Below are 230,686 nucleotides of genomic sequence, written 5' to 3'. Positions count from 1 at the left end.
TGTAGGTATCATTCATTTCTTTTTTTACCTATACCTAAAAGATATACCTTACTATATGGCCGTAAAAGGCAGTTATGCGCAACCTCTCAGAAATACAATATTTCTGGTATTGTTATTCCAGGGTTTACGATACATTAGCTTAGCAGAACAGGGACAGGAACTCATCTTCCCCCAAAGAGGAGGGGTTAGCAACAATGAGCGAAAATCCACCGGAGTAGATTTCCTGTGTTTCGTTTTATATATGGGATCTTTTATAGCACTTACAATATTGTAAATCTGCCAAATTAACAAACTACCGAATCCACTAACTAAACACTTCTCTTAGCACTTCCAGTGATTTCGGCCTGCGGAAACCTTCGAGGTGAAAGGCATAATAGTCCAGCAAAATGCGCAGCAGTACCTGGCGTTCCGTTACATGGAATGCCTTGGCGCTGTCGTCCAGCTTCAGGGCCATAAGGCGGCGCAGCAGGGCCGTATCATGGTCGGTAAGGCAGGTAATGCCGTGGTAGGGCATAAACACTCCTTCGGTCATCTCGAAATACGGGTGGCTATCGGCACCGTTAGGGTAAAAGCCTAAAAACTTAGTAAGTTCCATAAGCAGTACCAGGTGGAAGTTGGCCGTACCCTCATGGCTGTCCAGCCACAACAGGGCCGTTTCCAGGAAGGTATACAGGCTTTCGTTCTGTTCCTCCTCTTTTATACAGTGGTGCAGCATTTCACTGACAAACAGCGCTATGGTGGTTTTTACAATATCGGTATTCAGGGTGTGGTACGGGTGCGCCATGCGTACTTCCTTAAAGTACTCCAGCGTACCCTTATCTTTATGCGAAGCCTCTATTTCCAGCAGGTTTAGCGGGCGGAAATAAATGTTTTTCTGGGTGCTTTTTTTGGCACCAAAAGCATCGCGCACATAGTAGGTTTTCAGGCCACTGCTCTGCGTATAGCATTTTACCACCAGGCTTTTTTCCTGGTAGCGCAGGGCACTGATTACTATGGCGCGGGTTTTTATGAGCATTTAATAAACCTGAACTAATACATCAGTAGGTATATGCAGCTGATTACTTATCTGACGAATCATTTCAAGGGAAAGTTTTCGTTTACGGTTCAGTATTTCACTCGCACGGCTTTTCTGCCCAATGATTTCAGCTAAATCACTTTGGGTGTAACCCATTTGTTCCATACGGAATTTAATGGCTTCAATAGGATCCGGTAAATCTATCGGATAATGTTCTTTTTCAAATTGCTCTATCAATATACCCAATATCTCCAGTTCATCACTTTCAGGTGTGCCAGGTGCTGCATCAAAAATAACCTCAAGCCTTTCTAATGCCGCATTGTAATCCTCTTCCGTTTTTATAGGTCTGATGTTCATTTTTATATTGTATTAGCATTAATCTTATCATAACCTGCATGGGTACCTATAAACCGTATCCATACCATTTTGTGGTTGTAGTTAATTTTTACAATTAACCGGTAATTATTTCCTTTTATATTAAAAACTATCCTATTGTCCTGCAATATACTTGCACTTGGATATTCTCTTTTAATATCAACAGGGCTATTCCATGTTGCTTTCTCTGCTTCTTTGTACCATGCTTTCAGTTGATGTTCACAATCCGCATGTATAGCCCAGAAATCCCGTAATATTTTTATCGATATAACTCTCAATTGATTCTTTGGTTTATACAAAGTTAAGAAAAGTTCCCGTTTTGGGAAATATTTTCAATAAATATTTTATACCTATCTACCAATTCTCCCTACCTTTGGTATCCGAATAAAAATTTTATTATGAAATACCATCAGATACCCAGCAGCCTTTTCATTAAAAACCGTAAAAAGTTTATGGCCGAAATGAAGCCGAAAAGCGTTGCCGTATTCAACTCTAACGATATTTACCCCGTGAGTGCCGACAGCACCCTACCGTTTGCACAACACCGCGATATTTTTTACCTGAGCGGCGCCGACCAGGAGGAGTCTATCCTGTTACTGTGCCCGGATGCCCCTTATGAGCACCTGCGTGAAATACTGTTCCTACGCGAAACCAACGAGCACATTGCCATTTGGGAAGGCGAAAAACTGACCAAAGAACGCGCGACTGAAGTTAGCGGCATCAAGAATATTGTATGGCTTAAGGATTTTGAAAAGACACTTTTTGAAATCATGACCTATACCGACACCATCTACATCAATACTAATGAGCACTACCGTTCATCAGTGGAAACGGAAACCCGCGAGGCCCGCTTCATAAAGTGGTGGAAAGACAAATACCCGGCACACCAGGTAGCCAAAAGCAACCCAATACTACAACGCCTGCGTTCTATAAAAGAACAGGAGGAACTGGACCTGATGCAGCACGCCTGCGACATTACCGAAAAAGGTTTCCGCCGTATACTAGGCTTTACCAAACCGGGCGTTTGGGAATACGAACTGGAAGCCGAACTGATACACGAGTTCGTGCGCAACCGCAGCAAGGGATTTGCCTATACGCCTATCATTGCCAGCGGCAACAATGCCAATGTGCTGCACTATATAGAAAATAACCAGGAGTGTAAGGACGGCGACCTGATATTGCTGGACGTTGCCGCCGAATATGCTAATTACAGCAGCGACCTTAGCCGTACCATTCCCGTAAACGGCCGCTTTACGCCACGCCAGCGCCAGGTATATGATGCCGTACTGCGCGTAAAAAATGAGGCCACCAAACTGCTTACACCGGGTACGCTATGGAAAGAATACCACGTTGAAGTGGGCAAGATTATGACATCTGAGCTTCTTGGCCTTGGCCTTATTGATAAAGCCGACGTGCAAAACGAAGACCCTGCATGGCCTGCATACAAAAAATACTTTATGCACGGCACCAGCCACCACCTGGGCCTTGATACGCATGATTATGGGCTGCTGTACCTGCCTATGGAAGCCAACATGGTATTTACTGTAGAACCGGGTATTTACATCCCACAGGAAGGTTTTGGCATACGCCTTGAAGACAACGTGGTGGTACAGCCAAGCGGCGAACCGTTTAACCTGATGCGCAACATCCCTATAGAAGCGGAAGAGATTGAAACAATTATGAATAGTTAGTTTATTTGTTTCAGGTTTAAAGTTTAAAGTTGCTTACTCAGCCATAAACAAATAAACATATCCACGCATAAACGAATCTACATAAAAACAAATAACCCTGCTTTTAGGCAGGGTTATTTGTTTTATAGCAACACCAGGTTTTCATCGGGGCTGGTGGTGTACAGCACCCGGTCTGAAACAATTTTTATAATATCAATAAGCTTGGATATCTCGGCGGGCTTTACAGCATAGCCCACTGCCCCCAGCTTCCTTGCTTTTTCTATATCTTCAGGATCTGAACTGGTAGAGAACATTATCACGGGGATATCTCTCAGGTGTTCGCGTTTACGCAGGTATTTCAGTATGTAAAACCCGTCTTTAACCGGCATGTTTACATCCATAAATATCAGGTCGGGTTTCATTATAAAATCACACTCCAGGAACATCAGCAATGCATCGGCTGAGTTGAAGTCGTTAAATATAATATCGGGGTATACGCTGTGCAAAATGTCCCTGAAAACCATACGGTCATCTTCATCGTCATCTACCAGCATCATGTTCTTAAAATTCGACATTTACACAAAGTTATGCACAAACTTAATAAATAATTAATAATCAAATACGTATTAAAGCGTTAAATTCAAATTTCGAATGGTTATAAATAAAGCATTCAGCCTTTTGCCAATAGTGCATACCTGCTAAAATATATCTCATTATCTTTGCGGCTTACTAACGAAAGGATATACATGTCGCGCGACGAAAAACTGAAAGAACGCTGGGACCAGCTTGTACATATACTGAGCACCCGTTTTGCCGATGGCGAAATATTGGACCTCGACTCTATTATTTACCTTATAGGCGTACAGGAGCTGGGTAAGTTCCACAAAAAATTTAAAAAAGACGAAAAGGTAAACCTGATGCATATAGCCATATGCCGCCTTTTAGAACCCTATGGTTATTATGAGTTCGACTTTTTTGACGCAGATGGCTGGCCGCACTACACGGTAAAAGAACAATTACCCCCGCTAAAAGCCGGCGAACAAAGCGTACTGATGAAAACTGCTATTGTAGATTATTTTTTAGAGCGCGGGCTTATACAATAAGCCGGTTATTATTTATTACCGGCAGCAACGATAAAATCCTTAAATTTGCACACTCATTTACAGTAAAATGATAGACAAGATTAAAGACTACATAGCCGAAGCCGACGCGTTTAAGGCACATACCAAAGAAGAACTTGAAGCATTCAGGATTAAATTTTTAGGTAGTAAAGGATTACTTAAAGATTTTTTTGCTGAGTTTAAAAACGTAGCCGCCGACCAAAAAAAGGAATTTGGCCAGGTTATAAACCAGCTTAAAAAGATTGCTGAAACCAAGGTATCTGACCTTCAGGAAGTTTTTGAAAGCAAGGAAGAAGCTACCGGTATTTATGGCGACCTTACCCGCCCAGGCGAACCGTTTGCCGTGGGTAGCCGCCACCCTATATCTATTGTAAGGAACCAGGTTATAGACATCTTCAGCAACATAGGCTTTAACGTAAGTGAAGGCCCGGAAATTGAAGATGACTGGCACAACTTTACCGCGCTGAACCTGCCCGAGTACCACCCGGCACGCGACATGCAGGATACGTTCTTTATCCAGACGAACCCCGATGTGCTGCTACGTACGCACACCTCATCAGTACAGGTGCGTTATATGGAAGACAACAAGCCGCCTATACGTACCATATCTCCGGGTAGGGTATTCCGTAATGAGGCTATATCGTCTCGTTCGCACTGTATCTTCCACCAGATAGAAGGGCTTTATATAGACAAAGATGTATCGTTTGCCGACCTGAAGCAGACGCTTTTATACTTTACCAAAGAAATGTTCGGCAAGAGCAAGATACGCCTGCGCCCGAGTTATTTCCCGTTCACTGAGCCAAGTGCTGAGGTAGACATTTACTGGGGCCTTAAAACCGAAACCGATTACCGTATTACCAAAGGTACCGGTTGGCTGGAAATTATGGGCTGTGGCATGGTAGACCCTAACGTTCTTAAAAATTGCAACATAGACCCTGCCAAATACAATGGCTTTGCCTTCGGTATGGGTATAGAGCGTATGGCCATGCTGCTGTACCAGATAAGCGACATACGTATGTTCTATGAAAACGACGTACGCTTCCTGGAGCAGTTTAAATCGAGTATTTGATACTGAAAAATAAAAAGAGCCGCTTTTGCGGCTTTTTTTGTGCTTATAAACCACGTAATTGAATAGCGGCTTTTTACTATATTTATGTTATGAAAAAAGCAACTCCCATATTACTTATGGTTTCGCTGGGGCTAAGCCTTTACTTCGGCCTAAAACCTCAACAAACGGTTAATATAAAAGACGAAACCAAGGCCATTAACATATTACTTGATGACTGGCATACCGCAGCTGCCAAAGCCGACTACAATGGTTACTTCGGTAAAATAGCAGAGGACGGGCACTACATAGGCACCGATGCTACCGAAAACTGGGATAAAAAAGCGTTCTCTACATTTAGTAAGCCCTATTTTGATAAAGGCAAGGCATGGGATTTTAAAGCACTGGAACGCCACGTATACTTTAGCAAAGACGGAAAAACCGCCTGGTTTGACGAGTTGCTGGATACCTGGATGAAAGCCTGCCGTGGCAGTGGCGTACTGGAAAAAGAAGGGAAAGAGTGGAAGATAAAACACTATGTACTGAGCATGACCGTACCAAATGAAACCAGCAAAGAGGTGATTCCCCTGAAGGCGAAATACGAGGATGCACTTATAGAAAAAATGAAAAAGAAATAGGTTAGTAGTTCATGGTTTATAGTGTCTTACCCATCTATAAACCATGAACTATAAACAAAATAACTGCGTTAGCTAAACCACGTTTTAAGTACCGGGAAAATAAAGTTACTCACACTAAGCACCGGGTAAAAGAATAACGACTGTTTCAGGGTTTCTTCGCTGGCAAAAATATTTGTGCTGTTTATCTTCAGGAAAAAGTTGAGCGCCACACTTGTTATAAGGCATACTTTAAGCCCACCGAAAAGCCCGCCCAACAAACGGTTTACCCAACCCAGCCCACCGGCTTCGGCAAGTTTTGTAAATACTTTGGCCAGCATATACACACCCACCACGGCAGCCACAAACGTAATGAAGAATATGGTGATTCCGCCATTGCCCGGTTTATCGCCTGCAAAAAGGCCTGAGAATTTTATGGCGATGAACAAGCCTACAACCAGCGCCACAAGTGAGGCCAGTTCGGCAAAAAGCCCTTTTGCTACTCCTTTTACAATACCGAAAACCAGTAACGAGGCTATGATGATGTCTATAAATTTCATGGCGCAAAGGTAATATGTAAGGTTCTATCTGGCAAGAAAGGTTTTTTTGTTTTATTAAGCTAAATTTTAGGCAATTGCCAGCATCTTATGAAGATATGTAACTATCTTTGGCAAAACTGATGCTTATAATGAGAAAAATTACCCTTTTTACCCTATTAGCTGTTTCGGCTGCTGCATTTGCACAGCACAACCCCACCATAGAGGATTCGCCCGAGTTTAAGCAACTGGTGGAATCTGAAATGAAATCGGCCTATAAGTCCGCAAACTTTGTGGCTAATGCCAATACCGGCAATTATGACGTGGGGCACCAAACACTGGAACTCACCGTAGACCCTAACGAATATTACATAGCCGGAAAAATTACTACCGAATTTACGGCAAAGCAGTCCATGTCTACCATTACGTTCGACCTGGATGATGCCCTTACGGTAAGCAGTGTAAAGCAGGGTACAACAAACCTGACTTTTACCCAAAACAGCAATAATGAATTGGTAATCAACCTCCCCTCTGTGATGGCACAAGGGCAGCAGGCTACTGTGGTGGTAAACTACAACGGCGAACCCGACCCTGAAACAGATGCTATTAATACTTCGTGGCACGGCGATTCGCCAATATTGTGGACTCTGAGTGAACCTTACGGTGCCAAAGACTGGTGGCCGTGCAAGCAGGACCTTAACGATAAAATCGATGGTATAGATGTATACATTACCGCACCATCGCAGTATACAGCGGTAAGCAACGGCCTTGAAATTTCGCAGACCGTATCGGGCGGAAATAAAACCACACACTTTCAGCACAATTACCTAATACCTGCCTACCTTGTAGCCATTGCCGTTACAAATTACAGTGTGTATAACCAAACCTATAACGGCACCCAGGGCAGTTTCCCTGTGGTAAACTACCTCTACCCCGAAACACAATCTGCAAATGAGCCAATGCTTGCACAAACGCTTAGCATTATGCAGTTTTACGAGGACACCTTTGAGCAATATCCTTTCCATGCCGAAAAATATGGCCATGCACAGTGGAATGCAGGCGGAGGCATGGAGCACACCACAGTATCCTTTATGGGCAATTTCAGCAGGGAGCTTATAGCACACGAGCTGGGACACCAGTGGTTTGGCGACAAAATAACCTGTGGCTCGTGGAGGGACATATGGCTGAACGAAGGCTTTGCCACCTACCTTAGCGGGCTTGTAATAGAGGACCAGGACGGTGCATCATTATTTGCCACATGGCGCCAGCAAAAGGTAAACAACATTATATCTTACCCTAACGGTGCAGTATACCTTACAGCAAATGACACGCTGGACGAAAGCCGCATCTTCAGCAGCAGGCTTAGTTATAACAAAGGCGCTATGGTGCTGTACATGCTGCGCTTTAAGCTAGGGGAAACCAACTTTAACCAAGGCGTAAAAGACTACCTTGCCGATGCCGATTTGGCTTACGGCTACGCAAAAACCCCGGATTTCCAGGCACACCTGGAAACCGCAAGCGGTGTTAACCTTGATGAGTTTTTTGATGACTGGATATACAACCAGGGCTACCCTACCTACACCGCTACAGTAACACCGGGCGGTTCGGGTAATGTGTATGTAAAGCTTACCCAAACGCAGTCGCACGAATCTGTTTCGTTCTTCGAAATGCCGGTGCCGATACGCCTGCACGGTACAAACGGGCAGGTATATAACACGGTATTAGACAACACCTATAACAACCAGCAGTTTAATGTGCTGCCGGGCTTTACCGTACAAAGCATTGAAGTAAACCCTGATTACCATCTTATAACAGGCATAAACAGCGGTGTGCTGGGTACCGAAGCTTTTGCCGCCGACTTCAGTGCCAGCCTGTACCCTAACCCTACAGCTACTGAACTTAACCTTAGCATCCCCGATGGCGTAAGTGTTACTAAAACTACTTTCTACAACACCTTAGGCCAAAAAGTACTGGAAACCGCTACCGATACCAAATGGAATGTATCGCAGCTATCAGCCGGGGTGCATTTCATCACCCTTGAAACATCGGCAGGTACAGCACAGCTTAAGTTTGTAAAACAGTAATATCTGCTTTAACCATAAAACAAAAAACGGCTGCCTTTTCGGGCAGCCGTTCTCATATCATAAAACTACGGTTTATTGTATTACAATCTTGCGGGTGGTTTTGCTACCGTTTTGTTCGGCGGTTACAAGGTACACACCCTGTTCGGCCTGTAGCTGCACCGGTATGGTATTTACACCGGCAGTAGTATGGTTTTGCTGGTTGTGTATCAGTCGGCCACGCAGGTCGTACACGGTTATGTTTGCAATGCCCGCCACTGCGCCAAACTGCACATTAAAACTGCCCCTGCTCGGGTTAGGGTATACAGCAAAGTTTGTAAGCTGCTGTGGTTTCGGTGTACTTAGGTTGGCCGGGTTAAGGCCGCACAGTATAAGGCTCCATGAAGTTACAGCACCGCCGTCGCCACCCCAGGTATCTTCTACCTGTAGTGTCCATGTACCCTGTGCGGTTTCGCCATTAAGTGTGCTAAGTGCATCCTGTGGCGCTACTAGCCCCGTTATTGCCGGAGTACCCGAGCAGTTAAGCGGGTTACCTGCATCGCTGAATGAAGCATCAAGATTGTCCATATCGCCACACTGGCCTGCAAACAATACTATCTCGGTCCCCGAAGGGCTTATAAGCGTAGCAATAACATCACTTATCCAGCTGTGGGTAATTTGCAGAACCACGATAACATCCTGCAGGTTAAACTCACCATCTACCTCCATGGTTGTTGAGGTTGTGGCAGGGTCGCCTCCCGAAATTTCCAATGGCAGGTTTTCGGTTGTATACTCATTACAAAACTGTATACCGGTGCTGAAAGAAACCGGGGTGTTAAAATCGGGCATGCACGCTGCATTGGCACCCCTTACACGCCAGTAATATTGTGTGCCTTGAAGCAGGCCACTCACGGTATAGTTACTGGTGGGAGTAAAGGCATCGGCTACAATATCAGTAAACTCGGCATCGGTAGCCACCTGAACCTGATAGAACGAAGCAATAAGGTCGTTATTCCAGTCCAGCGCTACGGTAGTAGGCAGGGTATCGGCACCACTTTCAGGATAAATTGCTGTAAGTTGCGCAAAGTCATTGCTAAGGATGCTGAAGTGCAGGGTCACGGTTTTGGTTTCGCTTGCTGAGGCAGCATGTACAATAATATTGTAATCGCCTACAGGGGAATTGTCTGTACTGGTTACCGTAACAGTAACACTGCCAGGCTCCGTAAGGCTGTCCGGTGAAAAAGTCACCGTAGAACCCGAAGGTTGACCCGTAGCGGTAAAGGTAGTAGCACCTGAAAACCCGTTAATGTGCTCTATGCTAAAAGTATAACTGGCTTCACTGCCTTTACATACCTGTTGTGTCTGCGCACCTTGTACCGTAGCAAGGAATGTACTTCCTGCTGCATTTATGGTAAAATCGGCATTAGAAATATCATAGAAAATATTGTTATGCCCACGTACCATAATACGAGCTGTGGTTGTAGCTACATCCGGTAGCAGTATCGATTCACTGCCATCGTTTGGTACAGCACCAGCCAGTAGTATCGGATAGGTATAACCACCATCGGTACTCAGGTAAATGTCTACAAATGGCGTATTCACACCATTTTCTGTAGTACCGGCTACGTTCCAGGTAATGGTTTTATTAGTAACGGCAGTCCAGTTTACGGCTGAGTTAGGCGCGGTTACGGTAAACGGCCCTGCGGCACCGGCTACATCTATATGCATAAAATCAGTATGCGATTCGCCACCGTTAGCGTTGTTATCGCGCACGGTAAGGGCAAAGTCAAGCACGCGGCCTGTGGTAGGTATCACCTCCCATGTAGGGAAAAGGTTGTTTGCCAATACCTCCTCTATTTGTGGCATCCAGCGGTCTGGCGAGTCGCTTATCGGCAGCGAGCGGAAGTTCGGGCCACCCGTGGCATTAGGCACCGGAGGTTGTTCGCTTATTTCTATGTTCATCTGCTCCCAATCATAGGTAAGTGCATCACCATCGGGATCAATAGCGCTGCCTTCCAGTATAAAAGCGGTACCGATAGGAATCACGTAGTCGGCACCTGCATTGGCTACCGGAGGGGTATTGCCTGTAGGCACCAGTGTTACGCAGTTGCTGTCATTATTAATACGGTTACGCATGTGTGCTATACTGGTAGCGTGGAACTGCGCATCGCTATGCCATTGTATTACAGGGTCGCATACACCGGCGTAGGCCATAATGGTAGTACCTCCACCCGGTTCGTAAGCATCGCTGTTGGCACGGTTACCGCCGCACTCGGCATTAAAAGTATGCGGTGCACCAAACTGGTGGCCCATTTCGTGGGCTACGTAGTCGATATCGAACGAGTCGCCCACCGGTGAACCAAGCCCCGTCATGGCACCCGCCTTAAAATCAGAACACGGTGCACCCGCAGCAAGGCCTCCCCCTGCCGTACCAAAGCTGTGCCCGAAATCGAAGTTATCGGCACCTATGGTAGCGTAGATTACGGCATTACCCTGGTCTAACAGGTTGCCTGCATCGTCGTTGTTTACCTCATCACTTTCAATGAAAATTACGTCTTCCTCGTTATCTATAAGTTGCATTGATACCGAAAGGTCCCGCTCAAACATACTGTTTACACGGGTTATGGTAATGGTAATGGCAGAAAGCACGGCTTCGGTCTTCTCCTCTAAGGTAGCATCCTGAAGGCCTGCCTCAGCTATATGGAAAGCGCTGTATTCTACCGTAGCCAATATAGCCGTGCGATAGGTACGCCAGTTGCCATTATCCATTGGTGCCAGTGCTTCCTCCACCTGTTTGGCAGTAAGGCGGTGGGTCCTGGTATCGGGTGTAAGGCACTGGAATGTCTTTGCCGTTTGCAGGCTGCCCTTTTTGTATACAATATAATAATTACCGGCACCTACCTTGTTATACGGGTCTATGTACCATGTATCATTACCGCTGCTCAGCGCCATGGCATGCAGCCCGTAAAGCGTGGTACTGAAACGCACCGTGGTAGACGGATGCTCTATACCCTGGGCCACATAGGTTTGTATGCCCTGGTGTTTTGCGGCCAGTACGGGAGAAAGTACCGGGGCATTGTACACCCTGAAGTGCTGCAGTACGCCATCGGCATCAGGCAGGGTAATAATCACCTGCGATGTTTGCCCGCTTTGGCGCAATGGTGCCTGTTGCAGCTGGGTTTTCAGCGCATCAACATCAAGCTGGTACAGTAAAAATTCGCGTGGGTTAGAGTCGCGGTCGGCTATGGTAGCCTGTGGTATGCTTGCCTTTTGGGCAGGCTGCCAGGGTTGCTGGGCATAGGCCGTGGAAAGGGCCAGCACCGCAGCAAGGGTAAGTAGTGTTTTTTTCATAAGCGATAGTAGTTCAGTAGCTTGTTAAGGGTCAGCAAGTACGGGCTTTTTTTGCTGATGTGCAAACAGAATCTCACCCTCGCTGAGATTTACTTTTTTATTTAACAGGATTACCAACAGAAGCGCGGAAATACTTACAATTTATTGTTCCGGGCAGCAAGAGGCTTTTTGGCGTACCTTTACCGCATGGTATACAAGCTGCTCACTATTTTTGTGATGATTTTTTTCCTTACGCTGATGCTCTCGATAGTGCAAAGCCGAAAACGCCTGTGGGCTAAAGACGGCACGGTATACCGCCGTACGGTTACCATAAGGGCTTTGCTGCTGCTTGCAGTTATTGTAGTGTTTTTATTCTTTTCGCTGTTGAGGTAACTATCCGGCTAATTCTTTCAGGCTATTGTACAGAAACATCTTTTGCGACTTGGCGGCTTTGCGATAAATTTTCACCACAAGGTTCACAAAGTTTTACACAAAGTCCACAAAAGCTGAAAACTACAATCAGCACGGACACAAAGGCTTTCCTTCGGAAAACTAAGAGGTGCACAAAGCGACATATAGACAAAATCTCTGAGATTCCTCAACTATGCTACGCTGCGTTCGGAATGGAATAGCACCGTTACAGTTCTACTTCCTCCTCTTCCAGTTCCGGAAAAACAAAGTCGTTTTCAGAGAAGTCGATGATTTCGCCCCTGGGTACAAATTTCAATACCTCGTCCATCGCCTTCTTCATGCTGAACTCAGTATTAAAATTACGGCTGGTGGCCAGTACAAACCCTCCGGTAGAAATACGGAAAAACAATTTCCCCGACGGCCTGCGGTTTCGCGTATAGGTAAGTTTGGCTATATTTTCGCGCATGCCTGTTATCATCATTTCGCAGTCCTGCTTGCGCTTGCAGCTTATACTGGTAAAAATGGTTTTTGCCCTGCGGGTATCAAAACTAAACTTATATTGTCCGTTATCGCGTTTGCTTATTACAAATACTCCCATAAGGCGGCCTGTGCTTTGTTTGTGTTGTTTATTATTACTTATTTCAATTTCTTCCGGGGCGTAACTTTCCAGCCTTGTGGCATCATGTGAATTTCTACCACGAAGTTCACAAAGCTTTTCACAAGGTTCACTAACCTATATGTATTAATTATGCCCGTTAAAGACCACTAAGGCTTTCCCATGGGAAAGCTAAAGGGGCGCAAAGCTACTTTAAAATATGCTTTTAAAGCAGGTTTGAAATTTAGAAAATTTTTCTATCGGCTATCCTTAAAGAAATGCAAAATGTGTGGAATTTTTCTACAAACACTGTAGAACTGCGGCTTGGTTTCAGTATTGGCACAAAACACAAAACACTGAAAAACAAATAAATAACAATAAAGGCATGGTTATTTCATATTACCTAAGCGTAAATGATTCAATAACTGATTTAAATTGAAATGACCATGAAAAAGTTAATTTTAGGCGCAACACTTATGCTGGCTTTTGCCGGTACCGCCATAGCTCAAACAGATAACAAAGTACAAACAACAACACCGGCTACGCCACAGCCCTCTGTAACAACACCGGCAACACCGGCTGCCCCGTCTACAGACCCGGCAACCGCTACACCGGCCATGCCCGACCCGGCACAGGCAGCTACACCTGCGCAGGCAGCGCCACAGCAGTCTGCCCCAACGGTAGAAAATGGTAAGGAGTTTACTAAGGTAAGCCAAAGCCAGATTTCTCAGGCAGTGCTGAAAAAAGCAGTAGCCAAATATAAAGACTACGCACTGGTAGAGGCTTTGGCCGCTACAGATGGTAGCGAATTTAAGCTTGTACTTACTAAAGACGGTAAAGACGTAGCTGCATACTACAAAGCAAATGGTGAGTTCCTTAGGGAAGAAACCGTTTAACAATATACCTCATGTTTAACTGAGGGAGTGCCAATTGTATAATAGTGGACTTGCCGGAAACGGCAGTCCACTATTTTTTTGTGCTTATACCAAGCGGCTAATATGCGCCGCGAATGGCAGGCTTTATTTTCTCATCGTACAGCCCACGAAGTGCTGTTAGTCTTTCTTCGGGGAAATCGGCCAATGCAGCGGCTTCCATATTGCTGTGTACCTGGCTTACTTTTGTAGCGCCGGGTATTACTGTGGTTATAGCCGGATGCTGCAATATCCACTTGATGCTTTGCTGCGCAAGGTTACCTTCGGGCAGCAGGGATTTTATTTCGCCTGCAAGCTGCACACCTTCATTAAACGCTACACCACTGAAGGTTTCACCTACGTTAAAAGCATCGCCGTTTGCATTATAGTTACGGTGGTCTTTTTCTGCAAAAACAGTATCAGCAGTAAACTTACCACTAAGCAACCCACTGGCCAGCGGTACACGGGCTATAAGCGCCGTACCCTGTTGCTGTGCCTTATCAAAAAACGCATCGGCAAGGTGCTGCCTGAACAGGTTAAAGATAATCTGCAGCGAAGCCACATCTTTATGCTCTAAACAGATAAGTGCTTCCTCGGCAGTTTCCACACTTACCCCAAAATGTTTAATCAATCCTTCCTCCTGCAACTTCCTCAGATGGTCGAATACGTCACCCTTGCGCAGCTCCTCAGTAGGTATGCAGTGCAGCTGCTCCAGGAACAACTGGTTTACCCCCAGGTGCGTAAGCGAATCTTCCACGTGGCGGCGGATAGCATCGTAGGTAAAGTTTTGCGGCCAGCCGTTAGGGGCATCGTGCCTGCGGCCCAGCTTAGTAGCCACGTACATTTTCTTATCGGTTTCCTTTAAAAAATCACCTATGAACTTTTCGCTGGTACCCATGCCGTATACATCGGCAGTATCTATAAAGTTGCCACCCTTTTCGGCATAAGCGTGCAGTATTTCCAGTGCATCGGCCTGGTTTACCACACCCCAGTCGGCGCTGCCCAGCTGCCATGTACCAAGTCCCACTTCGGCTATTTGTTCCCCTTTAAAATCCCTGTATTTCATAATTATGTGCGTTTGGTTTTTAGCAGGGTAAACTTACGAAATACAGGTGGTAAAAATAAACGGGATTTTTGTTGTAATTTTTCAACATGGAAATTCGTTTCTAAAACAAAACCAACACCTTATGAACTTAAAACCAATCCTGTTGCTTTTATTGCTTGTATTTATCGTTTCGTGTAAACATAAGGGACCTGACTTTTCCATTAACAAAGACACGCTGGTAGTAAGCGTAAAAGGCTACCTTGACTATTCGTATAAATACAAGGACAACTACATACTGGTATTCGATTCTCAACCTCTTGATTCATTTAACGCAAATACAATAAGTTCATATTATGTAGATACTGACAAAAATGAAATAACTGAAATAGAGAATACACCACACTGGTTTAATTATAGCTTCTTTACCCGTAATGATAGCATACTTGTTTCAGATGATGAAAGGGGAAGCGCGAGTTATTTTGACCAAAAACAACACAAATGGATATCCATAGATTTTATACCTGATGTGATTTATGACGACAGCGAATATCGGATATACCATTCTGATTTTGGCGAATGGGGACATGCCATATGGTTTATGGATAAAAAGACAGGCTACGAATATGAAGCATGGATAAATGGCAAAGAAGTAATACGCATAAACGGCATTTTTTATATCCTTTCGGAAAATAACATAACGAGAGTTACAGATCCTAAAAAACTTGTAAATGCCGGTAAAGGGGCTTATAAAAAGTATAGGGCATTTATGAATAACACCAACGCCTTTTACAGCAGGAAGCCTCAGGGCTTTACCGGATTTGATATACTGTATGGCGATGTGATTAATTACAGAAGGACAGAACTAAACATACAATATCCTTTTGAGCATAATGGTAAGCTGCATTTTCTTGTTGCCGACAGTACCGAAGCCTATATAGGCACTCTGGATAAAGGGGCCATAAAAAAAGTAAAACATATAGCAGACAATCTCAATTTCCACCTTTATAGCATGATGAAAAGGACAAGCCTGCCCATAACCAATACACGGATGTTTCGTCAGCAAATAAACGGAAAGCAATACTTTGGTTTCATGGAGAACAATGGTATTTCCTTCAAATTGCAGTACTTAAAAAACAATTGGAAAGAAACCAAAAAACACGAATAGGTTTCTCGCTTTGTTATAAATAAAATTTTGTGGCACACTTCTTGTTAATAAAATGCAAATAAAATTTAATCATTAAAAATCAATTAGTCAGGGGCGTATGCAAAGTACATGCTTGCGCCTGAGTTTAATCATCAATCATCAAATCACATGAAAAAACAGTTATTTTCTGCCGCTGCGGTGGCACTGGGCTTTGTTGGCCTTACTTCAGCCCAACAATCATTCTCTTTTGAAACCTCTGAAGGCTTTACTACAGGTTCATTCCTTGGCCAAAACACCGGCTGGACTATTGCAGATGCAGCATCTGAAGGGGCACCAAACGGCCACCTGTTCATCTCTGCCGAGGAAGCCAGCAACGGCTCCCAGTCGTTACAATTCCTTTCCGCCTATACAGAGCCGGAACAACTTATCAGCGTCGCTAAAGACATTAATCCGGGCGGTAATGTATTTACCATTTCGCAGGATGTGTACCCTAATAGCATTGATACCGATAATGGTTCTGACCTGGTATTGTTTGCCTACGACCTGCAAGGCAGCCAGAATACCCTTGAAGTCCCGGCATCAATCCTTTATTTTGACTATGAAGGCGGAATTTATGTAGTAACGGCATTTAACATGGCCCAGGAAATATTTGAAGCCGAAGAGGTAAGTTCGTTTGAAGCCGGAAACTGGTACAATATTAAGGCCACATACGACCTTACTGCTGCTACCGTTACCTATTTTGTAAACAATACCCAGGTATACACCGGCCCGCTTATGAACGGCGGTACCCAGATAAACCGTATCAACTACTCGTTTGATGATTTTACAACATCATACTTTTTAGATAACATAAGCATTACTATACCTGTGGCAGGAACACCGCAGCACAATGCAGCAGCGTTTACCGTATACCCTAACCCTGCACAAACCGAGCTGAACATAGCCCAGAACGGTGCCGATGCCATACAACACATAAGCATTACCGATATGAATGGCCGTGTGGTGAAAACCATAACACCATCGGGCGCCGAGGTTACGCGTGCCAATATAGCCGACCTTAGCAACGGTATCTACCTGCTGAATGTGGCTACAGCCAAAGGCAGCAACACAAAGAAAATTGTGAAAAGCTAATCACAGCATTTTTAATACAAAATAAAAAGGCAGCCCGGGAATATCCGGGCTGCCTTGCTTTTACAGCTTTAAACCGGAAAAATCAAACCCGGAAAAATTGTTGCTTCCTGACACAATGATTTAAATGAGATGTTCGTTATTAACAGCGCACCTTGTAGCATACTTCTTGTTAACAAAATGCAAACAAACTTATTTAAAAACCAATCAGTCTCTGGCGTATTTAAGGTAATGCGTGCGCCAAAGTTTAACCATCAAACCACATGAAAAAACGATTATTTTCTGTTGCCGCTTTGGCACTGGGCTTTGTAAGCCTGACTTCAGCCCAACAATCATTTTCTTTTGAAACTTCGGAAGGTTTTACTACGGGGTCCTTCGCCGGGCAAAGTAACAGTTGGACTATTACAGATCTTATATCAACCCAGGCACCCAACGGGCACCTGTTCATCTCTAACGAAGAAGCCAGCCAGGGTACACAGTCGTTACAGTTCCTTTCTGCATTTGCGTCGTATGATACATATATAGGTGTAGCAACTGATATACCCCCCGGCGGCAATATATTTTCCGTTTCGCAGGACGTATACCCAAAGGATCTTGATATAGACAGTGGATCTGAACTCTTGTTGCTTGCCTACGACCTTCAGGGCAGCGAAAATACTGAACAGATACCGGTATCAGGGGTGATCTTTGGTTATGACGGGCTTATTTATGCAGTAACGTTTTTTGATCCTACACAGTTCTTTTATGCCGCTGAACAGATAGGCGAATATGAAGCGGGTAACTGGTACAACATTAAAACCACCTACGACCTTACTACTGCCGCCGCCACCTATTTTATAAACAACAACCAGGTTTATACAGGCCCCTTGTTAAACGAAGGCACAGAGGTAAACCGCATTAAATATTTGTTTGACGATTATAGTACCTCATATTTTATAGACAATATAAGCGTTCCTGCACCTGTAGCAAACACACCGCAGCACGAAGCAGTAGCATTTACCGTATACCCTAACCCCGCGCAAACCGAGCTGAACATAGCCCAAAACGGCACAGATGCCCTACAGCATATAAGCATTACCGACATGAATGGCCGCGTGGTGAAAACCATAACACCATCGGGCGCTGCCGTTACGCGCGCCAATATTGCCGACCTTAGCAACGGTATTTACATGCTGAATGTGGCTACAGCCAAAGGCAGCACCACTAAGAAAATCGTGAAAAGTTAATCACAGTATTTTTACAAAAACAAAAAAGCAGCCCGGGAATATCCGGGCTGCCTTGCTTTTTATGTGCTTTGTACTTATTGCTTAATAACTTTTTGCAGTGACATATTTTTACCGGAATATACCTTTACAAAATAAATCCCGCTGTCAAGTGTACTAATATCTGCAGAGATAGTCCCCGATTGGGCAGTGAATGCTTTAATAAACCTTCCGTTTATATCAAACAGTTCTGCCTTGTCTATGGCAAAACCATTTGCCATTACCTCTACCCTGTTCTTAGCCGGGTTAGGGTACAGCACAACAGATTTTTCAAATGACGCTGTGGCTGAAGTAGTGCAATATCCTTCTGTATCTTGTACTGTTACTATCGCTATAGCAGACGACACATTACCTGAGCTGTCTGTTACTACAAGGGTTACGGTATTTTCACCCAGGTTATCGCAATTAAAATCCGCAACATCTATGATGTAGCTTGCTATACCGCAATTATCAGTACTTCCATTGTTTATATCATCGGCGATAATGCTTGCGGTACCGTCTTCGGCAAGGGCTATGGTAATGTCCTGCGCCAAGGCTACAGGGAGTGTTTCATCTGTTACAATCACTGTTGCAGAAACCGTACTGCTGTTTCCGGCATTGTCTGTAACAGTAAGTGTTACCAAATTCTGCCCCAGGTTTTCACAAGTAAATTCAGCTGTATCCAAAACATACGAAGCTATACCGCAATTGTCAGTACTACCATTGTTTACAGCTTCTCCCGAAACCGTAGCCACACCATACTCATCAAGCTGTACGGTAACATCCTGCACCAAAGCTATGGGTAAAATTCCATCTGTAACCGTTACTGTAATGGTACCTGTTACAGCATTACCTCCGGCATCGGTTGCAGTAACCGTCACGGTATTTTCACCAAGATTGGCACAGGTAAACATATTCTGGCTTAGCGAAAACGAAGCTATAGAGCAGTTATCGGTTGTGCCCGTATCTACCATAGCCTGCGTTACCACCGCATTGCCTATAGCCGTAAGCGACACGCTTACATCCTGCACTGAAAGCACCGGGTCTATGTTATCCACCACATGCACATTGGCCGTAAGCGTAGCCGTATTGGTCCCGTCTGTTGCGGTAACGGTTATAGGGGTAGTGCCTATGTCTTCGCAGGTAAAAGCATCCTGACTGAGCGATACTGTAACAGTGTTGGCTGTACAGTTGTCAGTAGTACCGGCATCGACATCCGCAAGGGTAATGGATGCAGTGCCGTCTTCGCCAACTACGGCTGTTATATTTGGCTGAAGCACTATTGTAGGAGCTTCGGTATCGGTTACTGTAACATCAAATGTACAGGTTGTGGTTACGTTATCGGCATCGGTAATATCAAAAGTGTTGGTAGTGGTGCCAATAGGAAATTCTGCTCCGCTTGCCAAACCGGCTGTCTGCGTTACTGTATTAACAGGCAGTACCACGGTACATTGGGCATTGGTAACAGCAGCCCCGTAGTTCCCCAGCCAAAACTCCACATCTATACCGGTATGGGCTATGTATACCTTGCGTACACCTGTACCATAGCCAGTAAACACATGACTTGCAGTTTGTAGTGTGCTGGAACAGGTAAGGCTACCCGTAGTATACGAAGCTATGACATTGTCGCCTTCCCCACGCAATTGCACCGTAAGCGAATATATATCGCTATAATTTGTATACCAGCCTACATACTGTTCCGAAACCGTTATGGCAGGCTGGGTATCCATATAAGCATCAGTAAGATCCATACTGGTGAGATCAATCACCTGGCTCATGGTTCCGGTAGAATAGGACGACACAAAGTAACCGCCAGTAGCTAACCAGCCGCTACCTCCGTTTACAACAGTCCAGCCCGTAAGCCCGTTACTGGCATCGCCGTTTACCACCCCGTTTACCGACTGCCCGGTACTTGATCCGCCCGGAGAACTATACGTTACCGTGGCGCCGCACTGGCCGGGTGAGTTACCTACTGAAATGTTTTCGGGACATTGTGCCGATGCCCCGGCGACCGCAAGGAGCGTCACTGAGCATACAGCATAAATTTTGTTAAATGATGATGTAATTTTTCTCATGAGAGGTTGTGTTTTTAAGGTAATACCTCAAATTTAACCAAAAACACAATACGCACGATGTTAGATATTTATATTTTCTTTACGTAACGAGCCAATAAAAAAGCCGCTAACATTTCTGTTAGCGGCTTCCGGTAAATATAACCTATGTTATTTATTTCTTATTGGAATTTAACCAATGCTTTCGTTGTGCTGCGAAAGGTCGAGCCCCATTTCTTCGGCTTCTTCCGATACACGAAGCGGAATCATAAGATTAGTCAGCTTGTACAATCCTATAGCCCCGAAGAACGAGAATATGGCAACAAGCACCAGCGCTATCATGTGATGGCTGAAGATTTCCCAACCGCCGTGCAGCAGGCTGGCGTTTTCGCCGTCGGCAAATATGGCGGTAAGTATCATACCCATAATACCTCCTACACCGTGGCAGGCAAATACGTCAAGCGAATCGTCGAAGCTTTTCAGTTTTTTCCAGTACACCATAACGTTAGAAACTATGGCCGAGATAAACCCGAAGAAGATACTCTCAGGCACGGTAACGTAACCTGCACCCGGTGTTATGGCTACAAGGCCAACAACCGCGCCGATACATGCACCCATAGCCGAAACCTTAAGCCCGTTTATACGGTCGAAAAATATCCATGTCATCATACAGGTAGCTGAAGCAGCGGTTGTGGTAGCGAATGCTTTGGCAGCTATGCCGTTTGCCGCAAGCGACGAACCGGCATTAAACCCAAACCAGCCAAACCACAGCAGGCCGGTACCCAGCAGCACAAACGGTATGTTTGTAGGCTGGTGGTTGGCATCCTTACGTTTACCAAGGAACAATGCACCCGCAAGGGCTGCAAAACCGGCACTCATGTGTACCACGGTACCACCGGCAAAGTCCTTAACGCCAAAGTATGAACCCAAAATTCCGTCCGGGTACCACACAGCGTGGCACAGCGGCGTATATATTATTATAGAGAAAAGGCAAATGAACAGCAGGTACGAAATGAAACGTACCCTCTCTGCAAACGAACCGGTAATAAGCGCCGGGGTGATGATGGCAAACTTCATCTGGAACATGGCAAACAGCACAAACGGTATGGTGCTGGCTATTTTGGCATGCGGCGCAAGGTCTACATTATCAAAAAAGGCGTACTGGTTGATGTTGCCGATAAGGCCGTATTCGGTACCGCCCAGGTTAATGGTTACGGCTGAATCGCCAAAGGCAAGGCTGAAGCCTACAACTACCCACAGCACCGAAATAACGCCAAGGCAAATGAAGCTTTGCAGCATGGTAGAAATAATATTCTTTTTGCCCACCATACCGCCGTAAAAGAACGACAGCCCGGGAGTCATGAGCAGCACCAGGCTCGATGAAGCCAGTATCCAGGCCGTATCGGCACCGTTAATGGCGCTTTCCGGCAGGAAATCGGTTGGCGTGGCGCACTTTATATGATCCCAAAATAAACCTGTAATGGCTACAATTGCCGTAAGGGCAAAAGCCACATACCATCTTTTTTCGTGTTTTTTCTCCATTATACCCTTTTGTTTTACAGGGTCAAAAATATAAAATTATGTTAACCATTGCAATACACCCTGAATTTTGGAGGGGTTATAGTGGTTGATTTAACATCAAACTTAAATTCACAACCACTCTATTTGTCTTCTCTTTAATATCTAAGATTTCTAAAGATAAAAATTCTAAAATTATTGAAGTAAATCTTTTAGGTTCAATTCCAAAATATATCAATTCGTTCTTACTCTTAATAACAGGATAATAATCATATAGATTTGGCTCTCCAAACCAAACTTTTTCGTTATTCATTCCTAAAACTAATGCCCTTATCAAGCTTTTCATTTTATGATTATAAAAAGATATTGGATAATCGTCACTCATTTTAAACAGTCCTTTTTCGTCATGAAACTCAATCAAGTCTTTAATTTTGAATGAAAAGATTGAGTGATTTAGCATGTAACTTACAAACTCACCTAATATTTCTGGCAGGTTACTATCAACCATCCTCATGTTGTTTTCAGACAACTTATCTAAACATTTTTCATGCACAAACGCATTATTAGGATTTAGATGCTTTCGTGAAAACAAAAATGCCTTATCACCAGCAAATTCAATTAAATTCCCGTTGCGAATTGGAACAAAAGTCACCGGTTTGGCTTCCATTTTTTTTACATTTTATCAAAAATCACATCTCGATGATATTCTAAAAAAGCTTTACTTGGACTATACTTAATTGGATGCAACAATGTCGAATTTTCTATGGCAGCAAAATGCTTCGGATAGTATTCTTTTAGTTCATTCTTTTTTAATGACGAAGCCATCAACACTTTGTAATTATCATCAAAGGAAATATATCCTCTATCAAAGGCTTTATCATAAAGAGCCGACAGGCAAATACCATTCTCCGGATTCAGGCGTTCGTTCTCGTTTTTAGACCAAGGCATTATATGGCTTGCATACAGCAAGTCAGGAATGTCAATTCCTGTAAGTGCACATTTAGATGTATAATTTGTCAATACCATTTCCCTGAAAACAGATTGGTTTACGCGTGTCTTCACAGCCCTTATTTTGTCCTCGCCTTTTAAATCCTTAATGTCAAATAATACTTCCTTATACTTTTCCTCTAACTCTTTATGCTGCCATTGAGCCAAAATCCGTTCGCTTTCAAAAACCAGTTCTTCCTGATTATGGAAGAACTCATCCCAAATCAACTGTGTCTGCTTGCCAGCATTCTTTAATCCTCCTACCCCTCTTTGCTGATGGTAGGGATCAACACTTGCAAAATTCCCCAAACGCATAACTACGGCCGCAGGTGTACGACCAATGAGTTCAGCTAACTCCCGTACTCTTGGATTCCCAGAATGGGTTTTACCAAAATCAATTTTAAGATACAGGTTAAATGCAAGGATATATTCTTCTTTAGACCACAGATTTTGTTTGGCACTCATACAGGCAGCAGAATTTAAGGTTGGACTACGTATTCAAAACTACAAATTTCGTCCAAACATTTATATATCTGCGTCTTTGTATTTGTATGCCATAAGTCCAAAACCAATTTGCATCGTGCCATACAATACGGACATTCTTCAGGTTGGTCAATCACCAAAAAAATCTCGTCATACAATTTTGCCATAATGCAAAAATAGCATTAAACACAAAAAGCAGCAGCCTACAATTGTAAGCACAAAAAACCGGCCCATTACTGAACCGGTTCCCTTAAAAATACAATAGAAGTTGTGTTGCGTAGGCTTAGTGCCTTCCGTGTCCGTTACCATGGCCGCGGCCGTGCCCACCTTTTTCTTTCTTCACCACTACCGTACGGTTGTTGTTTACCACTACGGCTTTTTTGGCCTGTCCCGGAGGCATGCCTATGGTAGCCTGCCTTGACGGATGGTAACCCTTAGGGTATTTTACCTTATGTGTTTTGTAGTATACATACGGGGTACCACCGCGATAATCGGTAAGTACTACTTTATAGCCGTTGTAAAAATCGTAACGGCGGTATGCCACCGGTACAACAGTGGTACGTACCCATGCACCATTGTTTACGTAAATGTATTCGGCGGTGTTCACGTCATAATACATACTAATGTCGGGCAGGTAGTAGTAGCGTACTTCGGTATATCCGGCAGGCCCCCATGCGGGCGGTGTGCCTATATTTACGTTTACAGACACCTGTGCTTTCACCTGGCCGGCTACTATAAGCAGCATCGCAGCCATCAATAATCGTAGTGTTTTCATAATTCCATAATTTAAAGGTTAGCCGGTGTAAGAAACACCCTGCTTACTTTGACTCAACCAAATTACATGCCTGTCGCCTGATTTTATACAACTGCAAATCACATTTAGCTAAAATTTGGCAAAAACAGGCACCTATTCTTAATAAAAACACCAATCCTTTAACATACGCAGCTGCCACTACAGCATAATAACGGGGCAAAGGGGCTTTTTAACACCATTCGGTAAAAAAACACTATCTTTACCCGCAAAAACGTTTTTAGAGCAGAGTAACCAACAAAGACACGTAGTGGCCCGGCCACAACCTATATATAACTATGGCATGTACTAACTGTTCCTCGGGCGCCAATGGCGGTACCCCAAGAGGATGTAAAAATAACGGCACCTGCGGCACCGATAGCTGCAACAAACTCACGGTATTCGACTGGCTTGGCAATATGACCCTGCCGGGTGGCCAAAAACCTTTCGACTGTGTAGAGGTGCGATTTAAGAACGGACGCAAGGACTTTTACCGCAACCACGAAAACCTTACCCTGAGCATGGGCGATGTAGTGGCTACCGAATCATCTCCCGGCCACGACATAGGGATTGTAACCCTTACGGGCGAACTGGTAAAAATCCAGATGAAGAAAAAAGGCGCTGACCCTGATGGCGAAGTGCTTAAACTATACCGCAAGGCTACGCAAAAGGACATTGACATTTGGCAAAACGCGCGCAATCGCGAGGAGCCTATGAAGGTTACCGCACGCGAAATAGCCATACGCCTGAACCTTGAAATGAAAATTTCGGATATAGAGTTCCAGGGCGACGGTTCTAAGGCTACGTTCTACTATACGGCTAACGACCGTGTGGATTTCCGCCAGCTGATTAAGGACTACGCACGCGAATTCAGCATCCGTATAGAAATGAAGCAGGTGGGTTTCCGCCAGGAGGCTTCACGCCTTGGCGGTGTAGGCTCATGCGGGCGCGAACTATGCTGTAGCACATGGCTTACTGATTTCCGCAGCGTAAATACCAGTGCGGCACGTTACCAGCAGCTTTCGCTTAACCCGCAAAAACTGGCAGGCCAGTGCGGTAAGCTGAAGTGCTGCCTTAACTATGAACTGGACACTTATCTGGACGCCCTGAAGGAGCTTCCGGATATGGATACAAAATTGTATACTGAAAAAGGCGACGCCGTTTGCCAGAAGATAGACATCTTTAAAGGCCTTATGTGGTTTGCCTATACTAATGATATGGGGCACTGGCACATGCTGGATGCCGAGCAGGTTCGCGAAATCATGGACCTTAACAAGCAGAAAGAGCGCATTACCGCCCTTGAAGACTATGTTATAGAAGCCGATGAGGTAGCACCTGAAAAGAGCTTCCTTAATGCGGTGGGCCAGGATAGCCTTACCCGTTTTGACGCGCCGAAACGCCGCAGGAAAAAACCGGGCCGCGACCGTGATAACAGGAAAGAGAGGGTTGAAACATCGGCTCCTACCGGTACTGATAACGGGCAAAAGCCGCAACAAAGGCACAAAGGCAAGCCACAGCGTGAGCCAAGGCCTGAGGGCGAAAACAGGCCACAGCGCGAACCAAGACAGGACAGGCCGCAACGTGAGCCTCGCCCTGAAGGAAGGGAACGGAGCGAAGGCAACAACAGGCCACAACGCGAACCGCGTCCTGATAACAGGGAACGTGGCGAAGGAAATAACAGGCCGCAGCGCGAGCCAAGGCCGGAAGGCGAAAACAGGCAACAGCGTGAACCAAGGCAGCAACAGCCAAGGGCTGAAGGCGGACAGCAACCGGCTAACAACAATGCCGAAGGCAGGCCACAAGGTGAAGGCAATAAAAACAAGAGACATCATAACCGCAATAAGAATAAACCATCGGGTGATAAAAATGGGAATGATAAAGCATAGCCTGGCCGCAGTGGGTGCTTTACTGCTGCTATCATCATGTGATGAAAAAAGGGTATTTGACGAGTATAAAGAACTTAACGGCAAATGGAATAAAGACAGCATTTTGTCGTTTAACTATGAGGCAGCCGATACGGTAAGCCCTTATAATATGTTTATTACTACCCGTACTAACAACAGCTACCCGTACAGTAACATTTTTGTTATTGTACACATGCAGCAGCCCGGCAGCAAGGTTACCAAGGTAGATACGCTGGAGTATAATATGGCAAACCCTGACGGTACCCTTATGGGCAACGGTTTTGGCGATGTTAAGGAAAGCAAGCTTTGGTACGGGGAAAATGTGCGTTTCCCCAAAAAGGGCAAGTACAAATTTACCATACAACAGGCAGTACGCAAAGGCGGCGAAGTGCCCGGCGTACAGGAACTTGACGGCATTACGGAAATAGGACTAAGAATTGAGAAAAAATAATACAGCGCTATGGCAGTAAACCAAAAAGAGGATTATTCTCATTACGTAAAAAAATTCTGGAAGATATTCGGTTACACCTTTTTGGGTGTTATACTGTTCTTCCTGCTGGCTTCGTGGGGTGCATTCGGAAAGATGCCCGACTTTAAGGAGCTGGAAGACCCAAGCTACAACGTGGCTACAGAGATTATCAGTGCCGATGGGCAAACGCTGGGTAAATATTACCTGGAAAACCGTACGCCCGTAAAATATGCCGAACTTCCTAAAAGTTTGGTTGAAGCGCTTATTGCTACAGAAGACGAACGTTTTTACGACCACTCCGGTATCGATGCACGCGGTACATTCCGTGCCATAGCTACACTGGGTGGCAGCGGTGGCGCCAGTACCGTAACGCAGCAGCTTGCCAAAAACCTATTCCATGGCGAGGGTTCAAGAAACATAGTGATGAGGATGATCCAGAAAGTAAAAGAATGGATTATTGCGGTAAAGCTGGAAAGGCAGTATACCAAAGAGGAAATCATCGCCATGTACTTTAATACGGTAGACTTTACCCATAATGCGGTAGGAATCCGTTCGGCTACAAAAACGTATTTTGGCAAAGAACCAAAAGACCTAAAGGTAGAAGAGTCGGCTGTAATTGTAGGTATGCTGAAAAACCCGTCGCTGTACAACCCTGTACGCACCAGCGATGAGTTTAAAAAACGTATGCTAAACCGTCGCAATACCGTGCTGAGCCAAATGGTAAAGAATGGTAAACTGGACGAAGCCACAAAAGCCAAGCTGGAGGAAAAACCTATAGTAACTAACTATAACCCTGAGAGCCATAAGGAGGGTATTGCTACTTATTTCCGTGAATACCTGCGTGGTTTTATGGCTGACTGGACTAAAGAGCACAAGAAAGAAGACGGCAGCGAGTATGACATTTACCGCGACGGCCTTAAAATATACGTTACCATAGACAGCAAACTGCAAAAGTATGCTGAAGAAGCGGTTTATGAGCATTTGGCCAACCTTCAGGAGGAGTTCTTCATCAAGCAAGAGAAAAACAAAAATGCACCGTTTGTAAACATTTCTGAAGCTGAAACCGATAAAATAATGGATCGCTCGATGCGTAACAGCGAGCGTTGGAGGAAGATGAACGAGGAAGGTAAAAGTGAAGACGACATTATAAAATCGTTCAGCGTGAAAACCGACATGACCGTGTTTACCTGGAAAGGCGAGCGCGATACCATAATGACGCCTCTGGATTCTATCCGCTATTACAAACACTTCCTGCAAACGGGCGTAATGAGTATGGAGCCGCAAACCGGCTACGTTAAGGCATGGGTTGGTGGTATCAATTACAAATACTTCCAGTACGACCACGTAGCACAGGGTGTACGCCAGGCAGGTTCTACTTTTAAGCCTATTGTATACGCCACAGCCATAGAGCAGTTAGGTATTTCACCTTGTGATACCGTAATCGACGGGCCTTTCAGTATGCCAAAGGGAAAATACGGCATTGATGCCGACTGGCACCCGCAAAACTCTAACGGACAATTCCGCGGTTCGGTTACGTATAAGCAGGCACTTGCCTACTCTATAAATACAGTTTCGGCCAAACTTATAGACCGTACAGGGCCACAGCCGGTAGTAGACATGGCAAAAAACCTTGGTTTTACCAGCAAAATACCGGTACAGCCAAGTATAGCACTGGGTAGCGCCGACGTTACCGTAAGCGAAATGGTAGCGGCCTACAGTACCTTTGCGAACCAGGGTATGTATGTAAAGCCTCAGGTAATTGCTAAAATAGAAGATAAAAACGGTGTAATCCTTTATCAGGGCGAAACCGAAACCCACGAGGTTATGAATAAGGACATAGCCTATGCGGTTATAAAACTGCTTGAAGGTGTTACCGAAACCGGTTCGGGTGCGCGCCTTAAATGGGGCGGTGCAGGCGGTACGGGTTATGACCGTATGACGGGTTATCCGTATAAAATCATCAACCCTATTGCAGGTAAAACCGGTACCACTCAAAACCAAAGCGACGGTTGGTTTGTAGGTATGGTACCAAACCTGTGTACCGGCGTATGGGTGGGCAACGAGGATCGCTCGGCGCACTTTAACAGCCTTATTTACGGGCAGGGTGCTACCATGGCACTTCCTATCTGGGGCTTGTTCATGAAAAAGGTATATGCTGATGACACGGTGGTGTTCAAGGTTTCGCAAAAACCGTTTGAACGTCCGGCCAACCTAAAAATTCCGGTAGACTGTTACAGCAAACCAAAAGAAAAAGATACTACCGAAACAGACACCCTGAAAGTAGACACTGGGGATTTCATCTGAACAGATTAATTAATTCACTATAACACCTTCTTACGAAGGTGTTTTTTTATATATTTATACCTCAATTTTAAAATAAATTGTATGATTAATAAAAAAGTGCAGGGAGTTGAGGAAGCCCTGCAGGATATACCAAACGGGGTAACCATAATGCTGGGCGGTTTCGGCCTGTGCGGCATCCCCGAAAACAGCATTGCCGAACTGGTACGCAAAGGCGTATCGGGGCTTACGTGCATCAGCAACAATGCCGGTGTAGATGATTTTGGGCTTGGCCTGTTGCTGCAAAAAAAGCAGATAAAAAAGATGATTTCCAGCTATGTGGGCGAAAATGCCGAGTTTGAACGCCAGATGCTGAGTGGCGAACTGGAAGTAGAACTCACCCCACAGGGCAGCCTTGCTGAGAAATGCCGTGCGGCACAGGCGGGTATACCAGCATTTTTTACACCTGCCGGCTATGGCACTGAAGTTGCCGAAGGCAAGGAAGCACGCGAGTTTAACGGTAAGATGCATATTTTGGAACACGCCTACAAAGCAGACTTTGCCATTGTAAAAGCATGGAAAGGTGACGAAGCGGGTAACCTTGTTTTTAAGGGTACATCAAAGAACTTTAATGCCGTAATGGCCGGTGCCGCAAAAATCACCATCGCCGAAGTGGAAGAACTGGTGCCTGCCGGAACGCTGGATCCTAACTTTATCCATGTGCCGGGGATTTTTGTACAACGTATTTTTCAAGGCACTACTTATGAGAAAAGAATCGAACAACGAACAGTACGTAAACGTTAATTCGTTGATTTGTTAATCTGTCAATTCGATTAAATGCATAACCAAATCCACAAATAAACAACAATGGCATTAGGCAAAGAAGATATAGCAAAAAGAATAGCCAGGGAAGTTAAGGACGGCTATTTTGTAAACCTCGGTATTGGCATCCCTACATTGGTAGCCAATTATGTAAGGGAAGATATAAGCGTCGAATTCCAGAGTGAGAACGGAGTGCTGGGTATGGGTCCTTTCCCGTTTGAGGGTGAGGAAGATGCCGATGTAATCAACGCCGGTAAGCAGACGATAACCACAATGCCGGGTGCATCGTTTTTTGACAGTGCTACCAGCTTTGGCATGATACGCGGGCAACACGTAGACCTTACCATACTGGGCGCCATGGAAGTGGCCGAGAACGGCGATATTGCCAACTGGAAAATCCCCGGGAAAATGGTTAAGGGTATGGGCGGTGCTATGGATCTTGTGGCTTCGGCAGAGAATATCATCGTAGCCATGATGCACGTAAACAAAGCCGGTGAAAGTAAATTGCTGAAACGTTGCTCACTGCCGCTTACCGGTGTGGGCTGTGTAAAGAAAATAGTTACCGAGCTTGCCGTGCTGGAAATAGTACCCGAGGGCTTTAAGCTTTTGGAACGCGCACCGGGAGTTACCGTAGAAGATATTATTAAAGCCACTGAAGGCAACCTGATTATAGAAGGCGAAATACCTGAAATGGTTATCGACTAAATGAATACAATGAATAACGAATACAATAACATACGCATCCTCCACCTTGACACAAACCATCCGGTTTTGTGGAACGGGCTGGAGGATGCCGGTTTTATAAACGAGGGTGATTATACCTCTACGAAAGCAGAGGTGGAGGATAAGATTGCTAATTACAACGGCATTGTTATCCGCAGCAGGTTTAAAATTGACAAAGCTTTTATAGACCGTGCTACCAACCTGCAATTTATAGCCCGTGTGGGTGCAGGCCTGGAAAGCATTGACTGCGACTATGCAGAAAGCAAAGGAATCCACCTTATTGCTGCGCCCGAGGGCAACCGTAATGCTGTGGGTGAACAGGCACTGGGCATGCTGCTGTCGCTTTTCAACAACCTGAACAAAGCTGACCGTGGTGTGAGAAACGGCCAGTGGGTACGTGAAGGCAACCGCGGCCATGAGCTGGACGGAAAAACCGTCGGCATTATTGGCTACGGGAATATGGGCAAAAGCTTTGCTAAAAAGCTACGCGGTTTTGATGTTGAGGTGCTTTGCTACGACATTAAAGACGGTGTGGCAGATAGCAATGCCAAACAGGTTTCGCTTCAGGAACTGCAACAGAAAGCCGATGTGCTAAGCCTACATACTCCGTGGACTCCCGAGACCGACCGTATGGTGAATGCAGATTTTATTAATGCTTTTGCCAAACCGTTTTGGTTCATCAATACAGCGAGGGGCAACAGCGTGGTGACAGCTGATCTGGCCAACGCTTTGAAATCAGGCAAGGTATTGGGAGCCGGGCTTGATGTTTTGGAATACGAAAAATCATCTTTTGAAACGTTGTTTAATGACGGGGAAATCCCCGAAGCTTTCCAATATCTCCTGGATGCGGAAAATGTACTGCTTACCCCGCACATTGCCGGCTGGACCTTTGAAAGCCACGAACGCCTTGCCCGGGTAATTGTAGATAAGATAAAAGCCGTGTACTTTGGCCCCACCGAAACGGAACAGGCTGAAGAACGTGTTACCGGTATTGGCGGTTTCTTCTTTAAGAGTGAAAACCCTGCCGCACTGCGCGACTGGTATAAAAAGCACCTTGGACTGAATACCGACGATTACGGGTGGAGCTTTTGGTGGAAAGACAAAGACGGCAACGATGCGCTTACGCAATGGAGCCCATTTGCTACCGACACAAAATATTTCGAGCCATCACAAAAACAGTTCATGCAAAACCTGAGGGTGAAGAACCTTGATAAACTTTTAGAAGTACTTAAAACGGAAGGTGTAACTGTTGTGGGCGCACCCGAAAGCTATGACTATGGAAAGTTTGGGTGGATACTGGACCCCGAAGGTAACAAGATAGAGCTATGGGAACCCAACGACAGCGCTTTTTAATAACGCTAACAAAAACGTTGTATTTAAAATAAATTTGTATTTTTAGCCGACAAAAAATGGAGAAACCGAAAATCCATAAAAGAGTAGGCAAACCAATTATTTTTAAATTATGTTCAACTGGTACTTAAAAGTAGTTAGGGACAACTACGCAAATTTTTCGGGCAGGGCACGCAGGAGCGAATACTGGTATTTTGTACTTTGTAATGTTCTTATAATATTGGCACTGCTATTATTATCGTATGCTATTGGCACTATAGGGTTTATTCTTTATGCAGTATATGCAGTAGGTACTATAATCCCTGGTCTTGCAGCAGCAGTAAGAAGGTTGCATGATACTAACAAAAGCGGCTGGTACTACCTTGTAGGGCTTATTCCTTTTATTGGTGGTATATGGCTTCTTATATTACTTGCCACAGAAGGCAACAGCGGCCCGAATGAATACGGCCCGGATCCTAAAAATGAGTATGGCGACCTAAACGAAATAGGAGAAGCACAGTACTAAGATATGAAACCACCTTTACAAGGTGGTTTTTTGTTGAAATACAGTTATATTAGCAGGAATATAAAACTTACCAACTATGATGTTTGAATATTACTTTAAGGCTTTCCGTAATTATGTAAATTTTAAAGGACGTGCAAGTCGTAGCGAGTACTGGTATTTTGTACTGACGCATATAATAGCATACGCACTACCCATAAGTATAGCTATCGCATTAGATAATAATGGAGGAATAATGCTTTGGTTAGTTTTCCTTTATGCTATAGGCTCTATACTTCCTATGCTGGCCGTGACGGTACGCAGGCTGCATGATATAGGCAAAAGCGGCACCATGTATTTTGTACGTTTCATACCTTTTATAGGCCCTTTCTGGCTGTTGATACTACTAGTTACAGATGGCGAAAACGGCCCTAACCAATATGGCCCCGACCCGAAAGATAACGGTTACATCGAATTTGACGAAATAGGTAAAGCCGTAGAATACTAATAAAAATGCCTCCTGTAACAGGAGGCATTTTTATTATGATATATTTTCAGGATTTGAATTACAAAGCATCTTCTCCCTTTTCGGTAACCTTACGCTCCAGTTCTGCCTGAAATTCTTCCATAACTGGTTTTACGGTACTTTCCGGCAGGTCAGCTATGCGTATGTACATAAGCCCGTCTACCGCGTTGTTAAACAATGGGTCTACGTTAAAGGCTATAACACGGGCGTTTTGCTTAATATACTTTTTAATCAGTACCGGCAGGCGCAGGTTGCCCGGCTCTACCTCTTCAATGATTTTATCAAACTTATTAAGGTCGGCTTCGGCTTCGTTAAATACAAAGTCCTTATCGTCGTCTTTCAGTTTTACCTTGTATTCCTTTTTAGGGTGGATGTACTGCGCAATATACGGATCGTAGTAGTGCGACTTCATGAACTCAATCATAAGCGACTTACTGAAATCACTAAACTGGTTACTGATACTCACCCCGCCTATCAGGTATTTGTGCTCCGGGTAATGTAATGTAGTATGTACAACACCTTTCCACAACAGGAACAGCGGCATCGGTTTTTGCTGGTAATCCTTGATGATGAAAGCACGTCCCATTTCTATAGACTTGCTCATCATATCATACAGCTCCGGTTCAAAACGGAACAGGTCATGCAGGTAAAACCCGTCTATACCATGCTTTTTATATATCTGCGAACCAAGCCCCATGCGATATGCACCGGCCACACGTTTGGTATCTTCGTCCCAAAGGAACATGTGGTGGTAATACTTATCGTACTGGTCAAGGTCAAGCGACTCATTGGTACCTTCCCCTACTTCACGGAATGTAATTTCGCGCAGGCGGCCCAACTCGTGTAATATATTCGGAATCTTATCTGCCGAAACAAAAAACACCTCATAGTTTTTACTTTGCAGCAGGCGGGTATCCTGTTTGCGCAGTTCTGCTATTTCGGCAATTATCTTATCCTGGTTTGCAGGCAGTGCTATTTTTTTAGGTTCCTTAGGCAGCTTCAGGTTCAGGTTAGCCGTATCAAGAAGCTTGGATTCCTTCTGGAACGGGTTAGAAAGCATATAGGTCTTCCTCCTCAGGAATTCACCGTAATCTGCAACGCTTTCATATTCGGCCTGTTCGGCAACCGAAATAGGTTTACCGATACGCACCTTAATAACACGCCTTTTCTGGGTAAGGAGTTCGCTGGGCAGCTTGGCCGTACGCAGCGTATCGCTAATGCGCGACAGCCAGTAAAACAGCCTGCTGTTTTTAGCATGGAAGTATATAGGCACCACCGGTACCTGTGCTTTTTTAATAAATTTTATGGCTCCTTCCTCCCACGGTTTGTCTACAATCAGCTTATCATCGCGGTAGGTGCTTACCTCCCCTGCCGGGAAAATGCCCAGCGGGTGCCCGTCTTTAAGGTGGCGCAGTGCATCTTTAATTCCGGCAACACTGCTCTTGGCATCTTTATGGCTTTCAAACGGGTTTACCGGCATCACATAAGGCTTTAACGGCTCTATGCGGTGCAGTAAAAAGTTGGCTATGATTTTAAAACGGGGTTCGCGCTCCACCATAAGTTTCAGGAGCAGTATACCGTCTATGCCACCCAGCGGATGGTTAGATACGGTTATGTAAGGGCCGCTTTTCGGCAGGCGCTTCAGGTCTTCTTCAGGGATTTCAAACTTTATCTGGAACTCATCCAGCAGAGAATTAAGGAACTCCAGGTCGCTGAGGTGCTTATTGCGGTCATATATCTTATTCATAGTAGAAATCTTAAGCACTTTCATCAGGAGCCATCCTGACAAAGTACCTAAAAATCCGTACCTGTCTGTTTTTATTGCTTTTGCAACCTCATTAGGGGTGACTAAACTCATCTACTTTAACGTGTGTTTCGGGCAAGGAACAAAGATAACAATAATACTCTAACGAGGGAGTAAAAGTTTTCTGCACAAATGCCGGGATATTGGCTGAGGCAGTTAGTGGTGTATTGCCGGTTTTGCATTTATTGCAACAATATTCGTACCAAAGAAATGTTAAAACACCTTATTTCGGCACTAAAAGCTACAAAGTTACTGGAAAAAACAGCATGTTTACGCTATTCCATGTCGACGATAGGAGACATCTCTAATAGAGATTTCTCAACTTCGCTACGCTGCGTTCGAAATGGAAAAACAAAAAACCACAGACTAATCTGTGGTTTTTCATATTAAGAAGCCTTTTTCTTCTTCTCTTTGTTTTTCTCCTTCTTTTCAGCTTCTTTGGGTTTATTCAGTTTCTTTTGCAGGGCTTTTTTGTCCTTTACCCGTTTTATATGGTCATCCATAGTACCCATAAAACCCGAGCTCAGGCAGTGCAGCTTCGCCTTGTTATAGTATTCTATAGCAGTAGCGTACATTTCAAAACGCTCGTACAAAAAACCCTGTAATGAGTGCAGCTCGGCCAGGGCAATACCCGGCACCTTAAGGCCGGCTTCTATAATGCGGTTAGCATCTTCCAGCCTGCTGTGGTTTATAAGCATACGGCCATACTGCACATATACAGGTATGTATTCCTTATCCAGGTACAGCGTCATGCGGTAGTAGTACTCGGCCTGCTTATGGTCATGGAGCTGTTCTTCATAAATCTGCCCCATTAAAAAGTGTGCCCCGGCGTGTTCGTCGTCGGCAGCTATAACATACTGAAGTTTTTCTATGCACTCCTCTACATTGTAAGGATAGTTATCCTTAGCCTGTATGTACATCACTTCATAACTATTAATTCCCATAACCGTACTTTTTATACATTACTATTAATTCACCACAGGGCTACACAGGGCAGTAACCGGCACCTTCAGGGATTGAATAGGTCGGTTTAAATACATACGTGCAAGTTGCTGTCCGTTACAGCACCGGCCTGCACCAGCGCACTTGTGGTTTTTGTTGGAGTTGGTCAGTTGGTTTTGCCCCCTCTCCGCCTTCCTGTTACGGAAGGTTTTTTATTGTTTTTTCCATGTCGAATGCATCACAGCGACACAAGGACTTTGCCCGACTTGCCAAGCAAATTGAGACATCTCAGTTTCGTTATAGAGATTTCTCCACTCCGCTATGCTTCGGCCGAAAGGAAGAGCCCGAAAAACTGCAAACTGCGACTGCCTACTGAAAACTACCCCTTGTCCATGCGGACAATTTTCGGGGTAAAGGTTCCCAGCACGTCTACCAGCTCTGTTTGTTTCGCCATAACATCATGGATGTCCTTATACGCCATAGGCGCTTCGTCTATACCCGAACCAAGAAGCGTAACCCCGTGGTGTGCCAGCACCTTTTTCATCTGGCTTTGGGTAAACTCCTGCTTGGCTTTGGTGCGCGACATAAGCCTGCCTGCGCCGTGCGAAGCCGAGTTAAGCGACAACGCATTGCCTTTACCTTTTACAATAAAGCCGGGCGCCGTCATACTCCCCGGGATGATACCCAAAACGCCCTCTCCTGCCGGGGTAGCCCCTTTGCGGTGCACCACCAGTTCCTGCCCGTTTATCATTTCTTTCCAGGCAAAGTTGTGATGGTTTTCTACCATAGCCAGTGGGCGTGCGCCCAGTGCCTTGCCTATACGGCGGTGGATGTCGTGGTGGCATGCCGAGGCATAATCGCCTGCAAGGTTCATGGCCAGCCAGTATTCCTGACCGTCGTGCGTATCAAGGTCGAGCCAGGCCAAGTGACGTGCTTCTTTGGGTAACGGGGTTTGCTTCATAGCCAGGTTTGTATACTGCTTGGCAATATTACCTCCAAGGCTGCGCGAGCCGCTGTGCGACAGTACGCCCACATAATTACCCGCAGGCAGGCCGAGCGTATCATCCTTTTCAGGGATGGTAACCAGGCCAAACTCGACAAAGTGGTTGCCCCCGCCCGATGAGCCCAGCTGTTTCCAGGCCTTGTCTTTAAGGCGCTTTACAAACGGAATATCGTTAAACTCACTACGCTCAAAAATGGCGTGGTCGGCAGGGCTTTTATGCACCTCACTCATCCCAAATTTGGTATGCTCCTGCAAAATGCCCACGTATTTATCGCGGTGGCCTTCCAGGTAGCTCGGGTTTATATCATACACGGTAAGGCACATACGGCAGCCAATGTCTACCCCTACCCCATACGGGATTACGGCATTTTCGGTAGCCAGTACCCCGCCTATGGGCAGGCCGTAGCCCCCGTGCCCGTCGGGCATAAGCGCCCCGGCTTTACTTACGGGCAACTTCAGTGCGGTATACAGCTGGTCTTTTGCCTCGCGGGCTATGCCGTCTTCACCAAAAATGGTGTACGGTGCACGCTGTGTATTCAGTTGGCGGCTCTCGGTTTTCTTCGCGTCGAGCAGCGCCTCGGCAGTACGGCCCATAATGCCGTCGCCCATGTATGCGGATGGGTTTGCCAATACTTCTTTCAGCATAGCCAGTACCCTTTCACGCGATTCCCGCTTGTGGTATTTTTTCATATCGTCAAGCGCAATGCTTATTGCCTTGTTCTGCGGAAATCCTATATCTAAGAGGTGGTTACCCCTGATTTTTAATTTTGCCATAACTTTTAATTTAGTCGAAAGCCCAATGTCAAAAGTCGAAAGTGTGCTTCCTGTGATTCATTTTTGGCGCGTACTTCCATGTCGACGATAGGAGACATCTCAAGAGATTTCTCCACTCCGCTACGCTTCGGTCGAAATGGAAGAAATCATCTGCGCCGGCTGCTTATTCATCTCCGATGGCGCGGATTTTGAATCCGTGCCCACATTAAAGCACCTTAATGGCAACGCGATACCAGCACCAATAGCTTTATCAGGATTAGCGCTACCTTTATAAGCGTAGCAGCATCTACATCAAAATCGCCGTTGTTAGCTCCATTACGCCTCCTTGCCATCATTTGGCGGTGTGCCTCAAGAGGGTCAGGGCGTGGTACTATCCGTGGCATTTCTGCCGGTGGGCGTACTGCCGCCGCTGCCCGTGGCACCTGTATCGGCGCAGGAGCTTCGTAAGCTACATACAGTTCGCAGTCTATAGCCATGCCTTCGGCTTTAGTCCAGGCCAGTATGTGTTTTTCCGCTTCTGCAGAAACACTGTTATTAAACCTGGCTCTTGCCTGAACAAGCGCATTATCATGGGCCTGGTACTCCAGCGTGGCAAGGCTTTCATAATCATCTTTACCTGCGGTAAACTTCCTTAGTGAGAAGATGGCTATATCGCCCACGCTACAATCGTACTCGTATTCGGCTACACAGTGGCTCATGCTTCGGCCTTCTTCATACAGCTCCTCAGAACTCACCAACTGCACAATGCTGAATGTGTTTTCACCTTCGGTAACTTCGTAGTCGGCTATTGCTATGGGTTTCCAGTCTCCCCGCATTTCGGCAGCAAGCCTTTTGGCTTTTTCCGCTTCGTGTTCTGCGGCGGCTTTTACCAATGCAGCCCATGTACGGCCCTTCAGGTTAAAACCTCCTTCGGCATGCTTTTCAGCTATGTAACCCATAACCGATTCTATCGTTGCGAAGCCGGCACCCCTTGCGTGCTTAGCCACAAACTGTATCGCCTTGGCACGGAATGCATTGTCTTTTATCTCGGCAACATTAACAGACCAAGCTATCATTTCGGCAAGGTTGTGCGTAGCGCCGTAGCCCAATGCCTGTGCCCGCCTTATGGCCTGGTCTATGCTGTAGGCATTACCGGGCGTGTTACGGAATTCATGCGCCATTTTGTGTGTAAACTCCGCAGGGAAGGCACAAAGGTTCATCACACTATCGCCCCGGCCCAACTGTATGTACCAGTGCATGTGTATGATATTGCTTTCCGCAAACACATACTCCATAAACTTTGGCACTTCATACATCGCAAACAAATGCCTGATGATGCTTGCCAGTTGGCCGTCGGGCGTAAGGCTGTCCTTAGTCCACTCTTCTACCGGCCTTACGGTTTTGTTACCAAACCGGCTGATATTTGCCAATACGTCTATATACGCCGGATTCCTAAGCACACCATAGCATTTTTTGCCATACACCACCATCAGTAACCTGTAGAAGGTTTCGCGCTTCCAGGTATGGTTTGCAGCGCTCATGGCCGCAAAATGGTTCCGTATAGTGTTTTCTATGCTGTTGCCTTCTGTGGTTGTACCCGGTGGGTTACGGTAGAGTTTTTCTACCAGCGCCGGGAAGCGTGCCGCAAAAGGCGTAAGTTGTGTGTTTAATGTTTCCATGGCTTTTTAGCATTGTGGCAAACACCTGGTTTGGCTGGTTAAGGCTGCACTAAGTGGTTGCCGGGTTTGTTGTTTTTTTGAACATTTATTTATTTTTTAGTCGAAAATCAAAGGTCTAATGCCTGAAGCCCGACGATTATTTTGTTGTTATTTTACTGATGCACACGCATGCTACACCTTTAGAGATTTCATCGATGGCGCGGATTTTCAATCCGTGCCCACATTAGAAGCACGGATTGAAAATCCGCGCTATCCTGCGCTGAGAACCACCCCGCCCTTCGGGTTGAGATTCCTCCATTTGCTTCGCCAGTTCGGGCAAAGCCCTAGTGTCGCTGCGCTACGGTCGGAATGGAAGAGGCTACATCAGCCAGAGGCCAATAAAAAAGCCCGGTCGTTAACGGGACCGGGCTTTTACCTTAGTTAAGGTGTAATTCCTCCTTTCACAAGGGAATATGCGGTCCTGTGCCATAGCCGTTTTGCCCGAATAACTCAGGACGGCTTGCGTTTGGTATGTGTACAATGTGTTGTAGCATGTGCAAATAAAAAAGCCCCGAAACTTGTGGTTCCGGGGCCTGTATATGTGTTATGAATATATTTTACCTATCCAAAAATCATTACACAATACCCCTTCACCGGTGCAAGCATCCCGCCTACACTTTGAAGTTTTATGTTAGATATTGTGATACGCATTTTCTTTAGTTTTTTATCTTGTTGTTAAACGTGCTGCAAATGTATAGCATTTGTTTTTTATAATGCAAACATTTTCAGCTATTTATATTCAGTCTATTTTTTAGAAGGGTTTTTCTGATGTTTTTCCACATACTCTTTTACGGGTATTCCATCAATGATAACATCCTTAACTACAGCCACTTCACCCCTCACAGATACTACTGCATACGCCGGTAATTTTTTATTGCCGGAAAGGTACTCTGCATATAATCTTTCTGCCTCCGGAGCCTTATTTTCTTCCATATAAAAACGGTTAAAAGGATTATCAATGGTTACTTTTCCGTCATAATTGTAGTTTACAACAACCTTTACATAGTCGCCTTTTGCAGGTTCTTCGTGGGTAAGTTTTCTTATCCGAGCAAAACCATCGTTACCTTTACCCAATACTACATAACCCTCATCGCCATATCCCCAGTCACCATCTTCCACCTCTACCTCATCTGCCTCAAAATCCAGGCTGATGTATTTTCCCCTTAGCGGGTCGTTAGGGTCTATGGGTTCCGTTTTAAACTTATACTCGACACCTTGGGTATAGGCCATTTCATTTTCCCAAACCATTTGTCCCGGTATGGCCAGTTGCAGCAACGCTGTTATTGCAAAGCCTATAATCAATAATTTAGTTTTCATAAGGTTGTGGTTTTAAGGTTTGTTGTTTGCGTTTGCTTACCGCATAGTTGGCGACAAAAAAGCCCGCGCCTACCCCTACGAACAACAGCCCGCGGATTACAAAACTCAGGTCGGTATCAAAAAAGCGGCAGGCGGCCAGTATGGTTATTATAACCAGGCCAAAGTTTACCGTGAGGTACTTTACCCGGTCTATACCCTGCTTTATATACCACAAACCCGCAGCGAGCGTAATGAGGTTTGTAACCACCGCTGCAAAACCATTTGATACAAAAGAAAGTATGTACATAGCCAATAGCGCAATTGGTAAAAACTGTGCCAGGTCAGTATCTTTCTGCTTCAGGTTTCTCCCTATCAGGAACAATACACCTGCGAGCATCAGTGCAAAAACTACTATATAACCACCGGGCGCTTTATCGGTATCCATATCTTCCCATACCTCGCGGAACGACCCGAAAAACAACAGTACCATAGTGCCGCATATCCCCACAAATTTGTACGTCCAACCCAGTTTCGGCAATTTGCCGATTAGGTAAAGCAGCCCGTAAAACGCTACACACAACAGGAATGAAAAATCGCCCGTATGTGAAAAGAATGTATGTGCTGCCACCATAAACGATACCGGCATCAGTATGTGCAGGGTACGTGTCATACGTCCTTCAGTGTCATTTTTTATCAGGCTGTAGTAGTATGGCAATGCTACGGCTATCAGTGCCAGGTACCAGTACGGTTCTTCGTAAGGGTAATGCCACATGCCTTTATTGATGACATAAATTGCAGCCATAATGAGGTGCAGTACTACAGCAGCATTGCTCCGCAGCAGGTAGATAAGCGGTGCACAAAGCAGTGTCCATGTAAGCACAAACTGTGGGAAATCACCACTGATGTTATAGATCTGTGCCACAAGTGATATGCTGGCCCCAACAGAGAAAAACACCAATACGGCAGCGGTTTCTTTAAAGGCAACGCTTTTGTTTTTCAGGATGCAATAGGCCGCAAAAGCCTGCGAAAGCGCCAATGGTGTAAATGCCAGCACTGTTTTTACCTGGCGGGAAAAGTTATCCCAGTTATGGGCGAAGATAAGGATGATGCCCAACCCAACCAGTATACCGCCAAGCGCAGCAAATATTGCCAGTAACGGATTGCCCTGCTGTTGCTTTTTACTGAGGTAATACTGTTCTATATCCCGAACGGTTTCGGGGGTAATGACGTCTGCATACAGCAACTCGTCGAGATCTTTTTTTGGTATAGCCATGGTATAGCGGTTTTAGTTAAATGTAATAAAAATGGCTGGTTGGTTTTACTATGAAATTGGTTTATTACGTAACCGTAATAGCAATAAGTAGTCGCTTTAGGAGCATTAAGAGGCTAAAACTTTCCGCGAACCCGAAGTTCTGTACCGATATAAATCAAATTTTCAGTTTCAATGGTTGAAGCTACATACGGCTTTATATAATCGCCGTAAAAATTATATTGTAACGTATTCAGGTCAACTACCATTGTTTTGTACCGGTCATCATAAATACCGCAGAAATAATACTGGTCAGATATATAAACTTCTGAATTCCCTTCCTGAAGATGGTACCGTTTGCTCTTGTCTAATGAAGACCTGCCGCACTGTACTTCAAAAAGCAGCTTTTCTGTTCCGTCGCTACTTTTTGCATATATATTACAATCCTGATAATCAGGATGACCTATCCATATATGATTGTTATACAGCCTTTGTTCAAATTTTAAGCTTGCATAAATTGTATCGGTAGTTTTTAACCCGCTTTTATCATCTTTGAAAATTGGGGTTATAAGCCCGGATTCCGGTTCAACCTTTTTAAACTGCCACGCATCATGTAAATTGTCATAAGCCGTGTAATAAAATGACTCGTGGGTGCCCAAGTAACAATCCCATGATTTTTCTAAAAAATCGTATGCCGTTGTCATGTTTCCGTTACTCAAATCTATTTTTACCAATGTAGAGCCACTTGCATCAAAATAGAATGAACCCGGCCCCCTCTTCTTTAAGTATAAATATCCGGAATCAGGACTCCACTGAAACTGTTTGCTCCAGGTACTTTCATATTGGTGCTTTTTATGCTTTCTCTGTGAATCTTCAAATGCAAATATTTTATTCCCAACTGAGTCTATTACATCGAGGCCTGCTTCATGAAAGAGCAACACATACCTTGAGTCAGGTGATACCGAAACCTTGTTTTCATAAAAACGTTCGCTTACAGTTCCTTCCCATATGGGTTTGTCTAATTTAATTTGCCCGTCAGCAGAATAATACAATTTATTCTGAACATAGTAGTAAACAGGATGACTTGTATGAACCCTGAGGTTTTCGGTAGGATTAGCATTTATTATCTTGGTTGGTTGCGCATTACACGAACAAAATAGTGCAAGTGAAAGCAACCCATATATAAAAACAATGGTTCTATTTTGTAACATAACTGTATGGCTTTGGTTTTGTTAATTCCCGAAAAATAAAAGGCCCCGCAACGCATTGCTGCAACTACGGGGCCACCGCTAAGGCGTTATATATTTTGAGCATCTATAAGTTGTGCGTCGCGGGTATTTTTCTGTACGGCTATGGCAGAGAATACACTCAGGGTGAATGACATCCCGTAGAAGCCTTTTTCGCTCAGCGCCAGGTCAGCATTCCACAAGCCAACAACAAGCAGTACCAGACAGGCTATAGTGGCAAACCAGCTTATACCATAGTACAGGTCGGTTACAGGCAGTCCTTCGGCTTTGTCCCTTACGCTTTTCTGTACTGATATTACAGCAAACAAACCAAACAGCAGTATGGTAAAGTAATAGCCTTTTTCGTTTAGCTCCATGGTGGCATTCCATAAGCCTACACAGTAGCCTACTACACCCACAAGCAGTGCTGCCCATGATGCGCCTATGAATGCACCGGTAGGTTTCATAGGGTTGCGGTCGTTTGTGCCTTTGTCTTTTTTAGGGGTTGTTGTGTTTTCGTTTACATCAAATGTTCTTAGCGGTTCCATAATTTTAAAAATTGTTTTGGTTATTATTTCTGAAGCAAATGTAGGCTGCCTGTGCTGCCCCGGAAAGCTAATATATAAATAAAACTGACGATATAATTTTTTATTTTATATTTGATATGTTCTATTTTACATTGATATATGAATGCAATACCGGAGATAGTATCATTAATGAATGAAGATGATAAAAGGGATTTTAATAGTTTCCTGCGTAAAAAGAATAAGCGGGAAGATGTAAAGAACACCCGATTGTTCAAACTCATAGAAACTGACGATATAATCAGTGCAAAAAAAATATATAAAGGCCAAAATAATAACGATGCCTACCATGCATTGCGAAAAAGGCTGCACGATAGCCTGGTGCAGTTCATGGCAAACCGCACCTTTGAAACCTCTACCGGCGAGGCCCACGAGGTACTTCGCCTGCTGGTAGTGAGCCGCTTTTTCCTGGAACACAGCCTTACCAAAACCGCTTTTAAGTGCCTTGCCAAAGCCGAAGCGCGTGCATTGCCACTGGAACAGTTCAGCTTACTGAATGAGATTTACCTTACCCGCATACAGTACGCGCACCTTAACCCCACGGAGGATCTTGCACAATTGGTTGCTAAATTCCGGCACAACCAGGTACAGATGCAGCGCGAAGCCCAGCTGAACATTGGCTATGCATTGCTGCGTAAAGAGCTGCATGAGATACACCTGAAAGGCAAGGTAGTCGATTTCCGTACATTTGTTATGGGAACTATTAAACAACTGGGCGTATCGCTTAACGAGGTGCTTACGTACAAGTCGCTTTACCAGATGTTATTCATTGCCAACGAATACGCCACCATGAACCATAACTTTACATTAGTGGAACCTTTTGTAAAACGCAGTTATGAGTTTATCGAAGCGAAGAAAGACAGTGGTGAAGGGCAACTGTTTTACCATATTTATGTGATTTACTTTTTGGCAAACATCAACTTCAGGAACCACCGCTTTGGCGAAAGCCAAAAGTACCTCAACAGCATGGGTACGCTGATGCAGAAACAGGGCAGCCGCTACCACAGCCGCTTTTACCTGAGACACCAACTGCTTACGGCACTGAACCTGCATTTTAGCGGGCAACCCGAAGCGGCTTTGGCCTTAGCCGAAAAAGCCCTGAAAAGCGCCACTAAAAAAGCCGCCCCAGAAGATGTGAACGACCTGCGTGCCTGTATAACCATGTTCCTGGTACAGCACCGTAACCGTGCTGCACTGAAGTATATGGCACAGTTTACCCACACCGATGCCTGGTACGAAAAGAAATTAGGAATGCTATGGACGATACGCAAATCATTACTGGAGATACTGATGCACGCCCAGTTTGATAATGAGGAACTGGCATTGGCGCGATTAAAAAGCTTTAAGCGTCGTTATAAAAAATACCTTGAAGAAGTACGCGAGCAACGCGTTATGGAATTTGCCTTAATGGTAGAGCGCTGCATACTAAAGCCCGAAATGGTACAGCACCCTGATTTTAAATCCGGCATTCTGAGCATAATGAATCCTGCTATAAAAGAGGATATTTTTGTAATAAGCTTTTTGGGTTGGCTCATTGCCCAAGCAGAAAAGAAAACCCCGTATGAGGCTGCTTTAGGGTTGTTGTAGTTTTTAGTCACAATAAGTCGTTTAGTGCATTCAGCTGGTGCGAGCCTCCGGCTCGTATCCTAAAACGGGCAACGAGCCAGAGGCTCGCGCCAGCAAAGTAGAGTAGTAAGTTCTAGTTGGCAAACTATATAAAAAATCTACAAAACCTTATGTAAAAAATACCGTGCGGCAGGCCCTCCTTTTTCCCTGTCGCCAAACTTGTCCAGCTTAATAATCATGCTGTCTTTTTCCACCACAAGGAATTTCAGGTGGTCGCCTTCGGCATCAAGGGTTACTATACTTTTAGCATTGTCAAGGTTGTACGTGCCGTTATATACCGTAGGCTTCTTTTCCTTTCCCAGATACTGCGAAGACAACGTATACGATTTATCCTTGTGTAGCGAAATGCGGGTTAGTATACCCTTGCAGTCGCCACAGGGCAGGCTGCCGGCGTAGTTGCCGTACCATGCACCTGTGGTGGCTACAGTGTCTACCGTTATGGTATCTGCGGGTTTTACGGTGTCCAGGCCGTCACTGCTGGGCAGCGTACCCTGCTCCTGCTGCTCTACGCTGGGTGTGGGCTTTTCATCCTTGCACGAGGCCAGCATAAGGGGCAGCGCTAATAGTAATATGCTTATCTTTCTCATGGCATTACTGTTTAGTATTATAAAGTTAGCCAATGAAAAATTGCCCCGCTGCCAAATAAGTCTTAAAAAGCGGTTTTAGTCCCGGCTCATTAAGCTAAATAATACCTACAAGGTCTTAGAGACCTTGCAGGAAAACCATGCGTGTAAATTCCGTCCCAACACCTGTGTTTTAAAAACCTTGTAGGTTTATAAATTGATTACTGCACCTTTTGCGCAGGCATTTCTCTGCCATTTTGCTTTAGGGTAACTTTTGTTACGGTGCCTTTGTCGTCTTTTTCAAAAACCAGTACAGCCTCTACTATCCTAAGGAAAAACTGGTTTTCACCCTCAGGGTAAATCTCAAATTTATCTTGGCCCGGCAGTTGGGTATACAGTTGGCCACTGGTGTAGGTTATTTGCATGTTGTAACCCGGCGCCAGCGCATAAGTCCCCACAAAAGGCGTTAGCTGCCCTTCGGTTAAGGTGATTTCCTTGTGCTTTTCGTGCACGGGCTTGTTGTAAAGGAAATTGCGGATAGTATTCATCGGCGGCCCTTGGCTTACTTCATTATTTTGCAGGATGATGATGGTTTTATCGTTATCCAGCTGACGTTCTATAAAGGTGGCATAACCCGGCCAGCCCCCACTGTGGTTGGCTATTTTGCCAAAGTCAGCTGAAGTACCCGTAGCCCAGCCAAAACCGTAATTGGTCTTTTCATCATTTGGCAATACCGGCGGGGTAAATATCAGTTCTTTAGATTCTTTGGTGGCAAGCTTATCAGTATATAACGCACGGTCCCATTTCAGCAGGTCGCCAGTGGTGGAGTTTACTGTACCATCGCCCACTATACCATCAAGGTACCACACCACTCGGTATTCGGGCAGGTCTTCGGGTAATGCCTTTTTATGGTTTTTGTCATACACATAACCGTAAGCGTAATTTTCCACTTTCTTAGGCGAAAACCTTCGGGCGTATACAAACGTACGCTCCATTTTCAGTGGCTTGAAGATATTTTCCTCAAGGAATTTCACATAGCTCTTACCTGAAACCTTTTCTATAACCGAAGCCAGCAAGGCATAACCCGTATTGCTATACTCAAATTTGGCTCCCGGTTCAAAAACAGCGGCAGGTTTTTCTTTGGCAAGAAGGGAAATCATGTCCTTGTTTGTCCATATTTTAGTAGTATCACCCTTTTGCTGTATAAGTTCCATATAATCGGGAAGGCCACCGGTATGGTTCAGCAGCTGGCGTATGGTAACACCTTTATAGAAACCCAGTTCGGGGATGTATTTTTCCAGCTTATCGTCATATTGCAGCTTGCCTTTTTGCTGAAGCAAAACTATACCCATAGCCGTAAACTGTTTGGAAACCGAAGCCAGCTCAAATATGCTGTTTTTGTCTAATGGCAATTTGGTAACCTCATCCCTAAGGCCAAAGCTTTTTTCGTAGATAACATTCCCTTTTTCGGCAACGAGTATGTTTCCGTTAAAACGCCCTTTGGCATAAAGCGACGAAATAAGGCTGTCTATTTTTTGTACGCGGGCATCCTGGGCAGTGGCTACAAAGCCAAATGCCAGCAGCAGTATGAGTAAACGCTGTTTCATGATAATGGTTTTGGTGTTAACGGTTAGGCGTTGAAATCACCAAAACGTTACATTAAGCCTCTTTCTTTTTTTCCCTGCTTGGGAAGAAAAACGACATCGGCTTGCGTTTAAAGTATTTCCAGATGGCGCGCCCTACTGCCCAAAACTCGGTAAGGGGGATGTTCCGCGAACGGAACGCCAGCGTCATGCTCAGGCTGAAGCTTACCAGGAAGTTTACCATACCTATAAGCACTATACCGGCACATGCCCATATAATCATGGCGGTGCTTATGTTGTAGTTGGCCCCATAGAGCGCTATGGCAAGGTTACCGCTGGCAAAGGTAATGTGGCGGATGTCCAGGTTAAGCCCAAGGAATATACCTATAGATGCCGTGCTGCCCATAAACACCCCAAACCAGAAGTTACTTACTATACCCGCCCATTTGCGTTCGTACCAACCCGCCATTTTCTGGGCACGGGTACGCCCGAAAGTTTTTTTAAGCAACGGGTGTTCGGCAATGCGGTAGTACATGTGCCTAAACTTATCCCTATTTGCCACACTCCCCGCTATAATCCCCGAAAGGAAAAGGAATATACCCGCTATCGCCGCATGTAACAACGCAAGCGAATGTATAGGGCTGAGGTCAGTTGCGAGTGTATACCATTTGGTGACAGCTATGTTGTAGTCGAAAATCAGGTCGATAAGCCAGATGCCCAGCCATGCTACGGGAAATGCCACCAACACGTTGCCCACAAAAGCAATGAACTGCGACCGGAATACCCTCGCAAAGAACGACGCAAACGCCTGGTGCCTTTCATCGGTACCCAGCTCGTTGTTTTTGCGGTCGCGTTCCAGCGCACGGATGAGTGCGGTGGCCGTCATGGCGGGCTGTTTGGTAGCAAGCGTAAAGCCCAACACATATATGGCGATAAAGCCAAAGGCATAGTTAAGGCTGTAGAAAAACGCATGCCCGAAGATACTGGTATCTATTTTGCCCAACATCACCTTGATGATACATAGTATGCCCACGATGATACCGCCCCCCGATGCCGCCCACAGCATCCGGAAGTATTCTCCTATAGTTTTGGTAATATAGTGTTCGCCGGTATTTGCGGTGTGCTGGGTAACCTCATAGGATATAAGCTGGGTACTTTCGCCCACCAGGCCGCGTATGTTGTTTTTTATACAGTTGTACGTAATCAGGTTTACCGATAGCCGTATGGTATCGCAACGGGCTTCGTCGGGTTCAGATATGGCAAGCAGTGGCAGCAATACCTCCAGGCGGGCAAGCTGCTGGCGCATGCGCAGCAGGTTTTGGTTTACGCGGAGCGATATGCCGTATTTACCACTGTTTTTAAAGGCCGTATCTACATAATCGCGGCACTGGTGCAACAGCACCATTATCTGCCTAAAGCCCATATCGTCAGGCGAAACGTAGTTTTTCTGCTCCTCCAGCAATCGTTCTGTAAGCAGGCTGAACTCCTTTTGTATGGCAAGGAAAGGGCTTTCCAGGTTCTCGTATTCGGGTACCATCTGCATTACGTCGGTTTCCAGCGCACGGCCGCCTATGCGGTGTATGAGTACCTTCATGGCAAAGATAAGCTCGGTAAGCGGGCTGTTGGCCTCATCTGAAACGTAAAGCGACCAAAACCCAAGGGCATCAAACAGGGCATCCTGCTGCTCTTTGGGTATTTTATCTATCCATACCGGGTCGGTTTTCAGGTAAAACACCTGGTTCAGTATGTACTCAAGCGAGTCCTTCAGCGGCTGGTCCGGGATTATTTTGCTGAGCAGCCTTTTCTTTACTTCGAAAAAGAAATCAGAATCGGTAAGGATGCCGGCATCGGTAAGTATACGGCTGAATTTTTTGTGTTTGATAAGCCCTTTTATGTAAAACGACAGGCCTTTGCGGTAACGCTCATTGCTTTCCAGTATGTCTAAAAGCGGCTGCAGGTTTACCTCGGCTGTGCGCTCGGGATGGCGCGGGCGTATCAGGGCCACAAACTCCACAAGCAGGTCTACTTCTTCGGCTTTGTACTCCCACAGGTTATTTTCGTCGAAATTGTGTTTAAAAAAATCTTCGAAGGAGTATATAGCTTTCGTTTTCCTGAACTTCATGGGCTTTTTCGGGTTAAGGAACGTAAATGTACAAATCTATCCTTTATGCCGTGCCGTTTGTGGGAAATTTAGTATTTGGTTAAGAGGTGTAGGGGTTATTTCTTATCCTGTAATTGCAGCAACCAGTATGCCCAGCGGTTTTGGAGTTTTTTGAGATCGGCATCAGTGGAATACATAGATACCGAACCAAAATATTCACCGGTAACTACTTTAAGCAGGTGATTTGCACGCCCTGCTATTTTAAAAAGGTCGTCATTTGCCATGCCACCATGCCCATAAAACTTCAAGTCCCCGGATTGAATCCTTTCCCAGATAATCAAGTCTGCTGTATTCACCAAACCTATCTCCTTTTTATTTGTAATGCGCTTTATAAGTTCCGGGATCATGACTTCATAATTGTATGCAATCCAGTATTCTGCATTAAAAATATGGCCGTATTCTTTGTCAGAATCAATGTAAGCCAAAACTTGGGAAGGCTTCAGAGAAGCAGTTGTTATTTTTAGACGCTCAAACTCCGATTTTTGTTCTTCAATAGCGGAATGCATTTTTGCAGGTAGTTTTTGATAAAGCGGTATCTTAAGTTGTGATAATTTTATGTTATGTGTCTTACTATAATTATCTGCTTCAAGGTGTATCAGGCTGTCTTCTATAGTAAATAGCTTTTCGTACCAAAGACTGTCACTTTCATTTATTACTGTTAAGTGTTCTTTCATCTTATAATTGTAATAATCAGCATTATTACGAAACTCTAAATCATCATAGGCTTTTAAAATATAATTAAATCCAAATTTTTGAGTATAATGTATTTTCTGATTCCAGTTATATAAAAGCGTATCTTCAGTGACCAACTGTATTTTATTATCCTGAATATCTTTAAGTGCTGTCGCTTCGGAATATGCGTAAATTTTAGGTTTCAGATTTAAATTTATCTCTAATTTATCTCCGTTACCAGTATGTAGTATAGTATCAACGGAATAATGATCATCAAAATATGTCTTAAGTTTTACTCTTGTGTTTTTTGGTAACTCTTCGTTAAAGTTGCCTGCACTATCTGCATAAGTAGATATCCATTCTGAATCTGGTGTATCGGGAAAATCAAAATAAATACTACAATTAAAAGGCTTGATAGATTGAACATTTCCTGTTATATGCCCTGTAAGTTTAATATATCCGGCCTTCTGGGCGTAAAGAGAAAAGGAAAATAAACAAAAAAAGCAAACTAAGTTTTTCATAATCGTCAGGTTGGTAATTATGATTAAATATACGGAAAAACACTCCTGTTTATTGTGTAAATTGCCACTGCAATATCTCACAATCATGACAGAAACCGAACGCAAGTTCCTTATCCTTGCAGACGACTATAAAACAACGGCTTTCGCCCAAAAACGCATTACACAGGGGTACCTTTCGTCGCACCCCGACCGTACCGTGCGCGTACGCATTAAAGGCGACAAAGGCTTCCTTACCATAAAAGGCCGTGGCAACGAAAGCGGCACTACCCGTTTTGAATGGGAAAAGGAAATCCCCGTTACCGAAGCCGAGCAGCTTTTTGCCCTGTGCGAACCGGGTGCCATAGATAAAATCCGTTATGAGTTAAAAGCGGGTGAGCATACCTATGAGGTGGACGAGTTTTTGGGTGATAACGCCGGGCTTGTCATTGCCGAAATAGAGCTGGCCAACGAGCACGAAGCCTTTATAAAACCCTCGTGGCTGGGCGAAGAAGTAACCGGGCAGGAACGCTACTACAACGCCTACCTGAGCCGCAACCCATACAGTACATGGAAGTAAAATATGACATCATAATAATAGGCGGCGGACCTATAGGTATGGCCTGCGCCATTGCTGCCAAACGCAAAGGCCTGCGCTACCTCATCCTGGAAAAGGGCGCGCTGGTAAACAGCCTGTTTAACTATCCGCTGTACATGACGTTTTTCAGTACGGCAGAGCGGCTGGAAATAGGCTATGTACCCTTCAGCTGCATTGCCCCGAAACCCGGCCGCCAGGAAGCGCTGGAATATTACCGTAACATACAGAAGCATTTTAAACTGAACATCAACCTGTTTGAAAAAGTGACTTCGGTACAAAAACAGGAAGATGGTTTGTTCACTATAGTTTCTGATAAGGCAAACTACACTGCCGAAAATGTGGTGATAGCTACCGGCTTTTACGACATACCGGTGTATATGGGCATCCCCGGTGAAAACCTTCCGCATGTACGCCATTACTACAAGGAGGCACACGAGTATGCTTTCCGAAAGATTGTGGTGGTAGGTGCCAATAACAGCAGCGTAGATGCCGCACTGGAATGTTGGCACAAGGGTGCTGAGGTAACTATGGTTATCCGTAAAGGTGAAATTAACGACCGTGTAAAATACTGGATTAAACCCGATATAGAAAACCGTATTGCCGAAGGCAGCATTAAAGCACATTTCCGTAGCAGCATTACCGAAATCCGCGAGAAAGAAGTGGAAGTGCTTACGCCTGATGGCCCTGTAACCATTGAGACCGATTTTGTATTGGCGCTTACGGGTTACCGCCCGGATATTGATTTTTTAACCCGTTGCGGAATAGCCGTAAGCAACGACAACCTGTGCATACCACAATACAATCCCGATACCATGGAAACCAATGCACCCGGCCTGTACCTTGCGGGTGTGGTGTGCGGTGGCATGGAAACCCATAAGTGGTTTATAGAAAACAGCCGCGTACATGCGGATATGATTGTGAATAATATTGTAAGCGTAAGGGAATCGGATTAGAAAATAAAACCAACCAAGCCAATGAAAAAGACAATCCTCCTGTCTGCTGCTTTAATAGCAGTAAATCTGCTATATGCGCTGCTTATTCTGCCTTACGGTCAAAGCACTGCTAACAGCCATACAAACTTAGGTCCATTTTTGGGCATTGTTTCCTATTTTGCAGCTATTGTTTGGGTACTTATTGCAGTGTTGAAATTTTTAGACAGGAAAAGCCTTTTATTGCTTGCTTTAGCAATCGCATTAAGCATGGTAGCTTGGGGATATAAGCTACAACATCTATACTGTCTTGGATGTGCCAAAAGCGGATAAAATTTACGCCTCCTTTTTCTTAAAAACCAGCGAAGCAATAACCGAAAGCAGTAGTACCCCACACACTACCGCAAGCGATACCGGCGACGATATATGTACAAACGGGCTGATAAGCATTTTGGTACCGATAAACGCCAGTATAATAGCCAAGCCATAGTGCAGCTTGCTGAACATGTACATGAAGTTGGCCAACAGGAAATACAGTGCCCTTAGCCCAAGTATGGCAAATATATTACTGGTGTACAGTATCAGCGGGTCTTTTGGGGCAATGGCAAAAATGGCCGGGATGCTGTCTACCGCGAAGATAAGGTCGGTAAATTCTATAACGGCTACCACTACCAGTAGTGGCGTGGCAAGGCGTTTCCCATTTTCTATAGTGAAAAAGTTGCCGCTTTCGTAACTGTCGGTTACATTAAAAAAGCGGTGTACCAGGCGAGCGCCCGGGCTTTTGGAAAAGTCTTTGTTTTCGTCCTCGTCGTCATGGGCGCCCCATGATTTTATACCGGCCACAATAAGGAAAACACCAAAAATGGTAAGCACGGCATTTATCTTTACGCTTTCGCCAAAAATGTTCATGGCAGGCAGGTAGGTGAGATTAATCAACTCTACACCCGTAAAAATGAATATGGCACGGAATACCAGCGCACCGATAATCCCCCAGAATAATACTTTGTGGTGCAGGTGCTTCGGCACATTAAAAAACCCGAACACCATAATAAAAACAAACAGGTTATCTACAGAAAGGGCTTTTTCTATCCAGTACGCACTTTGAAATTTGGCAAACGTATCAAAGCCCATGGTATAGTACAGCACCCCGCTGAACAACATGCTCAGGGTTATCCACACCACGCTCCACGTCAGGGCTTCCTTATTGCTTACCTCATGGGTTTTTCGGTTAAAAACCCCCAAATCCAGAAGTAGCATAACAATCACCGTAATACCGAAAATGGCCAGTACAGCAGGGTGTTTTATCAGGTGGTCGTCATTATTCATGGTATATTTAGTCGAGTTTTTCCGTTAGTTTTTTAAATACCTGCTTGGCATCCTTTCCGTCATACAAAATGGCGTATACCGCATCTATAATCGGGGTCTTGGCCTGGTATTCTTCGTTTAGCTTGTAGGCGCTTTTGGTAGCATAATAACCTTCGGCCACCATACTCATTTCCATCATGGCACTTTTTACGGTATACCCCTTGCCTATCATGTTACCAAACATCCTGTTGCGCGAAAACACAGAATAACCCGTTACCAAAAGGTCACCCAGGTAGGCCGAGTTGTTTATGTTGCGCTTCATTTTATGCACCTTGCGTATGAACTTCTTCATTTCGCGTATCGCATTGCTCATCAGCACCGACTGGAAGTTATCGCCATACCCAAGTCCGTGTGCTATACCGGCGGCTATGGCATAAATATTCTTTAGCATTGCGGCATATTCGGTACCCACAATATCGTCAGAAATTTTGGTTTTAATATAATAGCTGTCAAGGTTTTTACCTACAATTTTTGCTTTCTTCTGGTCACCACAGGCTATGGTAAGGTAACTAAGGCGTTCCAGTGCCACCTCTTCTGCGTGGCATGGGCCGGTTATTACGCCTATGTTGTCGTATTCTATGTCGTATACGTTATGGAAATGCTCGCCCACAATAAGGCTGGTTTCGGGCACTATACCCTTTATGGCACTAAACACCACTTTGTCTTTCAGGCTTTCGGTAAGCTTTTCAAGCTCCTTGCTCAGGAATGCGCTGGGAATGGCAAATATTACGTAATCTGCATAGGCTACCGCTTCGTTAATGTCGTTGGTAAGCAGCAGCTGGTCGGTATCAAATTCTACAGAACTCAGGTAATTAGGGTTGTGGCAATGTTGCTGTATGTGTTCTATGGCAGTGGCGCTGCGCATGTACCAGGCTATTTTATCTACATTAACGCACAGCATTTTAGCTATGGCTGTAGCCCAGCTTCCGCCACCAATAACCGCGAACTTAGGAGTACTGCTCATTCTTACTTTTAATTAGGCGCGCCAAAAATACTCAAATTTAACGGATGCAGGTACAACATTCTATTATATCGCAATTGTTAATATGGAAAAATTAACATTTTTAAGCGTTAATTAATGCAATGAAACCCACTTACCCACGTTATATTATTGAATTTTGTTTAATTCAAGGATTACACAAGGTTAGTTAAATTTTTTGTTTTTGGTGTTTTAGAAGGCATTTGCGCAATTGTGCAGGTGCCTTTTATTGTATATCTAAGTTACACAATTCCCGCTTTTATCACTCTAAAGAAATGTTAAGTAGTATTTCATTAACATTGAATCTGTTACTCTTCGGTTTTGCGGTGCGATACGGCATTGTTTTCCCAGTCGTTGCGTATGTCTTTCATCCGGAAAACAATATCCATGCAAATGAGCATTTCCAGCCGCAGGTAAAAATGCCCGGTAATAAGCCCCTTAAGCAACAGCGCAGCACAGAACGCCAGCAGTACGGCAAAACAAACCAATGTAATCCGTGCCGCTTTCTTGTTTTCGAAAAGCAAAAGAAGATAGCATAGTGTAATGGATATGAGGATAAAAACCGAAACTATGGGGTAATACGGATACGGGATAAGCAACGGTGTACGGAACATTTCGAATACAAATACATATCCCTGGAAATAACTCCACACATCTGTAACCAGCGACAACAGGCTGAAGGCTGTATACACGCCCAATATGCCCCACACATACCACGGCAGCAGGCTGCGGCGGTATTGCAGTTGTATATCTTCAAACTCTGAAAAATTATCTTCCTTTTCTTCCTCCATTTTTTAGCTCAACAGGAAGCATAAGATAGTAATTTTTCTACCAAATATGGCGTCAAAAAAATATTAATTACGGTGGTAACGGGAAGTATAATTATCTTCCCAATCGTGTTGTATTTTTATAAGCCTTGCCAGAAAAATGATTAGGAATATTATCTCTAAACGTACACTTAGCTCATGCTTCTGAGCAATTATTGCACCCATACTTATCACACTGGCTACAATACTTATAATAGCAAATATTTTTCCGAAAAGAACAGCTTCCTTCTTTTCTAACCATAACCAAAGGCCTGTGAAACCTCCTGCTAACATAAGAATTGCAGAAAGAAATTTGCCAAATGATGGAAATGCATTGTCAAGGTTATAAAGGCTTGAACTTACATTTAAATTGAAACTAAGCATACCAAAAACAGGTATTGAAAAGCCACCCATTATCATAAAAAGCCAGCTAAAAAAACGCATCCACCAAGGCATAAGCTGCCTGCGGTATTGTAATTTTATGGTTTCAAAATCAGAAAAACTGTTATATTGGTCAGCTTCCATAATTGCGTTATTGGTTATGATGCTAAAATAGCAATTTAATCCAAACAATTATTTTTTATAGAACAGGTTGTGTTCTACATATTCCCACACCTTAGGGGGAAGCAAAGGCCGCACGTTTTTACCGTCTTTTATGCTTTGGCGTATAAATGTACTGGATAGTTCTATAACCGGGGCACCTACACGATGTATGCGCGGGGCATTGGCTATTTCACTTTCGGGAGTGGCGGTATCTATGCGCGGGTATATGTAAATGTCATGGTTTTGCAGCAGCACCTCGTAGTTTTTCCATTTGTGCAGGGTGTTCAGGTTGTCTTCACCCATAATCAGTGAAAACTCATGAGTTGGGAATTTCTCCTGCAAATGTACCAGTGTATTTACGGTATAATTTGGCTGCGGCAGGCGGAACTCTATATCGCTGGGTTTTAGCTTTGGGTAATCCTCAACCGCAAGGTGCACCATTTGCAGGCGGTGGTGGTCTTCAAGCAGGGTACTCTTTTTTTTATGCGGATTGTGCGGGGTAACCACCAGCCATATCTGATCCAGGCTGCTGTATTCAGCCATGTGGTTTGCTATGATAAGATGCCCCGTGTGTATGGGATTAAACGTACCGAAGTAAAGCCCTATTTTCATCTTTAATAATCTTATAGTTCGGCCCTGTCATTGCGAGGAACGAAGCAATCTCATCACTGTTCCTAAATAAAAACCTTTAATAATAGGATTGCTTCGTTCCTCGCAATGACAAACCGCTTATGCCCCTACAAAATCCTTAACCAGCGTATATGCTTCGTCAAGGGCGGTTTGCAGGTCGTAGTTTTTTATAATGGTATCAAACTGCGGTGCTGTGGCCAACTCTACCGAAGCCTTGGCAATGCGCATGTTTATCTTGTCTTCGCTTTCGGTGCTGCGGTTTTTAAGGCGTATTTTAAGCTCGTCTATGCTTGGCGGCTTTACAAATACGGCCAGCGTCTGCTCCGGGAATTTACGCTTCAAACGAAGCCCGCCCGCTACGTCTATATCAAAAATTACGTTTTTGCCCTGCGCCCATATACGCTCTATTTCAGAGTTTAATGTGCCGTAAAAGTTATCGCGGTATACCTCTTCCCATTCGGCGAAGTCTTCGTTTTTAATATGCTTTTTAAATTCTTCCAGCGAAATAAAGTGGTAATGTTCGCCGTGTATCTCACCTTCGCGTGCTTCGCGTGTGGCCGCCGATACCGAAAACGCCAGGTTCAGCTCAGGGTGTTTTAGCAAATGCCTTACTATAGTGGTTTTACCCGACCCTGATGGTGCCGAGAATACAATTAGTTTTCCTCCAGTGCTCATGTAGTGTAGTTTGTGTGTCGTTCAATTTGGTTGTTAGTTACTGGTTGTTAGTTGTTAGCACTCAAACCCGATACAATTACGGGTACGTCCAACAACTAACAACCAAAAACCACCAACTATGCTAAAGCACGTTAAGTACCTGCTCCTTTATTTTTTCAAGTTCATCTTTCATCTGTACCACCAGTTTCTGCATCAGGGCGTGGTTGCTTTTGCTGCCCATGGTGTTTATTTCGCGGCCCATTTCCTGGCCTATAAAGCCCAGCTTACGGCCATTGGCTTCGGTACCGGCAAGGGTTTCCAGGAAATAGTTCAGGTGGTTTTCCAGGCGTACTTTTTCTTCGGTGATATCCAGTTTTTCAAGATAGAAAATAAGCTCCTGCTCAAAACGGTTTTCGTCTACATTAACCTCAAGGTCGGCAATGCTGTTGCGCAGGCGCTCTTTTACATTGGCTATACGTTCTTCATCATACGCCAGTGTTTCATTCATAAGCCTTAGGATGTTGCCTATACGGACAATGAATTCTTTTTCCAGGGCCACACCTTCCGAAGTACGGAAACTCTGTATATTGTCCAGCGCTTCAGTAACCAGGCCTTCTATCTGTGCCCACTCGTTCTCGTCTATTTCGTCGCGTTCGGTTTTCAGCGCATCGGGCATACGTACCGCCATCTTCATCAGTTCGGTAGCATCGCCATCGGGTATTACCGCCTTCATCTGGCTGATGTATGCCTTTACAATAGGCACATTGATTTTAGACGTGGTTTCCTCGCCGGTAATTTCCACAAAAAGTGAAAAATCTACCTTACCACGCTCCAGCCGTTGTGCAATTGTGTTGCGCAGGCCAAGTTCCATTTCGCGCAATGACGAAGGCATGCGCACGTTCAGGTCGAGACCCTTGCTGTTCAGTGATTTGATTTCTACCGTGATTTTTTTGGTGGGCAATTGCAGCGAAGCTTTGCCGAAGCCGGTCATTGACTGTATCATGCAACGAATTTTGTTGAAAGCAAAGGTAATAAAAAAGTTTGCAGCCGCGGTTAGCAGCTGCAAACGCTTTATATTATGTGCTGTATATTACTTTAAATACTCCACCGCTTCCTGTACGGTGTTTGGCTTATTGCCAATAAATATCTTGTCGCCTGCTACAATAACCGGGCGCTTCAGGAAGGTATAATGCTCTAGCAGCAAGGCTTTGTAGTCGGCTTCGGCAAGGGTTTTATCCTTAAGGCCACGCTCCTTGTACAGCGTAGCATTACGACTGAAAAGCGCCTCATAACTGCCCGCCATTTTGTAAAGCTCCTCAAGTTGGGCTTCTGTAAGCGGGTTCGGTTTTATATCCTGAAGCTCAAACCTGTCCAGGTTAGGCAGCTGCTTAAGTATCTTAGCGCAGGTAGAGCAGGTTTTTAGGTGGTATATTTTGTTCATCTTATTTTTGTTTCAGGTTTGCTTCGCCAGTTCGGCTATCGCCTCGTGTAAAGTTTAAAGTTGTTGGCCGTTCAGTATCTTTCGATTAGAAATTGTATACAGCGCAACCACTTATGCCTTTTGCCTTATCCCTCCTTTATGACTTTCGACTTTATGACCTTATGACTATTTCGCCAGTATACCGTCCTTGTATATAACCGGTATTTCCTCGGTAGCGTTTTCTTTTTCTATGCTGGCTGCGGCAAACGTAAAGGTTTTGTCATACAGCGTGTTGCCTATAAAATAGGTAACCATAAACGTGTTAGCCAGCTGCAGTACGCTTTCCTCTATCATTTCAATCTTTACGGCAGTGTTTGGCAATACTTCCATAAATCCGTGGCGCAGGCTGCTGGTTTTACGTTCCTCACCATCTATAAGGCCATGGGCGCTGCTTACCACTATAGCGGTTTCCAGCTTCTCCGCAGTGTCGTTTATAAGGTAGGCATACCAGGTGTTTTCCATAAAATCATCGTTCCATTCCTGTAACGCAGCTACATATACACCCTCAACCTTAGGTATTACGATATCTTTTTTCATGCTATAAGGTTTTTATCCTTTCGGGGTGCAAAGGTAATAATTTTACCGCACCAATGCCCCGCACCACCGGGACAACAAATACACTTTACTTCACCGTAATTTCATCTATAAATATGTAGGCTTCCCCACCTGCCCCCTGATGCCATTCGGGCAATGTACCAAAGTTGTACGCCTTCACTTTTATATAGCGGACATTGGCATTGATATCGGCATCAAAATGGGTAAGTATCACCGCATCGCGCTTTTTAGGGTCTATGTTTTTATTCTCAATAGTTTTTACAAGGGTAAAATTTTTATTATCTGCCGAGGTATAATACTCCACTTTGGCAGGCATGATAATCCACGCACCGCTATCCTGAAGGAAGCCCGCACTTACCGAGTTAACCTTGATCGGTTTTTGCAAATCCACTACGGCTTCAAAATCCTGCCCCTGGTAACCCTGCCAGCCTCCTTTGCGCCAGTTACCATCGCCGTTAATACCGTCCAATAATCCATCGTCTCCGCCGGCTGAATACTGCTTGTCGTATTTTGATTTTATAGCTATGGTGTAGTTATTTGGCTTTTTGAAGAACTCCGCATTTACCCAATTGCTAGCTTGTGTGTCAGTACGTATTATCGCACTAATTCTTGATGATTTTTCAATATAAAATGGCCCGGTATAATGTATCTCCTGATTGAAATAGCTTTCCGGTTTGTCTATTAGTTTATAATAAATACTATTATCATCCCCACCTGAAGATAATGTAATAAGCATTTTATCTTTAAACGTCTTACCCTGTGCTTCGATAACAGGCACAGGAATAATATCTTCTACATATTTCTCATCATACTCTTTATCTGTTACATCCAGCAACCAACGTTGTGGGGTTTCCGGTGTAATAACAGGGTTCAAACCACCTTCAAGATGTAGTTTCACACGGCTAAATGAAGGCGTTACCGTATCCCACCCGGGTTCACCCGGAGTAGTTTGATAAATTCCCAAACTGCTCAGCACATACCATGCGCTCATTTGCCCGCAGTCCTCGTTACCTATAAGCCCATCAGGGGTGTTTTTATAAAAATTGTCTAAAATGTAACGCACCCATTTTTGTGCCTTTTCAGGCTTATCTACCCAATTGTACAGGTACGCCATGTGGTGGCTTGGCTCATTACCATGGGCATATTGGCCTATAAGCCCCGTAACATCTACCTGCTCGCGGCCGGTGGTGGCGCTTGGCGCGCTAAACATTTCATCGAGCTTGGCTTCAAAAGCTGCTTTGCCCCCGTAGGCTTCTATAAGCCCCAATATATCCTGTGGCACAAAAAAGCTGTACTGCCAGCTGTTACCTTCGGTAAAGTTGTTGTTTATCTCACGCGGATCAAACGGCGTTTCCCAACCCCCATTGCGTTTCGGGCGCATGTGTTTGGTAGTAGGGTCAAACAGGTTTTTCCAGTTTTGGCTTCGCTTCATAAAGTGTTGATAATCAGATGCATGGCCTGTAATATTTGCCATTTGGGCAATACACCAGTCGTCATAAGCATACTCCAGGGTTTTCGATACGCTTTCATGCTCATCATCTATACTGATAAAACCGTTGCGCTTATAGGCATCAAGCCCCAGATGGTCGAGCATGGCGCTGTGCTTTGCCGCCTGGAATGCCTTTTCGTAATCAAAGCCCTTAATATCTTTTGCCATAGCATCGGCCATCACGCTTACCGAATGGTAGCCTATCATACAGTCGGTTTCGTTGCTGGCCAGTTCCCACACGGGCAGCCTGCCACCCTGTTCGTACTGGGCAAGGAAGGTATTTATAAAGTCGGCAGTACGTTTTTTGTCAATCAGTGTATACAACGGATGCGCCGCCCTGAAGGTATCCCACAAGGAGAATACCGAGTAGTACGTAAACCCTTTAGCATAGTGCAGCTCGTTATCTCGCCCGCGGTATTGCCCATCAACATCCATAGCCACATTGGGCTGCATCATGGTATGGTACAGTGCCGTGTAGAAAACGGTGTTCTTGTCTTTGTCCTTTTCGGTTATTTCTATTTTACCGAGTTCTTTATCCCAAAGCGCCTGTGCGGTTTTCAGGGTTTTATCAAATTTCCATCCGGGAAGTTCTGCCTTCATATTTTTGTCAGCACCCTCATAGCCCGTTGGCGAAAGCGCTACCTTAACCAGCAGCTCTTCCCCTTTTTTCACTTCCTTACTAAAGCTGATTGCCAAAAGCGAACCTGCAAAAAACGTATCGGTTACCTTAGCTGGGGCAAAGGCATTGTTGTTTACTTTGGTAACCTTCACCGGGGTGCTAAACTCTATACACGCATAAATGTACTGGTCGCGCGCCCATGCCTCACTACGGCGGAACACCTCAATGGTCTTACTGTCTATAACCCGTACTTCGCCCATAATAAGTTTATCACGATGATTCAGGTCAAGGATAATATTGGCCTGCCCTGCCGTGTTAAATGTATAACGGTGAAAACCTACACGCGGGGTAGCGGTAAGTTCGGCTTTAATGTTATCATCATCCAGCAGCACCGAATAGTAGCCCGCCGAAGCAGTTTCATTGGCATGCTTAAATGGCGAACTATAGTCTTTTTTATCCAATGAAACTTCGCCCATCGTAGGCATAATCATAATATCGCCATAATCACTGCATCCGGTACCGTTAAGGTGCGTGTGTGAAAACCCATAGATAACACTGTCGGAATAATGGTAGCCGCTGCAGCCGTCCCAACTGCCGTCAATCCGGGTATCGGGGCTGAGTTGAACCATACCGAAAGGCACCGTAGCACCGGGAAACGTATGCCCATGCCCGCCTGTACCAATGAACGGGTTTACATACTTTGAGTAATCTGTTTTTTGCGAAAATGCAGCAATGGACAGTAATAAAAGCGCAAGTACCGGTAGCTTTTTCATTTTTATGAGGTGATTATTTTGGATAATGTAAATATAAGAGTTTATTGTTGCTTACGTATTTAGAATTACACGGAGTTTCACAGAGCAGGCACAGAGATGCGCAGAGGCTAATAGAAATATTTTAAGGGCTATCTTTTTTAAGCTCTGTGTTCCCTCCGTGCATCTCTGTGATAGAACAGAGCAATACGGAGGTACCATACTTTATCCAAAATAATTTGTACATTCGTATAAACCTCTCATTGTATGAAATTCCTGAAAAAACTCCTCAAATGGTTCGTACTGCCCATAGCCATTATCGTGGCGCTTATGTACATATTTGATGTAGATTACCTTATAAAAGCCGTACGTGTGGTGTACCTGCACGGCAAAACCACCGCCTACCTGGACGATTACACGCATTTTGACAACCGCACCATCCACCACGGCACCGCACAACCCTGGGCAAACGCCAAAGATTACAACAAAGTAAAAGGCACTGACAGGCTTGAAGCTGTAAACAAAGAATTGGGCACCGTGGCCTACCTCATCATAAAAAACGATAGCATTTGGCACGAAAGCTACTACGACGGTTACGGGCCGGAGAGTAAAAGCAACTCATTCAGTATGGCAAAGAGCATTACTTCAGCTGCACTGTTTAAGGCTATTGAAGAAGGAAAAATAAAAAGCCTTAACCAAAAGGTGGGCGACTATTTCCCGGAGTTTACCAAGGGCCTTGCCGCCAAGCTTACCGTGGGTGACCTGTCATCTATGGCTACGGGCTTAGACTGGGATGAGGAATATGCCAGCGCTTTCAGCATTACTACCCGTGCCTACTTTGGCGACCACCTGGAACAAACCATGCTGGAGGTACCTGTAACCGAAGAACCGGGCAAAAAATTTGTTTACGTAAGCGGCGCCACCGAACTCCTTGCTATGGTGATTACCAAAGCGACCAGGCAAACCCTGAGCGACTACGTATCCGACAAATTCTGGAAACCGATGGGTATGGAACAGGACGCGCTTTGGCAACTGGACAAAAAAGACGGTATAGAAAAATCATACTGCTGTGTGGGCAGCAACGCCCGTGATTTTGCCCGTTTTGGCAAACTATTCCTGCATAATGGCGACTGGAACGGCACCAAGGTTTTAGACAGTACCGATGTGGCACGTATGGTTACGCCACGCTTTGCCGAAAGCCCTGAATATGGCTACGGATGGTGGATAAACGACTATATGGGCAAAAAAATGTACTATATGCGCGGCCATCTGGGGCAGTTTGTCATCTGCATACCTGAGGATAACCTTATCGTAGTTCGCCTTGGCCATACCAAGGGCAAACAGCGTAAGAGAACCGATGCTAATTACGATCCGCACAGCAACGACTTTTACGTATATGTAGACGAAGCCTATAAAATGCTGGGTAAAATAAAACCTGAAGACGGCGAGGGTAATAAGCGTGAAATGAAGTAACTGAAAAACATCACTATGGACTACGAAAAGCTAATAGAACTGGTAAATGAAAATCCTGATTTTGTAGATTTTGCCGAGTTTGGGGTTGGCGTTTCAGAAGAATGGATTGAAGCAGCAGAAATACGCCTCGATATTAAATTCCCACCGTCCTATATTTGGTGGCTAAAAAACTTTTGCGGCGGTGAAATCTATGGTGACGAAATATTCAGCATATATGAGGTCGATTTTGATGAAGTAGTAGGTGGCGACATTGTATATATTAACGAGATGAACCGTGAAAACGGCATTTCGACAACCAATATGCTGGTGATACAGGAAACAGACAATGGCGAAACGTATTTTTTCAAACTTTCTGAGGCCGATGGCAGCGGAGAATATCCTGTTTACCTAAACACTGAAAGCAATAAATATGCAGATAATTTCGTCGACTTCCTTATTATGAAAATTACTGATTAGGCACAATATACCCCTGACTAAAAATGCTTGAAAAAATACGGCTCGAAAACATACTGTTCATTGATATAGAAACCGTACCGGAACAACCCGGTTACGACCAGCTTGATGATGACCTGAAAGAACTCTACGCCCAGAAAACAGCCTATCAGCGTAAAGAAGATGTAAGCGCTGAGGAGTTCTACGAGCGTGCAGGTATTTGGGCAGAATTTGGCAAGATTGTTTGCATATCGGCCGGGTTCTTTACGTTCAGGAATGATATCCGCCATTTCCGCGTTACTTCTTTTTTTGGGGAGGAAGAAAAAATACTACGCGATTTCAGCAATTTACTGAACAACCATTTCGGCCAACCGCAGCACATACTGTGCGGCCATAACGCCAAAGAATTTGACATCCCCTACATAGCCCGCCGTATGATTATCAACAGCGTACCCCTACCGGGCAAGCTGAACCTCTTTGGCAAAAAGCCCTGGGAAGTACCACATCTTGACACCATGGAATTGTGGAAATTTGGCGACTATAAAAGCTTCACTTCCCTTAAGCTACTGACCAAAATACTGGGCATACCATCGCCAAAGGATGATATAGACGGCAGCCAGGTAGGCCACGTATACCATGTAGAAAAAGACATAGACCGCATTGTAACCTACTGCGAAAAAGATGTGATAGCCACAGCCCAGATACTGCTGCGCTTCCGCCGCGAGGCTTTGCTGGTAGATGACGAGGTGGTGCATGTTTAATGGTTGTTAGTTGATGGTTATCAGTTGTTGGCCTTCGATCCCAATCTATACAGGATATAACCGGTGAGGAATTTAATTTTTAACGTGGTATTTCGGGTGTAATGGGTATATTTGTTTGTGCCTGCGCTAAAACTGCTGTTTCAGGCGTTTATGTTTGGTATACTATTAGCAGGTTGTTTGTTGTATGAAAAAATTATTCCTCTATATCGCCTTTATATTTTCGGTTGCGGCTTTTGCCCAAAACGAGCAGCTTGCCCAAAATTACTTCGAGCGGGGCGAGTTTGAAAAGGCGGCCATGATTTACCAGGACCTGGATAAGGCACAGGCACGCAACCCGTACTTTGCCCAAAAGCTGGCCGAATGCTACCAGCAGCTGAAACAATTTGACAAAGCCGAAAAACTGTTACTTGATAAGATAGAACTCATAAAAATGCCTTTGTTGTATGTAGACTTGGGTTACAATTACCAGCTGCAGAAAAACCAGGCTAAGGCCGATGCTTACTATAAAAAAGCCATAGACGCCGTAGCCGAAAACCCCGGCAATGTATTTACTGTAGCCAATGCTTTTGAGAAAAAAGTACTGGTACAGCAGGCACTTACTACATACGAAACGGCTTCATCGGTAAATAAAACAATGAATTTTGATTACCAGATGGCGTTATTGCAAGGACAGCTGGGCAACGTAGAGCAGATGATAGACCGCCTGCTGGGCTTTGCCTACAACAACCCGCAAAACCTGCAAATGGTACAAAACCAGCTGTCGCGTTTTATGAATGAGGAAAACACCAGCGAGAACTTTAACTCCATGCTGCGCAAGGCCCTGCTGCTGCAAACGCAAAAATCACAGGACACTTTTTGGAACGAGTTTTTAAGCTGGTATTTTGTGCAACGCAAAGAGTATAGCAAAGCATTCATACAACAAAAAGCCATATACAGGCGCAACCCTGATTCGTTCCTGAATATTGTAAACCTGGGCAGGCTGGCCGCTGAAGAAAACGAAGACACTACCGCTAAGGAGATTTTCGATTTTGTGAGCCAGAACACCATGGAACCCGACCTGCTTATGGATGCGGAATATTATGTGCTGCAAATAGACATAAAGCAGGCTAAAGATGCCGACCTGCCGCTGATAAAACAGCGCATAGATGCCGATATGGAAAAATTCGGTATTACGCCTTATTCGTTAAAGCTGCAAATCCTTAAAGCTGATTTTGAGGCATTCCAACTGAAAGACACCAAGGCTGCCGTGGCTACGCTAAACCGTGCGCTGGAGTTACAATTAAACAAGTTCCAGCAGGCGCAGGTGAAAATGAAAATGAGCGATATACTGTTGCTTGAGGAGAAATTTAACCAGGCCATTATTTTCTATGCGCAGGTAGAGGAAGACCTTAAAAACGATGCGATAGGTAACGAAGCCAGTTTCCGTGTGGCTAGGGCCAGTTACTTTAAAGGCGATTTTGAATGGGCACAAAAACAATTGAAAGTGCTTAAGTCCAGTTCATCGCAACTGATAGCAAATGACGCGATGGAACTGTTCCTGCTGATAAGTGACAATACCGTAGAAGACAGTACGCAGACCGCCCTGAAGAAATTTGCCCGCGCTGATTTTAAACTGTACCAAAACAAAAAGCAGGAAGCCTTAGACGAATTCAAGAACCTGCGCGCGACTGATAAAACCGAGAGCATACAGGACATAACCCTACTGCGCATGGGCCGAATTTATGAAGGCCTGGGCCAGTACGACCTCGCCCTGCAAAACTACCAGGAAATCATAGACAAGTATAAAGAGGGTATTTACGTAGATGAAGCGCTGTTTTACTCCGCTGAGATTTACAACAAAAGGCTAAACCAACCCGAAAAAGCCAAACCACTTTACGAAAAAATGATCTTTGAGCACGAAGATAGCATTTACTTTATAGAAGCCCGTAAACAATACCGCATACTCCGTGGCGATGCACAAAGCAGTTAGTCTCTTGGGTTATGCGGTGATTTGGTTATATGGTTATTCGGGAATGAATACTTACGCCAAAAAGCACACCTTACTTTATATTCTTTAAAAAATCAATGGTCTCTTTCAGCAGGGCGTCACGGTCTTCTATGTGCGCCATGTGCCCGTCAGGGTAAGTAATAAGTTTTACACCTGTACCTTCTATTTGCGGGGCGTGTTCGGCATAGATAAGGCTTTGGTCTTTTTCCCCCAGAACCAGCAGCACCGGATACGGGGCAAAGTGCAGCAATACCTCACGGTCTTTGCGCACCTTCATCCCTTCAAGTGCCGCCACTATACCCTGCACAGGGGTTTTTACCGCCTCATCGCGCAGCTTTTCTATTTCTGTGGCAAATTTGTCGCGGTTTTCTTCACTGAAAAGGTTGGCAATACTCATACGCACAAAAGCAGAAGCATTCTGCTTTACGGCAGCCACGGCACGGTCGCGGTTGGCCTTGCGCTCATCACTATCTGCCAATGAAGTGCTGTTTTGCAGGATGATACCTTTCACCACATCGGGGTACAATTCGGCAAAAGCCAAAGCCACATAACCGCCCATACTATGCCCCATAAATACAGCTTTACGTATGCGAAGCTCATGTAATACAGCCTGTACGGCATCGGCCTGGTCTTCCATGGTGTGCACGTAGCCCAGGCAGCCGGTAGCGCCGTGGCCCAGCAGGTCCAGCGTTATTACACGGTGTTTTTTAGCATACTCCGCCACAAAAAAATCCCACATGCTCTGGTTTTCAAGGAAGCCATGCAGCAGTACTACGGCACTGCCCTTGCCGGTATCGGTATAGCTTATGGTGATGTTTTTGTAGGTGAGCTGTTTCAAGTCTGAAAGGATTTAAAGTCCTGCAAAATTACTAAAAATGGTGTTTTGCCGCAGCTACTTTATAAAAGCTTTATAACTTTATTGCGTAGGTAAATCTATTGTCTTTGTAGCTGTGCAGCTATTGTCATTGCTGCATTCCAACTTTTGGTTACCGCCCCAAAAATATTGCTTATCCATATAAAGCACTTCCGGGAAACACACATTATCCTCACCTTTACAAGTAAATACAGTATTGTAGAAGATTTCTATATCTGAAACCGCATCGGTAAACAACCCAAAGTAAAAGCTTCCCATTTTACGGATAAGGTAACGGCAGGTTTTTATATTCTTCGATTTATCATAAGCTACCAGCATATAAAAATCTTCTTTCTTATCACCAAAAGTCTGCCGCTTCAGTATCTCTATCTTTTGGTACTTAACATCGGGGGTACTCGTCTTGGTAGCCCACAACTCTTTAATAGCAGTGGTATCAATATCAAATTTATAGGCACCGTTTTCAAGGTGGGCCACTTTTAGTTTGTGCGATTGTGCAGAAGCTGCAAAAACAAAAAAGAAAGCGAATAATGTCAACAGTTGTTTCATAGGAAGTTGGTACTGGTTTCTCCAAATATAAATAAAAAACGTTTCGGGCGCATTTTTGGGGCACAGATAAAAATCCCTATTTTTGAAAAACCAAAAAACAGACATGAAGATAATTTCGTATAACGTAAACGGCATCCGCGCCGCGTACACCAAGGGGTTTATAGACTGGCTTAAACAGGCCAACCCCGACATCATTTGCTTACAGGAAACCAAAGCCAATGTAGACCAGGTAGAGGTAAACCTTATAGAAGAAGCGGGCTACCCGTACCATTACTGGTTCAGCGCGCAGAAAAAAGGCTACAGCGGTGTGGCGGTTTTCAGCAAGCACAAACCAAACAATGTAGTGTATGGCACCGGCATAGAGCATATGGATTTTGAAGGCCGTAACCTGAGGCTTGATTTTGACACCTTCAGCGTAATGAGCCTGTACCTGCCCAGCGGCACCAACATAGACCGCCTGAGCCATAAGTTTAAGTACATGGACGATTTCCAGGAATATATCAACCAACTGAAGCTGGATCACCCTAACCTGGTGATTTGCGGTGACTACAATATTTGCCACGAAGCCATAGACATACACGACCCGATACGCAATGCCAAGGTTTCGGGCTTTTTGCCGGAAGAAAGGGCGTGGCTTGATGCGTTTATTAAAAACGGCTTTGTAGACAGTTTCCGTCATTTTAATAAAGACCCGCACCACTACAGCTGGTGGAGCTACCGTGCCAATGCCCGCAACAATAACAAAGGGTGGCGTATTGATTATGCGTTGGTTAGCGAACCCATGCGCGAACGCCTTACCCGTGCGGTGATTTTGCCTGAGGCAAAGCACAGCGACCACTGCCCGGTATTGGTAGAATTTGAATAGAATAATTACCATTTTTGTAAAAAATCAGCGTATATTTAGCGCGACCACTAAAATATTTACAGATGAGGATTAAAATGATTTCGGCAGCGGTACTGGCCCTGGCGCTTACTACTACAAGCTGCGTTTCTAAGAAAGTTTACAAAGACCTTGAAAATAAATATGCGGACCTGAAAAAGGAAAACCGCGATATGGCCGACCAGAATGCGGCGCTTACCAAAGAAAAGAACGAGCTGGACCTGAAGGCTAAAGACCTGGAAAGCAAACTGGCCAAAACTACCGAAGACCGCGACAAGAATGCTGCCGAACTGGCTGCTACCAAAAAGAGCCTTGATGCACTTAAGGCAAGCTATGCCGCGCTGGAAAAAGACAGTAACAGCGCACTGGAAAGCAACATGAAGAAAAACCGCGAGCTACTGGCGCAACTGGAGGCCAAAGAAAAAGCCCTTGCCGCCGAACAGGAGCGCCTGCAAAAACTAAAAACCGAACTACAGGAGCGCAGTGCCCGTGTAGATGAGCTGGAGGGTAAAATGAATGCCCAGCAGGCAAGTATGGCTGCCCTTAAAGACAAGCTGAGCAAGGCTCTGAACAGCTTCCAGGGGAAAGGCCTTACCGTAGAGCACAAAAACGGGAAAGTTTATGTAAGTATGGAAAACAAGCTGCTTTTTGGCTCAGGGTCGTGGACTGTAGGCACCGAAGGCCGCAAGGCAGTAGAGGAAGTTGCCAAGGTACTTGCCGATAACCCGGATATTTCAGTGCTTATTGAAGGTCATACCGATAATGTGCCATACGCAGGCAACAACCAGATAAGTGACAACTGGGACCTGAGTACCAAGCGTGCCACGGCTATTGTAAACATTATACGCGATAATAAAAACGTAGACCCTAAAAACCTTACGGCTGCCGGCCGTGGTGAGTTTGCCCCGATAGCGCCAAACGATACCGCTGAAGGCAAAAGCAAAAACCGCCGTATAGAAATCATCCTTACGCCGAAGCTGGATGAGATAAACAAACTACTGAACGAACTTTAGTTCCTACCCAAATAGTTTTTTTGAGTAATCCCGCCGCGAAAGCAGCGGGATTTTTTATTGGCACACCCCTGCCCTGACGTGAGTGATACACTTTAAAACAGGATATCCAATCACAATATTGCAAAAAAATGTTACATTTAGCTTTTAAAAAAATAAAATTCGTAATTTTATTACACATATCTTTGCACTTATAAACAACACTGCTTGATGCCTAAAATTCTGATTATCGGCGCCTGTGGGCAAATAGGTACCGAACTGACGAAACAACTGCGCGCCGAATACGGCACCGATAATGTTATTGCATCGGATGTGCGCAAAACCGACCCTGAGTTTGTGGCTTCGGGGCCGTTTGAAGTGGTAAATGCGCTCGACTTTAACCAGATAGAGCACACTATAGAAAAGTACGGTGTAGACGAGGTTTACCTTATGGCTGCGCTACTAAGTGCTACAGCCGAAAAGAACCCTGCTTTTGCATGGGACCTCAACATGAACTCGCTGTTCCACGTACTGAACCTTGCCAAGGCAGGCAAGATAAAAAAAGTATTCTGGCCAAGTAGTATTGCAGTGTTTGGCCCTACTACTCCCAAACAAAACACCCCTCAGTATACCGTTATGGAACCCAGCACGGTATACGGTATAAGCAAGCAAAGCGGTGAGCGCTGGTGCGAATACTACCATAACATTTACGGTGTAGATGTACGCAGCATCCGTTACCCCGGCCTTATCAGCTGGAGTACGCCTCCGGGTGGTGGCACTACCGACTATGCTGTGGATATTTACCACAAGGCATTGGAAAATGGTGAGTACACTTGTTTCCTAAGCGAGGAAACCCGCCTGCCGATGATGTATATGGATGATGCCATACGCGCTACAATAGAGATAATGAAGGCCCCGGCCGAAAACATAAAAATACGCAGCAGCTACAACCTGGGCGCCATGGATTTTACCCCAAAGGAAATCACAGACGCCATACAGCAAGAACTGCCGGAATTTACCATAAGCTATGAGCCTGATTTCAGGCAGAAGATAGCCGACAGCTGGCCGCAAAGCATAGATGACAGCTGCGCACGTACCGACTGGGGATGGAAGCATGAGTTTGACCTGGCCACCATGACCACCGATATGCTGCAACACCTTAAGGAACTGAAAACACTTAACTAAGCTACATAAGCTAACACACTTACAACTACTCTTACCCGGGCATAAGCCCGGGTTTTTTATAGCCTAGTTCGCTTCTTCATAAATTCGAACCAAAACAGAATTGATTTTTGTAGGAATTGAATAAGACCTCGAATTAATTAAATTCTACTTTTATTCAGCTATCTTGTGTCCAAACTTACCAATCAAGCCTCCAACAGTTCCACTAAACATAATCCCCTTTAAAGCTTTTGCATCTTCAGGTTTAAGCCAGCAGCAATAATCCGGCAATATCATATGTAAAACTGTTACGATACCAACAAGAATAAAAGAAACACCTATAGTCCAAAGCCCAATGATTTTTATAGTGTGAATATGTCCTTTTTGATTCTCATTCCTCTTATCGTCTGGTGAGATAATCTCCTTTCCTACATCTGAAATCTCTTGGGTTGAAGGTTCGGATTTCGCATTTTTAATTTTTCCTAGGTCAAATGGATTTTGGTTGGTTTCCATGTGTACGTAAATATAGAAATTTTGTTAACTCATCAATTGATTGTAATGATCTTCAATTAACTCATTAGCGATTATACCCTCGAATTTCCTAACAGTAATATCCCAAGGTGTATCTTTTTTATGTGTTAGATCTGACAATTGAAAACCTGTAAAGTTTTTATATTTTTCCCAAACCACATCAAGAAATCCTGTAAGATAGAAATCATTTTCTAACCTAATTTGTTCTTGAGGAATATCTTGAAGTTGCTTTGTCTTTAGTTGAAAATATAACTGCGGAATAACTGGGCCATACTGCCATGCAGCAACTTGTTCTCTAATTAACGGATTGCCTGTACTTGCTAAATGAAAGCCATGAGCTATATATACAAGCTTTAAGACTTTCATAATATCTTTTTCAATACTCCGCTCTTTTTCAATAAAGTAGCGAGCTATTGTTGATGACGAAAATGGTTCCATGGTTTGTAGGTTTAAATTTTTACAAAGTTATGAACAAATAAAATACCAAAAACGCAAAACTTCAATATATGGTATTGAAAAAGCGCTTTTTATGCTCACAAATTCATTATTTGTAAGAAAAAAATTATTGTTTATCATTTTAGAATCAAAAATCCCACTAACATTGATAAGAGAATCATCAAACCTATATTAATATTTAAAACACACCCATTATACCCCTATCTTTACTTTAAAAATTTCCAAACCGTTAAAAAAATCCACTCATGCCAAAAACCGCTATACTACTGGGAGCCACAGGTGCCACGGGCAGCGAATTATTAAAGCTGCTGCTGGAAGACAACCGCTACGATACCGTAAAACTGTTTTCGCGGAGTGCCTCGGGTATACAACACCCTAAGGTGAAAGAATACCTCATCAACCTGTTTGAACTGGAACAACATGCTACCGATTTTACCGGCGATGTGGTGTTTTGCTGTATTGGCACTACCAAAGCCAAAACACCCGACATGGACCTCTATTACAGAATAGATTACGGCATACCCGTTGCAGCGGCTTCGCTTGCTCGGATAAACGGCATTGAATCGTATATGGTGGTATCGGCAGTGGGGAGCAACAAAGACAGCAATGTCTTTTATATACGTACCAAAGGCCAGATGGAAGAAGCGGTTTTGGAACAAAACATACCCAACACCCGCATTATGCAACCGGCACTGATTACCGCCAGCCGCCCCGAAACACGGCTTACCGAAAACCTGCTCGGGTTGTTGTTTAAGGTGGTGAACCCGCTACTCTTCGGCAGCCTGAAAAAATATCGCAGCAACCATGCCGCCACCATAGCACGTGCCATGCTTTGGCTGGATAATAACGCTTATGATAAGGTAAAAATCCCGGCCCATGAAATAAAGCAGTTGGGCAGTAACCAGGCATCCGGGCTTATGCCTGGTTTTTGCACCCGTAGAGACGCATAAAATTTACCAAAAAATTATCACGCCCATAACAGCACAGTAGTATCTTTGCAGGGTATTTAGGCTTACGCAAAATTTTAGCACTTTCTCTCCGAATAACCGAATTAACGCATTAACGAATAACCACAGAATGATAATATACAACGTTACCAGCGCCGTAGACCCTACCGTACATGAGCAGTGGCTGCAATACATGATGGACAGGCACGTACCCGAAATAATGGCTACGGGCAAGTTCAGCAAAATAAAGATTGTGAAGGTGCTGGGCGACGAGCACAACCATGGCGGGGCTACCTATTCGGTACAGTACACTGCAGACAGCCGCCAGAAGCTGGACGAATACTACCGCGACCATGCGCCTTATTTCCGTGCGGAAATGAAGCAGCTTTTTGGCGAAAGCATACTACAGTTCCGTACTGAGCTGGAAATAATACAGGAGTTTTTATCGTTTTAAAAATATAGGCCGCCCTACAGGGTTATTACCCATAAACAGCGATATTTGCAGCATGGATAAAGTAAGAGCCAAAAAGCACCTGGGGCAGCACTTTTTAAAAGACGAAAGCATAGCCCGCGACATTGCCGATTCACTAACACTACAGGGCTACACCAAAGTACTGGAAATAGGCCCGGGCATGGGTGTACTTACCAAATACCTTTTGGAAAAAGACATAGAAACCTTTGTGATAGAAATCGATACCGAATCGGTTGAGTACCTGCATGCGCACTACCCTAAGCTGCACGGCCACATTATCAGCGAGGATTTCCTGAAATACAATATTACCAATACCATGGGCGACAGCCCGTTTGCCATTATAGGCAACTACCCTTATAACATTTCATCTCAGATTGTATTCCGTGCACTGGAGCTTCGCGACCGCATACCGGAGTTTTCGGGTATGTTCCAGAAGGAGGTTGCCGAACGCATCTGCGAAAAGAAAGGCAGCAAAACCTACGGCATACTATCAGTACTGGTGCAGGCATTTTACGATGCCGAATACCTGTTTACCGTGCCTGAGCATGTGTTTAACCCACCGCCAAAAGTAAAGAGTGGGGTGCTGAGGCTCAGGAGGAAAGAAAACTACCACCTGCCGGTAGACGAAAAACTGTTTTTCGGAGTGGTAAAAGCTGGCTTTAACCAGCGGAGGAAAACACTGCGCAACAGCCTGAAAAGCTACATAACCTCTGATATTTTAAAGGAAGATAGTATCTTTGACCTCCGTCCGGAACAGCTTTCGGTGGAGCAGTTTATAACCCTTACGCAAAAAATAGCCGCCCATGGAGTTTAAAATCAGCAGGGAGTTCATAACCCAGATAGAGCAATACGTAACCGAAAACCGTGAAAAGGAACTGATAGACCTTTTCCAGGAACTTCACTACGCCGATATTGCCGAAATCATGGGCGAACTGGACGATGCTGATGCCATTTACCTGTTCCACATCCTGGATACCGAAAGGACGGCCGAGATACTACTGGAGCTGGACGAAGAGGTACGTGAGAAAATCCTACGTGGACTATCGCCAAAGGAAATTGCCGAAGAGCTGGACGAGCTGAGTACCGACGACGCGGCAGACATCATCGGGGAACTTCCTGCCGATGTGAAGGAGGAAGTAATCTCTGAGATACTCGACGTAGAGCACGCAAAGGACATTGTAGACCTGTTGCGCTATGACGAGGATACTGCGGGCGGACTTATGGGTAAGGAGCTTGTACAGGTAAATGAAAACTGGAGCGTACTTACCTGTGTAAAGGAAATGCGCGAACAGGCTGCCAATGTGCAGCGCGTGCACTCTATTTACGTGGTGGATGATGAGGGCAGGCTGAAGGGCCGCCTTTCGCTGAAGGACCTGCTGGTTACCAGTACCCGCACCATGATTAAGGATGTGTATATCCCTAAAGTTGATTTTGTAAAGGTAAGCACCCCCGATGTAGAGGTGGCACGTATAATGCAGAAGTACGACCTTGAAGCCATACCGGTAATAGACGAACTGGGCAGGCTTGTGGGCCGCATTACCATAGACGACGTTGTAGACGTAATTAAGGAAGAAGCAGACAAGGATTACCAGCTTGCAGCGGGTATCTCCCAGGACGTAGAGGCGGATGACAGCATACTGGACCTTACCCGTGCGCGCCTGCCGTGGCTGGTGCTGGCTCTGTTAGGGGGCTTTGTGAGCGTAAAGCTGCTTAACGGCTTTAGCGGCGCCATGAACAACCATAAGGAACTGTTCTTCTTCACCCCGCTTATTGCGGCTATGGCCGGTAATGTGGGGGTACAATCATCAGCAATCATCGTTCAGGGTTTGGCAAACAACAGCATCAGCGGATCGCTTTGGAACCGCCTTATCAAAGAAGTACTCCTCAGCCTACTGAACGGCGCCCTGCTGGCAGCCATACTTATTGTGGGCAGCCACGTATTGCTGGACGTAAGTTATGTGGTGGGTATTACCGTAAGCATATCACTGGTATCGGTTATTGTTATAGCATCGCTCATCGGTACATTTGTGCCTATATTGCTTAACCGTGTGGGGTTTGACCCGGCGCTTTCCACCGGGCCGTTTATTACTACCAGTAATGATATTTGCGGTATCCTTATTTACTTCTCTATTGCGAAGATTATACTTGGGTTTTAAGCCGAAAAGAAGTTTTCAGTCGCAGTACTTTCACATCTATTTGTAACACAGAGATACACGGAGGTTCCACAGAGCTACACAGAGGAGCCATTAGCCAAAGTTTTACTGATTCTTAAAAGTTGGTGGCAATCTGTTAAATCAGTGTCATCAGTGTTGCTTGCTCTCACCTAAACTCCACTTCTATTTTATCTACCTTTTTGTTTTTTATGTAAAAAAGCACATAGCCCTTATCATCGGTAAGGTGTACTGTGTAGTAATAGTTATCGCCTAAATTGTAGGGAGAAGCGCCCCAGTTACGGTATTCCAGCGAACAAGGGAATGCAAGCGCCAGTTTTTCCTCGCTGTCTTCCAGCTGTATGCCGCCTGCGGTAAAAACGGCTTTGTTAGGGTAATCAGCACCCGGCAGTACCATGGCGGTAAAGTCGTGCAACTTACCTTCAAACTTCATAACGTAGTTGTTTATCCAGAAGGTTTTATCAACCACCACTCCTTTTTTATCAAAAATAGAATCGGTGGCCACCCGGTCAAACTTCTGTACTTTTTTCTCGAAGCCTTTACGGGTATGTCCATAAATACCTTTACCATTCAGTAACAGTTGCGATACCGAAAGTGAATCGTTTTGGTGGGTAATAAATTCGTCCTTGAAATTACGCTCGGCAAGAAAACACAGTTTTTCAGTAAGCGCCCCATTTATAAAATTGCCCGGGTCTATGTATTCCATTTCCTCATCAGGGAAATATATAGATGCATTACCTTCAGTGGCATAAATGGTATCGCGGAAACGGTTTACCTGCACCACATACATATTGGGCACACGCAGTTGTGTATCATAACCCTTCGGGACAAACGGCAGCGATTTGGCCTGCCAGTTTTTCGCTTGTTTTTTAAGGGAAAGGAGGGCAAAAGCCAGCGCTTCGTCCTCTTCCTGTGTACCCTGTATGCGTGCACCTATGCGGTCGCCCTCTTCCACATAGCCTTTAACCATCATATGCCCTTCGCGGTTAGGGTGCACCATGCGGATAGCGGTTACTTTTGTATAATTGCCATAGTTTTGTCCAAGGCATAATAACGGAAACAGCAACAGGGATAGTAACAGGTTTTTCATAGGTTTTGGTTTGTAGCATTATCAGTCGAAGTTCACTTCTATCTTATAAATCTTCCTTTTCCGGACATGAAAATTCACCGAACCTTTTCCGTCTGCCAATAGTACTTCATAAAAGTAATCATCTTTTATATCGTCAATGGAGTACCCCGGCAGATTATACCCTTTGTATTGGGTAGAAAGCGGAAACTTCTTAAGGAGTATATCTTCTTTATCATTAACCCCTATTCCATCTACATGTAGCAAGTAAGGCTCTTCAATATAATCGGTTGCTTTTTCAGCTATTGATTTTAAAAGCTTTGTTTTTTGATAAAATTCTAATTCAGAATGGGTGACCCAGTAAGACTTTATAGTAGAGTCATTGTCTCCAATAATTGAATCTATCTTTACAGAAGATATTTCATCGAAGTTTTTGTTGAAATCGCTATATGTTGTGCTGTACAATACTTTATTGTTATAAATAACCTTTTCAGGGGCTAAGGTATCAAGCGTCACATTATCCCAACGTTTTCTTCTGAAGTCTTCTTTAAAAAATGCTTTAAAGTCTGCAGGCAGGGTATTCAGTAAAACGTGTTTAGTATCAGCATAGACATAGCTTTTCTCATAATCAAATATATTAAGATTATCCTCAGTCGTATAAATAGTATCGTACACCCGGTTTATTTCAACAACAAACATATTGTGTATGGTTTCTGCACCAATAATAAGCCTTTTACCACAGGAATGCTTTGTTCCCTGCCATGATTTTGATTGCTGTTTTATCTTATGCAGCTTATAGGCCAATTCAGGTGAATACGATTCTATGCTTTGCACATAACGCCCCACCTGGCCTTCCTTAATGTAACTAATAACATTACAGGGGCCATCGTCATATTCTTCTACAAGCCGATAGGCTATCACACGGGTATAATCTGGGAAATTTTCCTGCGAAAAAAGTATTGCCGGGAATAATAGCAAAAGGATAAATTTCATCGGTTTTGGTTTGTGTTACTAAGTAACGGAAAACCAACCGGAAAACGTATATGCTTCACTACAAAGTTAAGAGGTAATCATACAGGTCGGTTTTACCGGAAATATCCAGTTTGCCTGCTATACGTTCCTTTCGCTTTTTGCAGGCATCGGTAGAAATATTAAGCACAATGGCTATTTCCTTTACATTAAGGTTCATGTACACGTAGGCAATAAAACGCATATCATTTGCCGTAAGCGATGGGTGCTTTTGTTTCAGGCGGGCAATGAACCCCGGGTTTACTCCTTCAAAATGCATCACAAAGCTACGCCAGTTACGCTCGGTACGCAGGTTTTGCTTCAGGAAATCCAGGTGCGCCGATAGCTTTCGGTTGTTCTTCAGGTTTGGACGTGACATAAAATAGCCTACTATCTGCTCTATATGGCGGTTCCTCTCTGTAGTATACAGCAACGTAGCCGATAGTTTACGGTTCTTCAGGCTCAGGGTTTCCACCAGCTGTTCGCGCTCGCGGTTTATTTCGGCCAACTGCTGTTGCAGCAGTATATTTTCTTTCTCGGTAGTATGCAGCTTTACCTTGTATTGCTGCACCCTGCGCCACGGCACTACTTTTCTGTAAAGCCGGGCTATAACTCCTATAACATCCTTTGCAGCCATCTTCATAACATAGTTTATATAATAAGGACAATAAAGTTTTAAAAAACCCGCCGTTAGATTTTGAAAATTTTCACGGCGGGCAAACGAAAACCATCATCGGTGTTGTCAATCAGTCAATGATATATTATCCCTGCTTAAAAATCAACTGTATGTCGGCACCGCTTTCATCGGGCAGGTACACATATAACTGGTTGTTTTTAAAGTTGTACTGAAACTCTTTTACCGCTTTGCCGTCAAAACTGGCCTCAATGTAGTTAAGGCTTTCTTTTTGGGTAAGGGTAAATTTCCCTTCGCGCTCGTTATATCCCAGTTTAATTTTTACGGCGTCTTTAGTAAACGTAAAGCTGTTTCCCGAAAAAGGCGCAAGCTGCTCTTTTACCTGCGCCGCTAAAAGGGCAAGGTCGTCTTCGGTAACCTCTTGCCCTTCTGTAAGCCCGGCATCAAGCAGCAGTACCTTTCCGGTTTTAATGTTGTAGTTAATACCGCTGAAATTAACAGCGTCTACTTTCCATTCTCCTTGTAGTGTGGTGGCTGTAGTAGCCTGTGCAAAAGCTATGGTTGTTGAAAATAACACTGCCACAGCAACGTAAATAAATGATTTCATGATGTTTAATTTTTAAAATGTTTGCCCGTTAGTGATAACCGTTTTGCTTTGTTACATAAAAAATTGAAAAAAATATTTTATGTTTATTGTGTGTAACAAAAATTGGATTTCTGCACTTACTACCGTTTCATATTTATTTTTATGGATAAAGAGCTCGAAAAATCCTTCCTGGACCAGCTGTATGAAAGCCAGACACTGCTTCATAAAATATGCAGCCTGTATACCAATAACGATGATGCCCATAAAGAACTGTTCCAGGAAATAACGGTACAGTTATGGCGCGCCTACCCCGGCTTTAAGGGAGAATCTAAATTTTCTACCTGGGCCTACCGGGTGGGGCTTAATACGGCCATGGCCCTGCACCGCAAAACGGTGAAAAGCTATGCGGTATCATTTGACAGCGATATACACATTGTACGCGACGAAGACTATAACTATGAAGTGGAAGAACACATTAAGCAGCTGTACCACGCCATACACGAAAAGCTAAATGATGTAGAAAAGGCTTTGGTATTTATGTACCTGGAAGAAAAAGAATATGAAGAGATAGCCGAAACGCTGGGTATTACCGAAGGCAATGCCCGCATAAGGCTGATGAGAGTAAAAGACAAATTAAAAAAAATATTAAATCCTTAAAATACTATGGAAGGATTAGACTTGCTGAAACAAAGCTGGAACAACGAAAACAGGTTCCGTAAGATACCGAAGGATGAGCTGTACGATATGGCCCATAAAAAATCGGCATCGGTAATGAAATGGATTTTGCTGGTAAGCATAACAGAATTTTTACTATGGACGACATTAGGGATGTTTTCTGATAGCGACACCAGTGATGAAGGATCACAGCTTATGATAAGCCTGGGGCTGGATACGTTTTTAAATATAGTATCTTATATCCATTATGCCGTTCAGTTCGGTTTTCTAATATTGCTTTACCGCAACTATAAAAAAATACAGCTTAAAGACAATGCCCAGAAGCTTATGGGCAACATCCTAAGGGTACGCAAAACCATAATGTACTACATTAACGTTACCATCTTCCTTATTATACTTAGGGGCGTAGTAAGCTTTTGGGTATACTTTACTAAAAACAAGGAAATGGTAGACCTTTTTGAGCGGCTGGATAAAGCTGACAAACTCTGGATAATGGTACTTATCATTGCTGTGATAGCGCTTATCTTCTTTGGGTTTATAGCACTGCTTGTATGGGGCTACTTTAAGTTGGTGTACGGCCTGCTTATGAAAAAGCTGTACCGCAACTACGAAGACCTGAAGAAAAACTTAGGTTAGTTTCCGGTCATAGTTACGATTTTCAGCAGTAGCCGCATTGTAGAATGCGGCTACGCCATTTTAGTGAAGTTACAAACAACTAAAAACCTCTAAAGCTGGCCTTCCCACTCGGCGTAAAACTGCGCCAGGAAGCTTTCCATAAATTGATGGCGGCCTTCGGCTATTTTGCGGCCTGTTTCGGTATTCATGCGGTTTTTTAGGAGCAGCAGCTTTTCGTAAAAATGGTTTAGGGTAGGGGCATTGCTGGCCTTGTATTCTTCCTTGCTCATGCCGGTAGCAGGTGCTATGGCCGGGTCGTACAGCGGACGGTTCTTAAACCCACCGTAGTTAAACGTACGTGCTATGCCTATGGCACCCAGGGCATCGAGCCTGTCGGCGTCCTGTACAATATCAAGCTCTTTACTGCTGAATTTCTTCTCGAAATTACCGCCCTTGAACGATATGTTCTCTATAATAGCCACCACGTGTAGTATGGTTTCTTCATCTACACCCTGGCTTTCCATAAATTCGCAGGCTACGCGCGGGCCTACGGTTTCATCACCATTGTGAAACTTGCTGTCGGCCACATCGTGCAGCAGTGCTCCAAGCTGAACCACAGTAAGGTTACACTCCTCGCCTTCGGCTATATTAAGGGCATTGTTATACACCCGCTGAATGTGGAACCAGTCGTGCCCTCCCTCCGCACCTTCAAGTTGCTGCTTTACAAAAGTTATGGTATGGTGTATTAATGATGCGTTGCCCATGGTAGTAATTTTTCAGGCAGCAAAAATACGGAAAACAAATTTTATCAACGTGTTCTCGATTGTTTCGACTTTACGCCTAAGAACTCGGAATAGCTGCAATCAGCTTTTTGGTATAGTCCTGCTGCGGATTTGCGTACAGTGCATCCGCTTCGTTCATTTCCTCAATGCGGCCTTTGTTCATCACCAGTACCTGGTCGCTCATGTATTTCACCACGGCAAGGTCGTGCGAAATAAAAATGTAGGTAAATCCAAAGTTCTCTTTAAGTTCGTTAAGCAAATTAAGCACCTGCGCCTGTACCGAAATATCCAGTGCCGAAACACTTTCGTCGCACACTATAAGTTTGGGTTGCAGGGCTATGGTACGCGCTATGCCTATACGCTGGCGCTGGCCTCCGCTAAACTCATGCGGGTAGCGGTTAAAGTGCTCCTCACCCAGGCCGGTGCGGTGCAGTATTTCTATGGCTTTTTCGCGGCGTTCTGCTTCGGTTTTGTAGAGCCTGTGCACTTTCATGGGTTCCATAATAGCGTGCCCCACGGTAAGTCGGGGATTAAGCGACGAATACGGATCCTGGAAAATGATTTGTATTTCCTTACGCAATTCGCGTATTTCTTTATCTGATAATTTGATTAAGTCCTTGCCCCTGTAAAGGATTTTTCCGGCGGTGGCTTTATCCAGTTGCAGTATGGCATTGCCAAGCGTACTTTTACCACAGCCCGATTCGCCCACAAGGCCCAGGGTTTCGCCTTCGTATATTTTAAAGCTTACATCGTTTACCGCCTTAAATGTGGCTTTTTTGCCAAACAGCCCGGCATTGGAAACATATTCTTTCTCTACATTTATTACTTCCAGTAGCGGTGGCTGGCTGTACAGTTTTTTATGTTCCTCGGCACGTTGTACGGGAGTAATTTCGGTAGTGTTTACGGTATTACCCAAGAAATCCTGTATGGTAGGCAGGCGTTTCAGCCGCACATCCAGCGATGGCCGCGAACTGATAAGCGCTTTGGTATAGGTATGCTGCGGGTTGTTAAATATATCTTTTGCATTGCCCTGCTCTACAATATCGCCGCGGTACATAACCACAACACGGTCGGCTATTTCGCTTACCAATGCCAGGTCGTGCGAAATAAAAATGATGCTCATACCGGTTTGCTGTTGCAGTTCTTTAAGCAGCAGCACTATTTCTTTTTGTACTGTAACGTCAAGCGCCGTGGTAGGCTCGTCGGCTATCAGTATCTTAGGGTTGCACGCTATGGCCATGGCTATCATAACGCGCTGCTTTTGCCCACCCGATATTTCGTGCGGATAGCGGTTGTATATGGCATCGGGGTTGGGCAGTTTTACTTTAGCGAACAGCTCCAGCACCTTCGCCTTGATTTCCTTGTCAGAAAGCTTAGTGTGTTCGTGCAAAATCTCGGCAACCTGGAAACCGCATTTCAACGATGGGTTCAGCGAACTCATGGGCTCCTGGAAAATCATGCTGATTTCGCCGCCGCGCAGTTTGCGCAGTTCTTTTTGGCTTAAAGCCGAAACATCGCGCCCTTCAAAGGTGATACTGCCACCGGTAACCTGCAAAATGCCTTTGGGCAATAATCCCATAACGGCCAGTGAGGTAACCGACTTACCAGAACCCGATTCGCCTACTATACCCAGCACCTCATTTTGTGCCAAATGAAAGGTACTGCCTTTTACAATAGGCGTCCATTGGCCTTCTTTACGGGCCGAAACAGTGAGGTTTTCTATACTAAGCAGCGGGTTCATGTGGTAAAGATAAACAACCTGTTACTTGTTTACAAGTGGCAAACGCCCGAAGCAGTAGTTTAGTTCGGGTTAGAAAAATTGAGGATGAACCATTAAAAACCAAACTCCTCACCCGTTATGCCCTGCATGTCCTGTAGTTTTATGGACACCGGGAGTTTAATGGTGGTTGTTTTGCTTACAGGATGGTTCAGCTTTTGGTCGAACTCATTGCCGCCGGTAGTAACAATTTGTTTCTTGGTGAGGAAATTAATGCTCTTTTCATAGATATCGCCAGCCGCCCTGTGTATGGAAAACTCATCATAACCTATAAGAATGAAATTACCCTCCTGGAAGCGAAATTTGTAGGTAGAAGTACCCGCATCCCAACCGCCACAACTGGACCAGTTACCAAACCTTATGTGCAATACCTGTTTTTTAATAACGAAATCTTCCCCTGCCGAAAAAGGGTCGGAAAGGCACGGCGCTTCAGCATCATGTTCCGTGGGTATAAACTTCTTGTTGGTAAGCTTCAGCACATAACCGCCGTTTTCCTGAAACAGTATTAGTAAATGCCTTGGATTGGTATTAAGCTCCTTAGCCCCCAGGCCTTCTTCATTTTTTATAATGTTAGCGGGGTCGGTATTTTCTATTACAATAGCCGCATCGTCAAGCCCGTCTTTATTTAGGTCGCCCGTGGCTTTTGCCAAAAGCTTCCAACCTGCAGGCACGTAACTTTCTATCGGTTTTCCCTGCGAATAAGCCATTGAAATGAAAAGGGATAGCAGTAGGGTTAGTCGGTTTTTCATACGCTAAAGGTATAAAAAAACCTGCCCCGTTACAGGGCAGGCCTCTATAAAATACTATTACGGATAAACTTAATCTATAATATCAAAACCTGTATAACGCCTAAGCACTTCAGGTATTACAATACCCTCAGGTGTCTGGTAGTTTTCCAGGATGCCCGCAAGTACGCGCGGCAGTGCCAGTGAGCTACCATTTAGGGTATGGGCAAGTTGATTCTTGCCTTCCTTGTCGCGGAAACGCAGTTTCAGCCTGTTACTCTGGAAGGTTTCAAAGTTAGACACCGAACTGATTTCCAGCCAACGCTCCTGCGCGGTAGAGTACACTTCAAAATCGTATGTTAGTGCCGATGCAAAGCCCATATCGCCACCACAAAGGCGCAGTACGCGGTACGGCAGTTTCAGCTCGTCCAGTATCTCTTTTACGTGGTCTACCATCCCTTCAAGTGCAGCGTAGCTGTTTTCAGGTTTTTCTATACGGACAATTTCCACCTTGTCAAACTGATGCAGGCGGTTAAGGCCGCGCACGTGGGCACCCCATGAACCGGCTTCACGGCGGAAGCATGGTGTGTAGCCTGTACACATTACCGGAAGGTCTTTTTCCTCTAGGATTACATCGCGGAAAATATTGGTTACCGGAACCTCAGCCGTAGGGATAAGGTACAGGTTATCGGCCACGGCATGGTACATTTGTCCTTCCTTATCAGGTAGCTGGCCGGTACCGTACCCCGAGGCTTCGTTTACCAGGTGCGGTACCTGGAACTCATTGTAACCGGCATCTGTATTTTTATCTAAGAAGTATGAAATAAGCGCACGTTGCAGTTTCGCTCCCTTGCCTTTGTATACAGGGAAACCGGCACCACTTATCTTTACGCCCAGTTCAAAGTCTATAATATCGTATTTCTTTATCAGGTCCCAGTGCGGTACGGCGCCATCATGTAATGCAGGTATATCGCCACTACGGAATACTTCTTCGTTTTCCTCAGGGGTTTTGCCTACAGGCACTATATCGGCAGGGGTATTTGGCAGCTTATACAGCGTATCGGTAAGTTCGGTAGTAACGGCAGCAAGGGTTTCTTCCAATTCTTTAGATTTCTCCTTGTACTGGCCGGTTTGCTCGCGCATGGCAGCAGCCTCGTCTTTTTTACCGGCTTTCATAAGCTCACCTATGCTACGCGACAGTTTATTGGACTCGGAAAGGATGGTATCTAGCTCTACCTGAGTGGACCTTCTTTTTTCGTCCAAAGCTATTACTTCATCTACAAGCGCTGTGGGGTCAAAATTACGTTTGGCCAGGGCGCTGATCACTTTTTCGCGGTTGTCCCTAATAAATGCTGTCTGTAACATGGTTGTTTAAAATTTTATAATGTGGGCAAATTTAACGAATTGTTTTGAAACGGGGTACAACAAAAAAGGCCAGCCGTAGCTGACCTTAAATATGTTTAAAGCTTTTTTGCAAATTACTTCTGCTCCTTTACAAGGTACAGGTATACCGGGAAGTGGTCGCTGTAGCCTACCTCCCCGTTAGAGTTTCGCAGCGGGTAGCCTTTATAGGTGCCCGTTTGCTGGGTAAGGTACGTTTTGTTATACACATTAGCCTTCCAGAAACGGTATGATGTGTAGTCTTTTTTAATCAGTGGCTCGGTAAGTATCATTTGGTCAAAAAGGTCCCACGCATCGCGGTAGGCCAGTGTGCCAATACCCTTTTTGCTCATTTCCTCCATAGGGTTATACAGTTCACCTGCTTTTACCTCATCTTTATGTGCCTTTGCACCAAGCACCACCTTAAGGCTCTTGTTATAAGGGCCGTCGTTAAGGTCGCCCATAGTTATAAGCTTGGTGTTCGGGTTAATTTTGTATAGCGAATCGATGGTCTTTTTGTTTAGTGCTGCTGCTGCCTCACGGTTTGGCGAACTTTTCTTTTCACCCCCGGCACGAGATGGCCAGTGGTTTACAATAAAGCTCATTTGCTCACCGTCAAGCAGGCCGGTAACCAGCAACTGGTCGCGGGTGTAAATACGGCCGGTGTAGTCTACGTTTATATAAAGGCCTTTTTCGTCTTCATCGGTCTTGTCCGATTTAATACCTGCCGCTTCATCCTTTTCGGCCTGGATTTTTTCTTTAGCCCTTTCCTGGTCGTATATAATTAATGGGATGTTTTTAAAACTTGTAGGCTTAAAAACGCTTTTGCGGTACAGTAGCGCCACGTCTATACCCCTTTTGTCAGGGCTGTCTACGTGGATAATGCCGTAACCTTTATCGGCAAGTTGCGGCTCCTTAATCAGGTCTTCCAGTACGCCACGGTTTTCTACCTCGGCAAGGCCAATGATAGCCGGTGGCTGAGGGTTTTCACCTGTGCCAAGTTCGCTTAATACGCGCGCCAGGTGTTTCAGCTTTTTTTTGTATTTTTCACCTGTCCAGTGCATGCGGCCATCGGCAAGCCATTCTTCGTCATTGTTCGTTCCGTTAATGGTGTCAAAGAGGTTCTCTACGTTATAGAACGCAATTGTCTGGACTTTAAACTTTTTGTCCTGCGAATACCCTGAAAACACCATTGATAACAGGAAAAGAAATACTAATTTTTTTGTCATTATTAACAAATATTAATTTAACGTCAATTTTTATAACAAACGGGGTGCCAAAGTAAATAATATTTTGGAAATAATGTACCTTTGCCGCCGTTAAGAAATTTTTAACTTAACAAAGGAAAGAAATAATTTAAATTTATCTATGAAAAAACTCGTACTCAGTCTTTTATTCATGGTGCAGTTTGTGTGTGCATGGGCACAGCAGCCGGCATCTGTACAGGGCAAGGTGGTAGATGCCAAAACGCAAAAACCGCTTGAAAACGTGGTGGCCACTATAGAGGCTACCGGCCAGACCGCATTGACCAATGCCGAAGGTATATTTGTTTTTAAAGACCTCGTTGCCGAAAGCCATGTACTTACCGTAACTACTGCCGGTTATGTACCTCAAACCTTTACCATTGAGGCCGTTGCCGGAAAACCGCTGGACCTGGGCGTGGTATCACTTGAATTAGACATTACATCTGAGCAGCAACTTGGTTTGATAACCATTACTGATAACGACCTTGGAGACGACAACAGCGGCTCTGAAAACACTGCAGGACTACTACAGGCATCTCGCGATACCTACCAGCAGGCAGCCGCCTTTAACTGGGGCCAGGCACGCTTCAGGATAAGGGGCCTTGACAACCAGTACGGTAACACCATGATGAACGGTGTAATGATGAACAAGCTATATGACGGAAGGCCAAACTGGAGCAACTGGGGCGGACTTAACGACGCTACACGTAACCAGGAATTTACCATGGGCAGCGCACCAAGCGACTACACCTTCGGTAACATACTGGGTACACAGGAAATAAACACACGCGCCAGCATATACAGGCCGGGACTAAGGATTTCATACTCGGGTACCAATACTAACTATAACTGGAGGATGATGGGTACGTACTCATCGGGCATGCGTGCAGACGGATGGGCTTATGTAATTTCTGCCTCAAGAAGGTGGGCACAGGAAGCTTACTTTGACGGTACAGACTATAGCGCAAACTCTTTCTTTGCCAGTATAGAGAAAAAAATAAACGACCACCACAGCCTTAACTTTACCAGCGTATATGCGCAAAACAGCCGTGGTAAAAACTCGCCAAACACACAGGAAGCTACTGATTTAGCCGGTGAAAAATACAACTCATACTGGGGTTGGCAAAACGGCAAAAAACGTAACAGCCGCGATAAAGATGTGGAAGAGCCTATACTAATGCTAAGCCACTACTGGACAATAGGCGAATCTACATCGCTAAACACTAACGTAGCTTACCAGTTCGGACAAATAGGAAACAGCAGGCTGGATTACCAGAATGCTAATAACCCTGACCCTACGTACTACCGTAACCTGCCAAGCTACCTTATAACTACAGGCCTTACAGCCCAGGCTGCAGACTCACTTGCCCCTTTTAACAACGGCGGCAGGCAGATAAACTGGAACCAACTGTACCAGACTAACGCTAACACGGCTAACGGCCGTAGCGCTTATGTACTGTATGAAGACAGGACGGATGACAAAACACTAACTGCAAACACTATACTTCGTTCGCAGCTTACCGATAATATTTCACTAAACGGCGGTGCAAGCTACAGGCACCTTAAGTCGCACAACTTCCAGAACCTACTAGACCTTTTAGGCGGTCAGTTCTTTGAAGATATAGACAACTACTACACCGGAGACTACGCACAGAGCGACCTTAACAACCCTAACCGCAGGGTAGTAGAAGGCGATACTTACGGCTATAACTACAACCTGTTTGCCAATGTAGCCGATGCTTTTGCACAGGTGAAATTTAACTACCGTAAAGTAGAATTTTATGTAGGCGGTACATATTCATTTACAGAATACCAAAGGGAAGGTTTATACAGGAACGGTCTTTACCCTACCTCTTCTTTCGGTAAAAGCGAAAAGCTGAACTTTGACAACTACGGTGTAAAAGGTGGTATTACCTATAAGCTTGACGGCCGTAATATGATTGTGGTAAATGCCGTGCGTATGACGCAGGCCCCTACCCTAAGGAATGCTTACCCTAATGCAAGGCTAAATAACAATGCCGTAGCCGGTATAGAAAATGAAACTATAACCAGTGGCGATATTAGCTATGTAATAAGGGCACCAAGGGTAAAAGCAAGGCTTACCGGTTTTTATGCTACTATAGAAAACTCTGTAAGGACATCATTCTTTTACGGAGACGGTATATTTGAAGGAGACGACGCAGGTGCGTTTGTAGCAGAAACCGTAACCGGTGCAGACAAGCTGATGATGGGTGGCGAATTTGGTATAGAATACAACCTTACCAGCACTATTACTGTAAGGGGTGCAGCGTCTTATGGCAGCTACACTTACAGCAACAACCCTAATGTAACCATAAATAACGATGCCCTGGCTACAAACGGAGACGATAGCGGCGTGGGTACTGTGGCTCCTGTTACAAATGTAGATTATGGTAAATCGCAACTTAAGAACTATAAAATAGGTGGCGTACCTCAGCAGGCTTACTCGCTGGGTATAGAATACCGCGACCCACACTACTGGTGGGTAGGTGTAAACGGTAACTACCTAGCTAACAACTATGTAGAAGTATCTTCTCTAATGAGGACAGAAAACTTCTTTAAAGATCCTGAAACAGGAGTGCCTTATGAAGATGTAGACATGAACCTTGCAAAGCAATTGCTTAAACAACAAAAGTTTGACGATTTCTTCCTTATGAACCTTCAGGGTGGTAAATCGTGGAAAATAGGCGACCAGCTTGTGGGTGTTTTTGTAAGCGTAAACAACGTACTGGACCAAACGTACAAAACAGGTGGTTTTGAGCAATCACGCAATGCTACTTACGGTGCACTTCGTGATGATATGGCTAACGGAAAGCCACAATTTGGCCCGAGGTATTTCTATGGTTTCGGAAGGAACTATTTCGTAAACCTTTACATCAACTTTTAATTGAATTGCTATGAAAATACATTTTAAAACCCTTTTCCTGGCTGCCTTCGCAACAATTACGCTAACAGGCTGCGATGACGATACCGACCTTCCTGTATACAGGGAACCGGTATTCTACCAAAAATTTGAATCAGGTGAGGATAACGACCTTCTTAGCCCTGAAAATACCCCGGACTGGACTACTTATATAGAAGCCGGTACCAAGCAGTGGACAGTACAGCGCTACAGCGACAACGGTTATGCTGAGTTTAACCCATACCAAAGCGGTAATACTCTTAATGTGGGCTGGCTTATTTCGCCTGCAATACCGCTTACCGCTAACAATGGCAAAACATTAGTATTCCAGTCGTCTCAGGCATATACTTCTTCTGCCGATAACAAGCTGGAAGTATTTATATCTACCGACTTTAATGGTACTAATGCAGCTACTGCTAACTGGACGCCTGTAAATTTCACTGCACCTGAAATAGGCGGTGTAAACTTTGCGTTTGTATCTTCGGGTAAAATAGACCTTTCTGCCTATAGCGGAAATGTATATGTGGGCTTTAAGGTTACCGGCGGTACAGCTTCTGCCGTAGACGGCTCTTACCAGATAGATAATGTAGTTGTTTACTAATTCCTAAAAAAATTCTTATGAAAATAAATTTTTATAAACCCGCCATCCTTAGCCTTGCCATGGCACTTGTGCTTACCGGCTGTGCAAACAACGATGATTATGGCGTACCGGTACAGGCTTGCACAGAACCGGCGCTAACGGTTAATAAAACTGTAGCTGCCGTAAACAGTGCCGCTACAACTACTGTAAGCAAATACCTTACAGATGACGTTATTGAAGCCTATGTAGTTTCAAGCGACGAAAGGGGAAACATATTTAAAACCGTATACCTGCAAACACTTCCGGCAGATGGTACTCCGGTAGGCTTTAGCCTTGCTATAGATAAAACAAGCCTTTTTGGGGCTAACTTTTACCCTGGCCGTAAGGTATATGTAAAGCTAAAAGACCTTTACTACGGTAAGGTAAACAGTGGCCTTGCCATAGGTGCCCTTTATGAGGGTACTGTAGGAAGGATTGCCGAGTACGATTACCAAAAGTATGTACAACCATCTTGCTCTGAAGTTAGCGAAGACCAACTGGTAAGGACCATGACACTGAGCCAGGCGCTAAACAATGCAAACCTAAACACCCTTATAGAACTTGACGGTGTACAGTTTGCAGACAACTTTGTAGGCGGCACTTACTATGACGAAGACGATACTGCAAACACTGCGGGTGGTGCCACTAACAGGGCAATAACCGACCTTAGCGGAAATACAGTACAGTTCCGTACCAGCAGCTACGCCAGCTTTAGCGGTAACGTAATACCGGGCTTTAGCGGTAAAATAAGGGGTGTACTTACTAAGTACGGAACCACTTTCCAGTTCCTTGCACGCTCTGCCGAAGATATTAACCTTACAGAAACAAGGCTTGATGCAGCCGCGCCAATTGTAGGTAATGCTATAACTTATGGCCTGTACAATGAAAACTTTGAAAGCTATGCTTTAGATAACGCTAACTTCCCTAATGCTGTAAACGATGCTGCTGTAGGTATACGTTACTGGCAGGTAAAATCATTTAGCGGTAACAAATACATCCAGATGACTTCATTTGGCGGTGGTAATACCGGTACAAACAAAACGTACTTTGTGGTACCTGTAAACTTTGATGCAGCCAATACGTTCTCTTTCAAAACCAAAGATGGTTACTATACCGGTAATGTACTGAAAGTATATTACTCTACTAACTACATACCGGGCGGAGACATTACCCAGGCAACACTTACAGACATTACATCTTCGTTTGCTATTGCATCGGGCACTACAACAGGTTATGCCCAAAATTTCACAAATAGTGGTAATTACAGTATTCCTGCTGCGTTAACAGGAAATGGCTACTTCATATTTGAGTACGTAGGTAACGGTAGCGCCGGCCCTACTACTACTATGCAGATAGACGATATCTTAGTACAATAAGTTTTACACTTACAGATACAAACAAAAACGGCATCCTTATAAGATGCCGTTTTTCGTTTTAATGACTGATGCCTGAACCCATAATTATTGCCTGTCCCAAAAGAACGGCGGTTCTATACCCAGCGCCCTAAGGTATACATAGCCCTGTGCACGGTGGTGAATTTCGTTATCTATAAAATACTGGATGCTGCTTAGTATGGTACCCTCATACTGCCCGAAAGCCTTAACGTAGTTACCAAAATCTTCAGGGGCAATTTGTGGCCAGTATACTTTTAGCTGGTTAGAGGCTTCGTCCCAAAGGGTAAGCAAATCTTCTTTAGTGGTAGGCATACCCACACCGGTTATGTGCGGCAGGTTACCATCGCCCCAGTTGCCCGTAGCCAGTCCTTTAATACCTGGGCCGGTAAGGTCTACAATTTCCATAACCTGTTGTGCAAACGGACGCATCCCCCCTACCGAAAATTCGAAAAGTTCTTTCTCAGGGAATGCTTCAATAACCCTGCGGGTAAGGCCGCGATGGCCACGCCAGTGGTTTTGCAGTTGCTCTTTTGTAACAATTGCTGTTGTTTCTTGTACGTTTTCCATGATATAGTTGTTTTTTATGATTTATATGCCAAAGGTATTTTGGTGTAGTGACAGCCCTGTGTCAGCAGTATTTTTAAATCATTAAAAATTTTTCAATGCAGCCAAATTTTCACTGCTTTATCTATTTTTGCAACGACAAACAAAACCAATCTTACATGAAAAAATTACTGCTGCTGGCATTGTTGCCGGTTGTATGTTTCGGGCAAAAATATCCTGTTACCAAAAAAACCACCAAAACCACTACCAAGTTCGGCACTACCATTACAGACGACTATACCTGGCTTAACGACATGCACGGCACCGAAGTAGCTGCCTGGGTAAATGAGCAGAACAAGCTTACACAAAGCCACTTCGGCACCATCACTAAAGAAGTATACCCGCTGCCCACCCTTGAAAAATATGAGGCGCAGACAAGCTTCAGGATACCGGCCAAAAAACGCGACGGCTATTATGCAAACTTTATAGACCGGGCAGAACATGGCGCTACACCGTACCTTGCCTATAAAAAGAAACTCGATGGTTATTACATAAAACTGGTAGACCCTAACTTTATTTACAGCGGCAAAACGGTAAACGTTATAGATTTTGAACCTTCCGTACATTCAAAAATGCTGGCGTATAAACTTATGGTAAACGGCAGCGACAACCATGAGATACGTTTTGTTTCGCTTTCGGGTAAAAAAAGTAACGAGATAATACCGAATGCCAAATTTGGCGGCATTGCCTGGAAAGGCGACGAAGGTATTTTTTACAGCAGTAACAGCAACCGTTCGCAATTTGCAGCCGATTCTACCTTCCAGGTAATGTACCACAAACTGGGTACCGATGTACTGAAAGACGAAGAAGTGTTTAACGCTGCTTCGTTTGCCGGGCAGGTATATTACTTTACCAGTCATGACGGTACCCGCCTGTTCCTGGAAACAGCCGCACGCAATGAGCAGACGGTAGACTTCTACTACGCCGACCTCACCAAAGACAAACTGGAACTGAAACCTTTTCTTAAAAACGTGCCGCCTGATTTTGATGTTTCGGGCTATGTACGTGGGCGTATCTATTATTCGTCTAAAGAATCGAACTGGGGCGATATCCGCAGCTTTGACCCTGATAAACCGGAAGATAAAACCGTGGTAGTACCACAGTACCAAAACAGCTTATTGGTAGGTGCTACTTTCTTTGAAAACCGCATACTGTGCCGCTACAAGAATAACGACGGCACCTACTTTATGCTGTTTGACTATACCGGCAAGTTTATAAAGCGCATACAGGTACAAAAAGGCATGGATGTGCAGCTTACCGGTAGCGACTATTACGATAAGGATGTGTTTTTTTATGTAACGTCATATACAATTCCGCCCATCCTTTTTACGCTAAACCTGGATAGTGGCAACTACGACCGCTACGTAAACAGCACCTTTGAGAAAACCACTGCGCCTTACCCTGTGGATTATTTTGAAACCAAAACCACCACCTATACCACCCGCGATGGCGTAAAGGTACCCTTAACACTGGTGTATAAAAAAGGGCTGCAGCTTGACGGTAACAACCCTACCCTGCTGAAAGCCTACGGAGGTTTTGGCATCGTAAATACCCCGCATTACGATAATGGGCTGATTTACTTTTTAAACAACGGCGGCGTATATGCCTATGCAGAAGTACGTGGCGGTGGTGAGCGTGGCGTTCAATGGCACAACGACGGCCGCAGGCTGAAAAAGATAAACACCCTGAACGACTTTATAGATGCTGCCCGTTTCCTTATAGACCAGGGGTACACTAATCCCGGCAAACTGGCCATTACCGGCGGATCGCAGGGTGGGTTGCTGGTAGGTGCCGCATTGGTACAACACCCAGAACTGTTTAAGGTAGCGGTACCACAGGTGGGAATCTATGATATGGCAAACTTCCACAGCTATACCATAGGCCGTTTCCATTATGATGAATATGGCGACCCTGATAATGAAGCCGAGTTTAAGGCCATGATGGAATATTCGCCATACAATAATATTAAGGACGGGGTGAACTACCCGGTAACGCTTATCCTTACTTCAGATAACGACGACCGCGTACCACCGGTGCATTCGTATAAATTTGCCGCAAGGCTGCAAAACCATAAAGGGCAAACCAATCCGGTATACCTGAAAACCTTACTAAACTCAGGCCACTACGGCGTTACCACCGGCCTGCCCGACAGGCTGGAGGAAAAGTCGGATTTTTACGCATTTGTACTGTACCACCTTACCCACTAATATAAAAGCCACCGCAGTACGGTGGCTTTTTGGTGATATGTGTAATGAAAATTTATATGGCTATTGCCGAAATGGCTTTTTCCAGTGCGGTTTCCTGTATACCTGGTATGGCTATGCCTTCGGCACGTACCACATCAATATCAGTAATGCCTATAAAATTAAGCACACCTTTAAGATAGGATATGGCAAAATCAAACGGGGCATAAGGCCCTTCAGAAAATACCGCACCCGATGCCACGGCTATGTAAAGTTTCTTTCCTTTAACCAAACCTTCAGGGCCATTTTCGGTATAACTGAAACTTTGCCCGGCACGCACTACGTTATCCAGCCAGCTCTTTAGGGTAGATGTAATCCCGAAGTTATAGATGGGCACACCTATCACAATAATGTCGGAAGCAAACAATTGTGCCAGTGCCTCGTCTGAGCGTTGCAGTTGTGCCTTATCTTCGGCGGTATGTAGGTCTACCGGTGTACGCAGGGCTTTTATCTGCGCACCGTCTATATGCGGGAACGGGTTTACGGTAAGATCCAGTTCAGTTACGACGCTTCCTGGGAATGTTTCCTGTGCCTGGGCTACAATAGCGTTGCCCAGCTTTACGCTGAATGATTCTTCGCCACGCGGGCTGCTTATAATATGCAGTATGCTTTTCATTTTTTCTCTGTATTAAATTATACAGCAAAATTATGTACCTTTGCTTTCAATAAGTAAGCAGTTTACTCAAGGTAAGTACTTACTAAAAAGTTACCGCCATGGATACAACAGCAGAAGAAACGATAACAAAACCCGAACAATGCCCAGATGCAGTGCAATGCAGCGCCCGGCTAAACAATATAGGCGATGCCCTTTACGTAATAGGCGGCAAGTGGAAACTGCGTATTATACTCGCACTGCGCGAACAGCCCATGCGGTTTAACGAATTGCAGCGTACCATTGAAGGAATTTCTGCCAAGGTGCTGAGCAATGAGCTAAAGGATTTGGAGCTTAACGGCTTTGTAAAGCGCATTGTAGATACAGGCATGCCGGTAGTTGTTACCTACGAACCTACCGACTATACCCATACGCTTAAGGATGTTTTGCGTACCCTTGCCGAATGGGGCGAGCAACACCGCGAAAAACTGCGCAGCGAGGGTTAAATATTTCCCAATACCCTATTCTTCCTAATTGTTTCCTGATTGCGGGCCTAGTTTTGGCCTCAAACAGAAATGATTATGAAAAAGATATTTGTGCTATTCCTTACGCTTTTAAGTTTATCTGCCTTTGCCCAAAATAAGACCGACAGCAGTAAACCATTAAAGCTGCACCACGCCGAACCCTTGTATACCGACCTCATTCGCGACTTAGGTGCACGCAAAGGCGAACACGAGATGAACATCGGTTTTGGGGTGAATGATGAAACCACCTACACTTCTTACACCGGTTTTGCCGAATATGAGTTTGCCGTGGCCAACCGCCTGGGCATGGAAGTAGAAATACCTTTTGAAATAGATAGTGCCAACAACAGCCAAAACGAAAACAATATACCGGCCAACCGTGTAGAAGGTATAAAACTGGCTACACAATATACGTTTTGGGTTTCTGCAAAGCACCAGACAAGTATGGCTGTGGGTTACATCCAGGAAATGGAATTTTCAGATATTGATAGCATTAGCCAAAATTCTCCGTTATTTGAAGGCACCATATACAACCCCATTTTTATTGCTGCGAAGAGGCTTACGCCAAATATCCATACACTGCTGTATACCGGCCCATCATTCCAGCAGGATTTTGAATCGGGAAAAATGAGTACTTCTATAGAAGTGAATGCCAGCCTTCATTATGTTTTTACAAACGGTAATTTCATTGGGCTTGAAACAAATATGGATTTTTCAGGTGAAGAAACAGAGATTGTATTTAGGCCACAATTTAAAATTGCTTTTTCAAAAAGTGTCAGCCTGGGTGTATTGGCGGGTATACCGGCATCACATCACGTTAACCACGGTATCAGCGGTATGACGCGTATGATATGGGTGCCGTAATATTATGTTATTTCAATCGGTAATACAGCATCTTTAATTATGGCATATACAACATCTCCCTCCTGTGGCTGCATAACATAGGTACCGGTAAACTCGCCAAAGGCGGGGAGTATCATTTGGTTTTCCGTTTTAAAGAAACAAGGTAATTTAAGGGACTGCCTGCCACTGCCGCGCAGTTGTACCGCAGGATGTATGTGCCCGCACAGTGTAAAATGCCCCTCCCGTTCTTCAGGGTGATGGGTAAGCAGGAAGCCGTCAACAGCCCATTCGCTAACCGTTTGTATGCCTAAAGCCTCGTATTTCTTCGGGTTGATTATATCGTGGTTGCCCGCTATGAGTACCATGGGGAGGTTAGTTTTAGTAACCCAGTTGCTGAATAAATCCCACTCCTTATTCAGCGTACTATGAAACAGGTCGCCCAGAAAACAAATCCCTTCCGGCCGGAACTGAGTTATAATACTGTCCATCTTTAGGAAGTTTTTATACATAACCCCGCCCGGTATGGCAGCCCCATGCTTCCGGAAATGCGATACCTTACCCAGGTGCGCATCGCTGATAAGCAGCAGCTTTTTTTGCACCCAGTACACCGCCCCGGTACAGTGGAGGATAAAATCGTTATGGTTAAGGGTTATGCTGTGGGTCATGGTTGTGCAAAGATAAGGTTCCGTATTTTGAAGAGGGCATTTTTAACTTTTGTCAGATCATCCAATAGCTAATAATCTAACCTTCCAAAAATCCAACCATCTATTTCATATAACTCGCCGTCATTTTCTTAATCCGTTCTGCTAAAGTTTCGCTGGATAAGCGTTCGCGCAGCCTGTCGGTTATAATGGGGAAGCTGAATGGCGTGGGCTTTTCGCAGGGTTTCCAAACCATTTCCTGGCGTTCAATGCGTTCCAATGCCAATAGCAGGCGGCCTTCCTCCAGCTGGTGCTCAAAGGTTTCCCTATATGCCTGCTGAAACAGTAAGTTATCCGGCTCATAATCCCGAAACACCTCAAAAATAAGCTGGCTGCTGCTTTGCAGGTGCTTTGTTTTTACCACCTTTCCGGGATAACCCGTAAACACCAACCCTGATATCACCGCGATATCACGGAACTTACGGCGGGCCATTTCGGTAGCGTTCAGGCTGTGTTGCAGGTCGGCATGGAGGTGAGTGGGGGTAAAAAGGTCGTTATCCAGTACCTGCTGCATATCAATTTCCTTATCGCTGAGCAACTCAAAACCATAATCGTTATACGCCAGCGAAAACGTAATGGGCATAAGCAGGCTGATGCGGTAGGCCATAAGGCTTGCCAGGGCTTCGTGCACATAGCGCCCCTCAAAAGGATAAAAAATGGCGTGGTAACCCTCGCGGGTCTTAAACGTTTCTATAAGGAACTGATTATCGTTTGGCACAATGCTCTCCTTGCGCTGACGGGTAAATACCGGGTGTAGTGCTTTAAGCTCGGGTGTTTTTTCATCGGTATTGGCAGAATATAATTCCTCCCGAAGCAGTTCGCTCATCTGTGCCGAAAGCGTTAGGCGGCCACCCATCCAGCTGGCGTGCATGGCCTTGGCACCGGGGTCGGCCATGCGTACCAATACCTCCATGTTCTTTACACGGTACAGTTCCAGCTTGCGCCCGGCAAAAATAAATGTGTCGCCCGGGTTTAGTTTAGAAATGAACCATTCCTCAATACTGCCTATGTAACCGCCGCCCATAAACTTCACATTCATCACGGCATCGCCTACTATGGTGCCTATCTGCATGCGGTGGCGTAAGGCTACAGTTTTACTGTTCACCTTAAATTTGCCATCTGCCTCAATCTCCACCTTTTTATATTCATCATACGCCTGCAGGCTCTGGCTGCCACGGGTTATAAAGTTCAGGCAAAACTGGAAATCCTCACGGGTCATTCCCTGGTAACAGAAGGTGCTTTGTACTTCCTTAAAAATGGCATCGGGGTAAAAACCATCGCTTACGGCAAGGGTTACCAGGTATTGCACCAGTACATCCCAACTGTTAAGGTAGGGTACACGGTCTTCCACCACGGTTTCCCGTACCGCCCTGCGGAGTGCCGAGGCCTCAACCAATTCTATCGCATGCGTGGCCAGGAAGTAAATGTTGCTGTCCTGCCCGGGGCGGTGGCCACTACGCCCTGCCCGTTGCAGGAAACGCGCTACACCCTTGGGACCGCCTATCTGTATTACGGTTTCTACCGGGGCAAAGTCAACACCTAAATCCAGGCTACTGGTACAAACCACGGCCTTGAGCTGCTCATCGCGAATGGCCTGCTCTACCCAAAGACGGGTTTCTTTGGCTATGCTGCCGTGGTGCATGGCAAGCTCCCCGGCAAACTCCGGGTACTTTTGCAGCAATGCCTGGAACCATATTTCGCAGGCGCTGCGTACGTTGGTAAATATGAGAGTAGTACGGCTTTTCTTTATGATTTTTGCTACTTCGTCTATAAGGTGCAGCCCCATATGCCCACGCCATGGGTAGGCATCCATCTTTTCAGGGATGATGGACTGTACGTTTATTTTCTTGTTGAGGTGCGCACGTATCAGAGTACTGTTTCCCAACGCTTCAGAGTGCGGCCCCAACAGGACTTCCATAGCCTGTTGCAGGTTACCAATGGTGGCCGATATACCCCATATGCGGAGTTGTGGCGCTACGCTTTTTAACCGGCTCAAGGCCAATTCTACCTGTACGCCTCGCTTGGTGCCCAGCAGCTCGTGCCACTCGTCTATGATTATGGCGGTACACGTTTTAAATACCGATGCGTAATCTTTAGATGCCAGCATCAGTTGCATGCTCTCTGGCGTGGTTATAAGCAGGTCGGGGATCTTCTTTTTTTGTTTTGCCCGCTCTGCCGATGTTGTATCACCCGTACGTATGCCCACGGTAAGCTGGGTGCCCAGGTCGTTTGCCACGCGCTCTGCCGCCTGCTGTATTTCTACCGAAAGTGCCCGCAAAGGCGTTATCCAGATGGCTTTAAGACCCGGTTTGTGTTTGGTGGCATAATCGGGATTTTTTTTTATATAATCTAAAACCACAGGAAACCACAGCGCATAGGTTTTTCCGCTACCGGTAGGCGCATTCAGTAGGCCGTGCTTCCCCTGAAGGAACGCCGTCCATGTTTGCTGCTGGAACTGAAAAGGCTTCCAGCCGCGGCCGGTAAACCAATCCTGTGCTATGGTAAACAGTTGTTCCCTGTTCATTATTCTTGTTTAAAGTTTAAGGTTTCAAGTTCGGCGGGTCTAAATTACGTCCTGTCATTGCGAGGAACGAAGCAATCTCATTAGGGAGCTATCTTAATTTGCATCGATGAGATTGCTTCGTCGTGCCTCCTCGCAATGACGAAAACCTATAAACTGCGACTGATTACTGATCACTACTTCGGAATCATCTCCTTTAAATCATCAATGGTATTTGCTTCTTCAATGGTCTTGTCGTGGCGCCAGCGGAGTATGCGGGGAAAGCGTGTGGCGATACCGCTCTTGTGCCTGCCTGAGAGCGCTATGCCTTCGAAGCCAATTTCAAAAACCAGCTTGGGCGTTACGCTGCGCACCGGGCCAAAACGTTCCAACGTATTTTTCTTGATATAATCGTCTACCATTCTAAACTCGGCATCCGTCAACCCCGAATAGGCCTTGGCAAAAGTTACCAAGTCTTTAGTGCCATCATCTTTGGTTTCCCAAAGCGCAAAGGTATAATCGGTAAACAGGTTGGCACGACGACCGCTGCCCCGCATTGCGTAGGTAAGTACGGCATCAATGCTAAATGGGTCTAGTTTCCACTTCCACCAGTCGCCTTTTTTGCGGCCCACCCCATATACCGAATCGTTTCGTTTAAACATAAGGCCTTCGCTATGCAATTCACGGGCTTTTGCCTTTTCGTGCAGAGCGTGTTCCCAGGTATGGAGTTGCACCCGTTCTGATAGCTGCACCGGCAGTTCGTACTCTTTCATATTTTCGATGAGTTGTTCCAAAAGTATCCGACGCTCACTGTACGGGTGGTTCCGCAGGTCTTCGCCGTTCCATTCCAGCAAATCGTATGCGCGGATGATGACAGGTGTTTTCTTCAGAAGGGCAGGGGTTACGGTTTTTCGGCCAATGCGGGTTTGCAGGTCGTTAAACGAACCAATGGTTCCATCTACCCAGGGCAAAATTTCCCCGTCTATTACGGTACCATTCGGTATAATACCGAGAAAGCTGCTAAACTCAGGGTATTTATCTGTAACCAATTCTTCGCCACGGCTCCATACAAACAGTTGTCCGTTTCGCAGTATGGTCTGGCTGCGGATGCCGTCCCACTTGTGTTCGGCGCTCCAGTCGGCCACGTTGCCCAAATCCTTAGGTTCACCCTCAATGGCGTGTGCCAGGTAAAACGGGTAGGGGCGGCTTAGGTTGTCTTCGGCTTTTTCCTCCAGCACCAGGTTGTGGAAACTAATGGTAACCGGATTCCATTCGCCCATAAGCTTGTAGGCCAATACTTCTTCATCTACACCGGTGGCACGGCTCAGGGCGCGGGTCATCAGTTTTTGGCTTACGCCGATGCGGAAGCTGCCGGTTATGAGCTTGGTAAACACAAAACGTTCGTAATAATTCAGCCGTAGCCAGTTGGTATGCAGGTAGGCTTTCTTTTCATCGTCGGTTTTCTTTTTCAGGGCAATCATTTCCCGTACAAACTCCGTGAGGCTTTTGTCTGAATGCTCCTTAGAATTCGGGATGACCAGGGCTATGGTTTCGGCGAGGTCGCCCACAATGTGATAACTGTCCTCAAACAGCCACAGTGGTATGTTGGCAAGCTCCGCTGCCCATAGCCTGAGCAGGTTAGTATTCACCGGACGCGGCGGCCTGCGGTGCGACAGTATGGCTATGGTCCACACCTTATCGGTATCGCTTGCCGTACGGAAGTATTGCGTAAGCGCGTCGACCTTTACATTGGTTTTGTTGCTGCTGTCAAGCGTTTTTATGAGTTCGGCAAAATGCTTCATACTGTACCCCCTTCCTCGGTAATGGTTTCCGATTCCTTGTCGCTTTCGCCCTCATCTCCTTCGTATTGGGTATGTTCGGTACGGGCATCGTAACCCAGCTCGCGCAGGTAAGTGCTAAAAATATCACTGTACCCATGCGTGCAGATTATTTTTTCGGCACCTGTGGCTTGTATGCTTTCCAATAATCCCTGAAAGTCACAGTGGTCGCTCAGCACAAAACCCTTGTCTATAGCCCGCCTGCGCCGTGCGCCGCGAAAGGCCATCCATCCGCTTGCCGAACCCGTTACATAAGGGGTGAGCCTACGTATCCAGGGGCTGCCGTGCGCGCTGGGAGGTGCTATGACAATACTGCCGGTGAGGTCTTCCTTTTTAGTATCGCGGGTTATGAGGGTGGTTTCGGGGAGTTCTACCATCTGGCGGATTACTTCGGTCATGTTCTCTACCGCGCCATGGGTGTATATTTTGCCAATGGAAGTATCCAGATATTTCAGGATGCGCTGTGCTTTGCCCAGGGTGTAGGCAAAGATGACCGAGGTTTGCCCTTCGGCGCGGTTTTGTGCCCACCAGGTATTTATATCATCCATTACTTCTGCTTGTGGTAACCATTTAAAAGCTGGCAGGCCAAAAGTATTTTCGGTAATAAAGGTGTGGCACTTTACCACTTCATAGGGCGTGGAAAGACCGTCGTCTTCGGTTTTATAGTCGCCGGTAAATACCCATACTTCGCCTTTGTACTCCACGCGAACCTGGGCGCTGCCCACAATATGCCCGGCAGGGTGAAAGCTAAAGGTAACGCCATTTATGGTAAAGGTTTCACCCCAGTCCTTACCGGTAACGTTTATTGGGCCGAGCCGGTGCCGTATAATAGGGACGTTAAGATGATGGGTTATATAACTGCCGTGCCCCCAGCGCGAGTGGTCGCTGTGCCCGTGGGTAATAATGGCTTTGGGCACCGCGCGCCAGGGATCCAGGTATACATCGGCCCGGGCGCAGTAAATGCCTTTATCGTTAAAAACCAGCAGGGGCTGTTTCATAGGGGCGCAGTTTATATTTTAAAGTTACAAACTGTATGAATTTTATGAAAATGGTTTGTAGCAAGTTTAACGGTTGTTCAAATCCCGTAAAGTATTCTGGTGTTTTTAACACTTACAAATACAATTCACCTTACGCTTTGTTCCATTCGTCGGCATATTTGCTGCATTAGCCTATTTTACCCGATATACTTGAAATATGACGGTATATTTGTATAAGAAAAAACACGAAAGCTGTTTTTTTCAAACCAAAACTACATACATAACTGGCATTTCCCCATTATCTTCATTAAGCAATAATGCCAAAACGTACAAACCGGCTGTCCCCCCAGCCGGTTTATTTTTTTAGAAGTCAAACTTCAGCTGAACAGCCACCGCCTTCTTCTCCCCCGCTTCGTTGTTGAGGTTGGCCAACGATATACCCAGTAAACGCACAGAGTCTTTCGGTTTTTCCTGGTACAGCAGTTCCTTTACAATTTCCAGTATAAGGCTGGCATCTGATATAAAATACGGCATGGTTTTGCTGCGGGTTTGCACCATAAAGTCGGAATACTTTATTTTGAGTGTTACAGTTTTCCCGGCTATTTTCTTTTTCTTTAAGCGGCGTTCCAGTTCACCTGCTATAATTTCCAGCCGTTCCAGCATAAACACTTCCGAAACAAGGTTCTCGTTAAACGTATGTTCTGTACCCACTGATTTTACCGTGCGGTGGGGCTTTACCTCGCTGTTGTGTATACCGCGTACCACATAATAGTAGTAGGCGCCACTTTTTCCAAAATGCTCGCTAAGGTATTCTATAGATTTTTCCTTGAGGTCTTTTCCGGTAAAAATGCCCAGTTGGTACATGCGTTCTTCTGTAACCTTGCCTACGCCGTAAAATTTACCAATAGGCAGGTTTTCCAGAAAATCGAGCACTTCGTCCGGAGGCACGGTTTTTTGGCCGTTCGGTTTGTTGTAGTCGCTGGCTACCTTGGCTATGAATTTATTTATGCTGATACCTGCCGAAGCCGTAAGCCCGGTTTCCTGTAGTATGCGCTGGCGTATTTGCGTGGCAATAATGGAAGCACTGGGAATCCCTTTTTTATTTTGGGTTACATCAAGATAGGCTTCATCCAGGCTGAGGGGCTCTACCAAATCAGTAAACTCATGGAAGATTTCGCGTATTTTTCGGCTCACTTCGGTATAGCGGTCAAACCGTGGCCGAACAAAGATAATGTGGGGGCAGCGCTTTTTGGCGAGGTAACCACTCATGGCACTGCGTACACCAAACTTACGCGCCTCATAACTCGCTGCCGAAACCACTCCGCGTTTTTCACTGCCGCCCACAGCTATAGGCTTGCCCCTCAGTTCAGGGTTATCCAGCTGTTCTACCGATGCGTAAAAGGCATCCATATCTACATGGATTATTTTACGCTGGGGTTTTTCGGCTTGCTCTTCCATAGTGTAAAATTACGTAAAAGGAAGAAAAGGCAAAAGGGATAAGGCAGGAGAGAAAAGATGAAGGCTTCTCTAAGTATTCTTTTCTAAGAACACCTTTCACCCAGTAAAGCCTTGTTTTATTATTTAAACAAAAGGCTTTTTTTCTTAAAAACTTATCCATTAAAAAAAAGAAGCGTATTTTTATCCCCTCCTATACTAAAAAGTAATTTTAAAAGTTAAGGATAAAAAATTCTTTTGTATTGAAAACCAGCAATTACAAATATATCTTAGCCTTAGGCGCAGCAGCTTTTGCCATAGCGTGTTCTACAAAAAAGGACACCTTTATGAGCAGGAACTACCATGCCCTGAGCACCCGCGATAACATCCTTTTTAACGGCAGGAATGCCCTTGCTACAGGCGTTACCGAACTTAAAACTACCATGGTAGATAACTACTGGGAAATACTCCCCGTAGAGCGTATGCAGCGCCCACCCGATGAAATGGAGCCTACCGATAAGCGTAATGCCAACTTTGAGCGTGCTGAGGCCAAGGCTACCAAAGCCATACAAAAACACTCTATGGATATAGGCGGGCAGGAACGCAACCCGCAAATAGATGAAGCCCACTTACTACTGGGCCAGTCGCGTTATTACGACAACCGTTTTATACCGGCGCTTGAAGCGTTTAACTACGTACTGTACAAGTACCCTACCAGCAGCCGTATGGACGAGGTAAAGGTGTGGCGCGAAAAAACAAATATACGCCTGGACAATACCGGTGTAGCCATTAAAAACCTGAAAAAACTCCTTGAAGAGAAAAAAGGTAAAATGGAAGAGCAGATATACAGCGATGCTAATGCCATGCTGGCCGAAGCGTACATTAAAGAAGAATATTCCGATAGCGCTACAACAGCCTTGCTGGAAGCTGTGAAACATACAAAGGACAACGAAAAGAAATCACGTTATTACTTTATCATTGGCCAGCTGTACAGTAAACAAAACAATACCGACAGCGCCTATGCCTATTACCAGCATGTAATAGACATGAAACGCAAGTCGCCTCGCATATATACCATACATGCGCACGCTATGCAGGCAGGCCAGTTTGATTATAAAACCGGCGACACCCTTGCCTTCATGGAAAAATACCGCGAGCTGCTTGAAGACCGCGAAAACCGCCCGTTCCTGGATGTAATAAACCACCAGATAGCTTTGTTTTATGACAAGCAGGGGCTAAACAAACAGGCTGTAGCATACTACAATAAATCGCTTCGCAAAAAAGCCCAGGACCGCTACCTTGTGGCAAGCAACTACCGCAATATTGCCGAAATAAACTTTGAAGAGGCAAAATACCTCGCTGCCGGTAAGTACTATGACAGTACGCTGACAAGTATGGATTTCCGTACGCGTGAGTACAAGGCCATAAAAAAGAAAAGGGACAACCTGGAAGATGTTATTAAATATGAAGGCATAGCCAACAGGAACGACAGTATACTGAATGCTGTAGGGCTGACGGATGATGCCCGTATTACGTATTACAAAGAGTACATTGAAAAACTAAAGGTACAAGACGAGGCAGCCAAGAAAAAAGCTGCTGCCGAAGCACAAAAGCAAGCCAATATGGCTGCAAATGCTGCTGCTGTAGGAGGCCGTGACGACGATGCCATGATAAGTGGCGGAGGTGGTGGTGGCTTTGCCGGCCGAAATGCCCAGGGCTTATCGGTACCGGCAGGGAAACAGCCGGGCGCCTTAACCTCTACGGGCACTACGCCTAAAACAACTGCAACCGCAACAGGTACTGCTACTGCTGCTGCATCCGGGCCGTTTTATTTTTATACCCCGGCTAACGTTTCTTACGGTAAGCTTACCTTCCAGGGTAAATGGGGCAAAAGGCCGCTTGCCGATAACTGGCGTGTGGCATCGGAAATAAAAGGTGGATTTAAGCCTGATGAAGATGCTTCGGCTGAAAACGATTCGCTGGCAAACAGCAACGAAAGCGATAAGCCATTGGAACCGCGTTACGACCCGCAGTTTTACATCAGTCAGTTGCCTACTGAGCAAAAAGTACTGGACAGCCTTGCCAAAGACCGCAACTTTGCGTACTTCCAGTTGGGTGCCATTTACAAAGATAAGTTTAAGGAAAACCAACGCGCCGCAGATAAGCTGGAAAAATTGCTTACCTACAACCCTGAAGAACGCCTTATAGCGCCGAGCCTGTACAACCTGTACCGCATATATGAAACGACTGATCCGGCGAAAGCCGAAATATACAAGCAGCGTATACTAAAAGAATACCCTGATAGCCGTTATGCTGCCATTATTAAAAACCCGAACCCGGAAGCGTTATATGCAGGCAGCCCCGAAGCTATTTACAAAAAACTGTACGACCAGTATACCTCTGGGCAGGTACGCGAGGTGTATGCCGTTATTGGCGAATACATAGACAGCTATGAGGGCGATGATATATTGCCAAAAATGGAGCTGCTTAAAGCAAAGCTTATTGCCAGGCTGCAAGGTGTGGACGAATATAAGAAAGCACTGAACTATGTAGCCCTTACCTACGCTAATGCCAAGGAAGGTAAAGAAGCCGACAATATGCTGAAGAAGGACATCCCGGCATTGGAAAAACTGGCCTTTGGCGCTACCCCTACAACCTACAAGCTGATATTTAAGTTTGAAGCCAATGACCCGAGGATAGCTTCGCTTACCAAAACCATACAGCAGTTTATTAAAGACAATAACAACAACAGCATTACCCTGAGCAACGATATTTATACCGTAAAAGATAATATACTGGTGGTACACGGCCTTATAAATAAGCTGGCTGCCGTAGATGTGGTGTCGGTGCTTAAGGACTATAAAGACTATAAGATAGCCGAGACGCCTGTAATCATCAGCACTGAGGATTATAAGGTGATACAGGTAAAAAAGAGCTTCGAACAATATCAGCCGGTGAAGTAATATGAGCATGTTTGATAAATCACAGAAATCGTATACCGACCTTTTAGGAAAAACCAACCGTATTGTGGAAGGCACTACCATAAAAGGCGATATAATATCTCAGGCCGACCTAAGGCTGGATGGCCATCTTGTGGGGAATGTTACTTCGCAGGGCAGGCTTGTTATAGGCCCGGCAGGCAGCGTAACCGGAGATATTAAGTGCAAGAGTGCCGATATTGAAGGTAAGTTTAACGGGCACATAGAGGTAGACGAACTGCTGAGCATAAAAAACAAGGCTAATATACAAGGCGATGTAGTGGCCGGTAAGCTGGCCGTAGAGCCGGGTGCCATTTTTACTGCCTCTTGTACCATGAAAAATGCCGTAAAAAACATCAGCCCCGCCAATGACAAACAACAGGCAGGATAAAAAGCCAAACAAGTGGCTGGTGCTGGTAAGCATCCCTACGCAAATGGGGATTGTTATTTATTTATCCAGCCTGCTGGGTACCTGGCTCGATGAAAAATACCCCAACCCAAACCAGCTGTGGTTTATAATATGCACCATGCTGGGCGTGGCTATAGCACTTTACAATGTAGTGCGCCTGGTAAATCAACTTAATAAATAAATGGACAAGAATTTTATAAGCACCGTGCTTAAAGTATCGGGTGCGGCAGTAGTGTTTTTAGTTGCCAATGTGTTGCTGTACCTTATACCCGGTATTGGTGTGGACACAAGTACATTTGTATACCCGGTATACCTTTCGTATGTGTTTTTCTATGTTTTCAGCCTTATAATATTGTTAGCACTGCATCTTATTGCGAAAAATAATGCCGCGCAGGCAGGCTATGTTTTTTTACTTCTTACCACGTTAAAAGTTGTTGCGGCCTATCTTTACATCCGCCCTGTTTTATCGAAAACGATTGAAGGCTCAGCGGAAAAAATCAATGTATTTGTTATTTTTATGTTATTTTTATCTGTAGAAGCCTATTTTACAGCGCAACTGTTAAACAAAAAACAATGAAATTTCTTATACCCTGACGAATCTTAAAAAAAAACAGTTTTGAGGCTATAGATATTAATTTAAATCATACCTTTGCGCAAAATTTCAGGACTGTAAAATTAAGATAGTTAATAAGATGGTGTTTACCGGACAATCTCTCAAGAACACAATAGCGGCCCTGCTGCTGGTTCTGCCCCTTATTTCTTCTGCTGATTCAACTGAGGATACGTTGCACGCCCAGCACGATACTGTTGCTGTACATGCCGAAGCCCCAGCCACACACGAGGCCCATGAAGGCCACGAGGCTGCCGGCCCTGTTGATGAAAAAGCAAAAATCGACGAGCACATTGCCCATCACCTTCAGGACTCTCATGAGTTTATCTTCTTTTCAGATGAAGAAACCGGAAAACAATACGGTTTCCCGCTACCTGTTATCCTTTATGATAACGGTGTGAAATTTTTTATGGCATCGGCATTTAACCATGGCGAAAGCGTGGCAAATGTAGATGGCAGCTACTACAAGCTATACCACAACAAAATTTATAAGACTGATGCTGCTGGCGACCTTAAACCGGATCACCACGGGCATCCTACAGTAGCACAGGCAATGGATTTTTCTATTACCAAAAACGTAGTGGCACTACTGTTCACTTCGCTACTACTGCTGTTGCTGTTTTCACGTCTTGCTAAAACCTATAAAAGCGGTCCCAACACTATACCTACAGGTTTCAGCCGTGTGCTTGAGCCGCTTGTGCTTTATGTAAGGGACGAAATAGCCAGGCCAAACATTGGTGAGGAAAAGTATAAGAAATTTATGCCGTTCCTGCTTACCGTGTTTTTCCTTATCTGGACGCTTAACCTTCTTGGACTTACGCCACTGGGTATAAACGTTACCGGTAACATTGCAGTAACATTATGTCTTGCAATATTTACCTTCCTTATTACACAATTCAGCGCTAACAAAGAGTACTGGGGCCACATCTTCTGGATGCCGGGCGTACCTGTACCAATGAAAATAATCCTTGCGCCAATTGAGGTGCTGGGTATGTTTACCAAGCCGTTCTCACTGCTTATCCGTCTTTTTGCAAACATTACAGCGGGCCACACCGTAGTTATGGGTCTTATCGCTATAGTGTATGTAGGTAAAGCGCAGTTGGGTACCGGCGGTAGTATAGGAGTTTCTATGCTGCTTACACTGTTCATCTCGGTAATAGAATTGCTTGTGGCATTCCTTCAGGCATTCATCTTTACCATGCTGTCTTCACTGTTTATCGGTATGGCAGTACAGGAGCATGAGCATCATCATGACCACGCACACGGCCATGACGACCATCACGTAGAGGATCCTGAGATCCCTGTGATCTAATTTTTGAAACAACTAATTAAGAACATTAATTTAATTAATTATATATCATGGAAATTCCAAGTCTAGTTGGAGCTGGCCTTATCGTAATAGGTGCTGGTGTTGGTTTAGGTAAAATCGGTGGTTCTGCAATGGATGCTATTGCCCGTCAGCCTGAGGCTGCTGGTAAAATCCAGACTGCGATGATCATCATCGGTGCACTTCTTGAAGGTCTTGCTTTCGGTGCCCTAATCCTTGGTAAAAACTAAGAAACAAACAAGATGCTATCTGCAACGGTTGGTTGCAGATAGTATTTTTACCACTAATTAGAAAAAAGACAACACCTATTTTATAATAAAGATATATGGAAAAGTTAATCAATGATTTTTCGTTCGGTTTATTCTTCTGGCAGGCAATTATCCTTGTGATAATCATTTTCCTGCTGGCTAAGTTTGCATGGAAACCTATCCTGCTTGCACTTGCTGCCAGGGAAGAAGGTATAGCTAATGCTATTGCTTCGGCAGAACTTGCCCGCAAGGAAATGGCTACGCTAAAAGCCGAGAACGATGCCATACTTAACCAGGCGCGTGCCGAAAGGGATGCGATTATGAAAGAGGCGCGTGAGATAAAAGAGAAAATGATAGCCGATGCAAAAGCTGAGGCTCAGGCTCAGGCTGATAAAATTGCTGAGGCAGCTAAAGCGGCTATCGCTGCTGAGAAAAACGCTGCAATGGCTGAGCTTAAAGGCCAGGTTTCTGCCCTTTCGGTAGAAATTGCAGAGAAACTGCTTAAAACAGAACTTTCTAACAAGGAGGCGCAAAACACCCTTGTAGAAAAAATGCTTGACGAAGTAAAACTAAACTAATTTCACCCGTATGAGCAGAGCTGCAGTACGATACGCGAAAGCAATACTAGACCTTGCACAAACACAGGGTAACGCTGCCCCGGTAGCTGCCGATATGGCGCAGATTACTGCTGCCGTACAGGAAAGCAAAGAGTTGTCAAACTTTTTGAACAGCCCTAATGTAAAAGGTGATACTAAATACAATGCGCTTAAGGAAATATTTGCCGGTGCGCAAAATGTAACCGAATCGCTTTTCCAGCTTTTAGCAGAAAACAAAAGGTTTGATATACTGCCTGCTATTGCAGCACAGTATAAAGTACAGTTTGATGCTGCCAGCGGTATAGAAACGGCTGTGGTAACTACGGCTTTCCCTATAGATGCGGAACTGGAAGCTAAGGTGCTGGCTAAGGTAAAAGAATTTACCAGCAGCCAGGTTACTATAAAAAACATAGTAGACCCATCTATAATAGGCGGGTTTATTATAAGGCTTGGCGACAAGCAATATAACGCCAGCATAGCTGCAAGGCTGTTAACCCTTAAAAGGGAACTGGCCAATTAACAACAGGCTATTATTAAAGTAGTACATAAAACAGGTAATTAAACTTAATTATACGATGGCAGAAATTAAAGCTGCTGAAATTTCAGCAATATTAAAGAAACAATTGTCCGGTTTTGAATCGGGTGCTACACTGGAAGAGGTAGGAACCGTTCTTCAGGTAGGTGACGGTATTGCCCGTGTTTACGGACTTAGCAATGCTCAATATGGTGAGCTTGTACAGTTTGAAAGCGGGTTAGAAGGTATTGTATTGAACCTGGAAGAAGACAATGTGGGCGTAGTATTGCTTGGCTCTTCTACCGGTGTTGCAGAAGGTTCTACTGTAAAAAGGCAAAACCGTATTGCTTCGCTTAAAGTAGGTGAGCAAATGCTGGGCCGTGTGGTAGATACCCTTGGTAACCCTATTGATGGTAAAGGCCCTATTGGTGGTGACCTTTATGAGATGCCACTTGAGCGTAAAGCTCCGGGTGTTATCTACCGTCAGCCGGTAACCGAGCCGCTACAAACAGGTATTAAAGCTATCGATGCCATGATCCCTGTAGGCCGTGGACAGCGTGAGCTTGTGATTGGTGACCGTCAGACAGGTAAAACTACCGTGTGTATAGACACCATCCTTAACCAAAAAGAATTTTACGATGCAGGCAAGCCTGTATTCTGTATATACGTTGCTGTAGGCCAAAAAGCTTCTACAGTAGCCGGTATTGCTAAGACCCTTGAAGAAAAAGGTGCTCTTGCTTATACCATCATCGTTGCCGCTAACGCATCAGACCCTGCGCCAATGCAGGTATATGCCCCAATGGCCGGTGCTGCTATAGGTGAGTACTTCCGTGATACAGGCCGTCCGGCTCTTATCATCTATGATGACCTTTCTAAGCAGGCTGTTGCTTACCGTGAAGTATCGCTTCTTCTTCGTCGTCCACCGGGACGTGAGGCGTACCCTGGTGACGTATTCTACCTTCACTCAAGGCTACTGGAGCGTGCTGCAAAAGTTATTGCTGACGACAGCATTGCTAAAGAAATGAACGACCTTCCGGAATCACTTAAACCGATTGTTAAAGGTGGCGGATCGCTTACTGCGCTTCCTATCATCGAAACTCAGGCGGGTGACGTTTCTGCATACATCCCTACTAACGTAATTTCGATTACAGACGGACAGATATTCCTTGAGTCTGACCTGTTCAACTCGGGTGTACGTCCGGCTATTAACGTAGGTATCTCGGTATCGCGTGTAGGTGGTAACGCACAGATTAAGTCGATGAAGAAAGTTGCCGGTACACTTAAGCTTGACCAGGCCCAGTACCGCGAACTTGAAGCATTTGCTAAATTCGGTTCAGACCTTGACGCAGTTACTATGAACGTAATTGAAAAAGGTAAGCGTAACGTGGAAATCCTTAAACAAAGCGTAAACGACCCTTATACTGTAGAAGACCAGGTAGCTATTATCTATGCCGGTTCTAAAAACCTGCTTAAGACTGTACCTGTAAACAAAGTGAAGGAGTTTGAAAAAGACTTCATCGCTTATCTTAACGCTTCACACAGGGCTACCCTTGATGCGCTTAAAGCAGGTAAATTTACCGATGAGATTACAGACGTGCTTGAGAAAGCTGCTGCTGAAATCGCTGCAAAATATTAATGTACCTACTTAATAATGTAGTAATGTACCAACTGATACATTGCTACATTGTTTCATTAAAGAATTAAAAATGGCAAACTTAAAGGAAATACGTAACAGGATTGCTTCCGTTTCATCGACCATGCAAATTACAAGCGCGATGAAAATGGTTTCGGCTGCCAAGCTTAAAAAGGCACAGGATGCTATTACAGCTATGAGGCCTTACAGCCAGAAGCTTACCGAGCTATTGCAAAACCTTAGCGCAACGCTGGAGGGTGATACAGGAGGTGTGTATGCCGAGCAACGCCCGGTAAACAAAGTCCTTATTGTGGCCATAACCTCTAACAGGGGTCTTTGCGGCGCGTTTAACACTAACGTGATTAAGCAGGTAAAAAACCTTCAGGATGTTACTTATGCCGGTAAGCAGGTAGATGTACTTACCATAGGCAAAAAAGGTAACGACGTGTTGAAGAAACTTGCTAACGTGGTGGAAAACCAAAGCAGCCTGTATGATGCACTTACCTTTGAAAACACTGCCCGTATAGCCCAGTCGCTTATGGACAGTTTTAAAGCCGGTGAGTACGACAAAATAGAGCTTGTATACAACCACTTTAAGAATGCCGGTACTCAGGTAATTATCACTGAGCAGTTTTTGCCACTGGTACCTGCCGAAGCTACTTCAGACGAAAGCAACAGCGAAGTAGACTACATCTTTGAGCCATCTAAAGAAGAAATCGTACTGAGCCTTATACCGCTTTCGCTTAAAACGCAGCTTTACAAAGCGGTTCGTGATTCATTTGCTTCAGAGCACGGCGCCCGTATGACGGCCATGCACAAAGCAACAGATAACGCTACTGCTATGCGTAACCAGCTTAAACTTACTTACAACAAGGCCCGCCAGGCTGCCATTACCGGCGAAATCCTTGAAATTGTAGGTGGTGCAGAAGCGCTAAACAATTAAATAAACAAAACAAACATACTAAGAGGCTGCCTACGGGTGGCCTTTTTTTATACTTTTATTTGTATAAATCCGTTTGCTGTAAAATACATTTTGTAAATGACTTTTAAGAATATAATAGTACCGGTGCTGTTTGTAGGCACTGTAGCTTTTGCACAAGGTAAAAAAGAGGTGACACTAAAACCGGTATATAAGGCAGAGACCACATACAGGCAAACATCATTGCAAAAGCATACCAATACCATCCGCTATAAGGCTGACCCGGATGTACTCCAGGTACTGAAAGACCAGGGCGCGGTAAACCCTACGGAACAAGCTACTAATATAGATTTTACCACAGAAACCAAAACCGGGAAATCGCTTGACGGGAAGTCGGTGCCGTTAACGGTTACGGTTGTAAAACTTCCGGATGCTTTCGCGAAAAAAGGCATTACAAATGGTGTAAAGGTATATGGTACCGCCGAAACCGGTGGCCAACCGAAACTTGATTCTGTTGCAGCGCCGGATGTTGACAAACAGCTCAAGAAAAACCTGCTGGATATACTGGAGGCTTCCATCAGTCCGGCTACGTTTCCTGATAAGCCCTTTAAGCTTGGCGATACCCAACAGATTATCACGACCGTGAGTATCCCGCTACCCGGGCATACGGTAGATATGGATATGATATCTGCCTATACGCTTACCGATATAAAGAAAGGTATAGCCCAGTTTGATATTGTAATTACGTACAAGCTGAAACAGCCCGACCCTAATTTCAGGATTATAGCAGAGGGTAACGGTAAGGGCACTATGAGCTATGATATTAAAAATGATTTCCCGTTACAGCAGCAAAGTACTACGATTACGCATATCGACTTTTCGTATAAACAATTTGACATTGAAATGAATGCTAACCTGCATTATGAGAATATGGCAGTAGTTACGCCTGATAAGAAATAGTAAAAACCAACCTCCCATGAAAACCAATTTTACACTTCTTTTGGCGGTACCTATCCTGATGTGCTGTGCCAAACCTGAAAAAGAAAAGGTGCTAACACTCAAGGCGCACCTTGACGCTTTTGGTGTGGAAAGCCAGAATTTCCCAACGATAGATGCTGTTATTGATTTTGAAAAAGATACAGGTTCAGGAAAAAGGGCATATTATGATCCGCAATTCAAGCCTACAACGTATACAATCCCTAAAACTGAAATTCAAAAACTGGAATTGGCACTCAACCAAACCCAACTATCTGTATTAAAGAAAAAATATTCGGCAGGGAATATTTCAGACCAGCCCACTTCAACCATTACAATAACAACTACCCGTGGCACCTACACGATAGAAGATTATGGCGAAGCAGGAGAAGAACCACTGAAACAGGTTTACAATACAGTATATAAATTCGAATATTAGCAAATGAAAAACGCCACCCCTAAGGGTGGCGTTTTAACACTATTGAATTACCTAAACTATTGCTTCACAACTTTTACAGTGGTGATTTTGTTTCCGGCAGTTACTTGCAGGATATAAGTTCCGGTAGAAAGCCTTTCTATATTCAGTTGGGTTTCGGTGCCGTTAGCAGTTTGTTCAGTAACGGTCTGACCCAGGAGGTTAATAAGCGTAAGGTGGCTTATTGCTGCACCCGATTTAACGTTGATAACGTTAGTGGCAGGGTTAGGGTAAACAGTAAGTGACTGGTTTCCGAATGAATCGGTACCTGCTGTAATGTGTACTGTAATAGCAGTAAGTGCGCTGTCGCAGCTGCCATTGCTTTGGCCTACATAGTACGTAGTACCATCAACAAGCGCTGTAAACGGATCAATTTCCACATACACATCTCCATCCAGTGTAAACCAGGTAACATCAGTACCTGTACCATACGCTACATCAAGGTCAGCCAATGTTTGGCCTTCTGTAAAGTTCTGGTCAGCTTCTGCAACAGGAGCATCCGGTGTAGCAGTAACAGTGATGCTTACGGCAGCAGTAGTACTTGTACAGCCGTTAACAGTTTGTGTAACGTAATACGTAGCAGTTTCAAGTGCAGTACTAGCCTCAATTGGTTCACCACCTTCTGTAGCATACCAAGTAATCACAGCACCTTCGGTAGCAGTAATAGTTATGTTTTCTACAGTAACATCACCACAGAAAGTTTGTGTATCAGCTGTAGGAGCATCAGGTATAGCATTAACAGTAACACTTACCGAACCTAAAGTGCTTGTACAGCCGTTAACGGTTTGTGTAACGTAGTAAGTAGCAGTTTCAAGGGCAGTAGTAGTTTCGATAGCTTCACCAGCTTCGGTAGCATACCATGTAAGGATAGCACCTTCAGCGGCAGTTACATCAAGGTCAGCAACAGTACCGCTTCCGCAGAATGTTTGTGCATCGGCAGTAGGTGCAGCAGGAAGTGCAGTTACAGTAACACTAACTGAACCTACAGCACTTGTACAATCACCTACAGTCTGAGTAACATAGTAAGTAGCAGTTTCAAGGGCAGTAGAAGCCTCAATAGCTTCACCACCTTCAGTAGCATACCATGTAAGTGTAGCACCTTCAGAAGCTGTTACATCAAGGTCGGCTATTGTAGCGCTTCCGCAGAATGTCTGTGCCTCGGCAACAGGAGCATCAGGAAGTGCATTGATAGTAACGGTTACCGCAGTAGCTGTACTGGTACAGCCTGCTACAGTTTGTACTGCATAGTATGTACCCGCAGTAAGAGCGGTAGTATCTTCAAGCGCTTCACCACCCACAGTAGCAGTCCACATAACTATAGCTCCCTCAGCAGGAGTTACGTCAAGGTCAGCCACAGTAGCGCTTCCGCAGAATGCTTGTGCAGCATCAGCAGTAGGTGCAGCAACAGTGTTTATTGTAACAACCACTGGTGTACGTGTACTTTCGCAAGTACCTGATAGTTGAGATACAAAGTACACACCGCTGGCAAGTACAGTGGTATTGGCAAGAGCAGTAGTAGCATCTGCAGTAGCATACCATTTAAGTGTGTTGCCTGTAGCAGCAGCAGCTACAAGGTTAGCCACAGTAGCACCTGAGCAGAATGTCTGGTCACCTGCCGTAGGAGCATCAGGAGTAGTACACAGCGTAGTGAAACTGCCTGTAATGTAAGATGACGTACATGCAGTGTTTATAGCCTGTGCACGGTAGTAGTATGTAGTTAACGGGCTAAGTCCGCTAACAGTAAGTGAAAGTGTAGTTGTTGTAAATGGCGAACCTGCAACCGGAGTTGTAAATGCAGCATCGGTATATACCTCATAGCTGTATGAAGAAGCAGCGGCGCTACCGGCCATAAGGCCAAAGTTTACACTGGCTCCGGTAGCCGTAGCGGTAGTAAAGGCTGTGTTAAGCACAGGACACTCGTTAACCAGCTGGCCCGAAAGTGCAAATACATGCGGCACCGGCTCAGTAGTACCTGTAGAAGTTTTGGTCACTGTTATAGAAGCAACTTGCTTGCTCTGGTTTTCAGTGGTTATAGGAAGGGTAACATAGAATACTTTTGAAGCACCTGTTTCTACGTTTCCGGTAGCATTTGCCCTGTTGGCACGGCCTATGCCTGATACCAGCGCAGGCTGGGCTGCAGTAGCGTTAGCATACCAGTCAAGAAGGCTGAAGCTAGTAGCTGCCTGGTTAGTACCATCCTGGAAATTAACCTGAACCGAAATAGTAGAAGGCCCACTACCTGAAGTTACCGCAAGGTACAGGTTAGTAAGTTTTACAGGGTTTGTAAGTGTAAGTGTACCTGTACCGTTTTGTGCAGGTATCCTAAGTGAGTTGTTGTTGCTATAATCCTGAAGCAGGAACGTAAGGCCGGTAATACCAGAATTGGTAAGCCTCCTGTCTACAGGAAGACCTACTGAAGTAACCGAACCTGAAGCAGTGTTTTGATAGTTAAGCGCTATGTAAGCATTGCTGACACCGTCAACAGCATTAGTAGTGCTAAGGTTAGCAATACCGGTACCATTTGCTATAACGTCATCGCTATAACCGGTAGCATCAAGCGGAGTGTATTGGCTCTGAGTTGTAAAGCTAAGTGTAGAAGACCATGCATCGTTATCGCAACCTGTGGTTTCAGCTTTAACACGGTAGTAGTACGTAGCGCCTAAAGTAAGTCCGCTAAGTGCATAACTGTTTGTAGTAGCAGTGTAAGTGCCGAAAAGTGCAGTAAGTGCAGCATCGGTATATACTTCTACAGTATAGGTAGGTGTAAGGCCACCGTTACCCAGTACAGATGTCCAGTTAAGGTTAGCACTGTAGTTACCTATGTTACTGGCACCTGAGTTTACCGTAGCTATAGCACAGCTGGTAGCATCGGTAGAAGCTACTGTACTGTATATAGGGCCAAAGCAAGTGATACCACCATCGTTGTATGCAAATGCATAGTAGTAATAGTGGCTGTTAGCCGGTACAAAGTCGCTAACTGTAGGTGCAGTAAGGCTGTTAGCTACTACTGTACCACCGCCAAATGCAGTACCTACTGTGTACGTAGTACCGTTTACAGGCGTAGCAGAAAGTGTAGCGGCAGTACTGCGTATTACAACATAGCCGGTAGGAGCAGTAGCCGGTGCAGTTACCGCTACAGAAATAGCAGAAGCTGTTACATCTGAAGCTGCTAAAGTAGGAGCATCCGGAGTTGTACAATCAGCAGGCTGTGTAGCAACTGTTATGGTATAGTCTTCGGCATCACCGTAGCTTATGTTACCACATGCAGTAGAAGTATAAGTATAATACCTTGACCTTACCCTCATACGGTAGTTTCCAAGAGGGGTACCGGCAGGTATGGTTATAGTACCCGAGAATGCCGTATTGCCCGGAGAAGTTGTGCCACCGTTTACAACAAGTTCAGTAGCCTGGTCAAACACAAGGTCCTGGTTCCAGTCTACCCAAATATCTACAGTAGTAGTAGTACCGCTTTTTGTACCTGAATAGCTGAAGGTAGTACCGGCAGCTTTGGTTACGATTTGCGTAGCACTGTAGTTAGTATATGCAGCATAAGATGAGCCGTTACTTATGTTAGTATAACCACCTGTTGTAGCAAAGTTAGTTATATAGTAAAGGCTCGGCGTGTTTGTGGTGGTAGGTATACAGTAGTTAGGTGTAATGGTAGCACTCGCCCAAGAGCTGTAATCTCCACTGCCACAGTTTGAACGTACATACAGGTAATATGTAGTACCCATAGTTGTATCGGCAGTAAATGATGTTCCTGTTATAGGAGTACCACTGCCTGTAGGGGCGCCTGCCGTGGTAGAAAGTACGTACTCATATCCTTCAGGGGCAGTACCTAATGTAGGTGCGCTCCAGCTAAATGTGCTGCTGGTAAATGTAAAAGTCGCTGCAAGGCCTGTAGGGAAGTAACAGGTAGGCGCAGGAAGTACGGTAATTGTGTAGTCTTCAAACTCACCATTATTAGCCGGTCCGCAACTATTGGTGATTGCACCAGAGAAACTGTTGGCTACCCTCATACGGTAGTTTCCTGCCGCTTGAGTACCCGGAATATTGATAGTACCGTTGTAGCCTGCTGTATAACTTGTTGTAGCCACAACCGCTTCACCAGAATCGGTGAAATCCATGTCGCCATTCCAGTCTATCCAAACATAGTAATAGTGTGTACCGGTGTTTGTGCTTAACGCAATGTTAAACGAGCTGCCCGGTATTTGTGATACTGCCTGGGTAGATGAGAAGTTTGCATAACCCGCAGTACCGGCAGCAGTAGCGTTACTTATGTTAGTAGCGCCGCCTGTGGTAACTACGTTAGTAAGCCAGTAGCTTGTACTGGATGCAAGCCCTGTAGGGGTACAATATCCTGTATAGAAGCTTCCTGAAACATAAGCAGAGTCGCAAGTGCCGTTGTTAGCCTTAACCCTGTAGTAATAGGTTGTTTCGGCAGTAAGGCCGGTTACAAGCTGTGGAGCAGCAGTTATACCTGTTATTGGCGTGCCAACAGGAATTGTAAAGGCACTGTCAGTATATACTTCTACAGTATAAGTAGCACTGGTAGCGCCTGTACCGAAAGATTCTACAAGCCAGCTTATGTTAGCCGAAGTAGCACTTGTAGGTGAAGCCGATACCGAAGCTATAGATGGACACGCGCCAACTGTTTTACCCGATACTGCAAAAATATTCGGAATTTTAGACTCAGAGCCTGTGTCTGTTTTTGTAATGGTAACGCTGTTAATAAGCTTTGACTGGTTAGCGGCCTCTACAGGTACCGATATTTGGAAAAGCTTAAAAGGCCCTGTGTTGGTAACACCGGAAGTACGCTTTACGCGGCCAATGTTATTAATCAGTGCCGGGGTAGCCACAGGGGCATTATCATCCCAGTTGGTTACGTTAAGGCCGGTTACGGTTTGTGACGTACCATCGGCAAAGTTCAGCTGTACGCTGATTACCGAACTGCCATCACCCGAAGATGCGGCAAGGTAAAGTGTAGAAAGCGCTACAGGAGTTGTAAGGGTTAATGTACCCGAACTGTTTTGGTTCGGCAGCCTCAACGAGTTGTTGCCCGAATACGGCATCATGTTGAATGTTAAGCCGCTAAGGTTAGGGCTAGTAAGCAACCCATCCAAAGGCAAACCGTAAGTAACCGGTGTGCTGGTCTCTGTAAGAAGGAAATCTAAAGAGTGGAATGCAAAGTTTGCACTGGCATTTTGGGAGTTATCTACCGAGGTGGTAGTAGATGCACTGGCGGCACCCGTACCATTGGCAATAACATCCTCATTGAATCCCGTTACAGGAATAGCCTGGTAACTTTGGCTAAAGGCGGTACCTCCGCACAATAGCAGAAGCCCCCCATAAACAAGGCGTAATGTTTTTTTCATAAAATAGGTTAATAGAAGTGTATTTTTCTCGAAAATAAAAATACCTAAAAAATACTTTGCTTTTTTTTAACACAATGATTATCACAAAATAGCTTCCTGTTGTATTTTTTTTGAAACTATTTATATCTGTTATGAAAAATATTACGGTTTGTTTTAAACATAGTAACAAAAAAAACGCCTCTTATAAGGAGGCGTTTTAATTATTCTGTAAAGAGTGCTTTTAATTCGGTAGCATCGTTTGGTTTCATCTTACCGGCCAGCACCAGGCTCAGTTGCTTGCGGCGTAGTGCAGCTTCAAAACGTTGTTTTTCAAGGTCGGTTTCAGGCACAAGTGGTGGCACAGGTACCGGCCTTCCGTATTCATCTACCGCTACAAAGGTATATATGGCCTCGTTTGCTTTTGTCTTTAGTCCGCTAACACGGTCTTCAATCCACACATCTATATAGGTCTCCATGCTGGAACTGAACGAACGGCTCACTTTAGCCTCAATAGTTACCACACTACCCAGTGGGATAGAATGGTTAAACGCCACATGGTTTACCGATGCCGTAACTACTATACGGCCGCTGTGCCTGCGGGCAGCTATACTGCCGCAACGGTCCATACGGGCCAGTAGCTCACCGCCAAAAAGATTGTTTAGTGGATTGGTTTCGCCCGGCAATATGATGTCGGTCATTATACAAACTGAGTCTAAGGGGTGTTTCGGCTGCATTATGTTTCGTGCAATATTTGTTCTGTGGGCAAAGATACTGTTAACGAACGGGCAAAAAAAATCCTCCGCATCGGGAGGAACTTTTTTATCAGATTATTGCTTATTTACAGAAATCCAGGCATCGTTATCACCCTTTTGGTGTATTTCATTAACATATTGCTGTGCTTCGGCATAGGTAGCAAAACTGCCATAGGCCACAGGGACCAGCCCGTTTTTGTTCAACTCAAGCCTGTGCGCCTTATAGCCCTTACCTATAAGGTCTGCCATAACTTTTTCAATATTGGCCTCGCTCTTAAAAGCACCGGCTACAACGTGGTACGGCAGGTTTATCGCAATTTCTTCAGCTTTAGTTTCATCCTGTTTTACAGGAAGTGATACTGCCGGAAACGGATTTTCTATAATAAACGTAGCCTTTTGTATGTGTTGCTCTACTTTTGCCTGAACCGCATCGTGCACGGCCAGTGTTTCGGCAGCAGACTGCCTGTCGATATAATTTTTGTAGCCAAAAAGGCCTCCGCCTATAAGCAGTGCAAATACTGCAGCATATTTTATAAAGCTATAATCGCGCTTACGTTCCGGTGTAAAGATGATTGGGGCTTTTTCTTCCAGTGCTTCTACTTCCGCTTTCAGCTCTTCACGCTTAATTGCAGGTGAAATTACGGTACTTAGCCCGAAAGCATCGGTAAGGTAATTCACAGGAGTATCGGGAGTAAATACAAGGTTACCCTCAGTATTCAGACCTATTTGTCCTATGTTTTTAAGGAACAGTACATCAAGGCTGTTCAGGCTGTGTTTCCACTGCTTTACGGTTTCGGCTACGGCAGCCACAGCGGCATCGTATGAAATTTTTTCGGTTTGTGCGATGTGATTGGCCAAAAGCCCGTCATTATTTTTTACATTCGCATTAAACGAAACCACCTTTTTAGGAGGATAGAAAGTATGCGATACTGCATTAAGCTGTGCAGGGAGTATCTCGGTAAGGAAAGCTCCGAAACCGGGAACGGTTACGCACTGGTAGCGGTACAGCAGGGCCGATATGTGTTTTTCTATCTTCATAAAAGCAAAATTAATCATTGAGGGGGTTAACCAACATTTTATTCACAAATTTTATTAACAATGAGCAAGCGGCTGAAATGCTGTTAATTATATTTTTTAATGAACCAACCCGATTTATTTAATACCCTGGCCCTGTTAAAGATAGAGGGTGTAGGCGATATTGTGGCAAAAAAGCTGATAAACCACATGGGCAGCGCCGAAGCCGTTTTCAGGGCGAAAAAACAACAGCTTTTAGCCATAGAAGGTGTGGGTGAAGTCCTGTACAGGAACCTGCAAAATAAGGACGCTTTTAAGCATGCTGAAAGCGAACTGAGATTTATCGAGACAAACAATATCAATGTCAGTTTTTACAAAGATGCCAATTACCCCGAACGGCTGAAACATTGTATAGACGGCCCTGCGCTGTTGTTTACTTCAGGCAATATAAACCTTGAAGGACGCAAAACCCTGAGCATTGTAGGCACGCGCCAGATGACTGCCTATGGTGCCGATTTCTGCCGTAAGCTGCTGGAAGACCTTAGCCCGTTAAACCCGGTTATTATTAGCGGTTTTGCTTACGGGGTTGACATACATGCGCACCTTGTGGCGATGGACCTTGGCCTGCAAACCATAGGTGTTGTGGCACATGGCCTGAACCAGGTATACCCCAAGCCACATAAAAAATACGTGGCCCGTATGGAACAGAACGGTGGTTTTATGACGGAGTTTTGGAGTAGCAGTAACCCTGACCGTGAAAACTTCGTAAAGCGAAACCGTATTGTGGCGGGCATTAGTGAAGCTACTATTATTATAGAGAGTGCCGAAAAAGGCGGTTCGCTTATTACGGCCAATGTGGCTAACGACTACAACCGCGATGTATTTGCCCTACCCGGGCGTATTACCGATAAGTACAGTATGGGTTGTAACGAACTGATTAAAACCCAGCGTGCCAACCTGCTTACCGGTGCTGCCGATATTATATACATGCTGAACTGGGAACTGGAAGAAAAGAAGCTGGCCCCGGTGCAAAAGCAACTCTTTATTACTCTGGAACCCGAGGAGCAAAAGGTGTATGACTTTTTGCAAAAGAACGGTAAGGAACTGCTGGACATCATTGCCCTGAATTGTGACATGCCGGTTTTCAGGTTGTCGTCGTTATTGCTCACTATGGAACTGAAAGGAGTGATACGGCCATTACCTGGTAAATTGTTTGAGGCGGTGTGAGAATAAAATATTCACTAAAGAAATAATATGTTACCATTTTTTGGTAACTTAGATTAAAGTTTGTTTTTATGGGAAAGAACACGTCAATATCGTTAGGAAATCACTTTGAAGATTTTATAGAACGCACCGTAACTAATGGTAGGTTTAATAATGCAAGCGAGGTAGTCCGCGCCGGTCTTCGTCTACTTGAAGATGAAGAGAATAAGATTATAGCATTGAGGAAGGCAATACAGGAAGGTAGAGATAGTGGTGTTGCTGAAGATTTTGAACCTAAAAAGTTTTTAGAATCTTTAAAAGCCAGAAATAAATAGATGGCTAAATATCGTTTTTCTAATAAGGCACTTGACGACTTAATTGATATTTGGGATTATACGGTTAGTGAATGGTCTGAAAATCAAGCTGAGAAATATTATAATCATATATTAATATCCTGTGCTGATTTGGCTGAAAATCCTCAACTCGGAAAATCGTATGATGTTTTATCAATAAATGTCTTGGGGTATAAGTGTGGCCAACATATTATATTTTATTACGAAGTTTCAAGAAGTGAAATAATCATTGATAGGATATTACACGGAATGATGGATTTAAAGAGCAAAATATAATAACAAAAATCCCCACAGCTAACTGCTATGGGAACACATATATTATTAAAAACTCCTGAAGGTTACACTGCAAAAAATTCTTCCAGTTCCTTCAGCGTTTCGTCTGAGGTATAAATATCTTTTACCACCTGCCCTTTGTGCATGGCTACAATGCGGTCGCTCACCTCTGTGGTATGTGCCAGGTCGTGGCTGCTTACCAGTATGGTTACGTTCTTATCATCGGCCAGTTCCCTGATGATTTTCTTCAGCCTGAACTGTGTGGTAGGGTCCAGGTTGGCAAACGGCTCATCCAGAATTATCAGTTCGGGGTTGCCAATTAGTGTAGCTATAATACCCACCTTCTTCTGGTTACCCTTGCTCAGGTCGCGCAGGTATTTCTTTTTGCCTAAAATTTCATCATTGAAAAAATCGGTATGCTTAGCCAGCAATGCATCTACGGTTGCTTTGTTTTGCCCGCGAAGGTCGCCTATAAAATAAAAGTACTCCTCAGGGGTAAGGTATCCTATAAGGAAGCTTTCGTCCAGGAAGGCTGCCGTAAGCGGCTTCCAGTCCTCACTTTTGTTAACCTGTATATTGTTTATGGTTACGTGCCCCTCCGATGGCTCTATAAGGTCGAGCAGCAGGCTGAACAGCGTGGTTTTGCCGGCGCCGTTATTGCCCACAAGGCCAAAGCTTTCGCCTTTGTTAATAGTAAGTCCGGGTATGTTTAGCACCACGGTGCCGTTATATGCTTTTTTAAGGTCTTGAATCTGTATCATGGTTGTAATGACGGTATTGCTTTAGTAATTAGTCTTTTTGTTTGTACGCGGCTATTGTGTCGTACTTCTCTGATTTGTAAATACGCTCTATACCCCTGAAGGCTGCCTTGCGGAATACCAGCCCCAACAGGCCCGCAGCGGTTACAAATAAAAACCCGGCCAACGGGCTTATTAGTATCTTACCAAGGCTGAACAGTAACATAGGCAGCAGCATTTTTGGTAATGATATAAGCATCACCTTTACGTTAAACGCCTGCTTGTTGCCAAAAGCCTGTTTGGCACTGGCCAAATCTATCGGGGTTTTTACGTAAGCACCACCCAGCAGTACCAACAGTGAGTTTACACCTATATTAAATATAGCCCCCGAAAGTATCATGAGGTATACCTCTACCCCAAAGTACAGGTAGAACGAACAAATCAGCGTACTTACTGCCACCGCCGTAACCATAAGCCACCACTTACTGGCTATGTACTGGCTGTACGGTATGTTCTGGCTCATCATAAGCGGGTAGTAAGAACTGTCCCAACTCGGTACGAACTGCCCGAAGGTAAACATGAAACCACCGGTTACAAATATGGAAGCAAACATTTTCATAGGGGTATTGTCATAAATTTCTATAGCCCCGGTGTAAAATATAAGCCCGTAGAATATAAACAGCCCACTCATTACCATTGTAGCTTTACTGCGCTTGTTCCGCAGTATAAGCCTAAGGTCGTTTTTAAGGAACGTGCCCATTTTGCCAAAGCGATTCAGGAAGGTGTAATCCTTACCACTTGCAATTTCTGATTTTGATTTAAGGCCGGTATCCAGGTACAGTTTTTTACCAAAGTATTTATGGCAGTACCAATACAAGCCTGCAAAGGCCGCCACCGGAACCAGTATGGCATAGTAGGTAGTGTATAGGCTACTGTAAAGCACTCCTGTAAAATGGGTAATATCAAAATAGCCGTAATAGTGCAGTGCACCCAGCCCCGCAAGTAACCCAAGGAATCCTATGAACACAAAGTCGTTGTCGTTCATAAGCAGGTTTAGCAGGTTGTTTATGTATATCAGCAACCAAAGCCCCAGCCACCAGAATATAGCGCCCAGCGGGTCTTTACCATTAATAAGCAGTGCAATGTTAAACGGCACCATGATAAACAGGTGCACTATTGTAAAGAACGAAAAGAATGATTTGCCCAGCACAAAGTTTACGATGGTACTGCGCTTTATGGGCAACGACAGTAGCGGACGGGTGTTAAGCACCGGCACCTTTTGCAACAAGGCACGGATAACCATATCGGCCAGGAAATAATAAATAAGGAAGCGGCTTACTACCGTAACCGGGTCTTTGTGCATTTCTTCGCGGATGCCATAATATGCCGCAAAACTCATAAACAAAAACATAATGCTGTAAATGGCAGCCACTATGCCCAGTATGATTTTTATAGCCATATTAGTGCCAAAGGAAGCCGAGCGGGTAAAGGCCTTCCATTCTAGCCAGAGGAATTTTTTAAACATAGTGTAATGATGGTTTTGAAAGATTAGTACACTATGCACTACGAAAGTTACATATTTTGATGCTAATTTTCAAAAGCGTACTCGGGGTAGGTCTCTTTTAAATATGCATCGGCTTTAGCAGGAATAACAAAAAGCACAATATAATTGTGTAACAAAACAAGGGTAAACTCACCCGAAAGTATCCACTGGGCTATTTCTCCAGGACCGTAAAAATTATCGGTAAAGGAAAATGATATACTGGTAAATATCAGTATAATTGGCATTGTTGTACTCTTGTATATAAGCTGTTCCAGCAGCCATACCCTTTCTTTTTGGTGCAGCCGTTTTTCAAAATACTTTTTAGAAAATTTAAACTTCACAGCACAGGCAAGCTGTATTGCAAGCATTGAAAACTGGAAAAGCGGTACTTCAGTATCAATCAAAAAAATATTATGCAGCAAAAAGAACAACGCCACAGTAACTATAAGTTTTGGAAATGTAAAGAATGAAATAAAGCACTGCTTTACAAACCTCATATGTTTCTTTAAAAGCGATTTGGTTCGCGCAATCACCAACCCGGTAAAACCGTTTCTTTCAAACTTGTTATAGGCAGCCCTTAGCGCGATGTCAAAATCAGGGTTTTGGTTGTACTGCCATTGGCTTTCTATGTCGTTAGCCAGGTGGTCTACCAACTCTGTTTGCAGGTCGTAATACGGCACACCGTTATTTTGTACAAAGTTATATAGCTGTTCTATCTCGTATGCTGAAAGTTTAGCCATCCTTTAGTTTATAAAACGTGCCTTATATTGCCTGTTAAGCCTGTAGCGGGTAACATACATAGTCAATACATATACTAAAAACACAGAGAACATACTTAGCACTACCCAGGGTTCTGCGTGCTTTAGCAACGGGTTTACAACCAGCAACAGTATATACACCATAAGCCCGGGGCCATTTATAGCCTTATGTGCTACCGAATATCCTCTGCGTTTTGTAATCACTGCAATAGCTGCCGGAAAAACAGCCACAAAAAAGAGTAGAGAAAACACAACCTGAAGGCCGTCTTTTACAATTTCGAGCCCATAAATACCGTAAAGCTTATATGATGCGAAACCTATTGCCGCTAAGGCAGCAAGCATATACGGGCTTATCAGCGTACGTCCAAAAAGTTTAAGAGCCCGTTTACCCGCAAGATTTGCAAAGGCATTGCTTTGCTGTAGCAGCTCATCCTTGTGTTGCAACATAAAATCTATAAAATTTTGCATAAAATCACCTTCCTGATGCTCTAACGCGGTGGCAACGTGGTCGGTCATCTCAAAACGTATGTCTTCATAAACTACCCCTATATTTTCAAGATATTTGTCTATAAAATGGATTTGTTGGTTTGTAAGTTTTGGCATAATATAAAAGTCGATTGATTAAAACTGAAGGTCAGGATTAGGTGCCGGGTTTACCAGCGTTTGCATATTGCGGATAAACTCTTCCAGTTCGGCAAGGCGGTTTATGGTTTCCTTCTGCCCCTGCTCGGTAAGTTTATAGTACTTCCGCAGGCGGTTGTCTACGCGCTCTACCTCTACATCCAGCACGCCATCGGCTTCCAGCTTGTGCAGTGCCGGGTACAGTGCGCCTTCGGTAATGTTCAGTTCGCCTTTGGTTATCTGTTTCACTTTCTGGGTAATTTCATAGCCATACATGCGGCCGTTTTCTTCCAGCAGCTTCATTATTATGGTAGTAAGGCTCCCTTTGTACAGTTGTGAGTTTTTCATGTGCTGATATTGGTATTACAAACATATACATAAAAATCTTATGTATAACATTCTTAGGTATTATTTTTTTACCAGATTTTATTTCCAGTGGCGGAATGCGTATTTTTGCAGCAAACAACGAACAGATAATGTCAACATTTTATCCACTTATAATAAAAGACATCCGCAGGGAAACCCCCCACGCGGTTTCTATAGCCTTTGGCATACCCAAAAACCTTGCAGATGTGTACAACTTTACTGCAGGGCAATACATTAATATTAAAACCCACTACGAAGGACAGGAAGTGCGTAAGGCATATTCTATATGTTCGGCACCGGGCAGCGGCGAACTGCGTGTGGCCATTAAGGCTGTAAAAACAGGCGGTTTCTCGGCTTTCGCCAATGAAAAACTTGCCGTAGGCGATACTATGGAAGTGGGTATACCGGAGGGTAAATTTATCTTTGAACCAAAACCCGACAGGCAACGTAACTATGCCGCATTTGCAGCAGGTAGCGGTATTACACCGGTTATGAGCATACTGCAATCGGTACTTATAAACGAGCCGGAAAGTACTTTTGTGCTGGTATACGGCAACAAGACACCCGAGGACACTATTTTCCACAGCCAGCTGGTACAGCTACAGGAAGAGTACCTGGGCCGCTTCTTTGTGCATTTTGTATATAGCCGTGCCCATGCGGGTGAATCGCTTTTCGGGCGTATAGAACGCGCAGCGGTAAACTTTGTACTGAACAACAAGCATAAAGAGAAAGAATTTTCTAAATTCTATCTGTGTGGGCCTGAAGAAATGATACTTACCATAAACGATGTGCTTAAGGAACACAACGTACCGGAAAAGAATATTAAGTTTGAGTTATTCTCTACCCCTATTGCCGAGAAGAAAATTGAGGCCGACCTTAGCGGGCAAACCAAGGTTACCGTATTGGTAGACGATGAGGAAACTACGTTCTTGATGCCGAAGGAAATCACCGTACTTGATGCTGCACTAAAACAGGGTGTAGACGCGCCTTACTCTTGCCAGGGTGGTATATGCAGCAGCTGTATGGCGCGCATAAAATCAGGAACGGCGGAAATGAAAAAGAATGCCATACTTACCGACGGCGAAATAGCCGAAGGCCTTATACTTACCTGCCAGGCACATCCTACATCGGCTGAACTGTATATAGACTTTGACGATGTGTAGTGAGTCGTAAAGTCTAAACTCATAAAGTTAAAAAGCCCGTGGAGAGTTATCTTCACGGGCTTTTCTTATTTGTTGAGTCTACTCAGCCTAAGGGCTTTCGACTTTCGACATTATGACTTTAAGACTTCCTCCACTTTATTTATAACCATTTGTGGTGTTATGGTGCGCATGGCATCTTCATAGCCGGGTACTACCTTATTACCATACACAGATGTAGGCAACATAGGGTAATGTTCCCTATCGGCTGTTAGCGAATGGCTTAGTGGTTGGTTATACGGTACAAATCCCGAGTACGGGTGTGTGGCTCCCCACAGTGTAATAACCGGTACACCATACATGGCAGCCATGTGCCCGTTGGCACTATCCATGCTTATCATTACGTTAAGGTTGCTTATTATTTGTAGCTCCTGTTTCAGGGTGAGTTTACCACCTGCTATTACCACAATATTTTCATGCCCGGCAGCCATTTTCTTAAGCTTATGGGCTTCATCACGGCTTCCGCCAAACAGGAACAGTTTAGTGCCTGGCCTTTGTGCTAAAGTGTCTATCACTTCCTGCATCAGGTCGGCAGGATATACCTTGCCGTCATGCTGGGCAAAAGGAGCTATACCAACCCATGAGCCTGTTTTGGGGCCGCTGTATTGTTGTATTTCATCATTCAGGGCCGGTTTAGGCAGCAGTGCCGTTTCATCTAGCTTTACAGGGAAACCCAGTTGTGCAAATACATCGGCATGGCGGTATACTATGCGCGGTAGCGGTTCAAACTTTTTATTTGCAGCGGCCGTAAGGGCTTTCTGCTCATCACGCAGCTTATCTATTGTCGCAGTCTTTTTACCCTTCCAGGCGAAAAGCCTTGCAATTATTTTAGATCTCAGCACATTGTGCAGGTCGGCCACGGCATAAATGTGTAATGCCTTCAGCTCCCTGTACAGCCTTAAAATCCCAAAGAATCCTTTGTGGTGCTTGCCAAAATCAGCCGGGTAGAAGCTTACATGCGGAATGCTATCGAAAAACGGTTTAAAGTTTTTGCGCGATACCACCGTAACATGCACGTTAGCGTGCTGCTGTACCAGCGCGTGGAGTACAGGTACCGTCATGGCAACATCGCCCATTGCCGAAAAGCGCAATACCAGCAGGTGTTTGTAGTGTTTATTTTTAGTGGGGGACATAAGCGGTCGGTCTTATGTTAGTTTATTTTGGATGGGGCAAAATATTAGTACCTCCCTGCCTGTAGCAGAGAGGTACTGTATGTAAAAGTCCGTTACTTCTTACCTTGGTACAACACAGGGTTAAGTTCCTCGTCGTTGTACATTTTCATCTGCTTGTACACTTTCATGTACTTATCGCCATTTTCTATATCGGTAAGCAGGTCGTCTATAGCAGTGCTAAGATCTTTTTTCTGCTCCAGCAATATGTCCAGTTTTTCCTGGCATTTTGCACGGTGCTCCGGTGAGGCATCAGGGCGGTTAGCCTCCTCAGCCATGTGGTATATTTTAAGCGCCAGGATAGAAAGGCGGTCTATGGCCCATGCCGGGCTTTCAGAGTTTATCTTGGCAGTAGCCTTAGGCTGCACGTCTTTATACTTGTCCAGGAAGTAACTGTCTATGTATTCTACCATATCGGTACGTACCTGGTTGCTGGCGTCTATTTTACGCTTCAGGTCCAGTGCAGCTACCGGGTCTATGTTCGGGTCGCGTACTATGTCTTCATAATGCCACTGCACGGTATCTACCCAGTTTTTTGCATATAGCAAATGCTCTATTTTGTCTTTACTGAAAGGGTTATTAATAGGCTGTTCCACACTGTCGTACAGGTGGTAATCTTTTATACTTTGCTCGAAAACGGGGAATGCGAGTGCTGAAAACATACTTTTTATTTTTTTACAAATATAGTTTTAATACTTTTATAACACCAATACAAATTTTTTCGCAAAATGCAGGTTCATATTCTATCAGAAAGCAACAGTATTTTAAAGCATTTCCTGTCCCAGCTGCGCGATGTTTCGGCACAGAAAGACAGCATGCGCTTCCGCAAAAACGTGCACCGCATAGGCGAAATCATGGCATACGAGATAAGCAAATCGTTGCATTATGAACCCTATGAGGTAACTACGCCACTGGGCAGCAAGCACACCGAAAAGATACAGCACGGCATAGTGGTAACCTGCGTATTGCGTGCCGGCCTGGCACTTCACGAGGGGCTTATTTCATTTTTTGATGATGCAGAGAATGGTTTTATCTCTGCCTACCGCCACCACCCTAACAATGACGATTACTTCGATATTGTAACCGAATACAAGGCAGCTCCCTCACTGGAAAACAAAACTGTAATTATTGCCGACCCCATGCTGGCTACAGGCCTGAGCTTACAGGCGGCCTGCGACAAGCTCCTGGAAAATGAGAAACCAGCAGCGGTACATATAGCTGTGGTTATTGCCGCACCTGAAGGAATTGAGTTTTTGCAAAAAACACTCCCTGATCATTTCCACCTGTGGGTAGCCGATGTAGACAGCCACCTGAACGAAAAGAAATATATAGTACCGGGGCTGGGCGATGCCGGGGATTTAGCATATGGGGTTAAGTTGTAGTTTTTTCTTAGAATATTTATGTTTTGAAAAGCCATAGGGCGCAACGACTGTGATTGAATCATTTTCGTATATTTGTTCTTATTAAGATATGTATCATGGATTTAGCAGCAAGAAAATATCATTTTATACAAGAATTAGCCAATGTAGACGAAAGCCTAATGGATAAACTGGAGATTTTATTAAAATCGTATAAAAAAGGATATGACTGGGCTGATGAATTGAGTGAGGAAGAAATTGCAGAAATAGAATCCGGTATTGTGGAGGCCGACAAAGGCAATTTAGTACCCCATGAAGAAGTCATGAAAATTTTTGATAAATGGCATTAAAAATTTTATGGACTGATGACTCAGTAAAAGGAGTTGCCAAAGTTGTAAGTTATCTCGAAGAAAATTGGACACAGAGGGAGATAATTAATCTTGAAAATAACATTCGAGATGTATTATCAAAAATCGTTTCAAATCCTGAGCTTTTTCCGAAATCATCCAGATTAAAAACTGCCCATAAAGCAATTGTTGACAAGAACAATTATCTGGTTTACAAAGTCAATCTAAAGAAAAAACAAATCCAGGTTGTTAGTTTCAGGGGTACTAAGCAAAAACCACGTCATTAGCTTTTACATCTGTGCAAAGAAGATAAAGAACGCTACAGCAACTATACTGTATACTACTGCTTCACGTGTCCAGGTAACTTTTTGGCTTTCAATAAAGTTGGCTCCCATAATGGCCAGCGGCGCAAACGTGAAAATCAGTATACTGTTGTTCTTATGGCTGCTGAGGATATAAATACCCACCCCTATAAGGAAAGAATACAACACCTTTTTGTGGCTGGACTGCATGTTTAGCGGCTTGCTGCTTATAGAAGTTACATAAGGGAATACCAGTAGCGCCGCAATTGATGCATAGAGTGACAGTGCTATATTCTGGTATATGTTTTCGAAATAGGTAAAATCAAAACCCGGTACCATTTCGTCAAACAGGTGGCTAAACAGGTTGTGCCCTATCATAAGCCCTACCATAACGTAAATTACGGTTACAGCTACCAATGCTATAAACGGTATAAGCCAGTTACGATAGTCTCGCGCCACGTGAAAAACAATGGACACAAACACCAAAGCAAGGTAAATAATACACCAAAAGTGGAAAATTGATGCTGCCAATATCCAAAAGGCAGCATCAAATATTTTTTCTTTAGGCGAAATGAGCGATTGTAATGATATAAGCCTACGTAGGGCCAGTAACAGGAAAAAGTTTGCTACTATGATTTTACCATTGCCCAGCGTAGTAGGAAACAGTATATAGAACAGTATAAACAACAGCACTGCATAGCTGTTTGCTTTGCTCAGGTTATTGCGCAGGGTAACAAACCCCACCAGCAACACCGATGCACAAAGCAGCAGCAGTAAACCGGCTTTTTCGCCCAGTTTAATGGGGTCATTCAGCCAGGCCATGTCCTTTACCAGGAGCAACCCATAGAACAAAACCAGGGTAATGCCCAGCAAAACGTAATTTATAGGCCTTGTTTTACTAAAAATATTTGCCAGCATGCGGTTATTTTATACTTTTGTGACTGTTACTTATTAATATAATACATTACAAACATAATGAGAGCATTTTTTGAAGGCCTTGGATCACTGTTTACAGACTTCCTTTTCATTCCGCTGGACTTTTTACGCAAGCTTGAACTGAAAAGCTGGTGGGCTGCAAACACCATCACTTTTATATTCATCATCATTTGCTGTGTAGCTTTTGTTTACTGGCTAAAACAGCTTAGCATATTTAAAGCTAACAACGACGACGACCAGGATACTACGGCCCACTCATTCCTGTCTTAATTACAGGTCGAAGCCGATATCTTTCCTATAATACATCTTATCAAAATGTAGTTTCGCTATATTTTGGTAAGATTTTTTTATGGCTTCCCTAAAGTCATTATCGTATGATGTTACGGCTATTACACGGCCACCGGCAGTTACTACTTCGCCGTCTTTCAGGGTAGTACCCGCGTGGAATGCTATACTGCCTTCTACGTTTTCAAGGCCGGTAATTACTTTACCTTTCTCATAATCTTCAGGATAGCCACCGCTTACCAGCATAACGGTTGTAGCACTGCGCTCATCTATTTCAAAAGCTACTTCATCAAGCTTCTGCTGGCCCATAGCCACAAATATCTCTACAAGGTCACTCTTAAGCCTCGGTATCACCACTTCGGTTTCAGGGTCGCCCATACGTACGTTGTACTCTATTACAAACGGGTCGTTACCCACTTTTATAAGCCCAATGAACACAAACCCTTTGTAGTCTATATTATCGGCTTTAAGGCCCTCTATAGTAGGTTTTACAATACGGGTTTCTATCTTCTCCATAAACTCGGCATCGGCAAACGGCACCGGGCTTACAGCGCCCATACCACCTGTATTAAGGCCGGTATCGCCCTCGCCTATACGCTTATAGTCTTTAGCGGTAGGCAGCAGCTTATAATTTACACCATCGGTAAGTACAAAAACACTGAGTTCTATCCCGTCCAGGAACTCCTCTATAACCACCTTGGCACTTGCATCACCAAATTTTGCATCCACAAGCATGTTGCGTAGCTCTTGTTTGGCTTCCTCAAGGTCGGCAAGTATAAGTACGCCTTTACCGGCGGCAAGGCCATCGGCTTTAAGTACGTAAGGAGCTTTTAACGTTTCAAGGAACTTACAGCCTTCTTCCACAGTATCCTTAGTAAAGCTGTCATAGGCCGCCGTAGGGATGTTGTTTTTTATAAGGAATTTTTTAGCGAACTCCTTGCTGCCCTCCAGTTGTGCACCGTACTGAGACGGGCCTATAACCGGAATATTGGCAAGTTCGGCATCGTTCTTAAAAAAGTCGTAGATACCTTTTACCAATGGGTCTTCAGGGCCTACCACAACTAATTTTACGTTATTAGTAAGCACTGCCTGTTTTACATCGGCAAAGTTAAGCGGGTTTACAGCAAGGTTAGTAGCTATGGCTGCGGTACCGGCATTACCGGGCGCTACAAAAAGGGTATCGCACAGTGGGCTTTGCAGCATTTTCCATGCCAGTGCATGTTCCCTTCCGCCGGAACCAAGTAGTAAAATGTTCATGAGTATCAGATTGTGTGTTTATGTTCGTATTGCAAAGGTAGCATTTTTAGTAGGCTTTCTCCTCGCCCATAAAAATGTTTACCACCGTTTGTACAATGATTTTAAAATCCAGCAGCATCGACCAGTTTTCTATGTAAAATACATCATATTTTATACGGTGAATCATATCCGAATCTGTGGCTATTTCACCACGGTAGCCTTTTACCTGTGCCAGCCCGGTAATACCCGGCTTTACATACAGGCGCACCATGTATTTTTTTATGCGCTGGCCATACAGGTTGTTTTGCGTCCACAGGTGCGGGCGCGGGCCTACAATGCTCATTTCTCCACGCAGTACGTTAAGGAACTGCGGAAGCTCATCTATACTGGTCTTGCGGATAAACTTACCCACACGGGTTACGCGAGGGTCATTCTTTGTAACCGACTTCTCGGTGGTTTCATTTATCTGCATGGAACGGAATTTCCAACAGAAAAACTCCTGCTCATTTAGCCCCGGACGGCTCTGCTTAAAGAATACCGGGCCTTTAGACTCCAGCTTTATAAGCAGTGCCATAAGCGGTGTAAGCCACGACAACAACAGTATAAAAACAGTTAGGGAAAAAGCAATATCAAACAGGCGCTTTACAATTTGTGCGGTAGGCTCATGCAAAGCTGTTTTACGCAATGAAAGCACCGGGAACATCTCGTAGTGGTCTATGCGCAGGTTTTTGGAAAATATCTCGCGGGTATCGGGGATAAACTTTATGGTAACGTTGTTATCATCGGCAAATTCTACCAGGTCCTTCAGCTGCTTGTCGGTAACTTCACCCAGTGAGCAGTATATTTCGTCTACCTGGTTATCCAGCACATATTGCCCTACAGCTGCCATACCGCCTACAACACCCTGCTGGCCTTTCTTTTCAGAAAAGAAACCTTTAAAGTGGTAACCATAATCTTTAGAGGTCTCAAAAAAGTCTTTCAGCTTAAGGGATTGTTCCGAATGCCCTATAATAATTACATTGCGGTAATTACTGCCGGTAGCTATGCGATATTGCTTCAGGTAATAGAACAGGCTTATTTTAAACAATGTTACCAATGCAAGTACACTACCTGTATACATAACAACCGTTTCGGCAACGAACGTAGTGTGCTTTGCAAACGGGAAAAACGCTATACTAACCAGTACAAACAAAGCTCCCTGGCGTACCAGTTTAGAAATTACCTGTACAATACTTGTATAGCGGTATACTTCATAAAAACCTGAAAAGTATGCTATAGCACCCCAGCATACATTTATGTACAGGCCAAAGTGTGAATTATTAAGGTTTTGCCCGGCAAAAACAAACGGGAATATAAGGTTTATTATCAGCAGGTCGAATGTGATATTGAAAAGCCTTATGTACTTTGAATAACCTTGTGTCCCGGTTGCGTGCATAGTGGTATCTATCTGTTCAATAATCTCTTCCATAATTAATTAGGTGCCGGGGCACCGGGTTTTCAAAATCATTATGCTTCCTTAGCTTTAAGGGCTGCCCTTCGGGCCGCAAAAGGCTGCATGGTATTAAACATACAGTAGAAAAGCGTAAAGAATACTACTCCCCTTTGCCTCCAGATAAATGATTCGGTCAAAAATACGCTTATCATCAAAATTGCGAAAGCAATGTGTATAAAATATTTGTTCTGTATGCCGTTTTTAAGATTTACCAGCAGCATAAGCACTACCAGTATAAAACCCACAATACCCAGGTCTGCAAATACTTCTATGTACTGGTTGTGGAAGTTCATCTTATTATACGGCATCAGTGCATCGCTATCGTGGTATACATTGTGCTCTAAGCCTTTCTGCTCTATTTTTATTTTGCTTCCGCCAAGGCCATAACCGGTAAACAGTATAGGGTCTTCCGCCAGCATTTCGGTAAAAATACGCGCTTGGTAGGTGCGGAAAGCCGTACCGTTAAAGTAGCAGTTAGGGTCAAATTTATCCCTTGTAGCAGCTTCTTTTACAGTAACCATGTGTATGCCCTGGGAGCTTATAGATTCATCTACCTCAAATTCATGCGAAAACCTTTCGTGTATTTTACCAAAATAGCCCAATACCAAAAACAGCGCGAGGAAGGTAAGCAGCGATACCGTCCTCACTTTCTTTGAAAAGCCTGAGTAAGCAGTATAATATAATACTACAATGAACAAATCTATTATAATGAGATTTTTAGACGACAGCAGGAAAATAAACAACAACAGGAAACCCATGGCGCCATAACCCCAAAAGGTTTTGGTTTCTTTGGCAAGGAATATTACAAACGCCATAGAAACCAGTACCGAAAGGTAAATGGCATTTACATTAAATGTAGATAGCTCATGGTAAAAAAACACCTCGGGGTTTCCGGTTTGTACAAATCGTACAAATGCCCTTATAAGGAAACCTATGCATATTGCACACATACCCAGGCTGTAGTTTTTCAGTATGGCATCTACACTACGGCCGCTAAGCCTGTTATTCACCATAAAGGCGATGGGTATAAATATAAGCGAAGCCTCCTTACCCAGTGCCTTAATGCTTTCGTGGGCATTTACAGACCAGCTTGCAGAAAGTGCCATAAGCAGGAACAATGCCGCCGGAAGCGCTACAGAAAACGTAACCGAAAAATCAGTTTTGCGGGCCGAAAGCAACGAGCAGGCCACAAACAATATTACGGCAATACTGTTGTATGCATACCCCATGGGTATGGTAAGCGCCGAAAGCGATATAAGGAATATGAGGAGTTTTTTACCCGGCGTGAGGCCTATTCTTTTCAGCAAGGCATTCCTCGAAAAATTGTAAATATTGCCCATTAACTTTGTCCCAGTTAAAATCCTGAACTATTGCATTATAATTATTTTCTACCATGTGCAGGTTGTCTTCCTTTTTAAGGCTTTTTACCAGCGAAGCCACCTCAGCACTATTAGCAAAATAGTAGGAGTTATCTTTTAAGATACCCTTGTTAAAATCATTATTGTGTGCCAAAATAAAGGCCCTGCTGGCCATAGCCTCTAACAAAGACGGATTTGTGCCCCCTACCGAATGCCCATGGAAATACAGGTTTGAATAATAACGCAGGTTATTTAAAAAACTTATATTAAAAATACCGCCCGTAAAACGGATGTGGGTATGCTCTTTATATTTTTCTTTAAGGTATTCGCCATGTTTTGTAGTATGCGTACCCACTACCAGTACAGTACTTTTATCTCCCGATTCTACCAGACCCTGAAGTGCCATGTCAATGTTGTTTTCAGGCTCAAAACGGGCTATAATCATGTGATATTTACCCTTTTCTACATTGTAGTCCTTAAGTATAGCATCATCCGGCGTATTAAACGGATGCGCACCATACGGTATATAGCAGCTGTCTTTATTGTATTTGTTTTTAAGGAACGACTGTATTCCCAGTGAGTCGGCCACCAGGAAGTCGCTGCTTACTGCCGCAAGCCTTTCGGCAAATTTAAGGAACTGCTGTACCGGCTTAGAATACTTAGAGCGTTTCCACTCCAGCCCGTCCATATTGGTTATTGTAACCGGCTTTTTCGGCAGCATAAGAAACCATACCGAGTTACTGGTGTAGCCCAGTTGCAACAGCACGTCAAAATCGTGCTTGCGCGAATCTTTAATACAGTTATAATCGTATATAAACTGCCCGAATGTACCATACTTGTATTCCGGATCGTGTTTATGGATAAGGTTTACGCCCTTAAACGTCTTTTCCTGGTAGGGGTGGTTGTGCGAGTTGTACACGTATACATCGTGTCCCTTTTCGGCGAGATATACAGAAAAATACTCAGCAAACTGCTCAAAACCACTGTAATGGTTCGGTATGCCCCTGGTTCCTACTATAGCTATTTTCATTTTTTACAAAAACGCAAAGATATGTTTTTTACAAGTCTGCTTTCAGGTATCATTCCCTAAAGCAGCAATTTTATGATTTTAATATTTCTGTTATCCCTTTAACATAATTTTCCAGCGTAAACACTTCCGTGGCACGCTCATAGCCGTTTTGGGCAAATGTATCACGCAGTTGAACATCGGCAGCAAGGGTAAGCAGTGCATCTGCCAGGGCTTTGTTATCAAGAGGTTCAGCTAACAGCCCTGTTTCGTTTTGTACCACAATTTCTTTAAGCCCACCGTGGTTTGCAGCTACTACCGGTTTCTTATTCAGCATCCCTTCCAGTGCTACCAGCCCAAAGGGTTCAGGTTCTGTAGAAGGCACAACTACTATACTGGTGACGTCCCAAATAGGTTGCAGCTTTTTTGTAAACGGTATTATGGTCACCTTATCAGTCATACCGTTTTGGGCAATAAACTGTTCCAGTTCTTCCTGGTAATATTCCTGTCCCGGTACCGGTGACCCGGCAAAGATGAGCTTAATACCAGATTCCTTCATATATTCGGCATAAGCATCCAGCAACCATTTGTGCCCTTTAAACCAGCCTATGCGGCCTAACAGCGTTACTACCACATCATCAGGATTAAACCCCTGTAGTGGCTCATATTCATAAACAGGCTTCGGCTCAGTATCAAGGCCGTTGTGTACTACTACACATTTGGCATCAAGCCCTGGTACACGGTTTGCCACATTATCTTTTGTAGCATATGAGTTACAGATAACCTCATCTGCATTTTTATATAATGCTTTCGCAAAAAAGTTTGCTACAGGCGCAGGCTTCTGTATTATTTCGTGCACGTGCCATACATGCTTTATGTTACGCTTACGGGCATATACCATACCCAGCAGCACCGCAAGGGTATTAGAATATACTACATGGAAATTATAGTGTGCATGCAGCTTATCCAGCGCTTTTACGGCTGTACGGTAACCTGTAAAAAACTTCAGCAGGTTTACGGGTGTAAACATTTTGCGGTATACTTTTAGTACCGGCAGTATAACTACCTTTATGTCCAGCTTTTCAAGCTCGGTTTTCAGCGGGCCTTCAAAAGGCAATACCACAACCGGGAAAAACTCATCGCGGTTCAGCTTTTCTAACAATACCAGCAGTGTCTTATCTGACCCGTACAATTCTGCCGACTGGTGGATAAAAAGTATATTCTTCATGGCTGTTTATTCCGCTTTTGGCAATAATTGGTTCCTTTTAAAAATCAGTTCGCGGTAACGGATTAAAAACCCAAGCATTACCGATTTGGTGTCGGGCACAAAATATAATCCCATAAATACCCAATATGAACATATAAGGAACACACCGGTACCCACAAATATGTTATTCATGGCTTGTGCTTCCGGTATATCTGTTTTTATCCGTTTAAAGAAAAAGGCAATGGAAAAAATGAGGATTATGTCGCCTAACAGCCCCGACTTTAAGAGCACGGTCATAAAACCATTGTGCAAAAAGGGTATGTATCGCATAAAGCTGGACTGTAGCCATACCTTCTTTTTAAGGTCTACAGATGAACCCATACCCTGCCCTACCAATATTGCCGCAGTACCTTGTTGTTTTGTTTGCCTGATGGTAAGTATGGTTTCGTAAGAGCGGTAGTTGTCGTTAAAGTCTTTCCAGTCGTCTACATCTACCTTTGTTTTAAAAGGCTCTATAGGAGAATTCTTGATTTTGTAAAGCAGTGCTTCTATCCCTTTTTGTTTACGGGCCGGGTTATAGTAGTATATGGCTGCATATCCAATAAGTATTACCAAAAATGCAAGGCCTAACGCCCTAATCGCTTTTTTGTTTAAAACCAAATAGCCCGCAGCAGCAAGATAAAGTATGGCAAACTGTATAAAGTTAGTACGTGCCAGGTACATAAAAATGGAAACGCTCATAAGCACCACGCCAATGATATACCATTTTTTTGAAACCTGTATGCCAAATTTTCTGTGAAACAGCAGAAAGATAAGAGCATATACTTCAAAATCGCTGAAATAACCTGAATGCATCCGTAATTCTGGCATCGTATGGGCGTGAAGCACCAATAAAGCGTAACAAATAACAATAAGGTGTATAACTGCTATGGCAATACCTATATTTATAAATACTTTTAGCGGGCTTTCCATGTAGTCTTTACATAACTGGTAGCCCAGTAACAGCCCTATTATAGGTTTAAGCAGGTAAGCTATATCCCTGGCATATTCGTATAATGCCACATCATGGAAAAAGCTTACAATAAAAGCTATAATAAATATGGCTACAAAATATGATATACACTTTATTATGCCCCATGAGTACCTTTTACGAAGGGTAACCAATGCCATAAGTGACCATACCGAAAAGATAACTTCATAATTGTTAAGGTACGGCAATCCTATACTTATAAAAAATAATACCTGGTATATATATTCCTTTTTAAATACTGCGGCCATTATTGTATTTGCTTAATAATTTTTGCGGGTATACCGCCTATCACGCTATAGTCCGGGAATACACCATTTACCACAGCCCCGGCTGCTACCACACAATGATTTCCTACTACAGATCCGTCTAAGAAAGTGACCTTGGCCCCTACCCAAACGTTATCACCTATAACAATACCTTTAGAGGTTACCCCCTGCTCGCGTATCAGTTTTGTAGTATCAGAAAAATTGTGGTTTTCAGAATGGAAGCTTACATAAGAACCCATAATTACATCGCTGCCTATGGTAATGCCCCCTGCGGCACCAAATTCTGTAAAGCGCCCCACAGCCGAATTATCGCCCATTTTAAGGCCTGCTCCGTATTTAGAGAAATGGCTGGTACAGGTAACCAGTGAGTAAGCCCCTATTTTGCAGTTGCTGCCTATAATAACTTTATTGCGGGCGTAGCCGTCTATTACTGTGTGATGTTCTATGGTGCTGTTAGGGCCTATGATTACGCCACGCCTATTGCTTATGCTGCAATTGCGGCCCAGGTATACCTTTTTTCCAAGGCCCAGGTAACCCCGTACAAGCATAGCTGCACGCCCAAAAATTGTACTGTAGATAAGCCCTCCCGGCAAATCGGGGTCTATGGTATATTGCTTACCTGATCGTTGCAGTAATTTCTGGAATATTTTCTTAATCACGGGTTTATACTATGGCTCGACTGTAAAGATACAATAGTTTTTATTAATGGTGCCTCGGGCGTGTTTTTATGGCAATGGCAAACAGCACTGCCGTGGCAGCTTCGGCAATTATTAACGCCGTTATGGCGCCGTTTATTCCGTAGCGGTACAGCAAACTTATTAACAGGCCAAGGCCTGCAACCACCATAATGAAGGTTATTTTTACATAGGCTTTTTGCAGGCCGTAGCCCAATAGCAACTGCCGTAACGGCACCGATATACCAAAAGCCAAAGGTAACCCAGTAGCTATACGTAAGGTCTGTGCCAGGTTTTCGGGCTCGGTGGCGTTAAAATGATTTATTATAAGCCCGGCATTAGAATATACTAGCGCCATGCTTATGGCTATAAACAGAAAGTTAGCACCGTTATAGGTACGCCAAAAACGCATACAGGCAGCAGTGTTTTGTTCTATAAGGTAACAAACACGCGGGTATATAAAATTAAAGAACAATAATATATAGGTGCGGAATATTACTACTACCTGCTCTAAAATACGGTAACCTCCCGCAAGTGCATCGCCACCAAACCATTTTACAATGATAATCGGGGCATACATTTGCAACGAAAAGAAAATTTGCGACCAAAGCAGTGCAAAATGCTTTTTAAGGAATGCCGAAACCTCTTTAGTAGATGTATGGGCTATGTTTATGTTGAAACGGCGGCTAAGGTACCACAGTGAAGCACCGTTAGCCAGCAGCATGCCCAGTCCCCAAAATAAGTTGATATAAATATAATCTTCAGGGTGTTTTACACACAAAAAGACCCCGGCGAGGTAAAACCCTTTTGAAAAGATATTGATAAAGGTAGTCCATTTAAAATCTTCAAGCCCCTGGAATACCCAAACAGGGCTTATGGCCTGGGCTGCCAGTACCGGAAGCGCCATAAAGTACATTGCTTTTTCTGTAGCCAATGCAGGTATGGCCACAACCGATAAAACAACCAACAGCAATACAGCCGCAAGCATAACCAGGCGCGATGCATATGCCGTACTGAGCATACCCGAAAGCACAGCCTTATCTTCACGGTATACCGATACGTCTTTTACCCCGGCTATGTCACTGCCGTAGTCTACAAATACCATAAGGAAAAAGTACACCGCCAGGCAGGCGCTAACCTTACCGAATACATCTTCACCACAAATGCTTACTATGTAAGGCATAACCAGTATCGGGGTAACAAGGTTAAAACCCTGCCCAAAGCCATATACTGCAAGCTTACGGAATTGCTGATTAAAAAGTATGTTTTTTATGAAATTAAACATGCAGGCAAGGTACAAAAAGAAGTATGCATAAAAAATAGCATTTCTGCGGTACTTTATTCCTTTCAAAATTGCTTTATGCCGTGCTTTTGATACCTTTGGCAAATTAAAACAAACCAAAAAACTGATTTATTGTTATGAAGTTTTCTTTTAAAACAAAGGTGGAGATTATAAACCTTTGCGCATTGTTATTTGTATTTGCCGGCATCTTTATCTTTTTTCAAAGCGCGCATCCGTTTATTCCCTGGGATGGTGATGACTGGAAAACCCTGAGCTTTTATAACCGGCATGCCTACCCTACCTGGGGCACTTGGAACCCGAGCCGTATTTTACCTGAAGTTTTAGGGCCGCTTGTAGGATATTTTGCTGCTTATGTGGTTTATCCTTTCTGCGGAGACTATCTGCAATCTGTAACATTCAGCATGAGCCTGCTGCTGGCTTTGTCTACAACAGTGTTTTTTTACATGCTGTGCCGTCTTTTTTACAGCTTAATAAAAAACCAAATGGTTGCCTTGTTTTCTGCTTTGCTGGTAATTGTTATGTATTTCCTCATTTTTAAAAGCAACCCTGAGAACAACTTTTACATGTTCTGGTCTTTTAACCTGTGTACTTCTATCTACTATTTAGTCCCTAATATCCTTAACTCTATATTGGTTTGCTATTTCATAGATAAAATTATTAATAACAAAAATTTACAGCTTACACAAAATAACATTGCCAAATATAGTTTTGGGGTACTAATACTGTATTTTGCCGTATTCTCTATGCTTTGGGCGAGCGCTGTACTTGCCATTTATTTACTTCTGGAAATTGTATCAGGATTTTTCAAAAAAGGTATTTCAGGTTATTGGAACGAAAATTTAAAATTCAACAAAATATACCTGCTTGTATTTGTTTTATTTTTAACCTATTGTGTTTTTGAGTTTTTTGGAGGAAGGTCTGCCGAACTGCAAAACTCATATAAATGGAGTACAAAACTTGTTGGTTCTTATAAACAGTTTATGAGGCTTGCCAAACAAATTGAAACCTTAACGATGTTACTGGGCATCCTTGCCCTTGTTGCGGCATTAGTAATACGATTCATATCTAAAGAAACCAATGCTGCTTTTAAACTATTAATACGCTTCCTTGTATGTATGGTTGTTATCAGTGCATTTTATATTATTGCAGATACTAAAGCGGGGCCACAGTTTGCTTACCGTATAGAATCTGTTTACGGCACTTATTTTTTCCTTATCCTGGCTATTGCAATTGCCTGTATTTATATAACATCAAAATATCCTAAGGCATTTATAGTACTTCCACTTATAACCTCTGTAATGTTTATTGAAGCTACACGTTCATCAAAGCCTTACAATGAAGGTAACTGGTCAGACACTTCTGCTTTACAAAAATACAGGTACATGTCGCACTGGATTGAGGAGATAAAGAAAGCCGATAAAGAAGGTAAAACAAGCGTAACCATAAAATATCCGGCTGATGTAGGCATTTATTTTGGCGGCCTTACAGAAGCTTTATTTGCACATAATATTACCACAAAGCCCATAACTATTGTTGCCGAAAAAGAAGTGAAATAGGTAATTACCTTACGTTTTTTAAATAAATAATAAAGCCCGGAAAAATTTCCGGGCTTTATTATTTATTGTTTTTTACTGCTACAGGATTATTGGGCAGCCCCTGTAATTTCCTTTATTTTATTTAACAAAGGATCGGCAGGATAAAAGAATGGTGTTTTAAATTCAGGGGCGCTTTTGTAAACCGTAAGTGTACCTTTTGTAGCATCAACTTCGGTTTTAAACTGGTCATCGCGGCTGAAATAGGTAAAAAAGTCAGATCCTTTTATTTCAAAGCCATTACCGGCATAATTAATTTTAACTTTTTTAAGTACTATTGTATCTTCCTGTTTTTTTAGGCCAAAATCTAACCTGATGTGGGTAGGTATACGTGCATCCGGCACTTCAAAATATGCCTTGCCGTCTTCCTTTTGTCCATCAACAGTACTCCATGCTACATCTTCACCGTTAAAGCTTATAGTACCGTCTTCTGTAAAATACATCCCGAAATCTTCGGTCTTAGAGGTATAAACAGACAGTTCTACGTTAAAATTAGGGTTTGCTGCTGCAGATGTTTCAACTTCTTGTGTTTTAACTTCTTTTTGCTTCTCTTCCTTACAAGAAACCATAAGGCCAAACATGGCAAAAGCCAGAACATACATTTTGATTTTCATCGTTATAATTTTTGGCAAATGTATATAAAATTAATATTCATTCAGCCCATTTGTTAATACTGCCAACAAAAATTTTCTTTAGTTACGCACATAATTTCCAATAAAAGAACGGAATATATTTTGTTTGGTGTTTTTTTCTGTTTTAGCTGTTTTTGTTCGTTATTTTTTAATTCATTTGCTTATTACAAAACTGTCATTAACTTTTAAACACATGAAAATTTTAAACTGGATTAAAGAAAACACTACACTTTGTGTACTGCTCCTGGTAGCTTTTATATTCCGTGTATACAGGCTCAACTTTCAAAGCCCCTGGGGCGATGAACTTTTCACCCTCATTAATTCCAGTTCAGATAAATCATTTGTCGAAATATTTACGGTGTTAAAGGGAGACGTACACCCACCGCTTTATTACTATATAGTACACTACTTCCTTGTTATTTTTGGCGACTCGGCTTTTGTAGCAAGGTTTGTTTCGGTATTATTCAGCATCGCTGGTTTAGCCGCTTTATATTATCTGGCTAAGGAGTTGTTCGGCAATAAAAAAGTGGGGCTAATTGCCGTGGCACTACTAACCATAAATTATTTCCAGTTTTATTATGCACAAGAGGCCAGGATGTATACCATGCTGTTCTTTACCACTACAATGTCTTTTATTTACCTTGTAAAGTTTATTAAAGACCCAAGTATAAAAACAGCTTTGTGGCACGCGCTATTTGCTTCATTAATGATAAATACGCACTTTTTTGGCCTATTTGCACTTTTTTCAGAATATGTAATATTGTTGTTCTTCCTTATAAAACCATATAAGTCTACCTCTAAAAATTTCTTCCTGTACTCGTTAATGTCAGGGGTAATAACTATAATATCGTTTATCCCTTCTATTATTATTGTTAAAGGCATGAACAGTAAAACATCGTTCTGGATTCCCGCTCCCGAAAGAGATGTGTATACGGCAATGATGAAAGAATTCTTCGGCTTTTCTGAAATATGCATATGGATAGCCGCTATTGCTATAATATATTTCTTTGTAAAGATTTTCGAAAAAGGCGAAATACAGCAATACCGTATAGACCCGGTAGAAGAAAAAGAAACATTTTCATTCTTTGTGCTTTTTATATGGTTGTTAATTACATTACTAACCCCTTTTGTACTGTCTTACATTAAGTTCCCTATGATAATAAGCAGGTACTTCATAAACATGGTGCCTCCTCTTATACTTATTATTTCGGCAGGTATTTTCTATGCTAAAAACAGCATGGTACGCCTTTCACTTGTTACGGTATTTATTATTTTTTCACTTACCGATGTTATTGTGGTAAGGCATTTTTATAATGCAATAATGAAAACCCAATACCGTGAGGTGAGCCAGTACGTTAAAGACCACCATAAAAACAACGAGAAGATACTCTCAAGTTTTGAATACTACTTTTCTTACTATCTTAAAAAGAACGAGAACAATTTTGTAACAAACAGTTCGCTTAACCAATATGTAGACCGCATTGTAAACCAGCATGAAAAGCCTGAATCTTCATTTTGGTATGTAGACATCAATAATATACAGGATCCGGCCACGGAGGGCACTAATGCCATACTGGACAGCCTGTATGTGGTAGATGATAACGTGGCGCTTTTTGACGCTTATGCAAAACATTATCATGACAGGGCAACTTACAAACCGAATGTAAACCTGACCAAATTTAAACCGTTTAAAGAGCGTAGCGGTGACGGAATAAATACTATTGTAGAAATCTTCAACGATAAAGGAAACACCGTAGAAATATCGGGTTGGGCTTATTTCTATGACCAGTCTATGCAAAATGCCAAGATATTCCTTGCCCTGATAAACAACGACGGAGAAACCATTATTAATCCTGAAAGCGTTAACCGTGGAGATGTAACCACTTATTTTAAAAGTTCTTATGACCTGTCCAGGTCAGGGTTTAAAATAGACCTTGCCAAAGCAAACCTGAAGCCCGGCACTTATAAATTGGCTGTATATATAACAGACGGCACAACAAAAAAAGAAGGCCTGGTTATTACAGATAAGGTGTTAACAGTAAACTAAATACAATAAAAAAATGGAAGCTTAGGCTTCCATTTTTTTATTAATACTTTCTTCCGAGTAAATATAATTCCCTTAAAATTTTAAAGCCCGATTTCCAGCTGAGCTTAGAGCCTTCTATATCCTGCCACTTGTTTAACGGAATTTCGCGGCCTTTGTGTAATTGCCCCTGTTGCTTCAGGCGGATGAATATCTCCACATCAAACAACCACGAAGTAATAAACGGCTTATTAAATCCATAAGGTATAACCTCTCCGGTAAATATCTTTGCCCCGCATTGGGTATCATATATCCCCGTATCAAACTTCATGCTGATAAGAGTAATAATAATCCTGCCTATATAGTGCCTGTGTGTTTTACGCTTTATGCCGGAATTAAGCAGCTTAACCCGGGATCCCATTACAAAGGCTGCATCGCTCCTCACGGCTTTATCTATAAGACGCTTTACTTCTTCAGGAGGGGTAGAAAAATCGGCATCAAAATATCCTATGTGGGTAAATTCTCCCCTTGCATAAAGGTCGTTAACCGATTTATATATGGTATTTGCCTTACCCGAGTTTTGCTCATAATTTAAAATAAAGCAGCGCTCAGGGTATCTGTTGCATATTGTATTAAGCACTGCCAATGTACCATCAGTACTACCGTCATTTGCAAAAAATATAGTAGCATCAGTGTGGGCTACAAGGTAATCAATGTTTTTCCCGTCAATCCTTTTTTCCTCGTTATAGCAGGGGATTATTATTGCTGTTTTTTGCATGTGCTATGGCAATAGCCTGCTGGTTGCAGGGCTTTTTAATTTTTATTCGCAATCTTTCTTTTTCGGCACCAATGTACTTAAAATATTAACTACTTGGTTATTTTGCCATTTCATTGGCAAGGCTTTCTTTCCAGTCCGGCACGGTAAGCCCGAATACCTTCTTTATTTTAGCCTTGTCTAATACGCTATATGCCGGGCGCGCTGCTGGTGTAGGATAACCGCTTGTAGGTATAGGGTTTAACTGCACGTTAATATTACCTAATGCGAAAATTTCCTTGGCAAACTCATACCAGTTGCATTGGCCTTCGTTACTGTAATGGTAAATACCGTATTGGCCTTTGTCATGGCTTATAATATGCAACAACGCATCGGCCAAATCATTGGCATTAGTGGGTGTCCCTATTTGGTCGTTTACTACCCTCAGGTCAGTGCCGGCATTACCCAGGCGCAGCATGGTCTTATAAAAATTATTACCAAAGCCCGAATATACCCAAGCCGTACGTATTATATAATGTGCTTTTAACGTAGTGGCCACAGCCTGCTCCCCCTGTAATTTGGTTGTACCATAAACCGAAACCGGATGCGTAACATCCTCTTCGGTATAAGGTACCGTATTAGTACCATCAAAAACAAAATCAGTAGAAATGTGCAGCAATACAGTACTATAAGTATTACATGCTTCCGCAAGGTTTTTAGCACCGGTTAAATTTACCAGGACCGCTTTTTCTGGTTCGCTTTCAGCCTTATCTACTGCTGTATACGCCGCAGCGTTAATACAGTAATCAGGCTTGAGGTTACTGAAAAGCATATTGATACTTTCTTTATCGGTAATATCAGCTTCATGGGAATTGCAAAAATGAAACTCCAACCCCGGGTAATCCTTAGCCGCTTGCTGCAATGCCTGGCCCAGCTGCCCTCCGGCGCCGGTAACCAGTACAGATTTAGTAACTGCCATACAACTATTTCAGTCCGCGTTTTATCATTTGCCTCCTGTAATAATTACGGAAGGTAACCACAACAGTAAAAATAAACAGGAACAACAATGGCAATATTACTTTCATTTTACCTAACAGGCTACCCGATTTGGCTACATTAGCCACTACCGCCCTGTCTTTAATTACCGCCTGGTAATCTATCTGCCTTATGTGGTTTTTATTTTGCTCGCCTACAAGGCCGTTTTTCATGTTCAGCAGGTCTGCCAAATCAGTATTGTCATTATAGTACAGCAGGCTCGGATTAGCTTTTCTCGACTCTTTACTGTAACCGGCCACTACCCTGTCTACCTGTACAATGATACTGTCAAACTGGCTAATTTTATATTCCAGGTCTTTAAGGTTCTGCTTTTGAACCTGTAAAAAATAAGGGTTAGAGTTGAAATATTTCATCAGCGGGTCTACCATTTCTTTTCTGTCCTCTTCCTTATTCGTAGTAATGGTAATAACGTGGTATTTATAGTTTTTACTGGTAACACCTTCTTTTACTTCTTTTTCTACATCGCCATTATCAGTTATTATCTTAAACAGTTCCAGCTTACTTTTGTTACTTTCAACACTGTTTGAAGCATCGTTTATATAATCGTAGATATCTACTACCGGCTCTATCTCTATATTTGAAACTGATTTAGGGTCTTTAATACCTAACCCGGCCAAAAACTCCTTATCCCCTTTCTTAATTTTAGATTCTATCAGGTCCACCTGTTCATACAGGTAATTCACACTGTTAAAATTAGGAATAACAAATATTTTATGGGTAAAGCTTTTGCTTCCATAATCCAGGTAAGTGCCAAGGCCTGCCCCTGCAACAAACAACAGGATTAAAAGAACTATGTTGCGCTTAATAAAAAGTATCAGGTCAAAAAAACGGTCGTTAATACTGCCTATATAGCCCTGCACCTTCTCTTTTACCTGACCCAGGTCTATTTCGGCATTGTAGTTAGCGTTGTTGTTTTCCATTTCAGTTTCTTATTGGATATTAAAAATTTGTTCAAGTATTTTTATGGTAATCAGGTAGGTAGGCTTTACTCCCGTAGTACCAAGGCCTCCACTGGCCAGCGTACTGCCGGTTTCAAGCGGGTTATCTGAGGCATAATAAGCATAGCGTACCTTAACATCAGGGTTTATGCTCTTGCGTATTTTGCTAGCACTCTGTATCGCCTTTTGGTAATAAGCCCCTTCCATTTCCAGGCCTATAACACCCCAGGTACTTTGGTTAAAAAACTTCAGCAGGTCTTTGTTCTGGAGCGATGTACCCAATACGCTTACCATAGGCCCGCTGTATACCGGTATGCCCTGCCCTTCAAACATTTCGGCAGTAAGCTCATTATAAAACGGATAGTTATCACCCGTGCCCTCGTTTATGTGTGCCGAAGGTATCATAATATCACCCTTGCCTCCTTCCAGGATACCGGCCTTACCCATTATGGAAACTGATTCCACATTTAGTAACGTTTTATGGTCGTTTTCCTTGTATGGCTTCAGCAATTCGTCTATGGTTTCATAGGCCTGCTCGCCAAAAGCGTAGTCCATTACCACAATTACCGGCTGATGTTCTGCAATATCCGCCTTAGGGAATGCCGTTTTACTGAAGTCTATTTTAGCAGTGTCGAATATCTGTACATCTATGTTGGTTCCCGAAGTATCGGGCATGTATATCATACCGTTTTTCAGGGCGGCTTCCTGCACCTTATCACGCTGGGCTCCGTTATCAGAACGGCTCAGCTCTTCGTATATAAAGAAGTCGTCCTTGTCCTTATACTTACTTTTAAGCAATGGCGGCGCAAATACCGAGTTCATTACGCTGTGCATGTTAGCGCTTATAATGTGTATAGGGCGTTCCAGCAGGCCGTTTTGCTTCAGTACGGCCTTAATATTGTCGGCCCAGATTTCGCCGTGTATGTGGTGGCCCAGCCTTTCGCGCAACATGGGTGAAAAAGTTATGGTACGTTTGTGCCCACCCATAGATTCTTCTATGGCCAGCTTACCCAGCCAATAGATTACCCTTAAAAACCTGTCCGGGTCGGCCTTGGTGGCAAAGCCGGCATAGATATCGGTAATCTCTGCAAAGGTACGGCCCAGTACGTTACTTACGTGGCTTATGGCCGTTTCGCGCTCCTCCAGCGTAAGGGGTTCGTCATGCTTTATAGTCTCCTCCAGCTTTACCCAGTCGCGGGTAATCTCGCCGTTATCGTCTATAAGTACTCGATTTTTTATTTTTTCTGCCTCAATGTATATAAAAGTAAGGTGCGTAAGGATATCGTAAATATCGCTGCGCCCTCGGGTAATTTCCACGTTCATCTGCTCATCGTCTATACGGTAGCAGTTGCGCTTACGCTTAGGCGGTACTATGGCCTTAAAATGGCTTTTGCCATAGCCTTCGTCGCTGGTAAGGTTTACAAAGCGGCATTGCTCTATACCCACCGGAAGGCGTTCTATAACATACAACAGGCCATTAAGCTCTGCTTTTTCTTCAGCTATGGAACCATATATTTCGGGGCGAAGCTGTAATAATGCTTCACGCAAGGTTTCGCCACTAACACCCATAGGCTTATAGAAGCCGCGGTTAAACAGGTGGCGTATGGTTATGTACAGGCGTTCTATGGCAGCAGAAGACTCCTGCGCACGCGAACGTGTAATGTTTTTTATTCCCTGCATAGTGTATATTTTATCGCAAATGTAGGTTTTTTAATTTTTAGTGTGTTTAACTTGCGGTTAACGCTAAGATTTCTTAAAAAAATCGGCAATCTTCCGGTCGTTGCTTAGGCGCGGTAGCTTGTTTTGTCCGCCCAGCTTGCCTATGCTTTTCATGTATTCCTGGAAACCATTTTGCTGCACCCTTGTAATCACAACCGTACGTAGCACATTGCCCACAATCAGGTCGTCATAGTACACATTCTGCTTACGCATGGCGGCATCTATTTTCAGGGCAAAGGCATCCATATCCTGAGGCTCGTTTTCAAACTCTATCAGCCATTCGTGGTACGGAAGGCCACTTTCGGGCGTTATCTGTGGGGCAACGGTAAACTCATTAATGCGCACCTCGGTACCTTCCATAGCCTGCTCCAGTGCGGTTTCTACCTCCTTGCCTATTACGTGCTCGCCAAACGCCGAGATATAGTGTTTAACCCTGCCGGTAACCACTACCCTATATGGTGCAAGTGATGTAAACGCTACGGTATCGCCTATGTTGTAGGCCCAAAGCCCGGCATTGGTAGAAATAATAAGCACATAGTTTACGCCAAGCTCCACCTCTCCTATGGTATAACGGCGTGGGTTTTCGGTAAAAAACTCTTCTGCCTTTATAAATTCGTAGAAAATACCGGAGTTAAGCAAAAGCAGCATCCCCTTTTCTGCCTGGCTGTCCTGGTAGGCAAAAAACCCTTCAGAGGCAGGGAACAGCTCAATGCTGTCTACCTTACGGCCAATAAGCTTTTCAAACTTGGCACGATATGGTTCATAATTTACCCCGCCATAAATGAACAGGTTAAAGTTCTTGAAGATATCGCCCACGGGTTTCCTTCCCTTTTGGTGCAGCTTTTCAAAATACATCTGCACCCAGCTGGGTATACCCGATATTACGGTCATGTCCTCGTTTATGGTTTCACCTACAATGGCATCTACCTTGGTTTCCCAGTCGTCTATGATATTGGTTTCCCAACTCGGCATACGGTTCTTTTGCAGGTATGCAGGTACATAGTGCGCTACTATGCCACTAAGCCGGCCAAACTTCACGCCATGTTTTTCATCCAACTCAGGGCTGCCTTGCAGGAAAATCATTTTGCCGTCTACAAAATCGGCATTACCCGTTTCGTGCACATAGCTTAGTATCGCATTGCGTGCTGCTTGAATATGATACGGCATGCTTTCCTTAGTCAGCGGAATGTACTTGGCACCACTCGTAGTACCCGATGTCTTTGCAAAATACAGCGGCTTCCCCGGCCAAAGGATATCAGCATCACCGTGGACAACCTTTTCTACATAATGCTTAAGCCCTTCATAATCGCGTACGGGTACTTTGGCAGCATAGTCGGGATACGAAGTTATACTGTCAAAACCATGGTCTTTACCAAACTCCGTTTCTTTTGCTTTAGCAAGCAGTTCCCTAAACACCTTTTCCTGTGTGGCTACAGGATTTGTAGCCCACTTTTGGGTTTGGTTATGGACTATGCCTGCAAATATTTTGGCTCCAAATGTTTTTAATGACATTCTATGGAATTTTAATCTTTAAATCGTTTCTTGATAGCCCTCTCAGTATTGAATATCATACATATAGTGCAAATCAACATGATAAATAACCCACAAACGGTTATAAATCCTATATCTACTGGAAGCAGTGCCAATACAAGCCCACTTACAATCATTACTATTGCCCACCACATCATTTGCTTTGCAGAATACGCCTGCGCAAAATCCCATCGCGGCTGCGACCTCATAGAAGCAACTGTACGATAACCATAAAGACTGTTTATTTCTTTAGGCGGCCACTTTTTCATAATGCCCGCCGCAATGAGGAATACCACCCCACATACCAATGCCGTATTAGCCAGAAATAAATCCATTACTCAAAATGTATAAATTGGGTTGGGTTAATCGGGTAACCGTCTTTCCACAGCTCAAAATGTACCTCAGCTGTACCCGACTTACCGTCGAAGCCGGCTTGTGCCAAAACTTCACCGCTTTTTACCACATCACCCTGCTCTTTGTTCAGCACCGCCAGGCGCTTAAATACCGATAATATACCGTCGTTATGGCGCACCACCAGTACGTTTCCGTTAGTCGGCGTCCAGTCGGCCAGTACTACCGTACCTGCCGCTATGCTTTTTACCGGGGTATTGTTTGCCACCGCTATCTCTACCGAAAGGTGTTTTTTGGCGGCATTATACGGTACCGTTATACTGCCACGCACTGGTGCAAACAATACCTGGTTTACACGCGGGGTAGCTTTTTCAAACAGGTTGTATTTGTCTTCCTGGGTTACCTGTTCACGTAGCTTCTGGTCGGCTTCGTTTGGTTTCATTTTTTCAGGGTCAAGCTCCTGTTGCTCTGCCGGTACTATGCTGTCGCGGCTCAGCTTGCTATGTTCCAGGTCTCCGGTAAGCACTTTTTTTATGGAAGCCAGATAGGCTTTTTCCTCCTCCAGCACTTTTATAAGCGAGTCTGATTTTATAGCGTTCTCGGTAGCCTGACGTTTCAGCTTGGTACTGGCATAGCCGGGTATGTATTCACGAAGAGGTGTAAAAGCGATTATGTATGTAGTAAGCGCTATCATGACGATGCTTACCGTGGTAAGCCCCACAAATACGTTCATAAGGTTTAGCCTGAGCGAAAAGATTTCTTCAAAGGTATCTTCGTTCAGTATTACCAGGCGGTTTTTTGTAAACAGCTTTTTCCTTATTATTTGCTTCCTGAGCCTTTTTGCCGACATAATTACGGTTTAATTCACAAATATACTAAGTCTGCCTTACTTTAGCGTTTGCCGCTGAAAGAAACGGATGGCTAAAAATTATAGCTTTCCTAAAATTTTCTTATTTAACGCAAACCAAAAGCAAATAATTGCCGTAAATAGGTGAACGAATATATTTTATAGTTAACTTTGTCTGATAATTAATTTTATTTTAGAATCATGGGAAAATTTGGTGTAACCGAGTGGTTATTGATAATAGTGGTAGTAGTACTATTATTCGGCGGTAAAAAAATACCTGAACTAATGAAAGGGCTTGGCACCGGCATCAAAGAATTTAAAAATGCCGCTAAGGAAGAAGACCATACATCTGCGCCTAAAAAAGCACAGGCACAGGACGAAAATAAACTGTAATACAACAGTAGACCATATAAAAAACCCTCTCTTATAAATATTTAAGAGAGGGTTTTTATGTTATTTAGGGTATACTAAACCGCCGGGTCTACCGTGCCGATTTCGTTAATATCGTCTCCATTGTTTCCGTAAACGTACTGTATGCTTTTGTCGAAAGCAAGGATAGGATAGAAAATATATGGTAACATAAGCAGCCCTATTGTAAAGCCTTCTGACTTACCAAATGCTTTAGACAAAAGGTTTGTAGCCCATATGGCAAATATGATGTTTACACCCGGTATGATAAGCCATAGTAACCATATGCCCGGTTTTTTGATAATTTCCAGCAACACAAGCGTGCTGTAAATAGGTACTAAACAAGCCCAACCCGGTTTACCTGCTTTTGTGTAAATTTTCCATTGGGCGGCAATCAAAAGGAATACAAATCCAAAGACTAAAACTAAAAGGAGTATAAGAGTTCCTGCCATAATTTTAAAATATTTAATTGGTTAACAATAAGCACAATATAACACTAAAATAAATCCGAAATCGTTTTACCACAAATTTTTATTAACATAATTTTATGTTGTAAAAACTTACCTCCTATGAATTATAAAAGTTTTAGTATTATGAGCCCGGTACTTTTTACTACGTACTTATTGATTTGCTATGCAATCCCTTTTCAACACATATCAAACAGGACTATGGAAAAAATTGCGGTATTGTGTTTATTGGCTTCGCTTACCATTTCATTTATAAATACATTATATATACTTCGCGGGATAAGATTTAAAGAAACAGGTAAATATAATGGTTAGTGGTGAATAATATTCCTACAGCATATTTAGGAATATTATTCTTGTTATAAACAAAAAACTCCCGCCGTTAGCGGGAGCCTTAACCTTACTTGCTTTCCTTGTACTTCTGGTAGAAAAAAGTAGGCAGGAAACCAAAATTAAGCAGGGCAAAACCTATAAGCATCAGGATGCTTGCGGTAGGCCAGTGCATAATTTTAAACACAAAGCCTGTACTTAGCATAAAGCTGGCCAGGAAGCCCAACAAATTAACTGTTCGTTTCATGATGATGATATTAAGAGATTGATGAATACGTGTGGTTTTCGCTTTTGTAGCGGTTGTAGAAAAACACCTGCAGGAATACAAAATTCAGCACCAGGAAACCCAACAGCAGCTGAATGCTGGCACCCGGCCAGTGCATAAACTTAAACATAGACCCCGAACTGATAAGGAACGCGGCTATAAATCCGGAAATATACAGCACCTTACGCCTGAACTGCGACCGTTGCAACGACACCAGGTAAAATGTATGTTGCTGTAACGCAAAAATGCCGTACTGCCCACCAAATTTTTGCAGGGCATCGCGATAAGCCTGTTCAAAATCGGCGCCATTCCCTTCTTCTATATGGGTGCAAATATGATCCAGCAGGTCTTCTTTAAGCTCCGTTTCGTGTACGCCATAGTGTTGCAGGTTTGCCGCTATGTATTCTATTTGTGTTTCAGACAGTATCATGGGCCGGTTGTTTTTGGTTGAAAATAACAGATAGCGTTTTTATAAAATCATTGATTTCATTGCTTACGGTTTCGGCTTCTTTTTTGCCACTGCCCGTTACACTGTAGTACTTGCGTACACGCTTGCCTATGTACACCTTTTCGGTTTCCAGTACACCCTCAGCCTCCAGCTTATGGAGTATGGGGTACAGGGCGCCTTCAGAGATGTCTATCTTGCCCTTGGTGAGTTCTTTTACCTTTTGGGTAATCTCGTAGCCATACATCTTTTCGCTGTCGCTGAGCAGCTTTAAAATGATGGGTTGCAGGGTTCCTTTGGTGAGTTCTTTACTATACATAGGACAAATATACATTTTATTACAATGTATTTACAAAAAAGGGTAAATATTTTTTTGGAGGAAATGCGTGTAAATGACAAAACCTCAGTAAATACTGAGGTTTTGGTATGGAAATATTTTTTATTTAATGAGATTACTTCGTCGTACCTCCTCGTAATGACGGGCGTGGCAGATGTAAAAATCACAATTTTGAGTGTGGGCCCAAATTAACGAATAAACAAATCAACGCATCCACCAAGAACGAATAACCGCATTACCAAATAACCGTATAACCCTTAAAGGATCATTGTAAGTGCCACGCGTTTCCTGCTTTCATCAATCTCTGTAACTTTCACGGTAACATGCTGGTGCAGCTTTACCACTTCATTTACATCGCTTACAAAACCTTCTTTCAGTTGGGAGATATGTACCAACCCACTTTCCTTTATACCTATGTCTACAAAGCAACCGAAGTTGGTTATGTTGTTTACAATACCCGGCAACACCATACCGGTACGCAGGTCGGCCATGGATTTTACATTCGGGTCAAATTCAAACACCTTAGCGGACTTACGCGGGTCAAGCCCCGGTTTTTCCAGCTCTTTTAATATATCCTGAAGCGTAAGCTTCCCGATTTCAGGAGTCACATACGCATCGATGTTTATCTTCTTAATCGCTTCCTTATTGCTCACAAGGTCGGCGGTTTTCAGTTTCAGGTCCTTAGCCATTTTTTCAACAATAGTATACGCTTCCGGATGCACCGCACTGTTATCAAGCGGGTTCTTTGCATTCGGTATACGGACAAACGCTGCTGCCTGCTGGTAGGCCTTCTCCCCCAGCCTGGCCACTTTTTTCAGTTGCTTACGGTCTTCAAATGGCCCGTTTTCGCTGCGGTAGTTCACAATATTCTCGGCAAGCTTCTCCCCTATGCCACTCACGTAGCCCAGGAGCGACTTACTCGCCGTATTGAGGTTTACCCCTACCGAGTTTACGCAACGCATTACCACGGTGTCCAGTTCGTTTTTAAGAAGGCTTTGGTCCACATCATGCTGGTACTGGCCTACGCCAATGGCTTTAGGTTCTATTTTAACCAGCTCGGCAAGCGGGTCGCTCAGGCGGCGGCCTATAGATACGGCTCCCCTAACCGTAACATCATATTTCGGGAATTCATCACGGGCAATTTTAGAAGCTGAGTACACTGAAGCTCCTGCCTCACTTACCACAAACACCTGTACCGGTTTATCCCATGCTATTTTCTTTATGAAATGCTCTGTTTCACGGCTGGCGGTACCGTTACCTATAGAAATCGCATCAATCTTATACGCGTTAACCATAGAGCGGATTTTTTTCATGGCAATGGCCGTTTCGTTTTGCGGCGCGTGCGGAAATATGGTTTCGTTATACAACAGGTCGCCCTGCTCGTCCAGGCACACTATTTTACACCCGCTACGGTAACCGGGGTCTATGGCAAGGATACGTTTCTGGCCCAACGGTGGGGCAAGTAGCAGCTGGCCTAAGTTACCGGCAAAAACCTGTATAGCAGTGGCATCGGCCTTGGCCTTGGCTTCCGCCAGAACCTCATTACTAATAGCGGGAGCCAACAAACGTTTATAACTGTCGTCAATAGCTTTTTTAAGTTGGGTTGCCGTTTCTCGTTTGTTTTTAATGATGGTTTGCTCCATGAAACCAATCGCCTCTTCCCTATCGTCTATGTCTACGCTGAACTTGATTACTCCTTCATTTTCCGCGCGCAGCATGGCCAGCAGGCGGTGCGACGGTGCCTTGGTAAGGTTCTCACTCCAGTCCAGGTATTGTTCAAATTTTTTGGCTTTTTCAGGGTCGGCGCCCTTGGCTATCTTGGTGGTGATGGCCGCTTTGCGGCCGAAAACACGGCGCAGGTTTTTACGGATGTACACATTTTCGTTTATCCACTCGGCTATGATGTCTCGTGCGCCTTGCAGTGCCTCGTTTTCATCGGCTACCTTATCGTTCAGGTACTTGGCAGCCAGGTATTCCATATCATCGGCATTCTGCGCCATGATGATTTTTGCCAATGGTTCCAGTCCTTTTTCTCGGGCAGCATCGGCGCGGGTTTTCTTCTTCTTTTTGTAAGGCAGGTACAAGTCTTCCAGCTCGGTTAGGTCGAAACTCTGGTTAATCTTTGCACCCAGTTCCGGCGACAGGGCATTTTGCTCCTGTATACTTTTTATAATGGCGTCCTTACGCTTTACAATGGCATCGTACGCCTGGCTGTATTTGGCTATGTTTTCTATAATCACCTCATCGAGGTTACCGGTCATGTCCTTGCGGTAACGTGATATAAAGGGTATGGTACAGTCTTCTGAAAGGAGTTGCAGCACGGCCTCAATGCCTTTAACCGGGGCGCTTACCAGCCCGGCTATGTATTGTATGTTTGTCATTTTTTGATTGTAATAAGGAATGCAAATATGAACAAACTTTTGCAGTTTATATATTTTTTTTGAGGTAGGGATTTTTGTATTTTGGTCGATAAATCAACCATCTGACTAAAATGATATTTAAACGTATATTATCAACTATAGGAAACATTTTTTCAGGAAAGAAACATTCTGATATTATTGATAACGATAATCCTTTTGAACAATTCAAAAACAAAGATAAATTCAATGAGGATATGGAATCATATTATCCAGGTGGGGCGAGTAGAAAAACCAGAAGACAACTGACCGAACGAATAAATTTGGCTGCGGATGATTTTGCTGCTGTTTCAGTTAGTACTGAGTCCACAACAAAGGCATACCTAGAAGCCCTTGATAAGGGTCTTGCACGTTTTTCTGATATTTATATTGATACCGAGGACAGGGAACAAGTAGGTTTCTATTTTGAGGAACTCATGGATATTGTTGGATTAGAAAGTTCTGAAGGAAAATTAAACTATTTTATTTATGGGTTTGATATTAATGTGACTACAAACAAAAACATATAAATTCAACTAATCACACCAGCCAGCGTGATTTTTTATTTTCACTACTTTCACTATTTTTATCTTCGCAAAACCAACTAAAATGAATTTCTTTAAAAAGCTTTTTGGTGCTAAGAGTAAACCTGTAAAACAGCTACCGGAAAAGGAAAGAAACAACCCTACAAATCTTATACAAACCCATATCCATAAAGAAAAAATTAATTCTTACTTGTCTGAGCAAAACAATCCTTTCCTAACAAATCTTATACAGGCGCATAACAGTTTAGATACGTTTAACCATAACCTCGCAGTAGTATGGGCATTGTCTTTAATGAAGGACGGTAATGAAATGCCCAGTGTATTTATGCTGGCTTCGTTTGCCGAACCCATTGATGCCCTTGAAATACGTCCTTATATCAACGTTGCACTAAATGACCTGAACCTTAAAGAAATTGATGGTGAAGAAGCCATACTTGCAGTGATTCGTTATTATATTATGGAAATAGTAATAGATAATTCTTTAAGGAAAAGCTTAAGGGAACTCTATAATTTATGCAATCAATACGACCATGGCTACGGGTTAAATCCTTTTTATCTCTTATACTACGCATGGGACGATCTTGACTACGGAGATGACAATTATTATTATGATGGCGCAACGCTTGATAATATTGAATCCTTAGTGAAAAAAGAAGCGGAAGAGTGGCTTGAAAAGTATTAACTATACCCGTCACGCCCACCAGCGTGATTTATTATTTAAACCACTTTCATTACTTTTATCTCCACAAAACCAGCCACAAATGAAAACCAACCTCATCATAGCCTCCTTACTTTCCATACTACTGTTGGCATCGTGCGGTACAACAAAAGACCCTATGGAGCCTGATTACTCTTTTTACGGGTTTGCCGAGGACAGCCTGCTGATACCTGATGTAGATGCAAAACAAGGGAAATGGCTGCTGCATGAAATTGATGTACCAAACCGTTTTCATGATGGTATATACGGTACAATACAAGGTAGCCTTAAAGGCATTTTTGGCGACCGCCTGTATGAAACGTCTAAAACACCGGGCATTATACTACCGCAACCCATTCCGTTGCGGCTGGATGAAAAACAGATACAGGAATTGTACCAAGGCACTAATAAAAACTATGACTACCTTATAAACATCAGGGGCTTTATCCTGGCCGAAGACCGTACCCTTACCGGCATTGCAGGTTACCGAGGCAGCAATGCAGCGCAACTGGTTATAGAAATTTACGACCTTAAAAAAGGTACGTTCTTCTACTCCCACTACGTTACTACTTATGATAAGCCAGAGGGAACTAATAATACAGTAATAAACGGCAGATCCGGCGAGTTACTTGAGGAAAGTTACAAGGTAATTTTAAGCAAGCTGAAGGCTAATATTATCAAATAACCCGGAAACCGACCGGCTGTTACTAAAATATGTTCCCGCCTATGGCGGGATTTTTATTTACAAAAAACTATATTTGTGGTACTTAATACCAATCCAATGAAAAAAATTATAGCCCTATTTTTAGTTTCTTTACTTTTTGTTTCTTGCGGCTTAACCGGCGAAGAAATAGGCCGTTTGCCCATAAATAAATTAAGTACCGATGAACAACACCTGTTTGTAAAAGAACTGACCCTCGATTTAAAAAAGGGCGACGAAATCAGTATATGGTCGGATATGGATTTAGAGTATTCCGGTGAAATACAAACGCGTTTCAGGGTAAAGATCTTTAAGGAAAAACTGCCTTATGATGAATTGGAAATAGACCCGTTTGAAAGAAACATAACCCTTAACGAATTTTCCAGCACTGTAAACGGCGAAACAAAAACCAGCTTTAATGCCAAAAACCACGAGTTTACTGTTAAAGAAGACGGTAAATATACTTTTGAAGCGATTTTTACAGCTGTAGATAACCCATCCTTAAAAATAAACAAGGCCGAGCTGGTCTTTAAAAAATAGACTGATTCCCGCCGTGGCGGGAATTTTTATTTTACAACACGCACCGGCTCCGGATAATACGTACGTATTTTTCCTTTGCTTATTTGTATTGCTACTGCTATTGGGTAAATGAAATTTAACAGGTACAATGCTATAGCTGCGTAGGCAAACCATATAAAACTGTCCCCTCCTTCCAATATTTTAAAAAAGACGTATGTAATAAAAAAGACGTTGGTAAGCACCGTCCACAGTATCTGGAAGTTTAGGATGTTGCTGCCCTGTTGCTGTACCAGTGAAATGCGGTCGCGTTTGTTAAGCCACAAAATTAGTGGCAGTATGATATTACCAAAAGGTATCACTACCCCGGCCAGTACCGACAGGTGCATATACACCAAGTAACTTTTGTCTTCAATTTTACCATAGTCTACTATATTCTCTACCGGCACACCCAGCGCTGTACAGATACCCTGCAGTGAATTACCGCGTGGTTCGGTTTCGTCTTTTTCTATCCGTTGCAGCGTACGCAGGTTTATACCAGCACGTTCTGAAACCTCTTCCTGGGTAAGCCCTTTTTGCTTCCTTATTTCCGCAATTTTTTTACCAATAGTAACCATGATTTTTTGTTTTAAGATTATGCAGCAAAATTACCGTGGCAGGCATGCCTGTTGTAACGGTTTTGGTACGGCATGTTTACGGCATTTGTGCCAAACTACTGTAAAATAAGGGATTTTCATTCGATATTATGAAAAACACTAAATCCCTAAAAATGTAAATTCCGTCAACGTGTTGACGGAATTTACATTAATTGAGTCAGTGAAGTGACGGAATTTACATTAATTCCGTCAATGACTGTATTACATACAAGGCATTTTATCGATGCGGGTTTTGTGGCGGCCACCTTCAAAAGCAGTATTAAGGAAAGTATCTACCATACCTATAGCCTGCTCCTTGCTGGTAAAACGTGCCGGTATACTAAGTATGTTAGCATCGTTATGCTGGCGGGCCAGTTCGGTTATTTCCTTAGTCCAGCACAGTGCAGCGCGAATTTTCTGGTGCTTGTTGGCAGTCATGGCAGCGCCGTTACCGCTTCCGCAGATGATGATACCAAATTCTACCACGCCATTCTCTACATCATTTGCCACCGGGTGTATAAAGTCGGCATAGTCTACGCTGTCGGTAGTATCGGTACCGTGGTTAATAACTTCATATCCTTTAGCCTCAAGGTGGGCTACAATGGCTTTCTTATATTCCGGACCTGCGTGGTCGTTACCAATAGAAATTTTCATATAAATATAGCTGTGAGTTTTACTGATGCAAAGGTACCACAAATTATGGTTTGCGTACTGAGAAAGGGTAAAATATTCGTTTTTAGCGCCTTATGTGTGTACGTATTAGTATATTAAAAAAACTGTTAAAAACCAACGATGTTTATAACTTTAATAAACCATTGAAAACAAAGGACATAATTTTTAACGGCTTTTGTTAATAACTGTTAAGCGAAAAATTAAAGATTTTTTGCCGCCGTATTGAAATTTTTATAAGCCAAACGCAAACGAAATATGCAAGTGAATTTCTTTAAATTTTGTTGTGGAGTTTTCAATATAAATTACACAGTTATTAACAGATATTAACCAGTGAAGTTATCCATAAAAACATATCTAAACTTAGAGTTAACCAATGTTGATAACCTTTTACGAAAAAAACGAAAACACCTCATTTTAAAAAATTTACATTGTGTTAACATTGTTGAAACATTTGTATAAAATTGTATAACTCCATAAACAAGCCCGGGCCGAAAAAGTTATTCCACATTTCAACAAGCAATAATAATAATCATAAAGAAAGATTTTTAAAAAATTTCTTTTTTGTTTTTTAATATATGTTGAAAACTGTTGGCTGTTTTTGGCTAAACAATTTTAAGATGGTTGTTATGGTTAAAGTCTTCGAGTATCTCGTTTACGGTGTCCAGGTCGTTACGGTGTACTTTAAGCTTTATGCCTCCCAGTGCATGTGTGTATATGGGAATAACGGTGAGTGTGGTTTCGTTTTCAAAGTAAAACTGTAGCCCTGCATCCTGTAGTAATAGCCTTAGAATGGTTATTTCATGTGGGTAGGTAAATACGGCGGCGGTAACAAATTGTTTCATAAATAGGTTATTATTAGCCTGTTCCGGTATAAAGTTAACCATTAAAACGTTATTATTTCTTTAAGGTGTCTTATAATTCTGATAGTTATTCGTAAATTTCACGCATATTTAGAATGAATTATGAGTAAGAAGAACGGCAAACCAACTGCCAAAAAGGAAAAGGACTTTTCGAGAAAGATATACAAAATACTTGCCAAAGACCCTAATAAATCGTTTAACTATAAGCAGATAGCAGCAGCCTTGGAGCTGAACGATACGAACAGCCGTAACCAGATTATAAAAGAACTGAAGCTATTGGCTGCCCAGGAAAACATAGAGGAACTGGAACGCGGCAAGTACCGTGTGGTAAGCAAAGCCGACTATGTAGAAGGTACCATAGACATGACCAGCCGCAAAACGGCCTACTTTGTATCGCCTGAGTTGGAAGATGATGTATTTATCCCGACCAATAACCTGAACAAAGCCCTGGATAAAGACAAGGTAAAGGTTTATATATACAACCGCCGTAAAGGGCGCAGGCCTGAAGGTGAGGTTGTGGAGATACTGGAACGTGCCAAAACAGAGTTTGTAGGTGTTATAGACATTCAGAAAAACTTTGCGTTTGTAAGCACGGCCAACCCTAAGATGTATACCGATATTTTTATCCCTAAAGGAAAAATAGGCGATGCACAAAACGGCGATGTTGTACTGGTAAAGCTGGATGACTGGCCGGCCAAGGCAGACAGCCCGTTTGGCGAAGTGCTTCGTGTGCTGGGTAAACCTGGGGAACACAATACTGAAATTCATGCCATACTTGCCGAATACGGGTTACCGTATGATTTCCCGGTAGATGTAGAGGTGTTTGCACAAAAGCTTGATACAGAGATTCACCCCGAAGAAATAGCCCGCCGAAGGGATATGAGGCAGGTACTTACCTTTACCATAGACCCTAAGGATGCCAAGGATTTTGATGATGCATTGTCGTTCCAGAAGTTGCCAAACGGTAATTATGAAATAGGCATCCACATTGCCGACGTATCGCACTATTTACAGGAAGGTACCATACTTGATGAAGAAGCGTACAAACGTGCCACATCGGTATACCTGGTAGACAGGGTTGTACCCATGTTGCCTGAGGTACTGAGTAACTTTGCCTGTTCGCTACGTCCGCATGAGGAAAAGTACACATTCTCAGCCATTTTTGAACTGAACGAAAGGGCAGAGGTGGTTAACCAGTGGTTTGGGCGCACTGTTATTTATAGTGACCAGCGTTTTGCTTACGAAGAAGCGCAGCACATCATAGAGACAAAAGGTGCCACGATTCCGGCCGAAATTTCGCTCACAGGCGACGATTACACCGTTAGTGAGGATATACAGCTTGCAACGCTAAAACTCGACGAGCTGGCCAAAATATTGCGTCGTAAGCGCATGGCAAACGGTGCCATTTCGTTTGATAAAGTAGAAGTGAAGTTCCACCTGGATGAAAATGCGGAACCTACGGGCGTATATTTTAAAATAGCCAAAGATGCTAACCACCTGATAGAGGAGTTTATGCTGCTGGCAAACCGTAAGGTGGCTGAGTTCATTGGCAAACAAAAACCTGAAAAAACCTTCGTATATCGTATACACGATGAGCCGGATGAGGATAAGCTGATCAACCTTCAAACGGTGATTGCTAAGTTTGGTTATAAAATCAACTTTAAGACAAAAGGCGATATTTCTAAATCGCTGAACAACCTGCTTACTGAAGTACAGGGCAAAAAAGAGCAGAACCTGGTAGATACCCTTGCCATACGAAGCATGAGCAAAGCCAAGTACAGTACCCAGAACATAGGCCACTATGGTTTGGCATTTGATTACTATTCGCATTTTACATCGCCTATCAGGAGGTACCCCGATGTTATGGCACACAGGCTATTACAGCATTACCTTGATGGAGGAAAATCTGCCGATGCTGAGAAATATGAAGAACAGTGTGTACATTCCAGCAACATGGAAAACCTAGCTGCCAATGCCGAACGCGACAGTATTAAATACATGCAGGTAAAGTACATGCTGGACCACAAAGACCAGGAATTCCTGGGTGTGATTTCGGGTGTTACCGAATGGGGTATTTATGTGGAAATTGTTTCTAATAAATGCGAAGGCATGTGCCGCATCAGGGAGATAAAAGATGACTATTACACCTTTGATGACAAGCAATATGCTCTGGTAGGGGAGGTTACACACAACTTGCTACAGCTGGGCGATGAAGTATATGTAAAAGTAAAAAATGCCGATTTGGTTAAAAAACAACTCGACTTTACTTTCCTGAGGAAGAACGGATAAGCCGGTATATTAACAGCATTTGCATTGTTGCGAACACAATAGTTTATTGTCATAGCCTATCGGGCTGGTATTAAACAGTTCGCAATAATGCATTTCTTCGTAAGGATTAGTTTTAATAACCCTGAATTTATATTCGGAAGAAGCTGCCATAACGGCATCAGGTATCTCATGCCCGTATACAATAACCTTAGCATCTTCGGTCTTTGAAAGCATCTTAAGTTTTTTCAATACTTCCTTTGCTTCAAAATTTGCCATAGAAATGTGTACGTAAATAAGTTCCGGAGCTATTATGTCGTTAGAAAGTGCCAGGTTAAATGCTTCGTTCACAGAACGGAAGTGGTTAAAAAAAATAGCATTGTTAATATCTTTAAGCTTTTCTTTGAATACCCCTGCACGTTCATCGCTGCTGTCTATAAGATACAGTTGGCCTAAAAAAATTGTATTCATATAAAATGTTTTAAGTCTGTGGGTAAAACTATCTTAAATAAACAATGTGAAGTAATTATAAAGACGGGTGGGCGGTTTAGTACGGTGGGCTGCTTTTAAGTATCGTTAAAAAGTATTTTACTGTATCTTATTAGTTGTAAAGTATTTAGTAAAAAATATTTTATAAATTTTTACTGTAAACTGTAACAAATATTTAACGGCACTGTCTTTGTAGTTAATGTTACTTTGTAAGTAAAATAGCAACAATCAAAAAATCTAAGTATATGAAAAAACTGATTTTAATTGCCCTTTTGGGCATCAGCCAGTTAGTGGCAGCACAGGTAACGCAAAAGCTGGGTGATTTTACCGCAGTACGTGCATTCGACAGGATAAGTATTACCCTTATGAAGTCTGACGAAAATAAGATAGACATCAAGGGTAAACAAGCCGGTGATGTGGAAGTCATCAATAAAAACGGTGAGCTTAAAATACGTATGAAAGTTTCGAAAATGTTTAGCGGTGAAGATATTGAAGCTACGGTATATTATACCGGTACCATAGACAAGGTAGAGGCCAGCGAAGGTGCAATTATAGGTTCTGCAGATACTTTTAGCCCAATAGCCATGGAACTTAATGCTAAAGAAGGCGCACAGATAAACATAAAAATTAAAGTAGATAAACTAAAAACCAAAGCCAGTTCGGGTGGTATTCTTAATGTTACAGGCTCGGCTAAAAACCACGATGCCTCTATGGGTACAGGTGGCATATTAAAAGCTAAAGAGCTTGACACCGCCCAAACAACGGTATCTGTAAGTGCGGGTGGCGAGGCTACAATAAGTGCTACAGATTTTGTAGATGCAAAAACACTTGCCGGTGGAGATATTAAAATCTACGGAAACCCTAAACAGGTAAGCCAAAAAACCAGGGCAGGTGGCAGCATCAATATACTTTAGGTAATTTTTAATGACAGATATATTTCCCTGTAGAGTACTTTCTTTACAGGGAAATTTTTTTTACATAAAAGTGTAACAGTTTGTAAATTAGTACAGTCTTTAGTTGAAAGTGAACTGATCAAAAAACTAAAAAATAATCTGTATGAAAACAACTTTAGTACTGGCTGCACTTGCCGCGTTTAACCTGGTAGCAGCACAAAAAACTACACAACTTAAAGAATTTAAAAGCCTTACAGTAGGCTCTGATGTACACGTTACCCTTGTAAAATCGAACCAGAATAAACTGGTAGTTGAAAAAGGTGGTGAAGAAGAACCGGAAATTGAAAATGAAGGCAATGAACTTGCTATAAAAGGCGGGGAAGATGCTAAAATAACAGTGTACTATACCGGTGCGCTGGAAAATATTACAGCAGCTTCTGATGCTAAAATTTACTGTAAAGACGAAATAAAAGTTACTTCACTTGACATTACGGCTGCTTCTGATGCAGAGGTGGAACTGAAAGTAGATGTAAAAAAGCTTAGCACCGCTGCCAACTCTGATGCTACAATAACCCTGACCGGTAAGGCTAATGAACACACGGCTACCTACGCATCTGATGCACAACTGAATGCTGAGAAACTTGTAACCGAAAATACCTCGATAGTAATGTCGTCTGATGCAGCAGCAGAAATCACTGTTAAGGGTATTGTAAATGCTACTGTTTCATCTGACGGTTCACTGAAAATATATGGTAACCCTAAAAAGGTAAACGAGGTAAAAAGCAGTGACGCCGAAATAGTGGTGATACGCTGATATTTTGCATAAAATCACAAAAAGCACCACTTTTTTTAGTTAAGATTAAAAAATGTATCTTGCATCATTAAACCGACTTGATGATACAGGACATTCTTAGCGCTATTCCACTGGGTTTCTTTTTAAGCATAATGCCGGGGGCAGTATTTTTTGTACTGCTGGAAACCAGTGTACTAAAAGGCTTTAAGGCCGCCATAGCCTTTGACCTTGGTGCTATTTCATCTGATATAGTTTTTATACTTATAGCGTATTTCAGCAGCTATAAACTGCTTGAAAAAATAAAAGACGAGCCTGCCTTATTCATATTCGGCGGGCTCGTTATGTTTACTTACGGCATCATTTCACTAATGAAGCTTAAAAAAACTTCACGAAACGAATTGGTAGACGAGGCCAGTAAAGACATTATCCGGAAAGACTACCTGAGCCTGTTTATAAAGGGTTTCCTGCTTAATTTTATAAACATTGGGGTATTGGGCTTCTGGCTGGCTATTATCATCACCTGGGGGCCAAAACTGGATATGGTACCGTCAAGGATATTCATATTTTTTGTGGCGGTAATATTGGCTTATTTTGCCATAGACCTGGGTAAAATAACACTTGCCAAACAACTACGCAGCAAGCTTACTACTAAAAACATCATGAAGATAAAGCAGGGGATAAGCATCATACTGATGATATTTGGCCTTGCGCTGTTGTTTCAGGGCTGGTTTCCATCTGAAATGAAGAAGACCATCAATACTATAGAAAACGCTAAATAGGTAATTCGGTTATTTGTTAATTCGGTTATTCGGAAAAGAATAAATGATACCAAATAGCTCCTACAGATTTAATTAATTCCAATTACTTTTATCAGGTTTTCTTTCTAAAAAAGAAAGCATTTAAGAAAAGGTACATCCAAATGAAATACAGAAAACAAAAAAGCCCTCATTTCTGAGAGCTTTTTACCACTGTGGAGGCATCTAGCGGATTCGAACCGCTGTAGCAGGTTTTGCAGACCTGTGCCTAGCCGCTCGGCCAAGATGCCATTATTTTGGTTGGCAAATGTACATAAATTTTTAAATTTTACCACATTTCAATGGATTTTGTACATATTAAAGTTATAAGTAACTGAATTAAAGTGAATTTAATCTTTAAATTTTTTAATTATTAAATCTTTCAATACAATCTAACCATCCAAAAATCTAATAATCCAAAGTTCTAAGCCCTGAACTCCTCCACCTGTATGGTCACGGCTTCTACATCGCCGCCAATAGGTGGGTTTATTTTACTTACGGCGACCAGTATGCGGCTCACTTGTGGCAGTTCGGCAAAGATGCGTTTTACTATACGCTGTGCTACATGTTCCAGCAGTTTGCTGCGTATAGCCATTTCTTCCACCACTATACGGTTTAGTTGTACGTAGTCCACCGTATCGGCCAGTTCATCGGTAACCATACTCTTGCGTAAATCTGCCTTAATTTCAAGGTCTACGCGATAGTCGCTGCCTATTTTAGCCTCTTCTTCCAGGCAGCCGTGGTACGAAAAAGTGCGTATGTTTTGTAGTTTTATAATACCCATTTTAGTCCTAAAGTCTAAAGTTTTAAGGTCATAAAGGTACAAATAAGTCGTAAAGTCTAAAGTCATAAAGTTTTTAAAGTCCTCTAATGATAGTATGATGGTATTTCACTGACTTTATGACTTTAGACTTTACGACTTTAAAGACTAATTTAACTACATTTGCAGTCTTATAATTAAAAATATATGTCAACCGAAGAGCGTTCGCTTAACTTTATCGAACAGATCATAGAGGAAGATCTTGCCAATGGTTTTCCTAAAGACAAATTACGTTTCCGTTTCCCGCCGGAGCCTAACGGTTACCTGCATGTGGGCCACGCCAGTTCTATATGCCTTAACTTTGGGCTTGGCCTTAAGTACAATGCCCCTGTAAACCTGCGTTTTGACGATACAAACCCTGCCAAGGAAGAACAGGAGTATGTAGATGCCATAAAGCGCGATGTAGAGTGGCTGGGCTTTAAATGGGCAGAGGAGCGCTATGCGTCTGATTATTTCCAGGAGCTGTATGACTGGGCTGTTACCTTTATTAAAAACGGTAAGGCTTATGTAGACAGCCAAAGCTCTGAGGACATGGCAAAACAAAAAGGCACGCCAAGCCAGCCGGGTACCGAAAGCCCGTACCGTAACCGCAGCGTAGAAGAAAATCTTAGCCTGTTTGAAGCCATGAAAAATGGTGAATTTGAGGAAGGTACACACGTGCTTCGTGCCAAGATAGACATGGCCAGCAGCAACATGCTGATGCGCGACCCTATTATGTACCGCATACTGCACAAACACCACCACCGTAGTGGTGACAAATGGTGCGTATACCCTATGTACGACTGGGCTCATGGCGAAAGCGACTATATTGAAGCGGTTTCTCACTCGCTTTGTACACTTGAATTTATGATGCACAGGGAACTTTATGATTGGTTCCTTGACCAGATATATAGCGATAGCGAAACACGCCCTAAACAACGTGAATTTGCCCGCCGTAACCTTAGCCATACCGTTGTAAGTAAGCGTAAGCTGCTACAACTTGTTCAGGAAAAGTATGTTACCGGATGGGATGACCCGCGTATGAGCACCATTAGTGGTATGCGCCGCAGGGGTTATCCGCCTCAGGCTATTGTTAACTTTGCCGATACCATAGGTATTGCCAAGCGTACCAACCTGGTAGATGTTAGCGTACTTGAATTCTGTGTGCGTGAGGAACTTAACAAAACTGCTCCGCGTGTTATGGCTGTGTTGGATCCTGTGAAGCTGGTTATTACCAATTACCCTGAGGGCCAGGAAGAATGGCTGGAAGCAGAGAACAACCCTGAAGACGAAGCTGCGGGCAACCGTGAGGTACCGTTCAGCCGTGAGCTGTACATAGAGCGTGAAGACTTTATGGAAAATGCTAACAGTAAATACTTCCGTCTTACACTTGGTAAAGAAGTTCGTTTAAAGAATGCGTATATCATTAAAGGCGAAAGTGTAGTTAAGGATGCCGATGGTAATATTACCGAAATCCATGCTACGTATGATACTGACAGTAGGAGTGGTAGTGGTAGTGAAGCCAGCCTTCGTAAGATAAAAGGTACCATCCATTGGGTATCTGTACCACATGCTATTAAGGCCGAAGTGCGTATTTACGACCGACTTTTCACACATGAAAACCCGGATGGAGATAAAGATGTTGACTTTAAAGAATACATCAATCCTAATGCGCTTAGCGTGATTACAGGCTATTTAGAGCCTTCACTTAAGAGTGCTGAAGCAGGGGAGAGGTACCAGTTCCAGCGCCTTGGTTACTTCTGTGTAGATACCGATACCAATGCCGAAAAACTGGTTTTCAACAAGACTGTTGGTCTTCGTGATACCTGGGCAAAAGTAGAAAGCAAAGAGTAATTATATTTTACTTACCATATACTGAAACTCCCGCAATCAGCGGGAGTTTCTTATTTATAATGTTTTATATTAAATTTTTAAAATATTTTTTCCGAAAACGTTATCATAATTAAAATATTTTACTAATTTCACAAATGTAAATAATACACTTATTATTTACTATAAATGAGAAAAATTTAAAATTCCCGGAAGTACGATTAAATGTTGAAGGTCCAGTAAATACGTTGCATAGCACACGTATCAGATTTTTATTGCCTTTTTATAAGGTGTTTTTAGGTCATGAGTAAATAAACCAAACTCTATATTTTTATGAATCTAAAACCAAATTTCAGCTCCGGACGAAGCCCTAAGGGTTTCATTTTTAATCTTGTTATTTTGTTTTGCGCAGGGTGGCTTTATGCCCAGCCCGGCATCCACGACCCTTCAAGCACCATCAGGAATACCGATGGGCGCTACTGGCATTTTGCAACCGGCGATGGTATTTATACCATATCGTCTAATACTACTGGTTTTTCAAGTTGGCAAACCGAAAATACTGTATTTCCTGTGGGTACCTGGCCCAGCTGGATTGCTACGTATGTAACCGGATTCAATGGCTTTTTCTGGGCTCCTGAAGTAGTAAAAATCGGCAGTACCTATTACTGTTATTACTCTTGTGCAGGTACCGGTGCTCCGGCTGCAATTGGCTTAGCAACAGCTACTAACCTATCGGGCCCATGGACAGATAAAGGGATGATTGTTGCCGGGAATAACTGTATAGACCCTGCGATACTTATCGATGGTTCTAACATGTACATGACCTATGGTAACTGGCAAAGCGGTATCGATATGATACAGCTGAATGCCAGTACGGGCCTCAGGCTGAACAGTAACCACTGGGATCTTGTAGCCGGGGAGGTAGAAGGCCCAGGTATCATGAAACGTAACAGTTATTATTACCTGTTCTTCCAGAGGGGATTATGCTGTAGTGGTGTAAACTCAGGTTATTACATGCAGGTTGGCCGTGCCACTTCGCCAACAGGGCCTTATTATGACCAAAACGGTATTAGCCTTATGAACAATGGTGGTACTACTTTTTTACCGAATAAGAACGGAAGGTACATAGGCCCGGGGCATTTCGGGTATGGGGAATCTACACTTAGTTACCATTTTTATGACGGTAATGACAATGGTGCACCTAAGCTGATGACCACAACCCTGGGTTGGAGTAACGACTGGCCGGTAGCCGGTACGGCAAGCCAGATTGTGCCAAACGGTACCTATAAACTGAAGAATGTAGCCAGCGGAAAATACCTTGATAACCTGGGTGCTACTACCGATGGGGCTTCTGTGGTACAGTATTCTTCAAGCTCGTCTAACAACCAGCGCTGGGTTATAACATACGAAGGCAGTGGTTATTACAAACTAAAATGTGTTACTGGTGGCAAGTACCTGGACAGTGTAGGAGCTACTGCCGATGGTTCTAACGTAGGGCAGTGGACAAGCAGCCCTAACTACAACCAGCAATGGGCTATTTCAGCAGCAGGGCCTTACTATAAACTGACTAACCGTAGTAATGGTAAGTGCGTGGATACAGGTGGATTAACAGCTAACAGCAGCATATTGCAACATTGGTATAGTAATGTTAGCATCAACCAGCAGTGGGTATTAGAATACATAAGCAGCAGTACCAGTAAGATGGCTGATGTTAAACCTGAGAAAGAAGAAGTATCTGTAAATGAAAACACATTTTTTGCAACACCAAATCCGGTTAAAGGAAGCATGTTCCAACTGTATGCTTACAACAAATACAAATCTGATTTAAATATCACGATTGTTAACCTTGCCGGGCAGGTTGTGTATACCGAAAATATCAAAGGCCAGGATTCAGGATTGATGGAGCATACTATAGATGCTTCAAATCTTGCTTCGGGAATTTATATGGTTAACCTGAATTCAGGTAACGAATCAAAATCATTAAAGTTAGTACGTAATTAAGTTTTTTCATTATTGTTAGTTTTATAAGGCTATCTTATATTTCTGTATAGATATATAGGGTAGCTTTATTATTTATAAAAACTATTATTTTTTAAATATTAATAGTTTTAAACTTTTAAAAGTAACTTTTATATTTTAGATATAATCGATTTTTAAAAACAGGCAATGCTATTTATCATTTGCTATTACAAACATTCGGGAAATCGCCTTATTTCAATTTTGTATGTTTTTTATGCCTAAATTAACCACTTATTAACATCCCGGCTCTGTTAAAATTCCCTACCTTTATAAGAGTTAATTCAAAACCGATTTTTAATCATTAAAATTTATAATTATGGCTGGTAAAACATCAACAATTGTGGCCGTACTTGCCGGTGCGGCTGTAGGGGCAGCTTTAGGAATTTTATTTGCTCCGGACGAAGGAAGTAAAACAAGAAAAAAAATTAAAGACGGTGCTACCCAAAAGGCAGATGAGCTTAAAAACAAAATTGGCGATTTTACCGAAACGGTAAAAAGCAAATTTGGTTATGCAAGCCAGGATATTGAAGCCGGGCTTGATAAGCTTGTAGCAAATGTGGAAGATAAGGCTGAAGAGGTGATTGCTACCCTTGAGAAAAAACTTGAGGAACTAAAGAGCAGTGCCAAAGCCGCTACTCCATCGTCTAACTAACAGCTAAGCTAATAAAACCATATACCTGCCATGGCATTTGAAGAAATTAAGGAAAACGCAGAAGAACTTAAAAACGAAACCAAAAAACTTATAGACAGCAGTGTTGCCTATTATAAGCTTTGGGCTTTTAAGTTACTGATGAAGAGCACTGCACAAATGCTCAAACTGTTTTTGCTGGCTACTATGCTGGTAATAGTTACCGTATTTTTTTCAATTGCCCTGGCACTTGGTTTTGGTTACTGGCTAAATAATTTTGCTTACGGTTTCCTTATTATGGGGCTTATTTACCTTATTATAGCCATTATAGTATATAAGGTTCAGGATAAAATTGTGGAAGGCCCATTGCTTGCCAACTTTTCAAAAATGTTTTTTAAAAAATACGACTAAGCCATGCAAACAAAAGTATACCGCAGTTTTGAGGAAATAAACAGGGAGCTCGAAATACTGAAATTAGAACGTGACCTGGCCTATGCAAAATTTAAAAGAAGCCTTAATGAAACTAAAGAAAGCCTGGAACCCGGTAATATTATAGGCGAAACACCCAAAAAGATATTCAACATACTGGGTACATTTTCGGGGTCTATAAAGAGTGCCGCTATAACATGGCTGATGAAAAAATTCTTTTAGGTTTTATAAATCAAGTGGATAGCTATCATTTCGATAGCTTTTTTTATATCTTTGGGTATACAAAACCAATTATATCATGGAAACGGCTACTAATGATTTTATTCCTTCAGTATTTTTATGGGTACTGTTTAATATTTTACTGGCTATAGGCGTAGTATTCCTTATCGTTAAACTTGTTAGAAAGTATCTATAACAAAGGCTACCAATCGGTAGCCTTTATATTTATTGTTCTTCTTTCTTTTTCCGGTTAGCCATCTGCTTTTCGCGGAAGGCTTTAAGTTCGTCTTTATCCAGGAATTTGTCTTTGTTTGCGTCTATCTCATCAAATTTTTCCTTCAGCATAGGCCTTTCCGCTTTTTCTGCTTCTTCCTTGCTTAACTTACCATCGGCGTTGGTATCCAGCTTTTCGAACATCTTTTCGCCATTACGTTGTGGCTTTTCTATAGTTTTATCCTGGGCAAACCCGGCTGTAGCAGTAAGTACACATCCCAGTACCATTGCTTTTAAAAATGTATTTTTCATAAAATTACAGTTATAGTTAAACATATGACTTTGATGAAGCTAAATGGTTTAATATCAATGTAAAAAAAATGCTCCCCTAAGGAAGCATCTTTATATTAGTCGTTATTTTCACCCGTATTGTCGGGGTGGTCTAAGTAAGGTTTATGCCCTGTATCAGTATTCTTCTTAGAAGACTTCAGCTTTTCGCTTACCTGGTTGCTTGCTGCAAATGAAACTATCATATTGTTCAGCATGTCGTTAGCAGCCTGTGGTGTATTAGGCAGTAATATCAGGTTACTGTTAGTATCGCTGCCTATAGCCTGTAACGTATCATAGTGTTGCGTAACTACTATAAGCGCAGAGGCTTCCTGGCTGTTGATGCCTACTTTGTTTAGTGTATCTACACTCTCTACAAGGCCACGTGCTATTTCACGGCGCTGGTCGGCAATACCTTGTCCCTGAAGGCGTTTACTCTCAGCTTCGGCCTTAGCTTTAGCTACAATACGTATGCGTTGTGCTTCGGCTTCGTACTCGGCAGCAGCCTTTTCGCGGTCGGCAGCGTTAATACGGTTCATGGCATTTTTTACTTGAGGATCCGGGTCTATATCGGTAATCAGCGTATTGATGATATCATAACCATACGTAGTCATGGCCTCATTAAGCTCACGTTTTACAGCAATGGCTATATCATCCTTGCGTTCAAAAACATCGTCAAGCTTCAGCTTTGGTACTTCGGCACGTACTACGTCAAATACGTAAGAAGTGATTTGGTCATGCGGGTATTCCAGTTTATAAAACGCTTCGTATACCTTATCCTGGATTACCTTAAACTGTACAGAAACCTTCATTTTTACAAACACGTTTTCCTTCGTTTTGGTTTCAATAATTACATCAAGCTGCTGTATTTTAAGATTAATGCGTCCTGCCTGTTTATCCACTACCGGTATCTTAAACTGTAAACCTGCATGGCGGATGCTTTGGTATTTACCAAATCGTTCAATAATTACTGCTGTTTGCTGTCTTACAGTAAAAATACCTGTAAAGAGGATGATAAGCCCTACAAACAGGATAAAAACTAAAAAAGCTGTTCCCATCATTGGAATTGGTTTTAATGTTATATGTAATTATACGCAAAAAAGCCAAGGTTGTTACACTATTAACGCGTTATTGTATATTTGCCGGCAATCACCAATTATTAATTTATGTTTAAATTTTCATTTTACTGCCTGTTATTACTGCCTTTTTTAGGTTTTTCTCAAGATGATGAAGCTGAATACGATACTACCCCAAGCTATCTGTATATCTCAGGTGGATTGAATTACTATAATTTTTCTTCCAAAGCATTTAAAGACGCTGCCGGGCCGGGTTATTCGTTCGGTGTTTCGTGTAACTTCCTTAAACACAAAACATGGGATATACAAAGCGACCTTATTTACAACAGGAATTTACAGTATTTGAAATACAGTGAAGGTGGTAAGGCGAAAGAAGATGTTTATGATTTTCAAAACTTTGATGTAATGTTTAACGGTAATTATTACCTTATACCTTATGAAGAAGATGAGTTTTACATGGGAGTACAGGGCGGGCCTTATTTCTCTATATTTTTTCAGAAGTTAGCCCCTGTAGGAGATGATGATTTCGCCGGAAGGGATTATACTACTGGAATAGATAACGGTACTTTTAAAAACATGCCTGATACCAATTTTGGTGCTAACATTGGTATTTTCGGCGGGTATGAAGGGGTAAGGCTGGTACTACGGTATACAAGGGGATTTACTAATGCCCTTCAGGGTGTACAAGCTAATGGATCTAACTTAAAAGGTACACTTAACGGCTTGTCATTAACTCTATACATAGGTGGTAAAACATAAAAGGGCTGTCGGTTAAGACAGCCCTTTTGGTTTTTATAATGTTTCAACAGCTTTGTATATCCTGTTTATTGTTTCGGTTTTACCGATGATTTCCATGATATCATACAGGTGAGGACCCTGTAATTCGCCTACAAGGCTTAAACGCAGCGGCGCCATAACTTTACCTATCCCTATACCTTTTTGTTCCACCCAGGCCTTTACAACGCTTTCTGTGTTGGCTGAACTAAAGTCTAAGGTATTCTCCAGTTCTGCTGCCAGTTCGTTCAGCAGGGCGCTTGTATCGGGTTTCCATTGTTTTGCTACAGCCTTTTCGTCAAACGATTCAGGAGCTACAAAGAAATAATGGCTCAGGTTCCATAATTGAGATGCAAACGTAGCACGTTCCTTAACAAGGCCTACAACGCGTGAAACGGTTTCTACAGGTACGTTGATTCCTTTTTCAAGTAGCTGGTGACTTAAGTCTTTTGCCAGCGTTGCATTATCTTGTTGTGGGAAATAGTTCTTGTTAAAATACTTTATGCGTTCAATATCAAAACGTGCACCTGCTTTATGTACTCGTTCCAAGTCGAACAATTGTACTAATTCATCAAGGGTAAAAAATTCCTGCTCTGTACCGGGATTCCAGCCAAGCAGAGATAGATAGTTAATTATTGCATCTGGAAGATAGCCTTCTTCGCGGTAACCTATAGATGACGTTCCATCGACATTATTCCATTGCAGTGGAAATACAGGGAAACCGTATTTGTCACCATCTCTTTTACTAAGTTTACCTTTTCCGTCAGGTCTTAATATTAGCGGTAGGTGAGCAAACTCAGGCGCTTCCCACTGGAAAGCCCTGTATAGTAGTACGTGCAGCGGCATAGACGGCAACCATTCTTCACCACGTATAACGTGGCTGGTTTCCATAAGGTGGTCATCTACAATATTAGCCAGGTGATAGGTAGGCATACCATCGCTTTTGTAAAGTACCTTGTCGTCAAGCAGGTTGGTTTCAAACTTTATATCCCCACGAATAATGTCGTTAAGGTGTAATGTTTCATCTACCGGAGTTTTAAAACGGATTACATAATGCTCACCGTTGTTAATCCTTGATGCTGTTTCTTCAGCCGAAAGGTTTAGTGAGTTATCCAGTGTTCCACGTGTGGTATGGTTGTATATAAAGGTTTTTCCTTCCGCTTCTTCCGCTTTACGGGCTTCATCCAGTGCTTCGGCTGAATCAAAGGCATAGTATGCCCATCCGCCTTGTATAAGCTGGGTAGCATATTGTCCGTATATTTCTTTGCGTTCGCTTTGGCGGTACGGGCCAAATTTTTCGTTCTTGCCCACACCTTCATCAAAAGGTATACCCAGCCAGTTTAGTGCTTCCACTATGTATTCTTCGGCTCCGGGTACAAAACGGTTTTGGTCGGTATCTTCTACACGTAGGTAAAAGGTTCCGCCGTGTTTTTTGGCAAACAGATAATTAAATAATGCCGTACGTACACCGCCTATGTGTAGCGGGCCAGTAGGGCTTGGTGCAAAACGCACACGTACCGGTTTAGACATGATGTTGTAAATTTTTATGCAAAGATAGTTTTTTTGGGTTATGCGGTTATTTGGTTATATGGTGATTCGTTTTGGGTTATACGGTTATGCGGTTATTTGGTAATTCGATACAGATGTTACACAAGATTGGATATTGAATCTATGGTTTTCCGAATAACCAAATAACCGCATAACCGTATAACCCCATTATCAACAATTAGTAGCGAAAAAATCCGTTTTTACTATCGGGATAATTTGTACTTTTATCAGTTATTAACAACGGTAGTTAATTTATACACAATTTGGAAGCAAAAACCATTATATACGCCAAGCTCGAAGCCTTTATAAAGAAGTATTATACCAATGAAGTTATTCGTGGAACAATTTTCTTTACCGGCCTTGGGATATTTTACTTTATAGTAACCTTCCTTATAGAATATTTCCTGTGGCTGCCCGAAAAGGGTAGGACTGCCTTATTCTGGCTGTTCATAACTGTGGAAGTTGTGCTGCTTGGGCGTTTTATTTTGTTTCCGTTGTTCAAATTATTCAAGTTACAGAAGGGTATCGATTACAAACAGGCATCGGCTATTATTGGCAGCCACTTCAGCGAAGTGAGTGATAAGCTAACCAACTTCCTGCAACTGAACAACGAGCCGCAGCAAAGTGAACTTCTTATTGCTTCGATAGAGCAGAAGGCAAACAGCCTGCAGCCGATACCGTTTACCAATGCGGTTAATTTTAAAAAGAACGTAAAATACATTCCGTATGCGGCTGTGCCATTGTTGCTGCTGTTGTTCTTTTTTATCAGTGGCAACAGTGAAGTTATTACCAACAGTTTTACCCGTGTTGTTAATTACGACAAACATTACGCACCACCGGCGCCGTTTGAATTTGTGGTTGTTAATAAGTCGCTTACGGCACAACAGGACACCGACTTTTTACTTGAGGTGAAAACCGTGGGAAGCGTAGTTCCCGAAAATGCCATGATAACCATAGGTGATGAGCATTATTACCTGGAGAATGTAAAGCCCGGTGTATTTACCTACCGTTTTGAAAAACCTACAAAAGCCATTAGCTTCCAGCTTTCGGCTAATAATGTAGACAGTAAACCTTATGAACTTGAAGTGGTGGCTGTGCCTACTATTGCCAACTTCGAAATGGTATTACAGTTCCCGTCGTACCTTGGCAAGAAGAATGAGGTGGTTAAGGGTACTGGTAATGCCATTGTGCCTGAAGGCACTAAAGTAACCTGGAAAATTGATGCGCTGGCTACCGGTAATGTACAGTGGATGGCTAACAATGCTGCATCTGACTTCAATAATAACGATAACAGCTTCAGTTTCAGTAAAAATATACTTCAAAACACAGATTATCAAATTATTACCTCAAATGACAAGGTAAAAAACCACGAAAAGCTGCAGTATCAGATATCTACTATCAAAGACCAGTATCCAACTATTAGCGTACAGGCGGCTCCGGATAGTCTGAAGCTGAAAAAAGACATTGTACTGGGCCAGCTGAGTGATGATAATGGGTTTACCAAATTACAGATAGTGTATTATCCTCAGGACAATCCTGCCAATGCCAAGCGTGGAACATTGCCAATTAAGAAAGGTACCGTTGACCGTTTTTACTACAGCTTCCCTGAAGGGTTAGCCATTAAAGAGGGTGTGGTGTACGAGTACTATTTTGAGGTTTTTGATAACGATGCCGTGCATGGCTTTAAGAGTACTAAGTCGTCTGTATTCTCTCACAAAGAACTGACTGGTGAGGAGCAACAGGAGAAAGCGTTGCAGGAGCAGAACAGTAATATTGGCAACCTTGAAAAATCTATAAAGAACCAAAACAAACAGAATGCTGAACTGGACAAGCTCCAGAAAATGGGCAAAGAAAAGAGCGAGCTTGATTTTAAAGACCAGAAGAAAGTACAGGATTTCATCAATAAGCAGCAACAGCTTGAAGAACGTAAGCAGGAACTGAGCAAAGAGCTTAAGGAAAATCTTGAAAAATTCCTTCCGGAAAAGAAGGATGAGTTTAAGGAAGAATTGATGAAGCGCCTTGAAAAGAATGAAAAGGAGTCTGAGAAAAACCAGAAACTTCTTGAAGAACTTGAAAAGCTAACCAACAAACTTCAGGAGGAAGAACTGTTTGATAAGGTTGATAAACTAAAACAACAGAGCAAGGACCAGACTAAAAACCTAGAGCAGCTGGTGGAACTTACCAAGCGTTTTTACGTAGAAAAGAAAGCGGAACAGATTGCCGAAAAGCTAAACCAGCTTGGTGAAAAACAGGACAAGCTTGCCGAGGATAAAGACAACAACGCTAAGGAGCAAAGCGAAATCAATAAGGAATTTGACAAGCTTCAAAAAGAAATGCGTGAACTGGATAAGCAAAACCAGGAGCTTAAAAAACCTATGGATATTCCTACAGATGAAAAGCAGGAGCAGAGCATAGAGCAGGATATGAAACAGGCCCAGGATGAACTCCAAAAAGAGGGCAGCGACCAAAAGAGCAAACAAAGCAAAGCGAAACCTAAGCAGAAAAATGCTGCTAATAAGATGAAGCAGATGGGTAACCAGATGCAAATGCAGATGGAAGGCGGGGAGCAGGAACAGCTTGAAGAAGATGTAAAAATGCTGCGCCAGATACTGGATAACCTGCTTGCATATTCGTTCTCTCAGGAGGATGTTATGGGGCAGTTTAAAAATGCAGGTTCTCGCAATGCTAACTTTGCCAAGTATCTTAAAAAGCAACAGGATTTAAAAATACAGTTCGGCCACGTTGATGACAGCCTTTTTGCTATGTCACTACGTAACCCACGCATTTCAGAACAGATAACTAAGGAGGTGGGTAATGTGCATTATTATGTTGATAAAGCACTTGACGACCTTGCTGAAAATATAGTTCCGAGGGGTGTGAGTAACCAGCAGTTTGCTATAACTTCTGCCAATAAGCTTGCTGATTTCCTTAGCGATGCCCTTAACAATATGCAGATGCAAATGCAGGGTATGGGCACCGGTAAAGGTAAGGGCAAAGGGCAACAAGGTAAAGAAGTACAGCTTTCTGACATAATCCAGAAACAGCAAGGGCTTTCCCAAAAGATGCAGCAGGGTATGCAGCAAGGCCAGGGTAAAGGCAATGAAGGAGAACAAAAACAGGATGGTGAAGGCAAGAAAGAAGGCGGCCAAAAAGAAGGAGGTAAGCAGGGAGGCAAAGAAGGAGGACAAAAACCGGGACAGCAAGGTAAAGGACAAGGCCAGGGTCAGGGTGACGGCGATGGTAATGATGGTGAAGGAAACGCTGAGCGCCTGCTTGAAATATACAAAGAACAACAAAAGCTTCGTGAGCAGTTACAGCAATTGTTAGATAAGCAGGGTATGGGTGGCAACGGACAGAATGCACTGCGCCAAATGAAGGAGATAGAAAAACAACTGCTTGATAAAGGCTTTAAAAACGAAACCCTGCAACGTATGCAAAACCTGAAACAGGAATTGCTGAAACTTGACAAGGCAACATTACAACAAGGGCAGGACAATAAAAGGCAAAGTGAAACCAATAAAAAGGAGTTTAATAACACGGCTAACCAGCTTCCGGAATCTTTAAAAGAATATCTGAATAGTGTAGAGATATTAAACAGACAACCACTACCTTTGCGCCCGAATTTTAACCAAAAGGTTCAAACTTATTTTAAAAGCAATGATTAGTTTTAATTACGAAACAGACTTTGAGATTCAGAACGAAGAGCAGTATGAAAACTGGCTTTCTGAAGTCATAGACAGTGAAGATAAAACGGAAGGTGAAATCAATTACATTTTTTGTGATGATGCTTATCTTCTCGAAAAGAATATCGAGTTCTTAAACCACGATACGCTTACCGATATTATCAGTTTTGACTACACTATGGGTAACCTTATCAGTGGTGATATATTCATTTCGGTAGAGCGTGTTCGCGAAAATGCTGCTGATTTTAAGGTTGAGTTTGAAGAAGAATTACGCCGTGTCATGGTACACGGTATTCTACACTATTGCGGATACAAAGACAAGACTGAAGCTGATGAGCAATTAATGCGATTAAAAGAAGATGAACAACTAACCAAATTTATAACATGAAAGCAATTATCTTTTTTTTCTTTTTAGTTATTACTTTATGTAATGGTCAATCATTAGTTCTTGATGATACTTTTAATATGGATGCTACAGGTCCGTCTAATATAAGAGACTTTGTAGTACTTCCCGATAATAAAATCATTGTTGTCGGTTATTTTGAAGATTCCAACAAGGTTATAAAATTAAATTCAGACGGCTCAATTGATGAGTCATTTGTTATTAATACGGCTAATGCGACGATTTTAGGAGTATTAGTTGATTCTGCTGGTCGTATCTATATTCGTGGTGCATTTACTTCTTTTGGTTCTACGAGTCGTCAGTATTTAGTTAGGTTACTTTCAACAGGTGAAATTGATTCAACTTTTAATCCTGATCTTAGTGTTTTTCATATGTATTATCCCGAAATTAATGATTTTAAGTTGTCATTAGAAGATAAACTTATTATTGTCGGTGATTTTATTATTTATGCTGCTGAAGACGATTATAGAAATTTAGCTGAATTGAATGATAACGGCACAGTTGATAGTAGTTATAACTATCCCTACTACACATATGGTTATGATAATATTTATATAGATCCTTTAGGTAATATTTATTTAGAAACTTCTGGGGGTTACTCTTTCAAAAGATATAATGCAAGTTTTGTTGGTGATGATAACTTTAATTCTAATTTTTATCTCTTTGGTGTCACTAAAGATATGTTTTTTTTTGAAAATGGAGATTTTATTTTATCCGGGCTTTTCAAAGCTGCTTCTAATCCTGGGTTTTCTTACTTCTGTAAGTTTTCTAACGGTTATGAGTTAGATACTACTTTCAGTAATTATATTATACCAGGCCCAGGCCCTTATTCTGGCTTAACATATATTTGTAATACTGTTTTTGTTGATGGTAACGACGTCTATGCGGGTGGAAATATTGGTGATTATGAAAACACACAGACTTATAGTCTGATTAAAACTGATGTTAATGGGGGATTAGATTCTACTTTTACGATGGAAAATGGCTTTGGTTTTTACGATCAAGGCTTTGGTGTAATTAAAATTTTAAAGCATGTAGATAATACTTTTTTAGTTTTCGGAGATTTTAATAGTTTTAATAGCGAGTCGACCAAAGAGCTTGTAAGATTGAAACCAGCCAGTTTGAATTTAGATGCTCAGCACAAGAATGAATTTTTATATTTTAAAAACACATTCAAAAGTAACAAATTACTTTCATCTTTATCGATTCGAGATTTTGTCGGCAAGGAGGTGCTGTTTGTAGACAATATACATTCCGAAACTTACAGTATCTTTAATATAGGCCCAGGTGTCTATGTTGCAAGTTTAACTGATTATGATGGTGTTTCAAAACACATTAAAATAGTTGTTGAATAATTAATTTTAATGCCGAGTATTTATTTGTTCCACGTGGAACGTTATTCGGTAAACTTTAGTATCGTGTTCCACGTGGAACACGAGAAAATTTTTAAAATAAATCTGTTCCACGTGGAACAAAAGAAAGGAATATAATGTTTCAGGATGTATATGATGTAATTGTAGTAGGTGCGGGGCACGCAGGCAGCGAAGCTGCTGCGGCAGCAGCCAATATGGGTTGTAGTACACTGCTGGTTACAATGAGCCTGCAAAATATAGCCCAGATGTCGTGTAACCCGGCAATGGGCGGTATAGCAAAAGGGCAGATAGTGCGTGAGATTGATGCGCTTGGCGGATATAGCGGAATTGTGACGGATAAGACTGCAATCCAGTTCAAGATGCTGAACAAAAGTAAAGGCCCCGCTATGTGGAGCCCGCGCGCACAAAGCGACCGTATGCGTTTTGCAGAAGAGTGGAGGCTGATGCTGGAGGGTACTCCAAATCTTGATTTTTACCAGGAAATGGTAAAAGGATTGATTATTGAGAATGGAGAAGTAAAAGGAATTAAAACTTCGCTTGGAATTGAAATCAAAGCCAAGACTGTGGTGCTGACAAACGGTACGTTCCTGAATGGATTAATCCATATTGGGGAAAAACAGTTTGGTGGAGGCAGGGCAGGGGAGAGCGCTTCGTATGGTATTACGGAAGATTTGGTTGCTGCGGGATTTACTGCCGGAAGGATGAAAACCGGTACGCCACCTCGTGTGGATGGCCGTTCGCTTGATTACAGTAAAATGGTGGAACAGCCCGGAGATGTAAACCCTGATAAGTTTTCGTACCTGGATATAACCAAACCATTGGTGGAACAGCATTCATGCTATATGACGTATACCAGTAACGAAGTACATGATTTGCTTCGTGAGGGTTTTGACCGTTCGCCTATGTTTAACGGAAGGATAAAAAGCCTTGGCCCGCGTTACTGTCCGTCAATAGAAGATAAAATAAACCGTTTTGCCGATAAAGACCGTCACCAGATATTCGTAGAGCCGGAAGGCTGGAATACTGTTGAAGTATATGTAAACGGATTCAGCACCTCCCTTCCGGAGGATGTACAGTTTAAAGCGCTGCGTAGTGTGGCCGGTTTTGAGAATGTGAAATTCTTCCGTCCGGGTTATGCTATAGAATACGATTATTTCCCTCCGACACAGCTAAAGCATACGCTTGAAACAAAATTGGTAGACGGTTTGTTCTTTGCGGGGCAAATTAACGGTACTACCGGTTATGAGGAAGCTGCTGCACAGGGGTTGATGGCGGGTATAAATGCTGCGCTGAAAGTACAGGAAAAGGAATCGTTAATCCTTAAACGTAATGAAGCCTATATTGGCGTACTTATAGATGACCTTATTACTAAAGGAACCGAAGAGCCTTACAGGATGTTTACCTCGCGTGCGGAATACCGCACGTTGCTGCGTCAGGATAATGCCGATTTCAGGTTAACACCAATGTCGCATGCTATAGGGCTTGCTTCAGACGAGCGTTTACGCAGGATGGAGTACAAGCAGGAAAAAAGCGAAGCATTTGTAAATTTCTTCAGGGAAACGAGTGTTACGGTTGCCGAAACGAATCCTATTTTAGAATCTAAAGAATCTGCGCCGATTTCGCAGCCTGATAAAATGTTTAAAGTGTTCTCCCGTCCGCAGATTGAATTGGAAGACATCCTTAAATTCGAAAAGGTACAGGAATACATCGCTGAGCATGATCTCGACCGTGAAATTATAGAACAGGCCGAAGTACAGGTGAAATATTCGGGTTACATCGAAAAAGAAAAAAATAACGCCGACAAGCTTAATAGGCTTGAAGATGTAAAAATTCCTGAAAACTTCGATTACGATAAAATTAAGTCGCTTTCTTATGAAGCGCGCGAAAAAATGAAAAAGATACGTCCGGTTACTATTTCGCAGGCATCACGCATTAGTGGTGTTACTCCGGCTGACGTTTCTGTGTTACTAATTCACATGGGCCGTTAATATGTTTCACGTGGAACGTTCATTTCCATTTCGACCGAAGCGGAGCGAAGTGGAGAAATCTCAATATAAAACAAAAGGGCTGTTTATAAAACAGGCCCTTTTGGTGTTTATGGCAGCCTTGTTATTTACATCGTGTGGTACAACGCGCCATAGTGTGGAAATTGAAGATTATGTACTGCTGGAAAACGGGAAAAAGATTTTAGGGAAGGAAGAAGGGCTTACGGCCTTTGTTTTTGAGAATAATCCCCGAAAAATCCCGTTTGTGCAATTTGTAGCCGATAAATATGGAGTGGGCAGTTACGTAGACGTATCATACTGGGTAAACTATGACGGGCACCGCCTAAAAGTTTTAGTGTACGACTACGACGAATTGCAAAAATATTTCGATATGGGCCAGTTTATGGTTACCAAGCAGGAAAATGACGTTAATGTGGTGGGTTCTAAGGAACACTTCATTGGGCTTTCTGTAATTAATAATGCAAATGAAGACTGCCTGCTGACCAACTCGCTTTTTCACCAGGTGGCTATGGATTACCTTACAAAACTTAAAGACGAATACAACAATCTATAAATGGATTTTAAAGACCACAACATTTACATTACTGTAAAAGACCATTCTGTTTCCGGGGAAACTTTTGAACTATTGCTTGACAAAGACCTGGAACTTTTAAAAACTCATCCGCAACCGGCATTGGAAAACCTTGGAAGGTACTACGAAAGTGATGATTATATTTCGCATACCGATGGCAAGCGTTCGCTATTTGAAAAACTGTACCATACAGTAAAGCAGAAAGCACTTCGTGATAAAATCAGCCTGGTGCAGCGTTTTAAGCCTTCAAAAGGGCAATTGCTCGACATAGGTGCGGGTACAGGTGATTTCCTGGTAGTAGCTCAGCAAAATGGTTGGGATATTACAGGAATTGAGCCGAGTGAAAAGGCGAGGAGCATTGCAAAAGGCAAAGGCGTGCCATTTACATCCGATTTGCAAGAGATCCCGTCGCACAGTAAAGATGTGATTACCATGTGGCACGTATTGGAACATGTGCCTGATGTGGAAGCACAAATTACAGAACTGAAGCGTATTTTAAAACCCGACGGGGTTTTGGTTATTGCCGTGCCGAATTATAAATCACACGATGCGCAATACTATGGTGCCTTTTGGGCTGCCTATGATGTGCCAAGGCACCTTTGGCATTTCAGTAAAACATCGATAAAAAAACTTTTCGGGAGGCAGCAAATGGATCTTGTTGAAATTTTGCCGATGAAATTTGACAGTTTTTATGTGAGCCTGCTTTCGGAAAAGTACAAAACCGGGAAAATGAATTTTGTGGGTGGATTTTGGCGCGGATGGGTGTCAAACCGAAAAGCAGCAAAAAACATGGAGTATTCGTCGCATATTTACGTGCTAAAAAACGCTAAAAACTAAAATAAGCTTGTTTTCGGGCTTTTTTGCATTACAACATCCGTTTGGGTTGCCTTTTTTCGAAACTTCGGCAAATCGCCTTATTTAAAGCCGGTTTTAATTGAATACGTTTATGTCGATTTTTGGTTTCCATAGCAAAAATTTATGGCCTTAAAAATTGAAAAAAATGCGATGTTTTTGGTACGTAAAACGGAATTATTATTTTTACCAAAATTTTTAAACCTCTAATTTCAGAAAATGAAAAAAACATTAGTTATAGCAGCTGCCATGCTTTCGCTTGTAGCCTGCAACAAAGAAGGTGCCGCTACGGCTTCAGGATTTAAAACGGCTTATGTGGATACGTCTAAGCTTATTGAAAAATCTGACGAGCTGAAAGACCTTGAAGACAGGGCCAAAGTGAAAGAAGAAGAAATGGGCCGCGAGCTTCAAAGTGACTCTGAGGCATTGAGGATGGATATGGCTGCTGCGCAAAGCGAAGCTCAGACCAAAGGTGCAGAATGGGCACAACTGAAAGGGCAACAGCTACAGAAAAGACAGCAAGAGCTAAGTGTTAAACAACAAACTTTCCAGGAAGAATTTGCTAAGGAATTTGGTGTAAAACGTGATACTGTAGTAAGCCAGATTAAAAAAGTAATCAAAGAATACGGCAAGAAAAAAGGTTACGATTACATTTACGGAACCGGTGATGCTGCATCTGTACTATATGCAAAAGACGGTTATGATGTTACAGATGAGATACTTAAAGAAATAAACGATAAGTATAAATCTACCAAAGGCTCAACTGATACTGCTAAAGCAGAACCTGCAACGGAAGAAAAAAAATAAGAATAGTTTAAAACTATATATGCTAAAGGGCGGCCATTACGGTTGCCCTTTTCTTATTTTTGGCAAATAATTGGGCACAAAATATTTTTGCTTAAATTATTATTTTCTTATATAATTGATTATTTTCGTAAATTAGAAACCAATCACAATGCAAACCCGTTCATCTACAGCCGAATATGCGCTGCGATTTATAAACCAGACAAACCGTTGTGTGTTCCTTACCGGTAAGGCCGGTACGGGTAAAACCACATTGCTTAAGGAAATCATCCGCACTACACAGAAGAATGTGGTGGTGGTGGCACCTACGGGTATTGCTGCGCTTAACGCGGGCGGGGTTACCATACACAGCATGTTCCAGCTGCCGTTTTCAGGGTTTTTGCCTACGTATAGCCAGGATTATTTATCTGATTTTGTGAGATTTGAAAATAAATCTACGTTAAAAAGGCACTTTACTATGCGTGGCGAAAAAAAAGCCGTGATACAAAACATGGAGCTTTTGGTAATAGACGAGGTGAGTATGCTCCGCGCTGATTTACTTGATGCTATAGATTATTCGCTACGAAGTATCCGCCAACGGAATATCCCTTACGGGGGTGTGCAGGTATTATTTATAGGAGATTTACTACAATTGCCGCCTGTTGTTAAAAATGAGGAATGGACGGTATTACAACATTTTTATAAGGGTAAATATTTCTTTCACAGCCATGTAGTGCAGGAAGACCCACCGTTGTACATAGAGCTCGATAAAATTTACCGTCAAAGTGATGAACGTTTTATCGGGGTGTTGAACAACCTGCGTAATAATATCATTACCAAAGACGACCTTGCGGTGCTGAATGAGTTTGTAGACCGTGGTTTCGACCTGAAAAACCACCCCGGCTATATAACCTTGACCACGCATAATGCCAAGGCTGATACCATGAATGCCCGTGCACTGGAAGATTTGGAAGCTAAGGAATACAGTTACCTGCCTGAAATTGTTGGCGAGTTCCCGGAGAAGATTTTCCCGGTGGAGCAAATGCTGAAGATGAAAGTGGGGGCTCAGGTGATGTTTATTAAGAATGACCTTTCGCCTGAGAAAAGGTATTTCAATGGAAAGATTGGTATCATTAAATCGCTTACGGATAATGAGATACTGATACAGTTTCCTGAAGATAACGCTACAATTGCCGTAGAAAAATACGAATGGGAAAACGTACGCTACACCGTGGACGAAAATACCAAGGAAGTAAAAGAGGATGTACTGGGTACGTTTGTGCACTATCCGTTGCGGCTGGCATGGGCCATAACCGTCCACAAGAGCCAGGGACTAACGTTTGACAAAGCTGTGCTCGATGTAAGCCAGGTTTTCATGCCGGGACAGGCATATGTGGCTCTTTCGCGTTTACGTTCGTTAGAGGGGCTTATTTTGCTTTCTCCGATGCAAATGAACGGCATTAGCAACGACGAGGAGGTAATGCAGTATGCACAGGGCAGGGCAGGGGAAGACGAACTTGCGGCTTCGCTGCGTCGGGAAACATTTGGTTTTGCACTCCGTTACCTGAAAGACAGCTTTTTATGGACACCACTTGCTGAACAGTGGCAAAAGCATAAAGTAAGCTATAACTTTGAAGGCGAAAAAAGCGGAAAAAAACCGCATGGACAATGGGCGCGCCAGCAGGAAGACCGCATACACAGCCTGCTTGATGCTTCGGGTAAATTCATTAACCAACTCGACCGTATTTTTAGCGCAGAAGAGGTGGATGTGAATTTTGTACAGGAGCGTGTTACTGCTGCCGTGAATTATTTTTACCCTACCATGGACAGCATAGCTACCAGCCTGTACAGCAAAATGCTGGAGGTTAGGAAGCTGAAGCGTTCCAAAGCTTTTTTTGGCGAACTGACTGAGCTGGAGCAAATGCAAACTACGGCGGTGTTGAAGTTACTGCGGGCGCGGAAGTTGGCAGAGGTTTTGGCATCGGGTGAAACCATAGACAGGGAAAGCCTTAGTACCCCTGAAATCCAAACGTATAAGGCCGATAAAATTGCTGCCCTTGTGGAGATTATGAAGCAAAACCCGGTAGCGCTTGTAGAAGATGAAGACGACGATGATTTTGAAGACGAACGCTACATGCCTAAGAAGAAAAAGGTTGAGAAAAAGAAATCCACGCTGGAAGAAACCTTTGAACTATGGCAACAAAGGCTAAGCATAAAAGAAATAGCAGGAGCACGCAAACTTACTGAAACAACGATACTGAGCCATTTGGCGGGGCTTATACAGGCCGGAAAGATAAAAATAGGGGAAGTATTGCCCGAAGATAAGATAGCGGCACTGGCGAAAGCTTTTGAAGGCTATACCGAAAAGGCCCTTGGCCCGCTTAAGGAAAAGTATGGCGAGGAGTTTACCTATGGTGAATTACGGTTGTACCAGGCGAGTATCGGCTAAGTTAATTTGTTGATGCGTGGATGTGCAATTTGAAGTAAAAGCAAAAACATATTTTAAACAAAAAGCCTTTAAAGCATCTTGCTTTACAGGCTTTTGTATTCTGAAGGAATTACTTTTAAGTCTAAGTTAATCGGATTGTCTAAAGCTCTAACAATCTAAAAATCCAACGATCTAAACTATACCCAGCTAAGCAGCAATACTGCCGGTACAAAGTAAATGGCTATGGTGCGGGCACCGTCATAGTCTTTGGCAAGGCGCTGGCCCAGCAGCAGGAACAGTAACGTTACAGCGCTAAGGATGCCGGCATAATAGGCAAAATCTGCACCTTCGCCCATAAGCAGCTTTACAATACCGATAACGGCAAAGGCACCTGCAAGTACTTCAAGTACAAGGATAAGCATCAGTGAAGCAGGCACCATGTTTTTAATAACGGTTGCAGAGAAGTGGCCTTTCAGCCAGCCCACGTTGCCCTGCCAGTCCATGATTTTATCGTAGCCCGATTGTATGAACGTTACGGCGTAAAAAGCCAGTATTATGATTATTGCAGTTTGGGTATGCGTTTCCATGTATTGTGTTTGTTTAGGTTTCAAAAATAGCAAAACTTTGCTTTGCAGTGTATTAACTTTTTACGGGTAGAGAAAAATATTCTTACAAATCAATATTTTAAGATTTCTCCACTTCGCTGCGCTCCGGTCGAAATGGAACATCATAACAGCTGTTACTTCCTGTGGATAAGTCGTGTCAGCTTTATAGACAGGTCGGTAAGGATAATCTTGGCATTACCATTCCGTTCTATGTGGTACAAGGCATCGCTCAGCTCCTTAAAAATCTCGGTAATGTTGGTGCCGTTTACAAAGGGCGCAAACTTTTCCAGTTTAAAATTCTCTACCGATGGTTCCATGTATACCAGCGGCTTAGCGCCATAATTCAGCAGCAACGCCTGTCGGAACATATCGATGCAATAGTTCAGGAATTGCTTTTGTGCCTCACGGCCAATGCCTGCTATCTGTTCGCTCCAGCTTATCAGGTCGTGTATGGCAGCGGCATTACCCTTGGCACGGAAAGCAGCGCGTACCCACATGATGAACCATTCCTCAAACGGAAACTCGTCCTCGGTTTTGTGCAGTAAGTGTAAGGCCTTATTGTAGTTGCCCTGTGCCTGGTGTGCCAGCTTCATTGCCGTGTTCGGTTCCGTTTTTTCACGTGAAACAAGCCCTTTGGCTATCACCTGTTCCGGCAGGGCGTTAAATTGTAATACCTGGCAACGGCTCAATATGGTTTGCAGTATATCGTCCTGGCTTTCGGCTATTAGGATGAACACCGTTTTTTGCGGCGGTTCTTCCAGTAATTTCAGCAACTTGTTAGCGGTGGCGGTGTTCATTTTATCGGCCATCCAGATAATCATGACTTTATACCCACCCTCAAAAGCCTTCAGCGAAAGCGACTTCATAATTTCAGTAGCCTCATCCACGCCTATTTGCCCCTGTTTGTTGGCAATGTCGATTTTCTTGTACCAATCGAACAGGCTGCCGTAAGGAGTATCGGTAATAAACTCACGCCAGTGCTTCAGGAAGTTCGCACTCACCGGGTGGCTTTTCACCTCGCTATTGGCCGCCACGGGAAATACAAAATGCAAATCCGGGTGCGAAAAGTGTTCAAATTTCAGGTTGCAGGCTGCGTTGCCGCCCTGGTTTTCGCCGCCGGTATTTCCGCAAAGTATGTACTGCGCATAGGCTATAGCCAAAGGGAGTGTGCCGCTGCCTTCGGGGCCTATAAACAACTGTGCATGGGGTATACGGCCGCTGTCGGCGCTGGTAGCCAGGTGGCTTTTTATGTGGTCCTGCCCTAAAATTTGTGAGAAAAGCATAGGGCAAAGATATAAGAAAAGTTGCTGAGTTACGAAAGGTATATAATTCCCATATAGAGTTACGGCCATCAATTTTTACGCTAAATTATACCTACAAGGTCTCGAAGACCTTGCAGGAGTTGTAGCGGGAGTTTAACCTGCAAGGTTTCAAAAACCTTGTAGGTTTTCATATGACCATAGCTGATGGCCCTATAATACTGTTAAAAAACGCTGATAATTGGTCTCACTGCTTCCGATAAGAACGTTGTGTGGGGTATTCTGGCTTCATTTGCAGCAACAAAACCACACAAGACTATGAAAATGAAAAAAGCTTTACTTATTACTGCCATGGGCCTCATGGCAGCGGCTTCGGCCACAGCACAATCGTTTACCTGGGCCAGGAGGTATGGTGGCGAGGGGGAGGATGTAGTCCGTTCGCTTGCGGTAGACGGCGACGGCAACTCCTACATTACCGGCTACTATACCGATACGGCCACCTTTGGCAATGTAACCATGACATCTAACGGCTGGTACGATGTTTTTGTAACCAAGACCGATACTAACGGAAACCTTATCTGGGTGAAGGGCTTTGGCGGCGCTTCGTTTGATTACGGTACCGCAGTTTATTCAGACCATTCAGGGAATGTGTACATCAGCGGGGTATTTGAAGAAAGCTTTGATGCCGACCCGGGTCCCGGCGTAACTACCCTTACCTCTGCGGGGCAACAGGATATTTTCGTCATAAAGCTGAAAGCGGATGGTGATTTTATCTGGGCCAAATCGATAGGCGGTACAGGCTATGAAGAAACTACTGCCATAGGTGCCGACCTTGACGGGAACGTATACCTTACAGGCTACTTTTACGATACGGCTAACTTTAACCCGGCAGGAGAAGCTGCAGAGCTTACCTCATCGGGCAGTTGCGACGGATTTATTGTAAAATATGATGCTGAGGGCAGTTTTAGCTGGGCGCAGCGTTTTGGAGGAAATGATATCGACCTGCCCATGGCTATGAAAGTACAGGACAATGGCGATATGTACATCACCGGGCAGTTCAGGGAAATGGCTGATTTTAACCCTAATCCTGTGGAAGCGTCTTTCCTGTTTACGGAGAGCAACTACCGTGGCCTGTTCCTGATGCATCTTAACAACGATGGATATTTACAGGAAGCGACCAAGCTGGGCGAAGCCCCGTCTGAAGCCATAGCCAGGGACATTGCCATAGATGCTGACGGTAATGCACACATCGTGGGTTCTTTTAGCGGGGAAATGGTGCTTAATGGAGATACTGAAAATGAAATCAGCTTTAACTCGGGTACGTTTACTAAAGGTTTTGTACTGAAAGCCAATACTACCGACGGTGTGGCATGGGCACATCCGTTTGCTTCTGCCCAGCCTAATTTCGGTTTTGGATTGGCAATAAATAATTCCGGGGAAACCTTTGTTTCGGGTTTTTTTGAAGATAGTATAACTTTCGGAAGTACTGTACTTACCCAGGAAACCGAAAACGCTGATGAAAACTTTATAGCAAGGCTTGATGCCAACGGTAATTTTACAGCAGCCTTCCAGTTTGGCGGAGCTAATTTCATAGACAGTCACCATTTACGCAGTGATGCGGCAGGTAACCTGTATACCTCAGGTGCGCTGGAAACATTTGTAGACCTTAACCCCATAGCGGGCCAGGATTTCCCAACGCAAAGCCTTGGCTACAGGGATACCTACCTTATAAAGCTGGAAATGCCGCTAATGGGTACCGATAATCCCGCATTTGTACAAGATGTTTTTGTGTACCCTAACCCGGCAAGCGGCTTAGCGTATGTGCATGCGGCACAAAACCTTAACGGAACGCCGTATACGCTGTACGATGTTGCCGGGCGGAAAATAGCAGCAGGTAAGCTATTGGCAGATAATGCCGTAAGCCTGCAAAACCTCCCGGCAGGTGTGTATACGCTGGCGGTGGAAGGGTTGAATAACTTTAGGATCATCAATCAGTAATCAATAGTTTTTTGTAAACATTCCGGCTAATCGCTTGTAAAAGTGTCGTATACTTTCTACTTTTCGCCCATGGAAAGTTGGGAGATGTTTATCGACTTTTGCCTGATAGCCGGGATGTCTTTTCTTGGCCTGCTCATCTTTTTCCTGATAAAGCAAAAAGCAGGCTTTTCTAAAAAGCTGCTCATCGTTTTCTTTGCCAGCGCTTTTTTCTTCCTGCTGTATTATTACGGCTACCTGCACAGGTCCAGGCCCATAGGGGCTATAGCCATACTTTTCGGGCATGGGGTAGGTTACCTGCTGGGTCCTATGATACTGTACCTGCTAAAATCCATCATCTTCCCGAAAGAACAGCTGGTAAAGCCCATGCTGCTGAACCTGATACCGTTTTTTGCAGTATTTTTGTGCATAAACATACCACTGTCTGTAGCCATGGCTACCGATTATTTTACGCCCTTCCATAAATTCTACAACAATGCCGAGGGTTATTTTAACCTTGCGGAGAATGCTTTTTTTGCCGTTTACCTTGTGCTTACGTGGCGTTTTTTGGTGCGGATAGAAAAGATATTCCAGGAAAACTATTCGGCTTTAGATAAAAACAACCTGGACTGGTACCGGTACCTTATTATCGGTTTTGTGGTGATTATTACAACCGATTCCGCCTGTACGGTTTACGAATTTTTCTTTGCCATAATCGAGTGGAATATAGGTACTATCATTGCCCTGATTTACATAGCCATGTATCTGTATTTGGGTTACAAAGGCATGTTCCAGGCGCAGATACTGATGCCCGATTTCCTTTTGGATAAAATAAGCGGCAAGGCACCACAACCCGAAATTTTTCACGAACCTGAAGCACCCGTAACAGAAACCCCTGCAAAAACCGTTACCGGGCAGCTGGATAGTTTCTCTGCGCCTGAAATAGAGGGGCTTAAAAGCAGGTTATTATCCCTTTTGGAAAACGACAAGGTATTCCTGAACGAAGAACTGAGCCTTACTGACCTTTCGGATAAAATGGGCATTTCCAACAAAAAGCTCTCAGAACTACTAAACAAATACCTGGATACCAGCTTTTATGACCTGGTGAACGATTACCGCATAGGCGAGGTTAAGCGCCGCCTGGATGCGGGCGATGCCGAAAAGTATACCATGGTTTCTATAGCGTATGATTCGGGTTTCCAGTCGAAAGCCAGTTTTTACCGCATTTTTAAGAACCGGGAAGGTATTTCACCTACGGATTACAGGAAGAAGGGGATGTAATACTTTCCACCATAAATTCGGGATTTTGCGTTGCGTTTTTCACGTTGCGTCACTGCGAGCGAAGCGCGGCAGTCTCATCATTAAATTATTAGATAAAAAATTAGATTGCTTCGTCGTGCCTCCTCGCAAAGACGGCATGTGAAGAAAGCAATCAAAATTTAACAAAAATCTTCTTTATAAAGCTCTTAGCCAAAAAATTGCGCAAACGATTTCTGCGAAAATATCCTTGCCCAACTCGTTACAGATTATTTCCGTTTCATGCAAAAAACCAAACTTTAACACTTATATATTTATTTGTAAATCAGATATTTATTAGAATTGCAAAAATCTTTATGAACAATTATTTGGCTTATTATTAACACAAAAACCTATATTTGCATTTCACCATACTTAAAACAGAACATAAATAACTCTATGAAAACCCTTTCAGACATCAATTTCAAAGACAAAAAAGCTGTAATACGTGTTGACTTCAACGTTCCTCTGGATGAGAACTTTAACGTAACCGACGATACCCGTATCGTAGCTGCAAAACCTACAATTGATAAAATCCTGGAAGACGGTGGCAGCGTAATACTTATGAGCCACCTGGGCCGCCCGAAAGGCAAAGAGGAAAAATATTCGCTTAAGCATATTGCAGCTAAAGTAAGTGAAGTACTGGGACAGGAAGTGAAATTTGCTGAAGACTGTATCGGTGAAGTAGCTGAGTCTGCTGCTGCGTCACTACAGCCGGGTGAAGTACTGCTACTTGAAAACCTTCGTTTCTACGCTGAAGAAGAAGCCGGTGATGAGGAATTTGCAGGCAAGCTAGCAAAACTGGGCGATGTGTATGTAAACGACGCTTTCGGTACGGCACACCGTGCACACGCTTCTACTACCATAATCGCTAAATTCTTCCCTGAGGCTAAGGTATTCGGTACCCTGCTTGCAAAAGAAATAGAGAGCCTTGACAAAGTGCTTAAAAACAGCGAGAAACCTGTAACGGCTATCCTTGGCGGTAGTAAGGTTTCTACAAAAATCACGGTTATAGAGAACATCCTGAATAAAATAGACCACCTTATCGTAGGCGGCGGTATGACGTATACTTTCGTTAAAGCCCTTGGCGGAAACGTAGGTAACTCTATCTGCGAGCTTGATAAGCTGGACCTTGCACACGAAATTTTGGCTAAAGCCAAAGAACATAACGTACAGGTGCACATCCCTGTGGATGTAGTGGCTGCTGATGATTTCAGCCCTAACGCTAACACCCAGATTGTTGATGTTAAGGAAATACCGGACGGATGGCAAGGCCTTGACGCAGGACCAAAAACCCTTGAAAACTTTAAAGAAGTAATACTGCAAAGCAAAACCATCCTTTGGAACGGCCCTATCGGCGTGTTTGAAATGGAGAAATTTGCTAATGGAACTATAACCCTTGGCGAGTACATTGCCGAGGCTACAGCTAACGGTGCGTTTTCGCTTGTAGGCGGCGGCGACTCTGTAGCTGCGGTAAAACAATTTGGCCTTGAGCCGAAGATGAGCTACGTTTCTACAGGTGGCGGTGCCATGCTGGAAATGCTTGAAGGCCGTACCCTTCCGGGTATAGCTGCTATACTGGAATAGTTAAATAATACAATAAAACCCTGAAGGCCGGTGTTATACATGGGTCTGTGCCCCAAAAGGCACGTAATTTATAGTGAGGAGTAAATTATGAGGAAAAGAGGAACATTGTCGTTGATGTTGGCGCTGGTTTCAGCGGGGCTTTTTGCCCAGGAAACGGCCCAAACGGAGATATCGCCCAGGCCGTATGTAAAAGTTTCATACCTTGATTCGATAAAAGGAAGTTTTGTGCGTAACCACGAAATGGCCTGTATCGACAGCCTGTGGATGGGCGAGCTGGCCAACGACGACCTGTTTGAGGACATGCAAAACGACCTGAAAAACATTAACCCCGATGTTGATGTAGATTACAGGGCGCTGAGCACCGATGTACTGAAAGACAGGCTGGCCAAAATGGATGCTACATCGCCGTTTAACATCGAATACAGCAAAGGCTTAGAAAACATTATAAAATCGTACCTTAAAAACCGCCCACGCAGCTACGAGAGGCTGATGGCGATAAGTGAGTACTATTTCCCGATGTTTGAAGAGCACCTTGCCAAATACAATGTGCCGCTGGAACTTAAGTACCTTGCTATTGTTGAAAGTGCACTGAACCCAAGGGCTAAAAGCCCGGTGGGCGCTACAGGCCTTTGGCAGTTTATGTACCCTACGGGTAAGCAGTACAACCTGGAGGTAAACAGCTACGTAGATGAGCGTTGCGACCCTCTTAAAGCTACCGAGGCTGCCTGCCAGTACCTTACCAGCCTGTATAATATTTTTGGTGACTGGGATTTGGTACTTGCATCATACAATGCAGGCCCGGGTAACGTTACCAAAGCCATACGCCGCAGTGGTAACTACAAAAACTACTGGAATATCCGTAAAAACCTGCCACGCGAAACCCAGGCGTACAACCCTGCATTCATGGCTACCATGTACATTTACGAATATGCCAAAGAGCACGGCCTTAAAGGACAAAAAGCCGCTCTTACGTATTTTGAAACCGATACGGTAATGGTAAAACGCCAGATGTCGTTCAGGCAGATATCAGAACTATTGGATATACCGGTTAAGCAATTAGAGTTCCTTAACCCTATCTATAAGCTTGATGTAATTCCGTTTACGGGTGCAAAGGCGCATTACCTAAGGCTTCCGAAAGATAAAATCGGTTTATTTGCTTCAAATGAAAACGCCATTTATGCTTACATAGACCACGAAGGTACCAAGCGCGAAAGGCCTTACTGGGTGGGTAACCCTGACAAGGACAGCACTGCTATAGCGTCAAATTCATCTAAGCATAAATCGAAATACCAGAAAAAGACCAACGTTACCACAAAAACGTATATCGTAAAAAGTGGCGACAACCTTGGGGCTATTGCCGATAAGTATGATGTAAGCCTTGCCGAACTGAAGAAGTGGAACAAGATTAAGGGTACTAACATCAGGGCGGGGCAGAAGTTGAAAATACAGAAGATAACCACGGTTAAAGAACGTATTATTGCTGAGGAGCAACCTGAATCGGCTATTGCTGCTAACGATACTACAAAGGCTGCCAAGGCTACGGCTAAAACAGCTGATAAAACCAAAGTTGTAGCGGCTAAGGACAACAAGGATAAAGAAGAACAAACCGAAGATACCCCTGCTATAGCGGCTGCTGATTGTGATGCGCCTGCTAACGAGCAAAAGGCGAATACTGCGGTGGCTTCGCAACCGAAAAAGCGTGATACTACCTATGACGAAGCCCGTTTGTACATTGTACAAAAAGGTGACTCACTGTTCAGTATTGCAAGGAAACATCCGGGTGTTACGGTAGATAACCTTAAGGACTGGAACCAGATTAAAGGCGAAAGTTTACAGCCGGGAATGAAACTGAAAGTAGGAGACAACTAAGAAATGCTCCCTAACATATTTACCATGAAAAAAGTGCAGCAAATAGTAGCGTTAGCGTTACTTATTAGCTGCACTTTTTCGTCTTGTAAAGGTACCGATGACCAAAATGTATCGGAAGGCGGGCCAAATGAGGTAAGCATCATCATAAGCGATGCGCTTTGGAATGGCGCTGTAGGCGACAGCCTTCGGAAAAAATTTGCCGCACCGGTAGAAGGCCTTGTGCAGGAAGAACCCATTTTTACCCTGAACCAGTACCGCGGCCAGTTGCTTGACGATGATATAAAGCACGGCCGTAACATCATCTTCATCAACCAGGGCGAAGGCTTAAAGCTGGATTACCGATATAAGCAAAACAGTTACTGTAACCCGCAGCATGTTTTTACGCTTAGCGGCAAGGATGTGCCCGAGCTTATAGAGGCGGTGCAGATGTACAGTGACGAAATCATCAGGACGATAAAACAGGGAGAGATTTCGCGTGCGCAAAAACAGGATATTGAAGTTGGCCTGCGTGATACCACGTATTTTGCCAATCAATACGGCCTGAGTATTAAAGTGCCGCAAAGCTACCGGTACGCCATAAAAAACGAGAATTTTGTTTGGCTTAAAAAAGAAATTCAGGGCGGTAATACTAATCTGCTCCTGTACCGCGTGCCGTACATAACCCTGGAAAAAGACCGCGATATGATTAACAACATCATTCGCATGCGCGATTCGGTGGGGACGCTGTACATACACGGCCGTGAACCGGAAACGTATATGGTTACCGAGGCTACGTATTCGCCATCGGTGTTTATGACAGGGTTTAAAGACCACCACGCGCTGGAAACCCGTGGCAACTGGGAAATGAAAAACGACTTTATGAGTGGGCCGTTCATCAACTTCAGCATACGCGACAACAAAAACCAGTGCTATATGGTTATTGAGGGTTTTATTTACTGCCCGTCGTCGCCTAAGCGCGACCTGTTACTGGAACTTGAGGCCATAATACGCTCCACAAAATTCTTATGAGCATACAATTCGAAATAAAGCGATTTACCGAACTTTCTACCTCTGAACTATACGAAGCCCTGCAATTGCGCGCAAATGTGTTTGTAGTGGAGCAAAACTGCGTTTATCCGGATATTGACGGCAAAGATACCAAGGCATTACACCTATTGGGTAAATACAACGGCAAAATCGTGGCCTACGCACGTTTGTTTGACAGTGGGTACTATTTTGACAACCCATCCATAGGCAGGGTGGTTATTGATGCAGGTTATCGCGACCGTAAATGGGGGCACGACCTTATGAGGGCTGCCATACAGGGCATTTACGATAACTTCGGGCAGAAAGCCATTACCATATCGGCGCAGGAATACCTGAAAAAGTTTTACGAAAGCCACGGTTTTGTTCAGGAAGGCGAGGGGTATCTTGAGGATGACATCCCGCACATCAGGATGCATAAGGTTTTTGTTTAAGGTTTGCCCAAGTTATTTGTTCACTTTTGTTAGCGTGTCAATCAGGTACTTTTTAATTTTTGAGTAAGGAATTGTTACACGGTCAAACATTACTGGAAGACAGGCCATACCCACGTCATATCGGGCTATAAACGTAAACGCTTTTTCGTCGTTTATCTCTATCTGAAGTTTATCCATTTCAAATGGAGTAAATACTATTTCTTCAAGGCAATAGCTCGTTTCTTTTTGGTCCTGCTTTTTCATTTCAAGAAACTGTTGCTCCAAGTTTCGGTTTATTTTTTGTAAAAGTTTGCCATATTTTTCATTAAAAATAGCGTGGTTAGGTAACGTGTCCTTTTGAAAAATGATTAAGTCCTGATAAAACATTCTGCCTTTACCGTCCGGTTCGCTCACATTTACAAACTTATAGCCACGCCAATTTCGTATAATAGTGTTTATCGAATCATTTCCTGGCCCACTGGAGGTGTATTCGTTGTAAACGAGTTTTTGATGAGAGGTTTTATTTACGTAAGGGCCTATTTCCCAAATCTCCCCATTATAACGGCGTCGTTTCTCAGCAGTTAATATTTTTCCCGTATACATTGCTGATCCCGGATAAAGCCAGCCTAAAAAAGGTACTCCGCTATTAAAAGTTTTAAAGTAATCTTCATTAAGACAGGAATATAGTTCTTTGTTAAATTTTTCCACAGCAATTGCTTCAGGAAGGAACTTGTAATTGCCTGCGCACCAATAGCTTTTGTGCGAATAAACCGAATCATTTTTCATTTCATAGGTGTATGTATACCCATCAAAACCCCATGGCCAGCCCGCTATATATTTCTTATCCGAAATGGTGTCTACCTTTGACTGCGTTATTACTTTATACATTTCTGTAACTTCTTTTCTACTAAGGTTAAATACCTTGGTATACACGCCGCTATTGTTTTGTGAAGATTCATGAGCCATATACGTTATACTGCCTGAAAGCTTGTTTATACTGTCTTTGCGTATTTCAAGTAGTGAATATGTATTCCAACTTCTAAAAACAAAGGGCTCTTGTAAATCGGTGATAGGTTCTATATCAAATCGGTTTACAATGTAGTTCGTATACTTTATGCTGGCGGTGTCGCTGTCTTTTGTATATATAATGCTTTGTTGAGCCAGGCAATTTATGGCAAAGGGGAGATATATTATGCTGGTGTAAAAATGTCTCACGGTTGGCGGTATAAAAAACTATGGGCAATTTACATATACTTTGCTAAACGCAAAAAGTAAAATGCAAATTACCCATTGGCTATTTTGTTGGAAATAAATCTTTTGCTTAAAACATCGCATTAATGCGGATGCTGCCCTTAACCAGTGCTAATGCACGGATTGACTGCATGGGCACGTCTTTTGGCTGGTGCTTAGGGTTTTCGCTTACCAGTTTTATGTGTTCCGGTTCTTCGCTGCGGTGTATGTACTTTACGGTAATGTACTCATCGCCACCCATATCCAGGCCCAGCAGGTACATTTCGCCAAAGAAAATACTGTTTTTAATATCGTCCAGTATCTTGTACATTACTATATCGCCGCTGTTCAGTATGGGGCGCATACTGTCTCCCGTTACGTATACAGCGCCGTCGCATTTAGGCAGGTGCGGTACAGAGATGTAATCATCAGGTTTCATGGTGTTGGCACTGCCGAAAAGCGGCACTATACCGGCCACAGCCTCCAGGTTGTATAGCGGTATCTTCTGGCTTTCTACGGTAACATCGGTCTTCAGGCGGAATGTGGTAACACCCGTAGGCATTTCACTTTCAGGTAACAGCATATCACCAAAGCCGGTAAGCAGCCAGTTAGGATTCAGCTGAGGGTACTGGCTGATAATTTTTTCCAGTACGTTGCTGCCTATGCTTTTCTCGTCTTTTACAGCCTTGCTTATAGCGCCACGGCTTGCGCCGATACTGTTTTCAAAAGCGTAATAGCTGATGCCCGTGGCCTCTATAAACTGGCCTACCCTGCGTGATACCATATCAGAAATTTTTACAAATGTAAGAAAATAATCTTTTCTTTAGTGTAATAATATGGTAATTTATCAATGTAACAATTCAGTGATGTGTTATAATTCCTAAAACAATTGATACATTGGTACACAGAAACATCGTTTCATTAAAACAAGTTATTGCGTTTAAACAACAATACACCTACAACCGAAATTAGGAACGAAGCCAGCGCTATAAGCCAAAGCCCATGCGGGTTTTCCTGAAGGCTGTTTGGTACGTTCATGCCGTAGAAACTCGCTATAAGCGTAGGTATCATCAATATTATGGAAATGGAGGTAAGCCGTTTCATGATGATGTTCAGGTTGTTAGAAATCACGCTGGCGTAGGCATCCATGGTGCCGGTAAGGATATCGCTGTATATGTTAGTAGTGTCCTGTGCCTGGCGTAGCTCAATTTCTACGTCTTCAATCAGATCCGGGTCATAGCCGTCGCGGTACGCTTTAAGGTTGCGAATGCGGTAAAACAGCACTTCATTGCCTTTAAGCGAAGTGATAAAATACACCAGGCACTTTTCTATTTGCAGCAACGCCTGAAGGTCTTCATTACGGATGGATTTTTCCAGGTTATCTTCGGCATGTTTTATAAGCTGGTTTATCTGTTTCAGGTACTTCTGGAACCATATACTGCTGGATAACAGCAGGCGAAGCACCAGTTCCATAGGGCCGTCGGGCTGTATATGTTTTTTCTTAGAGTACTGAATGAAGTCGGCCAGCATGTCGTTTTGTGTAAAGCAAAGCGACACAAAAACATTTTCCTTAAAAATTACGCCCAGCGGGGCAGTGGTGTAGGGCAGGCGCTCGCTGTTATGCTTTATAGGCATGCGGAGGAGGATAAGGCACCAGCCGTCTTCCATTTCTATACGGGGGCGTTCGTCGGTATCTTCAATGTCGTTGTAAAATGCCTCGGGTACCTTCAGTTCGTCTAAAAGGTATTTTTTTTCGGCTTCGGTAGGGTTTACGGCGCTGATCCAGATAGAGTCGTTCTCGGTTTTACATGTAGTAAGGCCGCAGTGGTCTTTGGTGTAATAGGTTACCATTTTGCTTTTCCCTCAATAATTTGGTTACAGGGAAAAGCTGCTTCGCTATCCCTGCAGGGTTAATACTTGTATTTCCTGTCGGTAGTCGTCCATGGTGGAACAAAAATTTTTTGCAAAGGTAAACAATTACAATGCCATAACATTGCGTATTCCTTAAATTAAGATGTCCTTAAGGTTGTTTTATTGTGAATGTTGAGGTTAAAAACTAAAGCGTTCCCTGCAAACATGCTTTGTGGTAGTTATGGTTTCACCGTTTGCGGCGGTAGTTTTATATGTCACGGTTTCGCACTCACGGTGGTCGTTGCTTTTCCTTATGAATAGTACAATGCCTGTGGTTAGAATGGCTAATGCTGCAAGTGATGCTAGGATAGATTTTGGTTTCATGGTTGGGTAATTTTTGTAAAAGTACATAATTATTGCCGTAACTATAAACATCTTCTATGCTAATATTTGCCAATAAAATGGGATGATTTCCTAAAGCGAACTTTTTGGCATATCTTTGCACATAATTTACACTAATTATACGTTTTTAGGATATGATAAAAGTTTCTGATTCAGCAAAGAAGAGGGCCATTATGCTCATGGAGGATGACGGCTTTAACGCAGCTACTGACTATATAAGGGTAGGCGTAAAGAGCGGTGGATGTTCAGGTTTGTCATACGAACTTAAATTTGACAACGCGCTTAGCGAAAATGATAAAGTATTTGAAGACAATGGCGTAAAGATAGCCGTAGATAAAAAAAGCGTACTGTATCTTGCGGGTACAATCCTTGAGTTTAGCGGCGGCCTTAACGGCAAAGGCTTTGTTTTCAATAACCCTAATGCCGCAAGGACTTGTGGGTGTGGGGAGAGCTTCTCGCTATAAAAAAGTTTAAAGTTTCAGGTTTCAGGTTCCATGTTTTGGAGCCTGAAAATTGAGGCTTATTTGTAACGTTTAAAAAGTTATTCAGTATAGTTTTTAGGTTCGAGTGCGCAACTTTAAACCTGAAACTTTAAACCTGAAACAAAAAACATGAGTAAGTATACAGAAGAAGAATTAAAAATCGAACTCGAAAATAAAGAATATGAGTACGGTTTTTATACCGATATAGAAAGCGAAACGTTTCCCATAGGGTTAAACGAGGACATTATCCGCGCGCTTTCGGCTAAGAAAGAAGAGCCGGAGTGGATGACCGAGTGGCGCCTTGAGGCGTACCGTGTATGGACACAGATGATTGAGCCTGAATGGGCAAACGTACACTACGAGAAACCCGACTTTCAGGCTATTTCCTATTATTCTGCACCGAAAACGGTAGACCCTAACAAAACGCTTGACGATGTAGACCCTGAGCTTTTGGCCATGTACAAAAAGCTGGGTATTTCTATAGACGAGCAAAAGAAGATGAACAACATAGCTATGGATATAGTTGTGGACTCTGTATCTGTTGCTACCACGTTTAAAAAGACACTTGCTGAAAAAGGCATTATTTTCTGCCCGATTTCAGAAGCCATAAAAGAACACCCTGAACTGGTTAAGAAATATATCGGGTCGGTAGTGCCGCAAAAGGATAACTTCTATGCAGCGCTTAACTCGGCCGTATTCTCAGACGGTTCGTTTTGCTACATCCCTAAAGGGGTGCGTTGCCCTATGGAACTGAGCACGTATTTCCGTATTAATCAGGCAGGTACCGGGCAGTTTGAGCGTACGCTTGTTATTGCCGATGAGGGCAGCTACGTGAGCTACCTTGAAGGCTGTACCGCACCAAGCCGTGACGAAAACCAGCTTCACGCCGCTGTGGTAGAGCTTATAGCGCTCGACGATGCCGAAATTAAGTACAGCACCGTACAAAACTGGTTCCCCGGAACTAAAGAAGGCAAGGGTGGTGTGTTCAACTTTGTAACCAAGCGCGGTCTTTGCGAAAAGAACGCTAAAATAAGTTGGACACAGGTAGAAACCGGTTCGGCAGTTACCTGGAAATACCCAAGCTGTGTACTTAAAGGTGATAACTCGGTAGGTGAATTTTACTCTATCGCGGTTACCAATAACTTCCAGCAGGCAGACACAGGTACCAAGATGATTCACCTTGGCAAGAACACCAAGAGTACCATTATTTCTAAAGGTATCTCAGCGGGTAAGTCGCAAAACAGCTACCGTGGCCTTGTACAGATAGGAAGCCGTGCCGAAAATGCGCGTAACTTCTCTCAGTGTGATTCACTGCTTATGGGTAACAACTGCGGTGCGCACACCTTCCCGTACATTGAGTCGAAAAACACTACCGCCAAGATAGAGCACGAAGCTACGACCAGTAAAATTGGTGAAGACCAGGTGTTTTACTGCAACCAGCGCGGTATCCCTACAGAAAAAGCCATTGCCCTTATTGTTAACGGATTCAGTAAAGAGGTACTTAATAAGCTGCCAATGGAATTTGCCGTAGAAGCGCAGAAGCTTCTTGAAATAAGCCTTGAGGGATCTGTGGGTTAATTTTGTTTAAAGTTTAAGGTTTAAAGTTGTTTACTCTTGCCTTATAACTTTGATTAATCAATACAATATATGGCTACGGTAAAAAGGTTTGAAGATTTGGAAATCTGGCAGGAAGCAAGGCGACTTTGCAAAGAAATTCACATCATTTCGGTAGAAACCGGATTAAAATCAGACTTTAGGTTTCGTGACCAAATAAAGGCTTCATCAGGTTCTATCATGGACAATATTGCTGAAGGCTTTGAAAGAAATGGAAATTTAGAATTCAGGCAATTTTTATCTGTTGCCAAAGGCTCAGCCGGCGAGGTGAGGTCTCAACTGTACAGGTTGCTTGATTACGGTTATATTGACGAACATAAATTCAACTATTTGAAAGATTGTTTTGAGAATTTAAGCGGTAAAATAAACAATTTTATAATTTATCTAAACAATAAAGATTTTAAGGGTACTAAGTTCCAGTGAGGCAACTTTAAACCTTAAACTTTAAACAATTAAAACATGTTAAGTATAAAAAACCTGCACGCGAAGGTAGAAGACAAAGACATACTAAAAGGAATTAACCTTGAAGTTAAAGCCGGTGAGGTACACGCTATTATGGGGCCAAACGGTTCTGGTAAAAGTACCCTTTCATCGGTTATTGCCGGTAACGAAAACTACGAGGTAACCGACGGTGAAATCATCCTTGAAGGTGAAGACATAGGCGAACTTGCCCCAGAGGAGCGCGCGCACAAAGGTGTGTTCCTTTCGTTCCAGTACCCTGTAGAGATACCGGGCGTATCGGTAACAAACTTCATGAAAACCGCCATTAACGAAACCCGTAAGGCTAACGGCCAGGATGAAATGCCTGCCAACGAAATGCTGAAGCTTATCCGTGAAAAAAGCGAACTGCTGGAAATAGACCGCAAGTTCCTTTCGCGCTCGCTAAACGAAGGTTTTTCGGGTGGTGAGAAGAAGCGTAACGAAATTTTCCAGATGGCTATGCTGGAGCCGAAGCTTGCCATACTTGACGAAACGGATTCAGGTCTTGACATTGATGCGCTTCGTATCGTGGCAAACGGTGTAAACAAACTACGCAGCAAAGACAACGCTGTTATTGTTATCACCCACTACCAGCGCCTTCTTGACTATATTGTTCCTGACTTCGTTCACGTACTGTACAAAGGTAAAATCGTGAAATCGGGCGGTAAGGAACTTGCCTACGAACTTGAAGAAAAAGGCTACGACTGGATTAAAGCGGAGAATTAATTCGTTTAAAGTTTAAGGTTTAAAGTTTAAGGTTTGAGCAGGAGTGGTTATTGAGCTCCTCACAACTTTAAACTTTAAACTTTAAACCTGAAACTATAGAGATGGATTTAAAAGAAAAACTATTATCGTCTTTTATGGCGTTTGAGGAGCATGTAGATGTGCACAGCACGCTGCACGACATCCGTACGGCTGCCATTAAGAATTTTGAGGCGAAAGGCTTCCCTACAAAAAAAGAGGAGGCATGGAAATACACATCGCTAAACGCGGTACTGAAGAATGATTTTACGGTGTTCCCTAAGAGCGAAAACGCTCTTAACTATGGCGACGTAAAAAAATATTTCCTGCACCAGATAGATACCTACAAGCTGGTGTTTATCGATGGTGTTTTCAGTTCGTTTTTAAGCAGCACTACGCATGACGGCATTGATGTATGCCTTATGAGCAGCGCGCTTACCAAGCCGAAATACAAGGAAGTGATTGATGCCTACTTCAACAAAATAGCAAGCAAAGATGAAACACTTACTTCGCTAAACACGGCATTTGCCAGCGAAGGTGCTTTCATAAACATACCGAAAGGTAAGGTAGCCGATAAGCCTGTTGAAATCATGTACCTGAGTACAGGTAGCGAAGCCGCACTTATGGTGCAGCCGCGTAACCTGGTTATTGTAGGCGAAAATGCCCAGGTGCAAATTATAGAGCGCCACCAGAGCCTTAATGGTAATCCGGTGCTGACTAACAGCGTTACCGAAATCTTTGCGCAGGAGTATGCCAATGTAGATTACTACAAAATACAGAACGACGAGCAATCGGCAAACCTGGTAGACAATACTTATATAGCCCAAAAACGCAATAGTAATGCTTCTGTGCATACTTTTTCGTTTGGCGGCAATATTACCCGTAACAACCTGAATTTTTACCACCAGGGCGAGCATATAGAGAGTACGCTTAAGGGTATTACCATTATTGGCGACAAACAGCATGTAGACCACTACACGCTGGTACACCACGCCACACCAAACTGCGAAAGCCACCAGAACTACAAAGGTATTTATGACGGCAATGCTACAGGTGTGTTTAACGGTAAGATATATGTGGAGCGCGAAGCCCAAAAGACTGATGCTTTCCAGCAGAATAATAACATCCTTATCAGCGAAAAGGCAACAATTAATGCCAAGCCACAGCTTGAAATTTTTGCTGATGACGTAAAGTGTTCACACGGCTGTACCATTGGCCAGCTTGATGACGACGCATTATTTTACCTGCGCAGCCGCGGTATCCCACAAAAGGAAGCCAAGGCACTGCTTATGTACGCGTTTAGCAACGAAGCTATAGACAGTATCCGCATACCGGAGCTTAAGCAACGCATTACCAAACTCATTGCCACCAAACTTGGCGTGAGCATGGGTTTTGATTTGTAAGAATTTTATCTGTTTTAAATAGTTGAAGACTGCCTTTCGGGGCAGTTTTTTTGTTTTGGTTTGACACGAATTTCACAAATTGATTTTGCAGTAACTCAAAATTTTAAATACAATCCTGATTAAAGAACTTGTGGCATTAGTGAAATTCGTGGCAAAACCTAAAAAGCATTACCTTTGCACCCGCATGGAAACCAAACGTTATACCTACGGCAAAGCCGAAAAACTAAAAAGCCGCACGCTCATCGGCGAGCTTTTTACAGACGGACAGTCGGTAAGTAAGTACCCGTTGAGGTTGGTTTACAAACCCCTTGAACCGGTTGAAGGTGCTACTACACAAGTTGGGGTGTCGGTTTCCAAGAAATACTTTAAGCGTGCGCACGACCGCAACCTTTTTAAGCGTCACCTGCGCGAAGCCTACAGGCTGAACAAGCACATTCTACTTGACAAAGTAGAAAAGCCGTATGCCATTATGTTCTTTTACCAGACTAAGGACAGGCTTACCCATGCTGAAATCAGTGAAAAAACCGTGCAGCTTTTCCATAAGTTTTTAGAGAAGGAAGGGTTGTAAATCAATGCCCTATACTATCGGGTTGTGATTTTGCGTTATACGTTAAAATCACCAAACCCATGAAAACATTTTTTTATACCCTTGTACTTGCATTGGCCCTTTCCGGCTGCAAGAAAAATGAAGATATTTCAATTGTTGAAGAAGTTAAATTTAAAGAATTAGAAGCAACCGCTTACGACAGTACCGCTGTAGCCGTTGCAGCTATGGAGGCCCCTATGGCTGATGCCGATGAACTGCCACCTCCACCGCCTATTGAAGGAAACACTAACAATGCCGCGACGATTAAGCCAAAAATCATCAAAAATGCCAACCTGCGTTTCCAGACCAAAGATACCGACAGTACAACGGCTGTAATACAGGTGCTGGTAGAGAAGTATAAGGGCAATATTCAAAGCGATGTGCAACAACATGAAGATTATGAGCTGTCACGGAGTATGAGTGTGCGTATACCTTCGGCCAGTTTTGATGCATTTATTTCCGACCTGAGTAAAGGTGTGGATTATTATGATACCAAGGAAATTTCGTCTCAGGATGTAACGGAAGAGTATGTAGATGTTTCGGCCCGTATTAAAACCAAAAAAGAGTTGGAAAACCGTTACTACGAGCTTTTGAAGAAGGCCAATAAGGTTTCGGAAATGCTGGAAATTGAGCAAAAGCTGTCTGAAATCCGTGAGGAAATTGAAGCCAAGGAAGGCAGGCTGAAGTACCTGCAAACCAAAGTGAGCATGAGTACAATCGACCTGTATTTTTATAAGGAAATTGCACGAGGTACGACCAAAAGGCAGTCGTACGGCAACAAAATTATAGCATCGCTGGGCACAGGATTTAATTCAATTTCAGATTTCTTCCTTTCCGTGCTCGACATTTGGCCGTTAATACTTATTTTCGTAATTGCGATTATACTGATCCGTAAAAAATTAAAGAAGAGGAAGCAAAATGTTTAAGAGATTAAAAAAGAAATACGTAGTTCCTGCCGTAGCCGCAGGGCTGCTGTTTACCGGGGCAGGCTTTACCTACCGCGATGATTTTTTTGAGATAGCCAAACAGATAGAGATATTTACCACCCTTTACAAAACGGTGAATACCAACTATGTGGATGAAACCAATCCCGGTGATATGATGGACAAGGCCATAAAAAGCATGTTGGCCGACCTTGACCCGTATACCGTGTATTTTAACGAAGCCGATGTGGCCAAGTTCAAGATAAACAACACGGGTGAGTATACCGGAATTGGCGCCATGATAAGCCGTAAGGATGGCAAGCTTATCATCAAGGAACCGTACAAGGACTATCCTGCTGATAAGGCCGGGCTTAAAGCCGGTGACGAAATCATACAAATAGGCGATGTGCTTTTGGCTGATTTTAAAGAAGATGCCAGCGAACTGCTTAAGGGCAGCAAGAATACCAAAATTACCATAAAATACCTGCGTCAGGGCAAACCGTTTACTACCGATCTTGTACTGAGCGAGGTAGATGTAAAAGCGGTACCGTATTACGCGCTTGTTGATAAAGAGACAGGCTATATAGTGCTGTCGCAGTTTAATGCCAAAGCCAGCACAGAAACCAAGGCAGCGCTGCTTGACCTGAAGGGCCAGGGGGCAAAGCGTATTATCCTGGACCTTCGCGGAAACCCCGGAGGACTGCTGAACGAAGCTGTAAACATTTGCAGCCTTTTTGTTAAAGAAGGTGAAACCATTGTTACCACCAAAAGTAAGAACGACAAGTACAACAATACCTATAAAACCCATGCTGCCCCGGTAGACCTGGACATTCCGTTAGCAATACTTGTTGATGGAAAAAGCGCCTCAGCTTCAGAGATTGTATCGGGAGCGTTGCAGGATTTAGACCGTGCGGTTATCATTGGCAGCCGCAGCTTCGGTAAGGGGCTTGTACAACGCCCGCTGGATCTTACGTATGGCACACAGGTAAAAGTTACCATATCGCGCTATTATACGCCTTCAGGCCGTGGTATACAGGCGCTGGACTATACCCATAAAGATGCCGACGGTAAGGCCATACGCATTGATGCCAAAAATTACAATGCTTTTAAAACCCGAAACGGTCGTACCGTGTATGACGGGGGTGGTATTTTGCCCGATGTGGTATTGGAAGAGAGTAAGCAAAGCGCCATAGCCGATGCACTGCAACGCAAAGACGGTGTATTTAACTATGCTACCCAGTATTACTATAAAAACCCGAACCTTGGTGCCAAGATACCATCGGTTACCGATGCTGATTTTGAAGCTTTTAAGGCATTCCTGAAAAAGGAGAATTTTGAGTTTGATACCGATACAGAGAAAGCTGTTAAAGAGCTGATGGTTACCGCCAAGAAGGAAAAGGTTGACGAAAGCATTAAGGCAGAATACAATGCACTGTTGGCCGCAGTACAAAAAAGTGAAGACAAAGAGCTTGCCGCCCATAAGGAGGAAATAAAGCAACTGATTACTGATGAGCTTATAAAGCGTTACCAGTACAAGGAAGGCTTGTATAAATACTACCTGACCAGTAATACAGAGATTAAAAAGGCGACGGCCGTACTGGGTAATACGGCAGATTATACCAAAATACTTAAAAAGTAATTTTTTAATATAGTCCCCTCATTTTGAGGGGATTTTTTATTTAGCATGAAGCCAATAATAACTACAGAAGAATTAGGTGCCTTATTAAAAGGAAGCAATATTGTATTGATAGATGCGGGTTCAGGGAAGGAAGCCCGTTTGCGTTATGAGAATAAACATATTGAATCCGCTTTATATGTAGACCTTAATGAACATTTGGCAGAAGTGCCTGAAAATGCTGCAATAGGGGGGAGGCATCCGCTGCCCGGTATTGATAAATTCTCGCAGCTTCTTGGTAGTCTCGGTATTGATACCGATTCTCATGTAGTTGTATACGATGATAAGCAGGGAAGCAACGCTGCTGCAAGGTTCTGGTGGATGCTCAGGGCTGCCGGGCATACTAAAGTACAGGTACTGAGTGGTGGGTTACAAGCGGCCAAAGCTTCAGGTATCAGGCTTACATCGGGTACAGTTTCATCTATGATTAAAGAACCATATCCCTTTACTGCGTGGCAACTCCCAATCAAAAAGATTGATGAGGTGAAAATAGCTTCAGGTAGTGATGACTGGCTAATCATTGATGTGCGTGACACAGAACGCTTTCTCGGTATTACCGAACCGCTGGATCCTGTTGCCGGACATATTCCGGGAGCTGTGAATATGCCGTTTAAGGATAATTTAGATGATAATGGAATGTTTTTACCACCAGGGTTACTCCGGGAAAAATACAGGCATGTATTTGAGAAACATGGCGCTGAAAATATTATTGTACACTGTGGGTCAGGTGTAACGGCCTGCCATACTTTGCTCGCCATGGCACATGCAGGGTTCGAAATACCTTCGCTTTATGTGGGATCCTGGAGTGAATGGTGCAGGAATTTTTAATTTAAGCCCTGATATTGATATTTATCTATGTGTTTTATGAGGGTTAATAATTAAAACTCTATTTCTTTTAATCACTTTTTTTCGTGTTTATAACTTTTTGATAAACAAATACGCTATAGTATTGCGCAGAGTGTAAATGCAGCATCGTTTCGTTAAATATTGGCATGCAGGCGGTATAGCATGTTGTAAAAACTGCTAACTTTGTATCTTTATAAATCAAACAATTGTCGTGAGCTCAAGTCACAAACACCTGAACAGTGTAACCTTAGGAGGACTTATTGTTACACTGGGGATAATCTACGGGGATATCGGTACTTCACCCCTATATGTAATGAAGGCCATAGTAGGCGAGAAGCCCATAGATAACGAAGTAGTGCTGGGTGCACTCTCGTGTATTTTCTGGACACTGACCCTGCAAACCACCCTAAAGTATGTAATACTAACCTTACAAGCTGATAACAAAGGAGAAGGTGGTATTTTCTCTTTGTATACCCTTGTAAAGCGCCTTAAAAAGAAAGGCCTTATTATCCCGGCCATTATAGGTGGTAGTGCCCTCCTTGCCGATGGTATTATTACCCCGCCCATTTCGGTTTCTTCAGCCATAGAGGGGCTAAAAATCTACAACCCGGAACTTAACACAGTACCTATTGTTATAGGTATATTGTTTGCACTCTTTGTCATACAAAAATTCGGTACCAGCCTGGTAGGTAAGTTTTTCGGGCCTATGATGCTGCTTTGGTTCGGTATGCTGGGTTTTTTGGGTATTATTCCCATATTCCAGTATGCAGAGGTGCTAAAGGCATTAAACCCGTACTATGCCATAAACCTGCTTAGCGTACACCACGACGGTTTTTATGTACTGGGCTTCGTATTCCTGTGTACAACGGGTGCCGAGGCGCTGTATAGCGACATGGGCCACTGTGGGCGTAGCAACATACGCATAAGCTGGGGCTTTGTAAAGCTGATGCTGATACTTAACTATTTCGGCCAGGGTGCTTACCTTATATCGCACGCAGGCAAAACGCTTACTGCGCTTAGCCCAAGCCCTGAAGTACCGGGTAACCCATTCTACCTGCTTATGCCCGACTGGTTCCTGCCGTTCGGTATTGCTATAGCCACATCGGCAGCCATTATAGCATCGCAGGCATTGATAAGCGGTTCGTTCACCCTTATCAGCGAAGCCATGCGCCTTAACTTCTGGCCGAAGGTATCGGTTAAGTTCCCAACAGAACTGAAAGGGCAAATCTACATACCGTCTATCAACTGGTTATTATTCTGGGGCTGTGTATTCATTACACTGCACTTTAAAGAATCGGGTAATATGGAGGCGGCTTACGGCCTTGCCATTGTACTCTGTATGATTATGACCACCATACTTCTGGGCTATTACATGGTAATGAAACGCTACAACAAGCTGTTCATCCTGGGTACCGTTGCGGTATATTTTACCATAGAATTCTCGTTCCTGGTGGCGAATATGAGTAAGTTCCACCACGGTGGTTATGTGTCGCTGGGTATAGCCGGGTTGCTTGCATTCATTATGTTTGTGTGGTACAGGGCTAAGGAAATCCGCAGTGAGTATACCGAGTTTACCAAAATAGACAACTACAAGACCGTACTTGCCGAACTGAGCAACGATAATTCTATACCAAAATACGCCACCCACCTGGTATACATGACCAATGCCGGGCTGAGCGATGAGGTAGAGTCGAAAATTATTTATTCGATACTGCAAAAAAGGCCGAAACGTGCCGATATTTACTGGTTTGTACACGTAAATGTGGTAGATGAACCGTACAGAATGGAGTACCGCGTACGCGAAATTGTAAAAGATGACGTTATACGTGTAGACTTCTACCTCGGTTTCAGGGTGCAGCCGCGTATTAACCTTATGTTTAAGCAGGTAGTGCGCGACCTTGTGAAGCGTGGCGAAGTGGATATTACCAGCCGATACGAATCGCTTAGCCGTAATAATGTGATAGGCGACTTTAAGTTTGTAATTATTGAGAAATTCCTCAGCTATGACAATGACCTGCCATGGTTTGAGCGTATCATCCTCGATATTTACTTTATGCTGAAAAAGGTGAGCCTTTCTGAAGGCAGGGCTTTCGGGTTGGACAGCAGCTCGGTTAAGGTAGAGAAGTTCCCTATAGTAATACATCCGCCGGAGGATATAAGCCTGTGCAGGATAGACGATAAAACCCCACAAAACAATGCTTAGAAAAGTTATTTACCTGTTTTTGCTGCTTGCCCCGCTGCTGGCACGGGCGCAGGAGGAAACCGTATATTCGGTATACTTTGTGTTTGATAAGTATAACCTTGATGAAAAACAGGGAGATGGCGTAGTGGCTTTTATTAAGGCGCTAGATACCACCCGAATAGAAACCATACAGATATTTGGCTACTGCGATGACCGCGGTAAAGACAGCTATAACCTGAAGCTGAGTAAAAACCGTGCCAATACCATTAAAGAAAAGCTGGTAGGGCAGGGTGTTAAAAACAAGATTATCATTACCATAGAAGGCAAAGGGCGTATAATGCTGGAGGAAGATATAGACAACAAAAGCGAGGCCCGTTCTAAAAACCGCCGTGTAGACGTTGTTGTAAACTTCAGGCCTACACCGCCACCTAAGCTGGAACCCGGCATGTACCATATAGAAGACCTTAAGGGTGATATGGTAATTGGCGACCGCATTTACCTGGACAATATACTGTTTGAAAAAGGTAAAAGCCAGCTTACCCTCAGTTCTAAAAAAGAACTGGATAAAGTGTGTAAGATATTGCAGAAGTACAAGAACCTACAGTTTGAAATACAGGGGCATATATGTTGTACGCCTACCTTCCAAAAAGAGGCAATAGATATGGGGACGCGTAAGCGCGAGTTGAGCATCAACAGGGCAAAATCGGTATTTAATTACCTCAAGGCAAAAAAAGTAGCCGAGAGCCGCATGACCTTTAAGGGTTATGGCAATACTAAGCCGCTGGGCAAAGGGCCTGAATACGACCGCCGTGTAGAACTGGTAATTACCAAAATATAAGTATACTAATCCCGCTTCGGCGGGATTTTTTTATATTAGTGGTCATGAAAAAACACAGGCTGCTATTATATACTACCATTGTTTTCTTCCTGCTTATTAATACCAGTTACTTTTGGGAAGGTTGGCTGGGCATGCTCGCTTTCCCGGTGTTTATGTTGCTCGGCCTTTTGTATTTAGTGTTGGCCATTGCAGCTTTGGTTCAGCTTGTTAAAATCTTAAGGGAAAAGTTTTCGGATAAAAACAGGCTTAAAGTTTTATGCTTGTTAGTAGCCAGCCTTGTGCTTATTGCTTTATTCCCCACCGGAATCATCCCGTATTCAAAACTTGAAAGTAAACCATTGCTGGTTGCAACAAAGGAAGGTGCCGCTAATTGCATGAGTACATTAAAACTCAGGGAAAACAAAACGTACCTGTTTCACCATGTGTGTTTCGGTGTTGACGAGGAAAGTGGCACTTATACGGTTAGAGGAGATACGGTGTTTTTTAATTCGCAGCGTTTTTCAGAAGATAACGTTAATCAGTACAGATATGCAGTAATAGAGGGAAATAGCATTAACTTTCCACAAACCAAAAAGGGTGACTATCCATTTTATATGCACATTGAGCAAAACAACCTGACCCAAAAGTGATTTTTCTAAAACCGCACGAACCATGCATTTTGGCAGTGTAAGCACTTATTTTAAAAAAACATGCCGTAACTTTGCACAAAACTATTGCACATGGATGCAACTGCCCAAAAAGAAAGGATACACATGTTTGATATACAGGCTGTAAGAGCCGATTTCCCGATACTGAATGAAAAAGTAAACGGCAAGCCGCTGGTTTATTTTGATAATGCCGCTACTTCGCAAAAGCCGCAGATAGTAATCGATGCCATAAGCAAATACTACACTACCATTAACGCCAACATACACCGTGGGGTGCACACTCTGAGCCAGTTGGCTACCGATGCATATGAGGTATCGCGCCAAACCATACAAAAGCACATAAACGCTGCCCATGCCCATGAGGTACTGTTTACCAGTGGTACCACACACGGTATTAACCTGGTGGCAAGCGGCTTTACCCAGTTTTTGAAACCGGGCGACGCGGTAATGATATCGGCTATAGAGCACCACAGCAACATAGTGCCGTGGCAAATGCTGTGCGAACGTACCGGGGCAAGCCTTCAGGTTATCCCTGTAAATGATGCCGGCGAACTGATTCTGGAGGAATTTGAACGCCTGCTTACAGAGAAGACCAAGATTGTTGCGGTAAACCACATCAGCAATTCGCTGGGTACCATAAACCCGGTTAAGTACATCATAGATAAAGCCCACGCCGTAGGCGCTGCCGTACTTATAGACGGTGCACAGGCCGCACCGCACCTTACCATAGATGTGCAGGCACTTGATGCCGATTTTTACGCCTTTAGCGGGCACAAAGCCTGCGGGCCTACCGGTACAGGCATACTGTACGGAAAAGAGGCCTGGCTGGAAAAATTACCCCCTTACCAGGGCGGCGGCGAAATGATTAAGGAGGTTACTTTTGAAAAATCTACCTACGCCGGGCTTCCGCATAAGTTTGAAGCCGGTACGCCGCACATAGAGGGCGGTATTGTTCTGGGTACGGCCATAGACTACCTTAACGGCATTGGTATGGACAACATCGCCGCTTATGAGCACGAGCTGCTGGTTTACGGCACACAAAAGCTGTCTGAAATAGAAGGTATACAGTTCGTTGGTACCGCTAAAGAAAAAGCTTCGGTAATATCGTTTAACCTGCAGGGAATCCACCCGTATGATATAGGTGCTATTGTAGATAAAATGGGCATAGCCGTACGTACCGGGCACCACTGCACGCAGCCGGTTATGGAGCGTTTCTGCATACCGGGTACGGTAAGGGCTTCGTTTGCCTTTTACAATACCAAAGAGGAAATAGACGCGCTTGTAGCTGCCGTGAAAAAAGCACAGATGATGCTGGGATAAAAATGGCAGATTTTTTGCTATTTTTACCATGAGGCCTTATTCGGCATCAACTAAAAATAATACTATGAAAAAATTATTTACACTGTTTGCCGTAAGCCTTGTGCTGGTAACAGGCTGTGCTTCTAAAAAGAAGGCACAGGAAAATACTGCGAAACAGGCCGAAAACCTGGAGTTTGAATACAGGGCCATAACCCGTGGCACCCAGCTTAGTGTGGTTATCAGCAAAGCAGGAATATGGGCTTCTACCGTACGCGGTAACAAGCCCGAAGCAAAAAAGATAGAGACAGTACAGTGGGACGAACTTGTGAAACTGTACAATGACAATATCAGCAAAAAGCAGGTAAAGCTGGAGGAGCTGGAAGCGCCAAGCAAAAAACACCAATTTGACGGTGCCCTGGCAGCAAACCTTACCGTAAAATCGGGCGAGGTGACCCAAACCAGCGTAACGTTTGACCACGGTAATCCGCCTGCACAGATTAAACCACTGGTAGATAAAATAGTGCAGCTTGCCGGTTTTGAAAAATAAGAAGGAGGAATTACAATATATGACCATTAAAGAAATACAGGACGAAATCATTGACGAGTTTTCGATGTTTGATGAGTGGGACGAGCGCTACCAGTACGTTATAGACCTGGGAAAATCGCTTCCGCTGATTGAAGAACAATATAAAACCGAAGACAATATCATTAAAGGCTGCCAAAGCAAGGTATGGCTGCACGCCGAAGAACAAAGCGGTAACATAGTATTTACCGCTGATAGCGATGCCATACTTACCAAAGGGCTTATTGCTATAATGATACGCGTATTCAGCGGGCAAAAACCGGCTGCCATACTGGAAGCCGATACGGCCTTTGTAGATGAAATAGGCCTTAAGGAGCACCTTTCGCCTACACGTGCCAACGGCCTTGTAAGCATGATAAAACAGATAAAAATGTACGCACTGGCATTCAGTGCCAAAAATTAAAAATATGGAGCAGCAAATAGATACAGCCCAGCTGGGTGAAGAAATCGTAAAGGTGCTTAAAGGGATTTACGACCCTGAAATACCGGTAGATATATACGAACTGGGCCTGATATACGACGTTATGGTAAACACTGATAACGAAGTGAAAATACTAATGACCCTTACCTCGCCAAACTGCCCGGTGGCCGAAAGCCTGCCGCTGGAAGTAGAGGAAAAAATCAACAAGATAGAAGGCGTTAAGGCTACCGAAGTGGAAATTACCTTCGACCCGCCATGGACGCGCGACCTTATGAGCGAAGAAGCTAAACTGGAACTGGGGATGCTTTAATCCTCAGTTTGTAAAGTTTTAAAGTTGAAAGTCATAAAGTTCAGTACAGCTCCTGCAAGGTCTTAATGACCTTGTAGGTGTTTTTATTCAGATAATTGCTTTTTAAAGACTGACTATGAAACCCGAAATAAATGCTGAAGACGAGATTGTAAACCGCGTGGCAAACAGCGCACTGCAGGTTTTTGATCTTGAAGATTATTACCCCGAAGGCGAGCGTGTAGCGCTTGATGTTTCGGGTTGGCTGTGGCAAGGCCTGGTGCTCCGTGAAAAAGATTTCCGCGATGCACTTAAAAACCACGACTGGGAACAGTACAGCGGCAAGTTTGTTGCCGTATTTTGCAGTGAAGATGCCATAGTGCCCGCCTGGGCCTATATGCTGGTTACTACCTACCTGCAACCTTTTGCCAAAAAAATAGTGCAGGGCGGTGTAGAGCGCTTAAACGTGCTGGTATACCAGGAAATACTGGACGGGCTTGACTATACCCCTTATGCCGATAAGCCTGTAATTATAAAGGGCTGTTCGCGCAAACCGGTACCTGAGGAGGCTTATGTTATAGCCACACAAAAGCTGATGCCGGTAGCCAAAAGCATTATGTTTGGCGAGGCGTGTTCATCTGTACCGCTGTACAAGCGCAGGTAGTTTTAACGTAAGTTTAAAATTTGCCACCTAACCAAGTGCTATATTTGTAAAAACCCCACATGTTATGAAGAAGATACTTACGCTTTTTGCATCTGTGGCTGTTGCGTTTACCGTTACTGCACAGGATGCCGAAACCCCTGCCAAAACCGATAACGATACTATAGGCCCCTGGACTAAAAAAGGGAACGCCTCGTTATTGTTTAACCAGAGTACCTTTGACAACTGGCTGGCCGGTGGTGAAAACAACATTTCGGGTACACTGGGCTTTAATTACGACTTCAATTATGAAAAAGGCGACTGGAGCTGGGATAATAAGATCATCGCTTCTTACGGTATTGTAAAAACACGTACCAGCTCGTTTGCAAAGAAAACAGACGACAGGCTATACTACAACTCGGTTGTGGGTAAAAAAGCCAGCGAAAGGTGGCTGTATACCGCCATGCTTAACTTCCGTACGCAGTTTACCAAGGGATATAACTACGATAAGGATGAAAACGGTGCAGAAATCCGTGAGGAATATACTAATTTCTTTTCTCCGGCGTATTTACTGGTAGGTCCGGGTATGCAGTACGTGCGTGATGAAAACTTGAAAATAAATATATCACCAGCGACATCTAAATTCACTTTTGTAGACAAAAACTACACCTTGCCAAATGAAGCGTACTTTGGTGTAAAAGAGGGTGAAACCATGCGCTATGAGCTGGGTTTCAACGCCAACATGTATTACAAGCTGGATGTGATAGCTAACGTAACCTTTGAAAACATCCTGAACCTTTATTCAAACTACCTGGAAGACCCGCAAAACGTGGATATCGACTACCAGCTGAATATTGTAATGAAAATAAACCGTTACCTTACCACTAACCTGCAATTCCAAACCATTTATGACGATAATGCCTATCGTGGTTTCCAGATAAGGCAGGTGTTTGGCGTAGCGGCTAACTATGGTTTTTAATTAATTGGACATCAATATAAAACTAAGAATCCCCGAAGTAGTAACTCCGGGGATTCTTAGTTTTAAGTAAGCTATAAAGTTATATTTCCGGTACGCCAATTTCTTCCAAAACCTCCTCGGCTTTGGGCTGTGCCACGGCATTTTTCTTCTTTACCATGCTATATACCCTGTACATAAGTACGATGCTCAGCAGGGTAATGCCCGATACTATAAAGCCCAGTGTGTCATAATGTTCCAGCGGGCTTTGCTTGTCCTTTTGGAATACAATAAGCCCGCCCACAGCGGCGGCAACCCCACCCGATATTTGCTGAAGCGATGAGTTGATGCTCATAAAGGCACCGCGGTCCGGCATGGCCGGTACACCGGTAACAAGTGCCGTGCTGGGTACCATACGGCCTGTAATGCCCACCATCATCAGTACGTTCAGCAATATGACAAGAGGAAGAGGCGTTACGCCTAAGTGTGTGTATACCAGTACTACGCCCACAGTCCAGAAACAGCCAATAGTAAATATCCGGAATTTGTTGAATTTATCACTCAGGAAACCCATAAGCGGCATGCATGCGAGCGTAAATATCCCGGCAAACATATATATGGTAGGCAGTTGTGTCGTTGTGATTTTTAAATTGTTGATGGCAAAAGCACTACCAAAAGGCATCATCATAAAACCGCCTATAGAAAGCAGGGCAGTGGCAGTAAAGCCTATACGGTATTCGCGTTTTTCCAGCGTATGCCATAAGTGGAGTAGTGGAGACTTGTCCTGTTTCAGTTTCAGGTGCTCGTTTACCGGGTTCATGCTGAAGGCTATAAGCAACGCAATGATTGCTGCCATACCTACTATCCAAAGGAAAGGTGCATGCCAGCCCCAGGCATTGGCAAGGTAAAGCCCTATAGGAATACCTAATATTTGGCTTGCGCCAAAGCCCATTTGCAAAAAGCCCATTACGCGGCCGCGTTGCTGTATGGAAAACAGGTCGGTAACAATAGCCATTGAAATAGAGCCTATAACCCCGCCGAAAAGGCCTGTAAAAATTCGCGCAGCCACAAGGGTTTCATAAGTATCTACGATGCCGCATAAGAATGTACCCAGGATAAACCCGCAGTAAAAGAAAAGCAGTAGCTTTTTACGGTCGAATTTATCGGCAAAACCTGCTGTAAGCAATCCGGAAATACCGGCACTGAATGCATAGGCCGAAACGGCAATACCAAATTCGTTTGGTTTCATGCCTATGGTTTTCATTAGGATATCGCCCAATGGCGACATTACCATAAAATCGAGTATTACGGTAAACTGGGTTATCGCCAGTATAAAGATGATTAGCTTCTGATAGCCCGTTAGTGGCGTATCGTTCTGTTTAGGTTGCATAACTGTTCGTTTTTAAGATGTGATGTGTGTATAAATGATGATTGAACTTTATTGTTTATCGGGCGTTAATGCCTTTATTACTGCGGCAAAGGCTTCCTCTTTCATTTCTTCAGTAAGCTTAAAGGGGCGGTGTCCCATGCTTTTGCCATCGGCTTCAAAGCGTAGCATGGTATACAGTGGTCCATACGCTATACTCCAAAAGACTTCCATAGACAGCGGTGTAAGTTCGCCACGCGCTATGGCATTTTGCTTAAAGCGCCCAAGGACGTCCCTGAAATCACCATAGCTGTTTTGCAGTACATAATCGTTGTGTGGCGAATGGCGTAGTGCTTCCCAACACTGCATGGCCGTTTTGTGTTCTAACGAATAAGCAATGCGGTTTTCCCATTGGCAACGGAGGCCTTGTGCAAAAGGCATATCAGGGTCTAAACCCTTAAGGGCGCTGCTGAAAAAACTTCTGCCTATTTCTATCCCTATTTGCTTGATGAGGTTATCCTTATCTTCATAATAGATATACAGCGTTGCTACCGATATGCCGCAGGCCTTAGCCAGCTTGTTCATACTAAAGCCTTCAAAGCCCAATTCGGCCAGTAATTCTATGGCTTTTTTCTTTACCAGTTCTTCCTTATCGGTATCGCGTGTACGCATTCATTTTAATTTGATGCCGCAAATATAAATGAATGTTCGTTTAGTTTTAAATAGTTGCCCCAGATTTTTTTTCGGGGCATAAAAAAAGCGGCATCAAAGCCGCTGTATTTTATTCTTTTTCCTCTGCAAAATTCTCCTTATAATCAGGGTACAGGAATTTGTTGTATGGGAAACGTGTAACATGTATTTCCCTCACGGCTTCGTATACCTTTTCGCGGAAGTCTTCAAAGTTTTCTTTGTTAACCGCTGAAATGAACAGGGCGTTCTTTTCGCCTACATTACTCATCCAGGTATCTTTCCATTCTTCCAGCGAAAAATGGCGGCGTGTTTTTTCGGTAACCAGGTCGTCTTCATCTATAACAAGTGGTTTGTAGGCGTCTATTTTGTTGAAAACCATAATTGTAGGCTTATCATCGCTCTTTATATCCTGCAAAATCTGGTTTACCGATGCTATATGGTCTTCAAAGTCAGGGTGTGAAATATCTACCACATGCAGCAGCAGGTCGGCCTCGCGTACTTCATCCAGTGTACTCTTAAATGATTCTACCAGCTGGGTAGGCAGTTTGCGGATAAACCCTACCGTATCGGACAACAGGAACGGCAGGTTCTTAATCACTACTTTGCGGACCGTAGTATCAAGCGTGGCGAAGAGTTTATTTTCCACAAAAACTTCGCTTTTACTTATAACGTTCATCAAAGTGCTCTTACCCACGTTAGTATACCCTACCAATGCTACACGTACCATGGCACCACGGTTGCTACGCTGCACGCCCATTTGGCGGTCTATAGTACGAATACGCTCTTTAAGCAAGGCTATACGGTCGCGCACTATACGGCGGTCAGTCTCAATCTCCGTTTCACCCGGACCACGCATACCTATACCACCACGCTGGCGTTCAAGGTGGGTCCACATACCGCTAAGGCGCGGCAGCAGGTACTGGTATTGTGCCAGTTCTACCTGTGTGCGTGCATATGATGTTTCGGCACGTTGTGCAAAAATGTCCAGGATAAGGTTGGTGCGGTCCAGTACCTTACAATCAAGTATATTGTTGAGGTTTTTTTGCTGTGCAGGTGTAAGCTCGTCGTCAAAGATTACGGTTTTTACGTCGTTTTCTTTTATGTATTGATGAATTTCGTCAATTTTTCCTGTCCCCAAAAAGGTTTTCGGGTTCGGTTTATCCATCCGTTGCGAGAAGCGTTTTATTACCTCTCCACCGGCTGTAAAAGTAAGGAACTCCAGCTCGTCTAAATATTCTGAAAGTTTTTCCTCACTTTGCTGCTGGGTGATTATTCCGGCTACAACGGTTTTTTCGTATACTGTATTTTCTTTTTCGAGCATAAGAATTTTAATGATTTAGCAAAAATACAAAAATTAAATTCTTTTAAATTTAATGTTGTGCTATTATATGCTATTGTGAAAAAGATTTGTTAAATTTTATCGATTAGTTAAGTATATGTTATATTTTTTTAAATTTGGGAATTAAATTTACCTAAACGAAAAACTATGAAGAAAATTACTTTTGTGATTTTCGTCTTCCTGTCATCCCTTTGCAGCTATGCGCAGCTGGCTTTAGAGGACTTCGAGGGCACCTGGACACCTAACCAGGGACCCACAGGATGGTCGATAATCAACGTGGCCGGCCCGGTCCAAACATGGCAGCAGGCAAACAACTCCGCCGCACAGCCTGCTTACCAGGGTGTGCACGCAGCATTTCTTAACAAAGAAAACGTTGCCTCAGGTTCCCAGTCTGAAGACTGGCTGATTACTCCACAGTTTACTGTGCCTACAAACGGACAGCTTCACTTCTTTTCGAGGCTGACCCAAAACAATGACCAGGGAAGCACCTACAAAGTGATGATAGGTACAGACCCTGCCGACATGTCAACGTTTTCTCCGGTTATAAACTGGACAGAACTTACCCTAAACATTGTACAACAGGAATATGAGGAAAAAATCATAGACCTGCCTGCTGCAAGTTACGGACAGCAACGCTACCTTGCCTTTGTAATGATGGGCGATGACGGCGACCGCTGGCTGATAGACAATGTTAGCGTAATGCAACTGTGTTCGCCTCCTACGAACCTTTCTGCGGCTAACGCTACAACAACCACTGCCCAGCTAAGCTGGACCGATGCCGCAGGTGCCGGTTCTTGGGAAATAGAGGTTGTACCGCCAAACACTAACCCTACGGGTGTGGGCGTACCATATACAGGCACACTGCCGTATACTGCTACAGGCCTTACGGCAACTACCACATATACATACTTTGTAAGATCGCTTTGCTCTCCCACAGGAAACAATAGTGCCTGGGCAGGGCCTTTTACGTTTAATACCCTGACCTGCGACCCTGCGCAGCAGTGTACGTATGTATTTAACCTTACCGACTCTTTTGGCGACGGATGGAACGGAAACACCATGACCGTAGCACAAAACGGAATACCAATGGCTACCCTTGGCCTTCCTTCGGGCAGTGCTTCTACAGTAAACGTACAATTATGCGATGGCATACCTTTTACATTATACTGGAACACTGGCGGTACATGGGCCGGTGAAGTTGGCATCTCTGTAAGCAACAACTTTGGCCAGGTTATTTATACCAAGGCTGCCGGTACCGGTACACAAAACTCACTGCTGTATACAGGCGGTGTAGACTGTGATACTCCACTATGTTTACCTCCAAGCGGCCTTACCGCTACTAACATTGGTGAAACTACCGCTACTATTGGCTGGGGCAGTGCCACAACCGGTAACTGGGAATATTACCTTGTAACACTGGGTTCTGCAGCACCTACCGATGCCAGTACCGGTGTGGTTACCACTACGCAGCCGGTTAGTATAACAGGCCTTACTGCAAGCACCACTTACTCTTACTGGGTAAGGATAATTTGCGACGGTGGTACTACAAGTACTTGGGCAGGCCCATTCACTTTCAGTACTACGCAGATACCTGCGGAACTAAACCTTGACGAGGATTTTGAGGATGAGTTTAACTGGACCATCCTTAACGGTACACAAACTAACAAATGGTATTACGGTACTGCTACAAGCAGCAGCCCTACCCATTCGTTATATATTTCTAATGACGGAGGTGTATCTAACACCTATACAAACAACAGTACTTCTATAGTACACGCATATCGCGATATCGCAATACCTGCGGGTGCTACAGATGTAAACTTTTCATTTGACTGGAAAAACCTTGGTGAAACAGGTTGGGACTTTATAAGGGTATATGCCGTACCTACCAACTTTGTGTTTACACCGGGTACTATGATAGGCGCTTTGCCTACAAACGGTATTCAGCTTGGTGCTAACTTTGTAGGTAACGCCAGCTGGACAACCTATACCCAGATATTTAATGCCTCGGCTTATGCTAACGGCACTATGAGGCTTATCTTCCAGTGGCGTAATGACGGTTCGGGTGGTACTAACCCTCCGGGCGCTATAGATAACATTAACCTTACGCTTATTACATGCCCGCAGCCTATAAACGTTGTTGTAAGCAACATTACGGCTGGCGAAGCTACTGTGGCCTGGACTAACCAGGGTACTGCAACTTCTTGGGAAGTAATAGTACAACCGGCTAACGACCCTGCACCAACAGCAGCATCGACAGGTACGGTTGTAACAGATAACCCTTACACTGTAACCGGCCTTACTTCGGGCACGCTTTACAAAGCATACGTAAGGGCAATATGTAGTGATACTGATGTGAGCCTTTGGACTCCTTCGGCTAACTTTAATACTACAATATGTGACCCTGCACAGCAGTGTAACTATACTTTTGTACTTACTGACTCATGGGGTGACGGCTGGAACGGCAACACCATGTCTGTGAGGCAAAACGGTATTGTGGTAGGTACCCTTAACCTTGCTTCGGGCACAGGCCCTGTAACGGTAACTGTTCCGCTATGTGACGGTATACCTTTTGACCTGTTCTGGAACACAGGTGGTAACTTTGCTACCGAGGTAGGTGTGTCAGTACAAAACAACTTTGCACAAACACTTTATACACACGCACCGGGCAGTAACCTGCAAAACACTGTGCTGTATAACGGCAGTGTAGACTGTGATACTCCTGCATGTTTGCCTCCTACGGGCCTTACTGCAACAGATATTACTGCTACTATGGCTACCCTTGGCTGGGCAGGCCCTACAAGCGGAAGCTGGGAGGTATATATTACAGAAAACAACAACCCGGCCCCGGCTGATACTGAAACAGACGTAATTGCTACAACTACCCAACCGTTTGTTGTAGACGGCCTTACTGCAGGTACTATTTATAACTACTACGTTCGTGTGGTATGTGAAAACGGTACAAGTACATGGGCTGGCCCGTATGTATTTAATACTACACTATGTGAACCGGAAGATCAGTGTGTTTACACCTTTATACTTACAGACTCGTTTGGTGATAGCTGGAATGGCAACACCATGTCTGTAACGCAAAACGGTATTGTAGTAGGCACCCTTAACCTTCCTTCAGGTGCGGGCCCGCTTACGGTAAACGTTCCGGTTTGTAACGGTATTCCTTTTAACCTTTTCTGGAACTCAGGCGGCGCATTTGCCAATGAGGTAGGCATATCAGTACAAAATAACTTTGCACAGGTACTATTTACCCATACACCGGGTACTAACCTACAAAACAGCTTGCTGTACACCGGCGAGGTAGATTGTGATACTCCTGCATGTTTACCTCCTGCAGGCCTTACTGCCACTACAGAAACATATACTGCTACTGTAGGCTGGGGTGGCCCTGCCACAGGTAACTGGGAAGTGTATTACACAGGCGCCGGTAACCCTGCCCCTACAGCAGACGAAACAGACGTTATAACAACGACTACAAACCCTGTAACTATTGAAGGCTTAGACGCCAGTACACAATACCAGTTCTATGTACGTGTTATCTGTGAAGAAGGTACAAGCGTATGGGCAGGTCCGTTCCTGTTTGAAACGCAACCGCTTTGTCCGGATCCTACAAACGTAGAAATTCACTGTCTTGACTCTACAAGTGCTACCTTTACATGGCAGCCAGGTGCAGGCGAAACTTCTTGGGAAGTTGCCGTAGTATCTGCATCGTCTCCGGTACCTACTACAGGTACTGTAGTAACAGAGCCGCTTTACTATGTAGAAGACCTAACAGTAAGTACACAATATACCTTCTATGTAAGGGCAGTATGTGAACTTATAGACGGTTACAGCTCTTGGGTAGAAATGGACTTTACTACACCGGTAGTATCTGCCGGGCAGGCACAGGCGCTTTGTGCAGGTATCCTTGCACAGCCACAGCAAAGTAACTCAGGTGGTACTGTACCGGCTTATGGCCAGGTAGGCTGTCTTTTCAGCACGCCAAACCCTACATGGTACTATGTTACCCTGGGTGGTACCGGTGAAGTTGTACTAAACCTTACACAGGTAAACACTAACGGTACACCTATCGACGTAGACTTTGCAGCGTTCGGTCCGTTCGAATCGTTAGGTGAAGCGTGTTACCAAATAGGCAACCCGCCAAACACTACATATATTGTAGACTGTAGCTACTCTGGTTCGGCAACAGAAACCATAAACGTAACAGGTAACCCGGGTGATGTATTTGCCCTGCTTGTTACTAACTTTAACGGTAGCCCTGGTACTACAACCATTACCCAAACTGCCGGCCCTGACGTAAGCTGTGTGCCTACAGTTGATCTTGGACAAAACCTTGTGCTTTGTGATACTGACTCTCACAACCTTACTGCTTCGGTAAATAACCCTGGCGAACCTCAGGTATATACCTACACATGGTATATGGATGATGAGGTAATAACCCCAACAGTTGTTGAAACCACTGACGATTCTCAGACGGTTACAATTACTGAGCCGGGCAGCCACGTGTACAGCGTAGTGGTATCTATGCCGGTACCGGTAACCCCTGACGACGTAACTGACTCAGTAACTATAGCTATAAGCCATCCGTTTACTGTTCCTACACCTGAACCTATTACTGCTTGTGGCGAAAACGGTTCTGCACAGATAGATCTTTCTGCGATTAACTTCCTTGGAACATTAGACCCGGCTAACTATGCTTTCACTGTACATACTTCGCAGTCTAATGCTAACTCGGGTGCAAACCCTATAGACCTTACTGTGCCATTTACCGCTTCTACACAAACACTTTATATTGTGGTAAGCGATATTAATGTGCCTACATGTAAAAAAGTGGTAACACTTTCTATAACTATAAGTAATGCTGCTACCGCTACTGTTACTTATACCCCGGCTGACCTTTGTGTTAACAGCGACCCTGTAACACCTGTGGTTGTTGGTAATGCCGGTGGTGTATTTAGCGCCACGCCAGAAGGCCTTGCTATAGATGCAACAACCGGTACTGTTACCCCTGCCGAAAGTACAGCGGGTGTATACCTGGTTGTATACACAATAGCTGCTACAGCTACCTGCCCGGAATTTGTATCTGAGCCGGTTACTGTAACCATATTCGAACCGCTTTCAGGTACTGTTACCTACAGCGGCCCTTACTGTAATACTGCCGGTACTGCCGATCCTGTTATAGATGCAGGCATTGCAGGCGGTACATTTGCCGGAGATGCGGGACTTGTAATAGACCCTACAACCGGACAAATAGACCTTGTATTAAGCACACCGGTAGAGCACACCATAACTTATACCCCGCCTGCAAATGGCCCGTGTGGTGGTGCGCCAATAGAAATTATAGTAGTAATTAATGAAGCATACAGTGCTGATATTACTTACGGTGTAGCTCCATTCTGTACTAACGGTGGTGTGGCTACTCCTACATTAACAGGTGATTCTAATGGTTCTTACCAATTTACTCCTGTAGGTGATGCCCCTGTAGATGGACTTGTAATAGATGCTACGACAGGTGAAATTACCCTTGCAGGCAGTACGCCGGGCACTTATGAAGTAGTTTACTTTATACCGGCTAACGGTTCTTGTAACGACTTTACATCGATTCCTGCAACTGTAGTAATAGAGCCTGCACAGGTAGCACCTGTATTTACTTACAGCGGCCCTTACTGTTCTAACGATGGTACGGCTTATGTATCGGTTACCACACCGGGTACTACTGGTGGTGCGTATAGTATTACCCCAAGTGATTTAGTAATAAATGAGCAAACAGGTGAGATTACTCTTGTTCCTGGTGTTTCAGGTACATTCTATGTAACATATACAACGCAAGACACCGCAGCGTGTTCAGGAATAATTTCAGGCCCTGTTGAGATTGTAATTAATGAACTCCCTGTAATCACGAACTTTGCTTATGCTGCAAGTCAGTTCTGTTCAGATGCCGGTATTGCTTCAGTATTGCTTAATGCATCAGGCCCGGGCGCTACTGCGGGTACATACACCAGTACTCCTGCGGGCATTACATTTGTTAATGGTGGTGATATAGACCTTGCCGCAAGTACGCCTGGTACTTACGATATTACATATACAATACCATCTACAGGTATTTGTGATGCTGTAACAGCCACTGTAACCGGAATAACAATTACTACCAAGCCAAATGCTGAATTTGGTTACAGCTACAACACTGTGTGTGATAATGCAGGTACACTTACGCCGGTACTTGTAGGTAATGCTACATTGGGTACATTTACTGTAGATATTGCGGGCCTTAGCATAGACAGCGCTACGGGTGTTGTTACCCCTGTGGGCAGCACTCCTGGCACGTATGTGGTTACCAATACCGTTACTGCATTTGCAGGATGTGAGGATACCTATACATTTACAGTAGTTATAACTCCTGCCCCTGTAGCTAACTTTACATATGATGCCCCTGCATACTGTGTATCGGGTGATGACATCCCAGAACCGGTTCTTGTTGGAGATGCGGGTGCGTTTACCAGCACACCTGCAGGCCTTGCTATAGACGCTGCTACAGGTATCATAGACCTTGATAACAGTACTCCGGGTACATATACCATTGTTAATACTATTCAAGGTTCAGACGACTGTCCTACAGTAGTTAGTGCGCCGGTAACTGTAACTGTAACAGCACTTCCTGTACTGGCTTACACTGAAGGTTGTGATGGTACGCAGTATACCCTTGCGGTTGCCCTTACCGATGACCCTGTGTACGGCATAGACGATGTTACCATCGCCTGGCAGTCGGGTTCTGTAAACGGCCCGGTTATTGGAACTGGTGAAACAGTTGTAATTACAGAAGGCGGTACGTACTACGTAACCCTTACTCCTGAAAGCGGTGCCGTGTGCCCTGTAACGCAGGAAATAGTTGTTGCAAACACTATTTGTGAGGTTCAGCGCGGTATTTCGCCTAACAACGATGGCGATAACGACACCTTCGACCTTACAGGTTACGGAGTGACCAAACTGGAAATATTTAACCGTTACGGTAAAGAAGTATACAGCTTTAATGGTGCCTACACTAACCAGTGGAATGGTAACACAAGCAATGGCGAAGAACTGCCTACAGGTACTTACTTCTATATGCTTCACCGCAATACAGGTGAAAACAAAACCGGATGGATTTATATTAACAGGGAAGTAAAATAATAAATTACGTTGGAAATGGCCCGCCGCTTTGTGGCGGTGGGCCTTCCTTCCAACGCAGTGGTTAGTAAATGTTAATAATTAACACTAATTAAAGTTTTTGTTAATTGTTATTAAATTCATACAAAACGCTTTTTATTGGCTTATTTTTTATGATATTTACATCCCGTTTTTTGACGGCTTTTATCATTAACCGCATAAATTATAAAAG

General features: G+C 43.6%; 216 protein-coding genes, 1 tRNA gene and 1 pseudogene (1 of these 218 cut by a window edge). 113 read left to right on the top strand and 105 right to left on the bottom strand.

The genetic code is table 11. The features are described from left to right. A protein-coding gene (locus ACZIX4_RS06440; RefSeq protein WP_463334792.1) for a hypothetical protein crosses the window boundary here: on the top strand, positions 1-274 show its 3' portion. 224 nt of this gene lie to the left of the window's left edge; the window shows 274 of its 498 coding nt (coding positions 225-498); the start codon falls outside the window, past its left edge; the stop codon is at positions 272-274. Positions 275-304: 30 nt separating this feature from the next. Here the strand turns inward: ACZIX4_RS06440 and recO are convergent, their stop codons facing one another. From recO to ACZIX4_RS06425, 3 genes are read right to left on the bottom strand one after another with little or no spacing between them, the layout of a single operon-like run. Then, the gene (gene recO, locus ACZIX4_RS06435; RefSeq protein WP_463334791.1) at positions 305-1,015 is read right to left on the bottom strand and encodes a DNA repair protein RecO; all 711 of its coding nucleotides are present in this window, start codon (positions 1,013-1,015) and stop codon (positions 305-307) included. After that, positions 1,016-1,372 carry a helix-turn-helix domain-containing protein gene (locus ACZIX4_RS06430; RefSeq protein ID WP_463334790.1) on the bottom strand — a complete coding sequence of 119 codons (357 nt, stop codon included), beginning with the start codon at positions 1,370-1,372 and terminating at the stop codon, positions 1,016-1,018. A 2-nt stretch (positions 1,373-1,374) separates the two neighbouring features. Beyond that, the gene (locus tag ACZIX4_RS06425) at positions 1,375-1,668 is read right to left on the bottom strand and encodes a type II toxin-antitoxin system HigB family toxin (RefSeq protein WP_463334789.1); all 294 of its coding nucleotides are present in this window, start codon (positions 1,666-1,668) and stop codon (positions 1,375-1,377) included. 120 nt (positions 1,669-1,788) lie between these two features. Here ACZIX4_RS06425 and ACZIX4_RS06420 point away from each other — a divergent pair, with 120 nt between their 5' ends. Beyond that, positions 1,789-3,081, top strand: coding sequence for an aminopeptidase P family protein (locus tag ACZIX4_RS06420; protein ID WP_463334788.1), 1,293 nt, complete (start codon positions 1,789-1,791; stop codon positions 3,079-3,081). Positions 3,082-3,203: 122 nt separating this feature from the next. Here ACZIX4_RS06420 and ACZIX4_RS06415 read toward each other — a convergent pair whose 3' ends face one another. Next, on the bottom strand, positions 3,204-3,635 hold the full coding sequence (locus tag ACZIX4_RS06415) for a response regulator (protein ID WP_463334787.1): 432 nt from the start codon (positions 3,633-3,635) through the stop codon (positions 3,204-3,206). A gap of 171 nt (positions 3,636-3,806) precedes the next feature. On the opposite strand from ACZIX4_RS06415, the gene ACZIX4_RS06410 reads away from it, so the two are divergent. The 3 genes from ACZIX4_RS06410 to ACZIX4_RS06400 all read left to right on the top strand — a co-directional run bounded on the left by ACZIX4_RS06410 (position 3,807) and on the right by ACZIX4_RS06400 (position 5,864). Then, entirely contained in the window at positions 3,807-4,163 is a 357-nt protein-coding gene (locus ACZIX4_RS06410; protein WP_463335185.1) for a hypothetical protein, read from the top strand. Between the two features lie 67 nt (positions 4,164-4,230). After that, a complete protein-coding gene (gene pheS, locus ACZIX4_RS06405; RefSeq protein WP_463334786.1) occupies positions 4,231-5,250 on the top strand; it encodes a phenylalanine--tRNA ligase subunit alpha in 1,020 nt (339 codons plus the stop codon). Between the two features lie 89 nt (positions 5,251-5,339). Beyond that, a complete protein-coding gene (locus ACZIX4_RS06400) occupies positions 5,340-5,864 on the top strand; it encodes a nuclear transport factor 2 family protein (protein ID WP_463334785.1) in 525 nt (174 codons plus the stop codon). A 68-nt stretch (positions 5,865-5,932) separates the two neighbouring features. On the opposite strand, the gene ACZIX4_RS06395 is transcribed toward ACZIX4_RS06400, so the two are convergent. Beyond that, positions 5,933-6,400: a CvpA family protein gene (locus ACZIX4_RS06395; protein ID WP_463334784.1), complete on the bottom strand. Its 468-nt coding sequence runs from the start codon at positions 6,398-6,400 to the stop codon at positions 5,933-5,935. A gap of 128 nt (positions 6,401-6,528) precedes the next feature. On the opposite strand from ACZIX4_RS06395, the gene ACZIX4_RS06390 reads away from it, so the two are divergent. Beyond that, entirely contained in the window at positions 6,529-8,460 is a 1,932-nt protein-coding gene (locus tag ACZIX4_RS06390; protein ID WP_463334783.1) for a M1 family aminopeptidase, read from the top strand. A 72-nt stretch (positions 8,461-8,532) separates the two neighbouring features. On the opposite strand, the gene ACZIX4_RS06385 is transcribed toward ACZIX4_RS06390, so the two are convergent. Beyond that, entirely contained in the window at positions 8,533-11,787 is a 3,255-nt protein-coding gene (locus tag ACZIX4_RS06385) for a reprolysin-like metallopeptidase (RefSeq protein WP_463334782.1), read from the bottom strand. Between the two features lie 186 nt (positions 11,788-11,973). Here ACZIX4_RS06385 and ACZIX4_RS06380 point away from each other — a divergent pair, with 186 nt between their 5' ends. Next, complete coding sequence (locus ACZIX4_RS06380) at positions 11,974-12,159, top strand: hypothetical protein (RefSeq protein WP_463334781.1); 186 nt, start codon at positions 11,974-11,976, stop codon at positions 12,157-12,159. Between the two features lie 244 nt (positions 12,160-12,403). Here ACZIX4_RS06380 and ACZIX4_RS06375 read toward each other — a convergent pair whose 3' ends face one another. After that, a complete protein-coding gene (locus ACZIX4_RS06375) occupies positions 12,404-12,775 on the bottom strand; it encodes a DUF1508 domain-containing protein (RefSeq protein WP_463334780.1) in 372 nt (123 codons plus the stop codon). A 443-nt stretch (positions 12,776-13,218) separates the two neighbouring features. Here ACZIX4_RS06375 and ACZIX4_RS06370 point away from each other — a divergent pair, with 443 nt between their 5' ends. Beyond that, positions 13,219-13,668 carry a hypothetical protein gene (locus ACZIX4_RS06370; protein ID WP_463334779.1) on the top strand — a complete coding sequence of 150 codons (450 nt, stop codon included), beginning with the start codon at positions 13,219-13,221 and terminating at the stop codon, positions 13,666-13,668. 97 nt (positions 13,669-13,765) lie between these two features. On the opposite strand, the gene ACZIX4_RS06365 is transcribed toward ACZIX4_RS06370, so the two are convergent. After that, a complete protein-coding gene (locus ACZIX4_RS06365; RefSeq protein ID WP_463334778.1) occupies positions 13,766-14,749 on the bottom strand; it encodes an aldo/keto reductase in 984 nt (327 codons plus the stop codon). A 121-nt stretch (positions 14,750-14,870) separates the two neighbouring features. Here ACZIX4_RS06365 and ACZIX4_RS06360 point away from each other — a divergent pair, with 121 nt between their 5' ends. The 3 genes from ACZIX4_RS06360 (at position 14,871) to ACZIX4_RS06350 (ending at position 18,226) form a co-directional block, all read left to right on the top strand. Continuing rightward, the gene (locus ACZIX4_RS06360) at positions 14,871-15,893 is read left to right on the top strand and encodes a hypothetical protein (protein ID WP_463334777.1); all 1,023 of its coding nucleotides are present in this window, start codon (positions 14,871-14,873) and stop codon (positions 15,891-15,893) included. Between the two features lie 147 nt (positions 15,894-16,040). After that, positions 16,041-17,003 (top strand): T9SS type A sorting domain-containing protein, encoded by a 963-nt coding sequence (locus ACZIX4_RS06355; protein ID WP_463334776.1) that lies wholly within the window; start codon positions 16,041-16,043, stop codon positions 17,001-17,003. 260 nt (positions 17,004-17,263) lie between these two features. Next, positions 17,264-18,226 (top strand): T9SS type A sorting domain-containing protein, encoded by a 963-nt coding sequence (locus ACZIX4_RS06350; RefSeq protein ID WP_463334775.1) that lies wholly within the window; start codon positions 17,264-17,266, stop codon positions 18,224-18,226. A 74-nt stretch (positions 18,227-18,300) separates the two neighbouring features. On the opposite strand, the gene ACZIX4_RS06345 is transcribed toward ACZIX4_RS06350, so the two are convergent. The 5 genes from ACZIX4_RS06345 to ACZIX4_RS06325 all read right to left on the bottom strand — a co-directional run bounded on the left by ACZIX4_RS06345 (position 18,301) and on the right by ACZIX4_RS06325 (position 24,055). After that, entirely contained in the window at positions 18,301-20,316 is a 2,016-nt protein-coding gene (locus ACZIX4_RS06345) for a T9SS type A sorting domain-containing protein (RefSeq protein WP_463334774.1), read from the bottom strand. A 168-nt stretch (positions 20,317-20,484) separates the two neighbouring features. Continuing rightward, the gene (locus ACZIX4_RS06340) at positions 20,485-21,834 is read right to left on the bottom strand and encodes an ammonium transporter (RefSeq protein ID WP_463334773.1); all 1,350 of its coding nucleotides are present in this window, start codon (positions 21,832-21,834) and stop codon (positions 20,485-20,487) included. A gap of 76 nt (positions 21,835-21,910) precedes the next feature. Beyond that, complete coding sequence (locus ACZIX4_RS06335; RefSeq protein ID WP_463334772.1) at positions 21,911-22,477, bottom strand: HpaII family restriction endonuclease; 567 nt, start codon at positions 22,475-22,477, stop codon at positions 21,911-21,913. A 5-nt stretch (positions 22,478-22,482) separates the two neighbouring features. Continuing rightward, a complete protein-coding gene (locus tag ACZIX4_RS06330; protein ID WP_463334771.1) occupies positions 22,483-23,262 on the bottom strand; it encodes an HNH endonuclease in 780 nt (259 codons plus the stop codon). Between the two features lie 301 nt (positions 23,263-23,563). Continuing rightward, entirely contained in the window at positions 23,564-24,055 is a 492-nt protein-coding gene (locus ACZIX4_RS06325; protein WP_463334770.1) for a hypothetical protein, read from the bottom strand. 314 nt (positions 24,056-24,369) lie between these two features. Here ACZIX4_RS06325 and ACZIX4_RS06320 point away from each other — a divergent pair, with 314 nt between their 5' ends. From ACZIX4_RS06320 to ACZIX4_RS06280, 9 genes and pseudogenes are all read left to right on the top strand, one after another. Then, complete coding sequence (locus ACZIX4_RS06320) at positions 24,370-25,956, top strand: PSP1 domain-containing protein (protein WP_463334769.1); 1,587 nt, start codon at positions 24,370-24,372, stop codon at positions 25,954-25,956. Then, entirely contained in the window at positions 25,937-26,425 is a 489-nt protein-coding gene (locus tag ACZIX4_RS06315) for a gliding motility lipoprotein GldH (protein ID WP_463334768.1), read from the top strand. Before ACZIX4_RS06320 ends, ACZIX4_RS06315 begins: the two co-directional genes overlap by 20 nt. Before the next feature lie 9 nt (positions 26,426-26,434). Further along, entirely contained in the window at positions 26,435-28,747 is a 2,313-nt protein-coding gene (locus ACZIX4_RS06310) for a penicillin-binding protein 1A (protein WP_463334767.1), read from the top strand. Between the two features lie 81 nt (positions 28,748-28,828). After that, entirely contained in the window at positions 28,829-29,527 is a 699-nt protein-coding gene (locus ACZIX4_RS06305; protein ID WP_463334766.1) for a CoA transferase subunit A, read from the top strand. Between the two features lie 63 nt (positions 29,528-29,590). Continuing rightward, positions 29,591-30,250: a 3-oxoacid CoA-transferase subunit B gene (locus ACZIX4_RS06300; protein WP_463334765.1), complete on the top strand. Its 660-nt coding sequence runs from the start codon at positions 29,591-29,593 to the stop codon at positions 30,248-30,250. A 9-nt stretch (positions 30,251-30,259) separates the two neighbouring features. Next, positions 30,260-31,213, top strand: a pseudogene (locus ACZIX4_RS06295) (2-hydroxyacid dehydrogenase); the annotation flags it as partial. Continuing rightward, positions 31,208-31,621 (top strand): VOC family protein, encoded by a 414-nt coding sequence (locus ACZIX4_RS06290; RefSeq protein WP_463335184.1) that lies wholly within the window; start codon positions 31,208-31,210, stop codon positions 31,619-31,621. The pseudogene ACZIX4_RS06295 and the gene ACZIX4_RS06290, both read left to right, overlap by 6 nt. A gap of 109 nt (positions 31,622-31,730) precedes the next feature. Continuing rightward, positions 31,731-32,123, top strand: a complete 393-nt coding sequence (locus tag ACZIX4_RS06285) for a DUF805 domain-containing protein (protein WP_463334764.1) — start codon at positions 31,731-31,733, stop codon at positions 32,121-32,123. Between the two features lie 76 nt (positions 32,124-32,199). After that, positions 32,200-32,607, top strand: coding sequence for a DUF805 domain-containing protein (locus ACZIX4_RS06280; RefSeq protein WP_463334763.1), 408 nt, complete (start codon positions 32,200-32,202; stop codon positions 32,605-32,607). 58 nt (positions 32,608-32,665) lie between these two features. Here ACZIX4_RS06280 and ACZIX4_RS06275 read toward each other — a convergent pair whose 3' ends face one another. The 8 genes from ACZIX4_RS06275 to yiaA all read right to left on the bottom strand — a co-directional run bounded on the left by ACZIX4_RS06275 (position 32,666) and on the right by yiaA (position 43,164). Continuing rightward, entirely contained in the window at positions 32,666-34,483 is a 1,818-nt protein-coding gene (locus tag ACZIX4_RS06275; RefSeq protein WP_463334762.1) for a GNAT family N-acyltransferase, read from the bottom strand. Between the two features lie 332 nt (positions 34,484-34,815). After that, on the bottom strand, positions 34,816-35,373 hold the full coding sequence (locus ACZIX4_RS06270) for a hypothetical protein (protein WP_463334761.1): 558 nt from the start codon (positions 35,371-35,373) through the stop codon (positions 34,816-34,818). A 377-nt stretch (positions 35,374-35,750) separates the two neighbouring features. Further along, positions 35,751-37,148, bottom strand: a complete 1,398-nt coding sequence (locus ACZIX4_RS06265) for an RtcB family protein (RefSeq protein WP_463334760.1) — start codon at positions 37,146-37,148, stop codon at positions 35,751-35,753. A gap of 215 nt (positions 37,149-37,363) precedes the next feature. Continuing rightward, positions 37,364-38,806, bottom strand: coding sequence for a PcfJ domain-containing protein (locus ACZIX4_RS06260; RefSeq protein WP_463334759.1), 1,443 nt, complete (start codon positions 38,804-38,806; stop codon positions 37,364-37,366). A gap of 783 nt (positions 38,807-39,589) precedes the next feature. After that, on the bottom strand, positions 39,590-40,162 hold the full coding sequence (locus tag ACZIX4_RS06255) for a GDYXXLXY domain-containing protein (protein ID WP_463334758.1): 573 nt from the start codon (positions 40,160-40,162) through the stop codon (positions 39,590-39,592). Continuing rightward, positions 40,152-41,414: a DUF2157 domain-containing protein gene (locus ACZIX4_RS06250; RefSeq protein WP_463334757.1), complete on the bottom strand. Its 1,263-nt coding sequence runs from the start codon at positions 41,412-41,414 to the stop codon at positions 40,152-40,154. Before ACZIX4_RS06250 ends, ACZIX4_RS06255 begins: the two co-directional genes overlap by 11 nt. A 113-nt stretch (positions 41,415-41,527) precedes the next feature. After that, positions 41,528-42,601 (bottom strand): hypothetical protein, encoded by a 1,074-nt coding sequence (locus tag ACZIX4_RS06245; RefSeq protein WP_463334756.1) that lies wholly within the window; start codon positions 42,599-42,601, stop codon positions 41,528-41,530. A gap of 86 nt (positions 42,602-42,687) precedes the next feature. Next, the gene (gene yiaA / locus ACZIX4_RS06240) at positions 42,688-43,164 is read right to left on the bottom strand and encodes an inner membrane protein YiaA (RefSeq protein ID WP_463334755.1); all 477 of its coding nucleotides are present in this window, start codon (positions 43,162-43,164) and stop codon (positions 42,688-42,690) included. Between the two features lie 138 nt (positions 43,165-43,302). Between yiaA and ACZIX4_RS06235 the strand changes: the two genes are divergently transcribed. Further along, complete coding sequence (locus tag ACZIX4_RS06235; protein WP_463334754.1) at positions 43,303-44,787, top strand: hypothetical protein; 1,485 nt, start codon at positions 43,303-43,305, stop codon at positions 44,785-44,787. 137 nt (positions 44,788-44,924) lie between these two features. On the opposite strand, the gene ACZIX4_RS06230 is transcribed toward ACZIX4_RS06235, so the two are convergent. From ACZIX4_RS06230 to ACZIX4_RS06215, 4 genes are all read right to left on the bottom strand, one after another. Next, complete coding sequence (locus ACZIX4_RS06230; RefSeq protein ID WP_463334753.1) at positions 44,925-45,413, bottom strand: copper resistance protein NlpE; 489 nt, start codon at positions 45,411-45,413, stop codon at positions 44,925-44,927. A 197-nt stretch (positions 45,414-45,610) separates the two neighbouring features. Then, positions 45,611-46,996 (bottom strand): serine hydrolase, encoded by a 1,386-nt coding sequence (locus ACZIX4_RS06225; RefSeq protein WP_463334752.1) that lies wholly within the window; start codon positions 46,994-46,996, stop codon positions 45,611-45,613. A 52-nt stretch (positions 46,997-47,048) separates the two neighbouring features. Then, positions 47,049-49,094 carry a site-specific recombinase gene (locus ACZIX4_RS06220; protein ID WP_463334751.1) on the bottom strand — a complete coding sequence of 682 codons (2,046 nt, stop codon included), beginning with the start codon at positions 49,092-49,094 and terminating at the stop codon, positions 47,049-47,051. Between the two features lie 95 nt (positions 49,095-49,189). Beyond that, positions 49,190-50,326 (bottom strand): hypothetical protein, encoded by a 1,137-nt coding sequence (locus tag ACZIX4_RS06215; RefSeq protein ID WP_463334750.1) that lies wholly within the window; start codon positions 50,324-50,326, stop codon positions 49,190-49,192. 85 nt (positions 50,327-50,411) lie between these two features. On the opposite strand from ACZIX4_RS06215, the gene ACZIX4_RS06210 reads away from it, so the two are divergent. Genes ACZIX4_RS06210 through ACZIX4_RS06200 form a run of 3 tightly spaced genes read left to right on the top strand, consistent with a single transcriptional unit; the run spans position 50,412 to position 52,162 of the window. Beyond that, positions 50,412-50,882, top strand: a complete 471-nt coding sequence (locus ACZIX4_RS06210; protein ID WP_463334749.1) for a CYTH domain-containing protein — start codon at positions 50,412-50,414, stop codon at positions 50,880-50,882. Then, complete coding sequence (locus tag ACZIX4_RS06205; protein ID WP_463334748.1) at positions 50,873-51,853, top strand: YpdA family putative bacillithiol disulfide reductase; 981 nt, start codon at positions 50,873-50,875, stop codon at positions 51,851-51,853. Before ACZIX4_RS06210 ends, ACZIX4_RS06205 begins: the two co-directional genes overlap by 10 nt. A gap of 21 nt (positions 51,854-51,874) precedes the next feature. Beyond that, the gene (locus ACZIX4_RS06200) at positions 51,875-52,162 is read left to right on the top strand and encodes a hypothetical protein (protein WP_463334747.1); all 288 of its coding nucleotides are present in this window, start codon (positions 51,875-51,877) and stop codon (positions 52,160-52,162) included. A 3-nt stretch (positions 52,163-52,165) separates the two neighbouring features. Here the strand turns inward: ACZIX4_RS06200 and ACZIX4_RS06195 are convergent, their stop codons facing one another. The 10 genes from ACZIX4_RS06195 to ACZIX4_RS06150 all read right to left on the bottom strand — a co-directional run bounded on the left by ACZIX4_RS06195 (position 52,166) and on the right by ACZIX4_RS06150 (position 61,722). After that, a complete protein-coding gene (locus tag ACZIX4_RS06195) occupies positions 52,166-53,155 on the bottom strand; it encodes a TerC/Alx family metal homeostasis membrane protein (RefSeq protein ID WP_463334746.1) in 990 nt (329 codons plus the stop codon). A 7-nt stretch (positions 53,156-53,162) separates the two neighbouring features. Then, positions 53,163-54,158, bottom strand: a complete 996-nt coding sequence (locus ACZIX4_RS06190) for an NAD(P)H-dependent glycerol-3-phosphate dehydrogenase (RefSeq protein WP_463334745.1) — start codon at positions 54,156-54,158, stop codon at positions 53,163-53,165. Between the two features lie 323 nt (positions 54,159-54,481). Further along, the gene (locus ACZIX4_RS06185; protein WP_463334744.1) at positions 54,482-54,964 is read right to left on the bottom strand and encodes a hypothetical protein; all 483 of its coding nucleotides are present in this window, start codon (positions 54,962-54,964) and stop codon (positions 54,482-54,484) included. Positions 54,965-55,027: 63 nt separating this feature from the next. Beyond that, positions 55,028-55,504, bottom strand: a complete 477-nt coding sequence (locus ACZIX4_RS06180; RefSeq protein WP_463334743.1) for a hypothetical protein — start codon at positions 55,502-55,504, stop codon at positions 55,028-55,030. Between the two features lie 48 nt (positions 55,505-55,552). After that, entirely contained in the window at positions 55,553-56,134 is a 582-nt protein-coding gene (nadD, locus tag ACZIX4_RS06175) for a nicotinate (nicotinamide) nucleotide adenylyltransferase (RefSeq protein ID WP_463334742.1), read from the bottom strand. Between the two features lie 117 nt (positions 56,135-56,251). Further along, on the bottom strand, positions 56,252-56,827 hold the full coding sequence (gene gmk, locus ACZIX4_RS06170) for a guanylate kinase (RefSeq protein ID WP_463334741.1): 576 nt from the start codon (positions 56,825-56,827) through the stop codon (positions 56,252-56,254). A 121-nt stretch (positions 56,828-56,948) separates the two neighbouring features. Then, complete coding sequence (locus tag ACZIX4_RS06165) at positions 56,949-57,809, bottom strand: YicC/YloC family endoribonuclease (RefSeq protein ID WP_463334740.1); 861 nt, start codon at positions 57,807-57,809, stop codon at positions 56,949-56,951. Positions 57,810-57,896: 87 nt separating this feature from the next. After that, a complete protein-coding gene (locus ACZIX4_RS06160; protein WP_463334739.1) occupies positions 57,897-58,247 on the bottom strand; it encodes an arsenate reductase family protein in 351 nt (116 codons plus the stop codon). Positions 58,248-58,412: 165 nt separating this feature from the next. After that, positions 58,413-58,823 (bottom strand): hypothetical protein, encoded by a 411-nt coding sequence (locus ACZIX4_RS06155; RefSeq protein ID WP_463334738.1) that lies wholly within the window; start codon positions 58,821-58,823, stop codon positions 58,413-58,415. An 85-nt stretch (positions 58,824-58,908) separates the two neighbouring features. Further along, positions 58,909-61,722 (bottom strand): GH92 family glycosyl hydrolase, encoded by a 2,814-nt coding sequence (locus ACZIX4_RS06150; protein WP_463334737.1) that lies wholly within the window; start codon positions 61,720-61,722, stop codon positions 58,909-58,911. Positions 61,723-61,965: 243 nt separating this feature from the next. On the opposite strand from ACZIX4_RS06150, the gene ACZIX4_RS06145 reads away from it, so the two are divergent. The 4 genes from ACZIX4_RS06145 (at position 61,966) to ACZIX4_RS06130 (ending at position 66,333) form a co-directional block, all read left to right on the top strand. Further along, positions 61,966-63,171 (top strand): serine hydrolase domain-containing protein, encoded by a 1,206-nt coding sequence (locus ACZIX4_RS06145; protein WP_463334736.1) that lies wholly within the window; start codon positions 61,966-61,968, stop codon positions 63,169-63,171. Positions 63,172-63,186: 15 nt separating this feature from the next. Beyond that, the gene (locus ACZIX4_RS06140; RefSeq protein ID WP_463334735.1) at positions 63,187-63,627 is read left to right on the top strand and encodes an SMI1/KNR4 family protein; all 441 of its coding nucleotides are present in this window, start codon (positions 63,187-63,189) and stop codon (positions 63,625-63,627) included. 23 nt (positions 63,628-63,650) lie between these two features. After that, complete coding sequence (locus ACZIX4_RS06135) at positions 63,651-64,364, top strand: 3'-5' exonuclease (RefSeq protein WP_463334734.1); 714 nt, start codon at positions 63,651-63,653, stop codon at positions 64,362-64,364. A gap of 184 nt (positions 64,365-64,548) precedes the next feature. Beyond that, a complete protein-coding gene (locus ACZIX4_RS06130) occupies positions 64,549-66,333 on the top strand; it encodes a tetratricopeptide repeat protein (RefSeq protein WP_463334733.1) in 1,785 nt (594 codons plus the stop codon). Between the two features lie 70 nt (positions 66,334-66,403). Here the strand turns inward: ACZIX4_RS06130 and ACZIX4_RS06125 are convergent, their stop codons facing one another. Together ACZIX4_RS06125 and ACZIX4_RS06120 are read right to left on the bottom strand one after the other, a co-directional pair. Then, positions 66,404-67,189, bottom strand: coding sequence for an alpha/beta fold hydrolase (locus ACZIX4_RS06125; RefSeq protein ID WP_463334732.1), 786 nt, complete (start codon positions 67,187-67,189; stop codon positions 66,404-66,406). 78 nt (positions 67,190-67,267) lie between these two features. Continuing rightward, positions 67,268-67,771 (bottom strand): hypothetical protein, encoded by a 504-nt coding sequence (locus tag ACZIX4_RS06120; RefSeq protein WP_463334731.1) that lies wholly within the window; start codon positions 67,769-67,771, stop codon positions 67,268-67,270. 103 nt (positions 67,772-67,874) lie between these two features. Between ACZIX4_RS06120 and ACZIX4_RS06115 the strand changes: the two genes are divergently transcribed. The 3 genes from ACZIX4_RS06115 (at position 67,875) to ACZIX4_RS06105 (ending at position 70,825) form a co-directional block, all read left to right on the top strand. After that, positions 67,875-68,636 (top strand): exodeoxyribonuclease III, encoded by a 762-nt coding sequence (locus ACZIX4_RS06115; protein WP_463334730.1) that lies wholly within the window; start codon positions 67,875-67,877, stop codon positions 68,634-68,636. 62 nt (positions 68,637-68,698) lie between these two features. Next, complete coding sequence (locus tag ACZIX4_RS06110) at positions 68,699-69,664, top strand: OmpA family protein (RefSeq protein ID WP_463334729.1); 966 nt, start codon at positions 68,699-68,701, stop codon at positions 69,662-69,664. Positions 69,665-69,868: 204 nt separating this feature from the next. After that, a complete protein-coding gene (locus ACZIX4_RS06105) occupies positions 69,869-70,825 on the top strand; it encodes an L-threonine 3-dehydrogenase (RefSeq protein WP_463334728.1) in 957 nt (318 codons plus the stop codon). 150 nt (positions 70,826-70,975) lie between these two features. Here ACZIX4_RS06105 and ACZIX4_RS06100 read toward each other — a convergent pair whose 3' ends face one another. Beyond that, entirely contained in the window at positions 70,976-71,314 is a 339-nt protein-coding gene (locus ACZIX4_RS06100; protein WP_463334727.1) for a hypothetical protein, read from the bottom strand. A gap of 24 nt (positions 71,315-71,338) precedes the next feature. After that, a complete protein-coding gene (locus ACZIX4_RS06095; RefSeq protein WP_463334726.1) occupies positions 71,339-71,770 on the bottom strand; it encodes a Panacea domain-containing protein in 432 nt (143 codons plus the stop codon). Positions 71,771-72,033: 263 nt separating this feature from the next. Here ACZIX4_RS06095 and ACZIX4_RS06090 point away from each other — a divergent pair, with 263 nt between their 5' ends. The 4 genes from ACZIX4_RS06090 to mgtE all read left to right on the top strand — a co-directional run bounded on the left by ACZIX4_RS06090 (position 72,034) and on the right by mgtE (position 75,363). Continuing rightward, positions 72,034-72,738 (top strand): NAD(P)H-binding protein, encoded by a 705-nt coding sequence (locus tag ACZIX4_RS06090; protein WP_463334725.1) that lies wholly within the window; start codon positions 72,034-72,036, stop codon positions 72,736-72,738. A 127-nt stretch (positions 72,739-72,865) separates the two neighbouring features. Further along, positions 72,866-73,189 carry a DUF4286 family protein gene (locus ACZIX4_RS06085; protein WP_463334724.1) on the top strand — a complete coding sequence of 108 codons (324 nt, stop codon included), beginning with the start codon at positions 72,866-72,868 and terminating at the stop codon, positions 73,187-73,189. A 52-nt stretch (positions 73,190-73,241) separates the two neighbouring features. Beyond that, positions 73,242-74,021, top strand: coding sequence for a 16S rRNA (adenine(1518)-N(6)/adenine(1519)-N(6))-dimethyltransferase RsmA (gene rsmA, locus ACZIX4_RS06080; RefSeq protein WP_463334723.1), 780 nt, complete (start codon positions 73,242-73,244; stop codon positions 74,019-74,021). Further along, the gene (gene mgtE / locus ACZIX4_RS06075; protein ID WP_463334722.1) at positions 74,011-75,363 is read left to right on the top strand and encodes a magnesium transporter; all 1,353 of its coding nucleotides are present in this window, start codon (positions 74,011-74,013) and stop codon (positions 75,361-75,363) included. The genes rsmA and mgtE overlap by 11 nt, the downstream gene beginning before the upstream one ends. Positions 75,364-75,526: 163 nt before the next feature. Here mgtE and ACZIX4_RS06070 read toward each other — a convergent pair whose 3' ends face one another. From ACZIX4_RS06070 to ACZIX4_RS06055, 4 genes are all read right to left on the bottom strand, one after another. Then, positions 75,527-76,468 carry a hypothetical protein gene (locus tag ACZIX4_RS06070; protein WP_463334721.1) on the bottom strand — a complete coding sequence of 314 codons (942 nt, stop codon included), beginning with the start codon at positions 76,466-76,468 and terminating at the stop codon, positions 75,527-75,529. Positions 76,469-76,489: 21 nt separating this feature from the next. After that, positions 76,490-77,437: a hypothetical protein gene (locus ACZIX4_RS06065; RefSeq protein ID WP_463334720.1), complete on the bottom strand. Its 948-nt coding sequence runs from the start codon at positions 77,435-77,437 to the stop codon at positions 76,490-76,492. Positions 77,438-77,495: 58 nt separating this feature from the next. Then, positions 77,496-78,095, bottom strand: a complete 600-nt coding sequence (locus ACZIX4_RS06060) for a helix-turn-helix transcriptional regulator (RefSeq protein ID WP_463334719.1) — start codon at positions 78,093-78,095, stop codon at positions 77,496-77,498. 118 nt (positions 78,096-78,213) lie between these two features. Beyond that, positions 78,214-78,693 carry a hypothetical protein gene (locus ACZIX4_RS06055; protein WP_463334718.1) on the bottom strand — a complete coding sequence of 160 codons (480 nt, stop codon included), beginning with the start codon at positions 78,691-78,693 and terminating at the stop codon, positions 78,214-78,216. Between the two features lie 141 nt (positions 78,694-78,834). Here ACZIX4_RS06055 and ACZIX4_RS06050 point away from each other — a divergent pair, with 141 nt between their 5' ends. Then, the gene (locus ACZIX4_RS06050) at positions 78,835-79,329 is read left to right on the top strand and encodes an RNA polymerase sigma factor (RefSeq protein WP_463334717.1); all 495 of its coding nucleotides are present in this window, start codon (positions 78,835-78,837) and stop codon (positions 79,327-79,329) included. Positions 79,330-79,335: 6 nt separating this feature from the next. Continuing rightward, positions 79,336-79,983 carry a hypothetical protein gene (locus ACZIX4_RS06045; RefSeq protein ID WP_463334716.1) on the top strand — a complete coding sequence of 216 codons (648 nt, stop codon included), beginning with the start codon at positions 79,336-79,338 and terminating at the stop codon, positions 79,981-79,983. An 89-nt stretch (positions 79,984-80,072) separates the two neighbouring features. Here the strand turns inward: ACZIX4_RS06045 and ACZIX4_RS06040 are convergent, their stop codons facing one another. The 5 genes from ACZIX4_RS06040 to ACZIX4_RS06020 form a co-directional block, all read right to left on the bottom strand. Beyond that, on the bottom strand, positions 80,073-80,726 hold the full coding sequence (locus ACZIX4_RS06040) for an HD domain-containing protein (RefSeq protein WP_463334715.1): 654 nt from the start codon (positions 80,724-80,726) through the stop codon (positions 80,073-80,075). Between the two features lie 76 nt (positions 80,727-80,802). After that, a complete protein-coding gene (locus ACZIX4_RS06035) occupies positions 80,803-82,485 on the bottom strand; it encodes an ABC transporter ATP-binding protein (RefSeq protein ID WP_463334714.1) in 1,683 nt (560 codons plus the stop codon). A 92-nt stretch (positions 82,486-82,577) separates the two neighbouring features. Beyond that, positions 82,578-83,270, bottom strand: coding sequence for a hypothetical protein (locus ACZIX4_RS06030; RefSeq protein WP_463334713.1), 693 nt, complete (start codon positions 83,268-83,270; stop codon positions 82,578-82,580). A gap of 69 nt (positions 83,271-83,339) precedes the next feature. Continuing rightward, positions 83,340-84,611 (bottom strand): serine--tRNA ligase, encoded by a 1,272-nt coding sequence (gene serS / locus ACZIX4_RS06025; RefSeq protein ID WP_463334712.1) that lies wholly within the window; start codon positions 84,609-84,611, stop codon positions 83,340-83,342. Between the two features lie 113 nt (positions 84,612-84,724). Next, positions 84,725-85,855, bottom strand: coding sequence for an endonuclease/exonuclease/phosphatase family protein (locus ACZIX4_RS06020; RefSeq protein ID WP_463334711.1), 1,131 nt, complete (start codon positions 85,853-85,855; stop codon positions 84,725-84,727). Between the two features lie 139 nt (positions 85,856-85,994). Between ACZIX4_RS06020 and ACZIX4_RS06015 the strand changes: the two genes are divergently transcribed. From ACZIX4_RS06015 to ACZIX4_RS06005, 3 genes are read left to right on the top strand one after another with little or no spacing between them, the layout of a single operon-like run. Continuing rightward, positions 85,995-88,775 carry a carboxypeptidase-like regulatory domain-containing protein gene (locus ACZIX4_RS06015; RefSeq protein WP_463334710.1) on the top strand — a complete coding sequence of 927 codons (2,781 nt, stop codon included), beginning with the start codon at positions 85,995-85,997 and terminating at the stop codon, positions 88,773-88,775. Between the two features lie 10 nt (positions 88,776-88,785). Beyond that, complete coding sequence (locus ACZIX4_RS06010; protein ID WP_463334709.1) at positions 88,786-89,391, top strand: choice-of-anchor J domain-containing protein; 606 nt, start codon at positions 88,786-88,788, stop codon at positions 89,389-89,391. 17 nt (positions 89,392-89,408) lie between these two features. Then, on the top strand, positions 89,409-90,785 hold the full coding sequence (locus ACZIX4_RS06005; protein ID WP_463334708.1) for a DUF5689 domain-containing protein: 1,377 nt from the start codon (positions 89,409-89,411) through the stop codon (positions 90,783-90,785). A gap of 84 nt (positions 90,786-90,869) precedes the next feature. Here ACZIX4_RS06005 and ACZIX4_RS06000 read toward each other — a convergent pair whose 3' ends face one another. Beyond that, positions 90,870-91,370, bottom strand: a complete 501-nt coding sequence (locus tag ACZIX4_RS06000) for a DinB family protein (protein ID WP_463334707.1) — start codon at positions 91,368-91,370, stop codon at positions 90,870-90,872. A gap of 155 nt (positions 91,371-91,525) precedes the next feature. Here ACZIX4_RS06000 and ACZIX4_RS05995 point away from each other — a divergent pair, with 155 nt between their 5' ends. Next, on the top strand, positions 91,526-93,613 hold the full coding sequence (locus ACZIX4_RS05995) for a prolyl oligopeptidase family serine peptidase (RefSeq protein WP_463334706.1): 2,088 nt from the start codon (positions 91,526-91,528) through the stop codon (positions 93,611-93,613). A gap of 52 nt (positions 93,614-93,665) precedes the next feature. Here the strand turns inward: ACZIX4_RS05995 and ACZIX4_RS05990 are convergent, their stop codons facing one another. Next, positions 93,666-94,265 (bottom strand): FMN-dependent NADH-azoreductase, encoded by a 600-nt coding sequence (locus ACZIX4_RS05990; protein ID WP_463334705.1) that lies wholly within the window; start codon positions 94,263-94,265, stop codon positions 93,666-93,668. 98 nt (positions 94,266-94,363) lie between these two features. Between ACZIX4_RS05990 and ACZIX4_RS05985 the strand changes: the two genes are divergently transcribed. Both ACZIX4_RS05985 and ACZIX4_RS05980 read left to right on the top strand, forming a co-directional pair. After that, entirely contained in the window at positions 94,364-94,747 is a 384-nt protein-coding gene (locus ACZIX4_RS05985; protein ID WP_463334704.1) for a winged helix-turn-helix transcriptional regulator, read from the top strand. Between the two features lie 75 nt (positions 94,748-94,822). After that, positions 94,823-95,629: an HAEPLYID family protein gene (locus ACZIX4_RS05980; protein ID WP_463334703.1), complete on the top strand. Its 807-nt coding sequence runs from the start codon at positions 94,823-94,825 to the stop codon at positions 95,627-95,629. 2 nt (positions 95,630-95,631) lie between these two features. Here ACZIX4_RS05980 and pdeM read toward each other — a convergent pair whose 3' ends face one another. The 5 genes from pdeM to dinB form a co-directional block, all read right to left on the bottom strand. Beyond that, complete coding sequence (pdeM, locus tag ACZIX4_RS05975; RefSeq protein ID WP_463334702.1) at positions 95,632-96,273, bottom strand: ligase-associated DNA damage response endonuclease PdeM; 642 nt, start codon at positions 96,271-96,273, stop codon at positions 95,632-95,634. A gap of 100 nt (positions 96,274-96,373) precedes the next feature. Continuing rightward, positions 96,374-98,833: a ligase-associated DNA damage response DEXH box helicase gene (locus ACZIX4_RS05970; RefSeq protein WP_463334701.1), complete on the bottom strand. Its 2,460-nt coding sequence runs from the start codon at positions 98,831-98,833 to the stop codon at positions 96,374-96,376. Positions 98,834-99,006: 173 nt separating this feature from the next. Continuing rightward, positions 99,007-100,611, bottom strand: coding sequence for an ATP-dependent DNA ligase (locus tag ACZIX4_RS05965; protein WP_463334700.1), 1,605 nt, complete (start codon positions 100,609-100,611; stop codon positions 99,007-99,009). Further along, a complete protein-coding gene (locus ACZIX4_RS05960; protein WP_463334699.1) occupies positions 100,608-101,645 on the bottom strand; it encodes a ligase-associated DNA damage response exonuclease in 1,038 nt (345 codons plus the stop codon). Before ACZIX4_RS05960 ends, ACZIX4_RS05965 begins: the two co-directional genes overlap by 4 nt. A 342-nt stretch (positions 101,646-101,987) precedes the next feature. Next, complete coding sequence (dinB, locus tag ACZIX4_RS05955) at positions 101,988-103,082, bottom strand: DNA polymerase IV (protein ID WP_463334698.1); 1,095 nt, start codon at positions 103,080-103,082, stop codon at positions 101,988-101,990. Between the two features lie 239 nt (positions 103,083-103,321). Between dinB and porW the strand changes: the two genes are divergently transcribed. From porW to ACZIX4_RS05895, 12 genes are all read left to right on the top strand, one after another. After that, on the top strand, positions 103,322-106,021 hold the full coding sequence (gene porW, locus ACZIX4_RS05950) for a type IX secretion system periplasmic lipoprotein PorW/SprE (protein WP_463334697.1): 2,700 nt from the start codon (positions 103,322-103,324) through the stop codon (positions 106,019-106,021). A 7-nt stretch (positions 106,022-106,028) separates the two neighbouring features. Further along, on the top strand, positions 106,029-106,427 hold the full coding sequence (locus ACZIX4_RS05945) for a bactofilin family protein (protein ID WP_463334696.1): 399 nt from the start codon (positions 106,029-106,031) through the stop codon (positions 106,425-106,427). Further along, positions 106,405-106,626, top strand: a complete 222-nt coding sequence (locus tag ACZIX4_RS05940) for an AtpZ/AtpI family protein (protein WP_463334695.1) — start codon at positions 106,405-106,407, stop codon at positions 106,624-106,626. The genes ACZIX4_RS05945 and ACZIX4_RS05940 overlap by 23 nt, the downstream gene beginning before the upstream one ends. After that, positions 106,627-107,022 carry a hypothetical protein gene (locus tag ACZIX4_RS05935; RefSeq protein ID WP_463334694.1) on the top strand — a complete coding sequence of 132 codons (396 nt, stop codon included), beginning with the start codon at positions 106,627-106,629 and terminating at the stop codon, positions 107,020-107,022. Positions 107,023-107,137: 115 nt separating this feature from the next. Next, positions 107,138-108,367: a F0F1 ATP synthase subunit A gene (atpB, locus tag ACZIX4_RS05930; RefSeq protein WP_463334693.1), complete on the top strand. Its 1,230-nt coding sequence runs from the start codon at positions 107,138-107,140 to the stop codon at positions 108,365-108,367. 47 nt (positions 108,368-108,414) lie between these two features. Next, positions 108,415-108,612: an ATP synthase F0 subunit C gene (locus ACZIX4_RS05925; RefSeq protein WP_463334692.1), complete on the top strand. Its 198-nt coding sequence runs from the start codon at positions 108,415-108,417 to the stop codon at positions 108,610-108,612. Positions 108,613-108,707: 95 nt separating this feature from the next. Further along, positions 108,708-109,208: a F0F1 ATP synthase subunit B gene (locus ACZIX4_RS05920; protein WP_463334691.1), complete on the top strand. Its 501-nt coding sequence runs from the start codon at positions 108,708-108,710 to the stop codon at positions 109,206-109,208. A gap of 10 nt (positions 109,209-109,218) precedes the next feature. Beyond that, positions 109,219-109,746 carry an ATP synthase F1 subunit delta gene (gene atpH, locus ACZIX4_RS05915; protein ID WP_463334690.1) on the top strand — a complete coding sequence of 176 codons (528 nt, stop codon included), beginning with the start codon at positions 109,219-109,221 and terminating at the stop codon, positions 109,744-109,746. A 55-nt stretch (positions 109,747-109,801) separates the two neighbouring features. Then, the gene (atpA, locus tag ACZIX4_RS05910; protein WP_463334689.1) at positions 109,802-111,376 is read left to right on the top strand and encodes a F0F1 ATP synthase subunit alpha; all 1,575 of its coding nucleotides are present in this window, start codon (positions 109,802-109,804) and stop codon (positions 111,374-111,376) included. A gap of 70 nt (positions 111,377-111,446) precedes the next feature. Continuing rightward, the gene (atpG, locus tag ACZIX4_RS05905) at positions 111,447-112,316 is read left to right on the top strand and encodes an ATP synthase F1 subunit gamma (protein WP_463334688.1); all 870 of its coding nucleotides are present in this window, start codon (positions 111,447-111,449) and stop codon (positions 112,314-112,316) included. A gap of 96 nt (positions 112,317-112,412) precedes the next feature. After that, a complete protein-coding gene (locus tag ACZIX4_RS05900) occupies positions 112,413-113,252 on the top strand; it encodes a hypothetical protein (protein WP_463334687.1) in 840 nt (279 codons plus the stop codon). A gap of 16 nt (positions 113,253-113,268) precedes the next feature. Next, a complete protein-coding gene (locus tag ACZIX4_RS05895; RefSeq protein WP_463334686.1) occupies positions 113,269-113,706 on the top strand; it encodes a DUF6438 domain-containing protein in 438 nt (145 codons plus the stop codon). A gap of 56 nt (positions 113,707-113,762) precedes the next feature. Here ACZIX4_RS05895 and ACZIX4_RS05890 read toward each other — a convergent pair whose 3' ends face one another. The 3 genes from ACZIX4_RS05890 to ACZIX4_RS05880 all read right to left on the bottom strand — a co-directional run bounded on the left by ACZIX4_RS05890 (position 113,763) and on the right by ACZIX4_RS05880 (position 120,886). Continuing rightward, positions 113,763-119,117: a T9SS type A sorting domain-containing protein gene (locus ACZIX4_RS05890; protein ID WP_463334685.1), complete on the bottom strand. Its 5,355-nt coding sequence runs from the start codon at positions 119,115-119,117 to the stop codon at positions 113,763-113,765. 200 nt (positions 119,118-119,317) lie between these two features. Continuing rightward, a complete protein-coding gene (locus ACZIX4_RS05885) occupies positions 119,318-119,830 on the bottom strand; it encodes an acyl-CoA thioesterase (protein ID WP_463334684.1) in 513 nt (170 codons plus the stop codon). 93 nt (positions 119,831-119,923) lie between these two features. Further along, positions 119,924-120,886: an HU domain-containing protein gene (locus tag ACZIX4_RS05880; RefSeq protein ID WP_463334683.1), complete on the bottom strand. Its 963-nt coding sequence runs from the start codon at positions 120,884-120,886 to the stop codon at positions 119,924-119,926. Positions 120,887-120,985: 99 nt separating this feature from the next. On the opposite strand from ACZIX4_RS05880, the gene dprA reads away from it, so the two are divergent. From dprA to ACZIX4_RS05865, 3 genes are all read left to right on the top strand, one after another. Then, positions 120,986-122,089: a DNA-processing protein DprA gene (gene dprA / locus ACZIX4_RS05875; protein WP_463334682.1), complete on the top strand. Its 1,104-nt coding sequence runs from the start codon at positions 120,986-120,988 to the stop codon at positions 122,087-122,089. Between the two features lie 68 nt (positions 122,090-122,157). Further along, complete coding sequence (locus ACZIX4_RS05870; RefSeq protein ID WP_463334681.1) at positions 122,158-122,400, top strand: type II toxin-antitoxin system ParD family antitoxin; 243 nt, start codon at positions 122,158-122,160, stop codon at positions 122,398-122,400. Next, a complete protein-coding gene (locus ACZIX4_RS05865; protein WP_463334680.1) occupies positions 122,401-122,694 on the top strand; it encodes a type II toxin-antitoxin system RelE/ParE family toxin in 294 nt (97 codons plus the stop codon). Between the two features lie 62 nt (positions 122,695-122,756). On the opposite strand, the gene ACZIX4_RS05860 is transcribed toward ACZIX4_RS05865, so the two are convergent. The 5 genes from ACZIX4_RS05860 to ACZIX4_RS05840 all read right to left on the bottom strand — a co-directional run bounded on the left by ACZIX4_RS05860 (position 122,757) and on the right by ACZIX4_RS05840 (position 126,698). Continuing rightward, positions 122,757-123,452, bottom strand: coding sequence for an ABC transporter ATP-binding protein (locus tag ACZIX4_RS05860; RefSeq protein ID WP_463334679.1), 696 nt, complete (start codon positions 123,450-123,452; stop codon positions 122,757-122,759). A gap of 28 nt (positions 123,453-123,480) precedes the next feature. Beyond that, positions 123,481-124,953 (bottom strand): DUF5687 family protein, encoded by a 1,473-nt coding sequence (locus ACZIX4_RS05855; protein ID WP_463334678.1) that lies wholly within the window; start codon positions 124,951-124,953, stop codon positions 123,481-123,483. Between the two features lie 62 nt (positions 124,954-125,015). Next, positions 125,016-125,711 carry a hypothetical protein gene (locus tag ACZIX4_RS05850; protein ID WP_463334677.1) on the bottom strand — a complete coding sequence of 232 codons (696 nt, stop codon included), beginning with the start codon at positions 125,709-125,711 and terminating at the stop codon, positions 125,016-125,018. Positions 125,712-125,714: 3 nt separating this feature from the next. Then, positions 125,715-126,332: a hypothetical protein gene (locus ACZIX4_RS05845; RefSeq protein WP_463334676.1), complete on the bottom strand. Its 618-nt coding sequence runs from the start codon at positions 126,330-126,332 to the stop codon at positions 125,715-125,717. 18 nt (positions 126,333-126,350) lie between these two features. Beyond that, a complete protein-coding gene (locus ACZIX4_RS05840; protein WP_463334675.1) occupies positions 126,351-126,698 on the bottom strand; it encodes a PadR family transcriptional regulator in 348 nt (115 codons plus the stop codon). A 128-nt stretch (positions 126,699-126,826) separates the two neighbouring features. Here ACZIX4_RS05840 and ACZIX4_RS05835 point away from each other — a divergent pair, with 128 nt between their 5' ends. After that, entirely contained in the window at positions 126,827-127,879 is a 1,053-nt protein-coding gene (locus ACZIX4_RS05835; protein WP_463334674.1) for a 2Fe-2S iron-sulfur cluster-binding protein, read from the top strand. Between the two features lie 110 nt (positions 127,880-127,989). Here ACZIX4_RS05835 and ACZIX4_RS05830 read toward each other — a convergent pair whose 3' ends face one another. After that, positions 127,990-129,048 (bottom strand): glycosyltransferase family 9 protein, encoded by a 1,059-nt coding sequence (locus ACZIX4_RS05830; protein ID WP_463334673.1) that lies wholly within the window; start codon positions 129,046-129,048, stop codon positions 127,990-127,992. A gap of 92 nt (positions 129,049-129,140) precedes the next feature. After that, positions 129,141-129,746 (bottom strand): DUF4254 domain-containing protein, encoded by a 606-nt coding sequence (locus tag ACZIX4_RS05825; protein WP_463334672.1) that lies wholly within the window; start codon positions 129,744-129,746, stop codon positions 129,141-129,143. Between the two features lie 66 nt (positions 129,747-129,812). Here ACZIX4_RS05825 and upp point away from each other — a divergent pair, with 66 nt between their 5' ends. The 3 genes from upp (at position 129,813) to ACZIX4_RS05810 (ending at position 131,076) form a co-directional block, all read left to right on the top strand. Continuing rightward, positions 129,813-130,466 (top strand): uracil phosphoribosyltransferase, encoded by a 654-nt coding sequence (gene upp, locus ACZIX4_RS05820; RefSeq protein ID WP_463334671.1) that lies wholly within the window; start codon positions 129,813-129,815, stop codon positions 130,464-130,466. A gap of 95 nt (positions 130,467-130,561) precedes the next feature. Continuing rightward, positions 130,562-130,792, top strand: coding sequence for a hypothetical protein (locus tag ACZIX4_RS05815; protein WP_463334670.1), 231 nt, complete (start codon positions 130,562-130,564; stop codon positions 130,790-130,792). Beyond that, on the top strand, positions 130,783-131,076 hold the full coding sequence (locus ACZIX4_RS05810; RefSeq protein ID WP_463334669.1) for a type II toxin-antitoxin system RelE/ParE family toxin: 294 nt from the start codon (positions 130,783-130,785) through the stop codon (positions 131,074-131,076). Before ACZIX4_RS05815 ends, ACZIX4_RS05810 begins: the two co-directional genes overlap by 10 nt. A gap of 3 nt (positions 131,077-131,079) precedes the next feature. Here the strand turns inward: ACZIX4_RS05810 and ACZIX4_RS05805 are convergent, their stop codons facing one another. Further along, positions 131,080-132,009, bottom strand: a complete 930-nt coding sequence (locus ACZIX4_RS05805) for a DUF6427 family protein (protein ID WP_463334668.1) — start codon at positions 132,007-132,009, stop codon at positions 131,080-131,082. 57 nt (positions 132,010-132,066) lie between these two features. On the opposite strand from ACZIX4_RS05805, the gene ACZIX4_RS05800 reads away from it, so the two are divergent. Beyond that, the gene (locus tag ACZIX4_RS05800) at positions 132,067-132,297 is read left to right on the top strand and encodes a DUF6341 family protein (protein ID WP_463334667.1); all 231 of its coding nucleotides are present in this window, start codon (positions 132,067-132,069) and stop codon (positions 132,295-132,297) included. On the opposite strand, the gene purD is transcribed toward ACZIX4_RS05800, so the two are convergent. The 8 genes from purD to ACZIX4_RS05760 all read right to left on the bottom strand — a co-directional run bounded on the left by purD (position 132,298) and on the right by ACZIX4_RS05760 (position 141,866). Continuing rightward, a complete protein-coding gene (purD, locus tag ACZIX4_RS05795; RefSeq protein ID WP_463334666.1) occupies positions 132,298-133,569 on the bottom strand; it encodes a phosphoribosylamine--glycine ligase in 1,272 nt (423 codons plus the stop codon). It abuts the gene before it with no gap. A gap of 46 nt (positions 133,570-133,615) precedes the next feature. Then, complete coding sequence (locus tag ACZIX4_RS05790) at positions 133,616-135,016, bottom strand: undecaprenyl-phosphate glucose phosphotransferase (RefSeq protein ID WP_463334665.1); 1,401 nt, start codon at positions 135,014-135,016, stop codon at positions 133,616-133,618. A 38-nt stretch (positions 135,017-135,054) separates the two neighbouring features. Further along, positions 135,055-136,380 (bottom strand): O-antigen ligase family protein, encoded by a 1,326-nt coding sequence (locus ACZIX4_RS05785; RefSeq protein WP_463334664.1) that lies wholly within the window; start codon positions 136,378-136,380, stop codon positions 135,055-135,057. Then, positions 136,316-137,428: a DUF1972 domain-containing protein gene (locus ACZIX4_RS05780; protein WP_463334663.1), complete on the bottom strand. Its 1,113-nt coding sequence runs from the start codon at positions 137,426-137,428 to the stop codon at positions 136,316-136,318. The genes ACZIX4_RS05785 and ACZIX4_RS05780 overlap by 65 nt, the downstream gene beginning before the upstream one ends. A 70-nt stretch (positions 137,429-137,498) precedes the next feature. Beyond that, the gene (locus tag ACZIX4_RS05775) at positions 137,499-138,632 is read right to left on the bottom strand and encodes a glycosyltransferase family 4 protein (RefSeq protein ID WP_463334662.1); all 1,134 of its coding nucleotides are present in this window, start codon (positions 138,630-138,632) and stop codon (positions 137,499-137,501) included. Between the two features lie 6 nt (positions 138,633-138,638). Beyond that, positions 138,639-139,889 carry a hypothetical protein gene (locus ACZIX4_RS05770; protein WP_463334661.1) on the bottom strand — a complete coding sequence of 417 codons (1,251 nt, stop codon included), beginning with the start codon at positions 139,887-139,889 and terminating at the stop codon, positions 138,639-138,641. Then, entirely contained in the window at positions 139,889-140,566 is a 678-nt protein-coding gene (locus ACZIX4_RS05765; RefSeq protein ID WP_463334660.1) for an acyltransferase, read from the bottom strand. The genes ACZIX4_RS05770 and ACZIX4_RS05765 overlap by 1 nt, the downstream gene beginning before the upstream one ends. A 43-nt stretch (positions 140,567-140,609) precedes the next feature. Continuing rightward, positions 140,610-141,866: an oligosaccharide flippase family protein gene (locus tag ACZIX4_RS05760; protein ID WP_463334659.1), complete on the bottom strand. Its 1,257-nt coding sequence runs from the start codon at positions 141,864-141,866 to the stop codon at positions 140,610-140,612. Between the two features lie 134 nt (positions 141,867-142,000). Between ACZIX4_RS05760 and ACZIX4_RS05755 the strand changes: the two genes are divergently transcribed. After that, complete coding sequence (locus tag ACZIX4_RS05755) at positions 142,001-143,440, top strand: hypothetical protein (protein ID WP_463334658.1); 1,440 nt, start codon at positions 142,001-142,003, stop codon at positions 143,438-143,440. A gap of 86 nt (positions 143,441-143,526) precedes the next feature. On the opposite strand, the gene ACZIX4_RS05750 is transcribed toward ACZIX4_RS05755, so the two are convergent. Next, a complete protein-coding gene (locus ACZIX4_RS05750) occupies positions 143,527-144,090 on the bottom strand; it encodes a hypothetical protein (RefSeq protein ID WP_463334657.1) in 564 nt (187 codons plus the stop codon). Positions 144,091-144,301: 211 nt separating this feature from the next. Here ACZIX4_RS05750 and ACZIX4_RS05745 point away from each other — a divergent pair, with 211 nt between their 5' ends. Next, complete coding sequence (locus ACZIX4_RS05745) at positions 144,302-146,155, top strand: glycosyltransferase family 39 protein (RefSeq protein WP_463334656.1); 1,854 nt, start codon at positions 144,302-144,304, stop codon at positions 146,153-146,155. 40 nt (positions 146,156-146,195) lie between these two features. On the opposite strand, the gene ACZIX4_RS05740 is transcribed toward ACZIX4_RS05745, so the two are convergent. The 7 genes from ACZIX4_RS05740 to ACZIX4_RS05710 form a co-directional block, all read right to left on the bottom strand. Continuing rightward, complete coding sequence (locus ACZIX4_RS05740) at positions 146,196-146,909, bottom strand: glycosyltransferase (RefSeq protein WP_463334655.1); 714 nt, start codon at positions 146,907-146,909, stop codon at positions 146,196-146,198. 97 nt (positions 146,910-147,006) lie between these two features. Continuing rightward, positions 147,007-147,864, bottom strand: a complete 858-nt coding sequence (rfbD, locus tag ACZIX4_RS05735; protein ID WP_463334654.1) for a dTDP-4-dehydrorhamnose reductase — start codon at positions 147,862-147,864, stop codon at positions 147,007-147,009. A gap of 4 nt (positions 147,865-147,868) precedes the next feature. Beyond that, complete coding sequence (locus tag ACZIX4_RS05730) at positions 147,869-148,861, bottom strand: hypothetical protein (RefSeq protein ID WP_463334653.1); 993 nt, start codon at positions 148,859-148,861, stop codon at positions 147,869-147,871. A gap of 9 nt (positions 148,862-148,870) precedes the next feature. Beyond that, the gene (locus ACZIX4_RS05725; RefSeq protein ID WP_463334652.1) at positions 148,871-150,559 is read right to left on the bottom strand and encodes a DUF6909 family protein; all 1,689 of its coding nucleotides are present in this window, start codon (positions 150,557-150,559) and stop codon (positions 148,871-148,873) included. A gap of 63 nt (positions 150,560-150,622) precedes the next feature. Then, positions 150,623-152,110, bottom strand: a complete 1,488-nt coding sequence (locus tag ACZIX4_RS05720) for a GH3 auxin-responsive promoter family protein (RefSeq protein WP_463334651.1) — start codon at positions 152,108-152,110, stop codon at positions 150,623-150,625. 11 nt (positions 152,111-152,121) lie between these two features. Beyond that, the gene (locus ACZIX4_RS05715; protein WP_463334650.1) at positions 152,122-152,463 is read right to left on the bottom strand and encodes an SdpI family protein; all 342 of its coding nucleotides are present in this window, start codon (positions 152,461-152,463) and stop codon (positions 152,122-152,124) included. Beyond that, the gene (locus ACZIX4_RS05710) at positions 152,463-153,329 is read right to left on the bottom strand and encodes a murein hydrolase activator EnvC family protein (RefSeq protein ID WP_463334649.1); all 867 of its coding nucleotides are present in this window, start codon (positions 153,327-153,329) and stop codon (positions 152,463-152,465) included. Before ACZIX4_RS05710 ends, ACZIX4_RS05715 begins: the two co-directional genes overlap by 1 nt. A 198-nt stretch (positions 153,330-153,527) precedes the next feature. Here ACZIX4_RS05710 and ACZIX4_RS05705 point away from each other — a divergent pair, with 198 nt between their 5' ends. Further along, entirely contained in the window at positions 153,528-153,719 is a 192-nt protein-coding gene (locus ACZIX4_RS05705; RefSeq protein ID WP_463334648.1) for a twin-arginine translocase TatA/TatE family subunit, read from the top strand. A gap of 74 nt (positions 153,720-153,793) precedes the next feature. On the opposite strand, the gene ACZIX4_RS05700 is transcribed toward ACZIX4_RS05705, so the two are convergent. From ACZIX4_RS05700 to ACZIX4_RS05680, 5 genes are all read right to left on the bottom strand, one after another. Continuing rightward, positions 153,794-154,186 (bottom strand): DUF5684 domain-containing protein, encoded by a 393-nt coding sequence (locus tag ACZIX4_RS05700; RefSeq protein WP_463334647.1) that lies wholly within the window; start codon positions 154,184-154,186, stop codon positions 153,794-153,796. A 415-nt stretch (positions 154,187-154,601) separates the two neighbouring features. Beyond that, positions 154,602-154,778 carry a hypothetical protein gene (locus ACZIX4_RS05695; protein ID WP_463334646.1) on the bottom strand — a complete coding sequence of 59 codons (177 nt, stop codon included), beginning with the start codon at positions 154,776-154,778 and terminating at the stop codon, positions 154,602-154,604. 10 nt (positions 154,779-154,788) lie between these two features. Then, a complete protein-coding gene (locus tag ACZIX4_RS05690; protein WP_463334645.1) occupies positions 154,789-155,226 on the bottom strand; it encodes a GldL-related protein in 438 nt (145 codons plus the stop codon). Next, positions 155,213-155,560 carry a PadR family transcriptional regulator gene (locus tag ACZIX4_RS05685; RefSeq protein WP_463334644.1) on the bottom strand — a complete coding sequence of 116 codons (348 nt, stop codon included), beginning with the start codon at positions 155,558-155,560 and terminating at the stop codon, positions 155,213-155,215. Before ACZIX4_RS05685 ends, ACZIX4_RS05690 begins: the two co-directional genes overlap by 14 nt. A gap of 275 nt (positions 155,561-155,835) precedes the next feature. Next, positions 155,836-157,959, bottom strand: coding sequence for a Tex family protein (locus tag ACZIX4_RS05680; RefSeq protein ID WP_463334643.1), 2,124 nt, complete (start codon positions 157,957-157,959; stop codon positions 155,836-155,838). A gap of 110 nt (positions 157,960-158,069) precedes the next feature. Between ACZIX4_RS05680 and ACZIX4_RS05675 the strand changes: the two genes are divergently transcribed. From ACZIX4_RS05675 to ACZIX4_RS05660, 4 genes are all read left to right on the top strand, one after another. Beyond that, the gene (locus ACZIX4_RS05675; protein ID WP_463334642.1) at positions 158,070-158,504 is read left to right on the top strand and encodes a DUF4844 domain-containing protein; all 435 of its coding nucleotides are present in this window, start codon (positions 158,070-158,072) and stop codon (positions 158,502-158,504) included. Between the two features lie 79 nt (positions 158,505-158,583). Next, positions 158,584-159,201 carry a hypothetical protein gene (locus ACZIX4_RS05670; protein ID WP_463334641.1) on the top strand — a complete coding sequence of 206 codons (618 nt, stop codon included), beginning with the start codon at positions 158,584-158,586 and terminating at the stop codon, positions 159,199-159,201. Positions 159,202-159,280: 79 nt separating this feature from the next. Next, positions 159,281-159,901, top strand: a complete 621-nt coding sequence (locus ACZIX4_RS05665; protein ID WP_463334640.1) for a hypothetical protein — start codon at positions 159,281-159,283, stop codon at positions 159,899-159,901. A 96-nt stretch (positions 159,902-159,997) separates the two neighbouring features. Further along, a complete protein-coding gene (locus ACZIX4_RS05660) occupies positions 159,998-160,456 on the top strand; it encodes a hypothetical protein (RefSeq protein WP_463334639.1) in 459 nt (152 codons plus the stop codon). A 26-nt stretch (positions 160,457-160,482) separates the two neighbouring features. On the opposite strand, the gene ACZIX4_RS05655 is transcribed toward ACZIX4_RS05660, so the two are convergent. From ACZIX4_RS05655 to ACZIX4_RS05645, 3 genes are all read right to left on the bottom strand, one after another. Continuing rightward, on the bottom strand, positions 160,483-161,049 hold the full coding sequence (locus tag ACZIX4_RS05655) for a magnetosome magnetite crystal formation protein family (RefSeq protein ID WP_463334638.1): 567 nt from the start codon (positions 161,047-161,049) through the stop codon (positions 160,483-160,485). A 240-nt stretch (positions 161,050-161,289) separates the two neighbouring features. Next, positions 161,290-161,721: a ribose 5-phosphate isomerase B gene (gene rpiB, locus ACZIX4_RS05650; protein WP_463334637.1), complete on the bottom strand. Its 432-nt coding sequence runs from the start codon at positions 161,719-161,721 to the stop codon at positions 161,290-161,292. Between the two features lie 620 nt (positions 161,722-162,341). After that, on the bottom strand, positions 162,342-162,581 hold the full coding sequence (locus tag ACZIX4_RS05645; protein ID WP_463334636.1) for a DUF2007 domain-containing protein: 240 nt from the start codon (positions 162,579-162,581) through the stop codon (positions 162,342-162,344). A 120-nt stretch (positions 162,582-162,701) separates the two neighbouring features. Between ACZIX4_RS05645 and rnr the strand changes: the two genes are divergently transcribed. Next, the gene (rnr, locus tag ACZIX4_RS05640; RefSeq protein ID WP_463334635.1) at positions 162,702-164,888 is read left to right on the top strand and encodes a ribonuclease R; all 2,187 of its coding nucleotides are present in this window, start codon (positions 162,702-162,704) and stop codon (positions 164,886-164,888) included. A 9-nt stretch (positions 164,889-164,897) separates the two neighbouring features. Here rnr and ACZIX4_RS05635 read toward each other — a convergent pair whose 3' ends face one another. Continuing rightward, positions 164,898-165,335 (bottom strand): hypothetical protein, encoded by a 438-nt coding sequence (locus ACZIX4_RS05635; RefSeq protein WP_463334634.1) that lies wholly within the window; start codon positions 165,333-165,335, stop codon positions 164,898-164,900. Between the two features lie 263 nt (positions 165,336-165,598). On the opposite strand from ACZIX4_RS05635, the gene ACZIX4_RS05630 reads away from it, so the two are divergent. From ACZIX4_RS05630 to ACZIX4_RS05620, 3 genes are all read left to right on the top strand, one after another. Next, positions 165,599-166,267 (top strand): head GIN domain-containing protein, encoded by a 669-nt coding sequence (locus tag ACZIX4_RS05630; protein ID WP_463334633.1) that lies wholly within the window; start codon positions 165,599-165,601, stop codon positions 166,265-166,267. A gap of 142 nt (positions 166,268-166,409) precedes the next feature. Continuing rightward, entirely contained in the window at positions 166,410-167,060 is a 651-nt protein-coding gene (locus ACZIX4_RS05625) for a GIN domain-containing protein (RefSeq protein WP_463334632.1), read from the top strand. 80 nt (positions 167,061-167,140) lie between these two features. Beyond that, positions 167,141-167,818 carry a LysE family translocator gene (locus ACZIX4_RS05620; protein ID WP_463334631.1) on the top strand — a complete coding sequence of 226 codons (678 nt, stop codon included), beginning with the start codon at positions 167,141-167,143 and terminating at the stop codon, positions 167,816-167,818. Positions 167,819-168,010: 192 nt separating this feature from the next. Here ACZIX4_RS05620 and ACZIX4_RS05615 read toward each other — a convergent pair. Both ACZIX4_RS05615 and folB read right to left on the bottom strand, forming a co-directional pair. Further along, positions 168,011-168,084 (bottom strand) — tRNA-Cys (locus ACZIX4_RS05615). Positions 168,085-168,257: 173 nt separating this feature from the next. Further along, positions 168,258-168,617 carry a dihydroneopterin aldolase gene (gene folB / locus ACZIX4_RS05610; RefSeq protein ID WP_463335183.1) on the bottom strand — a complete coding sequence of 120 codons (360 nt, stop codon included), beginning with the start codon at positions 168,615-168,617 and terminating at the stop codon, positions 168,258-168,260. A 183-nt stretch (positions 168,618-168,800) separates the two neighbouring features. Here folB and ACZIX4_RS05605 point away from each other — a divergent pair, with 183 nt between their 5' ends. The 5 genes from ACZIX4_RS05605 to ACZIX4_RS05585 all read left to right on the top strand — a co-directional run bounded on the left by ACZIX4_RS05605 (position 168,801) and on the right by ACZIX4_RS05585 (position 173,760). Beyond that, positions 168,801-170,486, top strand: a complete 1,686-nt coding sequence (locus ACZIX4_RS05605) for a glutamine--tRNA ligase/YqeY domain fusion protein (protein ID WP_463334630.1) — start codon at positions 168,801-168,803, stop codon at positions 170,484-170,486. Positions 170,487-170,795: 309 nt separating this feature from the next. Next, entirely contained in the window at positions 170,796-172,463 is a 1,668-nt protein-coding gene (locus tag ACZIX4_RS05600) for a family 43 glycosylhydrolase (RefSeq protein ID WP_463334629.1), read from the top strand. A gap of 334 nt (positions 172,464-172,797) precedes the next feature. Further along, positions 172,798-173,133, top strand: coding sequence for a YtxH domain-containing protein (locus ACZIX4_RS05595; RefSeq protein ID WP_463334628.1), 336 nt, complete (start codon positions 172,798-172,800; stop codon positions 173,131-173,133). 30 nt (positions 173,134-173,163) lie between these two features. Next, positions 173,164-173,520: a competence protein gene (locus ACZIX4_RS05590; protein ID WP_463334627.1), complete on the top strand. Its 357-nt coding sequence runs from the start codon at positions 173,164-173,166 to the stop codon at positions 173,518-173,520. Between the two features lie 3 nt (positions 173,521-173,523). Beyond that, a complete protein-coding gene (locus ACZIX4_RS05585) occupies positions 173,524-173,760 on the top strand; it encodes a DUF6327 family protein (RefSeq protein WP_463334626.1) in 237 nt (78 codons plus the stop codon). Positions 173,761-173,982: 222 nt separating this feature from the next. On the opposite strand, the gene ACZIX4_RS05580 is transcribed toward ACZIX4_RS05585, so the two are convergent. Continuing rightward, a complete protein-coding gene (locus tag ACZIX4_RS05580; protein WP_463334625.1) occupies positions 173,983-174,282 on the bottom strand; it encodes an EF-hand domain-containing protein in 300 nt (99 codons plus the stop codon). 95 nt (positions 174,283-174,377) lie between these two features. Further along, positions 174,378-175,355 (bottom strand): SPFH domain-containing protein, encoded by a 978-nt coding sequence (locus ACZIX4_RS05575; protein ID WP_463335182.1) that lies wholly within the window; start codon positions 175,353-175,355, stop codon positions 174,378-174,380. A 108-nt stretch (positions 175,356-175,463) separates the two neighbouring features. Between ACZIX4_RS05575 and ACZIX4_RS05570 the strand changes: the two genes are divergently transcribed. After that, complete coding sequence (locus ACZIX4_RS05570) at positions 175,464-176,132, top strand: hypothetical protein (protein ID WP_463334624.1); 669 nt, start codon at positions 175,464-175,466, stop codon at positions 176,130-176,132. 33 nt (positions 176,133-176,165) lie between these two features. On the opposite strand, the gene gltX is transcribed toward ACZIX4_RS05570, so the two are convergent. Continuing rightward, the gene (gene gltX / locus ACZIX4_RS05565; protein ID WP_463334623.1) at positions 176,166-177,677 is read right to left on the bottom strand and encodes a glutamate--tRNA ligase; all 1,512 of its coding nucleotides are present in this window, start codon (positions 177,675-177,677) and stop codon (positions 176,166-176,168) included. A gap of 281 nt (positions 177,678-177,958) precedes the next feature. On the opposite strand from gltX, the gene ACZIX4_RS05560 reads away from it, so the two are divergent. The 8 genes from ACZIX4_RS05560 to ACZIX4_RS05525 all read left to right on the top strand — a co-directional run bounded on the left by ACZIX4_RS05560 (position 177,959) and on the right by ACZIX4_RS05525 (position 189,815). Continuing rightward, positions 177,959-181,360, top strand: coding sequence for a hypothetical protein (locus ACZIX4_RS05560; protein ID WP_463334622.1), 3,402 nt, complete (start codon positions 177,959-177,961; stop codon positions 181,358-181,360). Beyond that, complete coding sequence (ybeY, locus tag ACZIX4_RS05555; protein WP_463334621.1) at positions 181,353-181,766, top strand: rRNA maturation RNase YbeY; 414 nt, start codon at positions 181,353-181,355, stop codon at positions 181,764-181,766. Before ACZIX4_RS05560 ends, ybeY begins: the two co-directional genes overlap by 8 nt. Continuing rightward, complete coding sequence (locus ACZIX4_RS05550; protein WP_463334620.1) at positions 181,763-183,136, top strand: delta-60 repeat domain-containing protein; 1,374 nt, start codon at positions 181,763-181,765, stop codon at positions 183,134-183,136. The genes ybeY and ACZIX4_RS05550 overlap by 4 nt, the downstream gene beginning before the upstream one ends. A 134-nt stretch (positions 183,137-183,270) precedes the next feature. After that, positions 183,271-185,142, top strand: coding sequence for a tRNA uridine-5-carboxymethylaminomethyl(34) synthesis enzyme MnmG (gene mnmG, locus ACZIX4_RS05545; RefSeq protein WP_463334619.1), 1,872 nt, complete (start codon positions 183,271-183,273; stop codon positions 185,140-185,142). A 49-nt stretch (positions 185,143-185,191) separates the two neighbouring features. Continuing rightward, positions 185,192-185,713 carry a hypothetical protein gene (locus ACZIX4_RS05540; protein ID WP_463334618.1) on the top strand — a complete coding sequence of 174 codons (522 nt, stop codon included), beginning with the start codon at positions 185,192-185,194 and terminating at the stop codon, positions 185,711-185,713. Continuing rightward, complete coding sequence (locus ACZIX4_RS05535; protein WP_463334617.1) at positions 185,714-186,568, top strand: class I SAM-dependent methyltransferase; 855 nt, start codon at positions 185,714-185,716, stop codon at positions 186,566-186,568. 234 nt (positions 186,569-186,802) lie between these two features. Beyond that, entirely contained in the window at positions 186,803-187,390 is a 588-nt protein-coding gene (locus ACZIX4_RS05530) for an OmpH/Skp family outer membrane protein (protein WP_463334616.1), read from the top strand. A 148-nt stretch (positions 187,391-187,538) separates the two neighbouring features. After that, on the top strand, positions 187,539-189,815 hold the full coding sequence (locus ACZIX4_RS05525) for a helix-turn-helix domain-containing protein (RefSeq protein WP_463334615.1): 2,277 nt from the start codon (positions 187,539-187,541) through the stop codon (positions 189,813-189,815). Between the two features lie 176 nt (positions 189,816-189,991). On the opposite strand, the gene ACZIX4_RS05520 is transcribed toward ACZIX4_RS05525, so the two are convergent. Both ACZIX4_RS05520 and ACZIX4_RS05515 read right to left on the bottom strand, forming a co-directional pair. Next, positions 189,992-190,381, bottom strand: coding sequence for a DoxX family protein (locus tag ACZIX4_RS05520; protein ID WP_463334614.1), 390 nt, complete (start codon positions 190,379-190,381; stop codon positions 189,992-189,994). Positions 190,382-190,533: 152 nt separating this feature from the next. Beyond that, entirely contained in the window at positions 190,534-191,682 is a 1,149-nt protein-coding gene (locus ACZIX4_RS05515) for a DNA polymerase III subunit (protein ID WP_463334613.1), read from the bottom strand. Positions 191,683-191,982: 300 nt separating this feature from the next. Between ACZIX4_RS05515 and ACZIX4_RS05510 the strand changes: the two genes are divergently transcribed. From ACZIX4_RS05510 to ACZIX4_RS05485, 6 genes are all read left to right on the top strand, one after another. Further along, positions 191,983-193,656 carry an SBBP repeat-containing protein gene (locus ACZIX4_RS05510; protein ID WP_463334612.1) on the top strand — a complete coding sequence of 558 codons (1,674 nt, stop codon included), beginning with the start codon at positions 191,983-191,985 and terminating at the stop codon, positions 193,654-193,656. 42 nt (positions 193,657-193,698) lie between these two features. Continuing rightward, the gene (locus ACZIX4_RS05505) at positions 193,699-194,913 is read left to right on the top strand and encodes a helix-turn-helix domain-containing protein (RefSeq protein WP_463334611.1); all 1,215 of its coding nucleotides are present in this window, start codon (positions 193,699-193,701) and stop codon (positions 194,911-194,913) included. Between the two features lie 414 nt (positions 194,914-195,327). Continuing rightward, positions 195,328-196,515, top strand: a complete 1,188-nt coding sequence (locus ACZIX4_RS05500; protein ID WP_463334610.1) for a phosphoglycerate kinase — start codon at positions 195,328-195,330, stop codon at positions 196,513-196,515. Between the two features lie 87 nt (positions 196,516-196,602). Beyond that, entirely contained in the window at positions 196,603-198,384 is a 1,782-nt protein-coding gene (locus ACZIX4_RS05495; protein ID WP_463334609.1) for a lytic transglycosylase domain-containing protein, read from the top strand. 24 nt (positions 198,385-198,408) lie between these two features. Continuing rightward, the gene (locus ACZIX4_RS05490) at positions 198,409-199,392 is read left to right on the top strand and encodes a DUF4837 family protein (protein ID WP_463334608.1); all 984 of its coding nucleotides are present in this window, start codon (positions 198,409-198,411) and stop codon (positions 199,390-199,392) included. Next, entirely contained in the window at positions 199,389-199,841 is a 453-nt protein-coding gene (locus ACZIX4_RS05485) for a GNAT family N-acetyltransferase (protein WP_463334607.1), read from the top strand. Before ACZIX4_RS05490 ends, ACZIX4_RS05485 begins: the two co-directional genes overlap by 4 nt. Positions 199,842-199,853: 12 nt before the next feature. On the opposite strand, the gene ACZIX4_RS05480 is transcribed toward ACZIX4_RS05485, so the two are convergent. The 4 genes from ACZIX4_RS05480 to ACZIX4_RS05465 all read right to left on the bottom strand — a co-directional run bounded on the left by ACZIX4_RS05480 (position 199,854) and on the right by ACZIX4_RS05465 (position 203,285). Then, on the bottom strand, positions 199,854-201,035 hold the full coding sequence (locus ACZIX4_RS05480) for a hypothetical protein (protein ID WP_463334606.1): 1,182 nt from the start codon (positions 201,033-201,035) through the stop codon (positions 199,854-199,856). Between the two features lie 106 nt (positions 201,036-201,141). After that, the gene (locus tag ACZIX4_RS05475; protein WP_463334605.1) at positions 201,142-201,834 is read right to left on the bottom strand and encodes a S24 family peptidase; all 693 of its coding nucleotides are present in this window, start codon (positions 201,832-201,834) and stop codon (positions 201,142-201,144) included. 137 nt (positions 201,835-201,971) lie between these two features. Then, a complete protein-coding gene (locus ACZIX4_RS05470) occupies positions 201,972-202,901 on the bottom strand; it encodes a magnesium transporter CorA family protein (RefSeq protein ID WP_463334604.1) in 930 nt (309 codons plus the stop codon). 198 nt (positions 202,902-203,099) lie between these two features. After that, the gene (locus ACZIX4_RS05465; protein ID WP_463334603.1) at positions 203,100-203,285 is read right to left on the bottom strand and encodes a hypothetical protein; all 186 of its coding nucleotides are present in this window, start codon (positions 203,283-203,285) and stop codon (positions 203,100-203,102) included. A gap of 152 nt (positions 203,286-203,437) precedes the next feature. On the opposite strand from ACZIX4_RS05465, the gene ACZIX4_RS05460 reads away from it, so the two are divergent. The 18 genes from ACZIX4_RS05460 (at position 203,438) to ACZIX4_RS05375 (ending at position 219,928) form a co-directional block, all read left to right on the top strand. Continuing rightward, complete coding sequence (locus ACZIX4_RS05460) at positions 203,438-203,767, top strand: HesB/IscA family protein (RefSeq protein WP_054408607.1); 330 nt, start codon at positions 203,438-203,440, stop codon at positions 203,765-203,767. 147 nt (positions 203,768-203,914) lie between these two features. Then, positions 203,915-205,363, top strand: a complete 1,449-nt coding sequence (gene sufB / locus ACZIX4_RS05455; protein WP_463334602.1) for a Fe-S cluster assembly protein SufB — start codon at positions 203,915-203,917, stop codon at positions 205,361-205,363. Positions 205,364-205,432: 69 nt separating this feature from the next. Next, entirely contained in the window at positions 205,433-205,822 is a 390-nt protein-coding gene (locus tag ACZIX4_RS05450) for a four helix bundle protein (protein ID WP_463334601.1), read from the top strand. Between the two features lie 36 nt (positions 205,823-205,858). Next, positions 205,859-206,605: a Fe-S cluster assembly ATPase SufC gene (sufC, locus tag ACZIX4_RS05445; RefSeq protein ID WP_463334600.1), complete on the top strand. Its 747-nt coding sequence runs from the start codon at positions 205,859-205,861 to the stop codon at positions 206,603-206,605. 101 nt (positions 206,606-206,706) lie between these two features. Then, the gene (gene sufD, locus ACZIX4_RS05440; RefSeq protein ID WP_463334599.1) at positions 206,707-208,023 is read left to right on the top strand and encodes a Fe-S cluster assembly protein SufD; all 1,317 of its coding nucleotides are present in this window, start codon (positions 206,707-206,709) and stop codon (positions 208,021-208,023) included. A 184-nt stretch (positions 208,024-208,207) separates the two neighbouring features. Beyond that, positions 208,208-208,591: a ribonuclease P protein component gene (gene rnpA / locus ACZIX4_RS05435; RefSeq protein ID WP_463334598.1), complete on the top strand. Its 384-nt coding sequence runs from the start codon at positions 208,208-208,210 to the stop codon at positions 208,589-208,591. A gap of 59 nt (positions 208,592-208,650) precedes the next feature. Continuing rightward, positions 208,651-209,535: a DUF4349 domain-containing protein gene (locus tag ACZIX4_RS05430; RefSeq protein WP_463334597.1), complete on the top strand. Its 885-nt coding sequence runs from the start codon at positions 208,651-208,653 to the stop codon at positions 209,533-209,535. Further along, positions 209,528-211,171 carry a S41 family peptidase gene (locus ACZIX4_RS05425; RefSeq protein WP_463334596.1) on the top strand — a complete coding sequence of 548 codons (1,644 nt, stop codon included), beginning with the start codon at positions 209,528-209,530 and terminating at the stop codon, positions 211,169-211,171. The genes ACZIX4_RS05430 and ACZIX4_RS05425 overlap by 8 nt, the downstream gene beginning before the upstream one ends. A gap of 45 nt (positions 211,172-211,216) precedes the next feature. Beyond that, the gene (locus ACZIX4_RS05420) at positions 211,217-212,035 is read left to right on the top strand and encodes a sulfurtransferase (protein WP_463334595.1); all 819 of its coding nucleotides are present in this window, start codon (positions 211,217-211,219) and stop codon (positions 212,033-212,035) included. A 223-nt stretch (positions 212,036-212,258) separates the two neighbouring features. After that, positions 212,259-214,256 carry a KUP/HAK/KT family potassium transporter gene (locus ACZIX4_RS05415; RefSeq protein ID WP_463335181.1) on the top strand — a complete coding sequence of 666 codons (1,998 nt, stop codon included), beginning with the start codon at positions 212,259-212,261 and terminating at the stop codon, positions 214,254-214,256. After that, the gene (locus ACZIX4_RS05410; RefSeq protein ID WP_463334594.1) at positions 214,249-215,073 is read left to right on the top strand and encodes an OmpA family protein; all 825 of its coding nucleotides are present in this window, start codon (positions 214,249-214,251) and stop codon (positions 215,071-215,073) included. Before ACZIX4_RS05415 ends, ACZIX4_RS05410 begins: the two co-directional genes overlap by 8 nt. 44 nt (positions 215,074-215,117) lie before the next feature. Continuing rightward, on the top strand, positions 215,118-215,702 hold the full coding sequence (locus tag ACZIX4_RS05405; protein ID WP_463334593.1) for a hypothetical protein: 585 nt from the start codon (positions 215,118-215,120) through the stop codon (positions 215,700-215,702). 123 nt (positions 215,703-215,825) lie between these two features. Further along, positions 215,826-217,040, top strand: a complete 1,215-nt coding sequence (locus tag ACZIX4_RS05400; RefSeq protein ID WP_463335180.1) for a SufS family cysteine desulfurase — start codon at positions 215,826-215,828, stop codon at positions 217,038-217,040. 64 nt (positions 217,041-217,104) lie between these two features. Then, the gene (locus ACZIX4_RS05395; protein ID WP_463334592.1) at positions 217,105-217,566 is read left to right on the top strand and encodes a hypothetical protein; all 462 of its coding nucleotides are present in this window, start codon (positions 217,105-217,107) and stop codon (positions 217,564-217,566) included. 19 nt (positions 217,567-217,585) lie between these two features. After that, positions 217,586-218,005 (top strand): SufE family protein, encoded by a 420-nt coding sequence (locus ACZIX4_RS05390; protein WP_463334591.1) that lies wholly within the window; start codon positions 217,586-217,588, stop codon positions 218,003-218,005. Between the two features lie 4 nt (positions 218,006-218,009). Next, on the top strand, positions 218,010-218,333 hold the full coding sequence (locus ACZIX4_RS05385; protein ID WP_463334590.1) for an SUF system Fe-S cluster assembly protein: 324 nt from the start codon (positions 218,010-218,012) through the stop codon (positions 218,331-218,333). Between the two features lie 115 nt (positions 218,334-218,448). Further along, positions 218,449-218,973: a DUF2480 family protein gene (locus ACZIX4_RS05380; RefSeq protein WP_463334589.1), complete on the top strand. Its 525-nt coding sequence runs from the start codon at positions 218,449-218,451 to the stop codon at positions 218,971-218,973. A gap of 64 nt (positions 218,974-219,037) precedes the next feature. After that, on the top strand, positions 219,038-219,928 hold the full coding sequence (locus ACZIX4_RS05375) for a DUF3078 domain-containing protein (RefSeq protein ID WP_463334588.1): 891 nt from the start codon (positions 219,038-219,040) through the stop codon (positions 219,926-219,928). A gap of 79 nt (positions 219,929-220,007) precedes the next feature. Here the strand turns inward: ACZIX4_RS05375 and ACZIX4_RS05370 are convergent, their stop codons facing one another. The 3 genes from ACZIX4_RS05370 to hflX form a co-directional block, all read right to left on the bottom strand. Continuing rightward, a complete protein-coding gene (locus tag ACZIX4_RS05370; protein WP_463334587.1) occupies positions 220,008-221,294 on the bottom strand; it encodes an MFS transporter in 1,287 nt (428 codons plus the stop codon). A gap of 48 nt (positions 221,295-221,342) precedes the next feature. Further along, the gene (locus ACZIX4_RS05365) at positions 221,343-221,942 is read right to left on the bottom strand and encodes a TetR/AcrR family transcriptional regulator (protein ID WP_463334586.1); all 600 of its coding nucleotides are present in this window, start codon (positions 221,940-221,942) and stop codon (positions 221,343-221,345) included. Between the two features lie 109 nt (positions 221,943-222,051). After that, a complete protein-coding gene (gene hflX / locus ACZIX4_RS05360) occupies positions 222,052-223,281 on the bottom strand; it encodes a GTPase HflX (RefSeq protein ID WP_463334585.1) in 1,230 nt (409 codons plus the stop codon). Between the two features lie 165 nt (positions 223,282-223,446). Between hflX and ACZIX4_RS05355 the strand changes: the two genes are divergently transcribed. Next, complete coding sequence (locus tag ACZIX4_RS05355; protein WP_463334584.1) at positions 223,447-230,478, top strand: fibronectin type III domain-containing protein; 7,032 nt, start codon at positions 223,447-223,449, stop codon at positions 230,476-230,478. Positions 230,479-230,686: the final 208 nt, after the last annotated feature.

The sequence above is a fragment of the Flavobacterium niveum genome (assembly GCF_055231775.1).
Note: the sequence above shows the minus strand (reverse complement) of the source record. Positions and strands in the feature narration are given on the sequence as shown.

Excerpts from the sequence above, each read along its gene's own strand:
- recO (WP_463334791.1), bottom strand. The coding sequence starts at position 1,015 with ATGCTCATAAAAACCCGCGCCATAGTAATCAGTGCCCTGCGCTACCAG.
- ACZIX4_RS06430 (WP_463334790.1), bottom strand. The coding sequence starts at position 1,372 with ATGAACATCAGACCTATAAAAACGGAAGAGGATTACAATGCGGCATTA.
- ACZIX4_RS06420 (WP_463334788.1), top strand. The coding sequence starts at position 1,789 with ATGAAATACCATCAGATACCCAGCAGCCTTTTCATTAAAAACCGTAAA.
- ACZIX4_RS06415 (WP_463334787.1), bottom strand. The coding sequence starts at position 3,635 with ATGTCGAATTTTAAGAACATGATGCTGGTAGATGACGATGAAGATGAC.
- ACZIX4_RS06410 (WP_463335185.1), top strand. The coding sequence starts at position 3,807 with ATGTCGCGCGACGAAAAACTGAAAGAACGCTGGGACCAGCTTGTACAT.
- pheS (WP_463334786.1), top strand. The coding sequence starts at position 4,231 with ATGATAGACAAGATTAAAGACTACATAGCCGAAGCCGACGCGTTTAAG.
- ACZIX4_RS06400 (WP_463334785.1), top strand. The coding sequence starts at position 5,340 with ATGAAAAAAGCAACTCCCATATTACTTATGGTTTCGCTGGGGCTAAGC.
- ACZIX4_RS06395 (WP_463334784.1), bottom strand. The coding sequence starts at position 6,400 with ATGAAATTTATAGACATCATCATAGCCTCGTTACTGGTTTTCGGTATT.
- ACZIX4_RS06390 (WP_463334783.1), top strand. The coding sequence starts at position 6,529 with ATGAGAAAAATTACCCTTTTTACCCTATTAGCTGTTTCGGCTGCTGCA.
- ACZIX4_RS06385 (WP_463334782.1), bottom strand. The coding sequence starts at position 11,787 with ATGAAAAAAACACTACTTACCCTTGCTGCGGTGCTGGCCCTTTCCACG.
- ACZIX4_RS06380 (WP_463334781.1), top strand. The coding sequence starts at position 11,974 with ATGGTATACAAGCTGCTCACTATTTTTGTGATGATTTTTTTCCTTACG.
- ACZIX4_RS06375 (WP_463334780.1), bottom strand. The coding sequence starts at position 12,775 with ATGGGAGTATTTGTAATAAGCAAACGCGATAACGGACAATATAAGTTT.
- ACZIX4_RS06370 (WP_463334779.1), top strand. The coding sequence starts at position 13,219 with ATGAAAAAGTTAATTTTAGGCGCAACACTTATGCTGGCTTTTGCCGGT.
- ACZIX4_RS06365 (WP_463334778.1), bottom strand. The coding sequence starts at position 14,749 with ATGAAATACAGGGATTTTAAAGGGGAACAAATAGCCGAAGTGGGACTT.
- ACZIX4_RS06360 (WP_463334777.1), top strand. The coding sequence starts at position 14,871 with ATGAACTTAAAACCAATCCTGTTGCTTTTATTGCTTGTATTTATCGTT.
- ACZIX4_RS06355 (WP_463334776.1), top strand. The coding sequence starts at position 16,041 with ATGAAAAAACAGTTATTTTCTGCCGCTGCGGTGGCACTGGGCTTTGTT.
- ACZIX4_RS06350 (WP_463334775.1), top strand. The coding sequence starts at position 17,264 with ATGAAAAAACGATTATTTTCTGTTGCCGCTTTGGCACTGGGCTTTGTA.
- ACZIX4_RS06345 (WP_463334774.1), bottom strand. The coding sequence starts at position 20,316 with ATGAGAAAAATTACATCATCATTTAACAAAATTTATGCTGTATGCTCA.
- ACZIX4_RS06340 (WP_463334773.1), bottom strand. The coding sequence starts at position 21,834 with ATGGAGAAAAAACACGAAAAAAGATGGTATGTGGCTTTTGCCCTTACG.
- ACZIX4_RS06335 (WP_463334772.1), bottom strand. The coding sequence starts at position 22,477 with ATGGAAGCCAAACCGGTGACTTTTGTTCCAATTCGCAACGGGAATTTA.
- ACZIX4_RS06330 (WP_463334771.1), bottom strand. The coding sequence starts at position 23,262 with ATGAGTGCCAAACAAAATCTGTGGTCTAAAGAAGAATATATCCTTGCA.
- ACZIX4_RS06325 (WP_463334770.1), bottom strand. The coding sequence starts at position 24,055 with ATGAAAACACTACGATTATTGATGGCTGCGATGCTGCTTATAGTAGCC.
- ACZIX4_RS06320 (WP_463334769.1), top strand. The coding sequence starts at position 24,370 with ATGGCATGTACTAACTGTTCCTCGGGCGCCAATGGCGGTACCCCAAGA.
- ACZIX4_RS06315 (WP_463334768.1), top strand. The coding sequence starts at position 25,937 with ATGGGAATGATAAAGCATAGCCTGGCCGCAGTGGGTGCTTTACTGCTG.
- ACZIX4_RS06310 (WP_463334767.1), top strand. The coding sequence starts at position 26,435 with ATGGCAGTAAACCAAAAAGAGGATTATTCTCATTACGTAAAAAAATTC.
- ACZIX4_RS06305 (WP_463334766.1), top strand. The coding sequence starts at position 28,829 with ATGATTAATAAAAAAGTGCAGGGAGTTGAGGAAGCCCTGCAGGATATA.
- ACZIX4_RS06300 (WP_463334765.1), top strand. The coding sequence starts at position 29,591 with ATGGCATTAGGCAAAGAAGATATAGCAAAAAGAATAGCCAGGGAAGTT.
- ACZIX4_RS06285 (WP_463334764.1), top strand. The coding sequence starts at position 31,731 with ATGTTCAACTGGTACTTAAAAGTAGTTAGGGACAACTACGCAAATTTT.
- ACZIX4_RS06280 (WP_463334763.1), top strand. The coding sequence starts at position 32,200 with ATGATGTTTGAATATTACTTTAAGGCTTTCCGTAATTATGTAAATTTT.
- ACZIX4_RS06275 (WP_463334762.1), bottom strand. The coding sequence starts at position 34,483 with ATGAGTTTAGTCACCCCTAATGAGGTTGCAAAAGCAATAAAAACAGAC.
- ACZIX4_RS06270 (WP_463334761.1), bottom strand. The coding sequence starts at position 35,373 with ATGGGAATTAATAGTTATGAAGTGATGTACATACAGGCTAAGGATAAC.
- ACZIX4_RS06265 (WP_463334760.1), bottom strand. The coding sequence starts at position 37,148 with ATGGCAAAATTAAAAATCAGGGGTAACCACCTCTTAGATATAGGATTT.
- ACZIX4_RS06260 (WP_463334759.1), bottom strand. The coding sequence starts at position 38,806 with ATGGAAACATTAAACACACAACTTACGCCTTTTGCGGCACGCTTCCCG.
- ACZIX4_RS06255 (WP_463334758.1), bottom strand. The coding sequence starts at position 40,162 with ATGAAAACTAAATTATTGATTATAGGCTTTGCAATAACAGCGTTGCTG.
- ACZIX4_RS06250 (WP_463334757.1), bottom strand. The coding sequence starts at position 41,414 with ATGGCTATACCAAAAAAAGATCTCGACGAGTTGCTGTATGCAGACGTC.
- ACZIX4_RS06245 (WP_463334756.1), bottom strand. The coding sequence starts at position 42,601 with ATGTTACAAAATAGAACCATTGTTTTTATATATGGGTTGCTTTCACTT.
- yiaA (WP_463334755.1), bottom strand. The coding sequence starts at position 43,164 with ATGGAACCGCTAAGAACATTTGATGTAAACGAAAACACAACAACCCCT.
- ACZIX4_RS06235 (WP_463334754.1), top strand. The coding sequence starts at position 43,303 with ATGAATGCAATACCGGAGATAGTATCATTAATGAATGAAGATGATAAA.
- ACZIX4_RS06230 (WP_463334753.1), bottom strand. The coding sequence starts at position 45,413 with ATGAGAAAGATAAGCATATTACTATTAGCGCTGCCCCTTATGCTGGCC.
- ACZIX4_RS06225 (WP_463334752.1), bottom strand. The coding sequence starts at position 46,996 with ATGAAACAGCGTTTACTCATACTGCTGCTGGCATTTGGCTTTGTAGCC.
- ACZIX4_RS06220 (WP_463334751.1), bottom strand. The coding sequence starts at position 49,094 with ATGAAGTTCAGGAAAACGAAAGCTATATACTCCTTCGAAGATTTTTTT.
- ACZIX4_RS06215 (WP_463334750.1), bottom strand. The coding sequence starts at position 50,326 with ATGAAAAACTTAGTTTGCTTTTTTTGTTTATTTTCCTTTTCTCTTTAC.
- ACZIX4_RS06210 (WP_463334749.1), top strand. The coding sequence starts at position 50,412 with ATGACAGAAACCGAACGCAAGTTCCTTATCCTTGCAGACGACTATAAA.
- ACZIX4_RS06205 (WP_463334748.1), top strand. The coding sequence starts at position 50,873 with ATGGAAGTAAAATATGACATCATAATAATAGGCGGCGGACCTATAGGT.
- ACZIX4_RS06200 (WP_463334747.1), top strand. The coding sequence starts at position 51,875 with ATGAAAAAGACAATCCTCCTGTCTGCTGCTTTAATAGCAGTAAATCTG.
- ACZIX4_RS06195 (WP_463334746.1), bottom strand. The coding sequence starts at position 53,155 with ATGAATAATGACGACCACCTGATAAAACACCCTGCTGTACTGGCCATT.
- ACZIX4_RS06190 (WP_463334745.1), bottom strand. The coding sequence starts at position 54,158 with ATGAGCAGTACTCCTAAGTTCGCGGTTATTGGTGGCGGAAGCTGGGCT.
- ACZIX4_RS06185 (WP_463334744.1), bottom strand. The coding sequence starts at position 54,964 with ATGGAGGAAGAAAAGGAAGATAATTTTTCAGAGTTTGAAGATATACAA.
- ACZIX4_RS06180 (WP_463334743.1), bottom strand. The coding sequence starts at position 55,504 with ATGGAAGCTGACCAATATAACAGTTTTTCTGATTTTGAAACCATAAAA.
- nadD (WP_463334742.1), bottom strand. The coding sequence starts at position 56,134 with ATGAAAATAGGGCTTTACTTCGGTACGTTTAATCCCATACACACGGGG.
- gmk (WP_463334741.1), bottom strand. The coding sequence starts at position 56,827 with ATGAGCACTGGAGGAAAACTAATTGTATTCTCGGCACCATCAGGGTCG.
- ACZIX4_RS06165 (WP_463334740.1), bottom strand. The coding sequence starts at position 57,809 with ATGATACAGTCAATGACCGGCTTCGGCAAAGCTTCGCTGCAATTGCCC.
- ACZIX4_RS06160 (WP_463334739.1), bottom strand. The coding sequence starts at position 58,247 with ATGAACAAAATATACCACCTAAAAACCTGCTCTACCTGCGCTAAGATA.
- ACZIX4_RS06155 (WP_463334738.1), bottom strand. The coding sequence starts at position 58,823 with ATGAAAAAAGATATCGTAATACCTAAGGTTGAGGGTGTATATGTAGCT.
- ACZIX4_RS06150 (WP_463334737.1), bottom strand. The coding sequence starts at position 61,722 with ATGAAAAAGCTACCGGTACTTGCGCTTTTATTACTGTCCATTGCTGCA.
- ACZIX4_RS06145 (WP_463334736.1), top strand. The coding sequence starts at position 61,966 with ATGAAATTCCTGAAAAAACTCCTCAAATGGTTCGTACTGCCCATAGCC.
- ACZIX4_RS06140 (WP_463334735.1), top strand. The coding sequence starts at position 63,187 with ATGGACTACGAAAAGCTAATAGAACTGGTAAATGAAAATCCTGATTTT.
- ACZIX4_RS06135 (WP_463334734.1), top strand. The coding sequence starts at position 63,651 with ATGCTTGAAAAAATACGGCTCGAAAACATACTGTTCATTGATATAGAA.
- ACZIX4_RS06130 (WP_463334733.1), top strand. The coding sequence starts at position 64,549 with ATGAAAAAATTATTCCTCTATATCGCCTTTATATTTTCGGTTGCGGCT.
- ACZIX4_RS06120 (WP_463334731.1), bottom strand. The coding sequence starts at position 67,771 with ATGAAACAACTGTTGACATTATTCGCTTTCTTTTTTGTTTTTGCAGCT.
- ACZIX4_RS06115 (WP_463334730.1), top strand. The coding sequence starts at position 67,875 with ATGAAGATAATTTCGTATAACGTAAACGGCATCCGCGCCGCGTACACC.
- ACZIX4_RS06110 (WP_463334729.1), top strand. The coding sequence starts at position 68,699 with ATGAGGATTAAAATGATTTCGGCAGCGGTACTGGCCCTGGCGCTTACT.
- ACZIX4_RS06100 (WP_463334727.1), bottom strand. The coding sequence starts at position 71,314 with ATGGAAACCAACCAAAATCCATTTGACCTAGGAAAAATTAAAAATGCG.
- ACZIX4_RS06095 (WP_463334726.1), bottom strand. The coding sequence starts at position 71,770 with ATGGAACCATTTTCGTCATCAACAATAGCTCGCTACTTTATTGAAAAA.
- ACZIX4_RS06090 (WP_463334725.1), top strand. The coding sequence starts at position 72,034 with ATGCCAAAAACCGCTATACTACTGGGAGCCACAGGTGCCACGGGCAGC.
- ACZIX4_RS06085 (WP_463334724.1), top strand. The coding sequence starts at position 72,866 with ATGATAATATACAACGTTACCAGCGCCGTAGACCCTACCGTACATGAG.
- rsmA (WP_463334723.1), top strand. The coding sequence starts at position 73,242 with ATGGATAAAGTAAGAGCCAAAAAGCACCTGGGGCAGCACTTTTTAAAA.
- mgtE (WP_463334722.1), top strand. The coding sequence starts at position 74,011 with ATGGAGTTTAAAATCAGCAGGGAGTTCATAACCCAGATAGAGCAATAC.
- ACZIX4_RS06070 (WP_463334721.1), bottom strand. The coding sequence starts at position 76,468 with ATGAAAAACCTGTTACTATCCCTGTTGCTGTTTCCGTTATTATGCCTT.
- ACZIX4_RS06065 (WP_463334720.1), bottom strand. The coding sequence starts at position 77,437 with ATGAAATTTATCCTTTTGCTATTATTCCCGGCAATACTTTTTTCGCAG.
- ACZIX4_RS06060 (WP_463334719.1), bottom strand. The coding sequence starts at position 78,095 with ATGAAGATGGCTGCAAAGGATGTTATAGGAGTTATAGCCCGGCTTTAC.
- ACZIX4_RS06055 (WP_463334718.1), bottom strand. The coding sequence starts at position 78,693 with ATGAAATCATTTATTTACGTTGCTGTGGCAGTGTTATTTTCAACAACC.
- ACZIX4_RS06050 (WP_463334717.1), top strand. The coding sequence starts at position 78,835 with ATGGATAAAGAGCTCGAAAAATCCTTCCTGGACCAGCTGTATGAAAGC.
- ACZIX4_RS06045 (WP_463334716.1), top strand. The coding sequence starts at position 79,336 with ATGGAAGGATTAGACTTGCTGAAACAAAGCTGGAACAACGAAAACAGG.
- ACZIX4_RS06040 (WP_463334715.1), bottom strand. The coding sequence starts at position 80,726 with ATGGGCAACGCATCATTAATACACCATACCATAACTTTTGTAAAGCAG.
- ACZIX4_RS06035 (WP_463334714.1), bottom strand. The coding sequence starts at position 82,485 with ATGAACCCGCTGCTTAGTATAGAAAACCTCACTGTTTCGGCCCGTAAA.
- ACZIX4_RS06030 (WP_463334713.1), bottom strand. The coding sequence starts at position 83,270 with ATGAAAAACCGACTAACCCTACTGCTATCCCTTTTCATTTCAATGGCT.
- serS (WP_463334712.1), bottom strand. The coding sequence starts at position 84,611 with ATGTTACAGACAGCATTTATTAGGGACAACCGCGAAAAAGTGATCAGC.
- ACZIX4_RS06020 (WP_463334711.1), bottom strand. The coding sequence starts at position 85,855 with ATGACAAAAAAATTAGTATTTCTTTTCCTGTTATCAATGGTGTTTTCA.
- ACZIX4_RS06015 (WP_463334710.1), top strand. The coding sequence starts at position 85,995 with ATGAAAAAACTCGTACTCAGTCTTTTATTCATGGTGCAGTTTGTGTGT.
- ACZIX4_RS06010 (WP_463334709.1), top strand. The coding sequence starts at position 88,786 with ATGAAAATACATTTTAAAACCCTTTTCCTGGCTGCCTTCGCAACAATT.
- ACZIX4_RS06005 (WP_463334708.1), top strand. The coding sequence starts at position 89,409 with ATGAAAATAAATTTTTATAAACCCGCCATCCTTAGCCTTGCCATGGCA.
- ACZIX4_RS06000 (WP_463334707.1), bottom strand. The coding sequence starts at position 91,370 with ATGGAAAACGTACAAGAAACAACAGCAATTGTTACAAAAGAGCAACTG.
- ACZIX4_RS05995 (WP_463334706.1), top strand. The coding sequence starts at position 91,526 with ATGAAAAAATTACTGCTGCTGGCATTGTTGCCGGTTGTATGTTTCGGG.
- ACZIX4_RS05990 (WP_463334705.1), bottom strand. The coding sequence starts at position 94,265 with ATGAAAAGCATACTGCATATTATAAGCAGCCCGCGTGGCGAAGAATCA.
- ACZIX4_RS05985 (WP_463334704.1), top strand. The coding sequence starts at position 94,364 with ATGGATACAACAGCAGAAGAAACGATAACAAAACCCGAACAATGCCCA.
- ACZIX4_RS05980 (WP_463334703.1), top strand. The coding sequence starts at position 94,823 with ATGAAAAAGATATTTGTGCTATTCCTTACGCTTTTAAGTTTATCTGCC.
- pdeM (WP_463334702.1), bottom strand. The coding sequence starts at position 96,273 with ATGACCCACAGCATAACCCTTAACCATAACGATTTTATCCTCCACTGT.
- ACZIX4_RS05970 (WP_463334701.1), bottom strand. The coding sequence starts at position 98,833 with ATGAACAGGGAACAACTGTTTACCATAGCACAGGATTGGTTTACCGGC.
- ACZIX4_RS05965 (WP_463334700.1), bottom strand. The coding sequence starts at position 100,611 with ATGAAGCATTTTGCCGAACTCATAAAAACGCTTGACAGCAGCAACAAA.
- ACZIX4_RS05960 (WP_463334699.1), bottom strand. The coding sequence starts at position 101,645 with ATGAAACAGCCCCTGCTGGTTTTTAACGATAAAGGCATTTACTGCGCC.
- dinB (WP_463334698.1), bottom strand. The coding sequence starts at position 103,082 with ATGGAAGAGCAAGCCGAAAAACCCCAGCGTAAAATAATCCATGTAGAT.
- ACZIX4_RS05945 (WP_463334696.1), top strand. The coding sequence starts at position 106,029 with ATGTTTGATAAATCACAGAAATCGTATACCGACCTTTTAGGAAAAACC.
- ACZIX4_RS05940 (WP_463334695.1), top strand. The coding sequence starts at position 106,405 with ATGACAAACAACAGGCAGGATAAAAAGCCAAACAAGTGGCTGGTGCTG.
- ACZIX4_RS05935 (WP_463334694.1), top strand. The coding sequence starts at position 106,627 with ATGGACAAGAATTTTATAAGCACCGTGCTTAAAGTATCGGGTGCGGCA.
- atpB (WP_463334693.1), top strand. The coding sequence starts at position 107,138 with ATGGTGTTTACCGGACAATCTCTCAAGAACACAATAGCGGCCCTGCTG.
- ACZIX4_RS05925 (WP_463334692.1), top strand. The coding sequence starts at position 108,415 with ATGGAAATTCCAAGTCTAGTTGGAGCTGGCCTTATCGTAATAGGTGCT.
- ACZIX4_RS05920 (WP_463334691.1), top strand. The coding sequence starts at position 108,708 with ATGGAAAAGTTAATCAATGATTTTTCGTTCGGTTTATTCTTCTGGCAG.
- atpH (WP_463334690.1), top strand. The coding sequence starts at position 109,219 with ATGAGCAGAGCTGCAGTACGATACGCGAAAGCAATACTAGACCTTGCA.
- atpA (WP_463334689.1), top strand. The coding sequence starts at position 109,802 with ATGGCAGAAATTAAAGCTGCTGAAATTTCAGCAATATTAAAGAAACAA.
- atpG (WP_463334688.1), top strand. The coding sequence starts at position 111,447 with ATGGCAAACTTAAAGGAAATACGTAACAGGATTGCTTCCGTTTCATCG.
- ACZIX4_RS05900 (WP_463334687.1), top strand. The coding sequence starts at position 112,413 with ATGACTTTTAAGAATATAATAGTACCGGTGCTGTTTGTAGGCACTGTA.
- ACZIX4_RS05895 (WP_463334686.1), top strand. The coding sequence starts at position 113,269 with ATGAAAACCAATTTTACACTTCTTTTGGCGGTACCTATCCTGATGTGC.
- ACZIX4_RS05890 (WP_463334685.1), bottom strand. The coding sequence starts at position 119,117 with ATGAAAAAAACATTACGCCTTGTTTATGGGGGGCTTCTGCTATTGTGC.
- ACZIX4_RS05885 (WP_463334684.1), bottom strand. The coding sequence starts at position 119,830 with ATGCAGCCGAAACACCCCTTAGACTCAGTTTGTATAATGACCGACATC.
- ACZIX4_RS05880 (WP_463334683.1), bottom strand. The coding sequence starts at position 120,886 with ATGAAGATAGAAAAACACATATCGGCCCTGCTGTACCGCTACCAGTGC.
- dprA (WP_463334682.1), top strand. The coding sequence starts at position 120,986 with ATGAACCAACCCGATTTATTTAATACCCTGGCCCTGTTAAAGATAGAG.
- ACZIX4_RS05870 (WP_463334681.1), top strand. The coding sequence starts at position 122,158 with ATGGGAAAGAACACGTCAATATCGTTAGGAAATCACTTTGAAGATTTT.
- ACZIX4_RS05865 (WP_463334680.1), top strand. The coding sequence starts at position 122,401 with ATGGCTAAATATCGTTTTTCTAATAAGGCACTTGACGACTTAATTGAT.
- ACZIX4_RS05860 (WP_463334679.1), bottom strand. The coding sequence starts at position 123,452 with ATGATACAGATTCAAGACCTTAAAAAAGCATATAACGGCACCGTGGTG.
- ACZIX4_RS05855 (WP_463334678.1), bottom strand. The coding sequence starts at position 124,953 with ATGTTTAAAAAATTCCTCTGGCTAGAATGGAAGGCCTTTACCCGCTCG.
- ACZIX4_RS05850 (WP_463334677.1), bottom strand. The coding sequence starts at position 125,711 with ATGGCTAAACTTTCAGCATACGAGATAGAACAGCTATATAACTTTGTA.
- ACZIX4_RS05845 (WP_463334676.1), bottom strand. The coding sequence starts at position 126,332 with ATGCCAAAACTTACAAACCAACAAATCCATTTTATAGACAAATATCTT.
- ACZIX4_RS05840 (WP_463334675.1), bottom strand. The coding sequence starts at position 126,698 with ATGAAAAACTCACAACTGTACAAAGGGAGCCTTACTACCATAATAATG.
- ACZIX4_RS05835 (WP_463334674.1), top strand. The coding sequence starts at position 126,827 with ATGTCAACATTTTATCCACTTATAATAAAAGACATCCGCAGGGAAACC.
- ACZIX4_RS05830 (WP_463334673.1), bottom strand. The coding sequence starts at position 129,048 with ATGTCCCCCACTAAAAATAAACACTACAAACACCTGCTGGTATTGCGC.
- ACZIX4_RS05825 (WP_463334672.1), bottom strand. The coding sequence starts at position 129,746 with ATGTTTTCAGCACTCGCATTCCCCGTTTTCGAGCAAAGTATAAAAGAT.
- upp (WP_463334671.1), top strand. The coding sequence starts at position 129,813 with ATGCAGGTTCATATTCTATCAGAAAGCAACAGTATTTTAAAGCATTTC.
- ACZIX4_RS05815 (WP_463334670.1), top strand. The coding sequence starts at position 130,562 with ATGGATTTAGCAGCAAGAAAATATCATTTTATACAAGAATTAGCCAAT.
- ACZIX4_RS05810 (WP_463334669.1), top strand. The coding sequence starts at position 130,783 with ATGGCATTAAAAATTTTATGGACTGATGACTCAGTAAAAGGAGTTGCC.
- ACZIX4_RS05805 (WP_463334668.1), bottom strand. The coding sequence starts at position 132,009 with ATGCTGGCAAATATTTTTAGTAAAACAAGGCCTATAAATTACGTTTTG.
- ACZIX4_RS05800 (WP_463334667.1), top strand. The coding sequence starts at position 132,067 with ATGAGAGCATTTTTTGAAGGCCTTGGATCACTGTTTACAGACTTCCTT.
- purD (WP_463334666.1), bottom strand. The coding sequence starts at position 133,569 with ATGAACATTTTACTACTTGGTTCCGGCGGAAGGGAACATGCACTGGCA.
- ACZIX4_RS05790 (WP_463334665.1), bottom strand. The coding sequence starts at position 135,016 with ATGGAAGAGATTATTGAACAGATAGATACCACTATGCACGCAACCGGG.
- ACZIX4_RS05785 (WP_463334664.1), bottom strand. The coding sequence starts at position 136,380 with ATGGGCAATATTTACAATTTTTCGAGGAATGCCTTGCTGAAAAGAATA.
- ACZIX4_RS05780 (WP_463334663.1), bottom strand. The coding sequence starts at position 137,428 with ATGAAAATAGCTATAGTAGGAACCAGGGGCATACCGAACCATTACAGT.
- ACZIX4_RS05775 (WP_463334662.1), bottom strand. The coding sequence starts at position 138,632 with ATGAAGAATATACTTTTTATCCACCAGTCGGCAGAATTGTACGGGTCA.
- ACZIX4_RS05770 (WP_463334661.1), bottom strand. The coding sequence starts at position 139,889 with ATGGCCGCAGTATTTAAAAAGGAATATATATACCAGGTATTATTTTTT.
- ACZIX4_RS05760 (WP_463334659.1), bottom strand. The coding sequence starts at position 141,866 with ATGTTTAATTTCATAAAAAACATACTTTTTAATCAGCAATTCCGTAAG.
- ACZIX4_RS05755 (WP_463334658.1), top strand. The coding sequence starts at position 142,001 with ATGAAGTTTTCTTTTAAAACAAAGGTGGAGATTATAAACCTTTGCGCA.
- ACZIX4_RS05750 (WP_463334657.1), bottom strand. The coding sequence starts at position 144,090 with ATGAAAATCAAAATGTATGTTCTGGCTTTTGCCATGTTTGGCCTTATG.
- ACZIX4_RS05745 (WP_463334656.1), top strand. The coding sequence starts at position 144,302 with ATGAAAATTTTAAACTGGATTAAAGAAAACACTACACTTTGTGTACTG.
- ACZIX4_RS05740 (WP_463334655.1), bottom strand. The coding sequence starts at position 146,909 with ATGCAAAAAACAGCAATAATAATCCCCTGCTATAACGAGGAAAAAAGG.
- rfbD (WP_463334654.1), bottom strand. The coding sequence starts at position 147,864 with ATGGCAGTTACTAAATCTGTACTGGTTACCGGCGCCGGAGGGCAGCTG.
- ACZIX4_RS05730 (WP_463334653.1), bottom strand. The coding sequence starts at position 148,861 with ATGGAAAACAACAACGCTAACTACAATGCCGAAATAGACCTGGGTCAG.
- ACZIX4_RS05725 (WP_463334652.1), bottom strand. The coding sequence starts at position 150,559 with ATGCAGGGAATAAAAAACATTACACGTTCGCGTGCGCAGGAGTCTTCT.
- ACZIX4_RS05720 (WP_463334651.1), bottom strand. The coding sequence starts at position 152,110 with ATGTCATTAAAAACATTTGGAGCCAAAATATTTGCAGGCATAGTCCAT.
- ACZIX4_RS05715 (WP_463334650.1), bottom strand. The coding sequence starts at position 152,463 with ATGGATTTATTTCTGGCTAATACGGCATTGGTATGTGGGGTGGTATTC.
- ACZIX4_RS05710 (WP_463334649.1), bottom strand. The coding sequence starts at position 153,329 with ATGTCGGCAAAAAGGCTCAGGAAGCAAATAATAAGGAAAAAGCTGTTT.
- ACZIX4_RS05705 (WP_463334648.1), top strand. The coding sequence starts at position 153,528 with ATGGGAAAATTTGGTGTAACCGAGTGGTTATTGATAATAGTGGTAGTA.
- ACZIX4_RS05700 (WP_463334647.1), bottom strand. The coding sequence starts at position 154,186 with ATGGCAGGAACTCTTATACTCCTTTTAGTTTTAGTCTTTGGATTTGTA.
- ACZIX4_RS05695 (WP_463334646.1), bottom strand. The coding sequence starts at position 154,778 with ATGAAACGAACAGTTAATTTGTTGGGCTTCCTGGCCAGCTTTATGCTA.
- ACZIX4_RS05690 (WP_463334645.1), bottom strand. The coding sequence starts at position 155,226 with ATGATACTGTCTGAAACACAAATAGAATACATAGCGGCAAACCTGCAA.
- ACZIX4_RS05685 (WP_463334644.1), bottom strand. The coding sequence starts at position 155,560 with ATGTATAGTAAAGAACTCACCAAAGGAACCCTGCAACCCATCATTTTA.
- ACZIX4_RS05680 (WP_463334643.1), bottom strand. The coding sequence starts at position 157,959 with ATGACAAACATACAATACATAGCCGGGCTGGTAAGCGCCCCGGTTAAA.
- ACZIX4_RS05675 (WP_463334642.1), top strand. The coding sequence starts at position 158,070 with ATGATATTTAAACGTATATTATCAACTATAGGAAACATTTTTTCAGGA.
- ACZIX4_RS05670 (WP_463334641.1), top strand. The coding sequence starts at position 158,584 with ATGAATTTCTTTAAAAAGCTTTTTGGTGCTAAGAGTAAACCTGTAAAA.
- ACZIX4_RS05665 (WP_463334640.1), top strand. The coding sequence starts at position 159,281 with ATGAAAACCAACCTCATCATAGCCTCCTTACTTTCCATACTACTGTTG.
- ACZIX4_RS05660 (WP_463334639.1), top strand. The coding sequence starts at position 159,998 with ATGAAAAAAATTATAGCCCTATTTTTAGTTTCTTTACTTTTTGTTTCT.
- ACZIX4_RS05655 (WP_463334638.1), bottom strand. The coding sequence starts at position 161,049 with ATGGTTACTATTGGTAAAAAAATTGCGGAAATAAGGAAGCAAAAAGGG.
- rpiB (WP_463334637.1), bottom strand. The coding sequence starts at position 161,721 with ATGAAAATTTCTATTGGTAACGACCACGCAGGTCCGGAATATAAGAAA.
- ACZIX4_RS05645 (WP_463334636.1), bottom strand. The coding sequence starts at position 162,581 with ATGAAACAATTTGTTACCGCCGCCGTATTTACCTACCCACATGAAATA.
- rnr (WP_463334635.1), top strand. The coding sequence starts at position 162,702 with ATGAGTAAGAAGAACGGCAAACCAACTGCCAAAAAGGAAAAGGACTTT.
- ACZIX4_RS05635 (WP_463334634.1), bottom strand. The coding sequence starts at position 165,335 with ATGAATACAATTTTTTTAGGCCAACTGTATCTTATAGACAGCAGCGAT.
- ACZIX4_RS05630 (WP_463334633.1), top strand. The coding sequence starts at position 165,599 with ATGAAAAAACTGATTTTAATTGCCCTTTTGGGCATCAGCCAGTTAGTG.
- ACZIX4_RS05625 (WP_463334632.1), top strand. The coding sequence starts at position 166,410 with ATGAAAACAACTTTAGTACTGGCTGCACTTGCCGCGTTTAACCTGGTA.
- ACZIX4_RS05620 (WP_463334631.1), top strand. The coding sequence starts at position 167,141 with ATGATACAGGACATTCTTAGCGCTATTCCACTGGGTTTCTTTTTAAGC.
- folB (WP_463335183.1), bottom strand. The coding sequence starts at position 168,617 with ATGGGTATTATAAAACTACAAAACATACGCACTTTTTCGTACCACGGC.
- ACZIX4_RS05605 (WP_463334630.1), top strand. The coding sequence starts at position 168,801 with ATGTCAACCGAAGAGCGTTCGCTTAACTTTATCGAACAGATCATAGAG.
- ACZIX4_RS05600 (WP_463334629.1), top strand. The coding sequence starts at position 170,796 with ATGAATCTAAAACCAAATTTCAGCTCCGGACGAAGCCCTAAGGGTTTC.
- ACZIX4_RS05595 (WP_463334628.1), top strand. The coding sequence starts at position 172,798 with ATGGCTGGTAAAACATCAACAATTGTGGCCGTACTTGCCGGTGCGGCT.
- ACZIX4_RS05590 (WP_463334627.1), top strand. The coding sequence starts at position 173,164 with ATGGCATTTGAAGAAATTAAGGAAAACGCAGAAGAACTTAAAAACGAA.
- ACZIX4_RS05585 (WP_463334626.1), top strand. The coding sequence starts at position 173,524 with ATGCAAACAAAAGTATACCGCAGTTTTGAGGAAATAAACAGGGAGCTC.
- ACZIX4_RS05580 (WP_463334625.1), bottom strand. The coding sequence starts at position 174,282 with ATGAAAAATACATTTTTAAAAGCAATGGTACTGGGATGTGTACTTACT.
- ACZIX4_RS05575 (WP_463335182.1), bottom strand. The coding sequence starts at position 175,355 with ATGGGAACAGCTTTTTTAGTTTTTATCCTGTTTGTAGGGCTTATCATC.
- ACZIX4_RS05570 (WP_463334624.1), top strand. The coding sequence starts at position 175,464 with ATGTTTAAATTTTCATTTTACTGCCTGTTATTACTGCCTTTTTTAGGT.
- gltX (WP_463334623.1), bottom strand. The coding sequence starts at position 177,677 with ATGTCTAAACCGGTACGTGTGCGTTTTGCACCAAGCCCTACTGGCCCG.
- ybeY (WP_463334621.1), top strand. The coding sequence starts at position 181,353 with ATGATTAGTTTTAATTACGAAACAGACTTTGAGATTCAGAACGAAGAG.
- ACZIX4_RS05550 (WP_463334620.1), top strand. The coding sequence starts at position 181,763 with ATGAAAGCAATTATCTTTTTTTTCTTTTTAGTTATTACTTTATGTAAT.
- mnmG (WP_463334619.1), top strand. The coding sequence starts at position 183,271 with ATGTTTCAGGATGTATATGATGTAATTGTAGTAGGTGCGGGGCACGCA.
- ACZIX4_RS05535 (WP_463334617.1), top strand. The coding sequence starts at position 185,714 with ATGGATTTTAAAGACCACAACATTTACATTACTGTAAAAGACCATTCT.
- ACZIX4_RS05530 (WP_463334616.1), top strand. The coding sequence starts at position 186,803 with ATGAAAAAAACATTAGTTATAGCAGCTGCCATGCTTTCGCTTGTAGCC.
- ACZIX4_RS05525 (WP_463334615.1), top strand. The coding sequence starts at position 187,539 with ATGCAAACCCGTTCATCTACAGCCGAATATGCGCTGCGATTTATAAAC.
- ACZIX4_RS05520 (WP_463334614.1), bottom strand. The coding sequence starts at position 190,381 with ATGGAAACGCATACCCAAACTGCAATAATCATAATACTGGCTTTTTAC.
- ACZIX4_RS05515 (WP_463334613.1), bottom strand. The coding sequence starts at position 191,682 with ATGCTTTTCTCACAAATTTTAGGGCAGGACCACATAAAAAGCCACCTG.
- ACZIX4_RS05510 (WP_463334612.1), top strand. The coding sequence starts at position 191,983 with ATGAAAAAAGCTTTACTTATTACTGCCATGGGCCTCATGGCAGCGGCT.
- ACZIX4_RS05500 (WP_463334610.1), top strand. The coding sequence starts at position 195,328 with ATGAAAACCCTTTCAGACATCAATTTCAAAGACAAAAAAGCTGTAATA.
- ACZIX4_RS05495 (WP_463334609.1), top strand. The coding sequence starts at position 196,603 with ATGAGGAAAAGAGGAACATTGTCGTTGATGTTGGCGCTGGTTTCAGCG.
- ACZIX4_RS05490 (WP_463334608.1), top strand. The coding sequence starts at position 198,409 with ATGAAAAAAGTGCAGCAAATAGTAGCGTTAGCGTTACTTATTAGCTGC.
- ACZIX4_RS05485 (WP_463334607.1), top strand. The coding sequence starts at position 199,389 with ATGAGCATACAATTCGAAATAAAGCGATTTACCGAACTTTCTACCTCT.
- ACZIX4_RS05475 (WP_463334605.1), bottom strand. The coding sequence starts at position 201,834 with ATGGTATCACGCAGGGTAGGCCAGTTTATAGAGGCCACGGGCATCAGC.
- ACZIX4_RS05470 (WP_463334604.1), bottom strand. The coding sequence starts at position 202,901 with ATGGTAACCTATTACACCAAAGACCACTGCGGCCTTACTACATGTAAA.
- ACZIX4_RS05465 (WP_463334603.1), bottom strand. The coding sequence starts at position 203,285 with ATGAAACCAAAATCTATCCTAGCATCACTTGCAGCATTAGCCATTCTA.
- ACZIX4_RS05460 (WP_054408607.1), top strand. The coding sequence starts at position 203,438 with ATGATAAAAGTTTCTGATTCAGCAAAGAAGAGGGCCATTATGCTCATG.
- sufB (WP_463334602.1), top strand. The coding sequence starts at position 203,915 with ATGAGTAAGTATACAGAAGAAGAATTAAAAATCGAACTCGAAAATAAA.
- ACZIX4_RS05450 (WP_463334601.1), top strand. The coding sequence starts at position 205,433 with ATGGCTACGGTAAAAAGGTTTGAAGATTTGGAAATCTGGCAGGAAGCA.
- sufC (WP_463334600.1), top strand. The coding sequence starts at position 205,859 with ATGTTAAGTATAAAAAACCTGCACGCGAAGGTAGAAGACAAAGACATA.
- sufD (WP_463334599.1), top strand. The coding sequence starts at position 206,707 with ATGGATTTAAAAGAAAAACTATTATCGTCTTTTATGGCGTTTGAGGAG.
- rnpA (WP_463334598.1), top strand. The coding sequence starts at position 208,208 with ATGGAAACCAAACGTTATACCTACGGCAAAGCCGAAAAACTAAAAAGC.
- ACZIX4_RS05430 (WP_463334597.1), top strand. The coding sequence starts at position 208,651 with ATGAAAACATTTTTTTATACCCTTGTACTTGCATTGGCCCTTTCCGGC.
- ACZIX4_RS05425 (WP_463334596.1), top strand. The coding sequence starts at position 209,528 with ATGTTTAAGAGATTAAAAAAGAAATACGTAGTTCCTGCCGTAGCCGCA.
- ACZIX4_RS05420 (WP_463334595.1), top strand. The coding sequence starts at position 211,217 with ATGAAGCCAATAATAACTACAGAAGAATTAGGTGCCTTATTAAAAGGA.
- ACZIX4_RS05410 (WP_463334594.1), top strand. The coding sequence starts at position 214,249 with ATGCTTAGAAAAGTTATTTACCTGTTTTTGCTGCTTGCCCCGCTGCTG.
- ACZIX4_RS05405 (WP_463334593.1), top strand. The coding sequence starts at position 215,118 with ATGAAAAAACACAGGCTGCTATTATATACTACCATTGTTTTCTTCCTG.
- ACZIX4_RS05400 (WP_463335180.1), top strand. The coding sequence starts at position 215,826 with ATGTTTGATATACAGGCTGTAAGAGCCGATTTCCCGATACTGAATGAA.
- ACZIX4_RS05395 (WP_463334592.1), top strand. The coding sequence starts at position 217,105 with ATGAAAAAATTATTTACACTGTTTGCCGTAAGCCTTGTGCTGGTAACA.
- ACZIX4_RS05390 (WP_463334591.1), top strand. The coding sequence starts at position 217,586 with ATGACCATTAAAGAAATACAGGACGAAATCATTGACGAGTTTTCGATG.
- ACZIX4_RS05385 (WP_463334590.1), top strand. The coding sequence starts at position 218,010 with ATGGAGCAGCAAATAGATACAGCCCAGCTGGGTGAAGAAATCGTAAAG.
- ACZIX4_RS05380 (WP_463334589.1), top strand. The coding sequence starts at position 218,449 with ATGAAACCCGAAATAAATGCTGAAGACGAGATTGTAAACCGCGTGGCA.
- ACZIX4_RS05375 (WP_463334588.1), top strand. The coding sequence starts at position 219,038 with ATGAAGAAGATACTTACGCTTTTTGCATCTGTGGCTGTTGCGTTTACC.
- ACZIX4_RS05370 (WP_463334587.1), bottom strand. The coding sequence starts at position 221,294 with ATGCAACCTAAACAGAACGATACGCCACTAACGGGCTATCAGAAGCTA.
- ACZIX4_RS05365 (WP_463334586.1), bottom strand. The coding sequence starts at position 221,942 with ATGCGTACACGCGATACCGATAAGGAAGAACTGGTAAAGAAAAAAGCC.
- hflX (WP_463334585.1), bottom strand. The coding sequence starts at position 223,281 with ATGCTCGAAAAAGAAAATACAGTATACGAAAAAACCGTTGTAGCCGGA.
- ACZIX4_RS05355 (WP_463334584.1), top strand. The coding sequence starts at position 223,447 with ATGAAGAAAATTACTTTTGTGATTTTCGTCTTCCTGTCATCCCTTTGC.